The sequence below is a fragment of the Actinomadura luteofluorescens genome (genome assembly GCF_013409365.1).
GTDB lineage: Bacteria > Actinomycetota > Actinomycetes > Streptosporangiales > Streptosporangiaceae > Spirillospora > Spirillospora luteofluorescens.
Genome location: NZ_JACCBA010000001.1, coordinates 803,629 through 1,033,827 on the forward strand (window position 1 = coordinate 803,629; position 230,199 = coordinate 1,033,827).

The 230,199-nt window shown below is 71.0% G+C and carries 204 protein-coding genes, 2 pseudogenes and 1 riboswitch (2 of these 207 cut by a window edge); of the genes and pseudogenes, 105 read left to right on the top strand and 101 right to left on the bottom strand.

Annotated elements, in window-relative coordinates:
* From BJY14_RS03500 to BJY14_RS03520, 5 genes are all read right to left on the bottom strand, one after another.
* A protein-coding gene (locus BJY14_RS03500; protein ID WP_179842272.1) for a response regulator transcription factor crosses the window boundary here: on the bottom strand, positions 1-545 show its 5' portion. 61 nt of this gene lie to the left of the window's left edge; 545 of the gene's 606 nt are visible here — the first part of the coding sequence; the start codon lies at positions 543-545; its stop codon lies off the left edge, out of view.
* Positions 542-1,672, bottom strand: a complete 1,131-nt coding sequence (locus tag BJY14_RS03505; protein ID WP_246396469.1) for a sensor histidine kinase — start codon at positions 1,670-1,672, stop codon at positions 542-544. Before BJY14_RS03505 ends, BJY14_RS03500 begins: the two co-directional genes overlap by 4 nt.
* 5 nt (positions 1,673-1,677) lie before the next feature.
* Entirely contained in the window at positions 1,678-2,688 is a 1,011-nt protein-coding gene (locus BJY14_RS03510) for a sensor histidine kinase (protein WP_179842274.1), read from the bottom strand.
* Between the two features lie 98 nt (positions 2,689-2,786).
* Positions 2,787-3,371 carry a dihydrofolate reductase family protein gene (locus BJY14_RS03515; RefSeq protein ID WP_179842275.1) on the bottom strand — a complete coding sequence of 195 codons (585 nt, stop codon included), beginning with the start codon at positions 3,369-3,371 and terminating at the stop codon, positions 2,787-2,789.
* 342 nt (positions 3,372-3,713) lie between these two features.
* Positions 3,714-4,322: a helix-turn-helix domain-containing protein gene (locus BJY14_RS03520; RefSeq protein WP_179842276.1), complete on the bottom strand. Its 609-nt coding sequence runs from the start codon at positions 4,320-4,322 to the stop codon at positions 3,714-3,716.
* 112 nt (positions 4,323-4,434) lie between these two features.
* On the opposite strand from BJY14_RS03520, the gene BJY14_RS03525 reads away from it, so the two are divergent.
* Positions 4,435-5,253: an MBL fold metallo-hydrolase gene (locus BJY14_RS03525; protein ID WP_179842277.1), complete on the top strand. Its 819-nt coding sequence runs from the start codon at positions 4,435-4,437 to the stop codon at positions 5,251-5,253.
* Positions 5,254-5,381: 128 nt separating this feature from the next.
* On the top strand, positions 5,382-5,576 hold the full coding sequence (locus BJY14_RS03530) for a hypothetical protein (RefSeq protein ID WP_179842278.1): 195 nt from the start codon (positions 5,382-5,384) through the stop codon (positions 5,574-5,576).
* A gap of 376 nt (positions 5,577-5,952) precedes the next feature.
* Here BJY14_RS03530 and arsM read toward each other — a convergent pair whose 3' ends face one another.
* The 7 genes from arsM to BJY14_RS03565 all read right to left on the bottom strand — a co-directional run bounded on the left by arsM (position 5,953) and on the right by BJY14_RS03565 (position 12,217).
* Positions 5,953-6,774, bottom strand: coding sequence for an arsenite methyltransferase (arsM, locus tag BJY14_RS03535; protein ID WP_218905050.1), 822 nt, complete (start codon positions 6,772-6,774; stop codon positions 5,953-5,955).
* A complete protein-coding gene (locus BJY14_RS03540; RefSeq protein WP_179842279.1) occupies positions 6,771-7,220 on the bottom strand; it encodes a DUF2306 domain-containing protein in 450 nt (149 codons plus the stop codon). The genes arsM and BJY14_RS03540 overlap by 4 nt, the downstream gene beginning before the upstream one ends.
* Positions 7,221-7,432: 212 nt before the next feature.
* A complete protein-coding gene (locus BJY14_RS03545) occupies positions 7,433-7,849 on the bottom strand; it encodes an ArsR/SmtB family transcription factor (RefSeq protein ID WP_218905052.1) in 417 nt (138 codons plus the stop codon).
* A gap of 93 nt (positions 7,850-7,942) precedes the next feature.
* Positions 7,943-9,007, bottom strand: coding sequence for an ArsO family NAD(P)H-dependent flavin-containing monooxygenase (locus tag BJY14_RS03550; RefSeq protein WP_179842280.1), 1,065 nt, complete (start codon positions 9,005-9,007; stop codon positions 7,943-7,945).
* Positions 9,004-10,329 carry an MFS transporter gene (locus BJY14_RS03555; RefSeq protein WP_179842281.1) on the bottom strand — a complete coding sequence of 442 codons (1,326 nt, stop codon included), beginning with the start codon at positions 10,327-10,329 and terminating at the stop codon, positions 9,004-9,006. The genes BJY14_RS03550 and BJY14_RS03555 overlap by 4 nt, the downstream gene beginning before the upstream one ends.
* A gap of 18 nt (positions 10,330-10,347) precedes the next feature.
* Positions 10,348-12,021, bottom strand: a complete 1,674-nt coding sequence (locus BJY14_RS03560) for an FAD-dependent oxidoreductase (protein WP_312878951.1) — start codon at positions 12,019-12,021, stop codon at positions 10,348-10,350.
* A gap of 49 nt (positions 12,022-12,070) precedes the next feature.
* Entirely contained in the window at positions 12,071-12,217 is a 147-nt protein-coding gene (locus tag BJY14_RS03565) for a hypothetical protein (RefSeq protein WP_179842282.1), read from the bottom strand.
* A gap of 78 nt (positions 12,218-12,295) precedes the next feature.
* On the opposite strand from BJY14_RS03565, the gene BJY14_RS03570 reads away from it, so the two are divergent.
* A complete protein-coding gene (locus tag BJY14_RS03570) occupies positions 12,296-12,661 on the top strand; it encodes an ArsR/SmtB family transcription factor (protein WP_179842283.1) in 366 nt (121 codons plus the stop codon).
* A gap of 211 nt (positions 12,662-12,872) precedes the next feature.
* Here BJY14_RS03570 and BJY14_RS03575 read toward each other — a convergent pair whose 3' ends face one another.
* Complete coding sequence (locus BJY14_RS03575; RefSeq protein ID WP_179842284.1) at positions 12,873-13,970, bottom strand: flavin-containing monooxygenase; 1,098 nt, start codon at positions 13,968-13,970, stop codon at positions 12,873-12,875.
* Positions 13,971-14,040: 70 nt separating this feature from the next.
* Between BJY14_RS03575 and BJY14_RS03580 the strand changes: the two genes are divergently transcribed.
* Positions 14,041-14,454, top strand: a complete 414-nt coding sequence (locus BJY14_RS03580) for an ArsR/SmtB family transcription factor (RefSeq protein WP_246395784.1) — start codon at positions 14,041-14,043, stop codon at positions 14,452-14,454.
* 140 nt (positions 14,455-14,594) lie between these two features.
* Here the strand turns inward: BJY14_RS03580 and BJY14_RS03585 are convergent, their stop codons facing one another.
* The 4 genes from BJY14_RS03585 to BJY14_RS03600 are packed head-to-tail and all read right to left on the bottom strand — an operon-like array spanning position 14,595 to position 16,929.
* A complete protein-coding gene (locus BJY14_RS03585) occupies positions 14,595-15,017 on the bottom strand; it encodes an arsenate reductase ArsC (RefSeq protein ID WP_179842285.1) in 423 nt (140 codons plus the stop codon).
* Positions 15,010-15,483: a three-helix bundle dimerization domain-containing protein gene (locus tag BJY14_RS03590; protein ID WP_179842286.1), complete on the bottom strand. Its 474-nt coding sequence runs from the start codon at positions 15,481-15,483 to the stop codon at positions 15,010-15,012. Before BJY14_RS03590 ends, BJY14_RS03585 begins: the two co-directional genes overlap by 8 nt.
* A 37-nt stretch (positions 15,484-15,520) precedes the next feature.
* Positions 15,521-16,621, bottom strand: coding sequence for an ACR3 family arsenite efflux transporter (gene arsB, locus BJY14_RS03595; protein WP_179842287.1), 1,101 nt, complete (start codon positions 16,619-16,621; stop codon positions 15,521-15,523).
* Positions 16,618-16,929 carry an ArsR/SmtB family transcription factor gene (locus BJY14_RS03600; RefSeq protein ID WP_246396473.1) on the bottom strand — a complete coding sequence of 104 codons (312 nt, stop codon included), beginning with the start codon at positions 16,927-16,929 and terminating at the stop codon, positions 16,618-16,620. The genes arsB and BJY14_RS03600 overlap by 4 nt, the downstream gene beginning before the upstream one ends.
* A gap of 977 nt (positions 16,930-17,906) precedes the next feature.
* Between BJY14_RS03600 and BJY14_RS03605 the strand changes: the two genes are divergently transcribed.
* From BJY14_RS03605 to BJY14_RS03630, 7 genes are all read left to right on the top strand, one after another.
* Positions 17,907-18,275 (top strand): hypothetical protein, encoded by a 369-nt coding sequence (locus BJY14_RS03605; RefSeq protein WP_179842289.1) that lies wholly within the window; start codon positions 17,907-17,909, stop codon positions 18,273-18,275.
* 224 nt (positions 18,276-18,499) lie between these two features.
* On the top strand, positions 18,500-19,129 hold the full coding sequence (locus BJY14_RS03610; RefSeq protein WP_179842290.1) for a carbonic anhydrase: 630 nt from the start codon (positions 18,500-18,502) through the stop codon (positions 19,127-19,129).
* 10 nt (positions 19,130-19,139) lie between these two features.
* The gene (locus BJY14_RS03615) at positions 19,140-20,633 is read left to right on the top strand and encodes a SulP family inorganic anion transporter (RefSeq protein WP_179842291.1); all 1,494 of its coding nucleotides are present in this window, start codon (positions 19,140-19,142) and stop codon (positions 20,631-20,633) included.
* Positions 20,634-21,004: 371 nt separating this feature from the next.
* Positions 21,005-21,997 carry a vWA domain-containing protein gene (locus BJY14_RS03620; RefSeq protein ID WP_312879777.1) on the top strand — a complete coding sequence of 331 codons (993 nt, stop codon included), beginning with the start codon at positions 21,005-21,007 and terminating at the stop codon, positions 21,995-21,997.
* Positions 21,994-22,128, top strand: a complete 135-nt coding sequence (locus tag BJY14_RS46335; protein WP_281382056.1) for a hypothetical protein — start codon at positions 21,994-21,996, stop codon at positions 22,126-22,128. Before BJY14_RS03620 ends, BJY14_RS46335 begins: the two co-directional genes overlap by 4 nt.
* Before the next feature lie 234 nt (positions 22,129-22,362).
* Complete coding sequence (locus BJY14_RS03625) at positions 22,363-22,794, top strand: barstar family protein (RefSeq protein ID WP_179842292.1); 432 nt, start codon at positions 22,363-22,365, stop codon at positions 22,792-22,794.
* A 340-nt stretch (positions 22,795-23,134) separates the two neighbouring features.
* Positions 23,135-23,755 (top strand): hypothetical protein, encoded by a 621-nt coding sequence (locus BJY14_RS03630; RefSeq protein ID WP_218905058.1) that lies wholly within the window; start codon positions 23,135-23,137, stop codon positions 23,753-23,755.
* Between the two features lie 104 nt (positions 23,756-23,859).
* On the opposite strand, the gene BJY14_RS03635 is transcribed toward BJY14_RS03630, so the two are convergent.
* A complete protein-coding gene (locus BJY14_RS03635) occupies positions 23,860-24,480 on the bottom strand; it encodes a MarR family winged helix-turn-helix transcriptional regulator (RefSeq protein ID WP_312878952.1) in 621 nt (206 codons plus the stop codon).
* Positions 24,481-24,535: 55 nt separating this feature from the next.
* Between BJY14_RS03635 and BJY14_RS03640 the strand changes: the two genes are divergently transcribed.
* Positions 24,536-25,174, top strand: a complete 639-nt coding sequence (locus tag BJY14_RS03640) for a class I SAM-dependent methyltransferase (protein ID WP_179849145.1) — start codon at positions 24,536-24,538, stop codon at positions 25,172-25,174.
* 1 nt (position 25,175) lies between these two features.
* The gene (locus BJY14_RS03645) at positions 25,176-25,781 is read left to right on the top strand and encodes a YHS domain-containing protein (RefSeq protein ID WP_179842294.1); all 606 of its coding nucleotides are present in this window, start codon (positions 25,176-25,178) and stop codon (positions 25,779-25,781) included.
* Here the strand turns inward: BJY14_RS03645 and BJY14_RS03650 are convergent.
* Both BJY14_RS03650 and BJY14_RS03655 read right to left on the bottom strand, forming a co-directional pair.
* Positions 25,774-28,821: an ATP-binding protein gene (locus tag BJY14_RS03650; protein ID WP_179842295.1), complete on the bottom strand. Its 3,048-nt coding sequence runs from the start codon at positions 28,819-28,821 to the stop codon at positions 25,774-25,776. The two genes, BJY14_RS03645 and BJY14_RS03650, sit on opposite strands and share 8 nt — an antisense overlap.
* Positions 28,822-28,987: 166 nt before the next feature.
* Entirely contained in the window at positions 28,988-29,623 is a 636-nt protein-coding gene (locus BJY14_RS03655) for a TetR/AcrR family transcriptional regulator (RefSeq protein ID WP_179842296.1), read from the bottom strand.
* 208 nt (positions 29,624-29,831) lie between these two features.
* Here BJY14_RS03655 and BJY14_RS03660 point away from each other — a divergent pair, with 208 nt between their 5' ends.
* On the top strand, positions 29,832-31,661 hold the full coding sequence (locus BJY14_RS03660; protein ID WP_179842297.1) for a chloride channel protein: 1,830 nt from the start codon (positions 29,832-29,834) through the stop codon (positions 31,659-31,661).
* A 91-nt stretch (positions 31,662-31,752) separates the two neighbouring features.
* The gene (locus BJY14_RS03665) at positions 31,753-32,052 is read left to right on the top strand and encodes a TrkA C-terminal domain-containing protein (protein ID WP_246395786.1); all 300 of its coding nucleotides are present in this window, start codon (positions 31,753-31,755) and stop codon (positions 32,050-32,052) included.
* A gap of 58 nt (positions 32,053-32,110) precedes the next feature.
* Here BJY14_RS03665 and BJY14_RS03670 read toward each other — a convergent pair whose 3' ends face one another.
* Both BJY14_RS03670 and BJY14_RS03675 read right to left on the bottom strand, forming a co-directional pair.
* Positions 32,111-32,983, bottom strand: a complete 873-nt coding sequence (locus BJY14_RS03670) for an alpha/beta fold hydrolase (protein WP_312878953.1) — start codon at positions 32,981-32,983, stop codon at positions 32,111-32,113.
* 111 nt (positions 32,984-33,094) lie between these two features.
* Positions 33,095-33,547 (bottom strand): GbsR/MarR family transcriptional regulator, encoded by a 453-nt coding sequence (locus tag BJY14_RS03675; RefSeq protein WP_179842298.1) that lies wholly within the window; start codon positions 33,545-33,547, stop codon positions 33,095-33,097.
* A gap of 87 nt (positions 33,548-33,634) precedes the next feature.
* On the opposite strand from BJY14_RS03675, the gene BJY14_RS46340 reads away from it, so the two are divergent.
* Together BJY14_RS46340 and BJY14_RS03685 are read left to right on the top strand one after the other, a co-directional pair.
* Positions 33,635-34,534 carry an ABC transporter ATP-binding protein gene (locus BJY14_RS46340; RefSeq protein WP_179842299.1) on the top strand — a complete coding sequence of 300 codons (900 nt, stop codon included), beginning with the start codon at positions 33,635-33,637 and terminating at the stop codon, positions 34,532-34,534.
* A 39-nt stretch (positions 34,535-34,573) separates the two neighbouring features.
* Positions 34,574-35,392 carry an efflux permease Rv1217c-related protein gene (locus BJY14_RS03685; RefSeq protein WP_179842300.1) on the top strand — a complete coding sequence of 273 codons (819 nt, stop codon included), beginning with the start codon at positions 34,574-34,576 and terminating at the stop codon, positions 35,390-35,392.
* Positions 35,393-35,427: 35 nt separating this feature from the next.
* On the opposite strand, the gene BJY14_RS03690 is transcribed toward BJY14_RS03685, so the two are convergent.
* Complete coding sequence (locus tag BJY14_RS03690) at positions 35,428-35,898, bottom strand: CBS domain-containing protein (RefSeq protein ID WP_179842301.1); 471 nt, start codon at positions 35,896-35,898, stop codon at positions 35,428-35,430.
* 142 nt (positions 35,899-36,040) lie between these two features.
* On the opposite strand from BJY14_RS03690, the gene BJY14_RS03695 reads away from it, so the two are divergent.
* Complete coding sequence (locus tag BJY14_RS03695) at positions 36,041-37,327, top strand: cation:proton antiporter (RefSeq protein ID WP_179842302.1); 1,287 nt, start codon at positions 36,041-36,043, stop codon at positions 37,325-37,327.
* Between the two features lie 12 nt (positions 37,328-37,339).
* Positions 37,340-38,617 (top strand): ArsB/NhaD family transporter, encoded by a 1,278-nt coding sequence (locus BJY14_RS03700; protein ID WP_179842303.1) that lies wholly within the window; start codon positions 37,340-37,342, stop codon positions 38,615-38,617.
* Positions 38,618-38,714: 97 nt separating this feature from the next.
* On the opposite strand, the gene BJY14_RS03705 is transcribed toward BJY14_RS03700, so the two are convergent.
* Together BJY14_RS03705 and BJY14_RS44315 are read right to left on the bottom strand one after the other, a co-directional pair.
* The gene (locus BJY14_RS03705; RefSeq protein WP_179842304.1) at positions 38,715-38,888 is read right to left on the bottom strand and encodes a hypothetical protein; all 174 of its coding nucleotides are present in this window, start codon (positions 38,886-38,888) and stop codon (positions 38,715-38,717) included.
* Positions 38,889-39,737: 849 nt separating this feature from the next.
* Positions 39,738-40,040, bottom strand: a complete 303-nt coding sequence (locus BJY14_RS44315) for a hypothetical protein (protein ID WP_218905062.1) — start codon at positions 40,038-40,040, stop codon at positions 39,738-39,740.
* A gap of 440 nt (positions 40,041-40,480) precedes the next feature.
* Between BJY14_RS44315 and BJY14_RS03710 the strand changes: the two genes are divergently transcribed.
* The 7 genes and pseudogenes from BJY14_RS03710 to BJY14_RS46350 all read left to right on the top strand — a co-directional run bounded on the left by BJY14_RS03710 (position 40,481) and on the right by BJY14_RS46350 (position 44,786).
* Positions 40,481-41,677 (top strand): glycoside hydrolase family 25 protein, encoded by a 1,197-nt coding sequence (locus BJY14_RS03710; RefSeq protein ID WP_179842305.1) that lies wholly within the window; start codon positions 40,481-40,483, stop codon positions 41,675-41,677.
* Positions 41,678-41,878: 201 nt separating this feature from the next.
* Positions 41,879-42,040 carry a hypothetical protein gene (locus BJY14_RS03715; protein WP_179842306.1) on the top strand — a complete coding sequence of 54 codons (162 nt, stop codon included), beginning with the start codon at positions 41,879-41,881 and terminating at the stop codon, positions 42,038-42,040.
* The gene (locus BJY14_RS03720; RefSeq protein ID WP_179842307.1) at positions 42,037-42,753 is read left to right on the top strand and encodes a CHAP domain-containing protein; all 717 of its coding nucleotides are present in this window, start codon (positions 42,037-42,039) and stop codon (positions 42,751-42,753) included. Before BJY14_RS03715 ends, BJY14_RS03720 begins: the two co-directional genes overlap by 4 nt.
* Before the next feature lie 145 nt (positions 42,754-42,898).
* A complete protein-coding gene (locus tag BJY14_RS03725; RefSeq protein ID WP_179842308.1) occupies positions 42,899-43,090 on the top strand; it encodes a hypothetical protein in 192 nt (63 codons plus the stop codon).
* A 276-nt stretch (positions 43,091-43,366) separates the two neighbouring features.
* A riboswitch (cobalamin riboswitch) is annotated at positions 43,367-43,487 on the top strand.
* Between the two features lie 94 nt (positions 43,488-43,581).
* Entirely contained in the window at positions 43,582-43,704 is a 123-nt protein-coding gene (locus BJY14_RS47095) for a hypothetical protein (protein ID WP_312878955.1), read from the top strand.
* Between the two features lie 349 nt (positions 43,705-44,053).
* Positions 44,054-44,281: pseudogene (locus tag BJY14_RS46345) on the top strand (iron chelate uptake ABC transporter family permease subunit); the annotation flags it as partial.
* A 1-nt stretch (position 44,282) separates the two neighbouring features.
* Entirely contained in the window at positions 44,283-44,786 is a 504-nt protein-coding gene (locus BJY14_RS46350; RefSeq protein ID WP_312878956.1) for a FecCD family ABC transporter permease, read from the top strand.
* A gap of 411 nt (positions 44,787-45,197) precedes the next feature.
* Here BJY14_RS46350 and BJY14_RS03740 read toward each other — a convergent pair whose 3' ends face one another.
* The 5 genes from BJY14_RS03740 to BJY14_RS47640 all read right to left on the bottom strand — a co-directional run bounded on the left by BJY14_RS03740 (position 45,198) and on the right by BJY14_RS47640 (position 51,110).
* Positions 45,198-46,016: a class I SAM-dependent methyltransferase gene (locus tag BJY14_RS03740; RefSeq protein WP_179842309.1), complete on the bottom strand. Its 819-nt coding sequence runs from the start codon at positions 46,014-46,016 to the stop codon at positions 45,198-45,200.
* A gap of 295 nt (positions 46,017-46,311) precedes the next feature.
* Positions 46,312-47,754, bottom strand: coding sequence for a sulfite exporter TauE/SafE family protein (locus tag BJY14_RS03745; RefSeq protein WP_218905065.1), 1,443 nt, complete (start codon positions 47,752-47,754; stop codon positions 46,312-46,314).
* 137 nt (positions 47,755-47,891) lie between these two features.
* Positions 47,892-49,193, bottom strand: a complete 1,302-nt coding sequence (locus BJY14_RS03750; protein ID WP_179842310.1) for a tetratricopeptide repeat protein — start codon at positions 49,191-49,193, stop codon at positions 47,892-47,894.
* A 55-nt stretch (positions 49,194-49,248) separates the two neighbouring features.
* On the bottom strand, positions 49,249-50,673 hold the full coding sequence (locus BJY14_RS03755) for a DUF4331 domain-containing protein (RefSeq protein ID WP_179842311.1): 1,425 nt from the start codon (positions 50,671-50,673) through the stop codon (positions 49,249-49,251).
* Positions 50,674-50,918: 245 nt separating this feature from the next.
* Positions 50,919-51,110: a transposase gene (locus BJY14_RS47640; protein WP_218905967.1), complete on the bottom strand. Its 192-nt coding sequence runs from the start codon at positions 51,108-51,110 to the stop codon at positions 50,919-50,921.
* Between the two features lie 573 nt (positions 51,111-51,683).
* Between BJY14_RS47640 and BJY14_RS03765 the strand changes: the two genes are divergently transcribed.
* From BJY14_RS03765 to BJY14_RS03795, 7 genes are all read left to right on the top strand, one after another.
* Positions 51,684-51,971, top strand: a complete 288-nt coding sequence (locus BJY14_RS03765; RefSeq protein ID WP_179842312.1) for a hypothetical protein — start codon at positions 51,684-51,686, stop codon at positions 51,969-51,971.
* A 232-nt stretch (positions 51,972-52,203) separates the two neighbouring features.
* Positions 52,204-52,446, top strand: a complete 243-nt coding sequence (locus BJY14_RS47645; RefSeq protein ID WP_353831856.1) for a helix-turn-helix domain-containing protein — start codon at positions 52,204-52,206, stop codon at positions 52,444-52,446.
* Positions 52,443-52,826 (top strand): hypothetical protein, encoded by a 384-nt coding sequence (locus BJY14_RS03775; RefSeq protein ID WP_179842314.1) that lies wholly within the window; start codon positions 52,443-52,445, stop codon positions 52,824-52,826. The genes BJY14_RS47645 and BJY14_RS03775 overlap by 4 nt, the downstream gene beginning before the upstream one ends.
* 1,847 nt (positions 52,827-54,673) lie before the next feature.
* Entirely contained in the window at positions 54,674-56,038 is a 1,365-nt protein-coding gene (locus tag BJY14_RS03780) for an amino acid permease (RefSeq protein WP_179842315.1), read from the top strand.
* A 25-nt stretch (positions 56,039-56,063) separates the two neighbouring features.
* On the top strand, positions 56,064-57,272 hold the full coding sequence (locus BJY14_RS03785) for an arginine deiminase (protein ID WP_179842316.1): 1,209 nt from the start codon (positions 56,064-56,066) through the stop codon (positions 57,270-57,272).
* On the top strand, positions 57,269-58,207 hold the full coding sequence (gene argF, locus BJY14_RS03790; RefSeq protein ID WP_179842317.1) for an ornithine carbamoyltransferase: 939 nt from the start codon (positions 57,269-57,271) through the stop codon (positions 58,205-58,207). The genes BJY14_RS03785 and argF overlap by 4 nt, the downstream gene beginning before the upstream one ends.
* Positions 58,204-59,103, top strand: coding sequence for a carbamate kinase (locus tag BJY14_RS03795; RefSeq protein ID WP_179842318.1), 900 nt, complete (start codon positions 58,204-58,206; stop codon positions 59,101-59,103). The genes argF and BJY14_RS03795 overlap by 4 nt, the downstream gene beginning before the upstream one ends.
* 193 nt (positions 59,104-59,296) lie before the next feature.
* Here the strand turns inward: BJY14_RS03795 and BJY14_RS03800 are convergent, their stop codons facing one another.
* The 3 genes from BJY14_RS03800 to BJY14_RS03810 form a co-directional block, all read right to left on the bottom strand.
* Positions 59,297-59,719, bottom strand: coding sequence for a hypothetical protein (locus BJY14_RS03800; RefSeq protein ID WP_179842319.1), 423 nt, complete (start codon positions 59,717-59,719; stop codon positions 59,297-59,299).
* 189 nt (positions 59,720-59,908) lie between these two features.
* Positions 59,909-60,340 (bottom strand): STAS domain-containing protein, encoded by a 432-nt coding sequence (locus BJY14_RS03805; RefSeq protein WP_179842320.1) that lies wholly within the window; start codon positions 60,338-60,340, stop codon positions 59,909-59,911.
* 74 nt (positions 60,341-60,414) lie between these two features.
* Positions 60,415-60,876 (bottom strand): DUF5994 family protein, encoded by a 462-nt coding sequence (locus BJY14_RS03810; RefSeq protein ID WP_179842321.1) that lies wholly within the window; start codon positions 60,874-60,876, stop codon positions 60,415-60,417.
* A gap of 1,089 nt (positions 60,877-61,965) precedes the next feature.
* Here BJY14_RS03810 and BJY14_RS03815 point away from each other — a divergent pair.
* Together BJY14_RS03815 and BJY14_RS03820 are read left to right on the top strand one after the other, a co-directional pair.
* Positions 61,966-62,349, top strand: a complete 384-nt coding sequence (locus tag BJY14_RS03815; RefSeq protein ID WP_246396476.1) for an STAS domain-containing protein — start codon at positions 61,966-61,968, stop codon at positions 62,347-62,349.
* A gap of 411 nt (positions 62,350-62,760) precedes the next feature.
* Positions 62,761-64,494 (top strand): GAF domain-containing SpoIIE family protein phosphatase, encoded by a 1,734-nt coding sequence (locus tag BJY14_RS03820; RefSeq protein WP_179842323.1) that lies wholly within the window; start codon positions 62,761-62,763, stop codon positions 64,492-64,494.
* A 49-nt stretch (positions 64,495-64,543) separates the two neighbouring features.
* Here BJY14_RS03820 and BJY14_RS03825 read toward each other — a convergent pair whose 3' ends face one another.
* Positions 64,544-64,840 (bottom strand): hypothetical protein, encoded by a 297-nt coding sequence (locus BJY14_RS03825; protein ID WP_179842324.1) that lies wholly within the window; start codon positions 64,838-64,840, stop codon positions 64,544-64,546.
* Positions 64,841-66,392: 1,552 nt separating this feature from the next.
* On the opposite strand from BJY14_RS03825, the gene BJY14_RS47100 reads away from it, so the two are divergent.
* Positions 66,393-69,233 (top strand): ATP-binding protein, encoded by a 2,841-nt coding sequence (locus tag BJY14_RS47100; protein ID WP_312878957.1) that lies wholly within the window; start codon positions 66,393-66,395, stop codon positions 69,231-69,233.
* A 40-nt stretch (positions 69,234-69,273) separates the two neighbouring features.
* Here BJY14_RS47100 and BJY14_RS03835 read toward each other — a convergent pair whose 3' ends face one another.
* From BJY14_RS03835 to BJY14_RS03905, 16 genes are all read right to left on the bottom strand, one after another.
* Entirely contained in the window at positions 69,274-70,980 is a 1,707-nt protein-coding gene (locus tag BJY14_RS03835; protein WP_179842326.1) for a hypothetical protein, read from the bottom strand.
* A gap of 48 nt (positions 70,981-71,028) precedes the next feature.
* Positions 71,029-72,903 carry a hypothetical protein gene (locus BJY14_RS03840; RefSeq protein WP_179842327.1) on the bottom strand — a complete coding sequence of 625 codons (1,875 nt, stop codon included), beginning with the start codon at positions 72,901-72,903 and terminating at the stop codon, positions 71,029-71,031.
* Entirely contained in the window at positions 72,900-77,396 is a 4,497-nt protein-coding gene (locus BJY14_RS03845) for a hypothetical protein (RefSeq protein ID WP_179842328.1), read from the bottom strand. The genes BJY14_RS03840 and BJY14_RS03845 overlap by 4 nt, the downstream gene beginning before the upstream one ends.
* Positions 77,393-82,444 carry a VCBS repeat-containing protein gene (locus BJY14_RS03850; RefSeq protein ID WP_179842329.1) on the bottom strand — a complete coding sequence of 1,684 codons (5,052 nt, stop codon included), beginning with the start codon at positions 82,442-82,444 and terminating at the stop codon, positions 77,393-77,395. Before BJY14_RS03850 ends, BJY14_RS03845 begins: the two co-directional genes overlap by 4 nt.
* Position 82,445: 1 nt before the next feature.
* Positions 82,446-85,928 (bottom strand): DUF6603 domain-containing protein, encoded by a 3,483-nt coding sequence (locus tag BJY14_RS03855; protein ID WP_179842330.1) that lies wholly within the window; start codon positions 85,926-85,928, stop codon positions 82,446-82,448.
* On the bottom strand, positions 85,925-90,112 hold the full coding sequence (locus BJY14_RS03860) for a peptidoglycan-binding protein (protein ID WP_179842331.1): 4,188 nt from the start codon (positions 90,110-90,112) through the stop codon (positions 85,925-85,927). The genes BJY14_RS03855 and BJY14_RS03860 overlap by 4 nt, the downstream gene beginning before the upstream one ends.
* A gap of 241 nt (positions 90,113-90,353) precedes the next feature.
* Positions 90,354-90,548 carry a hypothetical protein gene (locus tag BJY14_RS44320; protein ID WP_218905067.1) on the bottom strand — a complete coding sequence of 65 codons (195 nt, stop codon included), beginning with the start codon at positions 90,546-90,548 and terminating at the stop codon, positions 90,354-90,356.
* 510 nt (positions 90,549-91,058) lie between these two features.
* A complete protein-coding gene (locus BJY14_RS44325; RefSeq protein ID WP_218905068.1) occupies positions 91,059-91,592 on the bottom strand; it encodes a Rossmann-fold NAD(P)-binding domain-containing protein in 534 nt (177 codons plus the stop codon).
* A gap of 450 nt (positions 91,593-92,042) precedes the next feature.
* A complete protein-coding gene (locus tag BJY14_RS03870; protein WP_179842332.1) occupies positions 92,043-92,570 on the bottom strand; it encodes a GNAT family N-acetyltransferase in 528 nt (175 codons plus the stop codon).
* Positions 92,571-92,729: 159 nt separating this feature from the next.
* A complete protein-coding gene (locus BJY14_RS03875; RefSeq protein WP_179842333.1) occupies positions 92,730-93,965 on the bottom strand; it encodes an FUSC family protein in 1,236 nt (411 codons plus the stop codon).
* A gap of 18 nt (positions 93,966-93,983) precedes the next feature.
* Positions 93,984-95,576 carry an FAD-dependent oxidoreductase gene (locus BJY14_RS03880; RefSeq protein ID WP_246395787.1) on the bottom strand — a complete coding sequence of 531 codons (1,593 nt, stop codon included), beginning with the start codon at positions 95,574-95,576 and terminating at the stop codon, positions 93,984-93,986.
* Positions 95,560-95,946 (bottom strand): thioredoxin, encoded by a 387-nt coding sequence (gene trxA, locus BJY14_RS03885; RefSeq protein WP_312878960.1) that lies wholly within the window; start codon positions 95,944-95,946, stop codon positions 95,560-95,562. Before trxA ends, BJY14_RS03880 begins: the two co-directional genes overlap by 17 nt.
* 78 nt (positions 95,947-96,024) lie before the next feature.
* Positions 96,025-96,474 carry an Hsp20/alpha crystallin family protein gene (locus tag BJY14_RS03890; protein WP_179842335.1) on the bottom strand — a complete coding sequence of 150 codons (450 nt, stop codon included), beginning with the start codon at positions 96,472-96,474 and terminating at the stop codon, positions 96,025-96,027.
* A 103-nt stretch (positions 96,475-96,577) separates the two neighbouring features.
* Positions 96,578-98,137, bottom strand: coding sequence for a Na+/H+ antiporter (locus BJY14_RS03895; protein ID WP_312878961.1), 1,560 nt, complete (start codon positions 98,135-98,137; stop codon positions 96,578-96,580).
* 476 nt (positions 98,138-98,613) lie between these two features.
* The gene (locus BJY14_RS03900) at positions 98,614-101,472 is read right to left on the bottom strand and encodes a LuxR C-terminal-related transcriptional regulator (protein ID WP_179842337.1); all 2,859 of its coding nucleotides are present in this window, start codon (positions 101,470-101,472) and stop codon (positions 98,614-98,616) included.
* A gap of 148 nt (positions 101,473-101,620) precedes the next feature.
* A complete protein-coding gene (locus BJY14_RS03905; protein WP_179842338.1) occupies positions 101,621-102,070 on the bottom strand; it encodes a DUF1931 family protein in 450 nt (149 codons plus the stop codon).
* Between the two features lie 348 nt (positions 102,071-102,418).
* On the opposite strand from BJY14_RS03905, the gene dnaK reads away from it, so the two are divergent.
* From dnaK to clpB, 5 genes are read left to right on the top strand one after another with little or no spacing between them, the layout of a single operon-like run.
* Positions 102,419-104,296, top strand: coding sequence for a molecular chaperone DnaK (dnaK, locus tag BJY14_RS03910; protein WP_179842339.1), 1,878 nt, complete (start codon positions 102,419-102,421; stop codon positions 104,294-104,296).
* Positions 104,259-104,855, top strand: coding sequence for a nucleotide exchange factor GrpE (locus tag BJY14_RS03915; protein WP_246395788.1), 597 nt, complete (start codon positions 104,259-104,261; stop codon positions 104,853-104,855). The genes dnaK and BJY14_RS03915 overlap by 38 nt, the downstream gene beginning before the upstream one ends.
* Positions 104,855-105,811, top strand: a complete 957-nt coding sequence (locus tag BJY14_RS03920; protein WP_179842340.1) for a DnaJ C-terminal domain-containing protein — start codon at positions 104,855-104,857, stop codon at positions 105,809-105,811. The genes BJY14_RS03915 and BJY14_RS03920 overlap by 1 nt, the downstream gene beginning before the upstream one ends.
* Positions 105,811-106,155: a chaperone modulator CbpM gene (locus BJY14_RS03925; RefSeq protein ID WP_179842341.1), complete on the top strand. Its 345-nt coding sequence runs from the start codon at positions 105,811-105,813 to the stop codon at positions 106,153-106,155. Before BJY14_RS03920 ends, BJY14_RS03925 begins: the two co-directional genes overlap by 1 nt.
* Entirely contained in the window at positions 106,137-108,752 is a 2,616-nt protein-coding gene (gene clpB, locus BJY14_RS03930; protein WP_179842342.1) for an ATP-dependent chaperone ClpB, read from the top strand. The genes BJY14_RS03925 and clpB overlap by 19 nt, the downstream gene beginning before the upstream one ends.
* 195 nt (positions 108,753-108,947) lie before the next feature.
* Here the strand turns inward: clpB and BJY14_RS03935 are convergent, their stop codons facing one another.
* Positions 108,948-109,643 (bottom strand): tyrosine-type recombinase/integrase, encoded by a 696-nt coding sequence (locus BJY14_RS03935; RefSeq protein ID WP_218905073.1) that lies wholly within the window; start codon positions 109,641-109,643, stop codon positions 108,948-108,950.
* Positions 109,586-110,032, bottom strand: a complete 447-nt coding sequence (locus BJY14_RS03940; RefSeq protein WP_179842343.1) for a tyrosine-type recombinase/integrase — start codon at positions 110,030-110,032, stop codon at positions 109,586-109,588. Before BJY14_RS03940 ends, BJY14_RS03935 begins: the two co-directional genes overlap by 58 nt.
* 135 nt (positions 110,033-110,167) lie before the next feature.
* Here BJY14_RS03940 and BJY14_RS03945 point away from each other — a divergent pair, with 135 nt between their 5' ends.
* Positions 110,168-110,320 carry a hypothetical protein gene (locus BJY14_RS03945; protein WP_179842344.1) on the top strand — a complete coding sequence of 51 codons (153 nt, stop codon included), beginning with the start codon at positions 110,168-110,170 and terminating at the stop codon, positions 110,318-110,320.
* Between the two features lie 109 nt (positions 110,321-110,429).
* A complete protein-coding gene (locus tag BJY14_RS47650) occupies positions 110,430-110,750 on the top strand; it encodes a lantibiotic dehydratase C-terminal domain-containing protein (protein WP_376769992.1) in 321 nt (106 codons plus the stop codon).
* Here the strand turns inward: BJY14_RS47650 and BJY14_RS03950 are convergent.
* On the bottom strand, positions 110,668-112,023 hold the full coding sequence (locus BJY14_RS03950) for an MFS transporter (protein ID WP_218905075.1): 1,356 nt from the start codon (positions 112,021-112,023) through the stop codon (positions 110,668-110,670). The two genes, BJY14_RS47650 and BJY14_RS03950, sit on opposite strands and share 83 nt — an antisense overlap.
* Positions 112,024-112,611: 588 nt before the next feature.
* Between BJY14_RS03950 and BJY14_RS44330 the strand changes: the two genes are divergently transcribed.
* Positions 112,612-112,821, top strand: a complete 210-nt coding sequence (locus tag BJY14_RS44330; RefSeq protein WP_218905077.1) for a helix-turn-helix domain-containing protein — start codon at positions 112,612-112,614, stop codon at positions 112,819-112,821.
* A gap of 122 nt (positions 112,822-112,943) precedes the next feature.
* Here BJY14_RS44330 and BJY14_RS03960 read toward each other — a convergent pair whose 3' ends face one another.
* Together BJY14_RS03960 and BJY14_RS03965 are read right to left on the bottom strand one after the other, a co-directional pair.
* A complete protein-coding gene (locus tag BJY14_RS03960) occupies positions 112,944-113,591 on the bottom strand; it encodes a TetR/AcrR family transcriptional regulator (RefSeq protein WP_179842345.1) in 648 nt (215 codons plus the stop codon).
* Between the two features lie 42 nt (positions 113,592-113,633).
* The gene (locus BJY14_RS03965) at positions 113,634-114,785 is read right to left on the bottom strand and encodes a Rieske 2Fe-2S domain-containing protein (RefSeq protein ID WP_179842346.1); all 1,152 of its coding nucleotides are present in this window, start codon (positions 114,783-114,785) and stop codon (positions 113,634-113,636) included.
* Between the two features lie 102 nt (positions 114,786-114,887).
* Between BJY14_RS03965 and BJY14_RS03970 the strand changes: the two genes are divergently transcribed.
* From BJY14_RS03970 to BJY14_RS04030, 14 genes are all read left to right on the top strand, one after another.
* Complete coding sequence (locus BJY14_RS03970) at positions 114,888-115,835, top strand: PDR/VanB family oxidoreductase (protein ID WP_179842347.1); 948 nt, start codon at positions 114,888-114,890, stop codon at positions 115,833-115,835.
* 162 nt (positions 115,836-115,997) lie between these two features.
* On the top strand, positions 115,998-116,888 hold the full coding sequence (locus tag BJY14_RS03975; protein ID WP_179842348.1) for an alpha/beta fold hydrolase: 891 nt from the start codon (positions 115,998-116,000) through the stop codon (positions 116,886-116,888).
* Entirely contained in the window at positions 116,876-117,004 is a 129-nt protein-coding gene (locus BJY14_RS46355) for a hypothetical protein (protein ID WP_258945006.1), read from the top strand. The genes BJY14_RS03975 and BJY14_RS46355 overlap by 13 nt, the downstream gene beginning before the upstream one ends.
* The gene (locus tag BJY14_RS03980) at positions 117,001-118,497 is read left to right on the top strand and encodes a sugar ABC transporter ATP-binding protein (protein ID WP_179842349.1); all 1,497 of its coding nucleotides are present in this window, start codon (positions 117,001-117,003) and stop codon (positions 118,495-118,497) included. The genes BJY14_RS46355 and BJY14_RS03980 overlap by 4 nt, the downstream gene beginning before the upstream one ends.
* Positions 118,494-119,501 carry an ABC transporter permease gene (locus BJY14_RS03985; protein WP_179842350.1) on the top strand — a complete coding sequence of 336 codons (1,008 nt, stop codon included), beginning with the start codon at positions 118,494-118,496 and terminating at the stop codon, positions 119,499-119,501. Before BJY14_RS03980 ends, BJY14_RS03985 begins: the two co-directional genes overlap by 4 nt.
* 49 nt (positions 119,502-119,550) lie before the next feature.
* Positions 119,551-120,510 (top strand): substrate-binding domain-containing protein, encoded by a 960-nt coding sequence (locus BJY14_RS03990; protein ID WP_179842351.1) that lies wholly within the window; start codon positions 119,551-119,553, stop codon positions 120,508-120,510.
* Positions 120,511-120,550: 40 nt separating this feature from the next.
* Positions 120,551-121,030, top strand: a complete 480-nt coding sequence (locus tag BJY14_RS03995) for a (2Fe-2S)-binding protein (RefSeq protein WP_179842352.1) — start codon at positions 120,551-120,553, stop codon at positions 121,028-121,030.
* The gene (locus BJY14_RS04000) at positions 121,027-124,389 is read left to right on the top strand and encodes a molybdopterin cofactor-binding domain-containing protein (RefSeq protein ID WP_179842353.1); all 3,363 of its coding nucleotides are present in this window, start codon (positions 121,027-121,029) and stop codon (positions 124,387-124,389) included. Before BJY14_RS03995 ends, BJY14_RS04000 begins: the two co-directional genes overlap by 4 nt.
* Entirely contained in the window at positions 124,386-125,708 is a 1,323-nt protein-coding gene (locus BJY14_RS04005) for a M20 family metallopeptidase (RefSeq protein WP_179842354.1), read from the top strand. The genes BJY14_RS04000 and BJY14_RS04005 overlap by 4 nt, the downstream gene beginning before the upstream one ends.
* A gap of 57 nt (positions 125,709-125,765) precedes the next feature.
* Positions 125,766-126,452 carry a TetR/AcrR family transcriptional regulator gene (locus BJY14_RS04010; RefSeq protein WP_218905079.1) on the top strand — a complete coding sequence of 229 codons (687 nt, stop codon included), beginning with the start codon at positions 125,766-125,768 and terminating at the stop codon, positions 126,450-126,452.
* A gap of 94 nt (positions 126,453-126,546) precedes the next feature.
* The gene (locus BJY14_RS04015) at positions 126,547-127,500 is read left to right on the top strand and encodes a DODA-type extradiol aromatic ring-opening family dioxygenase (protein WP_179842355.1); all 954 of its coding nucleotides are present in this window, start codon (positions 126,547-126,549) and stop codon (positions 127,498-127,500) included.
* Positions 127,497-128,348, top strand: a complete 852-nt coding sequence (locus tag BJY14_RS04020; RefSeq protein WP_179842356.1) for an alpha/beta fold hydrolase — start codon at positions 127,497-127,499, stop codon at positions 128,346-128,348. Before BJY14_RS04015 ends, BJY14_RS04020 begins: the two co-directional genes overlap by 4 nt.
* Positions 128,345-129,349 (top strand): LLM class flavin-dependent oxidoreductase, encoded by a 1,005-nt coding sequence (locus tag BJY14_RS04025; protein WP_179842357.1) that lies wholly within the window; start codon positions 128,345-128,347, stop codon positions 129,347-129,349. Before BJY14_RS04020 ends, BJY14_RS04025 begins: the two co-directional genes overlap by 4 nt.
* On the top strand, positions 129,346-130,605 hold the full coding sequence (locus tag BJY14_RS04030) for an MmgE/PrpD family protein (RefSeq protein WP_179842358.1): 1,260 nt from the start codon (positions 129,346-129,348) through the stop codon (positions 130,603-130,605). The genes BJY14_RS04025 and BJY14_RS04030 overlap by 4 nt, the downstream gene beginning before the upstream one ends.
* Positions 130,606-130,803: 198 nt before the next feature.
* On the opposite strand, the gene BJY14_RS04035 is transcribed toward BJY14_RS04030, so the two are convergent.
* Positions 130,804-131,721 (bottom strand): NADP-dependent oxidoreductase, encoded by a 918-nt coding sequence (locus tag BJY14_RS04035; protein WP_179842359.1) that lies wholly within the window; start codon positions 131,719-131,721, stop codon positions 130,804-130,806.
* Between the two features lie 591 nt (positions 131,722-132,312).
* Between BJY14_RS04035 and BJY14_RS04040 the strand changes: the two genes are divergently transcribed.
* The 9 genes from BJY14_RS04040 (at position 132,313) to BJY14_RS04080 (ending at position 141,558) form a co-directional block, all read left to right on the top strand.
* Positions 132,313-133,338, top strand: coding sequence for a LacI family DNA-binding transcriptional regulator (locus BJY14_RS04040; RefSeq protein WP_179842360.1), 1,026 nt, complete (start codon positions 132,313-132,315; stop codon positions 133,336-133,338).
* Positions 133,335-134,246: a deoxyribose-phosphate aldolase gene (gene deoC / locus BJY14_RS04045; RefSeq protein ID WP_179842361.1), complete on the top strand. Its 912-nt coding sequence runs from the start codon at positions 133,335-133,337 to the stop codon at positions 134,244-134,246. The genes BJY14_RS04040 and deoC overlap by 4 nt, the downstream gene beginning before the upstream one ends.
* Before the next feature lie 5 nt (positions 134,247-134,251).
* Positions 134,252-135,685 (top strand): aldehyde dehydrogenase family protein, encoded by a 1,434-nt coding sequence (locus BJY14_RS04050; RefSeq protein WP_218905081.1) that lies wholly within the window; start codon positions 134,252-134,254, stop codon positions 135,683-135,685.
* A complete protein-coding gene (locus tag BJY14_RS04055) occupies positions 135,678-136,529 on the top strand; it encodes an aldehyde dehydrogenase family protein (protein ID WP_179842362.1) in 852 nt (283 codons plus the stop codon). The genes BJY14_RS04050 and BJY14_RS04055 overlap by 8 nt, the downstream gene beginning before the upstream one ends.
* Positions 136,530-136,618: 89 nt before the next feature.
* Positions 136,619-137,563 (top strand): ribokinase, encoded by a 945-nt coding sequence (locus BJY14_RS04060; RefSeq protein WP_179842363.1) that lies wholly within the window; start codon positions 136,619-136,621, stop codon positions 137,561-137,563.
* Positions 137,560-137,958 carry a D-ribose pyranase gene (gene rbsD, locus BJY14_RS04065; protein ID WP_179842364.1) on the top strand — a complete coding sequence of 133 codons (399 nt, stop codon included), beginning with the start codon at positions 137,560-137,562 and terminating at the stop codon, positions 137,956-137,958. Before BJY14_RS04060 ends, rbsD begins: the two co-directional genes overlap by 4 nt.
* 12 nt (positions 137,959-137,970) lie before the next feature.
* The gene (locus tag BJY14_RS04070) at positions 137,971-139,464 is read left to right on the top strand and encodes a sugar ABC transporter ATP-binding protein (protein ID WP_179842365.1); all 1,494 of its coding nucleotides are present in this window, start codon (positions 137,971-137,973) and stop codon (positions 139,462-139,464) included.
* Positions 139,461-140,510: an ABC transporter permease gene (locus BJY14_RS04075; RefSeq protein WP_179842366.1), complete on the top strand. Its 1,050-nt coding sequence runs from the start codon at positions 139,461-139,463 to the stop codon at positions 140,508-140,510. The genes BJY14_RS04070 and BJY14_RS04075 overlap by 4 nt, the downstream gene beginning before the upstream one ends.
* A 37-nt stretch (positions 140,511-140,547) precedes the next feature.
* Complete coding sequence (locus BJY14_RS04080) at positions 140,548-141,558, top strand: substrate-binding domain-containing protein (protein ID WP_179842367.1); 1,011 nt, start codon at positions 140,548-140,550, stop codon at positions 141,556-141,558.
* Between the two features lie 241 nt (positions 141,559-141,799).
* Here BJY14_RS04080 and BJY14_RS04085 read toward each other — a convergent pair whose 3' ends face one another.
* Genes BJY14_RS04085 through BJY14_RS04125 form a run of 9 tightly spaced genes read right to left on the bottom strand, consistent with a single transcriptional unit; the run spans position 141,800 to position 148,923 of the window.
* Positions 141,800-142,999, bottom strand: coding sequence for an NAD(P)/FAD-dependent oxidoreductase (locus BJY14_RS04085; protein ID WP_179842368.1), 1,200 nt, complete (start codon positions 142,997-142,999; stop codon positions 141,800-141,802).
* Positions 142,996-143,967 carry an LLM class F420-dependent oxidoreductase gene (locus tag BJY14_RS04090; RefSeq protein ID WP_179842369.1) on the bottom strand — a complete coding sequence of 324 codons (972 nt, stop codon included), beginning with the start codon at positions 143,965-143,967 and terminating at the stop codon, positions 142,996-142,998. The genes BJY14_RS04085 and BJY14_RS04090 overlap by 4 nt, the downstream gene beginning before the upstream one ends.
* Positions 143,964-144,782, bottom strand: a complete 819-nt coding sequence (gene hcaB, locus BJY14_RS04095) for a 3-(cis-5,6-dihydroxycyclohexa-1,3-dien-1-yl)propanoate dehydrogenase (RefSeq protein ID WP_179842370.1) — start codon at positions 144,780-144,782, stop codon at positions 143,964-143,966. Before hcaB ends, BJY14_RS04090 begins: the two co-directional genes overlap by 4 nt.
* A 13-nt stretch (positions 144,783-144,795) precedes the next feature.
* Complete coding sequence (locus BJY14_RS04100; protein WP_179842371.1) at positions 144,796-145,302, bottom strand: 3-phenylpropionate/cinnamic acid dioxygenase subunit beta; 507 nt, start codon at positions 145,300-145,302, stop codon at positions 144,796-144,798.
* Entirely contained in the window at positions 145,299-146,597 is a 1,299-nt protein-coding gene (locus BJY14_RS04105; RefSeq protein WP_179842372.1) for an aromatic ring-hydroxylating oxygenase subunit alpha, read from the bottom strand. The genes BJY14_RS04100 and BJY14_RS04105 overlap by 4 nt, the downstream gene beginning before the upstream one ends.
* Positions 146,594-146,941 carry a non-heme iron oxygenase ferredoxin subunit gene (locus tag BJY14_RS04110; protein WP_179842373.1) on the bottom strand — a complete coding sequence of 116 codons (348 nt, stop codon included), beginning with the start codon at positions 146,939-146,941 and terminating at the stop codon, positions 146,594-146,596. The genes BJY14_RS04105 and BJY14_RS04110 overlap by 4 nt, the downstream gene beginning before the upstream one ends.
* The gene (locus BJY14_RS04115) at positions 146,931-147,773 is read right to left on the bottom strand and encodes a DODA-type extradiol aromatic ring-opening family dioxygenase (RefSeq protein ID WP_179842374.1); all 843 of its coding nucleotides are present in this window, start codon (positions 147,771-147,773) and stop codon (positions 146,931-146,933) included. The genes BJY14_RS04110 and BJY14_RS04115 overlap by 11 nt, the downstream gene beginning before the upstream one ends.
* Before the next feature lie 2 nt (positions 147,774-147,775).
* Positions 147,776-148,087, bottom strand: a complete 312-nt coding sequence (locus tag BJY14_RS04120; RefSeq protein ID WP_179842375.1) for a hypothetical protein — start codon at positions 148,085-148,087, stop codon at positions 147,776-147,778.
* On the bottom strand, positions 148,084-148,923 hold the full coding sequence (locus BJY14_RS04125) for an alpha/beta fold hydrolase (RefSeq protein WP_218905084.1): 840 nt from the start codon (positions 148,921-148,923) through the stop codon (positions 148,084-148,086). The genes BJY14_RS04120 and BJY14_RS04125 overlap by 4 nt, the downstream gene beginning before the upstream one ends.
* Before the next feature lie 119 nt (positions 148,924-149,042).
* Here BJY14_RS04125 and BJY14_RS04130 point away from each other — a divergent pair, with 119 nt between their 5' ends.
* From BJY14_RS04130 to BJY14_RS04150, 5 genes are all read left to right on the top strand, one after another.
* Positions 149,043-149,693 (top strand): TetR/AcrR family transcriptional regulator, encoded by a 651-nt coding sequence (locus BJY14_RS04130; protein WP_179842377.1) that lies wholly within the window; start codon positions 149,043-149,045, stop codon positions 149,691-149,693.
* Positions 149,694-149,799: 106 nt separating this feature from the next.
* Complete coding sequence (locus BJY14_RS04135) at positions 149,800-151,398, top strand: class I adenylate-forming enzyme family protein (RefSeq protein ID WP_179842378.1); 1,599 nt, start codon at positions 149,800-149,802, stop codon at positions 151,396-151,398.
* Positions 151,399-152,251: 853 nt separating this feature from the next.
* The gene (locus BJY14_RS04140; RefSeq protein ID WP_179842379.1) at positions 152,252-152,377 is read left to right on the top strand and encodes a zinc-ribbon domain-containing protein; all 126 of its coding nucleotides are present in this window, start codon (positions 152,252-152,254) and stop codon (positions 152,375-152,377) included.
* Between the two features lie 465 nt (positions 152,378-152,842).
* The gene (locus tag BJY14_RS04145) at positions 152,843-153,316 is read left to right on the top strand and encodes a hypothetical protein (RefSeq protein ID WP_179842380.1); all 474 of its coding nucleotides are present in this window, start codon (positions 152,843-152,845) and stop codon (positions 153,314-153,316) included.
* A 54-nt stretch (positions 153,317-153,370) separates the two neighbouring features.
* A complete protein-coding gene (locus BJY14_RS04150) occupies positions 153,371-153,886 on the top strand; it encodes a hypothetical protein (protein ID WP_179842381.1) in 516 nt (171 codons plus the stop codon).
* A 275-nt stretch (positions 153,887-154,161) separates the two neighbouring features.
* Here the strand turns inward: BJY14_RS04150 and BJY14_RS04155 are convergent, their stop codons facing one another.
* On the bottom strand, positions 154,162-154,647 hold the full coding sequence (locus tag BJY14_RS04155; protein WP_179842382.1) for a MarR family winged helix-turn-helix transcriptional regulator: 486 nt from the start codon (positions 154,645-154,647) through the stop codon (positions 154,162-154,164).
* Between the two features lie 118 nt (positions 154,648-154,765).
* On the opposite strand from BJY14_RS04155, the gene BJY14_RS04160 reads away from it, so the two are divergent.
* Positions 154,766-155,215, top strand: a complete 450-nt coding sequence (locus BJY14_RS04160) for a DUF6069 family protein (protein WP_179842383.1) — start codon at positions 154,766-154,768, stop codon at positions 155,213-155,215.
* Complete coding sequence (locus tag BJY14_RS04165; RefSeq protein ID WP_179842384.1) at positions 155,212-155,661, top strand: nitroreductase family deazaflavin-dependent oxidoreductase; 450 nt, start codon at positions 155,212-155,214, stop codon at positions 155,659-155,661. Before BJY14_RS04160 ends, BJY14_RS04165 begins: the two co-directional genes overlap by 4 nt.
* 238 nt (positions 155,662-155,899) lie before the next feature.
* Here the strand turns inward: BJY14_RS04165 and BJY14_RS04170 are convergent, their stop codons facing one another.
* Entirely contained in the window at positions 155,900-156,604 is a 705-nt protein-coding gene (locus BJY14_RS04170) for an NAD(P)-dependent oxidoreductase (RefSeq protein ID WP_218905087.1), read from the bottom strand.
* A 71-nt stretch (positions 156,605-156,675) separates the two neighbouring features.
* On the opposite strand from BJY14_RS04170, the gene BJY14_RS44335 reads away from it, so the two are divergent.
* The gene (locus BJY14_RS44335) at positions 156,676-156,861 is read left to right on the top strand and encodes a MerR family DNA-binding transcriptional regulator (protein WP_312878970.1); all 186 of its coding nucleotides are present in this window, start codon (positions 156,676-156,678) and stop codon (positions 156,859-156,861) included.
* Between the two features lie 380 nt (positions 156,862-157,241).
* Complete coding sequence (locus BJY14_RS04180; RefSeq protein WP_179842385.1) at positions 157,242-157,820, top strand: DUF6939 family protein; 579 nt, start codon at positions 157,242-157,244, stop codon at positions 157,818-157,820.
* A 525-nt stretch (positions 157,821-158,345) separates the two neighbouring features.
* Here the strand turns inward: BJY14_RS04180 and BJY14_RS04185 are convergent.
* Complete coding sequence (locus BJY14_RS04185) at positions 158,346-159,593, bottom strand: CynX/NimT family MFS transporter (protein ID WP_179842386.1); 1,248 nt, start codon at positions 159,591-159,593, stop codon at positions 158,346-158,348.
* 22 nt (positions 159,594-159,615) lie between these two features.
* On the opposite strand from BJY14_RS04185, the gene BJY14_RS04190 reads away from it, so the two are divergent.
* Positions 159,616-160,311 (top strand): FadR/GntR family transcriptional regulator, encoded by a 696-nt coding sequence (locus BJY14_RS04190; RefSeq protein ID WP_218905092.1) that lies wholly within the window; start codon positions 159,616-159,618, stop codon positions 160,309-160,311.
* 79 nt (positions 160,312-160,390) lie between these two features.
* On the opposite strand, the gene BJY14_RS04195 is transcribed toward BJY14_RS04190, so the two are convergent.
* Positions 160,391-161,233, bottom strand: coding sequence for a VOC family protein (locus tag BJY14_RS04195; protein WP_179842387.1), 843 nt, complete (start codon positions 161,231-161,233; stop codon positions 160,391-160,393).
* 469 nt (positions 161,234-161,702) lie between these two features.
* Positions 161,703-162,161, bottom strand: a complete 459-nt coding sequence (locus BJY14_RS04200) for an Lrp/AsnC family transcriptional regulator (protein WP_179842388.1) — start codon at positions 162,159-162,161, stop codon at positions 161,703-161,705.
* Positions 162,162-162,254: 93 nt separating this feature from the next.
* Here BJY14_RS04200 and BJY14_RS04205 point away from each other — a divergent pair, with 93 nt between their 5' ends.
* The gene (locus BJY14_RS04205; protein ID WP_179842389.1) at positions 162,255-163,124 is read left to right on the top strand and encodes an LLM class flavin-dependent oxidoreductase; all 870 of its coding nucleotides are present in this window, start codon (positions 162,255-162,257) and stop codon (positions 163,122-163,124) included.
* The gene (locus tag BJY14_RS04210; RefSeq protein ID WP_179842390.1) at positions 163,121-163,546 is read left to right on the top strand and encodes a nucleoside deaminase; all 426 of its coding nucleotides are present in this window, start codon (positions 163,121-163,123) and stop codon (positions 163,544-163,546) included. The genes BJY14_RS04205 and BJY14_RS04210 overlap by 4 nt, the downstream gene beginning before the upstream one ends.
* Before the next feature lie 57 nt (positions 163,547-163,603).
* On the opposite strand, the gene BJY14_RS04215 is transcribed toward BJY14_RS04210, so the two are convergent.
* The 4 genes from BJY14_RS04215 to BJY14_RS04230 are packed head-to-tail and all read right to left on the bottom strand — an operon-like array spanning position 163,604 to position 167,509.
* Positions 163,604-164,875 (bottom strand): FAD-dependent monooxygenase, encoded by a 1,272-nt coding sequence (locus tag BJY14_RS04215; protein WP_179842391.1) that lies wholly within the window; start codon positions 164,873-164,875, stop codon positions 163,604-163,606.
* A 20-nt stretch (positions 164,876-164,895) separates the two neighbouring features.
* Positions 164,896-165,525, bottom strand: a complete 630-nt coding sequence (locus BJY14_RS04220) for a maleylpyruvate isomerase family mycothiol-dependent enzyme (RefSeq protein WP_179842392.1) — start codon at positions 165,523-165,525, stop codon at positions 164,896-164,898.
* Positions 165,525-166,355, bottom strand: a complete 831-nt coding sequence (locus BJY14_RS04225; protein WP_179842393.1) for a fumarylacetoacetate hydrolase family protein — start codon at positions 166,353-166,355, stop codon at positions 165,525-165,527. Before BJY14_RS04225 ends, BJY14_RS04220 begins: the two co-directional genes overlap by 1 nt.
* Positions 166,355-167,509 carry a cupin domain-containing protein gene (locus BJY14_RS04230; protein WP_179842394.1) on the bottom strand — a complete coding sequence of 385 codons (1,155 nt, stop codon included), beginning with the start codon at positions 167,507-167,509 and terminating at the stop codon, positions 166,355-166,357. Before BJY14_RS04230 ends, BJY14_RS04225 begins: the two co-directional genes overlap by 1 nt.
* Before the next feature lie 67 nt (positions 167,510-167,576).
* Here BJY14_RS04230 and BJY14_RS04235 point away from each other — a divergent pair, with 67 nt between their 5' ends.
* Positions 167,577-168,347 (top strand): IclR family transcriptional regulator, encoded by a 771-nt coding sequence (locus BJY14_RS04235; RefSeq protein WP_179842395.1) that lies wholly within the window; start codon positions 167,577-167,579, stop codon positions 168,345-168,347.
* Positions 168,348-168,404: 57 nt separating this feature from the next.
* Here BJY14_RS04235 and BJY14_RS04240 read toward each other — a convergent pair whose 3' ends face one another.
* From BJY14_RS04240 to BJY14_RS04250, 3 genes are all read right to left on the bottom strand, one after another.
* Entirely contained in the window at positions 168,405-169,520 is a 1,116-nt protein-coding gene (locus tag BJY14_RS04240; protein WP_179842396.1) for an NAD(P)/FAD-dependent oxidoreductase, read from the bottom strand.
* Positions 169,521-169,594: 74 nt separating this feature from the next.
* Positions 169,595-171,079, bottom strand: a complete 1,485-nt coding sequence (locus BJY14_RS04245) for an acyl-CoA synthetase (RefSeq protein ID WP_179842397.1) — start codon at positions 171,077-171,079, stop codon at positions 169,595-169,597.
* Positions 171,079-171,549, bottom strand: coding sequence for a MarR family winged helix-turn-helix transcriptional regulator (locus tag BJY14_RS04250; protein ID WP_218905096.1), 471 nt, complete (start codon positions 171,547-171,549; stop codon positions 171,079-171,081). The genes BJY14_RS04245 and BJY14_RS04250 overlap by 1 nt, the downstream gene beginning before the upstream one ends.
* Positions 171,550-171,666: 117 nt before the next feature.
* Between BJY14_RS04250 and BJY14_RS04255 the strand changes: the two genes are divergently transcribed.
* From BJY14_RS04255 to BJY14_RS04270, 4 genes are all read left to right on the top strand, one after another.
* Positions 171,667-172,572, top strand: coding sequence for an SDR family oxidoreductase (locus BJY14_RS04255; protein ID WP_179842398.1), 906 nt, complete (start codon positions 171,667-171,669; stop codon positions 172,570-172,572).
* Between the two features lie 5 nt (positions 172,573-172,577).
* Positions 172,578-173,456 carry an amidohydrolase family protein gene (locus BJY14_RS04260; protein WP_179842399.1) on the top strand — a complete coding sequence of 293 codons (879 nt, stop codon included), beginning with the start codon at positions 172,578-172,580 and terminating at the stop codon, positions 173,454-173,456.
* Positions 173,457-173,470: 14 nt separating this feature from the next.
* Positions 173,471-173,923 carry a MaoC family dehydratase gene (locus BJY14_RS04265; RefSeq protein WP_281382060.1) on the top strand — a complete coding sequence of 151 codons (453 nt, stop codon included), beginning with the start codon at positions 173,471-173,473 and terminating at the stop codon, positions 173,921-173,923.
* Between the two features lie 129 nt (positions 173,924-174,052).
* Complete coding sequence (locus BJY14_RS04270; protein WP_179842401.1) at positions 174,053-175,888, top strand: acyl-CoA dehydrogenase; 1,836 nt, start codon at positions 174,053-174,055, stop codon at positions 175,886-175,888.
* A gap of 90 nt (positions 175,889-175,978) precedes the next feature.
* On the opposite strand, the gene BJY14_RS04275 is transcribed toward BJY14_RS04270, so the two are convergent.
* The 4 genes from BJY14_RS04275 to BJY14_RS04290 all read right to left on the bottom strand — a co-directional run bounded on the left by BJY14_RS04275 (position 175,979) and on the right by BJY14_RS04290 (position 181,259).
* Positions 175,979-176,926, bottom strand: coding sequence for an ABC transporter permease (locus BJY14_RS04275; RefSeq protein ID WP_179842402.1), 948 nt, complete (start codon positions 176,924-176,926; stop codon positions 175,979-175,981).
* 136 nt (positions 176,927-177,062) lie between these two features.
* The gene (locus tag BJY14_RS04280) at positions 177,063-178,625 is read right to left on the bottom strand and encodes a sugar ABC transporter ATP-binding protein (RefSeq protein WP_179842403.1); all 1,563 of its coding nucleotides are present in this window, start codon (positions 178,623-178,625) and stop codon (positions 177,063-177,065) included.
* Entirely contained in the window at positions 178,622-179,815 is a 1,194-nt protein-coding gene (locus BJY14_RS04285; protein WP_179842404.1) for a substrate-binding domain-containing protein, read from the bottom strand. Before BJY14_RS04285 ends, BJY14_RS04280 begins: the two co-directional genes overlap by 4 nt.
* A 31-nt stretch (positions 179,816-179,846) precedes the next feature.
* Positions 179,847-181,259, bottom strand: a complete 1,413-nt coding sequence (locus BJY14_RS04290) for an amidase (protein ID WP_179842405.1) — start codon at positions 181,257-181,259, stop codon at positions 179,847-179,849.
* A gap of 288 nt (positions 181,260-181,547) precedes the next feature.
* Between BJY14_RS04290 and BJY14_RS04295 the strand changes: the two genes are divergently transcribed.
* A complete protein-coding gene (locus BJY14_RS04295) occupies positions 181,548-182,357 on the top strand; it encodes an IclR family transcriptional regulator (protein ID WP_179842406.1) in 810 nt (269 codons plus the stop codon).
* A 23-nt stretch (positions 182,358-182,380) separates the two neighbouring features.
* Here BJY14_RS04295 and BJY14_RS04300 read toward each other — a convergent pair.
* A pseudogene (locus tag BJY14_RS04300) lies at positions 182,381-182,488 on the bottom strand (hypothetical protein); the annotation flags it as partial.
* 466 nt (positions 182,489-182,954) lie between these two features.
* Between BJY14_RS04300 and BJY14_RS04305 the strand changes: the two are divergent.
* Both BJY14_RS04305 and BJY14_RS04310 read left to right on the top strand, forming a co-directional pair.
* Positions 182,955-183,440: a hypothetical protein gene (locus BJY14_RS04305; RefSeq protein ID WP_179842407.1), complete on the top strand. Its 486-nt coding sequence runs from the start codon at positions 182,955-182,957 to the stop codon at positions 183,438-183,440.
* Positions 183,441-183,924: 484 nt separating this feature from the next.
* Positions 183,925-185,241, top strand: a complete 1,317-nt coding sequence (locus tag BJY14_RS04310; protein ID WP_246395793.1) for an MFS transporter — start codon at positions 183,925-183,927, stop codon at positions 185,239-185,241.
* 154 nt (positions 185,242-185,395) lie between these two features.
* Here BJY14_RS04310 and BJY14_RS04315 read toward each other — a convergent pair whose 3' ends face one another.
* The 9 genes from BJY14_RS04315 to BJY14_RS04355 all read right to left on the bottom strand — a co-directional run bounded on the left by BJY14_RS04315 (position 185,396) and on the right by BJY14_RS04355 (position 196,930).
* Positions 185,396-186,691, bottom strand: coding sequence for a cytochrome P450 family protein (locus BJY14_RS04315; protein ID WP_312878973.1), 1,296 nt, complete (start codon positions 186,689-186,691; stop codon positions 185,396-185,398).
* 108 nt (positions 186,692-186,799) lie between these two features.
* Positions 186,800-187,849 carry a ketoacyl-ACP synthase III family protein gene (locus BJY14_RS47105; protein WP_179842408.1) on the bottom strand — a complete coding sequence of 350 codons (1,050 nt, stop codon included), beginning with the start codon at positions 187,847-187,849 and terminating at the stop codon, positions 186,800-186,802.
* A 67-nt stretch (positions 187,850-187,916) separates the two neighbouring features.
* Positions 187,917-188,936 carry a methyltransferase gene (locus tag BJY14_RS04325; RefSeq protein ID WP_179842409.1) on the bottom strand — a complete coding sequence of 340 codons (1,020 nt, stop codon included), beginning with the start codon at positions 188,934-188,936 and terminating at the stop codon, positions 187,917-187,919.
* A 58-nt stretch (positions 188,937-188,994) separates the two neighbouring features.
* Complete coding sequence (locus tag BJY14_RS04330) at positions 188,995-190,077, bottom strand: methyltransferase (RefSeq protein ID WP_218905098.1); 1,083 nt, start codon at positions 190,075-190,077, stop codon at positions 188,995-188,997.
* A gap of 40 nt (positions 190,078-190,117) precedes the next feature.
* Positions 190,118-190,390 (bottom strand): acyl carrier protein, encoded by a 273-nt coding sequence (locus BJY14_RS04335; RefSeq protein ID WP_179842410.1) that lies wholly within the window; start codon positions 190,388-190,390, stop codon positions 190,118-190,120.
* Between the two features lie 36 nt (positions 190,391-190,426).
* Positions 190,427-191,587: a beta-ketoacyl synthase N-terminal-like domain-containing protein gene (locus BJY14_RS04340; protein ID WP_179842411.1), complete on the bottom strand. Its 1,161-nt coding sequence runs from the start codon at positions 191,585-191,587 to the stop codon at positions 190,427-190,429.
* Complete coding sequence (locus BJY14_RS04345; RefSeq protein ID WP_179842412.1) at positions 191,584-192,861, bottom strand: beta-ketoacyl-[acyl-carrier-protein] synthase family protein; 1,278 nt, start codon at positions 192,859-192,861, stop codon at positions 191,584-191,586. The genes BJY14_RS04340 and BJY14_RS04345 overlap by 4 nt, the downstream gene beginning before the upstream one ends.
* Before the next feature lie 464 nt (positions 192,862-193,325).
* The gene (locus BJY14_RS04350) at positions 193,326-195,038 is read right to left on the bottom strand and encodes a DUF11 domain-containing protein (protein ID WP_179842413.1); all 1,713 of its coding nucleotides are present in this window, start codon (positions 195,036-195,038) and stop codon (positions 193,326-193,328) included.
* 125 nt (positions 195,039-195,163) lie between these two features.
* On the bottom strand, positions 195,164-196,930 hold the full coding sequence (locus BJY14_RS04355) for a prenyltransferase/squalene oxidase repeat-containing protein (protein WP_179842414.1): 1,767 nt from the start codon (positions 196,928-196,930) through the stop codon (positions 195,164-195,166).
* Positions 196,931-197,196: 266 nt separating this feature from the next.
* Here BJY14_RS04355 and BJY14_RS04360 point away from each other — a divergent pair, with 266 nt between their 5' ends.
* The 8 genes from BJY14_RS04360 (at position 197,197) to nhaA (ending at position 203,913) form a co-directional block, all read left to right on the top strand.
* Positions 197,197-197,403: a hypothetical protein gene (locus tag BJY14_RS04360; protein ID WP_179842415.1), complete on the top strand. Its 207-nt coding sequence runs from the start codon at positions 197,197-197,199 to the stop codon at positions 197,401-197,403.
* A gap of 54 nt (positions 197,404-197,457) precedes the next feature.
* Complete coding sequence (locus BJY14_RS04365; RefSeq protein ID WP_179842416.1) at positions 197,458-198,990, top strand: ABC1 kinase family protein; 1,533 nt, start codon at positions 197,458-197,460, stop codon at positions 198,988-198,990.
* A gap of 47 nt (positions 198,991-199,037) precedes the next feature.
* Positions 199,038-199,511 carry a nuclear transport factor 2 family protein gene (locus BJY14_RS04370; protein ID WP_179842417.1) on the top strand — a complete coding sequence of 158 codons (474 nt, stop codon included), beginning with the start codon at positions 199,038-199,040 and terminating at the stop codon, positions 199,509-199,511.
* Between the two features lie 248 nt (positions 199,512-199,759).
* Positions 199,760-200,233: an HIT family protein gene (locus BJY14_RS04375; protein WP_179842418.1), complete on the top strand. Its 474-nt coding sequence runs from the start codon at positions 199,760-199,762 to the stop codon at positions 200,231-200,233.
* Positions 200,234-200,399: 166 nt separating this feature from the next.
* Entirely contained in the window at positions 200,400-200,999 is a 600-nt protein-coding gene (locus BJY14_RS04380) for a molybdopterin-dependent oxidoreductase (RefSeq protein WP_179842419.1), read from the top strand.
* Positions 200,969-201,679, top strand: a complete 711-nt coding sequence (locus BJY14_RS04385) for a ferredoxin reductase (protein WP_179842420.1) — start codon at positions 200,969-200,971, stop codon at positions 201,677-201,679. The genes BJY14_RS04380 and BJY14_RS04385 overlap by 31 nt, the downstream gene beginning before the upstream one ends.
* A gap of 16 nt (positions 201,680-201,695) precedes the next feature.
* Positions 201,696-202,007, top strand: coding sequence for a DUF6510 family protein (locus tag BJY14_RS04390; RefSeq protein ID WP_179842421.1), 312 nt, complete (start codon positions 201,696-201,698; stop codon positions 202,005-202,007).
* A 10-nt stretch (positions 202,008-202,017) separates the two neighbouring features.
* Positions 202,018-203,913, top strand: coding sequence for a Na+/H+ antiporter NhaA (gene nhaA / locus BJY14_RS04395; protein ID WP_179842422.1), 1,896 nt, complete (start codon positions 202,018-202,020; stop codon positions 203,911-203,913).
* Positions 203,914-203,949: 36 nt separating this feature from the next.
* Here the strand turns inward: nhaA and BJY14_RS04400 are convergent, their stop codons facing one another.
* The gene (locus BJY14_RS04400; RefSeq protein ID WP_179842423.1) at positions 203,950-204,777 is read right to left on the bottom strand and encodes a glycosyltransferase family 8 protein; all 828 of its coding nucleotides are present in this window, start codon (positions 204,775-204,777) and stop codon (positions 203,950-203,952) included.
* Between the two features lie 530 nt (positions 204,778-205,307).
* Here BJY14_RS04400 and BJY14_RS04405 point away from each other — a divergent pair.
* A complete protein-coding gene (locus BJY14_RS04405; RefSeq protein WP_179842424.1) occupies positions 205,308-206,198 on the top strand; it encodes an NAD-dependent epimerase/dehydratase family protein in 891 nt (296 codons plus the stop codon).
* Positions 206,199-206,340: 142 nt separating this feature from the next.
* Positions 206,341-207,168, top strand: coding sequence for a transporter substrate-binding domain-containing protein (locus BJY14_RS04410; RefSeq protein WP_179842425.1), 828 nt, complete (start codon positions 206,341-206,343; stop codon positions 207,166-207,168).
* Between the two features lie 102 nt (positions 207,169-207,270).
* Here BJY14_RS04410 and BJY14_RS04415 read toward each other — a convergent pair whose 3' ends face one another.
* The 5 genes from BJY14_RS04415 to BJY14_RS04435 all read right to left on the bottom strand — a co-directional run bounded on the left by BJY14_RS04415 (position 207,271) and on the right by BJY14_RS04435 (position 212,905).
* Positions 207,271-208,278, bottom strand: coding sequence for a LacI family DNA-binding transcriptional regulator (locus BJY14_RS04415; RefSeq protein ID WP_179842426.1), 1,008 nt, complete (start codon positions 208,276-208,278; stop codon positions 207,271-207,273).
* A complete protein-coding gene (locus tag BJY14_RS04420) occupies positions 208,275-209,651 on the bottom strand; it encodes a GH1 family beta-glucosidase (RefSeq protein WP_179842427.1) in 1,377 nt (458 codons plus the stop codon). The genes BJY14_RS04415 and BJY14_RS04420 overlap by 4 nt, the downstream gene beginning before the upstream one ends.
* A complete protein-coding gene (locus tag BJY14_RS04425) occupies positions 209,648-210,484 on the bottom strand; it encodes a carbohydrate ABC transporter permease (protein ID WP_179842428.1) in 837 nt (278 codons plus the stop codon). The genes BJY14_RS04420 and BJY14_RS04425 overlap by 4 nt, the downstream gene beginning before the upstream one ends.
* Positions 210,481-211,479 carry a carbohydrate ABC transporter permease gene (locus tag BJY14_RS04430; protein WP_179842429.1) on the bottom strand — a complete coding sequence of 333 codons (999 nt, stop codon included), beginning with the start codon at positions 211,477-211,479 and terminating at the stop codon, positions 210,481-210,483. The genes BJY14_RS04425 and BJY14_RS04430 overlap by 4 nt, the downstream gene beginning before the upstream one ends.
* A 115-nt stretch (positions 211,480-211,594) precedes the next feature.
* A complete protein-coding gene (locus BJY14_RS04435; RefSeq protein ID WP_179842430.1) occupies positions 211,595-212,905 on the bottom strand; it encodes an extracellular solute-binding protein in 1,311 nt (436 codons plus the stop codon).
* A 293-nt stretch (positions 212,906-213,198) separates the two neighbouring features.
* Here BJY14_RS04435 and BJY14_RS04440 point away from each other — a divergent pair, with 293 nt between their 5' ends.
* The 3 genes from BJY14_RS04440 (at position 213,199) to BJY14_RS04450 (ending at position 217,314) form a co-directional block, all read left to right on the top strand.
* Positions 213,199-216,132 (top strand): glycosyl hydrolase, encoded by a 2,934-nt coding sequence (locus BJY14_RS04440; RefSeq protein WP_218905100.1) that lies wholly within the window; start codon positions 213,199-213,201, stop codon positions 216,130-216,132.
* Positions 216,133-216,313: 181 nt separating this feature from the next.
* On the top strand, positions 216,314-216,709 hold the full coding sequence (locus BJY14_RS04445) for a rhodanese-like domain-containing protein (RefSeq protein ID WP_179842431.1): 396 nt from the start codon (positions 216,314-216,316) through the stop codon (positions 216,707-216,709).
* A 29-nt stretch (positions 216,710-216,738) separates the two neighbouring features.
* Positions 216,739-217,314 carry a carboxymuconolactone decarboxylase family protein gene (locus BJY14_RS04450; protein ID WP_246395795.1) on the top strand — a complete coding sequence of 192 codons (576 nt, stop codon included), beginning with the start codon at positions 216,739-216,741 and terminating at the stop codon, positions 217,312-217,314.
* 34 nt (positions 217,315-217,348) lie between these two features.
* Here BJY14_RS04450 and BJY14_RS04455 read toward each other — a convergent pair whose 3' ends face one another.
* Positions 217,349-219,850, bottom strand: coding sequence for an ATP-binding protein (locus tag BJY14_RS04455; protein WP_179842433.1), 2,502 nt, complete (start codon positions 219,848-219,850; stop codon positions 217,349-217,351).
* Between the two features lie 455 nt (positions 219,851-220,305).
* Here BJY14_RS04455 and BJY14_RS04460 point away from each other — a divergent pair, with 455 nt between their 5' ends.
* Positions 220,306-220,812 carry a hypothetical protein gene (locus tag BJY14_RS04460; RefSeq protein WP_179842434.1) on the top strand — a complete coding sequence of 169 codons (507 nt, stop codon included), beginning with the start codon at positions 220,306-220,308 and terminating at the stop codon, positions 220,810-220,812.
* Between the two features lie 106 nt (positions 220,813-220,918).
* Here the strand turns inward: BJY14_RS04460 and BJY14_RS04465 are convergent, their stop codons facing one another.
* On the bottom strand, positions 220,919-221,920 hold the full coding sequence (locus BJY14_RS04465; protein ID WP_179842435.1) for a helix-turn-helix domain-containing protein: 1,002 nt from the start codon (positions 221,918-221,920) through the stop codon (positions 220,919-220,921).
* Between the two features lie 343 nt (positions 221,921-222,263).
* Between BJY14_RS04465 and BJY14_RS04470 the strand changes: the two genes are divergently transcribed.
* The 3 genes from BJY14_RS04470 (at position 222,264) to BJY14_RS04480 (ending at position 224,470) form a co-directional block, all read left to right on the top strand.
* Positions 222,264-222,887: a TetR/AcrR family transcriptional regulator gene (locus BJY14_RS04470; protein ID WP_179842436.1), complete on the top strand. Its 624-nt coding sequence runs from the start codon at positions 222,264-222,266 to the stop codon at positions 222,885-222,887.
* A gap of 114 nt (positions 222,888-223,001) precedes the next feature.
* Positions 223,002-224,216, top strand: coding sequence for a cytochrome P450 (locus BJY14_RS04475; protein WP_179842437.1), 1,215 nt, complete (start codon positions 223,002-223,004; stop codon positions 224,214-224,216).
* A 5-nt stretch (positions 224,217-224,221) separates the two neighbouring features.
* Positions 224,222-224,470, top strand: coding sequence for a ferredoxin (locus tag BJY14_RS04480; protein WP_179842438.1), 249 nt, complete (start codon positions 224,222-224,224; stop codon positions 224,468-224,470).
* Between the two features lie 235 nt (positions 224,471-224,705).
* On the opposite strand, the gene ligA is transcribed toward BJY14_RS04480, so the two are convergent.
* Both ligA and BJY14_RS04490 read right to left on the bottom strand, forming a co-directional pair.
* Positions 224,706-226,697, bottom strand: coding sequence for an NAD-dependent DNA ligase LigA (gene ligA / locus BJY14_RS04485; protein WP_179842439.1), 1,992 nt, complete (start codon positions 226,695-226,697; stop codon positions 224,706-224,708).
* A 54-nt stretch (positions 226,698-226,751) separates the two neighbouring features.
* Entirely contained in the window at positions 226,752-228,416 is a 1,665-nt protein-coding gene (locus BJY14_RS04490; protein WP_179842440.1) for a serine/threonine-protein kinase, read from the bottom strand.
* A 269-nt stretch (positions 228,417-228,685) separates the two neighbouring features.
* On the opposite strand from BJY14_RS04490, the gene BJY14_RS04495 reads away from it, so the two are divergent.
* A protein-coding gene (locus tag BJY14_RS04495) for a HEAT repeat domain-containing protein (protein ID WP_179842441.1) crosses the window boundary here: on the top strand, positions 228,686-230,199 show its start. The gene runs 3,100 nt beyond the window's last position; the window shows 1,514 of its 4,614 coding nt (coding positions 1-1,514); it begins with the start codon at positions 228,686-228,688; its stop codon lies off the right edge, out of view.

Genomic DNA, 230,199 nt, shown 5'->3' on the forward strand with positions numbered 1-230,199 from the left:
TTGCCGATCGCGTTCGACAGGTAGTTACGCACGGTGGCCTGGGACAGCGACAGCTCGATGGCGATCTGGGTTACCGGCACGCCGGTCGCGGCGACGCGCAGAACTTCGGTCTCGCGGGCGGTGAGGGGGCTGCTGCCGGTTTCGAGGGCGGCGGCGACGAGGTCGGGGTCGATGACCCGTTCGCCCCGGGCGATGCGGCGGATGCCGTCGGTGAGGGTCCGCGCGGGGGCGTCTTTGACGATGAAGCCCTGGACGTGGACCTTCAGTGCCCTCAGGAGGTTGCCGGGCTGGCTGAGCCCGGTGAGCACGAGGGTGCGGCAGCCGGGCAGCTTGCCATGGAGATGCTCAGCCGCCGTCAGCCCGTCCAGTCCGGGCATGTCGATGTCCAGCACCGCGACGTCGGGCCGCACGCGCAGTGCGGTGGCGACGACCGTGTCCCCGCGCTCCAGTTCGGCGACGACCTCCATATCGTCCTCCAGCGTCAGGAGCGCGACGAGCGCACTGCGGATCATGTGCATGTCCTCGGCGATCAGGACGCGGATCACGTGGCCTCCTCGGGGACCTCGACGCGGAACCGGAACCGTCCGTCGCGGACCGTGGCCGACGCTTCTCCCGAGACCGCGCGGGCCCGTTCGGCGACACCGAACAGGCCCGAGCCGTGCTCGGCGGTCCCGCGGACACCGTCGTTGATGATCTCCAGCCTGATCGTGCCCTGATGGCGCGACAAGCTGATGGCGCAGGAATGGGCCTGGCTGTGCCTCAGCAAGTTGGTGGTTCCTTCGCGGATCGCCCAGGCCAGTGCGCTCTGGACGGGAACCGAAAGAGCCGGCAGTTCGGCCACGTCCAGGTGGGTATGGACTCCCGCGGCTCCGAGCAGGGCGGCCGCCCCGTCGAGCTCAGTGCTCAACGACACGGCGTGCTCGTCACGGGCGATGGCGCGCGTGTCGCGCAGCGCCTCCCGAGCCACCTCGGTCAGGCTTTCGATCTCGGCGCAGGCTGCGGCGGGGTCCTTGGCGAGCAGCCGCAGCGCCAGGTCGCCCTTCAGGGAGATCGCCGACAGGCTCTGGCCGAGCAGGTCGTGCAGGTCGCGCGAGAGCCGCACGCGTTCCTCCCCGACGGCGCTGGCGGCCAGCTCAGTCCTGGTGGTGTACAGCTCGTTCACCAGCTGCACCAGCCGCGTCCCGCCGATCAGCGCACCCGCGTACAGGGCGGGCATGACGACGCTGTAGACGCCGATGACGACGACCAACGTGGTCGTGGACCCGGGCAGGGACATCGCGCCCAGCACGCCGACCAGCTCGGTGATGAGCAGCTGCACGCCTGCCACTGCCCATTTGGCCCAGCCGCGCAGCAACATCGCCGAGGCGATGACGAACAAGCCCAGCGCCTCCCAGTCCTGCCCGAACCACAGCAGCGGGACGTTGGCCAGAAGGACAAGCGCGGTGAGGGTCCAGGGCCATCCCCTCGGCCGCTCTCCGCGAGCGACGTGCAGGCTGTGCCGCAACTGCAGGGCACCGATGGCGGACGCCAGCGGGACGGCGAGGAGCGGGCTGTGCCGTGTGCCCTCGCTCAGGCCGACTGTCGTGTAGAGCGGCGCCTGGGCGGTCCACAGCACGATGAGCACGACCAGGGGCCAGTGGGGGCGCCGCATCACCCAAGCCGGCGGGATCATTCCGCTCACGCGGCCACCTCGATCGTCTCGGCCGAGTCGTCGGTGCGCAGCTCCAACTGGATCCGGCCACCGCGGGAGGAGACCGTGATCACGCACGCGCGGGCCGTGCGGTCGCGCAGCAGGCGGGTGACCGTGGAGCGCAGGGCCGCTCGCGGCCGATCGCCGATCGTCGCCTGGATCGGGCCCTGCGGCAGGTCCAGGCGAGTCGTGATGCCTGCGACCGACAGCAGCGCGGCGGCGGTCTCCAGTTCGGCGCGTAGCGAGGGCCGCCGATAGCCCCGCACGCGCTGTCTGGCCTCGGCGAGGGTGGCCCTGGCGTCCTCGGAGAGCCTGGTCAGCTCTGCCTCGAGACGGCCTTCATCACTCTGCGCGAGCAGTTCGCGGCTCCGTTCTCCCCGGGCGGCGATCGCCGCCAGCGCGGCACCGAGCGTGGAGCGCAGGTCGTCGTCGATCCGCCGGCGTTCCTGCGCGACCGCTTGCTGGGCCAGCGCTTCACGGGCCGACTGCAGGCGGATGAGCGCCGCCGGCAGCCAGACCAGCAGGAGCAATGCCGTACTGCCGCAGATCAGGGTGAACCACACCCATGGCACCTCCGTCAACGCCAGCCCCATCGCGTAGCCCACAGGAGCTGACGCCAGGACCAGCGCGACACTCACCGCGTAAGACCAGCGGCTGGGCAGTACCAGGACAGCCGATACGATCAACGCGACATAGGCCCGCACCCACGTGGCCCCGGCCAGCGGTGTCGCACCGAGAATCACGACCGCCATGGCCGCCAGCGTCCAGAGCCCGGCCGGCGGTCGGGCGCCATGGGCCGCGTGCCAAAGATGACGCAGGTGAAGCGGTAGATAGGCCGCGGTCGCGGCCAGGCTCCAGAGCGCTGCGCGGGTGCCGCCCGGATAGCCGAAGGCGAGAGCCACCTGCAACGTGGGGAACAACGCGCTGCAGGCGACCGCGCCGCCCGGCGCCACTCGGACGACGCGGTCGAGATGCCAGCGCTGCTCGACCCCGTCCACCACCTGGCCTCCCGTCGCGGACGACCAGGGTAGGGGCTGCGGCGGGACGGCGACGTCCGCTGATGACCAGAGCCGGGCGGATATGAGCAGAAGGCTCATCAGGCGACGGACGCCTCGTACCGCAGCACGACACTGTCGGAGCCGTCGAGCCTGCGGACTTCCGCGAGGCCCAACCGGCCCGACGCGCCGGTGAAGAGGGGCGTGCCCGCGCCCAGCGCCGCGGGGCCGACGACCAGGTGCAGTTCGTCTACCAAGCCTGCCTGCAGGAGCGCGTTCCAGGTGATCCGGCTGCCGAAGGTCACCAGGTCGCCTTCGGTCTGCTGCTTGAGCTCCTTGACCCGGGACTCCGCCTCTCCACGCCCGATCACCGTGGTCTGCTCCGACCAGGGGGCGATGTCGTCACCCGTGAGAGAATCGGAGATCACGTTCACCTTGATTCGCCCGTAGATTCCGCCGAACTCCTGGTTCACCGTCGAGGCCTCGGGGTTGCCCGCCTGGGCGGGCCAGAACCCCATGAACATCCGGTACGAGTCGGCGCCGAGCAGTAGGGCCTCGGCCGCCCGCAGACGTTCCAGGTTGTAGGCGTCGAACGCGGCGTCCATCTCCAGTACGAGCGGGTTGCCGTCGTTGTCGGCGTAAAAGCCGTCGAGAGACATGATGTTGCAGACCACCAGCCTGGCCATGGGGTGCTCCTTGCGATGAGGTTTCGTGGTCCCCAAACCTTCGCCGCAATCACGGCCGGTCAGTAGATGCAAATGTCACCAGGAGCACCGTGAATCTCGCGGACCCAGCTCGCCGGGAGCTGCGGTCTCCCAGGCCCGCGCCGTCGCCGACGTCTCCAGCCGAGGTGAGCGGTTGGTCTCCAACTCGCCGTGGCACGTGCGCCAACTCGGGCCAAGTCGTCCCAGCCTGGCTCCTCACCCGCAGCAAGGGCGCGTTGGCTGGTGTCGGGTAGGGGCCGGGAGCATCTGGCCGGAATGGAACGCTCAGCCGCCTGCTGCAGGTCAGGGATGTGCTGCAGCCGATCAGGTTCTCCGCGAGATGACCATGATGTATTCGCAGGGCGCGTTCGTTCGGTTGGCGAAGCCGTGCTCTGTGTCCGCTTGGACGAACAGGGAGTCGCCCGTGTTCAGGGTCTCGCTGATCCCGCCGATCGCAACGGTCAGGGTGCCTTCGAGCACCACGAGCTGTTTCTCCGTACCGGGCGGATACGCGGGCAGCAGCCCGGTCGAGACCTGCGCCGGAAGATAGTGGACGATCACCTCGGCTCCTCCCGCGCCCGGGGCCGCCGACACCATGTGCCGCTCGAAGCCGGTCTCCGGGTCACGGAAAACGGGACGGTCCTGCTTGCGCAAGGCGATGGCCACACCTGACACGGCAGCGGTCGGTGCACCGATCAGGTCCGACAGCGACGCGTCGAGCGCGTGGGCGATCCTGGACGCCACGCCGATCGTCGGGCTCTTCTCACCGCGCTCGACCTTGGACAACATTGCCCGGCTGACCGACGACTGTGCGGACAACTGCTCCAGCGTCAGGCCCGCCTCCTCGCGACGGCGCCGCACGTTACCGCCGAACGCGCCGGCCAGGTCATCACCGTGCTGTGACTCGGCCGCGTCTCTGTCCCGCTCGACCACTGTGCTCCTCAATCGACGAGTATCTCGCCGCCGAAGTGTATAGTTTCTCCTAAAGAAGATATTTGTCTTCTATCAGAGACGCGCGTCGTGCGCCCTACATGACAGAGGTTCCATGCGTTTGATCTCGAGTGGCCGGCACCACGCCACCTTCGCATTCGGCGACCTGCAGGTGGTCTCGTTGCGAGACGGGTACATCGACATGCCACCGACACGGCTCCGCGACGAGGAGGGGCGCCCGCTCGACGAGCTGCCGGCCGCCGTCCCTCTGGCCGACGACAACCTGCGGCTGTCGGTCAACGCCTTCTTCGTCACCGACGGCACGCGCTCGGTTCTCATCGACACCGGTGCGTCCGACGTCTGGCACGACCCCACCATGGGATTGATCTACGACGCGCTCGACGAAGCGGGAATCGATCGTGCGCAGGTCACCGACGTGGCCATCACCCACAAGCACGAAGACCATGTGAGCGGCCTGATCGCGCCGAACGGCTCGGAGGCCTTCACCGCACTCGAGCGTGTATGGATCGGCGCGGGCGACGCCTCGGTGTTCACGGGGCGGCTCGAGCCGATCCGTGACAGGGTCGTGCCCGTGTCGGAGACGGTCGCGATCAACGAATGGGCCACCGCGGTCCCGGCACCGGGCCACACACCCGGTCACACCGTCTACGACATCAGGAGCAGCACCGGTCACCTTCTTGTCTGGGGTGACACCGTTCACGTTCCCACGCTCCAATTCGAGCAGCCGAACGTGTCCTGGGAGCTCGACGGCGACCAGTCCCAGGCCCGCGCCGCGCGAGGGGCGCTCCTCGATCAACTGGCCCGACCACACCACTACGTAGCCGGCGCCCACCTCGACTCCCCCGGCATCGCCCGCGTAACCCCCTCCGGCGACGGTTATGCGCTGGAATACCTCGCACCACCGATCGGCTGATCGAGCCTGTCGGCTCCCGGCCGCACTCGCGATGGCGCCGCTTAGGCTCCTCGGCCCCGGCAGTCGCTCCAGCTCCCAACCGGGGCAACTGAGAACAGGGGTTTCATCAGGCGGATCGGGTCCGATTCATGTCCGAGCAGACCAGGCCGGGAGCCGACGCCGTGGTCGCCGACCTCAAAGGCCGGCCGCCCCGCAAGATCAGGCTGGGCGGGCTGGAGTTGCTGCTCGGCGTGCCATTGATGGTCTTCGCGGCAGTGGTTCTGGTCGGCGGCACCTTCTACCTGCTGGTCTACGCGATCTCCGGCCGACGGTGCCCGGCCTGATCAACCAAGGGGACGCCGAGGGGCACGCCCCCGTCCGGGAGCGCCTCCAGGCGGCGGCTCACGGCGTCCCCTTCCTGGCGATCCTGGCCTACCTCACCTGGCGGGCCGCCCGGGCGCGCCTGAGCACGCCCAAGGTCGCGATCGACTCCGGGGTGTGTGCGGGGGGACGCAATGGTGCCTCCCGAGACTGGCTCCCGTGGCTTCCCGGGCTGTGGAGAGGAACCCTGCCGTTCGCAAGCGGTGGACCATGCTGGAAGGCACCCTCTGAACGCGTTCCAGATCGCCTTCGAGAGCCGCCTCACCTCGGCCATCCACTGACAACCAAGATCGGCCATTAAGTTGACACCTGGCCAGCGGCCCTCGGTCCAGACACAGGTCAAGTCTCAGGTTTGGTGGCTTGGACCATCGCCGAGTGCGTTCCGTCGGTGAGTTGCTGTGCAGGGGTGATGGTGACATCGATGAAGCCGGCGGCGCTCAGGTGGTCGCGGTACTCGGCGAAGGTGAGGGCTCCGGCGATGCAGGCGGCGTGGCCGCCGCGCGCGACACGGTCGTCGGGAGTCAGGTGGTTCTCGGCGACGACGTCGCTGATGCCGATCCGGCCGCCAGGCCTCAGGACCCGATAGGTTTCGGCGAAGACCGCGGGCTTGTCGGTGGACAGATTCACCACGCAGTTGGAGATGACCACATCGACGTGGTCGTCGGGGAGCGGTATCTCCTCCATGTGGCCTTTGAGGAATTCCACATTGGCGGCGCCGGCCTCGAGCGCGTTGCGCCTGGCCAGTTCGAGCATCTCCTCGGTCATGTCCAGGCCGTAGGCCTTGCCGCCGGGACCGACGCGGCGGGCCGACAGCAGGACGTCGATTCCGCCGCCCGACCCCAGGTCCAGGACGGTGTCGCCGTCTGCCAGTTCGGCGACCTTCAGCGGATTTCCGCAACCGAGGCTTGCGGCCAGCACTTCGGTGGGCAGATGTGAGCGGTCGTGTTCGGTGTATCGGGTGGCCCCGAACCCTTGTTCGTCCAGTCCGGTGGGGGCGGTGCAGCAGTCGTCGCCCTGGGGCGAGTTGGAGCAGCAGCCGCCGGTTTGGACGGTGACCGCTCGGGCGACGGCGGCGTAGTGGTCTCGGACCTGGTCACGCGCCTGGCCGTCGTCCTCTGCTCCGGACGGAGCGGCCATGTCGGTGTCGTCTGGCTCGATCATGGGGCGGTCTCCTCACGGAAGGTGGAATCCGGTCTGGACGATGAGGGGAAGCGGTGGAGCGCCCGTAGCAGCAGCGGCAGCCCGACCCCCGCGGGGAGGAACCAGAAGGTGATCGGAGGTAGCGGCTTCCAGAGCGGGAGCCGGGGACCGTCGTCGACGTAGAAGGCGGTCAGCAAGGTGATGTAGGAGATCGCCATGGCGGCGATGTGGTGGCGCCATCCGTGCCACCGCATCCGGCGGGCCGAGAGTCCAACGCCTGCGGCGGCGACCGCCAAGGCTCCAAGGATCAGCAGGTAGGAGGTGCGGGGCCGGGCGGCGGCGATGCCGGACGCGGTGACCGCGACGACGACCAGGGCACCGAGGTGGACCCGCCCGCTGCGCGGGTGCCGGCCCGGTCTCTTCGGGCCGTTCTCCATCAGCAGATGGCCGACGCCCGGCACGATCACCAGGCGTCCGGGGTGCCCGCTCGCGCCGGCGACGTCGCGGCGCGGTCGCTCGCCTCAGAGGGGCGGGATGTGCATGTCCTCGGCCCCGCGGATGACCACCATCGGGGCGTCGAACCTTCGGAGCCGCGGCGGTGTCGGCCTGGTTGGTGGGACGGAGTCGGGCACCCAGGAGACGCCGCGTCTTGGGACGCCGCCTGGTCAGACCGTTCTGCTCATGTCGGGTCATCACCGGCCACCGCCGTCTCCTCGGTCAGGCACAAGGCCAGGTCCAGCACGGCGGGGATGCAGGGGTCGGCGATCGAATAGAAGATCCGGTTGCCGTCCCGGCGAGCCGCCACCATGCCCCGGTCGGTCAGTCGCTGCAGTTGATTGGAGATCGCCTGCGGCCGCATCCCCACCTGCTCGGCCAGTTCCCCCACCGGCACCTCGCCGTCGCGATGGAGCGCGTGCAGCAATCTCAGGCGGGTGTCGTTGCCCAGCACCTTGAACAACACCACGAGTTGCGACGCCTGCAGTTGGTCGAGCAACGGCCGTTCGGCCAGCGGCGGCTTGCCTGCCCGCGCCGGCAGGGTCTGCGCCACTCCCGGTTCCAGAACCGGGGGGCAGCACTCGGGTGTCTCGTCCTCCACGACTCCACTATGACACTGTCTTGTGTGATTGTGTACTGCTAGCAAGGTCGAACGCGACACGGAACATGGCTGCGGTACGAGCTGCGCCGGCGCCTATTCGGGGGCGAGTTGGGAAGTGATGTCGCGGACGGCGTCTCGGGCGGTTCTGCCTGCGCCGACCAGGGTGGCCGATCCGGGGCCGGTCCAGTCGCCGTAGCCGAGCAGGTGCAGCCGGGGTTCGGCCAGTGCCCGGGTTCCGCCGCCGGTCGGTATGTGTCCCGTCCCGTCCCGCAGGCCGAGCGGCGTGAGGTGGCTCAGTGCCGGCCGGAATCCGGTGCACCAGATGATCGCGTCGCAGTCCTCGGTCCTGCCGTCGCGCCAGGCTATGCCGGTGGCGGTGAGGCGGTCGAACATCGGCTGTGCGTGCAGGAGGCCTCGGTCCCGGGCGTCCCGGACGGCGGGCACGGCGACGATATCGCCCAGCCCGCCGATGCCGCCGGAGTCGGCGTGCCCGTCGCGGAGCCGGCGGAGACGGCGGCTGGCCAGCTCGAACAGGGCGCGCCCGTCGAGGTCGTCGGGCAGGAAGCGCGGCGGACGCGGGGTCGTCCAGATCGTCGTCGCCTGCGAGGCCAGGTCTGCCGTGATCTGGGCGGCGGAGTTGCCTCCGCCCACTACGACGACCCGCTGCCCGTGGAAGTCCTCGGGCGTGTGGTACTGCACGGTGTGGAGTTGGCGGCCTTGGTAGTCGCCGCGTCCGGGATAGTAGGGCAGGTAGGGGCTCCACCAGGTGCCCGTCGCGCTGATGACATGGCGGGCCCGCCAGGACGCGGTCGCGCTGTCCAGGCGGAGCAGGTCGCCGTCGCGGTGTACGGCCTCAATGCGCACCGGCCGGTGTATCGGCAGTTCGTAGCGTTTCTCATAGGCGGTCAGGTAGTCGACGACGTGCGCGGCTGGTGGGTAGCCGCGGTTCCATGGCGGCATCGGCCGGCCCGGGAGGGAGCTGTAGCGGGCGGGTGAGAACAGCCTTAGGGACGCCCACATGTGCGGCCAGGCCCCGCCCGGCTCGTCCTGCGCGTCGAAGATGGCGAACTCCACGCCGCTGCGGCGCAGATAGAAGCCGGCCGCCGAGCCCGCCTGGCCGCCGCCGATGACGGCCACGTCCAGAACATCGGCGCTCATGTCTCACTCCTCCTCTTGTGCGGCGCCAGGCGCGCAGCCGGCCTTGTCGGCAGTGCGGCCGATCGGTGGCGTGTGGTGGTGCGGGCCGGGGCGGTGCCGGCGGCGAGTGCCGCGGCCAGGACGGCGGCGAAGGTCAGCACCAGGAACATGCGGGGGTATCCGCCGAGTCCGGCGGCCAGGGCGGCTCCGGCGAAGGGCGACACGGCGGTGGCCGTGGTGATGGGAGCGGCGAGGATTCCGGACAGGGCGCCGTAGGACGCCGTGCCCCAGCGGTCGGAGACGGCGGTCGCCTGGAGGAGGGTGGCGATCCCGCGGGTCGTCCCCGCCAGGAAGGCGATGGCGATGAGCAGCGCTACGGGGCCGGGGATGGCGGCGAGGGCCGCGGTGGTGGCGGCCGACAGCGCGAGGATCCAGACGGTCCGGGCACGGACGCTGGTACGGCGGACCAGCACGCGGTAGCCGAGGCGTCCGGTGACCTGGCCGATCCCGCCGAGCCCGAGTGCCCAGGCGGCGGTGGCGCTGGTGGCGCCGCGGGAGGTGAGCAGTGGGATGAGGTTGATCACCACCGCGTACATCGCGAACGCCGACAAGGTGAGCGCGGTGGCAAGCAGCAGGAACGGCCTGCTGCGCACGGTGCCGGACACGCTCGCCCGGGTGCGGCCGTGCGGGCGGCGGGGCCTGTCCGGCGCGGTTTCGGGTGGCGGGGGCCAGGGGCGCCGCAGGGCCAGTAGGTGCAGCGGGACGGTCACCACGGCCAGTACCGCCACCAGCACGAGGTAGACGCCGCGCCATGAGAGGTGGGACGACAGCGCGTCCGTGAGTGGTGCGAAGACGGTGCTGGCCAGGCCCGCGACTAGCGTGAGTGTGGTCAGGGCGCCGAGGTGGTGCGGCGCGTAGTAGCGGGTGAGCGCGGCGAAGGCGGGCTGGTACAGCACGGCGGACATCGCGACGCCGGCCAGCAGCCAGGCCGCGGTGAACGTCCACAGGTTCGGTGCGGCGGCCACGGCCAGGACGGCGACCACGGCGAGCACCGAGCCGCCGGTCATCAGGACGCGGGGGCCGTGCCGGTCCAGCGCGCGGCCGACCGGGATGCCGCCCAGCGCGGCCATGACCAGCGAGGCGGAGAAAGCGGCCGTGATGGCCGCGGTGGACCAGCCGGTGTCACGGGTGACGGCCTGCGACAGGACGGGGAAGGCGTAGTAGAGCACGCCCCAGCTGGTGATCTCGGTGACGCAGAGGGCGAGCAGCGGGACGCGGGACACGCCGGTGCCGTCGGCGGAGGTGTCCGCCGACGGCACCGGAGCGGGAATGCCACGGCTCATCGGGTCGTCGGTGCCCCGTCAGGCGTCGCCATGTCCGGACTCGCCGGAGTAGCCGTGCACGCGCCCGGTCGCGAACCCCAGGCCGGCGGGTGCGCCGACGCCGATGCTGACCGGTTCGGGAGCCGCGGGCCCGCAGCACGAGCCGCCGACGGATCCCGACTGGGCGGCAGGGGCGGGCGTCGCCTCGGTGGAGCACGACGTCCCGCAGCCGCCGTCCTGGTCGGCGGCGCCAGGCAGCAGGTCTTCGGTGACCAGGCTGGTGGAGCAGACACCGGTCTCGGGAAGGTCGAGCTGGACGGAGTCGGCGGCTTCGCGGTCGCCGGCGAGCGCGGCGACGATGGAGCGGACCTGCTCGTAGCCGGTGGCCATGAGGAACGTGGGTGCGCGTCCGTAGCTCTTCATCCCGGCCAGGTAGAAGCCGGGCTCGGGGTGGGCGAGGTCGCGTTCGCCGTGCGGCGGGACGGTACCGCAGCTGTGGAAGTTGGGGTCGATCATCGGAGCGAGCTTGGCCGGGGCCTCGGTGGCGGGGTCGAGGTCGACCCTCACCTCGCGCAGCATGTCGAGGTCGGGCCGGAATCCGGTGGCGGCGACCACGATGTCGGCCGGCAGGACGCGAGAGCCGTCCGAGGTCTGGCCGGTGACCTGCACCGCTCCAGCGGAAGCTCGATCATCCCGCATCGCCAGGCCGGTGATGGTGAAGTCGCGGACCAGGTCGATCTCACCATTGTCCACGGCCGCCTTCAGGCGGGTGCCGAGCGCGCCGCGGGCGGGGAGGCCGTCGGCGTCGCCGCCGCCGTAGAGCCGGGCCACCGATGCGCCGCGCACCGCCCAGGTGATGCGGGTGCCCTGTTCGTTCTTGGCGAGTCCCGCCAGGGCGAGCAGGGTGTTGGCGGCCGAGTGCCCCATCCCGACCACCAGGGTGTGGCGGCCTGCGAAGCGGGCGCGGTCGCGGCCCAGCACGTCCGGCAGCGGGCCAGTGATGTGGGCGGCGGCCTGGTCCTCGCCGGGGGCGGGAAGGCCGGAGTGGCCGAGCGGGTTGCCGCGGCCCCAGGTGCCGGACGCGTCGATGACCGCGCGGGCGGCGACGTCGTCCACCGCGCCGTCCAGGCCGACCGCGCGGACCAGCAGCGGACGCTCCTCACGCCCGACCGTGCGGGTCACGTCCACTCCCTGCCGGGTCACCGCCGCCACACGGGTGCCGGTGCGGATCCGGTCGGCCAGCGCGGGCACCCGCGCGAGCGGAGCCAGGTAGTCGCGGACGAGTTCGGCGCCGGTCGGCAGCGCCTCGGGGTCGGGCAGACGCCACCCGGTGGGCTCCAGCAGCCGTCGGGCGGCGGCGTCGGTGTCGTACCGCCAGGGCGAGAACAGCCGGACGTGCCCCCACTCCGAGATCGCCGCGCCCACTTCTCCCCCGGCCTCCAGGACGAGGAAGTCCTGGTCGCGTTCGGCCAGATGGGCGGCGGCGGCCAGCCCGACCGGTCCCGCACCGATCACCACGACCGGAAGGCCGTCCGGCGTCCCGGCCTCGACGCAGCCGCAGCCGGCGTCGGTCTTGGCCTGCTGGACGGTGACGTCCGGGTTCACGCTCTGCTCTGCGTCGGTACAGCAGGCGCTGACACCACAGCAGCTGCTCGCACCGGTGGAGGCGTTCCGGGACGCGGCGGGCTCGGGTCGTCCGGTCTCGTCGTTCACGATGACTCCTTGTCCGTTCGGTAATGGGTGTCGGCGGCGGGGGAGCTGCTCAGAGGCGGGCGCGGTAGGCGGCGGTGGTGACGCGGTCGGTGTGTGCGGACGAGCGGCATGTGGGCGTGCACACCTGGTCGCAGGTCTCGCAGAAGGCGACGGCCTTGACGCGACGGCCGGTGATCTTGGAGAGCAACCTCCTCATCTCGGACTCCCTGTTTAGATGTCCATCTAAGCAGGCGCCAGTTTGCATTACTGGATAGATGGATGTCAAATTAGAGGCATGTCTAAGTCGCTGGAGCTCGAGGACGTGACCGACCCCGTCTGCTGTGCGCCGCTGAGCAATCCGGCATTGAGCGAGGCGGAAGCGACCGAACTGGCCAGAGTGTTCAAGGCGCTGTCCGACCCGGTGCGGTTGCGCCTGCTGAACCTGATCGCGTCGGGCGAGGACGGCGAGGCGTGCGTGTGCGATCTGACCGGCCCGTTCGACCTCACCGCGCCGACCATCTCCCACCACCTGAAGGTGCTGCGCCAGGCCGGACTCATCGAAGGTGAACGTCGCGGCACGTGGGTGTACTACCGGGTGGTGCCGGAAAGACTGACCCGCCTGTCAGGCCTGTTCGCCCTGCCCACCCTGGCACCGGCCTGACCCGTCCCTGTCCCCCGCGTCCCGGCCAGCTGCACCGCAACCTGCGCCGCCACGGGACCGTCCACAACACCCTCGCCGCCCCCTGCGAGGTGCAGGGCAGGGTTGTCGCGAGCCCCCCCGACCGCGGCGCCGTCCTGATCGCCCGGGATGTGGCGCACCCGTCAGGTCCTCGGGCGAGCAGCGGCGTCTCCAGCGGGGCCCTACGCCGTCATCATCTGGACGACGTCAACGCACGGTCGGTGGTGCGTATCTGCTTGCGCAGCCGGGTGAGGACATGGCGGGCATCGGCGGCGACCCCGCGCAGGGTGACCGAGGCGAACGAGCGCTGCCATTCCAGCCCCACATACCCGAGTCCTGGATGGGTGAGCGAGACACCGCCGCGGTGGTGCGGCTGCCCGTCCTCGTCCAGCGCGCCCAACCCGGCGAGGTAGTCCACTCCCGGCCGGTACCCGGTGGCCAGCAACACCACGTCGACGTGTTCGCGCGTGCCGTCGCTCCACACGACCTGGTCTCCCTCCAGGCGGGTGAACATCGGACGGCGGTCGGGGTTGCCGGTGGCGATGGCGTCCCGATAAGTGCCGATGTCCATCACCGGCGTGCCCTTGCCGCCGGTCAGCAGCGGGCGCGCCCAGCCCGCGGTGTCCAGCCCGGTGCGCTGCAACCAGATGTGCATGTCGATGCCCAGAAGGCGCTGCGCCATGAAGCGCAGGGGATGCCGGGTCGCCAGCGTGACGTCGGCGACCCCGGCGAGCTCGATCGCGATCTGCACCGCCGAGTTCCCCCCGCCCACGACCACCACGCGCCGGCCCGCGAACGCGTCCGGGCGCCGGTAGTCGGAGGAATGCAGCACCATACCGGGAAAACCGTCCAGCCCCGGCAGGTCCGGGCGGTGGGGGCGGCTGAACCCGCCCGTCGCGGCGATCAACACCGGTGCGGCGAGGACCTCGCCGCCCGCCGTGACCACCTCGAATCCGCCTCGCGATCCGTCCTGCGCGGCCATGACCTCTGTGACCCGGTGACCGGTGCGGATGTCGGCGTCCAGACGGGCGGCGTAGTCGGTCAGGTAGGCCACGACCTCGTCCCGCGCGGGGTAGCCGTCCGGATCACCCGGGAACACCGTCCCAGGCAGAGCGCTGCGGCGGGCTGGGGAGAACAGGGTGAGGCTGTCGTAGTAGTGCGGCCAGGACCCGGCCGGCCGCTTGGCCGCCTCCAGGACGATGGGCGCCAAGCCGAGCGAGCGAGCGATGTGGGCGGTGGCCAGACCGGCCTGCCCGCCGCCGATGACGACCAGCGGTGCGGTGGTGAGCATGAGGCGAACATATCAACATTTCATAAAATGTCCAATTGTTGATATGCGGCCTAGGATGGAGGCCCGTCCCATGGAGGAGCAAGCAGCGATGGCCGAGCCGGTGACCAGCCAGTCGATGTCGTTGGAAGGGCCGGTTGGCGGGGCGGCCACCCGGTCTCCCGGCGGAGGCTGCGATGGGACGCCGGCGGCTCCTCTCGGCGCCGGAGCACACGAGTTCCTCAAGGCGCTGGCCAGCGAGCAGCGGCAGCAGATGCTCGAACTGTTCGCCGGCGGCATCGAACTCAGCGTCGGCGCCGTCGCCGAGCGCCTGGGCGTCGGCCAGTCCAACGCCTCGCAGCAACTCGCGCTGCTGCGCCGGGGCGGCCTGCTCACCTCACGCAGGGACGGCAAGCAGGTCCTCTACCGCATCGATTCGGCCGCGATCGACCGGTCGCTCACCGAACTGCGCGACTACCTGAACACCTGCTGCCCGCCCGCGGACTGAGCCCGCCGCCCTGGCTCACCGCTCCTACCGCGCCCGGCAAAGGCCGCGGATCGACCGGGGCGAGGCAGGAGCCGGAGAGCGGGGCGGCGCCGCATACCGGCGCTCAAGACAGCGCACCGTCGACTCCGGCCCCTGCGCTCTCACTCCTGCGGCCGCAACTCGCTGACAAGGTTCTCGACGCGCTTGCGGATCTCGTCGCGGATCGGCCGCACGGCGTCGACCCCCTGCCCGGCGGGGTCGTCGAGGGCCCAGTCCAGGTAGCGCTTGCCAGGGAAGACCGGGCAGGTGTCGCCGCATCCCATGGTGATGACCACGTCGGATGCCTGGACGGCGTCCGTGGTCAGCACCTTGGGGATCTCGGCGGAGATGTCGATGTCCTCCTCAGCCATCGCCTCCACCACCGCGGGATTGATCTGGTCGGCCGGCGCCGACCCCGCCGAGCGGACCTCGACCTCATCGCCGGCCAGATGGGTGAGGTAGGCGGCGGCCATCTGGGAGCGTCCGGCGTTGTGAACGCAGACGAACAGCACGCTGGGCTTGCCGGAGAGAGACCGATCAGGCATCGGAGGTCCTTTGCTGGTCGAGGGCCGGGATGGCCGAGAGCGGCGAGCAGGTCGATGACGAGCGGGTCGATCTCGTCGCGGATGCGGCGGTCTCGGCCACGGCCGGCTCCAGTTCGGCCGCCGGCGCTATGCCGGCCGAGCGGGCTTGCAGCCGCCCGTGCCCGCGCGCCATGGCCGGCGCGGCGACCATCTGGGACCGGCCGGCGTTTGCGTCGCAGGCGAACAGCACCTCGGGGACCGGTTTGTCGAGCCGCCCTTCAGCCTGGGCAAGAGCGGTGAGCCGCTCGGCGGCGAACCGTTCGGCCAGCACCACCAGATGGGCATCGACATTGGAAGTGGCCCGCAACTGCCCGTAGGGGTCGACGACCAGACTTCGGGCGGTCTCGGTGGAGACCAGCCCGTGGAACCGTCCAGCCAACCGCACGGCGATGCGATCGAACAACGCCTCACCGGGTCTCGTGATCACTGCGGACCTCCGTGGCACATCTCTGGAACCGCGCTGGTCATCTCCTGTCACCGCCGCCGACCTGATATCGGCGGCGCAGCCACAGCGACACGTACACCAGCCCCACCAGGACCGGGACCTCGATCAGCGGGCCGACCACGCCAGAAAGCGCCTGCCCGGAGGTGACGCCGAAGGTTCCGATCGCCACGGCGATGGCCAGCTCGAAGTTGTTCCCGGCAGCGGTGAACGCCAGCGTCGCAGTGCGCGGATAGGACAGCCGGACGGCACGGCCAAGGGCGAAGGACCCACCCCACATCACCGCGAAGTAGGCCAGCAGCGGTAGGGCGATGCGGGCGACGTCGGCGGGCTGGTTGGTGATGGTGTCGCCTTGCAGGGCGAACAGGATGACGATGGTGAACAGCAGCCCGTACAGCGCCACGGGACCGATCCGGGGCAGGAACCGCTCCTCGTACCACGCGCGGCCGCGGGCGCGTTCACCGAACAGGCGGGTGAGGTATCCGGCCGCCAGCGGGATGCCCAGGAACACCAGCACGTTCACCACGATCTTGCCGACCGAGAAGTCCGCCTCGTCGGTCTCCAGCCCCAGCCGACCGGGCAGGACCTGAAGGTAGAACCAGCCGAGCGCGCCGAACGCGATGACCTGGAAGACGGAGTTGAGAGCGACCAGGACGGCGGCGGCCTCGCGGTCGCCGCAGGCCAGGTCGTTCCAGATGATGACCATGGCGATGCACCGGGCGAGGCCGACGATGATCAGCCCGGTGCGGTACTCGGGAAGGTCGGGCAGGAAGGTCCAGGCCAGCGCGAACATCACCGCCGGGCCGATCACCCAGTTCAGCACCAGCGAGGCGATCATCAGGCGGCGGTCTCCGGTGACGGTGTCCAGCCGGTCGTAGCGGACCTTGGCCAGCACCGGGTACATCATCACCAGCAGGCCGAGAGCGATCGGCAGCGAGATCCCGCCCGCCTCGACCTTGGCCAGGGCGTCGTCCAGTCCGGGAACTGCGCGTCCCAGCCCGAGGCCGAGCGCCATGGCCGCGATGATCCACACGGGCAGGAAGCGGTCGAGCGTCGACAGCCCGCCGACCACCCCGTCACCCTGTGGCCCGGGGACGGTGCCGGGGTCTTGCGTGGTGGTCACGTGCAAGGCCTCTTTCGCTGGTGGGTCTGGACCTCGCGGGCGGCGGCGGCCAACTCGCCGAGTTCGGCGGCCAACTGCTCCAGCGCCTCGGGACACAGCCGGTAGTAGGTGAAACGCCCGCAAGGCTCGGTGTCCACCAGGCCCGCTTCACGCAGCACCCGCAGATGGTTGGAGATATTGGTCTGCTTGGCGCCGGTCTCCTCCACGAGGTGGCAGTTGCACAGCGCCTCCGCTGCCAGCAGCGACACGATCCGTGCGCGCAACGGGTCGGCCAACAACCTGAGCACATCAGTACCGACTGACATCATCACAGACTGATACGTTAGCAGCCTCCGGTATCGGCCGACCAGGCGATGCGACCTCGGCAAACGTTCGCAGCCCCTGCGCTCGACGGCAGCGCAATCGCCACCAGCCTTTCGATGCAGGCCCGGACCCTTCTGGATGCACCATCCTGGAGGCCTGGGCCGCGCAGCAGCACAACAGCCCTTACCTGGACCTGCGCGTACACCCATCCGGACTGGAGCACGGGCACAGCCGGTCACGGGCGTTTTGACCGGGGCGCGCACTCTCGCCGCGGAGGGCGTCGTGAAGCGTGACGAACTCTGCGAGGCTCGCAACTGTCGGCCCGGACACATCCTCTGGCGCGGGGCGCCAACAGAGGCGCTGATGTGGGTCCTGGGAGGGCGCGAGACCGGCACTTGGATTCGAGGCAGCCAGTGAGGCGCGCTGGCGCGGCCTTGGCGACCAGGTGCGCCCCTTCGAGGTCGGCAGGGACCAGCGGAGGCGCCCCCTCAAAGTTGTACCAATGCCCACATCTTCTTCTACAATGCATAGAAGTGCCACCGTTGCCTTCGGTCCGCGTTAGCTCGTGCGTTGAGAGGCAATCCGGCGGAGCTGCACGATCGTGCGAAGAACGGGGATCGTCGCCGCCCGGGACTCCAACCATCATCTTCTATCGTATGTAGAAGATGGGACCGGTGCCGACCGCACGGGACTGGCCGACACCCTGGCACCGCGCAAGCCGGCACGGCCGACCGGAAAGCTCCCGCCATCCCTGGAACCGATTCCGGCTTCGTGATCAGAGACTAACGATGCGTGATAGGGTCGTGATCTGGCTGCCTCCCGCTTTCTGCCGGGCGCTCGAATGCACTGTCATGCAGCTTGGCGAGCCATCAGCGCTTCACGCACGGGTCAGTTAGTAGCGGACGAAACGGCTGGATGAGCCCGGCCCGATCGGAGGACGTCGCGGGTGAGACGGCACAGCACGATGAGACGTGCCGCCGCCTTGCTCATCGTCGTCCTTTGCGGCTGCCTGCACCTGGTACTGGACACGGCTCTCCAAAGCGCAGGACCCGGCGAGTTCACGGCGCCGGCTTCGGCGGGCAGCATTCAACTGAGCGACTCGGGCGCGCTTCGCTCCAGTTCGGAGGAGCGGAAGTCCGCGCAGGAGTCGCCCAAGCATCTGACGGTCCGGGCGAGCAGTCGCGTGGCCAACCCCAAAGAGGTCAAAGCCCCGGACACCCCGACACGCTCGGCATTCACCGCCGGCGTGAGCACGATCGCGTTTCCGCGCCGCGTCGGCGGGCTCGTGCACGCGATCAGCAGACGTACCACCGGGAACATACCCGCCATCCTCCAGGTATTTCGTTGCTGACAGCGCCCTCCGGCGCGTGTCACCTTCCTGCCGAAGCACCATTTTGAGGGCGTAAGTCGTCGCGCTTGGTCGTTACGACCATGCCACATGCAATGAACGACGGCCTTATCGCGCCTCGGTATCGGAACGGGTCAACGCGACCGGACGACCACACCGTCAGATCGTCCTTTGTCCAACTCCTACGATGCCCTCGCCTTCGCGGGGACGCCCTGGAGGTATTTCGCATGCGCACTTTCATTGACCATGCCCGAACGTTCGGCTCCCGGGCAGCGGAGAACGGCGGAGAACTGCATCGGCTCGCCGACGGCCAGTCGCCTCTGGCGCTGTTCATCACCTGCTCCGACTCGCGCGTGATCCCTTCCCTGTTCACCGGAGCCCGTCCAGGCGAGCTGTTCGAGCTGCGCACGGCGGGCAACATCGTTCCGCCGTACCGGCTGGACCGTCCCACCAGCGAAGCGGCCACCATCGAGTTCGCGATCGAGATCCTCGGCGTCGCCGACGTCGTGGTGTGCGGGCACTCCCACTGCGGGGCCGTCGGCGCCCTGGTCCGCGGCGACGACCTCAGCGCCGCCCCGGCCGTCCGCACATGGCTGGCCGAGGCCGCCGGCACCTCGCCGCGTCTGCCCGGTAACGCCGCATCCGAGCGGGCGGCATCCCCCTCCGCCGGCTGCGGCGACCTGGCGGCGGCGGTCCAGAGACATGTGCTCGATCAACTGGAGCGGTTGCGCGCCTATCCCGGCGTGGCCGAGCGGGCCGCCGACGGCCGGATCGGCCTGCACGCCTGGTACTACGAAGTGCACACCGGATCGGTGCTGGCGCACCGGCCGGACGCCGACACCTTCTCTCCCCTGTAGGTGAGGACCGATGCTCCCAACGACCCTGCGGTCCTCCCGAGTGCTTCGCAACGAGATCACCGCGTCCCTTGTCGTCTTCCTCGTCGCCATGCCGCTGTGCGTGGGAGTCGCGGTCGCCTCCGGCGTCCCGGCCGAGCTGGGCCTGATCACCGGCATCGTCGGCGGCCTGGTGACCGGTCTGCTTCCCGGCAGCAGCCTCCAGGTCAGCGGTCCCGCCGCGGGCCTGACCGTCCTGGTGTACGAGGCCGTCCAGACATACGGCCTGAGCACGCTCGGCGCGATAGTCCTCGCGGCGGGCCTCCTGCAGTTGCTGCTCGGCGCGCTGCGGATGGGGCGGTGGTTCCGCGCGATCTCCGTGGCCGTGGTGGAGGGCATGCTCGCCGGCATCGGCCTGACCATCATCGCCGGGCAGTTGTACGCCATGGCCGATGCCACCGCGCCCGGCTCGGGCATGGCCAAACTCGCCGGGCTGCCGGGCCTGCTCCTCGACAGCACCGGATCAGCCGCGGCGCTGGCCGCGCTCGGCGTCGGCGCGGGCACCGTCGCACTGCTGGCGGGATGGGCGCACCTGCCGGAACGAGTCCGAAAAGTTCCGGCGCCGCTCGCGGCCGTGGCTCTGGCCACGGGTGCGTCCTTCCTGCTGGATCTGCCCGTGGCCCGGCTGGACGTACAGGGCCTTCTCGGAGCCGTCCAGCCACCCGGCATCGGCGACGTGGCCCGACTGGCCGAGATCGGCGTCCTCGGAACCGTGCTGGCGTTCGCGCTCATCTCTTCCGCGGAAAGCCTGTTCAGCGCCGCCGCGGTCGATCGCATGCACGACGGCCCCCGCACCGACTACGACAAGGAGCTCATGGCCCAGGGCACCGGCAACACCGTGTGCGGGCTCCTGGGAGCCCTGCCGATGACGGCGGTGATCGTACGCAGCGCCACCAACGTGCAGGCAGGAGCGCAGACCAAGGCTTCGCGCGTCCTGCACGGGCTCTGGATTCTCTTGTTCGCCGCGGCCTTCCCTGCGGCGCTGGGAATCATCCCGCTCGCCGCCCTCGCGGGCGTGCTCGTGCACGCCGGCTGGAAACTCATGCCTGTCAAGCAGTTGCGCCCCTTGTGGCGCCGTCATCGCGGCGAGGCACTGATCCTCGTCCTCACGGCCACGGCAGTGGTCGTCCTCAACCTGTTCGAGGGAGTGCTGCTCGGCCTGGTGCTGGCTGTGATCAAGACAGCCTGGGAGACCTCGCACATCCAGATCGAGGTGGACGAGACGGAAGAGGCGGCCGACGCGAACGGGCGTCCGGTACGTGTCGCCCTGGCCGGCCATGCGACGTTCTTGCGGCTGCCGCAGATGTTGGACACCCTGGAGAAGCTCCCCCGAGATCGGCCGGTCCAACTGGACCTCACCGGTCTGCGGCACCTGGACCACGCCTGCCACACGGCGCTGATGAACTGGGTGGAGCGCCACAACCAGGCGAGCCTCGACATGGTCTCGGTCGGAGACGCCCGATCCTGAGATCCGCACGGAACCCGTGACGGGGGCAGATGCGGGCGTCCTGCCCGCATCTGCCCCCCGTTGCGGACCAGATGCCCGTCGAGCAGGATGTGCAGGCTGCGCAGGCCGGCCCGGACGGTCAACGTTCGTCCGGCCAGACCCTGGGGAACCGAGAACCCCTGCCGTCCCGGCACCAGAGTCACCTGGCCGCTGGGTGGGACGCGGACCTCGAACTGCACCGCCGGCTCCTGTGGCCGGTCGGCCGGTGGCTCGATCACCTCGACCCGCAACGGTGCCGCGGCCTCATCCTGGCTCTCGGGCTCGGGCTCGTCGGGGCGGGCGGGAGCGTGCGGGCGGAACACGCTGGCCGGAGTGGCCATGTTCAGCGCTTGGTGAGGGCCGCTGGCGACCGGCCCTATCTCGCCTCGGCGCTCTACTCGCTGACGGTCGTACCGAGCGACGGGGTGCCGACGATGGGCGTCGATCGGCACTGGCGGTGCTACGTGTCACCGTCCTTCGTCGCGGCGTCCTCTGTCCCCGAACTGGCGGGCGAGTGGATCCACGAGGTGGCACACCTGCTGCGGAACTATCACGGCCGTGCGGACCTGCTGCCGACCGCCGACCGCCGCGACCAGGCGCGCCTGAACGTCGCCCAGGACTGCGAAATGAACGACGACCTGCTCGCTGACAGGCTGGAGCTTCCCGAGGGCCGGGCGGCACCCGGCGACTTCGGGCTGGAGACCGGACGGCTGTTCGAGGAGTACCTCCCCCACCTGCCGCCGTCGGCCCAGTGCTTCGACTGCGGCTCCGGCGCCCATGGCGCACCCGGCGACTGGGAGATCCTCGGGCCCGGCGGGCAGGGGGGCGTCAGCACGGTCGAGGCCGAGGCACTGCGCCGCCACACCGCCGAGGCCATGCGCGCCCAGCGCAACCGCGGCTCCCTTCGGGGAGGCTGGCAACGCTGGGCGGAGCAGCTCCTCGAACCGGCGGTCGACTGGCGCCGCGTGCTCGCCGGAGCCGTGCGAGAGGCGGTCGCCTTGGCGGCCGGAGGGGTCGACTACACCTTCCACCGTCCGTCCCGCCGCACCGCCGCGCTGCGCGGCGTCGTCCTGCCGAGCCTGCGACGCCCACTGCCGGTCGTCGCGATCGTCATCGACACCTCCGGATCCATGGGCGAGGACGACCTCGCGACGGCCCTCGCCGAGGTAACCGGCGTACTGCAGGAGGTCGGCGTTCGGGGGGAACCGGATCACCGTGCTCGCCTGCGACGCCGACGTGCACACCGCGGCGCGGGTGACGTCCGCGCAGCAGGTCGCGCTCAAAGGCGGCGGCGGCACCGACATGCGGGTCGGCATCCGGGCGGCCCGAACGCCCCGGTGTCATGATCGTGCTGACCGACGGTTTCACCCCGTGGCCCGAAGCGCCGTCGTCATCGCGCCTCATCGCCGCGCTCATCGGCGCCGATCCGCCGCCCCCACCTGCCTGGGTCGAAACGGTCCACGTTCCTCGGAACTGACCCGGTTCGGCATGCCATAACCCGATGAACGTTCGCGGCCACCGCAACTAGCGAGCAGGAGAGCGCCTCGCAGAACAGCGCCGCGTCGAAGCCCACCCGACGACGGTCAGCTCATTGCCGAGACCGCCCGCACAACCACCAACCATCAGCCGCTTCAAGGCCGCAAACCCAAGCGCAGCAAAGCAGGACGCGAGGGGCCATCGGGCACCGGGAACTTGAAGAACATCCATCAGGATGACCTCGGGTGACTACGTTGTGATCATGGAATTTCGACCTGGGGTGACTGCCGTCGATCACGCTGAAGCCGCCGGGCTGGTGAGGACCGCGCGCGACGAGGGCGCCATCGTTCATCTGTTGGCAGGCGCAGTGGATCGCACGACCTTCTTCGAGGCGGTCCGGTCGACATTTCCGCTGGACCCGCCTCTGTCGAGCAGCCACGTCTGGGACGCCCTGGAGGATTCGCTCTGGGAGGGGCTGCTTCAGACAGGCCACCGAACTCAGGTGATCGTCTGGCCGGATGCGTCAGCATTCCAGACTGCCGCACCCAACGACTATGCGACCGCGATCCAAGTCCTGACAGCGGTATCTCAGGCCCTGGCGGATCGGGAGGCAACAGTCGGCAACCCGGTGACGCTCTCGATCTTCGTCACTGCTCACGGGACGTGAGCACGAGACCACGTCACCTGAAACACCCGCGACAGCTCAGTCCTACCTCGGCCTCGACAGTTCATCTAGCCGAGGGCGTCACCCACCTCCTGAGCCGGATCTGTCACGAGCGCGACGATCCAGGTGACCTGCCAACTGCACCCTGCCAAAGCAAGATGTGGGGCCACCCTCGCACCCGACCTGTTGGACATGCCGCCAAGCACACCAGAGCCGAACCCGGCTGGTGGACCCGAGCGGACATGCGACGAGCCTCGTCCCGAGGCTTGACGCCGCAGCGCGTCCTGATGAGGTGGTGGATCACAGTTAGGCTCGGCGTTCGGTCTGACCTCGTGGAGGGTGTGTGTCTGTCATCGGTTCCGCCGTGCGTCGTGGTGGTCTGGTGGCGGGTGCGGCCGTGCTCGGATTCGCGTTCGCCGCGGCCGGCTACCTGTGGTGGGGGACGACCGCTGCGGCGCTGATCGCCGTGTCCGCGATGATCGGCGTGGTGATGGCACTGGGCTGGCTGTACCGCACCCGGCGGCCACTGCGGTTCCGCGGCGCGCCGCTGACCCTCGGCGTCCTGGCGGCGTTCGTCGTCCACATCGCCGGTGTCGTGGCTGCACGCGACATCGCGATGACGCTGGTCGGCGTCGACGCCGAGGCAGTCGTGGAGCGGACCTGGACGACGCACAGCCGCGGCTCCCAGAGCCACCACTGCACGCTGCACCGGACCGGTGGAGCGCCGATCCCGCGTAAGCTCGCGACCAGCTGTGAAGGGTACGGACGCGGCGACACCATGCCGGTCGTCCTGGATCCGCGAGGACGATTCGCGCCCGTCGGCGGCCCCAAGTCAGACCTCCCAGCAGTAGGAGAGAGCCAGGTGGTGGCCGCCGCCGGGCTCGTGCTGCTGGCCTCGATCGCCATCGGATCCGTGCCCGAACGACCAACACGTGCCAGGTCGTCGAGACGCTCCCGCACGTAGCCCCGTGCGGGCGGGTTTCTGGCGCAGAACGCGTCCAGCCCGGCGACCTGACGGGACAGCGTCACCACCATGCGGCGGGCACCCCGGGAAGTAAGGCTGGGGGCTCAGGCTAGACCGATCAGAACGGGGCGCGTCAAGCCCAGCGGCACGGGAGTGGGGACCGGCGGCTCACCGCCCGCCTCGCTGAGCGCCCGCAGGGCGACGACGAGCGCCAGCCGCTGCCCGGCCGGCATCCGCGCCACGACATCCGTGATCTCGGCGCGGCGCCGCGCCGTCACATCGTCGACCACGCCGCGACCCGTGGCGGTGAGCGTGATCTGGACCTCGCGTCCGCTGTGCGGGCTGGCCTGCCGGCTGACCAGGCCGGCCGCGGCGAGCCGGTCGACCATCCGCATGGCCGTCGACGGATTCACGTCCAACGACCGGGCGAGGGAGACGAGCTTGGCGGACCCCTGCGACGAGAGCACGACCAGCAACCGGAACTGCGGAAGGGTGACGGCCTCTTCCACAGCCGCCAGGGAACGCGCCGAGACCGCCACCAGGAACCGGGAGGCCGTCAGGATCGCCGAGGTCACCTCGTCGATGTCGCCCACTTCGACGTCCCCCGCGGCCTGGCCGCGAACGTTGTTGCGGCGCGGCGCGTCATCGGTCATAAGGATTTTTCTACCCTGCCGCACCGCGCCCCCGCCACTGAACGCGGTCGCGCCACAGACCTCGGCGATCACGTGGTGCCAGCGATGTGTGCTGGAGATGCAAGCGCGGGACGGCAACCTGCGGCGCATGAACATCGTCAACACCCATCAGTCCGAGGCGTGGAACGGGTACGAAGGCCGTCACTGGGCCGACCACCACAACCGGTACGACACGCTCGTCACCGGTCTCAACGAGCCGCTGTTCGCGGCGGCGAGGATCGAGTCCGGGCACCGCGTGCTGGACGTCGGCTGCGGCGCCGGGAAGACCACCAGGATCGCCGCGCTCCGTGCCGGGCACACCGGTCACGCGGTCGGCATCGACCTGTCCGGGCCGATGCTGGAACGGGCCCGCGGTACGGCTGAGGAAGAGGGCATCACCAACGTCACCTTCGGAAGAGGCGACGCGCAGGTCCACGCCTTTCCCCGGGCGCATTTCGACGTGGCCGTCAGCCGCGGCGGCGTCATGTACTTCGCCGACCCCGTCGCGGCGTTCTCCAACGTCCGCGAGGCGCTGAAGCCCGGCGGGCGGCTGGCCTTCGTGTGCGGTAGGACCACCGACGAAGACGAGACCGGCCGCGTCTGGGCGGCGATGGCGCGGCACGTCCCGCTTCCCGATCCTGCCGAGGACGACGCGCCAGGGCCGATGAACTTCACCGACAAGGACCGCATCGTGAGCGTGCTCACCGCGGCCGGCCTCACCGCCCACCGCCCTGGAAAGGAGGGCTGAGATGCTGTTCATCGAACTGTTCGTCCCCAAGGGCGCGCTCAGTCTGCAGGAGCGGGAGGGCCTCGCCGAGCGACTCACCCCAGCGCGGCTTTTCTCGGCTTCTGAAGAAGGCACGGAGCACATCGCCCCCGACTCGGGCGTGGGCGATCTGTTCGCATCGCTCTCCCACGTCGTGGTCCACGAGCCGGAGACCTGGATCGCCGCGGGCGGGCCAGGCGAGCGACGCCACTTCGTGGTGAACGTCCACGTTGCCGCGTGGGCCAGGGAGATGGGTGAGCACCTCATCGCCGCGATCACCCGGGAGCTCGTGGAGGCCGACGCGCGCGGAGCGGAGACGCAGGTGCTGGTGCACGTCCTCGGCGTGCCCGAAGGCGGCTACGGGATCGACGGCCGGATGCGGCGTTCCTCGGATCTGCTCGAGATGATCGAGCAGGCCAGGACCGGGTCCCCGGCGGAGGCGCCGCCGGGGACGTTCGTCGATCCGGTGTGCGGGGCGCGGGTCCCGGTGGAGACGGCCGTCGTCCTCGAGCGGGAAGGGACCACGTACGGCTTCTGCTGCTCCCACTGCCGTGGTCATTTCGCCAAGCGGTCCGCTCCGGCTAGGTGAGGCGCTCCGCGATCAGGGCGAGGGCCTCGTCGTGACCGCGGGCGCGGCCGCGGGCACGGGCGGCCTTGTAGGTGGCTTCGCCCAGCGTCTCCCGCAAGGCGGGCACGAGGCGCATGAGGTCGGCGTCGATGGCGCGGACGTCGCCGATCAGGGCCTCGGCGGCGCCGAGGAACTCGGCCGCCTGCTCGGCGCGTCCGTCCAGGGACGTCAGGCGTGCCAGGCGGGCCGCGGCGACGGCCGCCATCGCGGAGTCGTGGACCGTGACGGCGAGCTCGAAGGACGCGGCGATCCGCTCCCGCGCCGTCACGAGGTCGCCCTGGGCCATGGCAAGGTCTGCCGCCGTGCAGCAGACCGCGATCCGCAACTGGGGGTCTTCGGCGCGGCGGGCCGCGTCCCAGGCCGGTCGGAGATGGCGGGCGGCATCGTCCAGATCACCCTCGCGCAGGGCGAGTTCGGCAAGGACGACCCTGGCGAAGGCGAGGTGGCCCGTCTCTGCCTCTTGCTGGACGAGCGCGCGAAGTTCCCTGCGTGCCCGGGCCGGGGCACCGGCCCGGGCACGCAGCTCGGCGATCCATATCCGCTGGAGCACGAGGGGGTCGGCGGGGTCGAGCTCGCGGAGCAGCCGGACGGCCTCTTCGAGGTCGGCGACGGCGTGCTCGCCGGCGACGGTGCGCAGATCGGCGCGCGACGTCAAGGCCCAGGCCAGTCCCGCGCGCTCCCCCAGTTCGGTGAAGGCGGCGATCGCGTCCTCAAGATCGGTGCGCATGTGGTCCACGTCCCCGGCTCTGCCGTGCAGCACCGCGCGGATCAGCACCGCCATCGCGCGCGTCCACGGGTGGGGATGCGAGAGGTGGCGGCTGAGCGCGTCCATCGCCTGAGCATCGGCACCGGCGACGATCTCGACGACGGCCTCGGCGAGGGCGGCGCGCGGCTCCTGCGGAGTGGTCTTCAGCAGGTGGCGGATCTCGGCGGCCTCGTCGTCGCCCGGGGGTCGTCCGGACCAGATCGACGTGGCCAGCAGATGCAGGGTCCCGACGATGATCCTGCCTTCGTCCGGCGCCTCGCCGCGAACCTCCAGGGTCGCCTCCGTCCAGCGCAGCAGCGCCTGTTGCTCTCCTCTGAGCAGCCAGTACGTGCACAGCGCCGCGCACAGTCGCGTGGCCGTGCCCGCGTCTCCGGACTCGCAGGCGAACTGCAGCGCCGCCAGGAGGTTGCCGCGCTCGCCTGCCAGTCGCTCCACCCACGGCAACTGTCCCGCTTCCCGCAAGTGCGGCTCGGCCTGTTCAGCGACGCCGGTGAAGTAGGCGGCGTGCGCGGCGCGGACGCGGGTGAGTTCGCCGGTCTTCACCAGTTCCTCGACGCCGTAGGCGCGGATCGTCTCCAGCATCCGGTACCGGTGGCCGTCGAACCGCAGCAGCGATTTGTCGGCCAGCGACTCCAGTACACCGGGGTCGGTCGCGGCGACCGCCCGCGCGCTCGCCGCCGTGATCTCTCCCGGGAACACCGCCAGGCGTCGGGCGAGGCGCCGTTCCTCCGGTTCCAGCAGGTCCCAGCTCCAGGCGACAACGGCGCGGAGCGTCCGGTGACGTGGGTCGGCGGTCCGGTCGCCCCGCGCCAGAAGCGCGAACCTGTCGCCGAGGCGCTCAGCGACGTCGTTCAGGGGCAGCGTGCGGAGCCGGGCCGCGGCCAGTTCGATCGCCAGCGGAAGGCCGTCGAGGCGGCGGCAGACCTCTTCGATGAGCGGCGTCTCGTCGGGGGTGGCCGCGAAGCCGGGGCGCGCGGCTCTCGCGCGCTCGGTGAAGAGCGCGGCGGCGGCGGCCGGCGCGAGCGGCGCGACGGGGCAGACCGCCTCGCCGTGGATGCCCATCGGCTCCCGGCTGGTCGCGAGAATCCGCAGCTCGGGGCAGCGGCCCAGCAGGTCGCGGGCGAATCCGGCGGCCTCGTCGATCAGGTGCTCGCAGTTGTCGAGCACCAGCAGGACGGCGTCGCCGGCGAGCGCCTCGGCCAGCCGCTCCATCGGGGGACGCGGGGAGGCGAGATGGTCGCCCGAGCGGATGCCCAACGCGGCGATCACCGCGTGCGCGACCGCGGTATGCTCGACCGCGCCGGAACGGCTCACCGGCGCCAACTCCGTCATCCACACCACGCCGGGGAACTCGCCCGCCGCCGTCTCCGCGAGACGGGTCTTGCCCACTCCCCCGGGCCCGGTCAGCGTCACCAGCCGCCCCGTCTCCAACTGGTCACGGACGAGCTGCAGTTCCTCCACGCGCCCTAGGAAGCTGGACACCGGCGCGCGTAGATTCCCGCGCGGCCGGGCGGCGGGAGCCGGTTCTGCCCGCAGCAATTCCAAGTGCAGTTCACGCAGCTCTGAGCCCGGATCGGTGCCCAGTTCCTCGGCAAGGAACGCGCGGTATCCCGCGTAGGCGGAGAGCGCCTCGGCCCGCCGCCCGTCCTCCGCCAGCGTCCTGATCAGCAGGAGGCGGAGACGCTCCCGCAGTGGGTGTGCCGCGACAAGTGCTTCCAGGTCGGCGACGAGACCGTCGAAGGCCCCGATCGCCAGCGACGCCTCGGCCCTGTCCTCGGCCCCCGCGAGCCGCACCTCCTCCAGCCGGCGCCGCGCCGTGTCCGGCACCTCCTCCGGCAGCCCGCCCCGCCACAGCCCGAGCGCCCCGTCGAGCAGCCGCAGCGCGACCTCCACCTCGCCGTCGCGCAGGGCGCGGCGCCCCTCGCAGGCCAGCCGCTCGAACCGCAGCGCGTCCACCGAGTCGGCGGCGATGTCGAGCCGGTAGCCCGCCGCATCCGACCGGATGACGCCGTCCGGCAGGAGACGGCGCAACCGCGACACCAGGGTCTGGAGCGCGTTCGCCTCCTTCGCGGGACGCTCGCCCGGCCAGATCGAGCCGCCCAGCGCCTCGGCGGAGACCGTGCGTCCCGCGTCCAGAGCCAGCCGGACCAGCAGGGCGCGCAGCCGCGGACCCGTGACGTCCACGGCCTCGCCGCAAGCCTCGACGTCCAGCGGACCGAGGATCCTCACGCGCATATCCCGAACGTATCGGGCCCCTCCTTCGGCGGGCGCCCGCGCCCGATCTTCACGGCCTCCGTCATGGCGGCTGCAAGGATCTTCCCCGATAGGGTGTGAGCCGGTGCTCGGCAAGAAAGCCGGACCGCATGAATCGCCCTCTCTCCACCTCTCGGCGAACTGTGCGTCACAGCCGGTCCGGTTTCTCGCGAGGATGCCTTGTTTCATCGGTGAGGCTGGCCTCCGACATGCCACTGGCCGGGCCGTCGGCGGAGCCGTTCGCCGCTCCCGGATCAAGCATCCGCTCCATCATCAGTCCGTCCACGAGCGCGGCCAGTAGCGACGCGGTGCCATCGCGGCGCTGCGGAGTCCATTGCGGATGCATGTCCGCCAGCCGTATGGCGAGTTTCTCATGCCCTTCCCGGAGCCACCCGTAACGCTGTGCCGCCATGCTCGGGTCCCGCAGGGCCCGCACGAGAACCTCACGTGCGAGCCGCAGGGCACGCGCATCTGCGAACCTCGTCGCCACGACCTGTGGCGCGTTCGTGGCCGCATTCGTCGCGTCCGACACCTCCAAGACGCCCTTGAGCAGCGGCTCCGTCACCAGCACATGGGCATTCGCCGCAACGGCGGTGTGGAAGCCGGGCAGGCCCCCGAAGTAGTGATGCAGAAGCCCCGGCTTGATACCGCCGCGTTCCGCCACCGCCCGGGCCGTGACCGCCGGCCATCCTCCCTCCGCGAGAAGGTCCACCCCGATCCGCAGGAGTTGCTCGCGGCGTCGCCGCCCACGATGAGTCTCGGTTCGGCGGCCCTCGTTGGTCATGCGGCCCTAGAGTACTGAAACATTTGCACTGTGCAAGGCTTCATTTGCGCTGCTCAGGCAACCCGGCGAGCAGCTCCCGCATATTTCTGGGCTGCCTGACGGCCGGATATCCGAAGGCGCAGGCCTGGACGGCCCCGGGTCGAAGCAGGGGCCAAAGCGTTGCATACTGCAATAGTCGGCTCGACAGGTATCGCAAGGGGGTTCGCAGGTGGGCAGCACCTCGGAAGGCGGCCGCATACCGGTCGAGTCGAGCGCTCGCGGCCTGGTGGCCAGGGTTCGCGAGACCCAGGGGGGTCTGGTCGCGCTGGCGCTGCTGGTCGGCTGCGGGGCCGGAGTGGGCGCCGTGGTCTTCCGTGAGCTCATCACGCTGTTCACCCATCTGTTCACCGGGCACGGTGACTACTCCGCGGCAGGACGCGCGGCCAATCCGGATCTGCCATGGCTGGGGCCGTTCTTCGTGCTGGTGGTGCCGGTGGTCGCTGGGCTGGTGTACGGGCCGCTGGTGCACCGGTTCGCCCCCGAAGCGCGCGGCCACGGCGTCCCGGAGGTGATGCTGGCCGTCTCGCAGCGTGGCGGACGCATCGGGGCGCAGGTCGCGGTGGTGAAGTCGCTGGCCTCGGCGCTGACCATCGGTTCCGGCGGCTCGGTCGGACGCGAAGGCCCCATCGTGCAGATCGGCGCGGCGCTCGGCTCCACACTCGGACGCATCGCCCGGGTGACCGAAAGCCGGCTGCGGATCCTGGTCGCGTGCGGTGCGGCCGGCGGAATCGCCGCCACCTTCAACGCGCCGCTGGCCGGGGTGTTCTTCGCGATGGAACTCATCCTGCGCGACTACACCGTCGAGTCCTTCGGCGTGGTGGTGCTGGCGAGCGTGACGGCCAGCGTGATCGGCCGGGCCGTGTTCGGATCTGCGTCGTTCATGTCACCGCCGGACTTCCACGTCGCACACCCAGTCGAGTACCTCCTGTTCGCCGTGCTGGGACTGCTGGGCGCCCTGGTCGGGGTGGGGTTCACGCGCTTCCTTTACGGAATGGAGGACCTGTGCGACCGGGTGTGGCGCGGGCCCGAGTGGCTCCGTCCCGCCGCCGGCGGCCTGCTGCTGGGCGGGCTGCTGCTGGCCGTGCCGCAGATGTACGGCGTCGGATACCCGGTCCTGCAGAACGCCGTGAACGGCAGGTACGTGATCGGGTTCCTCCTCCTGCTGCTCGCGGCCAAGGTCGTCGCTACCAGCCTGACCATCGGAATCGGCGGCTCGGGCGGGGTTTTCGCGCCGAGCCTGTTCATGGGCGCGATGCTCGGCGGCGCCTTCGGCGCGGCAGCCCACCAACTCGGGCCCTCGATCACCACCTCCCCCGGCGCCTACGGGCTCGTCGGCATGGGGGCCGTGTTCGCCGGCGCCGCCCGCGCCCCGATCACCGCCGTGGTGATCCTCTTCGAACTGACCGGCGAGTACTCCATCATCCTGCCGATGATGACCGCGATCGTGGTGGCAGCCCTGGCCAGCCGCGGGCTGACGGACAGCACCATCTACAGCCTCAAGCTCCGTCGCCGCGGCATCGACTTGGACAAGCCGCCCCCCGACCCGCGTCTGACCCGCCGCATCGCCGACGTGATGGAGCCCGTCCCCGGCCCGCTCCAGGCTGCGCTCTCCCTGGAGGACGCCTCGCGGCTGCTCGCCCTCTCCGAGCACGGCGCACTGCCGGTGCTCGACGACCAGGGCGCCTACCAGGGGGTCGTCACCGCGCGCGCGGCCGCCGAGGCCCTGGCCGACACCGAGCAGACCGGCGCCGCCCACCACCCGCCGACCGCCGGCGCGCTGGCGCAGATGCCCACGCCCCTCACCACCGAAATGCCGCTGGCCGACGCGCTCCACATCCTGACCACCACCGACGGCACCGGGCTGCCGGTCCTGGACGATGAGCGCACCGTTCTCACCGGCTGGGTCACCCACCAAGCCGTCCTCCGCGCTCTCCACGCCGCCTCCCGCGTACGGCGGCCGTCCGCAGGGCGGAACCATCTCGTCTCCACGACTACCTGAGCGACGCCTGGTTCGTCCGCGCCTTTGGCCAGAAGCAGGCCCTTCTCACATGTCGAGGGGCGGCGATGGAGGCTCGGCGGCGCCCGCCTTCATGTCCTTCTCACCGGCCATCATCGTGACGAGCACCCGCGCCGACATCGGCGGCATGCTCGACTACATCGAAGTCGACGAGGACTTCGCGCTGGTCAAGACTCACCCGCACCGCGACCTCGTCGGTGTCCCGCCGGGTGAGACCCGCCTGCGCTCCAAACACGGCGTGACCGTGCTGTGCGTGAAGTCGGTCGGCGAGCACTTCACCTACGCGACCGCTGACACCGTCCTGCAGTACGGCGACGTCATCCTCGTCGCCGGGCCCATCGCCAAGGCCGAACGGTTCGCCGGGCGACTCTGAGAAACCCGCTGGGCCCCCCACCCGCTCCGCACGATCGACTGGGGGCCAAGCCGACGAGTCAGCTGGGCAGGAAGGCGGTGATGGCGGCAGTGACGGCGGGGTAGTCGTCCCCGAGCCAGATCATGTGGCTGGGCGCGGTACTGGGGATCAGGCGGGCGTCGGGGATGGCGCCGGCCAGGGACTGGGCGTGGGCGTAAGCGACCGCCCCGTCGTCCCGGGAGGCGATCACGAGGGTGGGCTGGCGCAGCCTGGCGGCATGCGCGGCCAGGGCGTCGAGATGGTGCGGTGCGGTCATGGTGCGGATGTCGTTGGCGAATCCGGCGCCTGAACGCATCCGACCGAACAGGTCCAGCAACACGGCACGCTGCGCGGTGGTGAGAGCGGCGACCAGTTCAGTGATCGGACGGCGGGTCAGGTCGGGCAGCAGCAGTCTCAGGCCCAGGCCGGGAGCGTGGCGCATCAATGAGTGAACCAGCGCCCAGGTGACCGGTTCGGCCCGGGGGTGAAAGATGATGCTCGCGCCCACCCGGGTGCGGCGGTCGGGCCAGGGCAGCAGCCCGACCGCGCTTTCCAGGATGAGGCGTTCGACCAGGTCGGGGCGGCAGGCCGCCAGCGTGACCGCGGTGGGGCCGCCTGCCGATTGTCCGACGACAGCGGTCAGGGAGTCGATGCCGAGCCTGCGGCACAGGTCGCCGATCACAGCGGCGAACTGATCGGGTGCGGCGCCGGTGGCCAGAGGGGTGCGCCCGTAGCCTGGGCGGGAGACGGCCAACACGGTGCAGCCGGCGTCCGCGAACGTCTCCTCGCCCAACGGCAGCCCAGCGCGCATGTGCCCGCCGTGCAGCATCAGCACCACACGCGGGCCGCGCTCCTCCAGCCGGTACTCCACCGGCCCCGACGGAAGGTCGATCACCGTCGTCGCTCGTTCCACAGGCCGCTCCCGCTCGTTGGTCTGGGGCCGGTCGTCCGTGCCCTACGGCCTCGCAGGGCGGCGCCAGGAAATCAGCCACGCTGTAGTCGCAGCCCCGTCCTGGGGGAGCCGTCAGGTGCCGCGTTCCGCGCGCCACCGTTCGATCAAAGCGGGCATCTCGCGGAACATGAAGCCGTAGAAGTCACGCATCTCCTGCAGCCGCCGAGCCGCGTGACTGCCGTCCCCGGCGGCGGCGATGCCCCGGTCGGCGGCCTCGAACATCGCCTGGACCAAGCCGTTCTGGGACGACATCAGGGTGGCCCAGGCGCCCTCGCGCACCCGGTAGTGCTCGCGTCGGCTGCCCGGCGCCGGGACGCGTTCGATGAGTCCGACGGTGGACAGCATCTTGATCGCACCGGACACGGCGCCGGAGCTGATGCCCAGCCGCTCGGCCAGCTCGGGTGCGGTGATGCTGTCCTGGTCGGCGAACATGAATGCCGCCAGGACCCGCGCGGTCGCCTTCTGCAGACCGCCCTGGGCCAGCACCAGCGCCAGGTGCTCAGCCGCTTCCGTGGTGTCCGCCAACCTCGTCCCCTCTCTGATCTCTTGAGGTCGAATCCTAACAGCTTCGAGTTTTCAAAATTCTCTGAAAGTTCTGATAGCTTCTCCTTCGTGAACACGGCGATCGAGCTCACCGAGCTCACCAAGACCTACGGCAACCGCCGCGGCCTGCGCGGCCTCACCCTCCAGGTACAGGCCGGGGAGGTGTTCGGCTATCTGGGCCCCAACGGAGCCGGGAAGTCCACCACCATCCGGCTGCTGCTGGACCTGATCCGGCCCACCTTGGGCGCCGCCCGAGTGCTGGGCCTGGATCCGCGCGCCGACGCGGTCGAGCTGCACCGCCGCATCGGTTACCTGGCCGGCGACTTCGTCGTGGACGGCCGGCAGAAGGCCGGCGAGTGCCTGGCATTCCTGGGCAACCTGCGCGGCGGCGTCTCCCCTCATCGGATCGCGGCGCTGGCCGATCGGCTGGAGCTGGACCTGTCCGCCCGGATCAAGACCCTGTCCAAGGGCAACCGGCAGAAGGTCGGCCTGGTCCAGGCGTTCATGCACCAGCCCGAGCTCCTCGTCCTGGACGAGCCGACCTCCGGCCTGGACCCCCTGGTGCAGCAGACGTTCCTGGACATGGTGGCCGAGGCGCGAGCCGACGGGCAGACGGTGTTCATGTCCAGCCACATCATGAGCGAGGTCGAGGCGGTCGCCGACCGCGTCGCCATCATCCGCGACGGCGAGCTGGTCGCCCTGGACACCGTCGCCGAACTGCGCGCCCGCTCCTTCCTTACCGTGCGGATCACCTTTGCCACCCCGGTCCGAGCGGAGGACTTCGCCGACCTGCCCGGCGTCACCCAGGTGGCCGTCGACGGCTCCGCGCTCAGCTGCCGCGTCGACGGCTCCCCCGACGCACTGGTCAAGGCCGCCGCCCGGCACACCGTCACCGCCCTGCGCGCCGACACCCAAGACCTGGAAGAGCTCTTCCACGCCTACTACACCGGCGCCCCCAGCGCCGCCTGACCCATCCCCCCGCCACCGCGTCCCCGAAAGGGCGGCACCATGACCACCCCCGTCCCCGGCATTTCCGGCCTGGCCCGCGCCTTCAGCGGGTCGATCTTCACCAAGACCCTGTACGACAACCGCCGCGTCTTCACCGCCTGGGCCGCCGCCACCGGACTGCTGGCGATGATGTACGGCAGCTTCTACCCGCAGATCTCCGCCGACTCCGTGGCGAGCGTCCCCGAATCCATGCGGGGCTTCGGCCTCGACGACGTCTCCAGCGCCGCCGGCTATCTCCAGGGCGCCGTGTTCGGCCTCCTCCTCCCCCTCTTGGCCACCTTCTACGGTGCCGCCACCGGAGCCCGGACGGTCTCAGCCGACGAGGAGTCCGGCTACCTGGACCTCCTGCTGGCCCACCCCGTCGGCCGCGTCCGCCTGCTGCTGCACCGCTTCGCCGCCCTGGCCACCGGCGCCGCCGTCATCGCCGCCGTGGTCCTGGCCGCGATGGCGGCCATCCGCTCCAGTGCCGAGCTGGACGCCATCAGCCTCGGCCACTTCACCGCCCAGGCGATCAACCTGGCCCTGCTCTCCACCGTGTTCGGGGCACTCGCCACCGGTCTCGGCGCCGCCACACGCAAGAGCCGCCCCACCGTCTTCGGCATCACCGCCGGGGTCGGCGTCGCCGCCTACGCCCTCCACGGCTTCGCCCCGCAGATCGGCGCCACCTGGCTCCGCAATCTGACCCCGTACCAGTACTACATCGGCGGCGAACCACTGAAGAACGGCCTCGAGATCGCTGACACCGCGATCCTTGCCGCGGCCGCGGCCGTCCTCATCATCGCTGGAGCCTGGCGGTTCACACGTCGTGACCTCGGCTGATCCTGGTCCGGCCAAGGGCGTCCGGCAGCGGGCTTCTAGACCGCGGTCGCTCCGGGCAGGAGCCGGTCGAGGAGCTGCGCGACGGTGATGACACCGATCATCGGGGCGTCGGTGCGGTCGGGTGCGCCGCTGACCGCGACGACGGGGCTGCGACTGGCCGCCATGACGCTGGCGATCTCCATGGCGGTGGCGTTGGCGTCGACGGCGGGCAGCGCCGTCCGCTCCTCCGCGAGGAGGTCGGCGACGGTCTTCCCAGCGAGCTTGGCGCACAGTCGGTCGGCGTGTTGCTCGTCGTAGACGCGGGCCAGGGCGGGGTCGTCGCGGACGTGCGGCGGGATGATGTACCGCAGTAGCTGTGATCCCGGGATCACAGCTATGGGGCGGCGGTCGGAGTCGACGACGATGAGGCCCGCGAGCCGGTGCTCGGCCACCAGCCGGGCCGCGTCCAACGCGGAGCTGTCCGGTGCGACGGTCGGGTACTGGACGGCGAGGTCTCGTGCGCGCATCGCCCCAACGTAACCGACGGCACAGATGCGAGGGGCCCACGCAGGGGTCGAGCGGAGAGCGCGCTAGATCCGTTAGGGTCGTGGCCGGTGAGCCGGGAAGTCTGGTCGGCACTTCGTCCGCCATTCCCGAAAGAGCTCCGGTATGACCAACCTTCTGCTCGCCTTCTCCGCCATGCTGCTGCTGGCGGTCCTGGTGTCCAGCCTCGCGCACCGCACCGTGCTGTCGACGGCGGCGCTGTTCCTGGTTGGAGGGTTCCTCCTCGGTGACGGCGTCACCGGAGTGATCACTCTGCGGCCCGGTGACACGCTGGTGTCCGAGCTGGCGGAGCTGGCGCTGTTCGCGGTCCTGTTCACCGACGGCATGCACGCGGGCTGGCAGGACCTGCGCAGTGCCTGGCGGTTGCCCGGACGCGCGCTGGGCTGGGGCCTGCCGCTGACCCTGCTGGTCACCGCCGTGCTCGCGCACTACGTCGTCGGTCTGGGATGGGTGCAGTCGCTGCTGATCGCGGCCATCCTCACCCCCACCGACCCCGTGTTCGCCGCCGCGCTCGTCGGCAACGACAAGGTTCCGCCCCGGCTGCGGCACCTGCTCAACGTCGAGTCGGGCGTCAACGACGGGCTCGTCCTGCCGTTCGTGGTGCTGTTCCTGGCGATCGCCCAGGGCGAGGAGAACCTGCACCTGGGCGAGCTCGGCGCCGAACTGGCCGGCGGCCTGGCCATCGGCGTGGCGATCCCCTGGGCGGCGATCATGCTGGTCCGCACCCGGTGGTTCGCGATCTCGCCCAAGTACGAGCCGCTGAACGCCGTCGCGATCGGGCTGCTGGTGCTCGCCACCGCGCAGGCCACGCACGGCAACCTCTTCCTGGCGGCCTTCGCCGCCGGGGTCACCGTCGCGACCGTCGGGCACCGGCACCGGGAGGCGTTCGAGGAGTTCGGCGAACTGATCGCCGAACTCCTCAAGCTCGCCGCCCTGCTGGTCTTCGGTGCGCTTCTGTCCCCCGCGTTCCTCGGCGACGTCGGCTGGACGGGCTGGGCCTTCGCCGTCCTCGCACTGGTGGTCGCCCGGCCGGTGGCGATCTGGGTGTCGTTCCTGCGCTCCGGGCTGACCGCGCGCGAGCAGGCAGCGGTGATGTGGTTCGGCCCGAAGGGCTTCGCCTCGGTCGTCTACGGGCTGCTCGTCCTGGAATCCGGCATCCCGGCCGGCGAGAAGATCTTCCACCTGGTCGGCGTCACCATCACCCTGTCGATCCTCGCGCACTCCTCCACCGACATCGTCGTCGCCCGCGGCTTCGACGACGAACACGAAGTACCGGCCTGGTTCGAGCGCACCCGCACCCGCATCCGGCGTTCCGGAGCCGCCGGCAAGGCGCAGGACGACACCTCCCCGCCATCGCGATCCGAAGATCATTCCCGCGACCGTCCGCAATGACCAGGAGCTTTCTTGGCAATCGCCGCCATCGTCATCTTCGTCGTCGCCTACGTCCTGATCGCATCAGAGAAGATCCACCGCACCGCCGTCGCCCTGGGCGGCGCGGGGCTGATGCTGCTGTTCCACATCACCGATGCGCAGAAGGCGTTCTTCTCCACCGAGTCGGGCGTCGACTGGAACGTCATCTTCCTGCTGCTGGGCATGATGGTGATCGTCTCGGTGCTGCGGCAGACCGGGGTGTTCGAGTTCGTGGCGATCTGGGCCGCCAAACGCGCCCGCGGCAAGCCCTACCGGCTGATGGTGATGCTCACCGTCATCACCGCGCTCGCCTCGGCACTGCTGGACAACGTCACCACCGTGCTCCTGATCGCCCCGGTCACGTTCCTGGTCTGCGAACGACTCGCCCTGCAGGTCGTCCCGTACCTGATCGCCGAGGTGATGGCCTCCAACATCGGCGGTGCCGCCACCCTGGTCGGCGACCCGCCCAACATCATCATCGCCAGCCGCGGTGACCTGTCGTTCAACGACTTCCTGGTCAACCTGGCCCCGCTCATCGTCGGGCTGATGGTGGTCTTCTGCCTGCTGTGCCGCTGGCTGTTCCGCAGCGCGTTCGTCTACGACGAAGACCGCGCCGCCGAAGTCATGGCCCTTCAGGAGAAAGAGGCCATCACCGACCGGCGGCTGCTCTGGCAGAGCCTCACCGTGCTCGGGCTGGTGATCGTCGCGTTCGTGCTGCACCCGGTACTGCACTACGAACCGTCCGTGGTGGCGTTGCTCGGCGCCGGACTGCTGGTGGCCGCCACCAAGGTCACCACCGAGCAGGCCCTGGAAGAAGTCGAGTGGCTGACGCTCGTCTTCTTCGCGGGCCTGTTCGTCATGGTCGGCGGCCTGGTCGAGACCGGCGTCATCGGCGACATCTCCCGCGCCGCCGCCGACGCCACCGACGGGCGCCTCGGATTCGCGACCATGCTCCTGCTGTGGGCCTCGGCCATCCTGTCGGCCATCGTGGACAACATCCCCTACGTCGCCACCATGAGCCCGATCGTCTCCGACCTCGTCCAGCAGCAACCCGCCGGAGACGGCACCGTCCTGTGGTGGGCCCTCGCCCTCGGCGCCGACCTCGGCGGCAATGCCACCGCCATCGGCGCCAGCGCCAACGTCGTCGTCCTCGGCATCGCCGCCCGCAACGGCACCCCGATCAGCTTCTGGCAGTTCACCAAGTACGGCCTGATCGTCACCATCGTCACCGTGGCGTTGTCGGTGCCGTACCTCTGGCTCCGCTACCTGTGAGGATCGGCGATCCACTGTCCGGCGGGCCGGCTTCGCAGGAGGACATATCGGCCTGCGCGGGTGACCGCGGGCCCCGGCCGAACTCGCGGCCGGGCAGTCAGGCGCCGGCGGGCTGGACGGTCGCGTCCTCGGCGGCGCCGGCGGTCCGCCCGGTGTCCACGCCGAGCACCGCGACGACCAGCACCGCGAGCAGCAGCGGAACCGCCCCGAGCAGCGCGGTCGTGTTGATCGACGGCACCGTCGCGCCCGCCACCAGCACGATCGTGACCACGACGCCGCCCGATTCTGCCGACGCCCGCCGACAGCCCCGACTCGCGCGAGCGGATCCGCGTCGGGTAGATCTCCGAGCTGCAGGCGGCCAGGACAGCCGCGATCGTCGCGGTGCCCACGTGACGGGTCGGTCGGCGTGCGAGGCCGGCAAGCCTCGTCCTTCCCGGCCGAACGCTTCTTGCGGCGTTAGTGGCGTGCCGGTGTGCGTCCGATCAAGCGTGCTCTGCCGTCGCCCGCGCCGGCCAGCACGCAACCCTCCGCCCGGAAAGCCACGAGAGTCTGGTTCACCGGCTCGGTGCCGGTGAGCACCATGGGCGCCAGTGCTCGGAGCTTCCCTGAGCGGCTCCGACGAACCGGCGTCCCTGTGAGTTCACGGAGGCGGGCATCAACGCCAGAGCCAAGCTGATCAAAGGCAGATGCACACCGAGCAGGCTTCCACCTCCTGCGTCACCGCATCCTTCTCGAATGCGCCTCATCCTCCCGGCGCCGGCCATACCTCGGAGCCTTCTCAGGCCCGGAAACAATCCCGGGAATTCCACGTCGGCTCCCCGGCCTGAGGTCGCAGGCTCCTTGCGACAGGCACATCGCATCTGCGTCCAGCTCGCCCGAGGCTAGAGACTCCCCTACGAACTCCCGGCCGCGAGGACTTCCACCACGTTCAATTATATTATATTTCGCCTATAAACACCTATATGCCTGGATTGACCTGATTCTGCCTCACCAGACTCCTCGGCTACACCTCCAGGTTCAACGCGCCGACTTCACTCCCTTCGAAACCTGCTACGACATATTCATATTTTACCGTTACATTGTTATTACTTGCGAAATCGATCTACTATCCGCCTTATTGCTATTTTGCCGCGGCGGCGACTGCAAGAATCGTTGCAAGGATTACGAGGAATACCCAGTTACGGTGCTTGCAAGCGAAGCGGGAACCCATGACGAGAGACCGGAACGCGATCTTGAGGGGGGCGCGCCCCCGGCATCTGTCCGGTTCCGACTCCGACGCGAAGGATGCGGCGTACGGGCCGCAGACCATCCGCCGTTCCCAGCAGCCCGCCGCCGCGAACATGCCCGCGTCCAGGGCGGCCTGCAACACCGGGGTGCATGCGGAAAAGCGGACCGGTTGCTGGAGCGGGAAGCCATCGATCATCGCGATCTCGCCTGCACACGATCCAAATCCTCATCACCTGGTCCGGCATCTCGCCCCAGGTTGGCGGTCACTATGCCGAGACCTGGCTGGGCGACGGGCTCGTAGACGTCCTCGGCGCGAACGGTTATTCCCACGTTGGTAGCGACCCCAGCCTATGGGGGCCGGCCGTAAGGTTCGCCCCGTTCAAAGGGCACCCCCATGGGCGGCCCCGGAAACCGGTTACGGCAGAACCGGCACGCGAGGGGTGGCCTGGCCGAAGGCCCAGGTCTCCTACCTGACATCGGCGGCGGACCGCGGACGGCATGCGAGGTGCGCTTCCGCTTGCCGGTTCGCCCCCGCCGGGCGCATCTCGATGCCGACACCTGGAGACGGCCCACACGGATCGGGTCGATCAAGAGCACGTCGCGGACCTGCTGCGGCAGTAGGACCGAGTTCGATTCATGATCGCGCGGCTGACCTGGCCCCTCGAAGCCGAACTCGTCTTATCTCAGGGTGACCTCGACCACCAGAAGGGGGACGTTTTGCTTTACGGAATCGACGTGGCCAGTTATCAGGGCAATCCCAACTGGGCCGCGGTACACCGCTCGGGGATCCGCTTCGGGTTTTCCAAGGTCACCGAGAACACCGACTACACCAACCCCACCTGGGGACACAATCGGTCAGGAATGCTGGCCCTCGGGGCGGGGTTCGTGCCGGGGGCTTATCACTTCCTGCACGGAGGGAACGGCGCCGCGCAGGCCCGCTACTTCCTGGCCAAGGCTGGAGAGCTCTCCCGGTTCGCCGTCGCGCTCGACGTCGAGGCGTCCGGCGCGAACGTTTCCACGGCCAGGGAGTGGGTGGCCGAGTTCAAGGACCGCACCGGCGGCCAGCCCGTCATCGGCTACTTCCCGCGCTGGTACTGGGAGGCCCATGGCCGTCCCGACCTCGGGTTCTTCGACACGATCTGGCAGTCGCGGTACGTCTCCGGCTCCGGCACACCGGCCGCTCTCTACAGGAAGGTTTCCTCCTCGTGGTGGGTGCAGTTCGGCGGAGAGCCCATCTCGATCCTGCAGTACTCGTCCAGCGGCGCGGTACCGGGCGTGCCGGGCCGCTGTGATGTCAACGCCTTCCGCGGCTCACTCGCAGAACTGAAGGTGCTGGCCCTCAGCGATTTCCAGGAGGTCGAAGTGCCCATCCGCAGTAGTTACGGCAAATCCAGGCCCCAGAACCTCGAATGGGGGCGGTTCACCCGCCTCAACTGGGACATCACCCACGCCGACCCGGCCAAGGCTCATTCCGTGCCCGACAAGGACCATCCCGACGGCTATCCCGGCTACGTGGCCCCCGCCTCGACCTGGGCGGACATCGACACCGTCGTCCGCATCGAGGGCCTCAGCGAGGGCGACGAGTACCAACTGCAGTTCGAGGTCCACGACTGGACGGACGGAAAGTCCGCCGGGTCGTGGACCGAAGTCCGCGCCGACGCCAAGGCGACCGGCGGCGACCAGTTCGCGACCGCCGCGATGCCCAAGGGGCTCCGCAAGGGCCAGCACGTGTACGTCTCGGTCGCGGCCTTCCCCGCCAGCGGCAATCCCGGCGACCGGCCCGCGCCCCGGGCGACGGTCGGACGGTGGACCATCGCCCAGGACCGTCGCTGAGTCCCTGCGTCCGTCACCCGCCTGGCGGAATCACCTGAAGCCGGCCGGCACCTTCTGGATGCATTCGTCGCCCGGATGATACGGGCGTGGACACGAGAGGCGACAGGCCAGCGCGATCAACGCTGGCCCCCTTTCCAGAGCTAGCAGATATCAGGCGCCTCGACAGGCGCGCAATGGTCGCTGTTCAGGTGAAGGAGTGCGATGGCTGAAGCCGACCACATGAACGAAGTGGACGTAGACCCCGGCGTGCACCGAGCAACCGAAACCGACGAGGAGCAGGTCCTGCGCGGGCTGTACGGCGAGCCCGACGCCGCCGGGATCTTCCGTGGAGAGGACGGGACAGGGAGGGAGGGTTCAGTATGAGCGCCGCGAGGATGATCGTAGCGGCGCGCGAGTCGCTGGGGATGTCGGGACGCCCGAACCCGATCACGCGAGAGTACGCGTCCCGGAACGGAGAAGAGTTCCTGCGCGCGTCCTGGTGCGACATGGCCATCACCTACTGGGCCCGGCACTCCGGCAACGCCTCGGCGGTGCTTCCGGGCGGAGACCGCGCCTACACCGTCTGGCATGTCGACGACTTCAAGAAGATCGGCCGCTGGCACGCCGGCACCGCCTCCGCGGTCGACCGGGCCAGGCCCGGCGACATCGTGTTCTTCGACTGGGGCGGAAGCAACCGCGGCGGGTCGGTCGACCATGTCGGCGTCGTGGAGAAGGTCCTGGGCGACGGACGGCTCCAGACGATCGAGGCCAACACCGGCGACGCGGTGAAGCGCCGCGTCCGCGCGGCCGGCGTCATCGCCGGCTATGGACGGCCCACGTACGGAACCGGCTGGATGGAGGACTCGGTGAAGGACCTGCCCACGATCTCCAAGGGCGCGAAGGGCTCGAACGAGGCGGTGCAGACCGCGCGCGGCCTGCTGCTCGCCCGCAGCCATCCCGAGATCGGGACCAGCATGGACCGCGACTTCGACGTCACCATGGACAAGGCCGTCCGCGCCGTCCAGAAGTGGGCGAAGGTCGAGAGCGACGGGATCATCGGCCCCGTCACCTGGAGCGTCCTGCTCCGAGTCCACTGATCCGCAAGAGCCCCGACCGGAGCGGATCACCGCGCGGGCTCTTCACACCGCGTGCGCCGTGTCGCGGCGCACGCGGCGGCGGCAGGCGTCGCCAGTTCGAGGACGAGGGCGGCAGGGCCGTCCGTGTGGCCTGAGGAGGGTCGCGATGCATATCGGAAGCTACGCGAAGGCGATCGTCGCGGGTGTGGTCGCCGGGGCCGCGGCCCTTGGGACCGCGCTCGCCGACGATGTCGTCTCGACAGGCGAGTGGGTCGGCGTCGGTCTCGCGCTGTTCGGCGTGCTGGTGGTCACGGCCGTGGTGCCCAACGCGCGGGTATCGGACGAGCGGTGGCGATAGCCCCACTGGCAGCACCGCCGCGAAGGCGGTTCCCAGACTCGCGCCGACGAGGGTGCCGGCACCTGATGCTCTGTGTAACCATCCGTGGAGCACGCGCGGTTGAAGCGCCCAGCCTGTGTGTCAGGCGACGAGATGACGCGGTGGCCAGGAGCCCCAGGCCAAGCCCGCAACGCGGTTTCAGGGAGTCGGGGCTGCAGGCGTGCGCCCAGCCACCCGCCGGCCAGTCCGCCGAGACCGCAGGCAATACGGAGAGACCAGTCGGGCACGATGTCGCCAAAGCCGGTGCCGACCCGGCGCGGTCCCGCCACTGTGATCGGCGAGCGGATCCCGAACGACACCACTGCCTGTGAAGGCGGGTGGGAAGGCCGGGACGAGCGTTGACCGGAGAGCCAGGAGACTCACGCGGTCGCCTCCTCAAGACAACTGGGTCGGAGCTCCCCGGAGAGGAGGAGCTGCATGCCCATGGTTCATCGCTCCCGGCACCGTGCCGAGTGACCGTGTGCCGGGAGTGCTGCTGCGGACGTCCCGAGGTGACCGGCGTCGACCATGACGACCAGCCGGCGCGGCTGTGCGAGGCCGGCGCGGTGCGGGTGTCGCGATGCCTGAACGTGTGAGCGCGCGCCAACGTCATCGTCGTGCAGCCCTCGGCCGCCGGGCGAGCCGCTGGAGCGCGCCCCGTCCGGCTGGGGATGGTGAACGACCCGACGACCACCGCCGCCGACTCCAAATCCCCTACGCGCGCCCTGCTCGGGGCGCTGGTGCTGGCGGCGGCGACAGCGGGCATCGCGGCCGGGTCGGTGCGGCTGCCACCCGACCAGATCTGGGGCATCCTCCTGCACCGGCTCCACCCCGCCCTGGTCGCCCCGCCCTGGACGCCGGTCCGCGAGACGATCGTGCTGGACGTCCGGCTCCCCCGGGTCCGGCTGTGCCGGGGTGGTCGGTGCGGGCCTGTCGGTGTGCGGTATGGCGTTGCAGGCGCTGGTGCGCAACCCGCTCGCCGACCCGATGCTGCTCGGGGTGTCGTCGGGCGCCACGGTCGCGGCGGTCTTGGTCGTGGTGCTGCACGTGGCCTGGTTCGGCATGTTCTCGCTGCCGCTGGCCGCCTTCGGAGGCGCCCTGCTCGCGCTGGTCCTGGTGTATTTCCTAGCCCGCTCGGGCGGACGTATGACGACCGTGCGGCTGGTGCTGGCGGGTGTCGCGACGGCCGAGGTGCTGTCGGCGGTCGCCGGCTACCTGGTCATCGCCTCCGACGACCCGCGCGGCGGGCTGGCCGGTACCACCTGCCGTCCCGTGGATCCCGGCGACCGCCTCACTGGCCGGCACCGCGGTCCTGCTCGGCCTGTCCCGCCCGCTCGACCTTCTGCTGGCCGGGGAGGAGGCCGACGCCTCCCTCGGCCTGGACGTGCACCGCTTCCGCGCGGCCGTGTTCGTGCTGGTCGCCCTGATGATCGGCACGGTCGTCGCGGTCAGCGGCTCCATCGGCCCGATCATGCCCCACTTCGTCCGCCTCCTGGTCGGCGCCGACCACCGGCGGGCCCTGCCCGCCGTGGCGCTGCTCGGCAGGGCCTTGCTCATCATCGCCGACCTGGACGCCCGGACCCTCACCAGCCCCGGGGAAATTCCAGTCGGGAGCCTCACCGCCCTGGTCGGCGGCCCGTTCTTCCTGTACCTGATGCACAGGAAGGCCGCCCCATGAGCGCCTTCGAGCCCGTCGAACCTGGACCCCTCAGCGCTGCGGATCTCCGGGCGGGCCTGCATCACCGGCCGGCGCCCAGTCACGAGGGCTTGGATGCCGACAGGCAGAGTGGCGACGATGTCGGGAAGGCAGCAACAGGCCGTTCTCTCCAGTCAACTGCAGTCCCTGTGTCCGAGCACGGTCCACCAGCATCGCGATCAGCTGCTCCTCCGAAACCGCACGCTACGGCGCCCGGACCGACTCCTCCGCGGATTCGTCCTCAACAATGCTGTCGATCACCTGACGTCTCCTTGATCATCGGATTCGCCGTTAACCCGACGCTCCCCGAACGGGGATGCCCTCTCCGCTTGGTCGCCCAACACGCCTGATGACCATGGAAAACGTGAACACGATCGGCCCAGACAGTTCACGTCAAGGCGCGCGGAGGCGATTCGCCCAAGGAGTGGGAGCTTGTAGGGCTCGCCGGTCCGAGCCGGATGAACGTCCATCAACCCAGTTTCTGGTATCAATTGGGGGAACCTCATTGTGAGCATCGTTGATAACGCTCTCGGCGTGCGGTGTCCTATTCGCCTCCATCACATTCCCTGGAAAATGTGGTGCTGGTTGCCGGCCGCGCAGGGCGACGAACCAGCGGTCCGCCTCCTCCCATCTCTCGGTGACGGCCGCATCGCACGAGGCGGCCAGCGCGTCGGCGCCATCGGTGGACACATGAGCCCAGGGAAACCAATCACCGATCGCCCGGGCTGAACGCAGCCGCAGCGACTCGGTTCGCGAGCTCGTGCCGGGCGGGTCGACTTCCGTCAACACCTGGCCGCCTGGTCCCAGCAGTCTCAGGACGCGGCGCAGCAGTGCTGCGGGGTCGGGGTCGCCGCCGATGCCGATGTTGCCGTCGGCGAGCAGGATCGTCCGCCATCGCCCGGCGCCTGGCACGCGGCCGAACACGTCTCGACACAGGGTCGGGGCGCCGGCCGCGATGGCCAGTGCGACCGCGCGCGGTGCCGCGTCGATGCCGAGTACTGGAGTGCCGCGGTGGGCCAGCGCCGCCGTCAGCCGTCCCGGGCCAGACCCGACGTCCAAGGTGGCGCCCTGGCAGTGGTCCAGCAGCCCGGTGTCGCCGGGGCGCGACGCCAGCCAATCCTGCACCGGCAGGGGTCGGCGGCGGCCGTCGAGGTGTTCGATCTCCACCCGTGCGCTGTCATACAGCTCCTCCTCGAACAGTTCGCCGATCATGCCCGGACGGTCCCCTCGGCGACTCGGGTTCCAAGAGTGCGGCCCCCCGCGGCGGACCGGTCGCCGAGAGTCGGCTTCGCATCAGGTACGGCGAAGGTCTCGGTGTCGGTCTGTGGCTCGGTGCAGGGTGCGCGGTCGAAACCAGTCAGCTCCTCCGCCGCTGCGGGGCATTCGCGACAGTGCCCACACGGCGGGGCTTCGGCCTGGCTGAGGCACGGGACGATCACATCGATCACCACTCGCCATCACCCTCCGCATCGACTTGAACTCTGATAGGGGTCATGGGGGTGTCGGACTACACCGAGCCGTTGAAGCTGCGCATCGTCAACCCGAGGCCGACCACGATGACCAGCGCGGCGGTTGCGAAGGGAACGAGGCGGCTCAAGCGCTTTGCCTTGCGGGTGAGAGCGGTCTGGCCCAGCCTGCTTTGCAGGTGAATGAGGGTGAGGCCCGCTGCGGTGAGGGTGGCGGCCATGCCGATTCCGTAGGCGAGGACGAGACCGGCTCCGAAGACCGTCCGACCGAGCGCGATCGCGCCCAGTAGGACCACCAGCGCGGACGGGCTGGGTACCAGGCCGCCGGAGAGTCCCAACCCGATCAGTCCGGCTTTGCCGAAGCGCCCGTGGCCATGCCCGTGGGCTTGGCCATGCCCGTGGCCGTGCCCGTGGCCGTGCCCGTGGCCGTGGGGGTGGCGGTTGTGGCGTGCGCGCCAGGCTGAGCGGAGGAGACCGACCCCGATGGCGGCGACCAGGAGGCCGCTGGCGATGCCGAGGTAGGCGAGCATGGTTTCTCCGGCCAGGGCTGCCGAGGTCGAGAGCAGCAGGCCCAGGATCAGGACGCCGCCGGTGTGGGTGAGGGTGACGGTGGCGCCGAGGATGATGGCGTCGCGGGCCCTGCCCCGGCGTCCGGCGATGTAGGCGGCCATGACCGTCTTGCCGTGGCCGGGGAGCGCGGCGTGTCCGGCGCCGATGACGGCGGCGAGAGCAACGGCGAGCAGGGCGACGCTCAGGGACAGGTGCCGGGCTCCCACCAGGGAGTTGAAGTAGGTGGTGAGGTGTCCGAGGGTTCGGGTGAAGGGCCCGGCTGTGGGCAGCCCGGGTAGTCGTGCGAAGGACGAGCCGGTGCCGGGTCGGACGTCGAGGGTTGCCGATCGGACATCCAGTGGCGAGGTGAGCAGGTCGCTGGGGTAGTGGCGCAGTTGGTCGCTGATGCTGCTCGCGGGGACGGGCGAGCGGTCGATCCGCACCCCCTTGCCGGTGGCGGTGATCTCGTGCCAGCCGATCCGGTCGTTGCGGAAGGTGTCGCTGAAGTGGATCCGTGTGGCCGCCGTTATGGTGGCGGGCGCCGAGAGCGTGCAGGTCAGGCGACTGGTGGGCAGTCCTGCCGAGCCGGGGACGCGGGTGTAGGAGGTGGCCGTCGGCCGCCAGGCGACCGTCCTGTTTCCTACGGTCAGCGGCTTGGCTCGGGCGGCGGCTGCGCACTGCCGCTCGGCGTAGCGGGCCGCCTCAGGTGCGCTGACCGTCCCGTCCCGGTCGGTGTCGACCGCGCCGCGCTCCTGGAGGGTGGGGATTTCCGCGGAGTCGACGATCGCGGTGTCCTCGATGCGGTCGGTCTCCAGCCGCAGCCCGTCGTAGTGGTTGACGGTGAAGTTGCCCAGCGGATGGTGGGGCAACAAGGTGCCGGCGTTGGCGGGGAGGGGAGGTCCCCAACAGATCACCGCGATCAGGGCGAAGATCAACGCCGGAGCGGCCGATAGTCCGGCGCGGCCTGGCGCGGTTCGTGCTGCGGCCCGTGCGGCCGGGCGGCACGTCCGGCCGCACGGCCGAGACGTCGGCTGGGGGTGTCCGTTCAGGGCGGTGCCTGGGTCGGCTCGGGTCATGATGCTCTGCCGATCGCGGGGAATCTCAGGTCGAGGTGCGGATTGATGCGCCGGGCCGTCGCGCGGTCCCGGCGGGCTGCGTTGTGGTCGCCGAGGGCTGCGTGGATCTCGGCCCGGTGGCTGTAGAACAGTGCGTTGCGCCAGCCAAGGCGGGTCGCCTGCTCGGCGTGTCGCAGTGCCCGCCGGTCGCGGCCGCTGAGGTGCAGCGCCCAGGCGAGGGCGTCGGCCACGACGACGCTCCGGCGGCGCGCCCACTCCGCGCGGGCGTGCCGCAGCGCCCCGGCCGCGTCGCCTGCGCTGGCGGCGTACTCGGACGCGCTCAGATCGTCCACGACGCCGTTGCCGGCCATCAGCCCGCGTTGGGCGAGCAGCAGCCGATGCTGTTCGGCGGCCTCGCCGGTGCGACCGGCCGCGCGGAGCAACTCGATGTACTCGGCGATGTACTGCGGCTGCGGGACGCGGCCCACCACGTCACGGTAGCCGTTGATCGCTCCCGCGAGGTCTCCGCGCAGGGCCTGGGTCTTGGCTATGCCCTGCGCGGCGGGGACGTAGGTGGGATCGGCGCTGCGGGCCGCCTGGTACTGGCGGACGGCCTCCTCCAGGTCGCCGGAGTGCAGGGCGAGTTCACCCAGGTAGTAGCGGCAGTACGCGACGTCCGACGGGGTGTAGGCGTCCTCGGCCGCCTGCGTCAGCACCCGGCGGGCGCCCGCGTCGTCGCCGTGCGTCTCAAGTTCGTAGGAAGCGCGGGTGAACGCCGCGACGCCGGGGCCCAGATCGTTCATGCGGGCCACGGCGGCGGTCGCGGCCGGGTAGTCGCCGAGCTGGGTGTAGGCGTCGGTGAGCACGCCGTACAGTTCGGGGCTGGCCGGGTCGATCCGCTCGGCCCGCCGGCCCCAGCGGACGGCGTCGGTGAACTCGTGGCGGGCGTTGGCCAGCGCGGCCATGGCGATCATCGCTCGGTGGTTGCCGGCCGCGTTCAGCGCCAGGGACCGGCGTAGCGCGCCTTCGGCCCTGGCGTAGTACGCCGGGTCGACGGTGATCCTGGCCTGCTGCACGTAGGCCGCGCCCAGCGCCGCCCATGTCGCGTAGTCGCCGGGTGTGCCCCGGAGCGTCCGCTGGTAGCGCGCGATGGCGCCCGCCGCCGCGTCCGCCGGCCGCGCGGATGCGGCGGGGCCGGGATCGCGGCGCGCGGGCGCTGGCCCGCGCACGACGCCCACGACCGCGATCGAGGCGACGGCCAGCGCCGTGGCCGGGAGCAGCAGGAAGGCCGCATGTCTGAGCTTTGATGTGGACAGCACGTTTCCCTCTCGGATGAGGGGTGCAGGAGGCGGCGGCCTCCTGCACCCCGTCTGCTCAGCCGGCCTGGTTGACCGCGGCGGTTTGCGGCAGCGCCACGTACGGGAACGTCCCGCCGAACGGCGTGTCGTTGCGATTGACGCGGTCGCCGTCGGCCAGGGCCGGGACGAGCCGCCCGGTCTGGGCCGCGCCCTCCAGGGCCTGGAGTTCGATGTCGACGACGTCGTCGGTCAGCCGCCGCCCGTTCGGGAAGCCCTGCAGGTCACCGGCCAGAACGCCGAGCCGGTTCGGGTCGCGGGTGACCGGGACGGCCATGTTCAGCCGCAGCATCTCGGCGGGTGTGAACCGCGCACCGCGGGCGTCCTTGTTGAGCAGTTGGGAGTTGAGGTCGGCCTGGAGCGGCCCGCCGGTCTTCTTGGCCAGGCCGGTCAGGAAGATCTCGAACAGGTCCCGGCGCGGGGTCGGCGGCGCCTTGACGCCGTAGATCTTCTCCACCAGGACGGGGACCTCAGGTTCCAGGACCCGCTTCACCAGCGGCTTGACCGTGTGGTCCTTGTCCGGGGCGAGACGGTTGAAGGCGTCCTTCAGCCCGGCTGACGAGACGACCTCGTTGACCAGCGGGTTGCCCAGTCGCGAGACCTGGTGGTAGCCGCCCGCGCGGTGGTGACCGAGCCTCGCCGGCGCGCCGCGGCGGTCGGTGGTCGACCAGATCCCGACGACCGGGTTGCGGCCCGGGTCACCCTTGAGCGCGAGGTCCTTCTTGGGGACTTGGAGCGCGATGGTGTTGACGTTGTAGCCGCGCAGGGTGTCGTTGCCCCGTTCCTTGAGGTTCCCGCCGTAGAGCAGGTCGAAGACCCGCAGGTCGAGGAAGAAGGAGTCGTCGGCCTGCCCGGCGTAGGTACGGGCACCGCCCGCGAGCTGCCGCGTCGCCTGCCGGCGCAGCGTCCCGTAGTCGGGCATTGACGCCGCGCCCGTCCGCGAGGGCGCGGCGAGAGCGTCGCGGACCAGCGTGCGAGTGCCCTTACGAGTGATCCGCTGCAGCGTGTAGTGCTGGCGGAACAGCAGATTGGGGTCGTCGAGCGACGTCACTGGTCCGTTGTTGTACAGGAACGTCTTGTTGCCGCGCCGGTCCTCGTTCCGGAACGTCCAGCGGTAGACGATGTCGGGTTTGGCGTCGCCGTCATTGTCGATCTTGATGTTGTAGCGCGCCCCGGTGGCGAACGGATAGAAGTTCGGTCCGCCGTTCGGTTCCTGGAACGGAATCCAGTTGGCCACCAGCGACACCGTGTCGGGCCTGTCAGGACTGGTGAAGGCGTACAGGTCGGTGTTGTCGGCCTGTGGGTCACCCGCGATCAGCGGCGCCTCGCGGTGGCTGGACGCGCTGGATGGCGCCGGCCGCAGCGCGACGGCGGCGACCAGCCCTCCAGCCGCGATCACTCCCGCCCCGGCAGCGGCGGCCACCGGCTTACTTACTTTTATCACGATAGTTGAATTCCTCTCGATACCACCCTAAAACGGACTTGGATGTCGTCGCCCGGGTGTCTTCATTCGACATTCGGAGAACACCGGCACGGGGATGGGCATGGAAAAGAAAAGGAAACGGCGGCCTTCGGCAAACAACGCGGCTCACCGCACAGACCGAGTGGCGGACTGTGATCCAGGACACACCATCGTCGAGTCGTCCAGCCGGCGCGCGACTCCGGACTGGAGAGCTTCAAGAGTTGGGGTTACCAGAGTGGTAGGTGTGTGCCGGCGAGGAGGCCGTTGAGTAGGGCGGGCCGGCGCTGGACGCGTTTCAGGCGGGTCTTGATGAGCGTCATGAGCTGGTCGATGGCGTGCTTGGCGGGGTTGGCCAGAGACCGTTTCAGGTGTGCCCAGACGCTTTCGACGGGGTTGAGTTCGGGGGCGTAGGGCGGCAGTTAGAAGACGGTGAGCCAGTCCCGGGCGGCCAGGTAGCGGCGCATCCGGGCCGAGCGGTGGGTGTTGAGGCCATCCCAAACGACGACGATCGGTCCGCCGAGATGCTGGTGAGCGGCGTCCAGTAAGCGGATGTAGTCGCCTTCGTCGAACCCCTCCGGTGGGTGCCGCGGGCGGTGACGCGCACGACCGGTGTGCGTCCGCGTCGTCCCCCGGTAGTGCCTTTGCCTCGGTCCAGCCGTGCGCGGCCGGACCGGCCTCCAACGCCTCCTCCAGGAGCTTCACCTGATCGCCGGTCACTTTGCATTTCGCGCCACTGGCGCCCTTGGAGGCCAGCGCTGCCGTCCCTCCCGTCTGCCAGGCCCGCCGTCACCGGTTCACCGACATCGGCGCCCCCGCCCATACCGCATCCACCAGAGGTAACCCGCTCACCCCGCAGACCAGTCACTATCAAGACACAGTCGGTAAAACCAACCATTGAAGCTCTCTAGATGATCTATCTGAAAGCTGAACCGGCCAGTGTCAAGGCCGCTCTTGATCAGTCGTGAAGATCGCTGCCAAGGGGTGGCCAGTCGATGCGTGCTCAGCTCGGCTGGTCGCAATCGAACTGGCGACCAGATGCCGTGATTCACGCAAAAACGGAGCTGGGCACGGTGAACGCCTACACTTCCGGTAGCGCGTATGTCGTGGAGGCCTGGGACGGGGACAGACCCCTTCCGGTCTTCAAGGAGACCGAGACGCTCAGTCAGGGCAGTTGGGGCCTGCGCACGGTCGCCGAGTCCGTCACACGGTGGGGTTCGCGCTTCGACTATAAGGGCGGAAAGGCCGTCTTGACCGAGTTGCGGTGTCGTGATCTCTCCTGAAGCGGTCCGACGCCGAGTTGCTGTACCAGCGGGCTGATACGCGTGTTCTCGCCGTGGCGGTCCTCGGAAGTGCTGGCGGGCCGGGAAGTTCGATGGGCGCGTGCGCGTATCAAGCATGCGCGGCTTGTTCTTGCCATGCGTGGGGTGGATCTGCATGGGTCTGCTCCCGCCGTGGTCGCCTTCAATGACAGAGGGGATCGGTGTGGGAGAACGGATGATCGCTGCCCGGGTGATGGTCGACGGGTGCGACTTCGGTCCTGGGCGGACTCTTACTTCCGGTGAGGCTGCGCACATGTTAAGTGTGCGTCGCAACACAGTGGTGCGCTGGGGCAACAGAGGAAAGCTGGCGAGTGATCGCGCACAGGGCGGTATACACCGTTACAGCCGTGAACAGGTCGAGCACCTGTGGTACGGGCGGGCCGCAGCACGTAAGGCCGGGCCCGCAGTGTCACACGTTGCAGGAGATGTCCGGTGACCGGGCCGGACGTGTCTGGGCCGGACGTGTCTGGGCCGGACACGGTGGAGGTGACGCTCGAGGCGCTTTACCAGCAAGCGAGAACGGCCTGGGAGGTGGTGCAGCGCGATTCTGACGGCCTGTCCCTGGCGGGGACGGGTGATGCGCTGGAGGTGACCGTGGATGTGCTGGACCTGGTGTGGTCGGTCGTCAGGGCGGTGGTGACGCGTACGGAGTCGATCCGGGAGCGCGAGGTGAACGATCGTCGGAGGGCGGAGACTGATGTGGTGGATCTTGCGCTAGTGCATCTGCACTATGGACAAGAGGGGCTGATGGTGGCGCGTCACCTGCTGGGGGCGGGTCGCGGTGAGGTGCTGCGAGTGACACAGGGCAAGGTGTAGGTTTCGGGGAGTCGCGGGGTGAAGGGCCGCGGCTCCCCCTTCGCGTGTCAAAGCCAGCTTCGGAAACCGGCGCACCGGATTGGCAAGCCGCCTACCCCCACCGGAGATCACTGGTCGAACACACTGTCGCCCGGCTTCGCCCACCACGCAGACCGCCGCCTCCGCCGCCGATTCGTCGCTGCGCCGTCCTGGAACCTGCCGCGGCCACGACCACCGGCGCCCCGACTGGTCACACGCTGCGGTCACTGGCTCGACGGATCCTGCGTCTGCCCCAAGAGATCGACGACCTCAAAGCTCAGATCGCCGCCGCCATCACCACCTGCCATCCGGCGTGGCGGGCTGCTATCGAGTCGGTCCCGAGACTGCCGCGGTCCTGCTCATCGCCGCGGGCGTCTCCACAGCGCGGCATCATTCGCCGCCCTGTGCAGAGCCAGCCCGTTCCAGACATCTTCCGGCAAGCCGAACGTCACCGGCTCAATCGATAGCCGCCGTTCTCCATGCGGCCGAGGATTTCACGGTCTGGGCCACAAAACGCTGGCCCTTGCCTGTCGGAGTAGGCAACGCCCAATCGTTGTGGGGGTCGCGATCCCGAGCGCTTCGCGTCCTACACCAGCGCAGTGCCAGAGACCGACAGGTGGACCGGCTGTGCGCCGGACGGCGTGCCCCGCCCGCCGTGCAGGCGCCCTTGGTGCCCCAGCGCTCTCGGATCGCGGGCCTCCACAGTGGAGTAACCGGAGCAAGTACTGGTTCCGCGTGACGGAGCCGGCAATCAGGGCGACCATACGAACCTGGTGGTGCTTGGCGCGCAGCCGCACGGTTCTGGTCCGCGCGGTCACTGCGATGTCCTCCGCACGCAGCCGCGCATACTTCCCTCACCCGAGCCCCGGAGCAGGGCTGCCGTTAGCACCCGCCCGTGTCATACGCCGCACATGTCCTTGGCACTTCCTTCCAGTACAGGCCGACCAAGGGTGCGGCGTAGGGCTACAGGTAGCGACGGCCCGGACAGCACCTTGAAATTGGCGGAAGCAGAGGAGGTACGGCACCTGGAAGAAGTCGGGGCGCCGTCGCGCCAGAAGCGCAACTGCCCTGGTGCCAACTCGGCCCGTCCCGACGGCCACGATCGGCGAGCCGCGCCGCGTGCTCTCCGTACAGGCAACCCCGCCGATGGATTCAACGAATCCCGAAGGAACTAATGATGCAGAAACGACGAGGTATGGCCGTGGGCATCGACGGCCCCGGGATTCACGGCCCTCCGCGCGGGCCTCTCGGTGTGCCGCCGACGCCGGACCAGGAGCCGGATCCACGGCCGACATGAGCCCGGCCACCGATCCGTCCCCTCAAGAAGGCATCCTGCCCTGATCACACCACGGCGCGGGCCATATCTCTGAATCCCGTTCCGCTTTTCCCAGGCAGCAAGATGATCACTGGAACAGTATGGACAGCCGCCTATAAACCATTGAGAAACGCCGCAGCCAGACACGAGGGCGGGCGAACTCACTACGAACGGGACTTTCACACCGGCCGCGTCCGGGCCCTCGCCGCTGACGTAATCGATGCCGACGGAAGTGCCCGTCGGCACAGCGTGGACCAGCATGCGCCTTTCGGCGAACCGACGGGTGCGGAACGGGCGTCATGCGGCCTCGACGACGTCCGTTTCGGCGGGCAGGTCCGGTGGCGTGCGCGAGAGCCGCGTCCAACAGCCCGTCATTGTGCGGGGCAGCGGCCGATTGTCTCCACGGGGCGGGACCTTGGTCCGGAGGCTTGGGGACGGATGACCGGCGATCGGGCGGGCCGCCGATGATCGACTGAGTGTCGCGGCACGCAGGCCGCTCATCGAGGAGACGCTCATGCGCACGCAATCCCCCCGCCGAAGACTGGGTTTCTGGATGGCCTCCGCCCTCGTCGTGGGCAACATGATCGGATCAGGTGTCTTCCTGCTGCCCAGTTCGCTGGCCGAGTACGGCCCCATCAGCCTGATCGCCTGGGTGTTCACCAGTTTGGGCGCCGTGCTGCTGGCACTGGTGTTCGCCCGCCTGGCCCGCGCCTACCCGCGGACGGGCGGGCCCTACGCCTACGCGCGGCAGGCGTTCGGCGACTTCGTCGGTTTCCAGACGGCCTGGGGCTACTGGATCGCGGTCTGGGCTGGGAACGCGGCGATCGCGGTGGCGTTCGTCGGCTACCTGGCCCACTTCTGGCACGCGCTGGCCACCGAGAGGGCCCTGGCGGCCGTGGTGGGGATCGCGGTGATCTGGCTGCTGACCGGCGTCAACGCTTACGGCGTCCGGCAGGGCGGCGCGGTCCAGGTCGTGACGACTGTGGTGAAGCTGGTTCCGCTGCTGCTGATCGCGGTCGGCGGGCTGTTCTTCATCAAGTCCGCCAACTTCGGGCCGTTCAACGGCAGCGGCGAGGGCGCGTTCTCGGCGGTCACCGCCGCCGCGGCGCTGACGCTGTGGTCGTTCATCGGCCTGGAGTCGGCCACCGTTCCGGCGGAGGACGTGGAGAACCCGGAGAAGACCATCCCGAGGGCCACCATCGCCGGCACCGCCGTCACCGCGCTGATCTACATCCTCGGCACCGTCGCCGTGCTCGGCCTGGTGCCCGCCGCCGCGCTGGCCGGCTCGACGGCGCCGTTCGCGGACGCCGCGGACGCGGCGTTCGGCGGCTGGGCCGCCGACCTCGTCGCGGCGGGCGCCGCGATCAGCGCGTTCGGGGCGCTGAACGGGTGGATCCTGCTGCAGGGCCAGGTGCCGTTCGCCGCCGCGCGCGACGGGCTGTTCCCGCGGATCTTCGCCCGCACCGGACGCGGCGGCACCCCGGTCGCCGGGCTGGTGATCTCCAGTGTGCTGGTGACGGCGCTGATGGCGATGAACTACAACGCGAGCCTGGTCGACCAGTTCACCTTCGTGATCCTGCTCGCCACCCTCACCACCGTCATCCCCTACGCCTACGCGGCGGCCGCCGAACTGGTGCTGCTCGCCACCGACCATGCCGCGTTCTCCGGGCGCCGGCTCGCCCGCGACGCGGTGATCGCGCTGCTGGCGTTCGGCTACTCGGTGTGGGCGATCTCCGGCGCCGGCCAGGAGGTCGTCTTCAAGGGCACGCTGCTGGTCTTCGCCGGATTCCCCGTCTACGCGTGGCTGAAGTACCGCGACGCTCGCACTCCGCTCAAGGCCGTCGGAAGCGAGCCCGAACCGCCCGCCAAGGCCGCCTGAACCGCCCTCCGAAAGGAAAGATCCCTTGTTCACCGTTTCCTCCGAGGTCGGGCGGCTGCGGCAGGTGCTGCTGCACCGCCCCGACCTGGAACTGCTCCGCCTCACTCCGGCCAACAAGGACGACCTGCTCTTCGACGAGGTGCTGTGGGCCAAGCGCGCCCGGCAGGAGCACGACGTGTTCGCCGACACTCTGCGCGAGCGCGGCGTCCAGGTGTTCTACGTCGCCGACCTGCTGGCCGAGACCCTCAAGAACGACCAGGCGCGGGCGCACGTGCTGGACCACACCGCCGCCGAGACCGTGCTTGGGCCGACGCTGGCCGGCCCCGTCCGGGCCGCGCTGGACGGCCTCGACCCCGACACCCTCGCCCGGCACCTCATCGGCGGGCTGACGAAGGCGGAGATGGGCCTGGCCGTCCACAGCCTGCTGCTGGCCTCGCTCGACGACGGCGACTTCGTCCTGCCGCCGCTGCCCAACCACCTGTTCACCCGCGACCCGTCGGCCTGGGTGTACGGCGGCGTCACCCTGCATCCGATGGCCAAGCCCGCCCGCCGCCGCGAGACCCTCCATCTCGACGCGATCTACCGGTACCACCCGATGTTCGCCGAGCAGCACCAGCCCGTCTGGTATCCGGGCGCGGACTTCGCCCTCCCCACGCTCGAAGGCGGCGACATCCACGTCCTCGGCAAGGGCCTGGTCCTGATCGGCATGAGCGAGCGGACGACACCGCAGGCCATCGAGCTGCTCGCCCGGTGGCTGTTCGCCGAGGGCGCCGCGCACCGCGTCATCGCCGCCCAGCTGCCCCGGCGGCGGGCGTTCATGCACCTGGACACCGTCATGACCATGGTCGACCGGGACGCCTTCACCGTCTACCGCGGGCTGCCGCCGCTGCGGTCCTACACGCTCACGCCCGGCCGGGGCACCGAGGTGCTGGTGCACGAGAACGAGGCGCTGTTCCCCGCCATCGCCCGCGCCCTCGACCTGCCGCACGTCCGCGTCCTGACCGCCGATCAGGACGTCCGCGCCGCCGAGCGCGAGCAGTGGGACGACGGCGACAACGTCCTGGCCGTCGCACCCGGCGTCGTCGTCGCCTACGAGCGCAACGTCACCACCAACACCATGCTCCGCCACCACGGAATCGAGGTCATCACCATCCCCGGCAGCGAACTCGGCCGCGGTAGAGGCGGCCCCCGATGCATGTCCTGCCCCCTGCACCGCGACGAGGTGACCCCATGAAAGACCTGCTCCGCACCGCCGACCTCAGCGCCGACGACCTGGTCATGCTGCTGAAGCTGGCCACCGGCTTCCAGGACGAGCCGGGCTCGGCGCACGAGCTGCTGGCCGGCCGCATCGTCCCGATGTACTTCGCCAAGCCGTCCACCCGAACCCGCCTGTCCACCGCGGCGGCGGTCGCGCGACTCGGCGGCGTACCCGTCACGGTCGGGCCGGACGAACTGCAGCTGCGGCGCGGCGAGACCATCGCCGACACCGCCCGGGTGGTGGGCTCCTACGCCGCCGCGATCGTCATCCGCACTTTCGCCGACACCGACGTCGAGGAACTGGCGGCCGCCGCCCCGATCCCGGTGGTCAACGCGCTGACCGACGGGCACCATCCGCTGCAGGCCGTCGCCGACCTGCTGACCGTCAGGGAGCACTTCGGTGAGTTGCACGGCCACCGCATCGCCTACGTCGGCGACGGTGGCAACAACGTCGCCCGCAGCCTGATGGAGGCCGCGGCGGTCGCCGGCATGGAGATGGCCATCGCCGCCCCGGACGGTTACCTGCCCCAAGAGGAGGCCCTCGCGTCCGCCAGGGCCGAAGCCGAACGGCGCGGCGGAAGCATCGTGGTGACGCATGACCCCGCCGCGGCGGCCAGTGGCGCAAGCGTCGTCTACACCGACGTCTGGCTGTCCATGGGAGATTCCGAAGACGAACGCGCGCGCCGCCGCTCCGTGTTCGCCGCGTACCGGGTCGACCAGGACCTCATGAACGGTGCGGGTGAGGACGCCGTGTTCATGCACTGCCTGCCCGCCCATCGCGGCGAGGAGGTCACCGCGGCCGTCATCGACGGCGGACGGTCGCTGGCCTTCAGGCAGGCCGCCAACCGGCTGCCCGCCACACAGGCCGTCCTCTACGCCCTCCTGACCGACCAGTTGGAAGGCCGACGATGAGGATCGTCGCCGCGCTCGGGGGCAACGCGCTGCTCCAGCGCGGGGAACCCCTTGACGCCGCCGTCCAGATCGCGCATGTCCGCGAGGCCGTCCGCGGCCTCGCGGCTCTGGCGGACGGCAACGATCTGATCGTCACGCACGGGAACGGTCCGCAGGTGGGGCTACTGGCGATCGAGAGCGCCGCGGACCCGGAACTCGCCGCGCCCTACCCGCTCGACGCCCTCGGCGCCGCGACCCAGGGCATGATCGGCTACTGGCTGATCCGCGAGCTCCGCCGCGTCCTTCCCCACCGGGAGGTCGTCGCCCTGCTCACCGAGACCCTGGTCGACCCGGCCGATTCCGCCTTCCGCGACCCGACCAAGTTCATCGGCCGCGGCTACCCACCGGCCGAGGCACGGCGGCTGCGGGACGCCCGGGGCTGGGCGATGCGCCCGGACGGCCGCATGTGGCGGAGGGTCGTCCCCTCCCCCGAACCGCGCGACATCGTGGAACTCGCGGCCATGCGGCGGCTCGTCGACGACGGCTGCGTGGTGATCGCGGCCGGCGGCGGAGGCGTCCCGATCGACCCGGACCACCACGGTGTCGAGGCGGTGGTCGACAAGGACCTCACGGCCGCGCTCCTCGCCGCGCGCCTGAAGGCGGACACGCTGATGTTGCTCACCGACGTTCCTGCCGTGATGGCCGGCTACGGCACCGCGGACGCCCGTCCCGTCGGCCTCATCACCCCGGCCCGGCTGCGCGCGATGGACCTCCCGAGCGGTTCCATGGGGCCGAAGGCGGAAGCCGCCTGTCGCTTCGCCGAGCAGCGTCCCGGCGCCGCGGCGGTCATCGGTTCCCTCGCCGACGCGCCCGCCCTGCTCACCGGCGAGGCGGGCACCAGAATCGAGACACCATGAGCGCCGGACCGCAGGCCCTCGATGCCGACACCTGTCCTGCCCTGCCGCAGGACCTCGCGGTCGGCCGGATCGCCTGAGCCGGGACGGCGGCCCCGCGTCCACCCTGCCGGTGAACTTCGTCATGGCCGGGGAGCCGAGGTCGACGAGGGAGCGCCGGCCCGGCCCGTCCCGGAAGGCAGGGACGCCGATGGCCTCAGTGCGGCCGTTCCGCCGTCCAGCGGCGGTGGCGTGCGGCACCGAGTCTCCCGTCGGGTGCGAAGGTCGTGGTCGATGGGGCCGGCGGCGCCTGGGCGATGGCGTGGGCGAGCGCCGCGGCGCGGATGCCGTGGATGATCTCGTCCAGTGTGCCGATCGCCTGCCGCAGTGTCCTGCGTAGCCGCTCGGCCTCAGCGGGGGTCACCTGGCGATGGGCCGGCGCCGCAGCGGCAGGCCGACCGGGCCTGCCGTCGCGCTGCCGCCGGGGCGGATGGTCGTCACCGTCGTGTGGGCTGAGCCGGGCGAGGTCTTGGTGCAAGTCCATGCTGACGGTGAACGCCTGGCGGATCAGCCCATCGGCCAGCACGCTGAAGTCCGGGGGCCCGCCGTCCGCGGGTAGGTGGGGCGGGTGTTCCGGCATCGCAGACCACTTCCTTGATGGATTGAAGGACGCCGGCCCGCGGCGGTGCGCTCGCTCCGCCCGCCGCGGGAGCCCGGCCGCAGCACCGAACGCACCGGGCGGCCACCACGCCGGTCCGGCCGGCCGCCGTTCTGATCGACCGGACGGCGGGCGGTCTGGCGGGCGCCGTGGATTTCCAGTTCGACCGCATCAGCTGCCTGGAGCATCCGGGGCGTGGCGGGAGGAGCCTGGGTGGACGTTGAGGCCGCGGTCCAGGCCGGTTATGCGCAACAGTTTGGCGACCTGCGGGCGGGGGTCGGACAGGTAAAGGCTGATGCCGAGTTCGGTGGCATCGCGCTGGATGCCGATCAGCATGGTCAGCCCGGCCGCGTCGCAGAAGGTCACCTCGCGCAGGTCGAGGATCAGCAGCCGGGCGCTTTGGGGCAGTGCGGTGAGAAGTCGCTCGCCCAGTGCGGGGGCGGAAGCCATGTCGAGATCGCCCCGCAAGGCGACGATGGTGATGCCCGGACGTCCGGGGGAAGGCGCGGTGGCCCTGGCGACGGCCCGGGATCGGCTGACGGCGGTGAACCGGGTGGGGCCGGAGTACCGGGTGCATACGGTCGTGGGCTTGCCGCCGGTCATGGCGATTTCCGATCGCGGGGTGGATGAATTCGGCCGTGCCGGTCGTGTCCGCGGGTCAGCGCGGCATTGACGGTTCACGCGGTCAGCCGATCGGCGGCCTTGTCCAGGGCCGCCTGGGCCGCCGTGTGGCCGGTGGCGGCCGGGACGGTGAGCAGGTCGATGCGGCGGCCGTCGGCGTAGATCGCGGTGAGCAGCCCGGCGGGCAGGTTGTCGAACCAGCTCAGCAGGACCTCGCGGGTGTCGTTGGGGCCGTTGACGAGCAGGCGGCGCGGATGGGTGTGCCAGTCGGCCGCCCGCAGCAGGACGTGGCTGATCGGCTGGCGGTCGCCAGGTGGGCCGTGGGCCCGCAAGGCCAGCAGCAACGCGGGCAGTTCGGCGACCGGATCGGCCGAGCGGGGCCACCAGGCGCCGTCCAGAAGCGCGCGTCCCCGCCCTGAACGGTGGCGCATGAGCGGGGCGGACGGCTGCAGGGCGAGCCGGGGGGCCGGGGGCGGCGGGAGCCCGCCGGTCGTGATCGGTTCCGCGGTGGTGCGCATGGACTATTCCCCTCCCCCCGGAACCGCGAGGCGGCTCCTCTGGGTGAGCTGTCGATCGGACGGACCGGCCGACAGGTCTGGGGCTCCCCCGCAGATGCGGGGTGATGCGGCAGAACCCGGCAAGCGGGGCGGTTCCGATCAGCGAACGAGCCGGTGTGGCGGATCACCCTCAAGGGCGGGGATGTCGTCTTTGCCGGATATCGATAACTCTAGTCGCCAATCCTCGACGCCTCAAAAACCTGGAGTAATGTCTGCCCAAGTTTTCGACATTTCTTCTTCTGTCTTTGGATTTCGCGGGTTTGACGGCGGTGGATTTCCATCGCATTTCCGCCCCGTCCGGCTTCCTGGTCATCGAGCGTGGCGGGAAGACCAGGTGTGAGAAGAGCTGTCGTGGCCCGACGTGGCTCGATCGCCTCACCGGCTCCGACGGTGGCCGCCGGGGTCAGCGTGAGCGCAGCCTGTCGAGGCGATGGGCCGGTACACCGCCGAGCGCCTGCAGAGCGTCGCGCAGTTCGTCGCGCTCTGCTCCCGGTACCGCGCGGCTGCCAGCGGTGGTCCGGATGCTGGTTCGGGCCGGGGTGGTCTGGTGAGACCGAGTAACCGCAGCATGCGATCTATCGTGCCCACAGCGTGCCCCGTCCTTCTGCATCGGCTTGCCGCCCGGGGAGGGGCGCCCGGCGTTCGTGCCCGTGATTCCGGAGGAGTGGCCAGCTCATACCCCGAACGAACAGGCCCACCCATCGCGATGAGCCGGCTCAGGGCGGTGGCACTCCTGACCTCGATCGCCGACAGCACCCTCAGGCGGGGCCCGGTGGCGTAGGCTCAGTGGCACCGGAGGCACTTCGTGCGCGGGCCGCCAAGTCGGCGCCGTCTCCGGCGATCACGACCCGGTCCTCGACGGACCGAGAACGGGGCCTTCGAGATGGCCCGCACAGTGCTCGATTCACTTATGTCGCCAGGCGGCGGTCCCGGGCGGCGATGTGATGCGGAGGAGAACCTCGCCTCCCGTGCCACGCGATTCGGTGTCATTCATCTCCTACCTCCCGGGTCCGCAGGGCGTTCCGTGATCGGAGATCATCAGTGAGCACCATGACCGCCGCGTCCACTGTCGACGGCCTGACCGCAGTACCCGCCGAGGTGCGGACGCCCGCCCACCGGCGCCCCGGCCACACCATCGTCGCGCTGCACGGCACCTTGGACTCCGGAGCTGCGCCGGCGCTGCGCGAGCACCTGCTGGGAGTGCTGCGTTCCAGCGGCCGGCTACTGATACTCGACCTGGGTGAGGTGTCGTCTTGCGGCGAGGCCGGCCTCGCCGTCCTAGTCGGCATCCAGCGCCGCGCCGCAGGACTTGGGATCACCGTCCGCCTCAGTGCCGCGAACCGGCAGCCCACCGAACTCCTCCACCTCACGGGTCTGGACCGCGTACTTGTGGTCCAGACGGCTCCGGGGGTGCGGGCCGCGGCCGCGGCATGACCGCCGGGACTCTGGACGCCACGGGTATGGCGCCAGAGCGCACCGTGTCCGACCAGGCGGGTCGTACCGGACGGCGCGGGACGTTCACTGATCGGGCGGACGCGTGATCCCCCGCCGCGTGCTCTTCGCACCGGCGACCCCGACGAGAGGTCCATCGAACTCCGAGGCGAGCCGATGACGATGAAAGACGAATACCTCTCGCTGATGAAGGGCCTCGCCGCAGGCATGGCCATCGCGCTGGTCGCGGTCTGCGCGGTCGTCGCCGTCGTCTCTCTGATCGTCTCCTGAACCGGCCGAGCGGAGGCGACCGCGCAGGTACGGGGGACGCCTCCGGTGGGCGCACCATCGGCAGATCGGCCCTGCCCCCGCGGGGTCGAGGTGTTCCGGTGGCCGCGAGGGGCAGGGATCCTGATGTCCGACCAGGAGGAGCAGATGAGCGGGCGGCCGCACGCCCGGGTCGGCGCGGACCACGCGGGCCCGGGCGATGCGATGAACTCAGCGATCGTGGCGATCAGCACAACCGGCATGATCACGGCCTGGAGTCCCTGTGCCCGGCACCTGCTGGGCCACACCGCCGAGGAGGCGCTGGGACGGCCAGTGGAGCGGTTCCTGCACCGCGTCGCCGAGGGCGGTGCCCATCCGCGGCGGGACCACCGCATCCTGCGTGTACTGCGGGCCGGTGTCCCCGTCGACGCCGGAGCTGACTCGTTCACCCATCGCGACGGACACCCGGTGATGCTGGCCTGGTCATCCGCCCCGATCTACGCCGGCGAGCCGGGCGCGGAGGGACGCGAAGCCGGGACGGTGACCGGAGCGGTCATCGTGCTGCAGGACGCGACCCAGCCACTCCGGATCGAGCGGGAACAGCACGACCGGATGGAGCAGGCGCGGCGGGCCAACTCCCGGTTGGAGCTGGTCGCCGAGATCACCACCGTGCTGTCGTCCACCCTGGACGAGAGCGAGGTGCTGCGGCGGCTGGTCCGGCTGGCGGTCCCCGCGCTCGGTGACTGGGCGGAGGTCGACCTGCTCATCCCAGACGGACGCGTCGAGCGGGTGGCCGCGACCCACCGCGAGTTCTCCCCCGCCGACATCGCTCACCTGGAAGGGCCACTGCCGCCACTCCCCCGGTCCCCGCGCGGCCCCCTCGCGCGAGTGCTGCACGGCGGCACGACCCTGGTCATCAGCGGCGACGATGCCCGGCCGTACTCCGACGAGCCGCTCACCGCCGCGCAGCACGAGCTCTTCCGGGCCATGGACGCCCACAACGTGATCATCACCCCCCTGGCGGCCCGGGGCGAGACCTACGGCGCGCTGACCCTGGGCTACTCGCGCCCCGGTCACGGCTACGGTCCTGACGACCGGCTCGTCGTGGAGGACATCGCGCGCCGTACCGGACTCGTCCTGGCCAACGCCCGGCTGTACACCGCCCAACGGAACACCGCCGAAGCCATGCAGCGCAGCCTGCTCACCCCTCTGCCCCAACCGGACGACCTGCAACTCCAGGCCCGGTACCTGCCCGCCGCCTTGGCCAGCTGGGTCGGCGGCGACTGGTACGACGCGTTCCCTCTCGCCGACGGCGCCACCGGGCTGGTCATCGGCGACATCATGGGCCACGACCTGCGCGCGGCGTCCCGCATGGCGCAGGTCCGCAACATGCTCAGGGCCCTGGCCTGGGACCTCGCCGCGCCCCCGAGCACCGTCCTGGAGCGCCTGGACGCGGTGATGGACGCCGTCAGCGACGCCGAACTCGCCACCGCCGTGTTCGCCCGCGTCGAGAAGACCGCCGCCGGATCCTGGCAACTGCGCTGGTGCAACGCGGGCCACCCCCCGCCGCTCCTGATCACACATGACGGCGCCACGACCTTCCTCGAAGAGCACGGAATGCTGCTCGGCAACCCCACCCTCACCGGTGGCCGCCCCGACGGCACTCGAGAACTGCCGCCGCTGTCCACCCTGCTGCTCTACACCGACGGCCTCATCGAGACCCGCGGCACCGACCTGACCGACAGCCTCACCAGCCTTCGCCGCCACAGCGCCCACCTGGCCCGGCTCCCCGTGTCCGACCTGTGCGACCAACTCCTGGAACGCATGGAACTCAGCGGCGAGGACGACGTCGCCCTCCTCGCCCTCCGCGTCCCCGTATGAGGGCACAAGCCCTGCGCCCCGGCGACAGGGGTCGAGCGTGCGCCTCCGCTCACAAGGGTTCGCTGACCCAGCGCCAACCCCCGTCGACATGACGCGCACTGATCAGCTGCGCGCTCCCGGAGTCCGCGACCTCGGCGATCATCCGGACCAGCCGGCGGTGGAAGTCCGCGGGCGGACGGCCATCGCCCGACGACCCCTCCAACAAGGACACGCTGACCTTCGCCTCGTCGCGCAGCTGCACGGTCAGCCGGCCGGTCCTGTCCAGACGCAGGACAACGATCGCATCAGCACGGATCAGGTCGCCTTCAGCCGCCGAGATCCATACCTCCGGTGCGTTACCGCTCATGAGCCCCACCTTCCATGAGTCCAGGAGCCCGCCTCACCCCCGAACCTAATGCGGGCCCCGCCCCGGACCCCTCGGCGCGCCGACGAAGAAGACACTGCCCACAGCCGGACGGCGCGGCAACAGCGCCCAGTCCCCTCCTCCCTCCCCGGGAGCAGACCGGCCCAAGCCTCACCTCAAGGTCCCCACCCGCCCCACCGCCGTTGCCGTCGACCAGGTCGGCTCGCTACCTGCTCGACGGTTCTGAACCAGGGCAGCACCACGCGACATGGCACGGTATAGAAATGGAGTTGGATGTGGACAGAGCAGTACACCCCGACACTAAGAGCACTGCTCTGATATGAGATTTGCGGACTTTTAATCCGCAGGGTATTGCTGTCAGGGTCTCCTCGCCCACAGCGCCCGCTTCCGGGGACTATGGCGGCTGACGCGTTGCCTCACCAACTCCATCGACACGCACACACGAATACCCACGGTGCATCAGAGGCGGAGAGGCCTCGGACCGTGATTTGTTCGTGGTAGAAGACCCTAGGCGGGGTGCCCTGGGGAGCCAATCAGGGAGCCACCGTGGTCGGACCCCTCTCGACTCCCCACGACTCCCCCGGAGATTTCCGCAGGTGAGAGGCTCCCCGATCGACTTCCATCGACCTTGATCGACTGGTCTTCTGTGCCGCTCGGTCAAAAGGTCCTCCCCGGTCACGATCAGCGGAATGGTGTCGGCCTCCCGCGTGATCCACGGCTGGGCAGACTGGGGCGCGTGTGAGCAGGGGGCCCGGTTAGTGGAGGCGGCGCCGCTGTCGCCGCGCCTCGGGCCGCGTCGCGCGGATCGCCCGGACCAGGCAGGCGTGGGCGTCAGAGTCGACCAACGCCGCCAGCAGCGCCCGATCCACCGCAGTGAACCGCATCCTCTTCCCGGCCAGTGGCGCTCCAGCACGGCGATCTGGGGCCCCAACACCAAGATTTCGGCGTCCTTGTCCCGATCGGTCATCGGGAGAAGGCGGAGGGCCGCGAAGGTGTTCGCCACGGTCAAGTAGGCCAGTCGCAACAGCAAAGCCGCTCATCATCTCGCGACGACCGCCTCGCCCCCGTCGCTGCGAACCGATTAAGCCTTGCGCCAGAACCCACGCCCTGCAGGTCTCACCTGCACGGACGTAATTTCGGCAGGTACAGGACTGCCAGCCAGCACGTTCTCTGGCTGATCGGCCAACCGACGCCACGCTCACCGAGGATCGCCGGCGTGCGGCGTGCTGCGCCGCGCTCCTGCCGGCCAGGGTCGACGCCGGCGTTCTCAGCGCCAACGAGGTCGCTGCTCTGGCCCTACTGGTGGACAGATCGCTGGGGAGCGAGAACTTGATCGCGAAGTGAGCCGCCAGGCGAGCCGGAGCGATGCCAGCGATCGCCGCATTGCCGTTGAAGGGAGGCGCGCCAGCGCCGACCGCCGAGAGCAATGCGATAAGCCCGTCCGGGATCGGCCAGCCGGGTCCTTGGGGCGGGGAAACGGGGGACGATTTCTTGGGTCGTGGGAATCTCATGCGGTGGTTGCGGAGAGGTGGCCGTGGGGGGACCGGATTTCCTCATCGGGCGGGATGCGGAGCTCGGCAGATTGACGGAGGTTCTGGAGCGGGGCGTCGGGGGTTCGCGGGAGATCGTCTTCCTGGAGGGTGAGCCGGGGATCGGTAAGACGTTCCTGCTGGAGGCGCTGCTCGCGCGGGCGCGGGGGCGGGGTGCGCGGACATTGTCGGGGACGGCGGACGCGATGGGCGGGAGTCGGCCGTTCGGGGCGCTCGCGGAGGCGCTGGCGGCGCCGGCGGGGGACGGGCTGCTGGCGCCGGACGCGGGGGGTGCCGAGGACGGGGTGCCCGTGCCGGCGGGGAGTCCGGCGGAGAAGGGGCTGCGCGGGCTTCAGGTGATCGAGGGTCTGCTGGCGGGGTTGGAGCGGCTGGCGGCGGAGGGGCCGGTGGTGCTCGCGCTGGAGGATCTGCATTGGGCGGATCAGGAGACGCTGCGGGCGTTCGACGCGGTCGTCCGGCATCTGGGGTCGTCGCCGCTGCTGCTGGTGGGAACGTTCCGTGCTCGTCCGCGGAGTGCGGAGTTGGCGGCGCTGCTCGACCGGGTGACGTCGCGCGGGGCGGAGGTGCTGCGGGTGGAGCGTCTGGGCGAGGAGGCGATCGGCGCGCTGTGCGAGCGGGTGCTGGGGGCGCCACCGTCGCGGGCGCTGCGGCGGCGGTTGGCGGCGGCGGGCGGGAATCCACTGTTCGCGGTGCAGTTGCTGCGGGCGTTGCAGGAGCAGGGGGCGGTGGTGGTGGGCGATGGTGTCGCGGACGGCGGGGACGGTCCACTGCCGCCGAGCCTGCGGCAGGTGATCGTGCGGCGGTTCGGGCAGTTGCCCGCGGCGACGGTGGAGCTGCTGCAGATCGCGTCGGTGCTGGGGACGTCGTTCGCGCCGGGTGATCTCGCGACGGTACTGGACAGGCCGCTGGCGGGGTTGCTGCCGCAGTTGAACGACGCGGTGTCGCACGGGCTGGTCGGGGATCGCGGGGACGTGCTGGCGTTCCGGCATCCGATGATGCGGGACGCGCTGTACGAGAGTTTGCCGTCGGCGATCCGGCGGCGGCTGCATCATGAGGCGGGGGAGGCGCTCGCGGCGGCGGGGGCGCCGGCCGCGCAGGTGGCGGTGCAGCTCGCGGAGGGTGCGCAGCCGGGTGATCCGGAGGCGATCGCGTGGCTGCGGAAGGCGGCGGAGGAGGTGTCGGCGTACTCGGTGGGGACGGCCGTCCGGTTGCTGGAGCGGGGGTTGGAGTTGGCGAGCGGCGACGGGGCGCGCGGTGCCGCGGTGCGCGCGGACCTGGTGCCGCTGCTGGGGTTGGAGGGGCGGTTCGCGGAGGCGCGGGAGCTGGCGGCGGCGATCCCGGCGGGGTGCCTGTCGGTGGAGGACGAGATCCGGTTGCGGAGCGGGCAGGCGCGGGCGCTGTCGCGGCAGGGGCGCTGGGCGGAGGCGGCGCGGGCGTTAGGCGCGATCGCGGAGCTGGTGCCCGGTGGCGCGGTGCGGGCGTTGTTCGAGGCGCGAACCGCCTACGCGCTGATCTTCGCGGGGGATGTCGCGGGCGGGCGGGCGCGGGCGGAGCGGATCCGAGACGCGGCGCTGGGGCCGGAGTACGAGCAGGCGCTCGGCGCGGCGGTGACGACGCTGGCGCTGGCGCTGGCCGCGGAGGGGAAGTTGAAGGAGGCGCTGGATCTCGGCGAGCGGGGCCTGGTCGCGGTCGGGGATTCGCGGCCCGCGCCTGGAGCGTTCCTGTTCCCGCACATCCCGGTCGGGTTCGTGCTGCTGGACGCGGACCGTCCGGACGACGCGGAGCGGGTGCTGAACGAGGGGCACGCGCTCATGGAGGAGGTCGGCGCGCTGAGTTTCCGGCCGTACGTGCCGGGTGTGAAGGCGCTCCGGGGGTTCCATTTCGGCGACTGGGAGACGGCGCTGGCGGAGGCGGAGTCCGGTCTCGTGATGGACGAGGAGATCGGCACCCGCTGGCTGTTCTTCGCCGAGACGGTGATCGGCCGGATCGCGCTGGCGCGGGACGATCTGCGGACGGCGGGGCGGATGGCGGCGAAGACGGAGGCGGCGCTGGCGGCGGCCGACGCGCCCGAGTTCGCGACCGGGCGGGGCTGGTCGCTGTGGATCGGGGCGCTGCTGCTGGAGGCGAGGGGCGAGGCGGACGCGGCTGCGCGGGCGGCGGCGCGGGCGTGGCGGGCGCTGAACGGCTGCCGGATGCTCGGCAACCGGCTGCCCGCACTGGACGCGGTACGGCTCGCGGCGGCGGTCGGTGACGGGCGGGTCGCGGACACCGTCACCGATGAGGTCGCCGAGTACGCGGAGCACGCGGGCACGTCGACCGCGGAGGGCCTCCGGCTGCACTGCGAGGGGCTGGCCCGCGGTGACACGGATGCGCTGGTGTCGTCGGTGGAGGCATACCGGGAGGGTGCGCGCGGGTTCGAGCACGGGCTGGCAGCGGAGAGCGCCGCGGTGGCGCTGGCCCGGGACGGCCGGGCGGCGGACGCGCGGCGGATGCTCGCCGAGGCGTTGGAGCGCTACGAGGCGCTGGGGGCGCGGCGGGAGGCGGCCCGCGCCACCGCCGCGCTGCGGGCGCTCGGGGTGCGGCCCGGGGCACGGCGGCGGCGCGTGGACCGTCCGGCGCACGGGTGGCAGGCGCTGACGCCGACGGAGCGGAACATCGCCGTGCTGATCGCCGAGGGGCTCACGAACCCGCAGATCGCCGAGCGCGTGTTCATCTCGCGGTACACCGTGGAGACGCATCTGAAGCGGGTGTTCGCGAAGATGCGGGTGCGCAGCCGCGCCGAACTCGCCGCGCTCGTCGTCGCCCGCGCCCCGCGTCCCGACTAGCGCGTGTCCCCGGGCCGGCCGCCCGGCTGCGGGACACGCCTCAGTGCGTGCCCTTGGGGACTTCGGCGGCGAGTTCGTCCAGGTCGGCGCGGACGGCCTTGACCTCCCAGTAGAACCCGTGGTCCGCGGGGGCGCCGTCCACGGTGCGGACGGCGAACCGGCCGTCCGCCACCGCGGACGCGGCGAGTGGCGACAGTGGTTCGTCGGCCTCGAACTTCGGGGTGAGCTGGACGGTGCGGCCGTCCGGGCGGGTGAGCGCCTCGAAGTAGCCGGGCAGTTCGACGGTGGCCTTGCCATCCGCGAGCCGGCCTTCACCGCGGTAGTAGACGGCGTACTCGGGTCCTTCGACGGCGGCGTGGACGAGGTCGCGTTCGGCGGGCTCGACCGGGTGGTCGATGAGGAAGTGCTTGGCGCCCGCCCAGAGGTTGCCGTCGGCCATCAGCTTGATCGGCCAGTTGTCGCGCTCGTAGCTGCCGACATAGACGGCGCCGTCGGCGAACAGGTCGAACGTGCTGATGCCGCCGCCGCTCCAGGACGGCTTGGTGTGGGCGCCGACGGTGAGCGTCCCGGCGGCCGGGGAGCCGCCGCCCCAGTCGGCGTTGATGTGGACGCCGCCCTTGTTCAGCAGGTAGAGGCGCTCCTCCCCCGCGATGTGCAGCCGCCCCTGGCCGAGGATGGCCTTGCCGGGCGCGTGGTACACGTCCTGCGCGAGCAGGTTCGCCTGGACGGTGAGGTCGCCGCGCGCCACGACGGCGTTCTCGAACGTGGTGCCGCCGCGGACGGTCAGCGCGTTGCCCCGTCCGACGATCGCGGCGGCGGTGACGTCGCGCGCGTGCAGGTCGGCGTAGGGGCGGGAGCCGAAGGCGTAGTCGAGGGAGGGCCAGTTGGTGCTGGGGTCGATGAGCTCGAAGCCGCGCCCGGCGCGGAAGGAGAGTTGGCCGTGCTGGACGCCGTGGCCCCAGAAGCCGAGCGCGGAGACGACCTGGCCGCTGTTGACGGTCGTGCCGTTGATCGAGCCGAGGTGGAGCATGCCGCCGGAGATGCGGAGCCGTTCGGCGCCGCCCTGGAGGAAGTCGATCGTGTCGCCGGCGTCGTTGTTGACGCCGATGAGCAGGGTCGTCTCCTCACCGCCGCGGACGTAGTAGCGGAGGAACGCCTCGTCGCCGGAGCCGCCGCCGGGGTCGGAGGGCCACTGGATGCCGGAGCGGCGGGTGTTCCCGGCCGTCGGTGTGATCGCGCCGCTGAGCACGCGGAGCCCGGCGGCGGCGCGGGACGAGGTGTCGACCGTCACGGTGCCGCCCTGCCGGGTGACGGACGCGAGGACGAGCGAGCGGCCCGGGTCGGACGGCGGGGACGCCGCGAACCTCAGCAGCCCCTCCTCGGTGAGGCGGGTCGCGCGGGCGACGCCGCCGTCGCCGTTGACGTCGGTCTCCCGTTCCAGCAGCGTGAGCGTCAGGACGTGCGTGCCGTCGCCGGGGAGCGTGAGGCGGGTGTCGTCGGGCAGCACGATCGGCATGCCGTCGGCGTCCACGGCGACGCCGGCGGTGACGACGACGTCGCCGCCCGCGGGGTTGACCGCCAGCCCGGACAGCACGCCGGAGGGCGACTGGGCGCGGGTCAGCAGGTTCTGCCGGGACAGCAGGTAGTCGAGGCCCTGCGCGAGGTCGGCCGCGCGCAGGAACTGGTAGTCGAAGTAGCGCGGCCGGGCCATCGGCAGGGCCGTGCCGTTCCGCCAGGTGATGGTCATCGGTGTCTCCAGGAAGGTCGGTGGTGGGAGGGCTTCGCCCGGGGACGGTCAGCGGGGCGCGACGGCGTCGTAGCGCAGGCCGCTGGAGGCGGTGCCGCCGCCGGTGCGCTTGGCGCGGGCGAGCCACAGGTGCACCGAGCCGTCGGTCCAGCGGGCGAGCCGCCACTCGCGGACGACGCGGAGCCCGGCCCGTCCGACCTCCTCCTCGGGGACGGCGAGCCTCACCACCCGTCCGGTGTCGGGGGCGAGGGTCCAGTCGAGGACGCGGCTGTGGCCGATGATCGGCACGGGGGCCCCGCCCCGGGTGGGCTGCTGGAGCGGGACGCGCCGGAGGCGGACGCCGTCCGGCCGGCCGTCCTCCGGCGTCGGGACCAGCGGAACCCAGTTCTCCGGCACGGTCGTGGCGAAGGTGTAGGTCAGCTCGGGGAGTCCGGGGACGTCGGCGCGGGCCGGCACCCGGGCGCGCGGCACCTGGCCGTCCCGGTCGATGGGCTCGCCGGTGGCGCCGGTGACCGTCCGCTCGACGGCCCAGGCGAGGTTGGCGGTCTCGTCGCGCAGGAACCGCACCTCCTCGACGGGCGCCGAGGACAGCGTCGAGGACGTCGTCGGCGGCAGGACGAGCAGCGGCGACGGCGATTCGCCGCGGGCCGACGCGGGCCGGAACAGCCCCCAGCCCTGGCTGGTGCCGCCGCCGGGGCCCGTCGCGGGCACCAGCGTGCGGACGCCGAAGCTGTCGGTGACGACCAGCGAGCGGATCCGGGTGACCGAGCCGCTCGGCACGTCCACGGGGATGACGAAGTGGTCGTTGCCGTAGACGGTGGCGTACTCCACCAGGACCATCCGGGCCAGGTCGGTCGGGCCGGCGCCGATCCGGCCGAGGTTGACGTCGGCGTCCTCCATCTCCCAGAACCGCGTCGCGGGCATGCCGGGGTAGGCGGCGCGAGTGGGGACGACGACCCGCGTGCGCCGCTCGGTGTCGGACGGCGCGTGCAGCGACGCGTCGGGGTCGTGGTCGAGGTGGTACCAGTCGAGCCGGTCGCCGCCGTACTCGGGCGCGGTCAGGACGGTCTCGCCGCCGGAGCCGGTGGCGGCGACCGCGAAGGCGTACTCCATCCGCTCCCGCTGCCAGGTGCGGACGTCCGGGCCGGGGGTGTCGACCAGCGGCAGGAATCCGTCCGGCGGCCACGGCGGGTCCTGCGCGGCGCCGCCGGGTGCGGGCGCCAGCACGCCGGGCAGCCGCATCAGGTGGCCCGGGTCGGAGGTGCCGGAGGGCCGCTCCCCCACCTGGAGCCAGTCCAGCCAGCCGGTGACGGCCGCGGTGACGGAGGCCGTCAGCTCGGCCGGGACGTTGACCGAGCCGGGGAACGCGCCCTTGGCGTAGTCGCGGAGCACGTCCGTGCCGTGCGGTGCCCGGCCCGCCATGATCCGCAGGTAGCCGGCCGTCGTCTCGTCGGCGGCGGACGGGCCGTCCGCGGGCGGCCCCGGGATCGGGTAGCGGGCGACGACGGCCGCGCGCACCGCCCCGGCGCCGTGCTCGGACAGGAGGCGGAGCAGCTCCTGCCCGATCTCGGCGGCCCAGCGCAGGTCGTGGGCGCCGCCGGTGTCCTCGGCCTCGACGACCGCCTCCAGCGGCCGCGCCGCTGGCATCGGCGCCGCCGGGCCGCCGGCGGGCCCGTACCGCACCTCGGTGAAGCGCGCGGACTCGACGTCGAGCCTGGCGAGGACGGGGCTGCCCGCGTCCTCGCCCTGGAACTCGCCGAGCTGCCACTGCCGGGCGAGGAACCAGAGCGGGTCGGCGGTGCGGGCCTCCAGCGCGGGGCTGAGGTCCTCGGCGCGGGTGCGCGGCTCCAGTCGGCTCCAGGTGGTGATCGACGGGACGTGTGGTGGCTTCTCGGCGTCCGGGAGGAGGTCGGGAACGGTCATCGGATCCCCCCGGGGGTGGACGGAGCGGCGGACGGAGCGGTGAGCGTTGCGGCGGGAGCGGTCCCGTCGGGTGGCGGCGCGTCCGGAACGAAGTCGGTGGAGGTCTGCGGCTCGGTCAGGTTCACCGGGACGTAGGTGCCGGGCAGGAACTGCCCGGCCGCGCCGAGCGAGTCGATGTCGGCGGCGCGGGCGCGGGCCAGGTCGAAGGCCTCCTCGAGCGTCTGCACGAGGGCGTCGGGCTGCCAGGCGGGCGCGCCGTCGGCGGGCACGGCAAGCAGGACGGCCTGGGGCGCGGTGGCGCCGGGCGCGTCGTACTCGAAGGTCAGGCCGGTCTCCTGCCGGGCGGCGGGCACGACCTCGGTCCACTCGTCCACGAGGAGCCCGTGGACGGGCTTGGCGGGGTCGAAGTCGCCGAGGGTGACCACGACCATCGAGACGACGTCGCCGTCCGGTGCGCTCTCCCCCGCCCAGCGGTCGCCCGGCTTGGAGGGGAACTGGACGGCGCGGACGGTGGGGGGCAGCGTCGCGGCCCCGGCCCCGGTGAGCGCCTCGGTGTAGGCGAGCGCCTTCTGGAGCGTCCCGACCTTCGGCCGCACCCGTCCGTACTTGGCCAGCCACCGGCGGACGGCGTGCGCCGTTCCGCCCTCCAGCTCGTTGCCGGGGGCGAGCGTGGCGGCGAGCGCGGCCGGGTCGGGTGCCGCGGTGCTCTGGAGGACGGGGAGGTCCTGGGCGAACAGCGCCCGGAGCCGTGCGGTCTGGAACTCGCGGCGCCGGGCGGGCGATCCCGACGGCAGGTCGTAGTCGGCGGGGACGCAGGTGCAGGCGTCGAGCGTGCAGTTCAGCGCGCGGCCCCGGTACTCGGCGACGATCCGGCAGTGCGCCAGCCTGCGGTGCAGGAGCTCCGTCCGCGCGGACGCGGCCTGCTCCATGACCTGCTGCGCGGCTCCGGTCCGCGGCGGCGGGGCGACGGTGCCGAGCACCCCGAACCCGGCGGCGCTCGCCAGGGCCTTGCGCACCTCGGTCTCGGTCGTGGCGGCGAGGCCGGTGATGCTGGTGCCGACGATCTGGAGGGCGAAGTCGGCGCGGTTCCTGGTCGCCTGGTCGAAGGTGCTCTCGGCGGTGGCGCCGGGCCCGGCGAGGTCGGCGGCCTCAACGGGGCGGGACTGGGTGAGCAGCCGCCGCACCGCCGAGGCGGCCTCCAGGAACTCGGCGAGCGACACCTGGTCGGCCGGCCAGGTGGGGTCCCGCTCGAAGCCCGGTTCCAGCGCCCAGTCCTCGCCGATCTTCGCGGCGTCGCGGCGCGGCCAGGCGGCCGCCTCGATCCGCCGCTCCAGTTCGGCGCCGGCGTCCGGGCGCGCGCCCCGCACCGGGGCGGCGACGTGGTCGATGGCCGGGATCTGGAGGAAGTCCAGGCTCAGCGGTGGCTGGACGACGGTGCGCGCGCCGTCGGGCGAGCGCCATGTGTTGCGCCACTTGACCCGCCAGTTCGGCGGCAGCAGCGCGGTGGCGACGCCGTCGGCCGGGGCGGCGGCGAACACGCGCACCTGCTCGGCGATCGGGGCGCCCCAGCGCAGCTTCTCGAACCGGGCGTCGTAGTTGAACAGCAGCAGGACCCGGTGGGTGACGGCCGCGCCGCTGTCGGCGGTGCGGCAGAACTGGAGTTCCGGCGGGGTGGAGCCGCCGTGCGCGGACGCGTCGAGGGCGGCGGCGGCGCGGGTGGCGTTGCCCTGGGCGATCTGGTGGACGCCCTCGGCGAGCAGCGCGTCGCCCACCGCGTCGATCGCGTCCGCCAGGTCGGTGAGGACGTCCTCGACGGCCGTCCGGTCGCGGACGGGGAGTCCCGCGAGAACCGCGTCCAGGTCTCCGGCGCCGTAGAGGCGGTGCAGTTCCAGGCCGTCTGTCACCGCGGTCGACTCGATCGCCGGGACGGCGGTGGCGTCGGGGGTGACGCTGTGCGCGCGGATCGGCGCGGCGTCCCGGAACACCGGCAGGTGCTGGTCGAAGGGGCCGCGCGGGTGCTCGTGCAGGCCGCGCTCGAACCGGTAGCCGAGCAGCAGGCCGAGCGGCTGCCCGTCGCGGACGCCCGCGATGAGCTGCTCCGCCAGCCGCACCCGCCGCGACGTGAGCTCGACCGCCAGCGGGTTGCCGCCCGCGTTCGCGGCGCCGCCGTCGCCCGAGGCGCCCGCGCCGCCGTGGGAGCGCCAGCCGCTGCGCAGCACGGCCGCGGTGACGGCTTGGGTGAGCGACGGCGCGTGCACGTGCCCGGCCTCGTCCGGTGCCGGGTAGAGCGGCCCCGCGGGGACGCCGTCCGGCAGCGGGACCTGGTCCCCGGTTCCGGCCGGCGGGACCAGGTTCGCGACCCAGCCGTAGCCGCCGATGTGCACCCCGGCCTTCTCCCCGGCGGCACGCCCGCGGACGAGCCCCTCCAGCCGCCGGGTGGCGAACGAGGTGATCCAGGCGTCCAGCCGGTGCGCGGTCAGCGCGAGCGTCCCGGCGACCTCGCGTTCCAGCCGCCCCGGCGTGAGACCGGGTCCCGCGAGCCTGGTGAGGGTCGCGCGGAAGTCGCGGATGCCCTCGGTCACGGTCGCGTGCCGTGTGTCGCCCGGACGGTCGGCGGCCGCGAGGTAACCGCCGACCGTCAGGGCGGGATCGGTGCCGCCGCCGGGCAGCGGGAGGGGCTGCCTGAGGCGCCGCGCGAGCGTGGAGGTCACCTCGCGCGGGAAGATGTCGATCAGCTCGGGGTCGGGGACCTGCCCGACGCCGTCGATCAGGGCGGCGGCGTTGGAGTGCTCGGCCAGCAGCGCCGCGCGCAGCAGCCGCCGGAAGAGCGGCGCCGGACCGGACGGCGCGGGCGCCTCGTCCGCGCGGAGGCCGGGCGCGGCCAGCTCCTGAAGGTAGGCGCGGATCGCCGCCGCGTCGGTGCCCGCGATCGGCGTGGCGAGCCGCATCGACGTGTCGGCGAACACCGCCAGGGCCAGCGGCGGGTCGTCGGCGGTCCCGAGGCCGAGGTCGGCGAGCAGCCGCCGGGACGGCCCGGCCACCTGCTCCCGCCAGCCGCCGCCGAGCTCCAGGCGGGCGAACCGCCACAGCCAGGCGACGTACTCGTTGCCGAGCATCGCGCGGACCCGCATCTCGCGGGGCAGCGCGTCGGTCGCGAGGATGTCGAGCATGGTGCCGTCCGGGTCGTCCAGGCCGGGACGGATCCGCGGCACCGGCGACGTCAGCCACACCCGGTCGAGCAGCCGGGTCAGCAGGTCCACGGCCTTCGCCTCGCCGGGCCCGGCGGCGGCCCAGCGGCGCATCGCCGCGACCGGCAGCACGCCGTAGACCTGGCGGCCGACGCGCAGCGTCGGCAGCGGCCCGTCCGGGTGGACGTGCGCGACGAAGTGCGACCGGATGGCGGGCAGGTCCGAGTCCCGGCTCGTCTCGTGGCCGTCCATGAGGTGGCGGACGAGGTAGTCCAGGGAGGCGGGGAACAGCAGCCGCCGCACCGCGGCGCCGGTCCGGCGCAGGTCGTCGCCGCCGTCCGGGGCCCGGCCGAGGGCGGTGGCCGCGCCGGACGGGGCGGGCGCCCGCCGCGTCCGCTCCAGCAGGTCGCCGGTCCGGGAGACGAGCGGGAGCGCCAGCGCCTCCGCGAGCAGCGCCGCCGCGCTGTCCGGGCCGACGGCCGTCGCGGGCGCGCCGGTGACGCGCGCGTCCGCCGCCGTCTCGCGGGACCTGGGCGCGTACCCGCTGGACACGGTCTCGGTGTTGTTGGTCGGCGTGCCGGGCGGGACGAAGCCGAGCCCGACCGTCGCGGCCTGCGCCTCCAGCAGCTCCGCCAGCCTCGCGGCGGCCGTCTCCGGCGCGGCCCCCTCGTCCACGCCGTAGACGACGAGCAGCTCGATCTCCTCGGTGACGCCGTCCACGGCGACCGCCATCCCGGCGTCCACCGCGGCGGGGAAGTCGACGAGCCACCGCATGCCTTCGTCGACCGCGGCGTCCTCGTCGGTGAGCCCGGCGAGACCCTGCGGCGCGCGGGGGGACGGGCCGACCGCGAGGTCCGGACGGACCTCCTTGGCGAAGTCCGCCGCGATGACGCGTCCGCTGGCCGTGCGGGCGGCGAGCCGCCACCGGGTGGGCATCGCGCGCGCGTGGGGCGCCTCCTCCCAGGTGTCGGTGCGTTCGAGCGGTCCGGGGAACTTGCCGGTGTCGTCCGGCTGCATGACCCGCGCGATCCAGGTCGCGCGGGGTGCGCCGTGATAGAGGACGAGTTCCTCCCAAGCGGCTTCGGGCTCGTTCTTCCGCGTCCAGTAGCGGCGGCCGGCGTCCCGCTCGGTAGGGGTCAGCTTCGCCTCGTGCGAGTCGACGTGGATCTGGTCCGGGTAGATCCGGATGAGCAGCCGGGAGCCGTCGAACCTCGTCTCCAGGCGGACGGGCAGCAGCGCCACCGGGTACCGGGCCGACAGCGACCAGCCCGTGGCGGGCACCTGGCCGGACAGTGCGAGATTCATGAGCGGGCTCCGATCGCTCCAGTGGCCGCGGGGACGATGAGGGCGCCGGACGCCGGCCCGGCGAGGACGCCCGGCTCGGCGAGGGCGGCCGGGGACGGGTCGGGAGGCAGCAGGTCGCTCGCGTGCCGGGCGACGAGCGCGGGGCGTTGCAGCGCGACGCGGGCCATGTCGGCGGCGTTGCGGCCGAAGACGGCGCCGTCGAGTGGCTCGCCGCCGAAACCCGGCGCGTGGGGCGACAGGAACAGGGCGTCCGCCGGGAGGTGGCCCCAGTGCAGGTCGTCCCAGTGGGCACCCGCCCAGGGAGTGCCCGGCACCCAGTCTTCGGGCGGGTCGTCCACGCCGAACCGGGTCGCCGTGGGCTGCTCGCGCAGGACGAAGAAGTGTCCCGGCCGTTTCTTCGCCGGGTCGGCGTCGCCCCGGGCCTCCTCCGCCGTCAGCGGGAAGCCGAACAGCAGCAGGTCGGGGTTCAGCCAGGCGTGGAAGGTGGGCAGGACGTCGGGCCCGGTGCAGTCGCGGCGGCCCTCCTTCCACGTCGCGGCCCGCATCGTGACGACCGTGGACGGGTAGCGGCGCATCGCCTCACCGCGGATCACGAGGATCAGCGACCGCTCGCCGGGCGCGCCGACGGCGGTGAGGTGGGTGCCGAGCGGCCCGGTCCGCCAGGCGGGCTCGGTGAACGGCGGGATGTCGGTCAGCGGCGCTCCGGCCGAGACGGCGTTCCGCACGTCCCAGAACTGCGGGAACCAGGTGTTGCGGGGGTCGGCGGGGAAGCCGCGCCACAGCATCTCCCGGCTCATCTCGTGGTTCAGCCCGACGAGGAACGCCTCGATGAACCGCGGGTTCGCGGCGAGCGCGGTCAGCGTCTCGGGCGCCACCTCCGGCAGACCCGGGACGACGTTCTCCTGCGAGAGCCCGCGCAGCAGTTCGTACGCGGGCACGGTGAACCGGACGCCCGCGAGCAGCCGCCGCAGCGGGTCGCCGGTGTCGGGGATCGCCTCGGCGAGCGGCCCGTCGCCGAGCCGCAGCCCGTCGAGGACCTTGCGGGGCACCGTCGCCTCCGGCCGGAGCTGCTCCCGGACGGCCGCCGCCGTCGCGTCCACCTCGATCTCGGCGCCGCGATCGTCGCGGGCGAGCGCCTGCGCCGGGGCGAGGTACTGCTGGTGCTTCAGCGCCGCCTTCATGAAGTCGTCGCCCATCGCGGCGCGGTCGGCGACCAGGCTGGGCCGCAGGTCGGCCAGCGCGACGCCGCCGCCGCGGACGGACGCGCCGGGCAGCCGCTCCACGTTCCGCGCCTCCGTCCAGCCGGTGGCGGCGCCGTCCGCGCCGAGGTCGAACCCGATGCGGTAGGCGGCGTCGTTGCCGCCGGACGCGCTGCCGACCCGGTAGACGAGCAGGTCGGGGCGGCGCGTGCCGCTGAAGTCGGCGACGACGATCCCGGCGCCGTGCCCCCAGCCCGCCTCCCGGTCCTGCGGGACGGGCACGAGGCCGCTCCAGCCGCCGAGGACGACGCCGCGCCGGTTGAGCGTCCGGCCGATCCCGTACCCGGCGAACGGCCTGCCCGCGGCGTCGGTGCCGCTGAGGAACACGACCAGGTCGGGCCGCAGGTCCTGGGAGACGTCGGCGACGTCCACGGCCACGTCGCCGAAGGACGTGAAGGAGTAGGGCAGCGTCACCGTGTCGCTCCAGCCGCCGGTCACGACGCCGTCGTCGGACAGCCGCCAGCCGATCCTGTAGCGGACCCGGCCGTTCGCCGTGTAGACGAAGACCAGCTCCGCGCGGCCGTCGCCGTCGATGTCGGCGAGCGCGATGTCGGCGCCCTCCGCGGGCGCGCCGAGCGGGTCGTGCGCCCGGCGCGGCGCGCTCCACCGGGCGGGCACGCCCTCGGTGTCGAGGTCGAGCCCGAGCTGGTAGGTGATCTCGCCGAGCTCGTCGCCGAGGACCACCATGACCTGCGGGCCGGACGGCGTGATCCGGCCGGCCGTCACGGCCATCACCTCCACGTCGATACCGCCGAGGTCCGGGCCGGTGCGGGCGCCGGAGAACCCGCCGATCCGCCCGTCGGCGTCGAAGCCGTGCGCGACCCGGTGCCGGACGCGCCCGGCGCCGCCCTCCTTGGCGAAGTCGGCGACGATCAGGGACGAGAACAGCCCGACCCGGGACGCCCACCGCTTGTCGGGCACCGGGACGTCGCCCGGCCCCCCGGCGCCGCGGACATCCCGCGGGAAGCCGTGGTCGGTCCACTGGCCGTTGTGGTCGACGGACGCGAGCCGCCCGTCCGCGGTGACGGCGAACAGCTCGCTGTCCCGGCCCTCCCGCAGGACGACGGGGCCCGGCTGCCGGAGCGAGAGGCCGCCCGGCGGACGCAGGCGCGCGTTGCTCCAGTTCCACGTGTCGCCGCCGGCATGCTCCAGGCGGCACATCACGACGTCGTTCGGGTTCGCGTCGGGGACGACCAGCATGCTGATGGTGGGACGGCCGTAGAAGTCCACTCCGGCCTCCCGCGCCACCGACACCACCGACGTCCCGTTGTACGGCTCCCAGTAGTTGGAGGCCGGCCGGAGGTCGCCGCGGGTGAGGATGAGGTTCCCGTCCCGGGACGCGTACGCCATCCCCGTGAGGTGCTCGTAGTCCGGCCAGGGGGCCGCGAGGTTGCCGTTCACCAGCGGTGTGGGGTTCTCACCGACGTTCAGGTTGATCCACTCCCGGGTGGTGAGCCCCTGCCGGGAGCACGCGTGCAGCCCGCCGAGGTTGGTCGTGACGTAGACGAAGTCACGGCTGCGGGACGAGATCGGGCCGATCAGCACCTCCTTCGAGCTGGCGAAGGTGGGGCGGCCGAGGGCCCGCCACGTCCAGGTGCGGGCCTGGTAGTCCCAGTCCAGGGCGTACAGGCCGTTGTCGCCTCCCAGGACGTAGACGGAGGTGCCGCCCGCGTGGGGGTCGGTCCTCGCCCCGCCCGGAGGGGCGCCGCGGTCGGCCCAGACGAAGCCGGCGCTCGGCGCGTCCCGGTACCGCTCCCACAGGTTCCCGTCGGCGGTGCGGACCAGCACCTGCGGCGCCCCGCCGGTCCGGATCGCGGCCCCGGCCGACCGGACGGGCTGTCCGCTCGGCGGCGTCCCGTGGTCGAGCCATAGCCAGCGGTCCTCGACGAAGCGCCGCTGGAACAGGTGGCCGTCGTTCGCCGCGACGAAGAACCCCCCTTGCACCATGTCCCCGCCTTCGGACGCGAGCGTCCGCGGCGTGTCGTCCGACACGGCGGCGGGGCTCGCGGCCGGTAGTTCCCCGGGGATGCTCCCGGCGGCCACGCCGGCCCGGGTGGTGTTCCACCAGGGGTCGGCCATCGCGGCGCGGATGGACGCCTCGTCCACCGAGCCCAGCAACCGGCCCGCGACCTTCGTGAACGGCGTTCCCCCGGCCGGGACGTCCGCCGGAGGGACGGCGGTGTCGCCCGTCGCGAGCCGCTCCACCGGGGCCGGCACGGTGCCCGCGCGCGACGCCAGCGGGCCCCGGGGGCGCAGCAGCCGCCGCATCGGCACGGACGTGGCCGCCCGCAGCCCGGCGTTCCCGGCCAGCTCGTCGCCGACGCTCGGCCCGCCCTCCACGTCGCCGCCCACGGGACCGTCGCCCTTCGGGCCGTCCGGCCCCTTCCGGCCGATGCCCGCGCCCCTCCGGGCGGCGGTCGCGTCCGGCGCCTCGATCTCCCCGAGGACGGGGCCGGTGACGGCGAGCAGCTGCGCGTCGGTGAGGGCCCCGCCGGGCTGCTCCGGGTCGAGCCGCTTGCCGTGGAGGGCGGCGGACACGTCACGCGCCGCCTGCCCTCGCAGGAGCACCTCGTTCATGTCCCGGACGGCGGCCGCCGCCGCCCACGCGGCCGCCGCCAGGTCCTCCTGGTGCCGCTGGATGATCTCGGTCCCGAGCGCGGCCGCGGCCCGGTAGCGCGGGTCGAGGTTCAGTTCCCGCAACCACTTCGGCTCGCCCGCGGGGAGGTCCACCTCCGCCGTGTGGACGGCCCCGTACAGGGGCGGGGTGAGCCACTCGTCGGTGTCCTGGAGCAGCTCCTCGATCACCTCCCGCCAGGACGCGCGGACGCCCTCTTCCCATACGGTCGGCTCCATCACCGGCGACGACAGCGCGCCCTCGAAGCCGAGCACGGACGTGCCCACCCGGCCCGCGGGCTCGGTGGCGGGCAGCCCGCCGCCCGGCGCGGAGATGTCCACCGGCCGCTTGCCGACCTCCGGGGGCAGCGGGCGCGCGCGCAGCCGCCGGACCAGGGACTCGAAGTCGCCCTCCGGTCCCGTGGTGAACGACCAGTGGTGGTAGGCGGGCAGCACGACGACGTCCTGCGGGGACGGTTTCGGGGAGCCCGGCCCCCACGCGGGGACCAGCGTCCCGGTCTGGGCGGGCCGCCCGCCGCTGCCCGCGAGCCGTCCGGCCTCGAAGGCGGGGACGACGGCCGCGTGGTAGCGGGTCCCGGCCTGGAGCCTGCGCGGGCAGACCAGCCGCGACAGCGTGCGGTCGGGATGGTCGCGCAGGACGTCCGCGACGTCGCCGTCCTCCCCGGTGAGCAGGACCTGCGCGTGCGCCCACGCCCACGACTCGGCCAGCGGCGGCAGCTCGCGGACCGCGCAGGTCAGTGTCGGCAGCGCCCCGGCGGGCTCGGCGATCTCGCCGTCCTCCGCCGGGACGGCGACGAGCACCAACCAGGGGCGGAGCCGGCCCTGCGCGTCGGCCTCGGCCGGGGTGAACGCCCACGGCAGGTCCGGGCGGTCGAACTCGACCGCGGCGAACAGGGTGTCCTCGGCGCCGTCGGTGCCGGGCGCCGGAAAGCTCCGGATGACCTGCCGGTCGTCCAGGCCGGTGACGTCGCCGGGCCCGTGGATCGCCGCGGTCGTGTCCGCCGGGATCACCCTCCCGTCGTCGGCGGTGAAGCCGACGTGCAACGGGATCTCGCCGCGCAGCTTCGGCAGGGCGCCGCTCAGCGGGTCGGCGCCGGTGACGGCGCGGGCCAGGCCGTCCCGGACCCAGGGCAGGAAACGCAGTCCGGCGGCCATGTCAGGACACCTCCGAGTGGTCGGTCGAGTGGTCTGGGCGCTCTGGATGGTCGATGCGCGCGGCGAGGGGCGGCGCGGCGAAACGGGCCGGGCCGCTGGTGCGGGTCCTCGCGTTCGCGGCGGGCCCGTTCCCGGCGAACACCGCGAGCAGGCCGTCGCCGAAGGCCCTGCCGTCGCCGTCGCGGCCCGCGCCATCGCGGGCGGCGTGGTGGGCGGGCACGGCGTCCCCCATGGGACGGGCCGCGGTGTCGGGGTCGTCGATGATGATCCGGTCGTAGGACCCGTCGTCGCCCGCGGTCGTGAAGACGGTCAGCGCGGCGTCGGGCACGTCCGTCCCGGCGGGCGCGACGAGCCGCCGTCCCGCCGCGCGGCGCTCGGACTGCGGACGCTCGACCATCTCCGCTTGCGTCAGGTCGAAGAACTGGCCCGGCGCGTAGTAGTCGTCGATCGTGTCGCCGAGCCCCCCGGCCTCCCCGCCGACCGTGAACGAGGTGATGTCGAAGCGGCGGGGCCCCTGGACGCGGCTGGTGCCGAGGCGGTCCAGGTCCACGCCGAGCGGCAGCAGGTTCTGCCGGACGCCGAGGGTCGCGCCCGGGTGCATGAGGACCTGCCCCGCGGGCAGCTCCGGAGTGCTCAGGGCGGCCATCTCCCCGCCGCCGCCGGGGGTGGCGACGTCCCAGGTCCCCGGCTGCTTGAGGGCGTCGAGCAGCAGGTCGGCGGCGTTGACGAACGTCGGCCGGTTCTCCTCGGTCGGGTCGCCGAGCACCTTGTCGAACCGCTTGCTGATGTCCCAGAACAGGAGGTGGACGGTCACCTCGCCGTGCGCCCGCCATGGGCCGGGGCCGCTGATGCCGATGAGCAGCGTGAGGGCGAGCAGGGTCTTGTCGCCCCACTTCACCGACACGGTCGCGCCGAGCTCCGCGGTCAGCCAGAACGGCTTGAACTGGATCAGCGCGTCCAGCCAGGCGCGGCCGTCCACGACCAGTTCCCAGAACGCGAAGTGCAGGTAGAGCGCGCCGCCGAACTGGACGCTGTTGCTCGTCACGGCGAGGTACGCCTCGACGCGGAACAGGTCGCCGCTCTTGTTGAGGTTGATGGAGAAGCGCTTCAGGTCGGGGAAGCCGGTCGGCTTCGGGAACGCCGGGTGGAAGCCGCCGATGGAGACCGCGAAGTTCTTCTCGCCCTTCCAGCGCAGCCGCAGCGCCATGTCGCCGCTGACCGGACGCCCGAACAGCTTGGAGTCGACGAGGCTGCCGTCGAGCGACACCTCGCCCGCGCCCGGGTCGAGCGTCCCGACCACGTCGAGCTGGAACCTCCCGGCCTCCTGGAAGTTGATCACCAGCCGGCCGAGCACGACCAGCCGGATCGGCTCCGGAAACTCGATCATGATGCCGAGGTCGGCGCGGACGGTCCCGGCCAGCCACTCCAGCCGCGCCATGATCCCGACGAGCGTGCCGGTCGGGTCGGGCGGGAACATCCGCCCGAGCGTCGCGATCACGTTGGGCGCGTTGCCGACCGGGTCCGCCGGGAACAGCACCGCGTCCAGGCTCCGGGACCGGGTCGCGTTGCGCAGCTCCTCCAGGTTCGCGCGCCGGTTCAGGCCGACGATCGCCCCGAGCCCGGTCAACGTGATCCCGGCCGGCAGCACCAGCCCCGGACGCCACTGGAACGACCCGGACACCAGCAGCGAGTAGCTCTCGCTGCCGTCCCGCTCGGTGAACGGCCTCCCGTCCGCCGTCTTCGTGTTGAGGACGGCGACGGCTTGGAGCCGGAACCCGCTCGACCCGGGCGCGATACTGCTCGCCATCCCGAACTGGAACGCCCCGGAGTACATGCCGCGCGGCTCGTCGATCGACAGGTAGCCGCCACCGTCCACCACACCGAGCACGAGGTGCAGCCCCAGCCCGGACGGCGGCTTGAACCGCGGCGCGAGGTTCGCCTTGCCGAGGTTGCCGCCCTCGTCCGGGAACGTGAGGTCGGCGGCGAGACCGACGTCCTCGATCACCGCGGTCAGGCCGCCCACCCGCACCGACAGCGTCGTGGTCGCCCAGGCGGTGACCGCCTCGTCCGCCAGCGACGCCTCAACCCCGATCCGCACCGTCTCCGGGCTGATGCCGAGCACCGTCGCGTGCACCGGGAACTCCGCGATCAGCCCGGCGGCGCCCGTCAGGTGCAGCCCGGCCCGATGCGACCACGCCACGCCCAGCTCGAACGGCACCGACACCTTCTCGTGCGGCAGGACCCGCTTGACGAACCCGTCGCCGTCACCGCCCGCGATGACGACCTCCGCCCGCCCGGCCCGGACACCGATCTCGATGTCGTCGCGTCCGGTGCCGAGCGCGGCGCGGAGCGCGAGCACCAGTTCGCCGACCGCCAGGTGCACCCCGTCGGGCGCGCCCACGACCCACGCGGGCTCGTCCGGCGCGGAGATCCGCGCCACCTCGGCCGCCACCCGCACCGCCGGGTCTGCGCCCGCCACCGTCACCCCGCCCGGCCCGAACGCGAACGCCTCCGCGGACACGTCCATGTCGCCGCTGACGTTCCAGCCCCCGGCCCTTCCGACGACGTGCGCCGCGATCCGCGGGACGACGATCAGCGCCGGGCGTCCCTCGATGAGCCCCAGCCCGAAGGTCGCGCCGAGCTCCACCTCGTCGCCCGCCCCGTCCGGGACGCGTGCGCGCACCGACAGCAGGTGCCCGGCGAGCCGCTCCCCGTCCGCCCCGAGGTCGGGCCCCACCCCGGGCTTGACGCCGTAGGCGGCGTCAAGCCCGAGCCCGCGCAGCAGCGCCGCCGCCTTCGGGAAGATGCGCGCCGCCGCGGCGTCGATCGCCTCCGGCGTGTCCATCCCCTCCGGCACGTACAGGGCGCGGAAGTACGCCCCGGGATCCGACAGCAGGTCGATGAGCCGGCCGAGGTCGAAGCCGGCGCGGCGCCGCGGCAGCCGGATCGGGTTGTCGCCGGGCGGCATCGGCGGGCTGGGGTTCTCCTGGTCCGCCGCGAGCGTCGCCACGCCGAGCATGACGGCGGCCGGCAGCGTCCACCGGGCGCGCCGCGCGAGGTAGGCGGTCGGCAGGTAGTCGAGCAGGTCGCCGAGCATGGTCTCGTACAGCTCGTCCGGGACCTCGCCGCCGACCCGCGGCGGCAGCGCCTTCACCGGCCCCGCGGCCGCGCCCAGCTTCTCGAACGCCGCCTTGTAGCCCTTGAGCGAGTCGCGCGGCAGGTCGGCGGCGGCCTCGGCCGCGTCCGTGACGGCCTTGCCGATGCCGTCCGCCCACTCCTGGAACGCCTGCGAGTCGTACCCGATCAGCGGCCCGAGGTCCCACCCCAGCGCCCGCAGCAACTGGTTCCGCCGCCACGGATCGGCCGCCGCCCGCGCCGGCTCCACGAACAGCGCGAACTCGGCGAAGATCTGCGCCAGGACGCTCCTCTCCACATCCGCCGCCTCAGCGTCTGCCGGGCCTGGGGTGTGCGTCGGGTCGGTCACGGTTGCCTCCTTGGGAGGTCGTCGGTGTCCGGGCGCAGGGAGTTCCGGCCGCCGGAGAGGTTGCGGTCGGCGGGGGGCAGGGCCTCGATCGGGAGCGTGTAGGGCGTACCGGTCGGCCACGTGGGCCAGTTCCGGACGGCCTCGACCGGCGCGCCGACCCCGGCGCGGGTCGCGGTGGCGCGGGCCAGCGCGGTGATGAGTGCGGTCTCGTGATCGCCGGTCCAGGTGTTCGGGGCGCCGGAGAAGTCCGGGCCGAGCGCCTTCGCGGCGGTGAGGACCTCGTGCAGGGGCGTCGCGGCGCGTCCGGCGAAGCGGCTCTCGGGCGGCTCGGCCGCGCCGGGCTGGGCGGCGGACAGCACGAACCCGGGTTCGAGCAGGTGCAGGCAGGCGAGCATCCCCGCCGCGCGCTCGGAGGTGAACAGGTCCCCGACCCGGGCGGGACGCGGGTTACCGTCCGCGCCGGGCACGGACCCCACGGTCGCGGGCGCCGCAGGGCCGTCCCAGGGCGCGCCGAGCAGGTCGTGCAGCCGCTGCCGGGCCGGTTTCCAGAAGCTCCGGCGAACGGCGGCGTCCGTCCGGGTGGCGGCGACGAAGCGGTACATCCAGTGCCAGGCGCGGAAGATCCCGAGCGAGAACTCGTGGGCGAGCGGCGCGCCCGGCTTGCCGTTCTCGGCGGTGAGCGTGGGACGCGACCGCGGTGTCCGCAGCCCGGTGTCGAGCAGGCCGGCGCCGTCGGCGCCCCAGCCCGGCAGCGGGACGAGCCCGGCGCCGCCGGTCAGCGCGTCGAACGCGTCCCGGTCGGTGGCGCGCAGGAACGCGATGTAGGCCCACAGCTCGCCGGACCACTCGCGGTTCTGCCGGACGGCCGTGACCGGCGGGAACGGCCCGTCGGCGGCCCAGCCGAACGGCCCGAGGCGCAGCAGCGCGGCGTCGGCGGCGGTGACGGCGTCGAACCAGGCCCCGGCCGTCGCCTCGGCGACCGCGCGGAGCACCTTGAACGTCGAGAGCTGCTTCGCGACGTGCTCGTCCGCGCGGCGGGCCACGAGCTGCGCGAGCGTCGGCCCGGACGAGGTGTCCGGGAGCCGCGGCAGCAGATGCTCGGGCAGCAGCTCCGAGCGGCCCGGCAGCACCGGGCCGGGCCCGTCCGGATACGAGGGGTCGGTGGCGATCGAACCGAGCGGCGTCAGCTCGGGGTGGCCCGGCGGCGCCGGGCCGACGACCGGACCGGCGATGTCGCGGGCGAACAGCCGCGTGGACGCGGACACCTGCCCGGCGCCCCACACGTTCGGGTCGACCAGCTCGGCGAGCGCCGTCCCGGACATCCGCCAGCCCTCGACCACCACCGGGCACCGCCAGCGGTTCCGCTTCCACTTCGCGATCGTGAGCTGGGTCGGCAGGTCGGCGACGCCGCTGACCGGGCCGACGTACCGGTCGGCGTCCGGGACGTCCACCGGGTGCAGGCGGTCGGAGTAGCGGGCGGCGTCACCGTCCTCGCGGGCCGCGCGGGAGCGCCGCGCGTACGTCTGGAACTCCCGCACCGCCCGGACGGTCTCGGTGTCGTACGTCCCGTAGACCGCCGGCGGGGCGAGGAAACCGAGTTCGAGCAGGTCCTTCTGGAGCTGCTCCACGACCTTGCCCGCGATCAGGACGGCGGGGCGCCGCAGCCCGTCGTAGACGGCGGGCCCGGACGCGATCGCGTCGTGGTCGAACTCCCGCAGGACGAACCCGTACGGGATGTCCTCGGTGAGGGACGGGCCGAGGTCGAGGCTCACCTCGTACGTCGTCAGCGGGCCCGGTTCCGGCCGGTCGCCGAGATGCCACCACAGCGTCTGCGTGGCCTTCTTGTCCTCGCCCTGCCCCCAGGAGAACGACAGCTCCCCGAGGTTGCAGTGACCGACGATCTCCTTGCCGGCGCCCCAGTCGCCGGTGTAGCCGTCGAAGTCGCGGGACGCCGCCAGGTACTCGGCGAGCGCCTCGGGCCCGGACTTCCCGGTCGGGTCGCCCACCGGCACCGCTCCGGTGGCGCTCCGCTTCGGGTCGGCCTCGTCATGCCGGACGAACCGCGTCGCCAGCCGCCACTCGGGCTGGACGGTGAGCATCCGCCCCTCGCTCAGCTCACCGACGGACGGCTTGCCCTGCACGGACCAGCCGACCGGGTCGCCGCCGGTCAGCGGCACCTCGACGCCCACCTGGCGCCGCGCCCCGCCGCGGTCCTCCCCGGACCAGCCGACATAGTGCAGGTGCGGGACGGTGTCGCCGACCCCGTAGCCCGTCTTGTGCAGCAGCCTCGTCAGGCGGGCCTCATTGCGCAGCGCGCTGGCGACGAACGTGGCGAGCACCGCCTCCGTCCGGTTCTCGCCCTCGTACGGCTTGGACCGGTCGGGTCCGCACGCGTACGGCAGCACCGCCGAGTACCGCGACCGCTCCGCGAAGCCGTAGTGGATGTCCCCGCCGAGCAGGACGAGCCGGCGCCGCCGCACCCCGTCGGCGTCCTTCTGCGCCGCCGCGCACAGCCGCCCGATCATCTTGTGCAGCGACGCGTCGTCGTGGAACCAGGCGTCCTCCGCGTCCGCCTCGTACCGGCCGCCCCACGCCTTGGCGAGGGGCTGGACGATCTGCTCCACGACCGGAACGCCGAGGAACGCGGTCGGCTGCGCGACGATCGTCACCGCGTCGTCCCCGAGCGGCGGCTCGGCGGCCACCATCGCGTCGATCGGTCCGTCGTCCAGCAGCAGCACGCCCCGGTTGCCGACGTAGCGGCGCCACGTCCGGGTGTCGAGGACGACGAGCTGGTAGCGCGGCCAGGTGATCGTGTAGTGGTAGGTCAGCATGTCCGGCGCAGGCGGCTTCACCTGGACGCCGTACTTCAGCTCCAGCGGCAGCCCGAGCCCGGTGCGCAGCGCCGCGTCGTCTGCCGCGCCCGGCGCGGCGAGCCAGCGCTCCAAGGCCCCGAGCACCGCGCGGCCCGGCGTGCCGTCCGCGAACCGCTCTGGCGTGTTGCCCCAGTGCTGGAACACCGCGTACGCGGCGAGTGCGTTGCGCACGACCCGCCGCCCGAGCCCGTCCGCGATGACGGCCTTGGTGATCCACTCGGTGCTCATGTTCCAGTCGTCGGAGACGTCGTGGTCATCGAAGACCATGTACGTCGGGACGTTCGCCAGCGCCCGCCGCACCAGCGACAGCCCCTCCCGGAACTCCTCCAGCACCGGCGCCTCCTCGCGCCAGCGCTCGAACCGCTCCGCGATCGCCTTCTGGTGCTTGAACGGCCGGTACGGCAGTCCCTGGACGATCAACCGGTACACGTCCTCGCCGGGCTTGCGCCGCGCCGGGTCCTTCAGGATCGCGGTGTCCTCGGGGAAGACGTCCTCGAACCTGGGGACCGGCCCGGTCCACAGCACGTCCGACCACACCATCAGGTACATCCCGACGTACTCGCGGAACGACATCAGGTGGCTGTCGCAGTGCCCGGACGTGAAGTGCGCCTGCTTGAGCAGCACGTCCTGCCGCAGGCCGGGACGCAGCGCCGTGTCGGCCGGATCGCCCTCCGCGGGGAGCGTCTCGGCCGCCATCCCGAGCCCGGCGCTCGCCTGCTGGATCATGACCAGCAGCGGGTCCGACACGTTGTCGGCGTAGATCTGGTCCCCGGTCATGATCATCTGGTGCGGGCGCAGCAGCGGATCTCCGGCGCTCACCCGGACGATGTGGTCGAGCGCGGGCAGCAGGTCCTTGCCCTCCGCGTGCGGCCGGCGGCACGACCCGTGGAAGATCCGCAGCTTGCTCGGATCGTCCGGCGGCGTCGGGAAGCTCGGCCACCCGGGACCGTCCGGATAGGCCAGCGCCGCCTTGGCCTCCGCCGGATCGGCGTGGACGACGCCCGCCGCGAACAGCGACGTCCGCTGACCGCCGAAGTCGAGGTCGTAGCCGAACAGCGCCCCGGCGCCGAACGTCCCGCGCACGGTCACCGCCACGACGTGCAGCGACTCCCCCAGCCGGACGGTCGGCGCCGCCGCCGACACCTCCGGCGCGCCCCGCGCGTACCCGGGCGCCGGCCCCAGCGGGAACACCCGCAGCGTGGCCTGGCAGTGCTCCCGCACCCCGACGACGACGGTCACGCTCGTCCGATCGACTCTCCGGACCATCGGCCCGAACACGACGAACGGTGTGGTGGAAGCGATCTCGCTCAACCTGTGGCCCCCTAGCCCGCGGGAGGGAGCCGCGCCACGCCGGGCGCCCGGGTTCCCCGACCCGGCCGCCTCCGACCGCCGCCGATCCCGGCGGCGGACTCCCCCGAAAGTCCGCCCGCCCGGCCGGCGCGCCGTGCACGCCGTCCGGAACGAACACCCCCAACCATGCCGGGAACGCCCGAACCCGAACATCCCTGACCTCAGGTATTCCGAACCACCTTCGGTTCCCGCGCCCGGAAGCTCAGGTGCGGCGGTTGACCTGATCCAGCGAGGAACCCGAGACCTGGGCGCAGCCGGTGACGATCGCCTCGACGGTCGCGGGATCGATCACGTCCTCAAGGCGGTCGAAGCCGTCCGGGGCGCGGCGCTCGACCTCGTCGATGACGCTCTCCGGCTCGCCCGTCCGGTTGCGCGGCACAACCTGGCTCGTCGGCAACAGCCGGTCCTGCTGGTAGGCCAGAACGCGACCCCGACCCGCGTCTGCTCGACGAGCTGCCCGCCGAGGCCCGCGGCGTCCAGGACGGCCTGGCCCGCGCGGTTCGACCCCATCGGATACATCGGATGGGCCGGTCGCCCAGCAGCGTCACCCGCCCCCGCCCCCGCGTCCAGTACGGCAGCGGGTCGCGGTCGCACATCGGGAACTCGAAGCACTCCTCGGTCGCCTCGACGAGCGCCGCGTGGTCCAGGAGCGGCGTGCGGAACCGCGCGATGTGCTCCTTGAGGCCGCCCGGATCGGCGCCGCGCGACCAGTCCTGCCGCTGCGGCACCGGATCCCCGGGCTGCCCAGTTGGTAAGCCGCGTCCCCAGATCCCGGCCCCGCGAGATCGGATAGACGACCAGCTTCGCGTCGGTGCCCCCGACGAGGAGCATCGAGCGTCCGGTCGCGAACACCGGCCACTCGGCCGCCCCGCGCCACACCATCACGCCGTTCCACCAGGGCGGTCCCTCATCGGGGAACATCAAGGACCGCACCGTCGAATGGATCCCGTCGGCGCCCACGGGACATTACCGCGCGCCGGAGCGAGCGCATCCCCACGCCGGTCCACGCACTCGGCGCGCACTTCCTTGGCGTCCTGCTCGAAATCGACGAGACGGTGCCCCATCCGGACCGCGTCCGGTCCCAGCCTTCCCGCACCGCCCGCAGCAGGACGCTTTGCAGCCGTCCCCGATGGACGCCGATCTGCGGATAGCTGAGCCCTGCGTCCGTCCCGCACGGCCGGTGCAGGATCTGGTGACCCAGCCGGTGGGCGTAGAACAGCTCGCGGGTGCGGATGCCCACGTCATCGAGTCGTACGAGCAGCCCAAGCCGGTCCAGCTCCCTGACCGCGTACGGCAGCGCGTTCAGCCCGACGCCCAACTCCCGAAGCTTCTCGCTCTGCTCGTACCCCTCGCAGCCGATGCCTTCCTGCCGCAACCGCAGCGCCAGGACGAGCCCTGCGCTTACCGAAAAACTCAATCCATGCTGGTCAGGCAGGGACACCTACGAGCGAACCACAAGATTGTCAACAGTCCATGTCGGCTCGTTGTCGGCTCGGCGGTTTCGGACCGGATCGGCATGCGGGCGGCATCATGCGGCACGAATACCGGCCTCGATGGTGACGGATCGGCACAGGCCGACACTGAGCAGGCCGCTCCGATACGGCAGTTTCGGACCTTAGATCCGCAGGGTGTCGAATTAGACGCAGCGACAGCCAGGCCGGCGGCCGCCCGACCGGAGGGCCGGATCCACGAACCCGGCTCCCTTCGGCCCACAGCTCACGCCATACCGGCGGGCCGGACGGGCATCGCCCGGCCATCTCCTCAGAGATGATCAGCTCTGCACCCTCAGCGTTCGACTGACTTTCTTGCCTCCTCAAGCGAGCTGCCAGGAGCGGCGCGCTCCGGTTAGCCGGAGCTGAGCAGCTCAGGGCTGTCCCGTAACTGTTGGTGGTCACCGGGTGGCGGCGTGCAGGTCCCGGATGTACCAGTCGAAGCGTGTGCCGTCGCTGCTGTGTGTCGGCTTGCCGGGGGTGAACCCTGCCCGCTTTGCGACTGCGGCAGATGCGGGATTCTGCGGCTCCACTTGGATTACCGCCTCTGCCCCGCCCTCACTCGCCGCGTACTGGGATGCCAACAGGACCGCGCGGGTAGCCAGGCCACGTCCTCGCCAGGACGGATAGAGGCCGTAGGCGACGTTCACCTGGCCAGGCGCCAGACCTTCTCCTGCGAATCGCAGGTCGATCGTGCCCACGAGCACCTCGTCGGGGCCCATCCGGATGCCGAACGCGCGGAGTGGTCCGGCGGTGTCCCACTGCTCCCGGCAGTGCCGGAAGTACGCCTCGATGCCCTGTCGCGTGCCTGGACCGCCGTTGAGCCAGCGAACGAGTAGCTCGTCCTCCCCCGCGAGGTGCGCCTCCGCATCGTCCAGGCGCAGGGGGGACAGAGTGATGATCCCGTCGGACAGCTTCACCTCATGCATCCGGTGATTCTTGACGCCAGAGCCGTGCCGCACCATCAGTTTCTGTGCGACATCACGCGGAGCTCACGGGCTGACTCGGAGGGCTACTCGGCGGGCGCCTCAGTGGCCTGTACGACGTTCCAGGTTGAAGGCGCTCGGAACCTGTCGACGGCGAGTCGGTCAGGAGCGTGCTCGGCGTAGGTCTGTTCGCCGCCGGATTGGGCTGAGCGTGGCGGGCGGCGAAGGCCTGGGAATGCGGAGCCGGCGATTCGCTCGCCCTTTAGTCAGCATCCGCCGCTCGGACTTCAGTTCGTTTCTCAAGCGGTCGAGATGAACGAGGATCTCACCATGGAGCGGCCAATCGGGACTGTCGGCCCACAACAAATCACCTAGTTTTACGCGCTCTTCGTGCGCGGCGGCCAGGTGATAGGCGAGTGGGTCCTCGAGGTCGGTCGATCCTGTGGCGAACTGCTGGCGGCGCAACCGCCCGTAGGTGCCCAGCGCCGAGGCCAGATGTCCTAGCGCCGTGGCCAGCCGGCTGCGTGCGTCACTCTGGGACAAAGGGTCCTCTCGCTCTGCCTCAACCTCGTTGGCGTGGTCGGCTAGACAGCGCGCCAGGCCGCGGATGGTGATCCCGCAGTGCTCCAAAGCGGCCAGGGTCTCCCGTAGCGCCACCATTGCCCGCAACATTCCGACCCCCTGAGGATTGAGTCGGATGCTCTCCTCGGCTTGTGCGAGTTCGCCGTCGACGCGTTGGACATCCCGGCTGAGGAAGCGGGCCTGGGCGAGCAACTCGCCGTACGTGCGTGGCTCGGGGCGCTTTTCCACCCCTTCGGCGATGGCATGGAGGTGGCTGGCCATGATCTCGCTCAGACCCTCCAAGGCCTCCTCTGCCGCTTGGATCCTGACCGGTGAGGTCAGGATTCCGGCGATCAGGCCGGTGAGAGCGCCAACGAGGGTCTCCACGATCCGCCCCGTGGCCGCAGCACCGGCTCCGAGAGACAGGATGAGCATGGCGCTGATCGGCACCTCGAGGACATAGTTGCCGAGCCGCATCAAGACTCCGCAGACCAGCGCGGCGGTGATGGTGAGGCCCAGGCTCCACCAACTGAATCCCACCAGGTTCGACAGTAGTGCCGCGACTATCACACCGACCACGACGCTGACGACGCGCTGCCAGACATGGCGAATGGTCTGGAACAGCGTGATCTGGAGGACGAGGATCGCGGTCAGAGGGGCGAGTACGGGCCTTGGACTGGTGTCGGGCAACCACGACGCGAACTCGAACGAGAGAACTGCTGTCACGGCGAGGCGAGCAATCTCGAAGGCCGTAGGCTGCGTTTTCAGCTGCCTCAGGCCCACTCGCGCCGGCGTGACGGCGCCGTGCGCCACAGCACGTATTCGCTGGTCGCTCATCTCACGCCCCACAGCCGTTTATCGGTCCAGGCGCACGAATGCCAGGCGGACGGCCATCGCCCCCTCCCCCACCGCCGAAGCGACACGCTTGATCGAGCCACTTCGCACGTCACCGACGGCCAACACGCCGGGGAGGCTGGTCTCCAACGGCAGGGCTTGAGGGCCGCCGGTGCGCACGTATCCCTTGTCATCGAGTTCGACCGTGTCCGCCAACCAGTCGACACAGGGGACGGCTCCAATGAAGACGAACAACGCGCCGACCTCGAATCGGCGGGCTTCAGCGGTCCGGTTGTTCACCGCGACAACCTCCTCCAGGAAATCGTGTCCGTGCACTTCACGGATCTCTGTATGGAGGAACACCTCTATATCGGGACAGTGCTCGATCCGATCGACGAGGTAGCGCGACATGTTCTCGCCGAGCTCAGCACCCCGGACGAAGAGCAGGACGCGTGTGGCGTGCCGAGCCAGGAATACGGCCGCCTGGCCCGCCGAGTTGCCGCCGCCGACGATGGCCACCGGCATGTTCCGACATTGCAGCGCCTCCACCTGGGTCGCCGCGTAGTACACCCCGGCACCCTCGAAGTCTTCCAGGCGCGGGACGTCCAACCGGCGATAGCGGGCACCGGTTGCGATGACGACCGTCCGGCCGGAGAGTTCGCCGCCTCCGCCGAGGTCGACGGTGTAACGGTCGCTGCGTGCCCGTAGTCCCGTGGCATCGCCGGGCACCTGGAGCCTCGCCCCGAATTTCCCGGCCTGGATGACCGCCCGATCGGTCAGATCCGCGCCCGAGATGCCGGCGGGGAAACCGAGGTAATTCTCGATCTTCGATGACGTCCCGGCCTGTCCTCCGGTGGCGATGGCATCGACGACCATCGTGTCCAGGCCCTCTGAGGAGCCGTACACGGCCGCGGCCAGCCCGGCCGGACCCGCCCCGATGATGAGAAGATCGTATGCCGAGGAGGCCGGTGCCGGTGGCGGCAGCCCGAGGAGCCGGGGAAGTTCGTCGTCCCCCGGATTGCGCAACACCCGTTCGCCGTCAAGGATCACGACGGGTGTCTCCGATACCGGGATGCTGAGCCCTCTGAGCAGCGTTTCGGCGTCCTCATCGTCCTCGACGTCGATCCATCGATGCGGCAGTCGGTTGCGCACGGCGAAGTCGCGCAGTCGCCGGCAGCGGGCAGAGAACCGCGAGCCGATGATCCGCAGCCCGACGCCCTGCGCGATGAGCAGCGAACGGCGGATGAGGAACGCGCGCAGGACGAGATCGCCGAACCAGGGTTCCTGGCCGGCCAGCTCCCGCAGCCGCCGGGGCGGAACCACGATCACCTTGCCCGGCTCGGCGACGCGGGCTGTGAGGAACGTGGGCTGACCTGTCAGCAGGCCCAGTTCGCCGAGGAACCGTCCCGGACCGTGCAGGCTGATGACTTCGCCCTTGTCCAACATCTCCACCGTCCCGGCCAGGACCAGGAAGAAGGCGTAGTCCCGGTCCCCTTCCGAGTAGAGGACGTCGCCGCGGCGGGTCGGGCGTTGTTCGCCGTATGCCGCGACCAGCCCCATCTGCTCGCGGTCGAGCCGGGGGTAGGCACCGTTCAGATCAGGTGTCTCTTCCAAGGGTTCCCTCCACCCACGTTCGGAGCGGCCCAGCGGGCACGGCGCCCGCTCTCTGGTCGATCACCTTCCCGTCACGCATCAGCAGCAGCGTGGGAACGGCACGAACGGCGAAGCGCTCCTGTATCTTCGGCGCCCGGTCGATGTCGATCTTCACGAGCTTCAGCCGCCCGGCCAGTTCGCGGGCGAGGTGCTCCAGTACCGGGCTGACCGTCCGGCACGGCGCGCACCAGGTCGCCCACAGGTCGACGATGACCGGCACCGAGGAGTGTTCGGCGACCTCGGCGAAGTCTTCGTCTCCGGCCTCCGCGATCCATGGGAGCGGCCGGTGACAGTTCCCGCAGACCGGACCGCCGTCAGCGGCTGCCGGCACACGGTTCTTCTTTCCGCAGTGCTCACAACGGACGATCACCGGCTCCTCCAGCGGATGTGGTCGAAGCGCCTTGTCGGTTCAGTCCTTGACCTCGACGTGGCGGTCCTTTTCGGTCGTGGACTTGGGGACCGTCACGGTCAGCACGCCGTCGGCGAGGTTCGCGTCGACCCGTTCGGCGTCGATGTCGCCGGGCAGGAATACCCGGTACTCGAACCGGCCGGTGCGCCGCTGCTTGCGATGCCGCAGTCCGCGGCTCTCCCGCTCCTTGACCTCCCCCGTGATGGTCAGTTCCCGGTCGTGCAGCGACACGTCGACCTCGTTCTTCTTCAGGCCGGGTAGTTCGGCCTCGATCACGTAGGCGTCGTCGGTCTCGCCGACGTCCGCCGCGGGCACCCAGGGCATCTCCGTGGGGGCGCCGGCGAAGGCCGCGTTGACCAACTGCTCCATCTGCTCGTAGAGCGCGTCGAACGCCCGCGGCCTCGGTGTGAGCATCGTGTCACCGGAGCGGCGGGTGCTGGGCAGTGCCATGTTCTGACCCTCTCGTCTCGTCGGGACGTTCTCTAGACAGAGCGTTGCCCGTCCGTCCGGTCCGGCACATCCTCAGAGTTGACAGGTACCGGCCAGGCCCCGCTCAGCCGACTTCCCGGATGTCGGGGTCCTCAAGATCGAGCCATCGGTCCACGGCCCGCAGGCCCTCGGCGCTGATCTTGCCCTTGGAGTAGAGCCGGCGCAGTTTCTCTCGCTGCGTCCGCACCAGTTCGCGGCGGAGGCCGAGGGAGTCGGTCAGCTCCTCCTCGAGGTGCTCACCGAACTCAGTGCGGATCTGGTCCAGGAGGTCCTCGTACAGCTGGCGGAAGGTCCTGCCAGTGCGACCATCGACCTCGCCGTTCTCGATGAGTTCGTCGAGCCGGGCCAGAGCCGCTTCCACCACGGCCTTCTTCGCCTCCCGGTACTCGATCCGGACGCGGTCGGACTCAGCCAGGCCCAGTCGTCTCAGCAGGCCGGGCATCGTGGTCGCACACCCGATCAGGGTGATGAACACGACCGCGCCGGTCACAAAGAGCCGCTCGCCGCGCCGTTCCGGTGGCAGTCCCTGCGCGGAAACCGGCAGGGACAGCACGATCGCCAGGGAGATCGCGCCTCGCATGCCGCTCCAGCCGATGGCGAGCCGGCCACGCCAGTGCAGGTGATCGAAGGCGATGTGGCGGCCGGGCAGATACCGGGAGAGCGGAAAGACGAACTGCGTCCAGGCCAGCCGCAGGGCCACGATGACAGCCGTGACCGCGGCCGCGCCGAGAAGTGCCGACGGCCAAGCCGCGCCGGTCAACTCGCGCACGATGACGCGTATCTCGAGGCCGAGCAAAACGAACAGTGCTGACTCCAGGAGGAAGACCAGCACCTGCCAGAACAGATGACCCGGCAGCCGGGACGCCGGTTGGAGCACGCCCTCTCCGCGGGTGCCGAGGTAGAAGCCCGCGCAGACGGTGGAGAGTACCCCGGAGAAGCCGAGCTCGTCGGCCGGGACGAACGCGAGGTACGGCGTCAGCAGGGACACGATGATCTGGCTGCCGGGATCGCGGATCCGGCGACGCAGGCGGGACGCGATGAACCCCACTGCCAGGCCGTACGCCACACCGCCGGCGACCACTCCGGCCAGCCGCGCTATGCCGTGGCCGACGCTGAAGGGCGTTGTCAGCGCCTCGACGGCCAGCACGAAAGCGGTGAGCGCGACAGCGTCGTTGATGAGGTTCTCTCCTTCGATGATGGTCACGATCCGAACCGGCGCATTCAGCCGCTTCATGATCGAGATTGCGGCGACGGGGTCGGTGGGGGCGACGGCGGCACCGAGGGCCACGGCCGCCGCCCAGCCCAGGTCGGGCAGAACCCCCCGCAGTACCGCGGCGACGGCGAAGGTGGTCACCGTTGTCAGGCCGATCGCGAGCGCCGTGATCGGCACGGCGTCCGCCTTCGCCTCGCGGGGGGCGCTGAAGAACGCCGCGTAGTAGACCAGCGGAGGCAGGAAGCCGAGGAGCACCACTTCCGGAGGCAGTTCGATCTCGGGCATGCCAGGCAGGAACGCGATCGCCGCGCCGAGCACGACGAGCAGGATCGCTTCGGGCAGCCCTGTACGCGCCGACAACGCCCGGGAGAGCAGGACCGCGACCGCGGTGGCCAGGACGACGATGAACACGGATTCCGGGCCCATGATCGCGGCCTTCCCCCGCAGGGCACGGCCAGCCGGACATGCAGGTAGGGAAATGTCTAAGCGGAACCGACCTGTGGACGATCACTGCCGTCAATGCTCAGCGACAGCTGCTACCCGGCCGGAGGATGTAGGGCACCCGGCGGCACGCGAACGAAGTGTTGCGGACGTGACGAGGAACCGCTACCCGAAGCCGAAGCCCAAGCCGCCCGGCCCCCGCCAGGGTTGGTGGAGCGGCTGCGTCTCAGCCATGTCGACGCTTGGCGGCACAGTGCCCGATAACGCTGGTCAACGCCCCATCCGCCTTGGGGGAAGTCCGTCCGCTGAGCTGGAACACCACCCCGTGGGGCGAGGGCGGCGTGGAACGGCTGGTGCCCACCGTCCTGCACGACCTGTGTGGCACTACGTCGCGGAAGTGGCGTGGAAGGACCTCAAGTCCAGCATTTCCCAGGACCTGCGTCCGCTCATTCCGGTCTAGGGCGTCTGTGGGCGGGAGGTAACTCGGCCTCCGGGCCGTCGGAGCTCTTCTTGGTATGCGCGTCTGGGGGGTCGTCGGAGTGTTCGAGGACCTGCCGCGCCAGTTCGACGCGCGAGCGGATGTTGAGTTTGCGGAAGACCTGCCGCAGGTGGAACGCGACCGTGTGGACGCTGACGAACAGCTGATCGGCGATGCGCTGGTTGGTGAGCCCATGGGAGACCAGCCCGGAGATCCGCCGCTCGGTCCCGGTGAGGCTGGCCCAGCCGGTCGCGGGGCGATCGCGGCGTTCCCAGTGCCTGCGGGATTCCCCCATCCGCCGCAGGCGCCCACGGATGCGGGCCGCGTCCCGCTCGGCGCCGGCCGCCACGTAGCGGGAGAGAGCCTCGTCGAACCACTGGATCGTACGGCCGCGCGCGCCGCCCAGCCCGCTCAGCAGGATGCCGAGGTCCTCGTATGCGGAGGCGGATGACCAGTGGTCGGCGTGCCCCGCCCCGGCGTGTCGCAGGAGGTCCGAATCGCCGTGGAGCAACCCGCGGGCGTGCTCGGCGGCGGCAGCCAGACTGGGCAGCCCCGGGTTCATGTCGGCGAGCCGGTCCGCCGCAGCAACGGCCTTCTCGGCGTGTCCGGTCTCACCCACCGCGACCGCCGTCCGGACCAGCCAGGCCGCCGCGGTCGGATCGCAGATCAGCACCCGATTGTGCTTCGCCAGGCCCTCGAGGAGTCGGCTCACTCCGGGCACGGCGGCTCGCGGCCCGTCACACGCCTCGGTCACCTGTGCCCGGATCAACTCGCTTCGGGTCAGATCGAAGGGAGGGGATGCCGGGCCGCCCGCGTCCTTGCCTCCGAGGCTGTGCTCAGCGGCCGTCTCGAGATCGCCGGAGCGCAGCGCCGCGATGGACAGCGTGGACCTGGCGCAGGAACCCAGCAGGCGCGCCCCGACCTCGTCGGCGGCTTCCAGAGCCGCCCTCGCGCCGCGGATCGCGTCCTCCGGACGCCCCTCGGCGAGGTCGATGCGAGATCGCACGATCGCCGATCCGGCCGCCCAGCCGTCCCGTCCGATCCCCTCGGCTCCGCCGGTCCCCAGCACCATCGTCCGCCGCGCCTCGTCCATGAGTCTGACGTCCACCAGGAACGAGGCCAGGATCAGAGCTGGGTGAAGCCGGCACTCATGCACGCCGTCATTGGACACCTGCCGCACACCGGTTCGCGTGAGGTCGAGCGCGCCGATCAGATCGCCCTTGTCCCAGTCGTCCAAGGCGAGGACGATGAGCGCCCCGGTCACCAGGCCACGGCCACGCGCGTCGGCCGCCTTGATGATCTCTCTGGCCCGCTCCAGCGCGCTTCCGCCCTCCTGCAGCCCGACCTCGGCCTGCAGGAGGGCGAGTTCGGCGCGGTCGCGCACCTCGTCGCTCAGATCAGGCATGTCCAGCACGGCCTTGGCCGTGTCCGACGCCCGGGCGGCCTGGCCCATCGGCACCAGGACGAAGGACAGCGCGGTCAGCAGTTCGGCGGTCGAGGGGCCGGAGGCGCATCGGTCGAGCGCGCCCTCCGCGAACTCCGCGGCCCCCGTCAGGTCACCGGCGGTGACCAGCGCCCCCATCGCCGTCATCGTGCGTGCGAACCACAGCGGATCTGCGGGCTCGGTGAGGTCGAGCGCCCGCCGGGTCAGCTCGGCGGCGACCGCCGGGTCGGTGTCGAGCATCTGCGCGCTCGCCCGGTCCAGGCTCTGGAGGACCTCCGGGACGCCTGAGACCGCCCCCGCCATGAGGTGGGCCGCCGCGGCCTTCACCCTGCCACCGTGCTCCAGCAGGGTCCTGCCGATCTGCACATGCAGAGCCTGCCGGACGGGACCGGCAATATCCGTGATCACCGATTCGCGCACCAGATCGTGCCGGAACACCAGAGCCTCTTCATGCGCTGTCAGCAACTCGGTCGCCAGAATCGCCTCCAGTGACGGCAGTAGTTCGGAGGGGGTGATGCCAAGCAGATCTGCGGCGACCAGGGGGTGGAACGCCGGCCCCAGCATCGCAGCCACCTCGAGAAGCCGCCGGGCCGCCGGATCCAGATCTTCCAGGCGGCCCTGGACGACGAGACGGGCCCGCTCCGGCAACCGCGAGGCGATGAGGTGGGCGTGACCCCGGGCGTTCATCACACTGCCCTCGTCGAGCAGTCCGTTCATCAGCTCGAGAAGCAGCAGCGGATTGCCGCCCGCCTTGTCCGCGAGCACGCGCAGGTCGACATCAGGGCATGCACCCAGGGTGGCGGTGACCAGATCGAAGACGGCCTCATCCGGCAGAGGACTGAGCCGGCACAGGACGGCGCCGCGCGCCTTCAACCGGGAGAACAGCCGATCGGGCTCGGCGCCACCGGAACCGGTGCGGCGTGCGAGAATCCACCACACGGGAGACGATGCGAGTCGGATCGGCAGCGTCCGCAGGGCGAGGAGCGTCTCGGGATCGGCCCATTCGAGATCGTCCAACACGACCAGCAGCGAGGCGGAGCGGGCCCGCCTTTCCAGCGCGTCCCGCAGCAGCTCAGCCGAACGGTCCTGTCCGCCGGCCGACGGCGAAGGCGACGGCGGGCAGGGTTCGTCGAGTGCCGACAGCAGCAGGTCCAGGTCCGCGGGCCGACGCAGTTCGGGGGCCATATCCGGGTCCACCACTGAGAAACCCTCGTCGGCGGCGATCCGCGCGGCCTCCTCGAGCAGGCGGGTCCGCCCGATGCCCGGCTCCCCCTCGACGAGCATGACCCTCGGACCGTCGACGCGCGTCAGCAACTCGTCGATGCTCGCTTGTTCCCGTTGGCGACCGAACGTCGCTCCCCGCGTCGGCGGCCTGCCCTCCATGCAACCGAACGTGCCCGTGATCGCGGGGAATACGCGACCGCCGACACACGGATGTCTCATTTATCGGCAAATTACGTAAACCTTACATAAAGCCATAATCGCACACGGGAGCGCATCTATCGCGAACCAGTCAAAGCAGCAGTCCTGCTCACAAGAGCAGGTCAAACATGCGCTGGACCCGCTCCCACTGCGTGGTCTGCGGGTTGCGCCGGTCCGGGAACACGATCCGGAAGGCCTGCGCCAGCGCGTAGGAAAGGCCGCCAGCGATTTCGGGAAGCTTCTCATCGGTGACATCGCGGACCGCGATGTCCAGCGGGGGCCTCCTCGCCAGCAGTTCCAGGATCGGCTCGACCTCGATCTCCTCGTCCAACCGGCGGAACCGGTGGATGCACTCCTGCAGGCCCTTCGTGATCGGGAGGTCGAACGGCTCGATGATGTCGCGCCCGTTCGCCTTCGCCCTGGCCTGCCCGATGAGGAGCAGGTCGTACAGCTTGGCGTCCAGGAACTCGTGATAGCGCCGTAGATCGTTCTTGTCGACGTCCACCCCAGAGGCAGCCCTGAAGAAGCGCTCGAACCTGCTGATTCCCAACACGGCCATGGATCCACCTCCCTGTCTCCTCCTGACAGAGGAGAAGTACTGCTTGCAGCATCCCCGCCCCGGGGGGCCGTCACATCGTCAGATCTTGTAGGCCTGGCTCGCCCGCGACGAGGCTGCAGGACCACGCCGGGCCGGCGGTTCGACCTGCGCGCGCCGCCTGCCCGACCGCCATTCCCAACGACAACCTCACCAACGCCCCCGTGGTAGGCGCCGAGTCGGACCTACACGGTCAGTGGATGTGCTGGGCCGGCTGACGGCGCAACGTGGGGACGAAGGCATCGCCGTCTCCGGCAACGGATGTACGCGATCTCGCTGGAGTGCGCGGTGAGGACCATCGGAGGGAACCTGATGGGTAGAGCAGTCGGTATAGACCTCGGCACCACCAACTCGGTCATCGCGGCGACGGAAGGCGGTGAACCCCGGGTCCTCCCCAACGCGGAAGGAGCACGGACGACCCCGTCCGTGGTGGCCTTCACCGAGCAGGGGGAGAGGCTGGTCGGGCAGTTGGCCCGGCGGCAAGCGATCATGAACCCGAAGGGCACCATCACCTCGGCGAAGCGCTTCATCGGACGGCGCTACGACGAGATCGAGACCGAGAAGGACGCGGTCTCCTTCGACGTGGTCGAAGGGTCCGACGGGACGGCACGCTTCGACGTGCGCGGCAAGCAGTACGCGCCTGAGGAGATCTCGGCGCTGGTGCTGCGCAAGCTGGCCGACGACGCCGGCAAGTCGCTCGGCGAGAGGGTCACCGAGGCGGTCATCACCGTGCCCGCCTACTTCAACGACGCCCAGCGCCAGGCGACGAGCGACGCGGGGAAGATCGCCGGGCTGGAAGTCCTGCGCATCATCAACGAGCCCACGGCGGCGGCACTGGCCTACGGCCTCGACAAGAAGGCAAACGAGACCGTGCTCGTGTTCGACCTGGGCGGCGGTACGTTCGACGTCAGCCTGCTGAACATCGGCGACGACGTGGTGGAGGTCCGCGCCACCTCCGGTGACGGTCATCTCGGCGGCGACGACTTCGACCGTCGGATCGTCGACCACCTCGCCGATGAGTTCCAGCGGGAGAACGGGATCGACCTGCGAGCGGACCCCCAGGCCCTGCAGCGGCTGTTCGAGGCCGCCGAGAAGGCCAAGGTCGAACTGTCCACGGTGACCCAGACACAGATCAGCCTTCCGTTCATCACGGCCGACGCCAGCGGCCCGAAACACCTCAACACCTCACTGATGCGCTCCGGGTTCGAGCAGATCACAGCGGACCTGATCGAGCGCTGTGTCGGCCCGGTGGAACGGGCGATGAGCGATGCCAAGGTGACCGCCGACGACATCGACGAGGTCATCATGGTCGGCGGGTCCACCCGGATCCCCGCCGTACAGAACCTCGTCCGCGGGCTGACCGGCGGCCAGGACCCCAACATGTCGGTCAACCCCGACGAGGTCGTGGCACTGGGCGCCGCGATCCAGGCCGGCGTCCTCAAGGGCGAGGTCAAGGACGTCCTGCTGCTCGACGTCACGCCCCTGTCGCTCGGCGTGGAGACCATGGGCGGCGTCATGACCAAGATCATCGAGCGCAACACGACCATCCCCGCCCGCCGCACCGAGACGTTCAGCACCGCCGAGGACAACCAGAACGCGGTCGACATCGTGGTCCTGCAGGGTGAACGGGAACGGGCCGCCGACAACCGGGTGCTCGGTCGCTTCCGGCTCGAGAACATCCGCCCCGCGCCACGCGGCGAACCGCAGATCGAAGTGACGTTCGACATCGACGCGAACGGCATCCTCAATGTCTCCGCGCGCGACCAGGACACCGGGGCCGAGCAGCACATCACCATCAGCCAGAGCTCGAACCTCGACGAGAGCGAGGTCGAGCGCATGATCGCCGATGCGGAGCAGAACCGGCAGGAGGACGCCCGCCTGCGCGCGCAGGTCGACGCGCGCAACGAACTGGACTCGGCCATCTACCAGGTCGAACACCGGCTTGGTGAACTCGGTGACACGGTGCCCGTGCACGAGAAGTCGCGGGCCGAGGGGCTGATCGAGGACGCCCGGCAGGCCATGAAGGAGGAAGTGCCGCTGGACCGGCTGCGCACGCTCACCTCCGAACTCCAGCAGATCCTGCACGGCTTGGGAACGACCACCGGATCCGGCGCGGGCGAGCGTCCCGCCGGGGCCACGACGGAAGGCTCGGATGACGATGTCATCGACGCCGAATTCACGACGGACTGAGCAGACGGGACAGCCGGCCGACCGCGACCGGTCCTTCGAGCGGCCAGAGCGCGCAGGGCAGGGGCCCGGGCAGGAGGAGCCCGCCGAGGCGGCCAGCCGGGATCCCGGCGAGGTCGAACGGCTCAGGGCGCGGGTCGAGGAACTCGAGGACCTGTGGCGGCGCGCACTCGCCGACCTCGACAACCTGCGCAAACGCATGACACGCGAACTGGAGACGCAGCGCCGTGCCCAGCGGGCTGAGGTCACAGCGGCGTGGCTGCCGGTACTCGACGACCTCGAACGCGCACTCCAGCACGCCGAGTCCGACCCGAGGGGCCTCGTCGAGGGCATTCGCAGCGTCCGGGACCGGGCCGTGGCGACTTTGCGCGACCTCGGTTATCCGCGTCGCGATGACCTGGGGGTCCCGTTCGATCCGGCCCGGCACTCGGCGGTCGCCGTGCGCGCCGACACCGACGTTCCGCCCGGCACGGTGGTCGAGGTGCACCAGCCGGGCTACGGCGACGACGAGAACCAGTTGCGTCCGGCGCTGGTGTCGGTGTCGGCCAGGGCCGGTGAGTGATGGCCGTCCAAGATCCGTACGAGGTGCTCGGGGTCTCCCGCGACGCCGGCCAGGACGAGATCCAGCGGGTCTACCGCAAGCTCGCCCGGGCCCATCACCCCGACATCAACAAGGACCCCGGAGCCGAGGAGAAGTTCAAGGACGTCTCCGAGGCCTACGCCATCCTCTCCGACCCGGAGCAGCGCCGCCGCTATGACGCATTCGGGCCCGACTTCCGGCGGGTTCCGGAAGACGTCGACCCGGACATGTGGGCACGCTCTCGCGCCGGTGCCGCCGCCGGTGCCGGTGCCGGACGCGCCGGCCCCTACGCCACCACGGGCGGCGGCGGCCGCACCGAGGGGTTCGGTGAGGACATCGACCTGGAGGACCTGTTCGGTGGGATCTTCGGTGGCCGCGGGCGTGGCGGCGGCTGGTCGGCCTGGGCGCCGTCGCAGGGCGCAGACCAGGAGGCCGAGATCGAGGTCAGCGTCGAGGAGGCGTACCGAGGGACCAGACGCACCATCACCCTCGAGCGTCCAGGGGGCCGGCAGACCCTCGACGTCACCGTTCCCGCCGGGGTGACCGACGGCCAGCGCATCCGGTTGGCCGGACAGGGCGGGAGCGGCGACACCGCCGGTGACCTCTTCCTGGTGGTGCGGATCGCCCCGCATCACCGCTACCGCGTCGAAGGTCGCGACATTTACACCGACCTGCCGCTCGCTCCGTGGGAGGCCGCCCTCGGCACGACAGTGGCACTGCAGACGCCCGGCGGCGAGGCCAAGCTGAAGGTGCCCCCTGGCACGTCCAGTGGGCGGCGGCTCCGGCTGCGCGGCCGCGGGCTGCCCAACCCCCGCGGCACCCCGGGCGACTTGTTCGCCGAGGTCCGGATCATGGTGCCGCCCGAGCCGTCCGAAACGGAACGCCGGCTGCTCGAAGAGCTCGCCTCGGTGTCACCGTTCGACCCGAGGAGAACCTGATGGTCCATCTGCTGCCCGGCACGGTCTACGCCATCATCCCGGCCCGTTCCCGGCGGATGGACCTCGACGCCTTCGCCGAGGCCGCCGGAATCCATCCCGAGCTGGCACGCCGGCTGGTGCGTCTCGGGCTGCTCGATCCCGAACGCGACCGCTCCGGCCGGCTCTGGTTCCCGCCGGCGCAAATCGCCGCATACGCACGCCTCGAACGCCTGCGGACGGGCCTCTGCCTCAACTACGCCGCGCTGGGACTCGTGGTCGAACTGCTCGACCGCATCGCCGAGCTCGAGCGGGAACTGCGCATCCAACACCACACCGGAGGCCGAACGTGGACCCCAACCGCCTGACCCAGAAATCCCAGGAGGCCTTGCACGACGCCCAGACCAAGGCCTTGCGCTTCGGCCACATCGAAGTGGACGGCGAGCACCTCCTGCTCGCCCTGCTCGACCAGGCCGATGGCCTGGTCCCGCGACTGCTGACCGAGGCGAAGGCCGATCCGGCACGGTTGCGCGAGGCGCTGGAGGCCGAACTGGGTCACCGCCCCAGTGTGAGCGGTCCCGGCACCGAACCCGGCCAGGTCCTGGTGACCCAGAGGCTCTCCCGCCTGCTCGACACCGCCCAGCAGGAGGCCGAACGGCTGAAGGACGAATATGTCTCCGTGGAGCACCTGGTCATCGCGCTGCTGGAGGAGGGCTCGGCGACGGCGGCGGGACGGCTGCTGGAACGTCAGGGCATCACCAGGGACTCCTTCCTGGAGGCCCTCACCCAGATCCGCGGGAACCAGAGGGTGACGTCCGCGATGCCCGAGGTCGCCTACGAGGCGTTGGAGAAGTACGGCCGTGACCTGGTGGCCGATGCCGCGGCAGGCAAACTCGACCCGGTCATCGGCCGGGACACCGAGATCCGTCGTGTCGTCCAGATCCTGTCCCGCAAGTCCAAGAACAACCCCGTGCTGGTCGGCGACCCCGGCGTCGGCAAGACCGCCATCGTTGAAGGTCTCGCCCTGCGCATCACCAACGGCGACGTACCCGAGGGCCTCCGCGACAAGACGATCTTCAGTCTGGACATGGGCTCGCTCGTCGCCGGCGCCAAGTACCGGGGCGAGTTCGAGGAACGCCTCACCGCCGTGCTCAACGAGGTCAAGGCGGCCGAGGGCCGGATCCTGCTGTTCGTCGACGAGCTGCACAACGTCGTCGGCGCGGGCGCCACCGAAGGGGCCATGGACGCCGGCAACATGCTCAAGCCGATGCTCGCCCGCGGCGAACTTCACATGATCGGCGCCACGACGGTGGAGGAGTACCGCAAGCACATCGAGAAGGACGCGGCCCTGGAGCGGCGCTTCCAGCCCGTCCTGGTCGACGAGCCCACCGTGGAGGACACCGTCTCCATCCTGCGCGGCCTGCGCGAACGCCTTGAGGTCTTCCACGGCGTGAAGATCCAGGACGCCGCCCTCGTCGCCGCCGTGACGCTCAGTCACCGCTACATCTCCGACCGGTTCCTGCCGGACAAGGCCATCGACCTGGTCGACGAGGCGTGCGCCATGCTGCGTACCGAGATCGATTCCCTGCCGGCGCCGCTGGACGAACTCACCCGCCGCGTCATGCGGCTGGAGATCGAGGAGGCCGCACTGTCCAAGGAGGAGGACGCGGCGAGCAAGGACCGCCTGGAGAGACTCCGGAAGGAACTGACCGGGCTGCGCGCCGAGACCGACTCCATGCGCGCCCAGTGGGAGGCCGAGCGCCAGGCGCTCCGCAAGGTGCAGGCGCTGCGTCAGGAGATCGAACAGCTTGGGCAGGAGGCCGCTCGCGCGGAGCGCGACTACGACCTCAACCGTGCTGCCGAGTTGCGGCACGGCCGGCTGCCCGACCTGGAGCGGCGGCTGCGCGCCGAGGAGGAGCGGTTGGCCGGCAAGCAGGACGGCGGACGCCTGCTGCGCGAGGTCGTGACCGAGGAGGAGATCGCGGCGATCGTGTCCCGCTGGACGGGCATCCCGGTGAGCCGCCTGCAGGAGGGCGAGCGGGACAAGCTGCTCAAGCTCGACAAGGTTCTGCACGAGCGCGTGGTCGGACAGGACGAGGCCGTCCAGCTGGTGTCCGACGCCATCATCCGCGCCCGCTCGGGCATCAAGGACCCGCGCCGCCCCATCGGCTCGTTCGTCTTCCTCGGCCCCACCGGTGTCGGCAAGACCGAACTGGCCCGCGCCCTCGCCGCGGCCCTGTTCGACACCGAGGAGAACATGGTCCGCATCGACATGAGCGAGTACCAGGAGCGCCACACCGTCAGCCGGCTGGTCGGTGCACCTCCCGGCTACGTGGGATTCGAGGAGGGCGGCCAGCTCACCGAGGCCGTCCGCCGCAAGCCCTATTCGGTCGTGCTGTTCGACGAGATCGAGAAGGCGCACGGCGACGTGTTCAACACGCTGCTCCAGGTGCTCGACGACGGCCGCCTCACCGATGCGCAAGGCCGCACCGTCGACTTCCGCAACACCGTCATCATCATGACGTCCAACATCGGGTCGGAACATCTGCTCCAGGGCGTCACCTCAGAGGGCGACATCGAGGAGGACGCCCGCGACCGGGTGATGGGCGAACTGCGCCGCCATTTCCGTCCGGAGTTCCTCAACCGGGTCGACGACATCGTTTTGTTCAAGCCGCTCACGCTGCCGCAGATCGAGCAGGTCGTCGACCTGATGTTCAACGACCTCCGCGCCCGGCTGGCCGACCGGCAGATGCGCCTGGCGATCGACGAGGACGCCCGGCGGCTGATCGCCGAGCAGGGCTTCGATCCGGTGTACGGCGCTCGTCCGCTCCGTCGCTTCATCGCCCGCGAGGTCGAGACCCGACTCGGGCGCGCGCTCATCGCCGGGGATGTCCGGGACGGCGCGACCATCCACATCACCGTCGCGAACGACGAGCTGAACGTCCGCTACGAGAACCCCGAGTGACCGGCGGGCGCGCCGCCCTGTTCGCGGCGGACTTCGCCCCGTTCCTTGTCCGTACGGACACCACGCCGGCCCGGGTGCCGTAGTCGGCTGGCCGGTCCATCCGGTGGAAGCCGCCTACCGAGGTGTGTCAAGGGGGCGTGGGTTCAAATCCCGCCGTCCCGACAGAGAAAGACCAGGTCAGAAGGGCTTCGGAGGTCATTCCGGAGCCCTTTTCCGATCTTGAAGGTCGATGGGGAGCCAAAGGGGAGCCACCACCATCCGGCCTACGCCGACTTGCCCGGACCGAACACCACGTCGGCCACCTCGGCGCCCCGGGTGATCACCGGCCTGAGCTGGTGCCGGTAGACCTCCCCGGTGACCGCCGGAGAGGAGTGCGCGCAGAGGTCTGCGATCGCTCTGCACCCCGCCGTCACTCATGATCGATACGAACGAGTGACGCAGTTCGCGCGGCGACCAGGTCTCCCCGATCCCCGCCTTCTTGGTGATGAGCCGGAAGCCCCGCCGCACGTTCGCGGCGTCCAGCGGCTTTCCGGTCGTCGAGCAGAACACCAGCCCGGTCTCCTGCCACGCCGGCCCCGCTTTGAGCCTGTCGGAGGCCTGGCGCGTCTGATGGCGTCGTAGGGCGTCCACCGCCTGCAGCGGCAGTTCCAGCGTCCGCCGCGATTTCTCGGTCTTGGTGTCACCGTGGGCTCGCACGGACCGCCACACGTAGACGGCGAACCTCTCGCGATCGAAGCCCGCCTTGACCACCGGCCGCCATTCGGCCGTCTCATCGCTCCACGCCACGACGTGTGCCCACTGCAACGCGCGGGCTTCTTCCGTACGGACACCGGTCAGCAGGCTGACCACGACGTAGGCGTGCAGTCGAGATGACTGGGCCGCTTCCAGCACGGCCCGGGCCTGCTCAAGGGTGAGAGCCCGGCTCGGCCTTCCGGCCGTGCCCTGGGGGTCTTGACCAGCTCGGCCACGTTCCGCATGATCATGTCGCGTGCTTGAGCCTGCCGGATCGCGCGCTTGAGGATCGCGTGCACGAGCCGCAGGCTCCGAGTCGACAACGTGCCGGAGAGCCCGTCGAGCCACTCGTCGACGTCGTCGGCTCGCAGATCAGCGAGCTTCGCCTTGCCGAGCAGCGGGATGACATGCTTCCGGGCCAGGCTCCCGTAGTTGCCGACCGTGTCGTCATCCAGCCCTTTGAGGCCTTTGGCGAGCCAGTCTTCGACGCAGTCCCCGACCGTGTAGGTCGCCGGGTCCTTGACGCTGGCCTCCAGGTCCTCGACCACTTGCTTGAGCCTGTCCAGGACCTGGGCTTTGGTCCTGCCCTTCCTTTTGCTCGCCCAGGTCAACGGAAGCGCCCTTTCCGCTAGGACTCCTGCTTCCCGATCACTTGACCTCGTACGCCTGAAGGGAGCGGCTGGATGACAGCCCAGCAGGGGCCGCAGCACGTCATCAGATTCGCCGACTGGTGCAGCGCTGAGCGCATCGTGCTGGAGCATCTGCCGCCCGTGCTCGAACCATCGCGGAGCGGGGAGCCGCACGGGTGGTGGTTCGTGCGCAAGTACCCGACCTGACGGCTACGGCATCGCCCGACCACCGCCCATGGCCTGCGGAGACTGGACCGGGCGCTGGACATGATGCTCTCGGACGGCTTGATCGACGGCTGGACGCCCGGCATCTACGATGCCGGAGACCATCGCTTTCGGAGGCGCTGCGGGCATGGGTGCCGCCCACGCGCTCTTCCACCACGACAGCCGTCTCGTCCTTCAGCATCTGGGCGGGCGTGATGCCGACGAGTTTCAGCAACGCTCTGAGGTGGCGGAGGCCGACGAGGGTGAGTCCGCGGTGCGTCGGTTCCGCCGCATCCTGACCACGGGGAGAGCGGCGGCCTCGCCGATGTCGTCGTCACCTGGGTGTCCGGCTATCGACTTGCTTCGGCCGCCGCCTCCATGTCGGCGGGCTGCCGCGGGCTGTTGGCCTGCGGCGGCAATAGCGCGACGATGAGCACGGCGCCGAACGCCATGCAGATCGCGCCCGCCGTGAGCCCGCTCGAGTAGCCCATGATGGCCAGCGCGGCCACTCCGATGGCTCCGCCGATCTGCTGGACGGAGGTGAACAGGGCCGAGCCGAGACCGGCGTCGTCCTCGGTGGTGCCGTCGACCGCGGCCGTGGCCATGACGGGCAGGCCCAGTCCGTTGCCCACGCTCAGCACGAGCATGCCGGGCAGGACGTGGACGAGGTAGGAGTCGCCCGCCACCAAGCCGGATAGCAGTAGCAGGCCGGCGATGTTGACCAGGAACGCCAGCAGGAGCGTCCAGCGCGTCCCGATTCTGGGGGAGATTCGGGAGGACAGCCACATGCCCGACAGGATGCCGGCGCCGTAGGGCAGGTAGGCGATGCCGGCAAGGAGCGGGCTGTACCCCAGGGCGGCCTGCACCTGGATCATCAGCAGGAACGACATCGCGTACATCGCCATCGAGAACAGCAGGGTCGCGCCGTTGGCCGCCGCCCGCGTCCGCGAGGCAAGGAACGCCCCGGGCACCAGCGGCGCGACCGCCCGCGACTCGGCCGAAAGGAACGCCATTGCCAAGGCGGCGGACAACGCGACGACGCCGACGACGACCGGATCGGTCCAGCCGGTCTCACCCGCGCGCAGCAGCCCGTACACCAAAGTCACCGCGGCACCGGTGATCAGGACCGCGCCGGGAACGTCGAGGCGGCGCCGCCCGGGGGCGCGGGACTCGGGGACCAGGCGGGGAAGCAACGCCAGCGCCACAGCGACGACGGGCAGGTTGATCAGGAAGATCCAGCGCCAGGACACCAGGTCGGTCAGCGCCCCGGAGATCACCAGGCCCGAGGTTGCGCCCAGGGCCGCGATCCCGCCCCAGATGCCCAGTGCCTTGACCCGCTCCTCCGGCCCCGGATACAGCAACGTGATCATCGACATCGCCGCCGGACCGGCCATCGCCGAGCCCGTGCCCTGCACGAACCGCCCGGCCACGAGCTGCCACGGCTGTTGCGCCAGCCCGCACGCCAGGCTGGCCGCCCCGAACAGCGCGACACCGATGAGGAAGACGCGTCGGCGGCCCAGCAGGTCCGCCAGCCGGCCGCACAACAGCAGCAACCCGCCGAAGGCCAGGAAGTAGGCGTTGACGACCCACGGCAACCCGGACGCGCCGAAGCCCAGGTCATCGCGGATGCTGGGCAGGGCGACGTTCACGACGGTGTCGTCGAGCACGAGCATGAACTGGACAAGGCACAACACGATCATCGGCATCTGAACGACGCTATGATCCGCCGCATTTGGCCACAATCCGCGATGGGGCCAGACTGTGTCGCATGGAGGACATGGGCGCGATCACCGTCGGCCACTTCCCGCTGGCCTCCGGAGAGTGGATCCCCCCGCACAAGCACACCTACCACCAGCTCGCCTGGACCCGCCGCGGCGTCCTGAGCGTCGGTGTGGACGAGGTGTACTGGGTCCTGCCGCCCACCAGGGCGCTATGGCTGCCCGCCGGCATCACCCACACCACCGGCGCGACCCGCGACGCGGTCCTGTGCAGCCTCTATCTGGCGCCCGACCGCTGCCCGGTGAACTGGTCCGAACCGACGGCGGTCGGCGTCGACGGACTGCTGGCCGAGCTCATCGGGTATCTGGACCGCACCGACCTCACCGACGAAGCACGGTCGCGTGCCGAGGCGGTAGTGCCCGACCTGCTGCGTCCTCTGCCCACCCGACCCATCAACGTGCCGCAACCGACCGACGAGCGCGTCCAGGTGGTCGCGGCCCGCCCTGCTGGCAGACCCGGCAGACCCGCGCAGCCTGGAGGCTCACGCCCGCGCGGCGGGCGTGAGCCGGCGGACGTTGACGCGGCTGTTCGTGCGCGACACGGGCATGAGCTTCGACCATTGGCGCACCCAGGTACGGCTGCGTGCCGCCCTGCCGCTGCTGGCCGAGGGGCAGCCGGTATCGCGGGTGGCCCACAGCGTGGGCTACGCCACGGCGAGCGCGTTCCTAGCCGCCTTCCGCCGCACGGTCGGCACCACACCCAAGCGCTACCTGCTCAAAGGTTGACTTCGATCTCCGCCACGCTGACCGGTCCGACCCGGGCAACGCGATCACCTGACGACGCGGAGGTCCGCCAGCCACCCCCAGAATGGTGCGGAGTGTTGCCGCGCCGGGGGCATGGCGGGCCGTCAGTGCTTGGCGGCGGCCAGCCCCTCCGCTATCAGGCGGAGGCCGAACTCGAACTGCTCCGAGGACGCGAGCGTGGGGAGCTCCGGGGCCAGCCTCAACGTGCTGGGGAAGCGGTCGGCGGGGAGGCCGGCATAGAAGTGGTGGCGCTGGCGGCGGCCCTCCGGGTCGTCGCCCCAGGTGCGGGGCGTCTGGTAGCCGGAGAAACCGAGCGCGTAGGTGATGAGGACACCGTAGGCGCGGGTGGCGTCCGCCCCCTTGAGCCCCGCCGACTCCAGGCGGTCGAGGACGGCTTCCATGGCGCCGTCCAGGGCGTCGATGCTGTCGGTGACTCGGGTGGAGAGCAGCCGGACGACGCAGGGGTGGGCGAGCATCATCGCGCGGAAGGCGCGCCCGCATCCCACAAGCAGGTCGATGGGGTCGTCCGTCTCGGCGGGAGGGACCTCCATCCCGCCGAGGACGTGATCGGCCATCGCGTCGAGAATCTCTTCCTTGTTGCGGAAGTAGCTGTACAGGGTCATCGCGCCGACACCGAGCTCGCCGGCCAGGCGTCGGACGGTCAGTGTGTCCAGGCTCTCGGAGTCGCCTATGCGCACAGCGGTCTCGACGATGCGTTCGCGGGTGAGCGTCCGCGCGTCCCTCTTGGCCATTCCGCTCCGTGTCTCGTCGGTCTTCCCGAGCGAGGGTAGCGCCTACCGCTTGTCCGGCTGGACGTTCGGAGCGCTCTGCTCGACCTTGCGCCGCCACGCGGTGAGGGACAGGTCGGGCCGGTAGAGCTTCTCCGGCGGGGCGTCCATCACGTCGACCATCCAGGCGTCCTGCGCGGTGAACTGGCCGTGGAACAGCCAGCGGATGGCGGCGAGGTACTTGAGCTTGAAGAGGCCGGCGCGGGCACCGGTCTCGAAGCGCACCATGAGCTGGACGTAGCGCACGTTGTCGGCGTCCACCGGGACGTACCACTCGTAGTGAATGAACTGCGGGTAGGCGACTCGGAGGATGCCCGGCATCCGGATCGAGACGAAGCCGGGCAGGTCGAGGCCCTTGATCACGGGGTTGGTCTTCTGGGCCTTGCCGGGGGCGTCGGGCAGTGGCATGCGCTTCCACCAGCGCTTGTTGGTCCACAGGCCGAGACCGGGCATGCGGGCCTCCCAGTGCACCTCGTCCTGGACGCGGACGAGCCATTCGCCGCGTTCGACGACGCGGGTCTTGTTCCATGCGGGCATGACCTTGAACAACCGCCACAGCGCCGTGTTGTGCAGGTACTTGGCGTGGCCCTCGTCGAAGCCGTTCTCCGCGGCGAACCGCCAGTTGCCCTTGCGGACGTCGGTGCGGCCGCCGATGACGAGCGCATTGTGTCGCAGCTCCTCGGGCAGGTCGTCGTCCAGCGGGTGGGGGTCACCGTCGCCGATGTAGACCCAGACCAGGCCGAAGCGCTGCCGGACGGGGTAGGTGCGGACCTTGACGCGGCCCTTGATGGGCGAGTCCGGGCCGTCGGTGAGGACGCCGCAGAGCTTGCCGTCCTTCAGGTCGTAGGTCCACCCGTGGTACGGGCAGGAGACCGTGCCGGGGAACTGGCGCCGTCCCAGGGAGAGGGGCACGCCGCGATGGGGGCACCGGTCGTGCAGGGCGTGGATCTCCTCGCCCTCGCGGACGAGGGCGATGTTCTCGCCGAGCAGGGTGACGGCGACGGGCTTCTTGCCGACCTGCTCGGTCCACAGGACGGGGTACCAGTGGTCGCGGAACCCGAGAGCGGCGCTCTCATAGGTCGGCCAGGACGACCAGTCCTGGCCGGGCTGGCGCCGCTCGGGCCGGGAGCGGCCGGGGGACGTGGCGTTGGTGGACAACGGTACCTCCTTTAACAATGTTACGTACTTTGTACGGCGAGTTCTGCCATGTCAACCCCCGACTCTTGACGGGTATGCAAAGTACCGTACATAGTACGAGCCATGGTGGAGAACGAACGCGAGCTGGTCGTCCGCTCGATGACCTGGGAGGCGGACGGGGTCCTGTCGGTCACGCTGACCGCTCCCGGCGGCGCGCCGCTGCCTCCGTGGGAGCCGGGGGCCCATCTTGAGATCGACCTCGGAAAATGGGTTCGCCAGTACTCGCTGTGCGGAGCGCCCGGCGGGACCGGCTCCTACCGGATCGCCGTCCTGTACGAACCCGACGGCAGGGGCGGCTCGGCCTACGTGCACGAGGAGTTGCGGCCCGGCCGCACGGTGCGGGTGCGCGGTCCGCGCAACCGGTTTCCGCTGGAGGACGCGCCGCGCTACCTGTTCCTGGCGGGCGGCATCGGGATCACTCCGCTGCTGCCGATGATCGCGCAGGCGGCGGACGGCGGCGTCCCCTGGCGCCTGGTCTACGGGGGGCGGAGCCGGGACTCGATGGCGTTCCTGCCCGAACTCGCCCGGTACGGAGACGCTGTGACGATCGTCCCCGAGGACAGCGACGGCCGTCCCGACCTCGACGCGCTGCTCGGCGCGCCCGAGCCGGGCACGGCGGTCTACTGCTGCGGGCCCGAGGGCCTGATCGCGGCGGTGGAGCGGCGGTGCGAGGCGTGGCCGCACGGGAGCCTGCACGTCGAGCGGTTCGCCGCCGCGCGCGATCAGGTGCTGGACGGCGAGGACACCGCCTTCGAGGTGGAGTGCGCGCGGTCCGGGGTGACCGTCGAGGTCGGCGCCTTCGAGACCGTGATGGACGCGCTGGAGCAGGCCGGCGTCCAGATTCCGAACGCGTGCCGCGAGGGCATCTGCGGAAGCTGCGAGACGCCCGTCCTGGCGGGGGTCGCGGACCATCGCGACGGCCTGCTGACCGATGCGGAGCGGGAGGCCGGGGCGACGATGATGCCGTGCGTCTCGCGCTGCCTCTCGGACCGGCTCGTGCTGGATCTCTGAGACGCGGTCCGCGTCCGGGCATTGACTCCGGACCTAAGTAGTGTACATAGTACGCATCACCGTGATTCACGGCACAAGCTCGGCTTTCTTGGAGCGCGCCCCCCGCTCGTCAAGGCCGCCGGGAGCCTCCGCCAGGAGGCCGGGAGAACCGGAGAGCACTCCATGACCGCATCGATCGCCGGCACCCGGCACACCGTGCTCGGGACCGCGCTGCGGGTCCGCACGACCGGCGAGGGCGTGCCCACCGTCCTGCTGCACGGCGGCGGCCCCGGCTGCTCCGCCTGGACCGACTTCGCCGCCCTCGTGCCGGAACTGCCCGGCCGCCGGCTCGTCCTGGTGGACCTGCCGCAGTACGGCGACTCGGACGCGCCCCGGGCCGACCTGCCGCTGTTCTCCTTCCACGCGCGGTACGTCACGGCCCTCCTCGACGACCTCGGGATCGAGCGCGCGGACTTCGTCTGCCAGTCGCTCGGCGGGGCGGTCGCGCTGCTGATCGCGGCACGCCACCCGCACCGCGTCCGCCGCATCGTCCTCACCGGCAGCCGCCCCGCCGAACTCGGCGGTACGCCCGGGGTGAGCGGGGCGGAGATCCGCGCGGCGTACTACGGCGGTGAGGGCCCGACCCCGGAAAAGATGCGCGACCTCATCGGTCTTCATGAGTGGAACGATCCCACGATGGTTCCGGAGGCAACTGTCGCTGAACGCTTCCGAAACAGTGTCTCTGCAACCGCTCTTGCTCTTGGAACGGACATCGAAGCGCGCGGCCGGCCCGAGGATCTCGGTCCTCTGCTGCCGGAGGTGGCGGCCCCCGTCCTGCTGCTGTGGGGCTCCGCCGACCCGTTCGCCGACATCGGCTACGCGGCCCGCCTGGCCGCGGCGCTGCCCGCCGCCGACCTGGAGGTGCTGCCGGACACGGCGCACCACCCCCAGGAGGAGCGGCCCCGCGACTACGCCCGGCTCGCCGAGGCGTTCCTGCGCGACCCCCGCCCCACCGACACCCGCCCCACCGACCCCCGGCTCGCACCTGTGGAGGCCACCCGATGCGCATCCTGATCATCCTCGCCGTCCTGCTGGCCGCCGCCTTCGGCGTCCCGCCGGTGCGGCGCCGCGTCCTGGCCGCGTTCGTCCGCGGCACCGGGACGGCGGTGCGGACGGAGCCCGCGTCGTGACGGCGCCCGCCGTCGCCGCGCACGGCGTCACCAAGCGGTTCGGCCCCTTCACCGCGCTGGACGGGGTGGACCTCGACCTCATGGCGGGCGAGGTCCATGGACTGATCGGCTCCAACGGCGCCGGCAAGTCGACCCTCATCAAAGTGCTGTGCGGCGCGTACGCGCCGGACGGCGGACGCCTCGAGGTCGAAGGCCGCAGGGTCGGCAACGCGACGCCCGCGCAGGCCGAACGCGCCGGCATCACCGTCGTCCACCAGGAGACGCAGCTGTTCCCCGAGCTGACGGTCGCCGACAACATCGTCGTCGCCGCCCCGAACCGGCGCGGCCGGCTGATGCGGGACCGCCGCGCCGACCATGCCGAGGCGGCGGAGCTGCTCGGCACGCTCGGCACCGGCCTCGAACCGGGACGCCGCGCGGGCACCCTCGACCTCGCCGAGAAGAAGCTGCTGCAGGTGGCGCGGGCGCTGCGCGCCCGGCCGAAGCTGCTGATCCTGGACGAGCCCACGGCGGCGCTCGAACCGCGGCAGTCCAAACTGATCACCGACCTGGTCCGGCGGCTCGCCGGCGACGGCCTCGCCGTCCTGTTCGTCAGCCACGACCTCGACGAGGTCCGCCTGCTCTGCGACCGGATCACGGCGCTGCGCGACGGCCGGATCGTCGCCCGCCTCGGCCGCGGCGAGGCCACCCCGCACGGGCTGGTCGAGCTGGTCGCGGGCCGGACCCTCGCCAACGCCCCGGACCGCGAGCCGCACGAGCCCGGCGACGTGCTCGTGCATGCGGATCTGCCCGGCGCACCCGAGCTGGACCTGCGGCATCGCGAGGTCGTCACGATGACCGGCCTCCTCGGCTCGGGCGCCGGCCGCTACGCGCGCGCTCTCGCCGGGGCGGCCCGGCCGCCCGGGCGCGAGCGCGCCGAGGTCACGGTCGGCGGACGGCGGGTCAGGCCGCTCAACCGCGTCGCGGCCGTCGCCGCCGCGATCGGGTTCGTGCCCGAGGAGCGCAAGCGCGACGGCGTGCAGCCGCTCCTCAGCATCGAGCGCAACATCGCGCTCGGCGACGTGCGGGCGTTCAGCCGGTTCGGCGCCCTGGACCGGCGCAAGATGCGCTCCACGGCGCTCCGGCTGATCGCGGACCTCGACATCCGCCCGGCCGACCCGGCGTTCCCCGCCGGGCTGCTGTCCGGCGGCAACCAGCAGAAGGTCCTCATCGCGCGGTGGCTCGCGGCGGGCGCCCGGGCCCTGGTCGTGGAGGAGCCCACGCACGGCATCGACATCGGGGCCAAGGAGCACGTGCTGCGCCAGCTCCGCGCGTTCGCGGACGAGCGCGGCTGCGTGGTGGTCGTGGCGCTGGAGAGCGAGGAGTTCCGCTCCATCACCGACCGCTACCTGGCGTTCCGGCGGGGACGCCTGGTCGCCGAACTCACGGCCGACGTCACGCACGCCGAACTGATGACGGCGTGCCTCGGCGAACACCCGGAAGGTCTTGCCTCATGAAGAGAAAAGCCCCCGCGCTGGAGGACGCGTTCGTCCCGCTGCTGCTGGTCGTCCTCGCCGTCGTCCTGACGTTCTCGACGGACTCGTTCCTCAGCAGCGGCAACGTCCTCAACGTCCTCAGCTCGATGGCGATCCTCGCGATCGTCGCGTTCGGGCAGACCTTCGTCATCGCCGGCGGCGGGTTCGACCTGTCGGTGGGCGCGCAGGTCGCGCTGCACGGCGCGGTCGGCGCGATCGTCATGCGGGAGACGCAGAGCATCGCGCTCGGCCTCGCCGCGGCGGTGCTGTCGGGGGTCGTGTTCGGGCTGCTCAACGGGCTGCTCGTGATCGCGCTCAAGGTCCACCCGTTCATGATCACGCTGGGCACTTCGGTGATCGGGGTGGGCGTCACGCTCATCCTCACCCACGCCGAGTCGGTCGGCGGGCTGCCCGCGAGCATCGCCGGGTTCGGCGTCGGGCGCCCGCTCGGCGTCCCGTGGATCGTCTGGTTGATGATCGTCTGCTTCGCCGTCTCGGCGTTCCTGCTGAGCGTGAGCCCGTTCGGGCTGCGCGTGCTGTCCAGCGGCGGCAACCGGGAGGCGGCACGGCTCGCGGGCCTGCGCGTCGAGCGGACGATCGTCGCCACCTTCGTGCTCGCCGGGGCGTTCGCGGCCGTGGCGGGCATGGCGACGACGGCGCGGCTGCAGTCGGCGCAGCCGACCGTCGGCGAGGGACTGGAGCTGTTCTCGGTCGCCGCCGTCGTGCTCGGCGGCAGCGCCCTGCACGGCGGGCGGGCCGCGGTGTGGCGGACCCTGCTCGGCGTCCTGGTCATCTCCGTGATCCAGAACGGCCTCAACCTCAACGGCGTCGGCGACGCCTGGCAGGAGGTCGCGGTCGGGATCGTGTTCATCCTCGCGATGTCGGCCGAGCTGCTGCGCCGGTTCTCCCGCCTGCGCACCGGGAGAAAGGAGGCACCGCCGCGCACGACCGTCGCGGACGCCCCTGCCAAGGCCACCGTCACCTGAACACGCCCAGCCCCCCGCCTTCACCGAAACCCGCAAGAGGAGACCCATCATGCGCATGACCCGACTTCGCGGGATCGCCGCGGCGGCGCTGTGCATCGGCCTGGCCGCCACCGGCTGCACGGGCTCGGACGCGTCCGAAAAGGGCGCGAAGACCATCGGCGTGAGCTTCGCCGCCCCCAGGATCGCCCTGTACGCCGGGATCCAGAAGGGCATCCAGGCGGAGGCGAAGAAGCTCGGCGTCAAGGTGGTCTTCACCGACGCCGGCGGCGACCCGCTGAAGCAGGCCAACGACATCAACGACCTCATCGCGAAGGGCGTGGACGGCATCCTCGTCTCCGCGATCGACGCCAAGGCCGTCGTCGCGCCGCTCAACGCGGCGAAGGCCGCGCACATCCCGGTCATGACCGTGGCCCGCGACGTCGAGGACAAGTCCAGCCGCGCGTCCTACATCGGCAACGACTGGGGCAGGTCCGGTACGCAGATCGCCCAGTGGACCTGCAAGAACGTCGGCAAGGGCAAGATCATCATGATCAAGGGGCCGTCCGCGGCGCCCTACGTCCAGGAGATGACGAAGGCCTACAAGGCGGTCGTCGGCTCGGCGGAGTGCCCGGGCATGTCGGTCGCCCACGAGGTCAACGTCTCCGCCCTCACCTCCGAGGAGGGGCTGAAGGCCGCCAAGGCGTCGCTGTCGGCGGTCCCGGACGCCAAGGTCGTCTACGCCAATCTCGACGACTTCCTCACCGGAGTCGTGCAGGCGATCAACGAGGCCGGCAAGACCGGCCAGATCACCGTGACGGGCTTCGACGGCATCCCCTCCACGCTCGCGATGGTGCGGGACGGGCGGGTCGGCTACGAGATCGCGCTCCAGCCGAAGAAGTGGGGCGCCACGGCGCTCCAGACGATGGTCGGCAAGCTCGGCGGGAAGGACACCCCCAGCGTGGTCAACATCGAGACCCGGCCGTTCGACAAGAACGACTCCGGTGACCTCACCGAGGCCGACCTGGAGTAGCACGCCGTCCCGTCCGCACCTCCTCCGTCTGGGGTCCTTCATGAACATCACCGTCAACGGGCAGACCGGCGACGCCGCCGCGCCTCCCGGGACCGTCCTCGCCACGCTCCTTCGGGAGCGGTTCGGGGCGACGTCCGTCAAGCTCGCGTGCGAGCGCGGCGAGTGCGGCGCCTGCACCGTGCTCGTCGCCGGGCGCCCCAGGCTGTCCTGCGTGACACCCGTCGAACTGGTCGACGGCGAGGTCACGACGGCGGAGGGCCTCGCGGAGGAGTCCGAGGACCTGCGTGCGGCGTTCGCCGACCTGGGCGCGTTCCAGTGCGGATTCTGCACGCCCGGCCAGGTCGTCCACGCCACCGCCCTGCTCCGCGCCGGCCTCCCCGCCGACGCGGAGCGGGCGCGGGCCCGGGCGCGGGCGGAACTGTCCGGCAACATCTGCCGGTGCACCGGCTACGCGGCGATCGTCGAGGCGGTGTGCGCGACGGCCCGCGCGCGGGCAGGGGCGCGGGGGGATTCGCTATGACCGAACGAATCGGGCGAAGCATCCGGCCGCTGGACTGGCAGGACCGGTCCCTCGGACGTGTCGACTACGTCAACGACCTCACCGAGCCGCCGCACCTGCACGCCGCGGTGCTGCGCTCCCCCGTCCCCTACGGCCGGATCACCCGTCTGGACGCCGCCCCCGCGCTGCGGATGCCGGGGGTGCGCGGCGTCATCACCGCCGACGACTTCCCTTCCGGCATCACCTACCTCCATCGGGGCGGGCACATGTCCGACCGGCCGCCCCTGGCGGCGGGCGTGGTGCGCTACGTCGGTCAGGAGATCGCGGCCGTCGCCGCCGACACCGTGGAGCAGGCCAGGGCGGCGGTCGCGGCGATCCGGCTGCGCATCCGGCCGCTCCGGGCACCGCTCACCATCGCCGAGGCCCTCGCGCCGCGTTCCCGCTCGCTCCACGAACGCCCGTCCGAACGCAACGTCGCGATCCGGTGGAACAGCGTGTGGGGCGACCCGGACGCCGGGATCGCGGCGTCGGACGTGATGGTCGAGGGCGACTTCGTCTACCCGAGCGTCGCGCACGCGTGCATGGAGCCCAACGTCACGCTCGCCCGGTGGGACGCCGACCGCGAGGTGATGGAGCTGTGGACCTCCACGCACGCGCCCTACTTCATCGCCAAGGAGGTCTCGCACCTGCTGGGGCTGGAGCACCACCAGGTGGTGTGCCGCGAGGTCGCCACCGGCGGGAGCTTCGGCTCCAAGTCGAAGGCCTCCGAACACGAGATCCTCGCCGCGGCGCTGGCCCGCAAGACCGCGACACCCGTGCTCATCTCGCTCACGCGGGAGGAGGAGTTCGCCTCCAACAAGCCCCGGCACCGCTTCGAGACGCGGCTGCGCACCTACGCCGACGCGGACGGGAACCTGCGCGCGTTCGAGACCGAACTGAACGTCGACAACGGCGCCTACTCCCACATGGGCTCGTCGGTGATGCGCGTCGGCGTCATCGCCCTCGGGTCGGTGTACCGGGCGGACGGCGTCCGCTACGACGCGCGCCTCGTCGACACCGCCACGCAGCCCGGCGGGCAGTACCGCGGGTACGGAACACCGCAGGTCGCGCTCGCCATGGAGTCCCAGCTCGACGAGATCGCCGAGCGGCTCGGGATGGACCCCATCGACCTGCGCGTCCGCAACGCCGTCGAGCCGGACACCGAGACGCTGTGCGGGTACCGCCTCACGACGGCGCGGCTCGTCGACTGCCTGGAGACCGTCAGGCGGGAGCTGGACTGGGACGCCAAGCGGGCCGCGAGGACCTACGGCCGCGGCGTCGGCGTGTCCAGCGCCGCGCACGGGTCGGGCGCCTACGCCTACCCGCTGTCGAACGTCAGCGAGGCGGGCGTGGACGTCGACGCCGACGGCCGCGTGCGCGTCCGGTTCGGCGGGTCGGACGCGGGCACCGGCCAGAAGACGATCCTCGCGCAGATCGCCGCGGAGGAGCTCGGCGTCGCCCCCGAGGACGTCGACGTGCTGTCGATGGACGGCGAGCTGACGCCGCTGGACCTCGGCGCCTGGTCGTCGCGCGCCACGCACATGTCGGGGACGGCCACCGGCCGGGCCGCCCGGGAAATGGCCCACCGGCTGCGCGGGCTGGCCGCCGACAAGCTCGGCTGCGCACCCGGGGACGTCGAGCTGCGCGACGGCGCGGCCGTCCACGGCGACCATGCGATGAGCTTCGGCGACCTGGCGGGCGCGCACGGCGGCCTCAGCCTGGAGTCCCGCTACGAACTGGAGGGGACGGAGACGATCACGCCCGGCGAGGACAGGGCCAATCTGTCGCCCACCTACTCCTTCGCCGCGCACGGGGCGGAGGTCGAGGTCGACGTCCGGACCGGCAAGGTCACCGTGCTCGACTACGTCGCCGCGCACGACGTCGGGCGGGCCATCAACCCCGTCATGGTCGAAGGCCAGATCATCGGCGGGGCCGTGCACGGGATCGGCGCCGCGCTCGGCGAGGAGCTGATCCGCACCGAGGGGCGCGTCGTCAACCCCGCCTACATCAACTACGCACTGCCGCGCGCCGCCGACGTCCCGCGCGTCCGGCCGTTCATCGTCGAGGGCCACGACGACGCGGGGCCGTACGGCGCCAAGAGCGTCGGCGAGATCCCGATCGTCCCGCCGGGCGCGGCGATCGCCAACGCCGTCCACGACGCGGTCGGCGTCCGCATCCGCGACCTGCCGATCACTCCGGACAAGGTGCTGCGGGCGCTGGCGGAGAAGGAGGGAAGGGTCCGCGACCACCGGCTGCGGCGGCGCCCTTCGCGCTGGTGGATCGCGCTGATGCGGGCCGCCTACCCGCGCGGAGTCCACGCACTGCTGCACCGGTGGGGGACGCACCTCGGCCGGCAGGGCCGGTACCCGGGCCTGGCGCCGGCGGTCCCGGACATCGCCGAGATCGTCCGTCCGGAGAGCCTGGCGGAGGCGGGCGCCGCGCTGCGGGGCGGGACCGCCATCGGCGGCGGCACCGACGTGCTGCTCCAGCGCCGGCAGCGGCTGGCCGCGCCGGAACGCCTCGTCTCCACCGCGCTGCTTCCGGGCCTGCGCGACATCACCGAGGAACCGGACGGGACCGCGGTCATCGGCGCGGCCGTCACGCTGGCCGAGCTGTCCGCCCGGTTCGCCGAGTCCATCCCGGCGCTGGCGGAGGTCGCCGACTCCATCGCGTCGCCGCAGGTCAGGAACGCGGCGACGGTCGCGGGGAATCTACTGCAGGCCAAGCGCTGCTGGTTCTTCCGCAACGATTTCCCCTGCTACAAGCGCAACGGCGCCTCCAGCCCCTGCTACGCGATCCTCGGCGACCACCGCTTCTACCACGCGGCCGTCGACGGGCACCGCTGCCAGGCGGTCACGCCGTCCGACCTGGCCACGGTGCTGGCGGCGCTGGACGCCGTCGTCGAACTGTCGGACGGGCGCCGCATCCCCATCGGCGACCTCTACACCGGCCCTGGGGAGACGGCCCTGAAGCAGACGGACCTGGTCGTCGCCGTCCGGATCCCCGAGCCGGGCAGGCCCTGCGTGTTCGAGAAGCTCGCGCTCTGGCAGGGCGACTTCGCCGTCGTGTCCGTCGCCGCGTCCAGCCGGTCGGCGGAGCGGTGGGACGACTGCCGGATCGTGTTCGGCGCGCTGGCTCCGACGCCGTGGCGTCCCGCCGACGCCGAACGCGCCCTCGACGGAAGGCCGTTCGACCCCGCCGCGCTCCGCGACGTCGTGGACGCCGAACTCACCAGGCACGGGCACCCCCTGCCCGGCAACGCCTGGAAGCTCGACGCCGCCGCCGGACTCGCCGAACGCGCCGCCGAACGACTCACCCATGACAGGGAGGAAACCGTATGACGGCGCTGGACCACGCGCGTCTGGCACTGCTGCGGGACGCCGAGAGGCTCATCGACCCCGAGCGCCTCGCCGAACTCATCACCGGCATGACCGGCATCCCCAGCCCCACCGGCGAGGAGGGCGAACTGGCCCGCTGGGCGGTCTCCACCCTCGCCGCCTCCGGGATCGACGCCGCCTACCAGCCGATCGACGATGCCCAGGGCAACGCCGTCGCCCGGCTCCACGGCGACGGAACGGGCCCCGACCTTCTCCTCTACGCCCCGATCGACACGCTGACGACGGGGAATCCCGAAGAGGACCTGCCCCGGGTCGGCGCGACGCTGCGCTACGACATGGTCCCGGAACCGGTCCGGGACGGCGACTACGTCATCGGCCTCGGCGCGAGCAACCCGAAGGGCCACGCGGCGTGCCTCGTCGCCGCGCTGGAGATCCTGCACCGGGCCGGCACGCCGCTGCGCGGCGACGTCGTCCTCGGACTGGGCGCGGGCGGGATGCCGACGAACAAGCGCACCGCCCCCCACGTCCGCCGGTACAACGCGGGCCAGGGCAACGGCGCCTCGTTCATGCTGGAACAGGGCGTCTGGGCCGACTTCGCGCTGATCGCCAAGCCCGGATGGGCCGTCTCGTGGGACGAGGTCGGCCTGTGCTGGTTCGAGGTCACCGTCGGCGGCAGCTACTCCTACGCGGGCAGCCGCCACCGCATCGACTACCGCAACGCGATCCTCGGCGCCGGCACCGTCGCCGCGGCCCTGGAGGAGTGGTTCGCCGAGTACACCGCCCGGCACACGTCCGGAACGGTCGCCCCGCAGGGCAACATCGGCGCGATCGAGGGCGGCTTCATGCGGATGCCGGCCGTCTCGCCCGCCTCGTGCCGTTTCGTCCTTGACCTCCGCACGTCACCGGCGTCCACGCCGATGAGCGTCAAGCGCGAGTTCGCCGCCGCCGTCGCGCGGATCGCCGCCGCGCACCCGCGGTTGGAGATCGGCTGGGACATGACCCTCGCGATCCCGGGGACGGCGACCGATCCCGACGCGTGGATCGTCCGCGCGGCGATCGAGGCGTGGGAGGCCGAGGAGGGCCGGGCGCACGAGCCGATCCTCGGCAACAGCGGCGCCACCGACGCCAACATCCTGCGGGGCCGCGGTCTGCCCACGGCTCGGATCGGCATGGCCAGGGCGGGGGCGGAGGCGCCGCTGCCCGTCGACTTCCCCATGGGGATGAACGTGGTCGACCTCAGGGAGATGGCCCGTCTCACCCGGCACGTGATGCGCACCACGATCAACACCTGTACCCGGGCAACGGCGGACGTGGGCCTGTGATCCGGGAGAAGATCGAGTGGAGAAGAGTTCAGGACCTTGGGCGAGACGGAGCGAAGAGTGACGACACGGCGGCCCCCGCCCCGAGGACGCCGTCCGGACAAGGCGGCGCTCACGGCGCGGGACATCGTGGACGCCGCCATCGCGATCGGCGACCGGGAGAGCCTCGACGGGCTGACCATGCGGCGGCTCGCGGGCGAGCTCGGCTTCAGCACGATGGCCCTGTACCGGCACTTCAAGAACAAGGACGACATCCTCGACGGGATGGCGGACCAGGTGCTCGGCAACCTGCGGCTTCCCGAGGAGATCGGACCCGATCCCGTCACCGAGGCGCGCCGCATCGCCGAGGCGCTCCTGTCCATGATGCGGGAGCACCCGAGCGTGGTCCGGCTGCTGTCCACCCGGACCACGGCGAGCCGCGGCTCGCTGGGCGGCGCGTTCGAACGCGTCCTGGCACGGCTCCGGCAGAGCGGGCTGCCCCCGGCGGACGCCGTCTGCGTCTACGGCCTCCTGCTGACGTACACGCTCGGCTTCGCTGCCTACCAGATGCCGCGTCCGTGGGGCGGGGACGACGAGGACGCCGCCGAACTGCGCAGGCAGCGGGCCCATTTCTACTCGGCGCTGCCCGCCGACGAGTTCCCGAACATGATCGAGCTGTCTCCGGAGCTGGCCTGGCTCCCCACGGACCGGCAGTTCCACGCGGGACTCGACGTCCTGCTGAGAGGGCTCGCGGCCGAGCGGCCCTGACCCGCGTTCCGGCCGCCCTCCGCGGGCGGACGGCGACGACCACCCCGAGGACGGGGCGGGCCGTCGCCTCGTCCGCCCTGCGTTGGAGGAACTGATGAGCGACATCGTGCTCGGCGTGGGCGCCTCCCACAGCACGCTGATGAACACCGACTGGGCCAAGGTCGACCACCTGGAGGACGCCCACCGCTTCCGCGACGGGCTGGAACGCGCCGCCGAGCGGCTGCGCGCCGCCGCCCCCGACACCGTCGTGATCATCGGGTCGAACCACTTCCGCGGGTTCTTCCTCGACATGATGCCCGCGTTCACCATCGGCGTCGGCGAGGTGCTCGGAGCCGGCGAGGCCCTCACGCCCGGGGGGCCGCTGCCCGCCGACACCGACCTGGCGCGCCACCTGACCACGTCCCTCGTCGACGACGGGTTCGACCCGGCCTTCTCCCTGCGGCTCACCGTCGACCACGGCATCACCCACGGGCTCCAGCACCTGGTGCCGGACCTCGACATCCCGATCGTCCCGATCGTGATCAACATGTTCGCGCCGCCGCTGCCGGCCCTGCGTCGCTGCCACGATCTCGGCGCGGCACTCGGCCGCGCCATCGCCGCCGACGGCGCCGGGAAGCGCGTCGCCGTCATCGCGTCCGGCGGGCTGTCGCACCGGCTGCCGTGGCCGAAGTGGTTCGAGACCCTCTCCGACGACGACCGCTTCCTCGTCGAGGCGTGGCTGAACGGGCGCGGATCTTGGGGCGACTACGAGGTCCGGCGGCGGCAGATCATCCGCGCCGCCGAGGCCGATCTGAACCCCGCGTTCGACGCGGCCTTCCTGGATCTCGTCGAGAACGGGGACCTCGGCCCCGTCCTCGACCGGACCACCACCGAGATCGACGAGGAGGCCGGCAACGGCGCACAGGAGATCCGCTCCTGGATCGCCATGCTCGCCGCCCTCGGACCCGGCGCACGCGGCGAGACCCTCGCCTACGCCGCCGTCCCCCAATGGCTCACCGGAATGGGCGTCGCCGTCGTCGAGCCCGCAACAACGAAGGAGAAAGCATGAGCATCTGGACCGACCTCACGGGCGTCGACCACGCCGTCCGCTTCGTCGACGCGGGCGGCGTCCGCACCCGGGCCCTCCAGGCCGGGACGGGAGAGGCCGTGGTGTTCCTGCACGGCACCAGCGGCCACCTGGAGGCGTTCGTCCGCAACATCCCTGCGCACGCCGAACGGTACGCCTGCCACGCCGTCGACATGCTAGGGCACGGCTACACCGACGGCGTGGACGAGCCGTACCGCATCCCCCGCTACGTCGACCACGTCCTCGCCTACCTGGACGCCTGCGGCATCGACCGCGCCCACTTCGTCGGCGAGTCGCTGGGCGGCTGGGTCGCGGGCCGCCTCGCCGCCGACCACCCCGACCGCGTCGGCCGGCTCACGCTCGTGGCCCCCGGCGGAACCGTCGCCAACCCCCAGGTCATGGAACGCATCAAGACCAGCACCCGCAGGGCCGTCGCCGAGGACGACATCGGCCTCACCCGCAAGCGCCTCCAGCTCCTCATGCACGACCCGGCGAAGGACGTGTCCGAGGAACTGGTCGAAGTCCGGCATGCGATCTACCACCGGCCCGAGTTCGTCAAGCGGGTCGACAACCTGCTCTGCCTCCAGGAGATGGAGAACCGCGAGCCCGACCTTCTCAGCGCCGCGCAGATGGGAAGGATCGTCGCGCCCACGCTGATCGTGTGGGGCGCGCAGAACCCGTTCGGCGACATCCCGGAGGCGCACCGGATGAACGACAGCATCCCCGGCTCCCGGCTGGAGATCTTCGGCGAGTGCGGGCACTGGCCCCAGCACGAGCACGCCGCCCGCTTCAACCGCCTCAACCTGGACTTCCTCGGGGAGGCGCGGTGAGGGTCGGCATCCGCGTCCCGGCCTGCGACCGTCCGGACCGGCTCGCCTCCGTCGCTGCCAGGGCCGAGACACTGGGGTTCGACGAGGTCTGGTTCCCCGACTCGCAGCTGCTGTGGCGGGACGTCTTCTCCGTCCTGTCGGTGACCGCGCTGCGCACCGAGCGGATCGGGCTCGGAACGGCCGTCACCAACGTCGCGACCCGGCACCCGTCCGTGGTGGCCTCCGCGGCACGGACCGTCGCCGAGCTGGCGCCCGGACGGTTCACCCTCGGCCTCGGCGTCGGGAACAGCTCCGTCGTGCCGATAGGGCTGCGCGCCAGCACCCGCGCGGAACTCCGGGAGGGGCTCGACCAGCTGCGGGCGCTGCTCGCCGGAGAGGAATGGGACTACGGCCCGGTGCGGTCGCGGCTGCGCGACCCGTCGCCGTCCGTGCCCGTCCACCTCGCCGCGAGCGGGCCGCGCAACCTGCGGCTGGCGGGGGCCGTCGCGGACGGCGTCATCCTGCTCAGCGGCGTCTCGCCCGAGACCCTCGCCGCTGCGGCGGCGCAGGTCCGCGAGGGGGCGCGGGAGGCGGGGCGGTCCGGCGACGTGCCGCTGACGGTGTCGGCGTTCTGCGAGGTGACCGACGACGTCCTCGCCTCTGCCCGGAAGCTGAAGCCCATCTGCGCGTCGATCGCGCAGAACGGCGGCGCCCCCTTCCTCGCTCTCGCGGGGATCCATCTCCGGGTCCCCGACCGGATCGACGAGGTGTACCCGGACATCGGGCACGCCGAGGACTGGGACCGCGCCGTCAAGGTCGCGGACCGCTGGGTGACCGACGACGACGCGCTCGCCTTCGCCCGCGCCTTCTGCCTGGTCGGCACCGCCGAGGAGGTCGCGGCCCGGCTCCGGGAGACGTTCGAGGCGGGAGCGTCCGGCGTGTTCCTCCAGCACGTCGGCTCCTACGACCCGCCGCACGACCTCATCGAGGCTGTCGGCGGCGACGTCCTCCCCCGCCTGTGAGCACGCTCGACGACCTCGCCGCCCGGGCCGCGCGGGCCCCCCGGGCGGCGACGCCCGGCGCCCGCGGGCTCGCGGCCCTGCACGTCCTGGACACGCTGGGCTGCGTGGTCTCCGGCGCCACGCACCCGATCGCCGGGCCGCCGGCCCGGTACTTCGGCGACTCGTTGCGAGACCGCGTGCTGCGTTGGTCGGCCCAGGCACATCTGGACGAGTTCGACGCATTGCACGCCGGAGCCGCCGTCGTCCCCGCGGCGGTCGTCGTCCCCGCGGCCCTGCTGGTCGCTCAGCACGAGGGGCGGCCGGGCGCTGCGGTCGTCGACGCGGTGCTCGCGGGCTACGAGGCGGTGGTGGAGGCCGGCCTGCGATTCGGCGGTGCCGCGCTGTACGCGTCCGGCTGGTGGCCGACGGCCCTGTTCGGTCCGATCGGCGCCGCCGCCGCGACCGCCGTCCTGCTGGAGCTGGACGAGGAGCGGACGGCCTCGGCGCTCGCGGTGGCGGCGGCCGGCCTCGGCGGGCTGCTCTCGTCCGGCCGCTTCGGCGAGGCGCACTACCTGCTCCCCGGCCGGGCCTCCGCCGACGGCGTCGAGGCGGCGTACCTGACCCGCGCCGGAGCGACGGGCAGCGCCGCCCTGCTGGACCGCCCGGCCGCGCTCGCGCTCGCCCGGCCGCCCGCACCGGCCTCTCCCACCGCGGGCGTCCACCTGGAGCGATGCGGCTTCAAACCGTACCCGTGCGCCCGTCCGCTGCACGCCGTGATCGACGCGCTGCGCGCACTGGACGCCCGGAACGCCACCCACGTCGAGGTGGCGCTCCCGTCCGGTCTGATGTCGTTCGTCAACGCGGACCGGAAGGTGCCGGGCCCGGCCGAGGCTTCCGCCGGAGCGGCCTTCGCGGTCACCGCCGCCCTCTCCGGCACCCCTGAGGACGTGTCGACGTTCCGCCGGGCCCGCATCGCCGACGATGTCCCGGCCGTGACGTTGGTTCCGGACCCGGCTCTGGACGCTCTCCTCCCCGACCACTGGGCCGCCCGCGTGACGGTCGAAACGCCCTCCGGACGGGCCTCCCGGCGCGTGGTGGACGCCTTGGGCTCCCCGGCACGCCCCCTCTCGCGGGAGGCGGTGCTCAGCAAGTTCGACACTCTGACCGCATGCGCGCTCACCGATTGGCGCGACCGGTGCCTCGCCCTGGACGACCTCGCCGACGTGACAGCGCTGACCCAGGACATCACACAAGCCGCAGAACCCCAGGGCCGCTAGGTCCTGTGTCCCCGGATCTCCTGAGTTGATCAGGTGGTTGGGTCAGGCTGTTCGGCATGGGTGGGCCCGCGGCAAGAAGCAGGATGATCAGTATCCGCAGGCCACCGCCGCCCTGGCTGCTGGAGACCTGGCCGGGAGCAGCCAAGAGCGGCGTCCGGTCAGAAGAGGCGAACGCTCCTACCGTCCGTTCCAGGAAGCTCAGGGGCGCACGCGGATGACGGTCTTGCCCTTGCGCCGCATGGTCGGGTTGAGCACAGGGACGGCGTCGTCGAGGGTCGCGACGGTTCCGATGTGCGTGCGAAGGCGCCCGTCCCGCACCCGGTCGACGATCTCCACCAGCTGGCTCGGAACGGACTCGACGACGAAGTCGACCGCGAGACCGTCGACAGGGCGGGTCTCAACGGGCCCGACCACCGACACCAGCGTTCCGCCGGGCCGGATGATGCCGGCTGAGCGCCTCTGGATTTCACCACCGATGACATCGAAGACCAGGTCGACCCCTCCGATGTCTTCGAGATCCCCCTCGTCGAGGGCGAAGAACTCGTTCGCGCCGAAGTCGAGCGCCGCCTGGCGGTCGGCCGCCCGCCCGGTACCGATGACGTAAGCGCCGAACTCCCTGGCGAGCTGCGTCACCATCGATCCGACCGCGCCGGCGGCGCCGTGCGCGAGGACGCTCTGCCCCGCCTGAAGACGACCATGCTGGAACAGGCCTTGCCATGCGGTCAGGCCGGAGATCGGCAGGCTCGCACCCACCGTGAAGTCGACGGCCCCGGGCAGCGGCGCGAGGTTGCGTGCTTCCACGGCCACGTACTCGGCGAGGGTTCCATCGCGGTGCCAGTCCGTGATCCCGAACACCCGCTGGCCCGGGGAGAGTCCCGTCGTGCCGTAGCCGAGGGAGGTGACGACTCCGGCGAACTCGTGGCCGATGATCGCCGGGGCTCGGTCGTGACCGGAGCGATCGACCCATGTCGAGGGCCACTCCCACTCTGCCGGGACGAAGCCCGACGCATGGACTTCAACGACGACGTCGTTGATCGCCGGCGTCGGTTCAGGCCGCACCGCCAGCGTGATCCCGGCCGCTTCCGCGGCCTGATCGGTAGCCACGATCGCCTTCATCTCTACCTCCGTATGCTTCGTGCTCGCCGACTCTATGCACAGGCCTGTGACTGACTGTTCCCCTCTCTGGTGGAACTCGACGCGTTTCAGTGGTCCGTCCGTCCGTCCGTGGTGACGTCCGGCTTCGGGTGCGCATCCCGCGGCGCCGACACTCGCGCAGCAGGTCGGCCCAGGCCTCCGTCGACCCCGGCATCCGTCGGCCAGGGCGGTGAACTCCTTGCGGCCGTCCGCCCACAGGTAGCAGTCGGCGAAGGCCCGCTGGTCGGCCTTCCACCGCTCGGTCAGCCTGGTGATGACCGGAACCGCTTGATCTTCCGGCGATCAGGTCGGTGCTGGCCTGGTCGCGTTCACCGCGCGGCTGCTCGGCGGCGTCGAGGGCGCTCTGCCGCAGCGCGCCGGACTTCCCGTTCGGCGGCGTCGTGGGCTGCTCGCACGTGCTCGTTCCTCGTCCGCGTGGCCGCAGACCGCCTCGGTCCGATGCGGACCCGCAGGTCAGACTCTCTGGCACCAGCTCTTGACATCTTTGGGGCCTCTGCTGCAATCATTCTCTGACAACGGTTTCAGTGATGCGGGTAACAGACAGGAGTCGATGTGGCGACCATCCACGACGTGGCGGCGCGGGCCGGCGTCTCCCCCGCCACCGTCTCGCGGTTCCTGCGGGGACAGCGGGTCAGGTCGGCGGAGGCCATCCGGGCCGCCGTGGATGAGCTGGGCTTCGCACCGAACATCGCGGCGCAGTCGCTGAAGTCGGGACGCACCCGCACCATCGGCGTCGTCGTCCCCGACATCACCAACCCGTACTTCGCCGCCGTCGTGAAGGGCATGGAGTCGGTCAGCCGGGACCGCGGCTACCGGCTGCTGCTCGCCAACAGCGACGAGAGCGGCGCCCGCGAGGCCGACCTGCTCGCCGACATGGCACGCCAGGTGGACGGCATCATCCTCGCCCCGGCCACCGAGCACGAGCAGACCCCGCTGCAGCTGCGCGACAGCGGCCTGCCGGTCGTGTTCATCGACCGGGACCTCGCCGACGGTGAGAGCTTCGACGCCGTCCTCGTCGACAACCGCGCGGGCGGCAGGCAGGCCGCCGAGCACCTCCTCGCGCTCGGCCACACCCGCATCGCGATGATCAGCGGCGGCCAGGAGTCCACGCCGGGCCGGTACCGGCGGGACGGTTTCGTGGAGGCCGTGTCCGCCGCCGGCGTCGAGATCCCGCCGGAGTACGACATCATCGGCGACTTCCGCGAGGAGCGCGCCTACCAGCTCACCCTGTCGCTGCTGTCGCTCGCCGAGCCACCGACCGCGATCTTCACCGCGAACAACCTCACGACGCTCGGCGCGCTCAAGGCGTTGCACGACATGCGGGTGGACGTCCCCGGGCAGATCAGCCTCATCGGATTCGACGACCTCGACACCGGGCCTTTGCTGCGGCCCCCGCTGACCGTCGTCGACCGTCCGATGATCGAGCAGGGCGTCCTGGCCATGCGGCTGCTCCTGCACCGCTTCGACGACAGCCAGACCCGCGACCTCCCCCGGCGCATCGTCATGGACACAAAGATCATCGAGCGGGCCTCGACGGCCCCGCCCCAGACCCACAGGAAGGCGGGCAGGACCCGATGACCGCGACCGAGTTGCACGGATTCCTGCATGGTCTGCCGGGTGTGGACCAGGTCGGTGCGGAGGAGCGGGCGGCGCGGCTCGCGTCCCGGTCGATCAAGGCGTCGGCGAAGGCCGAGGCGATCGATCTGGCGATCTCGATGGTGGATCTGACCACGTTGGAGGGTGCGGACACGGCGGGGAAGGTGCGGGCGTTGTGTGCCAAGGCCGCGCACCCCGACCCGTCGGATGCCTCGGTGCCGAAGGTGGCGGCGGTGTGCGTGTATCCGGACATGGTCGAGGTCGCGGTGCGGGCCCTGGCCGGGTCGGGGATCGGCGTGGCGAGTGTGGCGACGGCGTTTCCGTCGGGGCGGGCGCCGATGGAGGCCAAGCTGGCCGATACGCGGGCGGCGGTGGCGGCGGGCGCGGCGGAGATCGACATGGTGATCGATCGGGGCGCGTTCCTGTCCGGTGACTACGGCAAGGTGTTCGAGGAGATCGTCGCGGTCAAGGAGGCGTGCGGGCCCGCGCACTTGAAGGTGATCTTGGAGACGGGTGAGCTGGCCACCTTTGACAATGTGCGGCGGGCGTCGTGGCTGGCGATGCGGGCGGGGGCCGATTTCATCAAGACCTCGACCGGCAAGGTGTCGCCGGCGGCGACGTTGCCGGTGACGCTGGTGATGCTGGAGGCCGTCCGTGACTACCGGGCCGCCACGGGGCGGCAGGTCGGGGTCAAGCCCGCGGGCGGGATCCGCACCACCAAGGACGCGATCAAGTATCTGGTGCTGGTGAACGAGACCGCCGGCCCGGACTGGCTGACGCCCGAGTGGTTCCGCCTGGGGGCGTCGTCGGTGCTGAACGACCTGCTGATGCAGCGCCGCAAGCTGGCCACCGGGGTGTACTCCGGTCCCGACTACTTCACCCTGGACTGAGGGGCATGACTGTGTTCGATTATGCGCCGGCGCCTGAGTCCCGTTCCGTGGTGGACATCCGCGGCTCCTACGGGCTGTTCGTCGACGGTGAGTTCACCGGCGGGCACGGCGAGCCGTTCAAGACGATCAACCCGGCCGATGAGAGCGTCCTGGCCGAGGTCGCCTGCGCGGACGAGGCCGACGTGGACCGCGCGGTGCGGGCCGCGCGCACCGCCTACGACAAGGTGTGGGGCCCGATGCCGGGGGCCGAGCGGGCCAAGTACCTGTATCGGATCGCGCGGATCGTGCAGGAGCGGTCGCGGGAGCTGGCGGTGCTGGAGTCGATCGACAACGGCAAGCCGATCCGCGAGTCGCGGGACGTGGACGTGCCGCTGGTCGCGGCGTGGTTCTTCTACTACGCCGGGTGGGCCGACAAGCTGCGCCATGCCGGGTTCGGGCCCGACCCCAGGCCGGTGGGGGTGGCGGGGCAGGTCATCCCGTGGAACTTCCCGCTGCTGATGCTGGCCTGGAAGATCGCCCCGGCGCTGGCCTGCGGGAACACCGTGGTGCTCAAGCCGGCGGAGACCACGCCGCTGACGGCGCTGCTGTTCGCCGACATCTGCCGCCAGGCCGAGCTGCCGCCCGGCGTGGTCAACATCGTCACCGGCGCCGGCGACACCGGCGCCGCCCTGGTCGCCCACCCCGGGATCGACAAGGTCGCCTTCACCGGTTCCACCGACGTCGGGCGGCAGATCGCCCGCACCCTCGCCGGCACACGCAAGAGGCTGACGCTGGAGCTGGGCGGGAAGGCCGCCAACATCGTCTACCAAGATGCCGCGCTGGATCAGGCCGTCGAGGGCATCGTGAACGGGATCTTCTTCAACCAGGGCCACGTGTGCTGCGCCGGGTCGCGGCTGCTGGTCCAGGAGTCGGTCGCCGGCGAGGTTCTGGAGCGGTTGAAGGCGCGGATGGCGACGCTGCGGGTCGGTGACCCCCTCGACAAGAACACCGACGTCGGCGCGATCAACTCCGCCGCCCAGCTCGCCAGAATCCGCGAACTGTCCGATGCCGGGGAGGCCGAGGGCGCCGAGCGGTGGTCGCCGCCGTGCGAGCTGCCGTCCCAGGGGTTCTGGTTCGCGCCGACGGTGTTCACCGGGGTGGCGCAGTCGCATCGGATCGCGCGGGAGGAGATCTTCGGGCCGGTCCTGTCGGTGCTGACGTTCCGCACGCCGGAGGAGGCCGTCACCAAGGCCAACAACACCCCGTACGGGTTGTCGGCGGGCATCTGGACCGAGAAGGGGTCGCAGATCCTGTGGACCGCGCAGCGGCTGCGGGCCGGGGTGGTGTGGGCCAACACCTTCAACAAGTTCGACCCGGCCTCCCCCTTCGGCGGCTACAAGGAATCGGGGTTCGGCCGCGAGGGCGGACGCCACGGACTGGAGGCCTACCTCAATGCCTGACCGTCTGGCCGTGCGCAAAACCTACAAGCTCTACATCGCCGGGGCGTTCCCCCGATCCGAATCCGGCAGGTCCTACCCCGTGACCGACCCCAAGGGCCGCTTCCTCGCCAACGCCTCCCACGCGTCCCGCAAAGACGCCCGCGACGCCGTGGTCGCCGCCCGCAAAGCCTTCCCCGGCTGGTCGGGGCGCACCCCCTACAACCGCGGCCAGATCCTCTACCGGATCGCCGAAATGCTCGAAGGCCGCCGCGACCAGTTCACCGACGAACTCCGCCACACCGGCGCGTCCAAGAACACCGCCGCGGCCGAGGTGGACGCCGCCGTCGACCGCTGGGTCTGGTACGCCGGCTGGGCCGACAAACTCGACGCCGTCGCCGGAGCCGCCAACCCCGTCTCCGGGCCCTTCTTCAACTTCTCCACACCCGAACCCACCGGCGTCGTCGCCGCCATCGCACCCGACTCACCCCTCCTCGGCCTGGTCTCCGTCCTGGCCCCCGTCATCGTGTCCGGCAACACCACCGTCGTAGTCGCCTCCGAACCAGCGCCGCTACCCGCCATCACCCTCGCCGAAGTACTGGCGACCTCCGACCTGCCCGGCGGCGTCGTGAACCTCCTCACCGGCCACCGCACCGAACTCGCGCCCTGGCTCGCCGCCCACATGGACGTCAACGCCATCGACCTCACCGGCGCGCTCCCCGAGCACGTCCAGGACCTGGAGGACAAGGCGGCCGGGAATCTCAAGCGCGTTCTTCGCCCCGCGGGCGACTGGTCCGAAGAGCCCGGAACCGCACGCCTGACCGCGTTCCTGGAGACCAAGACCGTCTGGCACCCCGTCGGCATCTGATCCACAACCGCAAAACGCCCAAGGAAACGGCGCGATCGCCGTGACCTCTCCCCACTCATGCCTCGAACAGCCGGAACAGGAGGACCGCGATGGAACCCCACGGTGTTCTCGTCGTCGGCAGCATCACCGCGGACGTGACCGCGTTCAGCGCACGGTTCCCGCGGCGCGGTGAGACCGTGCTCGGCGACGACTTCACCCTCGTGCTCGGCGGGAAGGGCGCGAACCAGGCGGTCGCGTCCGCCCGCGCCGGTGCACGGACCTGGCTCGCCGGGTGCGTCGGCCGCGACCCGTTCCGCGAGATCGTCCTGGACGGCCTGCGGTCGTACGGCGTCGGACTGGACGAGGTCCGGACCGGGGACGGCCGCACCGGCGTCGCACACATCCGCGTGGACGCGTCCGGGGAGAACGACATCGTCATCACCCCTCTGGCGAACGCCGACCTCAGCCCGGCCATGGTCGACGCGAGCATCGGCGCGACCGCCGGGAAGGTCGGCGTCCTGCTCCTGCAACTCGAAGTCCCCGCGGCGACGACCTGCCACGCGGCCAAGGCGGGCAGGGCGGCCGGGCTGACGGTCGTCCTCGACCCGGCCCCCGCCCAGGCGCTCCCGGACGACGTGTGGCCGCACATCGACCTGGTCACGCCGAACGAGAGCGAGGCGACGGAGCTGACCGGTGTGGAGGTCACCGACCCGGCGTCCGCCGAGCGGGCCGGACGATGGTTCCTCGACCGCGGCGTCGGCCACGCGCTGATCACGCTGGGCGCGGGAGGAGCCGTCTCCGTCACCCGCGAAGGCGCCCGGCACTTCACCGCCTACCAGGTCACCGCCGTGGACACCACCGCGGCCGGGGACGCCTTCACCGGCTCGCTGGGTGCGGCACTCGCGGCCGGCGACGCCATGGAACGTGCCATCCGGCGGGGCATGGCCGCCGGGGCGCTGGCGACGACCCGACCCGGCGCGAGCCCGTCCCTGCCAGATCGGGACGAGGTGGACGCACTGATGTCCGGCAACACCCTGGAAGGAGCCGCCCGATGAGGCGCAACCACGGCACGCTCAACGGCCAGCTGGCCCGGGTCATCTCCGAACTCGGGCACACCGACAGGCTCGTCGTCACCGACGCCGGGCTGCCCGTCCCGCCCGGGGTGGAGCGGGTGGACCTGGCGGTGCGGGAGAACCTTCCCCGCTTCCTCGACCTGCTGGACGCCGTCCTCGCCGAGGTCGCCGTGGAGGGCGTGCTGATGTCGCAGGAGATCAAGCAGCACAGCCCGGAGATGCTCGCCGAGATCGAGGCAAGGTTCACCGGCGTCGAGATCCGGTTCGTGCCGCACACCGAGTTCAAGCGGTCCACGGGCGAGGCGCGGGCGGCGGTGCGGTCCGGGGAGTTCACCCCGTACGCGAACGTGCTGCTGACCGCGGGCGTCGTCTACTGACGGGAGATCGACATGCGGATGCAACTGGTCGACGTCCACAAGTCGTTCGGGGAGAACCACGTGCTGCGGGGCGTCGGCCTCGCGGTCGAGCCGGGCGAGGTCGTCGCGCTGTGCGGCGAGAACGGCGCCGGCAAGTCCACCCTGACGCGGGTGATCTCCGGCGCGCACCAGCCGGACGGTGGCACGGTCCTCGTCGACGGCCGCGCCACGGTCCTGAAGGACCCGCAGGCCGCGATGACGCTCGGGATCGAGGTCATCTACCAGGAGTTCCAGCAGAACCTGTTCCCGAACCTGTCCGTCGCCGAGAACATGCACATCCTCGACCGGGAGGGCCGGTTCGGGCGGCTGCTGGTGTCGCGCCGCCGGATGGCGGAGGCCGCCGTGTCCGCCCTGAAGGATCTCGGCCTGGACATCGACGTGCGGCGGCCGGTCGGCGAGCTCGGCGCCGCCGAGCGGCAGATGGTCGAGATCGCCAAGGCGATGACGCACAAGCCTCGGCTGCTGATCCTGGACGAGCCGACCGCGGCGCTGGACGAGCGGGAGTCGGAGCGGCTGTTCGAGCAGATCCGGCGGCTGCGCAAGGCCGGCGTCACGATCCTCTACATCAGCCACCGGCTGGACGAGGTGTTCGAGCTGTCCGACCGGATCGTCGTTCTCCGCGACGGCCGCGTCACCCTGGACGAGCCCACCGGGACGCTCTCCCCCGCCCAGGTCGTCACCGCGATGGTCGGCGACACCGTGGACGATTTCTACCCGAAGGAGCACAACACCACGGACCGGGTCGTCCTGCGGGTCCGGGGCGCGTCGGGCGGCGACGCGTTCCACGACATCGACCTGGACGTCCGGGCGGGCGAGGTGCTCGGCATCGGCGGTGTCGTCGGCTGCGGCCGCGGCGAGTTGCTCCGCGCGCTGTTCGGCCTGCACCCGCTCACGTCCGGGACGGTGACCGTGGACGGCGAGCCGGTCAGGGCGCGCGGCCCGAGGCAGGCGATCTCCGGGCGCATCGCCTATGTCACCCCGGACCGGTCCGGTGAGGGTCTCGCCATGCAGCAGTCCGTCGAGGCGAACGTGTCGCTGCCGTCCCTCGGCCGCTTCACGAAGGCCGACGTCGTCCTGCGCGGCCGGGAGCGCGCGGAGACCGGGAAGGTGATGGCGGACCTGCGGGTCCGCGCGGCGTCGCCGTCCATCGCGGCCGGGTCGCTGTCGGGCGGCAACCAGCAGAAGGCGCTGTTCGCCAAGTGGGTGATGGCCGGGCCCCGGGTGCTGCTGATGGACGAGCCGACGCGCGGCGTCGACGTCGGCGCCAAGACCGAGATCTACCGGATCATCAACGGCCTCACCGCGGACGGCGTCGCCGTCGTGCTGGTCAGTTCCGACCTGCCCGAGCTCGTCGCCATGTCCGACCGCGTCCTCGTGATGCGCGAGGGACGCACCGTCTCCGAGCTCACCGGCGACGACGTCAACGAACAGAACATCCTCGAGCACGCACTGGTAGGTGCCCCATGACCTCCACCGTCACGAGCCTCGCGTCCCCGTCGCGGCTCTCCTCGGCGGCCGCCGCCGCGCGCCGGCTGCGCGCGGTCTGGATGCTGCTGCTGGTCGGGATCATCCTGACCATCGCCTCACCGGTCTTCCTGACGCACAACAACCTGATGAACGTCGGGCTGGCCACGTCCGTCGCGGCGCTGCTCGCGGTCGGCCAGTCCTATGTGATCATCCTGGCGGAGATCGACCTGTCGGTCGGCGCGGCGCTCGGCTTCACCGCCGTCGTCACCGCCCAGACGCTCCGCGACCACGGTCTCGTCGCCGGGGTCGGCGCGGGCGTGGCGACGGGCGCCGCGATCGGGCTGGTGAACGGGCTGCTCGTCACCAAGACACGGATGCCGTCGTTCATCGCGACACTGGCCACCATGTCGGTGCTGTCGGGTCTCAGCCTGCAGCTCACCAAGGGCAACCCGGTCGCCGTCACCGACTACGACTTCCAGGGCATCGGGCAGAGCCGGATCGCCGGCGTGCCCGTCCCCGTCGTGATCATGCTGGTGGTGTTCGCGGTGTTCGGGTACCTGCTCGCGCGGACCCGGTTCGGCCGGTACGTCTACGCCACCGGCGACAACACCGAGGCGGCCCGGCTGTCGGGCGTCCGCACCGACCGGGTGAAGATCCTCGCGTTCGTGATCAGCGGCGTGCTGGCGGCGCTCGCCGGCTTCATCCTCACCGCCCGGCTGTCCACCGCCGAGCCCACCGCCGGCACCGGCCTGGAACTGGAGGCCATCGCCGCCGTCATCATCGGCGGAACGAGCCTCGCCGGCGGCCGCGGCACGCTTCTCGGCACCCTCGTCGGCGCGCTCGTCCTCGGCGTCATCGACAACGGGATGAACCTGCTGGACGTCTCGCCGTTCCTGCAGAACGTCGTGAAGGGCCTGGTCATCCTGCTGGCCGTGTTCCTGGACCGCAACATCGACGTGCTGCGCTCCCTCATCCCGAAACGTACGGACAAGACCACACAAGGCGGACCGTCTCATCGCAGCGGCGCCGCCGCCAAGACCCCCTGATCGACTCCCACCCCGACCCCGCAAAAAGGAGATTCCCATGCGCGTGGCCAGAACCACCCGCGCCGTGATCGCCGTGACGGCCGCGGCCGCGCTCGCCCTGACCGGGTGCAGCCGCGCCGGCGAGGACGCCGGCGCCTCCACCGGCAAGGCGTCCGGAAAGAAGGACGCGACGATCATCATGAGCACGCTCAACAACCCGTTCTTCGTCAGCGTCAAGAACGGCGCGCAGGCGCAGGCGGCCGAGCTCGGCATCAAGCTGAACGTGCAGAACGCCAACAACAGCGACGCCGCCGCGCTCAACCAGGCGACGACGGCCATCTCCAAGCAGACCGGCATCCTCATCATCGACCCGGTCAGCACCCAGTCGGCGACGTCGTCGGTGACGCAGGCGAACGGCGCGAACATCCCGGTGATGGCGTTCGACCGCAAGCCGTCCGGCGGCAAGCTCGCCACATTCGTCGGCTACGACGCCGTCCAGGCCGGGCGCAACGCCGCCAAGTCGCTCGCCGAGGCCGTCGGCGAGAAGGGCAAGGTCGTGGAGATCCAGGGCCTGCTCGGCACGAACGTCGCGCAGGACCGGAGCAAGGGCTTCAACGAGGAGATCGCCAAGCACAAGGGCATCACGGTCGTCGCCAAGCAGGCCGCCGACTTCGACCGCGCCAAGGCGCTGAACGTGATGACGAACGTGCTGCAGGCCAACCCGGGCATCAACGGCGTGTACGCCGCGAACGACGAGATGGCCATGGGTGTCTTGTCGGCACTGAAGGCCGGCAACCTGTCCAAGAAGGTGAAGCTCGTCGGCAACGATGGCATTTCCGACGCGCTGGCCGCGGTCGCGGCGGGCGACATGTACTCGACGAACGCCGAGTCGCCGTTCGCGCTGGGCCAGAAGGTCATGACGCTCGCCGCCGACGTCCTCGCCGGCAAGAAGGTCGCGGCCGACGAGACCCTGCAGGGCAGGCTCGTCACGAAGGGCGGCGCCAAGGAGTACGCCGACTACCTGGTCGGGCTCGGCGACGCCGCAGACGTCCCCCCGTCCCTGAAGTAGGACACGCGAAGGTCCCACCGGCCCCGTCCGGGGGCCGGTGGGATCGCCCTCCCCTGGGGCGACCGGAAGCCCACTGCAGGAAGCGAGTGCGACGTCGTGGCTCCCGCCGAGGCCGACACCCCGCCGAAGCCGGAGCCGCTCCGGGCTGCCACGCGGACGGGCGCCCGTCGGAGAAGGCGGAGCGGTCGGTGGCTCGCAGGCAGCCCAGCGCCTCGATCGGGCCCGGAGACCTCCTGGATCGTCAGCGGAACGGCGTCCTCGCCGTTTCGTTCAGCCGGACGTCCGGGTCGGCGGCCCGGTCGGCGGACAGGGGAACCCGGCCGGCGATGAGGCGCCGCGCGTCCCTCGTGGTGCGCGGGTCGTCGATGGAGAGCGCGGCACGCAACCGCGGCCCCTGGAACCACAGGGCCGCCCATGGGCCCCGACCGGTGGGGTCCCCACGCAGGACGAACGTGTCCGCCGGACGGTGATGGCCCACGTACTGGATCCGGTGCCCAAGCTGCTCCGACCAGAAGTAGGGCACCGGGTCGTAGGGCTCGCCGAGACCGAGGAGATTGCGGGCGGCGGTCCGGCCGGATGCCGCGGCGTGGTCCCAGTGCTCGACGCGGAGCCGGTCACCGAACAAGCTGGAGGGCCAGCGGACGGCGTCCCCCGCGGCGTAGACGGAGCCCGGGCCGGCGCGCAGTGTCGCGTCGGCCTCGACGGCGCCGTCAGGAGCCACCGGAACGCCGCTGCCGTGCAGCCAGCCGGTGGCCGGGCGTGCGCCGACGCCCATGACGACGAGATCGGCGTCGACGCGCCCGCCGTCCGCCAGGCGCACGCCGCGTTCGTCCACCCCGTCAACCGGGGCGCCCAAGCGCAGGTCGATCCCCCGGTCGGCGTACCAGGGCACGAAGTGTTCCGCGAGCGGGGCGGGCATCGCTCGCGCGAGCGGGGCGGACGCGGCGTCGATCACGGTGACCTCGAGGTTCAGCGCGGCGGCGCGGGTGGCGACCTCGTTGCCGATCCAGCCCGCGCCGACGACCGCCACCGAGGAGGCGGTGCGCAGAGCTTCGCGAAGACGCAGCGCGTCGAAGCCGGTGCGCAGTTCGTGGACGCGGGGTGACGGATCGGCGAGCCTGATGGGGGAACTGCCCGTCGCGATGACGAGCCCGTCGAAGGAGTAGGTGCCGGTCGTGCTTTCAACGGCGTCGGGGAAGAGCCGAAGGGCGCGGGAACCGGTGCGCACCTCGATGTCGTGAGCTGTGAGCAGCGTGGTGTCGTCGACCGTCCCAGCGAGCAGTTCCTTCGACAGCGGTGGCCGGTCGTAGGGCGGGCACGGCTCGTCGGAGACCAGGATCAGCTCACCGTCGTAGCCCTCGGCTCGAAGAGTGGTCGCGGCGGTGTGCCCGGCGAGGCCGCCGCCCACGATGACGATCCGGCGGGGGACGTGCCGGTTCACGGCCCGGTCCAGGCGGCCAGAGTGCGCAGGGTGTGCTCGCCTGCCGGGTCCTCGTCGGTGCAGCACGGCAGGACGGCGATCTCGTCGACGGCGTAGGACGCGAGCCGTGCCGCGACCTCCTCCGGCCCGCCGAGCGCCGCCACCGCGTGGACCAGTTCGTCCGGGACGGCGGCGAGCAGCTCGGACGGATGGGGGCGGCTGCGCGCCAAGGCGACCACCTCGCCGAAGCCGGCCTCCTCGAACATCTGCGCGTATCCGGGCGCGGCAAGGTAGCCGACGACGGCCCGGCGGACCTGCTCACGTGCCTGCACGCCACCGTCCACGGCCACCGGCACCCATGCCGCCACCGGTGGTGCGCTGGTGCCGGCCGCATCGGACTCGGATCGGAGCCGTGCCGCGAGCCGTCCCGCCGAGTCCGCCGTGACCAGGCTGACCACCATGCGGTCGGCGTGCCTCGCGGCGGCGCGGACCGCCGCCGCGCCGAACGCCGCGATCGTGATGGGAGTGCGGGGTGCCGGCAGCCGCAGCCGGTAGTCCTGGACGCGAACGGTCCTGCCTTCGAAGCCGGCCCGCTCTCCGGCGAGCAGGTGCCGCAGGACCTCGGCGGACTCGGCGAGCGCGGTGGGAGGATCCCGCCGTTCGCGGCCGTGCCAGCGCTCCACGACGTGCGGGCTGGAGGTGCCGATCGCGACGCCGGCGACGCGACCGGTCAGATCGGCGAGTGACGCCACCGCCATCGCGATCATCATCGGGTCGCGTACCGCGACCGGCAGCGGCCCGGGCGTCAGCATGATCGAGGACGTCCGGGCGGCCACCGCCACCGCGAGGGCGAACGCGTCGTACGTGGCCATCTCGCCGATCCACAGTTCCGGAAAGCGGAGTTCGTCGGCGAGGGCGGCCGTTTCCAGGGCTTCGCGTGCGGGCCTGTCCTGCCACAGCCCGAGCGATACCGTCAGCTTCGCGTTCATCGGGCGCCTTTCGGTCGACGTGCCGCGCCGCGGACTTCGAGCCCGCCGTCGCTCGGCAGGATGGCTCCCGTCATGAAGCGGGAGTCGCGTGGGTCGGCGAGCAGGACGTACAGGCCGGCGTGGTCGGCGGGGTCGCTGACGAAGCCGAGCGGGATGTGCCGGTCGATCCCGTCCAGTTCCGCGTCCAGGCGCCGGTCGGCGGCGCCGAGGGCGGCCAGCCCGCCGAGTGCCGTCAGCGTCGCGCCTGGGGCGACACCGTTCACCCGGACGTCCGGGGCCAGTTCGTGGGCGAGCTGCCGGACCAGCCCGACCACCGCGTGCTTGGACGCGACGTACAGTGCCCCACCGCCGCCCGCGTACAGGCCGCTGGAGGAGATCGTGAAGATGAGGCAACCCCCGCTGTCGCGCAGAGCCGGAAGTGCCGCACTTGCGCCGAGCATGTAGCCGAGAACGTTCGTCTCGAACAGCTCGGCGAAACCCTCCACGACGCGGTTCTCGCCGAGCTCCTCGAAGCGGGTCGAGTAGTCGTACACGCCCGCGTTGGCGACGTAGGCGTCCAATCGGCCGTGGACGTCGAGTGTGCGGGTCACCGACGCGGCGTGGGCTTCGGGCGCCCTGACGTCCCCGATCTCGACCGTGACCCGGTCACCATGATCGCGGGCGAGCGCCGCGGCCCGGCCGGAGTCGCGCTCGAGAACGCCCACCCGCGCTCCCTCCGCGACGTAGCGGTCGACGATGGCCCGGCCGATGCCGCTTCCGCCGCCGGTGACCAGCGCGACCTGGCCGTCAAGCCGTCCTGTACCTGGTGCCGTCATGTCGTGCCGGTTCCTAGAAGAAGGTGTTGATGTTCTTGGCAGGGAGAACCGCGTGCCGCAGGAGGACGAGCCGGCGGGCGATCCGCAGCTCGCCCGAGACCCGGCGCAGGATGTCCTCGCGCCGCCCGTACAGGGTCGCGGCGTCGATGTCGCCCTGGCCCCGGTAGTTGACGATCACCGAGCGGACGAGCAGCTCGCCCGGCGTCTCCGCCCGCTCCACCTCGATGTTGGACACGACGTGCAGGTGCCGGGTCGCCGGGTCCTCCGCCCACGCGGTGGGCGCGGTGAAGCGGACGACACGACGGCGCAGGTCCTCGAGAGTGTCGTCGAAGTAGGCCATACGGGACGGCGCGTAGGGGCCGTTCGGATCGGACCGGCCGCGGTTCTCCACGCCGGGGACCCAGTAGTGCGCGTCCTCGGTGAAGAGCCCGAGCCATTCGGTGTACCGCTCCTCGTCGAGCAACCGCGCCTCGTATGCGAGGAAGGTCTGGACCTCCCAGTACGTCTCCATCGTGGTCATGACGCCGCCTCGTCCCATGTACGGGCGCGAAGGAGTTGCGACCAACGCCGGTAGAACGCCCGCTGGTTGGCGTCGTTGATCTGGCCGCGGTGCACGTTGCCGGGCAGTTCGGGGTGCTCGATCGCCGTACCGGACCCAAGCCCGTAGTAGAGCCGCTGCTTCCGCGTCACCACACCCGCGTTGGACCGGGTGGCCAGCTCCCAGTTCTCGCCGTCGTCCATCTCGAAGACGCCGGAGGGAGAGAAGGTCATCATCGCTCCCTTGCGCCAAGCGTCCTTCACATCCTGGGGGGCGTTCCGGTTCACCAGGACCCAGGTGTGCAGCTCGGTGCGATGTGGCCCCTTCGGCTGCCATGTCCGGAAGGTGTTCTGGCCGGGCAGGAACGAGAAGTTCGGGAAGACGTTCACCGAGCTGATCGAGCCGACCATCCGCGCCCGCAGGGCGCCGAGTCGCTCGGCGAAGCGCTTCTCATGGTCGCGCAGGTAGGCCATGACCCGTGGGTCACCGAGGGTGGCGGCGTTCCCGACGCCGTCCAGGTTGAACTCCCAGCAGTGGCCGTTCGCGTTGACGTGGTAACTCTCGGCATCCTCCGCGCCCAGGTCGGGGACGCCGCGGCCGAGCATGGCCTCCGCGCCGGACGCGTGCGTCCAGCCGGCGTGCAGCGCGTCACCGGCGAAGTTCTCCGCCGCGATCTTCCAGTTGCAGCCGAGGACGGACTTGATCGAGCCGCCCGCGAACTCCGTGCCGCCCTCGTCGTTGTCAAGGATCACGTCGAGATAGAAGGCGAAGTCGCCGAGGTAGTCCCGCAGCGGCGGCGCGCCGGGGTCGAACGTGGCGAACACCAGTCCCTTGTAGGTGTCGAGTTGAGCCACGGGGGTGAGCCCGAGCCGGGAGCGGTCGAAGCCCGGTTCCCGGCCGAAGGCCGCGGACTCGTGCACGCCGGTGAGCCCGCCGTCGAGGCCGAACGACCAGCCGTGGTAGTTGCACACGAACCCGCGGGCCGTCCCCACTTCGGCGGTGCACACGCGATTGCCCCTGTGGGGACAGCTGTTGAGGTAGGCGCCGATGGAGCCGTCCCGCCGCCGGACGACGAGCACGTTGTCCTCGCCCATCCAGGTGGTGATGAACGCCCCGGGCTTCGGCAGCTGGGACTCGTGGGCGACGAACAGCCAGCACCGGGCGAAGATCCGCTCCAGCTCCAGTTCGTAGACGTCCCGGTCCCAGAAGACGCGGCGATCGAGCCAGCCGTCGTCCAGCCCGGACAGTGCGAGCAGTTCGTCGTTCATGCCGCTCATGCCGACCTCCGCGCGAGGAATGCGACGACCATGCCGTCCTCGACGACCGCCCTGTACACGGCAAGGGGTCTGGACGCGGGGAAGCACAGGGCCTTGCCCGTCGCCAGGTCGAACTCCGCCCAGTGCACTGGGCAGACGACCCGGTCTGCCTCCAGATCGCCTTCGCTCAGCGACGCCTCGGCATGGGTGCAGGTGTCGTCGGTGACGTGGATCGTCCCGTTCACATTCGAGACCAGCAGCGGCCCCGCGTCGCCGGTGACGACGCGCAGCATCCGCCCAGGAGGCACGTCATCCGCCGCGCACAGGACCGTACGGCCCCCGGTGCTCCTGAGGTCAGCGGACATCGGCGGCCTCCAGCGGGAGCAGCTCGGCGAAGCCGAGGCCGGTGATCCACTCCGGGACGGCCTCGTAGGCGATGACGTCCCCCCGGCAGGGCCCCACGGCCGACATCGCCGCGACGAACGTGCGCACTTCGAGTGCGCCGTTGCCGGCCTCCGCGAGCGTCTCGGCGTCATCCAGGCCGGCCAGTGCGGCGGTGTCGCCGGCGGCGACGCGGTCGAGCACCATCCGGTCGAAACCGGAGTCGATCCGGCCCATCTCGGCGGTTCCGACCCAGTGGCTGATACCGCCGCTGCCGATGACGGCGACGCGCTCGTCCTCTCCGGCGGCCTCGACCGCCTCCCGGATCGCCTCTCCGGCGCGGACGGCGCGGGCGAGCGGCAGCAGTGGCTCGACACCGCAGGCGAGGTAGACGGGGATCACCGGCAGCCCGAGTGGCTCGGCGACCAGATGGTAGGGGATGACCACGGAGTGGTCCGCGGTGAACGTCGGAGCGACCGCCCAGTCGACGCCGTGCCGGTGCCCGTGTCCGGCGATGTGCCGGGCCAGCGGCGCGTTGTCCGGCAGCGGGCCGCGCGCCAGGCCGGGCAGCCGCTCGACCGGACCGTCCAGGTCCCCGGTCGCGATGAGCAACTGGGGCAGGCAGCCGGGACCGAACAGGATGTAGTGGTCGGTGCCGATGATCACCACTGTGGTCGGGTCGAGCGCGGCGAGCCGCCGGGAGATCTCCCGGTACGCCTCGTGCACACGGTCGCGCACCGGCGCGTCCGGTGCGTCCGGATGCGTGAACATCATCGGGTCGTGGGGCAGCAGGAAGCCGCCGACGATGCTGCCCATGGTCAGTCTCCCTCTGAGTCGCCGGACGCGGGGACGGGTCGCCGAGCGGGTGTTTCGCCGCGCAGCCTGGCCAGATAGCCGGGTGCACCGCGCTCCCCGTCGGGCGCGAGCATCAGCCAGAACCCCCACACGAGCATCGGGTTGGCGGCCAGCGAGGCGAGGCCGCGAACGTCCCGGCCGGTCAGCATCGCCGCCTCCTCCCCGGTCAGCCGGTAACGATCGGCGAAACGGGCGGGAGATTCCTTGAAGGCCTCCCGGGCGCGCCGGTCGACGTTGAGGTCGTAGAGCGCCTTCTCGACGCCGTGCAGGCTCATGTCTGCCTCCCGGCGAAGTCGCGGACGAGGCCGGTGAACGCGGCGGGCCGTTCGAGTTGCACCCAGTGGCCGCATTGCCCGAACACGTGAAGCTCGGAGTCCGGGATCGAGCGGGCCAGGCGCCAGCCGAGCTCCACGGGGATGACCTCGTCCTCGCGCCCGTGGACGATGAGCGAGGGCTTGCCGATCGTGCGGAGCCTGTCCTCGGGGACGCCTCTGACCGGGGTGTCTCCGGGGCCGGGCTCCGGGATCAGCTTCCGGAAGGCCGCCTGGGCGCCCGGGGCGGCGCTGGCCTCGTACCTCGCCCGCACCATCTCCTCGGTGACGAGGCCCTTGTCATACGGGAAGAGCCGCAGGATGCGCCGCATCTCGTCCGGATCGGGTTCGTAGTGCCAGCCCGCCCGGAGCCCCTCGGTCATCGTGAACGTCCCGGCGGGCGTGCCGAGCAGTACGAGGCCGTCCACGCGGGACGGGTCCCGCAGCGTGGCGGCCAGCGCCAGACCGCCGCCGAAGCTGTTCCCCACCAGAAGGGCGGACGGGATGTCCAGGGCGTCGAGGAACTCGAAGAGCTGCCGCGTCCAGAGCTTGATCCCGTACTCGGTCCCCTCCTGGAAAGAGGTCCTGCCGAATCCGGCGATGTCGGGCGCGAGCACCCGGTGCTCGGCAGCGAGTGCGGGCAGCACACCGGACCAGTTCGACCAGGCCGAAACGCCCGGGCCGGATCCGTGCAGCAGCACGATGGGCCGCCCGTGCCCGGCCTCGTGGTACGCGGTCTCGTGGCCGGCCGCGAGGACCCGGCGCACCTGGGCGCCCTGGTCGAAGAGTCGGTCTCCCACCACGACACCTCCCATTCATTCGATCGGTCAATCGATTTATTTTGGGGACTGTAGCAGCCGGCCCACCGGCCCGCAAAGGCGATCGATCGGCCGATCGATCATTCGGCTAGCATCGGAGCGTGATTCCAGAGGACACCGCACGACGCGACGAGACCCCGGCGCGCAGGCGTCCGGGGCGCAAGCCCGGCAGCCGGAACGACGACTGGGAGGACAAGCGGCGCCGGATCCTGGACGTCGCCGCCGACGTCTTCTTCGTCCGCGGCTACGACCGGGGCACCACGAAGGAGATCGCCGAACGCGCGGGGATGAGCCAGCCGACGATCTACCACTACGTCGGCTCCAAGGAAGTCCTCATGTCGGAGATCGCCCGCCAGGTCGACCGCGACTTCACAAGAGCGCTGGACGGGGCCCTCGCCGCCCCCGCCGACCCGGCGACGCAACTGCGTCGCGTCATCGACGCCTTCGTCCGCTCCCTCGCTCTCAACCAGCGAACGTTCGCCGTGTACTGGAAGGAGTTCCGCTCGCTGCCGGCGGACGTCGGCCGCGAGGTCAGCGGACACGAGCGGGACTTCGTCGTCCGGGTCGAGGAGGTCGTCTCCCGCGCACAGGAGCAGGGCGTCCTGCCGGCCGAGCACCCGACCCGCGTCGTCAGCGAGGGGATCCTCGGAATGATGAGCTGGATGCACTGGTGGTACAAGCCGGACGAGTTCAACGCCGAACAGGTCTCCGCCGCGTTCTGCGACCTGATCGGCCTGCCGGCCGAGGGCTGAGCGGCGACTCCTCCTCCCATCCACGCCCGGCCGGTCCGAGCTGGACTATTGACGTTCTATCGATAGACCGATAGAAAAAACGCACTCTGGTGAGAGGAGTGCAGCCATGCCTGCCCTGGATGGAACCGTCCCGCGGCCACGCGGGCGCCGGCCGGCCACGATGGTCGCGGCGCTGCGCGAAGCGGTCGCCCAGGCCCCCGCCCGCGCGGCCGTGACGTGCGGCGCCGGGACGCTGACCTACGCCGAGTACGGCAGGGCGGTCGATGGCCTGGCCGCACGCCTCGCCGAGGCGGGTGCGCGGGGTGCGACGATCGCGATCGCCATGCCCAACAGCCCCCGGATGGCGGTGGCGATCTTCGCGGTGTGGACGGCGGGCGGGAGCATCGCCTGCCTCAACCCCGGCTACACCCCGGGGGAACTGGTCCCGCTGCTGAAGGGGGCCTCACCCGTGTTCGTCCTCACCGACGCGGAGGCGGCCGCGACCGGTCCGCTCGCGGCCGCCGCCGAACTGGGCCTGGACGTCCTGCCGGTCGCCGACGCCGATCTCCGGCCGACCGGAACCGCGGACGCGGCGGCCCCGGCGGAGGACCCGGCCCCCGACGACATGGCCGCTCTTCTGTTCACCGGCGGCACGACCGGTCTGCCGAAGGGCGTTGAGTACACCCACGAAACGCTGCTGACGACGGTCGAGGGCGCCGAACTGTGCTGGCCGACGCGTCCGGACGAGGAGATCTGGCTCAACGTGGCGCCGATGTTCCACATCTGGGGCCTGGCGATCGGTTTCCTGCACGCCGTCTACCGCCGCGGCGGGCTCGTGATGGTGCCGCGCTTCGTCCCCGCGACGGTCGCCGCGGAACTGGAGCGGCATCGCGTGACGATCTTCAGCGGCGGACCGGCGGCCATCTACGGCGGCGTCCTCGCGGCCCCCGAACTCGCCGGCGCCGATCTGTCGGCGCTGCGCCTCTGTCAGGGCGGCGGCTCGGCCATCCCCGCCGACCTGCAGGAACGCTGGCAGGCGGTCACCGGGCTACCGATCTACGAGGCGTACGGGATGACGGAACTGGCACCGATCACCTACAACCCGGTCGGGCGACCACCGCGCCCGGGCTCGGTCGGGATCCCCTCCCCCCTCGTCGGGGTGGAGGTCGCCGACCTCCGAACCGGCACGCCCGTCGCCCCCGGGGAGGTGGGCGAGATCAGGGTCAAGGCGGCTCACATGCTGCGCCACTACCGCAGCCTGGACGGAGGGATCATCCCCGCGCACCGGGACGGCTGGTTCCACACCGGTGACGTCGGACGCTTCGACGATGACGGCTACCTGCGCATCGTCGACCGCGCGAAAGACATGATCATTGTGGGCGGCTTCAACGTCTACCCCCGCGAGATCGACGACACGCTGCTCGCACATCCCGCGGTGGTCGAGTCCGCGACCATCGGCGTACCGGACGAGCGCAGGGGCGAGCGGCCCGTCACGTTCGTGTCCGCGGCACCGGACACGCCGCTCGACCTCCAGGAACTCGAACGCCACTGCGCCGAGCGCCTCACCGCGTACAAGCGGCCCTCCCGGATCCTCATCCTTCCCGAACTGCCGCGGACGCCCGCCAACAAGATCGACCGGATCACGCTGCGCAAACACCCCGTGCTCGCGTCCTCCGAGCCGGGGAACGCACCGGAAGGCGCCGGCAAGGTCACCGAACCCGGTTGAGAGAACTCCACGGGCGGGCCTCCTCGGCACGCGCCCTGGCCTGTACAGAAGCGCTGCCTCCCCTGGCTCCCTGGACGCGGTCGCCTACCCTTCGCCACCTTGGACGGGACACCTTCTCCCCGGCGTACGCCCGGGAGAAGGCCGGCACCACGGACGAACAAGCCGGCGCACGCCACGGATGGTCCTCCAACGAGATGGCGAGCGGCGGCCGTCGCGGTCATTTGAAGGCGCCCGCGGTGCTGGTGGAACGGGCCGACGAGGTCACGGTACGGCAGATGCCCTGGCATACCTCCGGCATTCCCGACTGATACTCCAAGCCGAATCCGGGCGGGAACAAGGGGGCAGACCCCGCGGAGCTGGCGGCGGCTCCCACGGCGAGGGCATCCGGTTCCAGCGGATGCCCTCGCCGTCGCTTTGCGCAAGAAGGCCGCGACCAGCGATCACACCGAACACCCTCTACTCCTTGCGCCCTGCCAGATGACCGCCGCCGTGGGCCGGGGCGAGGTCCCCCGACACGTCCGGGACCTCCTCCTCCACGTCGCTCGCCAGAAGCTCTGATCGCTGCGCATGGAGGCGCGCCGCCCTGGCACACCGGCCCGGCGGTGAACTGGTTCCAGCCCCTCGCCCCGCTCATCGCCCTCTCGGGCCATCAACGAACCGGGCTTGCGCCCCCGCCGCAGAGCGATTCCATTGCCACTCTTATGTATGCGTGCACAACTCTTACAGATGAGTGCACATTCTGCACTGAAATGGCCTCCGAAAGCGCTTTCTCGTCACTGGCGCAGTCGCAGATGCGTACAGTTCAGATTGCTGACGGCAAAAGCCGTCTGCGAATCAACAAAGGAGAGAAGCGATGCACGAGATTGCGATGATCGTCCGCCGGGCGATGAGCGCCGACCAGTACCCGTGCCCCTCCTGCGGCACGTACAACAGCGAGAACGCCAAGGTCTGCCAGACCTGCGGCACCCAGATCGGGTGACGTAGCGGCAGGCCGGGGCATCCCGTTTTACTTTTACCCTTAAGTCGGCTCCGGCGTTCGTTGCTCGCAACGAGCGTCGGAGCTCATTTCTCGATGTGCGGCTCAGTCAGGGACAGGCATCTGCACACCGAGATCTGCCGGGAGTTCTGACCAGCGGAACCTGGCACCCTCTTCGCGACGAGGGGCTCCTCCGCAGGGGCAAGTCGCGAGTCCGTACGCAAAGGACCGCTCCTGGACGCGAATCGTCCAAGATTCAAGTCCCGCGCGCGGCGGGCGGCTCGTCGAGGAGGTCCACGGGCTCGCCGCGGCCGGACTGATCTCGGCGGCGGCGACGGCGCGATCGATCCAGGCAACCCCCGTCCGGCGAACTCGTTGGCTGTTCGCCAGCGCCCGGTGCGCTCATCGCCGCGCTCAGGTCCTCGCCTGCTGACGCCGCGACACCGATGGCTGCCAGCGGACGGCCCGGTGCCCGACGACGACCTGTCCACCGACGCGGTCGCCGAGCGCCGCCCCTGCAAGCACTGCGGCCGACCGATCCCCCGCGGCGTCTGCCGCGACGCCGAGTACTGCAGCCCCGCGCACCGCACCGCGCGCCACAAGGCCAGGAGCAAGGCCGAGACCGCCGGGCTCGCGCGCACCCGAACGCTGCGCGGCGAGACGGCACAACTCGGCCGGATACTCGCCGCGTTCGAGAAGCGCACCGGCGTGCTCACCGATCTGCTGAACGGCGCGGTCACCGAAGAGCGGCCGAGGACGCTGAGCAGGCGCGCCGCGAGGCGCAGACCGCGCGGCGCGCTACCGACGCGGCCGAGACCCGCGCCGACGCGGCCGACGCCGCGGCGAAGGAGGCGCACCGAGCAGGACGTGAAGGTCGCCGCCGCGCGCCGGGACGCGCGCGAGCAGGTCGCCGCCGCGCGCGCCGACGCCGAGCGGGCGTAGCGGCAGGCGGGGCAGGCCCAGCGCACCCAGCAGGCCATCGAGAAGGAGGCCGCCGTGGAACGGCACCTGCGCGAGGTCGCCCAGCGGCAGGCCGCCGACGCCGAGCGGGAGCGCGCCGACATCGCCGCGCAGCTGGACGCCGCCCACCAGGAGAACGCGCGCCTGCTGGAGGAACTGCAGGCCGCACGCGCGCAGCTCGCCGAGGAACAGACGCGGCACGCCGCCACCACCGACGCCGCCGAGGCGGCCCTGACGGAGTCCCGCGCCCAGCTCGCCGACGCCCAGCGGCAAGGGCGAACCGCGCAGGAGAGCGCCGCGCGCGGCGACCGCGCGTCCGAGGAACAGGCCCACGATGGCCGACGCCGCTCGCGAGGACGTCGTGCAGGCCCGCGCCGAGGTGCAGGCCGCCCGCGGGGCCGCCGACGCGGCGATGAACGAGGGCGGCGCCAGCTCGAGGAGGCGCGCACAGCGGCCCACCAGCAGCGCGAACGCGCCGCCGCCGAGCAGCGCGCCCAAACCGCCGAACGCGCCGCCGGACGGGCCGAGCGCACGGCACCCGACGACCGATGATGGCTGCCTATCCCCGCACTACCACCCACAGAGAAGCGCCCGCGCCGTGCTGACTCTCGCCGCGCACGCCCCGACTCCGAACTTCGGGAGGGCCCCGGTGGCCATGACCCGCGCACCGCCACTCCCCCGCCATCAGCGGGCAGATCCGTCCTCACCGAGTCCGTGGCGTGTGCCGACCTGCCCTGTCCCGATTGCGACCGGCCGCGCCATCTGTCCCCTGCAGAGAGCTTCCGGGGCCAGCGACGGCGACCGGCAGGGAGCGGCGTTTCGGCGTTTCAGCCGGATTCGGCATCTGTGCTTGCCGATGGGCCGGCCAGGACGCGTGCCAGCAGGTCACGGAGGTGCTGCTGGTCGGGCCCTGGGAGTTCGAAGAAGGTCCGAGCCAGCGCGTGGGCGCTGGAGCGCAACTGCCGGCGTTTGCGCTCGCCGGCTTCGGTGAGTACCACGTGCTTGACGCGGCGGTCGCCCGGAGCGGGACGGCGGGTCACCATGCCGCGGCGTTCCAGGCCGTCGACGATGCCGGTGACGTTCGACGGCTCGCATGACAGCCAGTCGGCCAACTCACGCATCGGGGCGGGGCCGGACAGGTTCGTCAGGACGAGCGCTTGGGCCGGGGGCAGGCCGAGCTCCGCCGCGGTGGCGTTGAACTGCGCGCGCAGCCGCCCGGTGACCTCGAAGACCAGGCCGCTCAGCTCGGCCACCACCGCATCCGTGTCGGTACCGGCACCGATGTCGGGGGCGGGGACGGGGTCGGAGTCCATGCAACCAGCATAGCCACCGCTTAAGCAACTGGACTGTTTAGCTCATGAAGTAAGTGCTAGGCTCCGGGCCCAGAAACTTAGGATCCTGAACTATGAAGCAGCTGAAGGAGATGTCGCGATGACACAAGCGAGCACGGGTCGGCGCCCCAGCCCCAGGAGTCCAGGACGTGCACGGGCACTCGGCGTGGCGGGTGCGGTCGCGGCCGCGCTGGCGATCTGGGCGGTGGGGGAACCGCTGCTGGGCCATGACCTGGTCGTCCAGCAGAAAGGGCAACAGCCGCAGGACCTGGGGGCGGCCGCGATCGGCGTGTTCGCGCTGGTCCCCTCGCTGCTCGGCTGGGCACTACTGGCCGTGCTGGAGCGGGTGACGCGACTGGCGGCCCGGATCTGGACGGCCGCCGCCCTGGCCCTGCTCGCGGTGTCGTTCCTGCCCATCATCGGCGTGCAAGCCTCCGGCGCGAGCAAAGCGGTGCTCGCCCTCACCCATCTCGCCGTCGCAGCCGTTCTCATCCCCGTCTTCTGGCTGACGGCCACGACCCGGGCCGCCGACAGCGGGAGCGGAAGATGACAGCGCCCGAGAACGAGATCTTCGACAGCCCCACCCGCTGGGTGGCCGATCACATTCGCGCCTACCTGGACACCGGCGGCGTCCAGGGCCACCTCTACCAGGGCTGGCCAACGCTGCTGCTCACCACCCGCGGCCGCAGGACCGGCAAACTCCGCCGCACCGCGCTCATCTACGGCCGCGACCAGGACCGTTACTTGCTGGTCGCCTCCAACGGCGGCGCGGACCGCCACCCGGCCTGGTACCTCAACCTCACCGACACCCCGACGGTGTCGCTGCAGGTCGGACCGGACCACTTCACCGCGACCGCCCGCACTGCCACCGCTGAGGAGAAGCCCCGGCTGTGGCAGATCATGACCGAGTTGTTCTCCCAATACGCCAAGTACCAAGAGGAATCAGCACGCGATTTGCCCCTGGTGATCCTCACCCCACAAGCCCCGCCTGGGTAACCCGACCGGGCCGAGCCGCCCGCAGCATCCCAGAGAAACCTCGATACGGTTGCCGCCGCCCCCGGTGAGCACGCGCCGTCCCCACCGACGGCGCCCTCCCGCGGCGAACGCCGCACCAGCGTCACGGTTCGAGGTGATCACCGCGATCACCCCCGCATCCGGCGTAGTGGTGACGTGAGGCCGAGGGTTCGGCCGCTGACCGCTTCTCGCCACGGGGCTATGCCACAGTGCCGGGTGGTCAGCCCGCCGCCTGCGGATCTCGGTTCGTGTGGCCGCGGCCGAGGAACTCGGCGAGGCGGGCGGCGGAGTCTCCTTCGTGGCCTGCCGACACCGCGGCGTCGACAGTGTTCTTGGCAGCCTGGGTGACGGCCGGGGAGACCCCGGCCTCCTCCAACGCGTGAACGATGTGGAAGCTCGCTGCCCGCCCGGGGTCGTCCCCGAGATGGACCGCCGCGCCGCCCAGCGCCGCCGGCGTGTGGCGGTGGCGGTCGAAGAGGACGACGGGTCCGCTGTAGAGAATGCGGGTCGCCTCCGTACCGATGGCCGCCGCCGGAGTCATGATCGAGCCATCGAGGTAGAGCACGCCCAACTCGTCCGCCCTGGCGGCCAGCTCACGCGTGCGCCCCGGACCTTCGGAGGTGAGATTCACCAGCCTGGTACCAGGCAGCCGCGACCGACCCGACTCCGCCAGCGCCCGGTCGAAGATGGCATCTACCGCGTTGGCGTCGATGACGCATACGATGACCAGCTCGCCGGCGTCGAGCGCGGCCAGCGGGCTGCCGGCCCAGACGGCGCCGCGGGCGAGCAACTCGTTGGCTTTGTCGGCGGTCCGGTTCCACACCGTGGTCGGGTGACCGGCAGCGAGAAACGCCGAGGCGATGGCGCGTCCCATAGGCCCCATTCCCAGCACGGTCACCGGCGCAGGCGAGAGCTGCTGGATCAATGTCGTGTTCTCCCTTCGTTCGAGAACGCCGGGGTTTCGGCGTGGCCGTTACGCTAAAGGTTCACGTTGGCGTGAAGGTCAAGCTGAGAGGCAGCAACGGAGTGCAGATCGGTGCACTGGCACGGCACGCAGGGGTGAGCCCTCGCGCGTTGCGCTACTACGAGGAGAAGGGGCTACTTGTTTTCACCGAACTGAACGATGTGCGCTCGGCGCCGACGGGAATCATCAGCGCAGGCAAGGCCTTCGCGGGCAGGTAGCCGGACCCGGCATCGGCTACCTCACCAGCAGCAGCCTCGCTGACGACCTCCTGCTGACAAGCTGAACCGCCCGGCCCCTCGGTCCGCACAACAGGGCCTGCGGGCGGCGAGAATCGCAGTGCACCCCGGTAATGCCCTCCGCTTCCAGACCAGGCGATGCGTTCGCCGCCTTCATGTTCAACACGACGTAGCGCGTCATTGATCTTCAATGTCGGCGGGGCAACGCCTGGGCAGGACGTCGGCCGGTCGCGAGTGCTGCCCGCCGACATGGATGCCCGGTCTCTGGTGGCTGCTTCGGCTTGTTCGCGGGAGGAGGCCGGCTTCCGAAATGTCAGAGCCTTCGTCGAAGCTGGGAGGGCCGTCAAATGAGGGGATCTTCCGTGCCCATCCATCTCGCGAGCCGCCGTCGTACCGTGGCGTCGCTGACCGCCGAGTTCCCCGGCGCGCAGATCATCGACACGACGTCCAAGGCGATGGAGCCGTGGGTACGGCTCAGCCCGTTCTACCCCCACGGCGGTATCCCGGTTCCCTTCTGCGATGGCGTGACCGCCCAGTCGGTCGAAGGGATCTGGCAAGCGCTGAAGGTCTTCGAACACGCCGACATCGACCCCGCCAAGCTCCAGGTCACCACCATGCGGGGCTTGAAGCGCACCGTGCGCCGGCATGGCCCCGTGAGGGGCCATCGCGCTGGACTCGACAGTGATCGCCTGCTCGATTACGTGACGGCCCGCCGCCTGATCTATCTGCCGTCCTACCGATGGGTCTTGGACCACCGCGTCACGGACCTGCTCGAGCGGCTTCGGCAACTCAGCGATCGGGCAGAGGTCGTGCTGCTCGACTACACCACCAACGGCGACCTCACCGACGTCACCAAACCGTTGTCCCACGCCGCTCTCATCCGGCAATACATCGAACGGCCCGCCGAGCGACCGGCGCAGCGAGTGTTCACGGCCGGGTGAATGGTCCAGGTCTTGGAGACCGGTCATCATCCCTATTGCGGCTACACCCTTATCGGCTGGGTTGCCGACCGCCCGGACGCACCAGGGTCGAGTGCCGGCTCGTGAGGAGCCTGCCGCTGATCGGGGACCGGTGAGCACCAGGTAGTAGTCAAGCGTTGCGGACGAGTTGGTGTCCAGCACGCCTTCCGCTTTGAGGCACCACTTGACGTTGACCGTCCGGCCCTGAAGCGGGCCGACGCGAAAGCGTCCATCGAAGGCGGTGTTGAAGGCCGACCCCTCCAGCTCGCATTGCGAGACCAAGATTTGACGGCCGAGGGCGAACACATTCTTCTGCCGCGTGTGGTCGGTCTGGCCTTGCGCCTGATGCGAGCGCAGCGTCGTAGGTATGACCTGCTTCGGTGAGCTTCTGGAAGCGGCTCCCGGTACCGGGACCGCGGTAGGGAGGGCCTGCAATTCGCGACGCTCGCCTACCTGGCCGCTACGCGGTGCACGAACGTGATTGCGGTGAGGGGGCTGTCGTTTGAGTCAGCCGACTTGCCGGTCGCGGCCAGCGAAGAGGCCGGCGGCTAGTTGCGGGAGCATCAGCAGCGCCATGAAGACCAGCGGCGCCCGCCAGTTGCCGCTGTGCTCGTACAGAGCGCCTACCAAGACGGGGCCGGGGATGGACAGGAGGTAGCCGGTGCTCTGGGCGAAGGCGGACAGCCGGATCACGGTCCCACTGTCGCGGCCGCGCAAGCCGATCATCGTGAGGACGAGGGGGAACGAGCAGTTGGCGACACCCAGCAGGCCGGCCCACACCCACGGTGCGGCGGCTGGGGCGGCCCACAGCCCGCCATATCCCGCGAGGCCGAACAGACCGATCGCGATGGCCACCCCGCTCTGGTTGCGCAGACGGCCGGCGACGGCGGCCAGCACGAACGACAGCGGGATGCCGAGCACCGAGGTGACGGCGAAGAGCAGGCCGGCGGTCTCGGGGGGAAGTCCGGCGTCGCGGTAGATCTGCGGTAGCCAGCCGATGATGATGTAGGCGGCGGTGGCCTGCAGGCCGAAGTAGAGGGCGAGAGCCCAGGCCGTCGGACTCCGAGTGAGACGGGTGCGGGGCACAGAGCCTTCGACGGTGGGGCCCGTGTCTGGGGAACCGAGGGTGGAACTGGCACGCTTGCGGGCCAGGACGAGCCACGGCGGCACGGCGATGGCGGCGAGCAGGGCCCAGGCGCCCAGGCCGATCCGCCAGTCGCCACCGAACCGCCCGGCCAGGGGGACGGTGGTGGCGGCGGCGGTCGAAGCGCCGACGTTGAGAGCCATCGAGTACAAGCCTGTCATCGCGCCGACGCGTTCGGGGAAGCGCTGCTTGACGACGACCGGGAGCAGCACGTTGGCCACAGCGATGCCGGCGAGCGGCAGGGCGCTGAGCACGGCGAACAGGGCGCCACCGGCCGCGAGCGGGCGGACCGTCAGCCCGACTGCGACCGCCGCCATGCTGGCCGCGATGACGATGTCGCGCCCACGGCCGGCCAGCCAGGGGGCGGCGAAGCCGATCAGGGCGAAGCACACCGCCGGCATGGAGGTGAGCAGCCCCGCGTAGCTCGCACTCATCCCCAAGCCGGCCTGCGCCTCTTCGAGCACCGGCCCAACGCTGGTGACGGCCGGCCGGAGGTTGACCGCGGCCAGGACCAGCCCGATCGCCGCGAGACGGTGCCCCCAGATGGCGGCGCGGTGCGTGTCGTGCAGTGGGGCTGCACCTGGGCGTGTTCCTGCATCCTCCTGAGTCACGCCAGGATCGTATAATCATGGGATGAATATGCCACCGGTTCCCCGCCCGGCAGGGCTGTTCGACCACGTGGTCGCCCGGCTGCGGCAGCAGATCACCTCGGGCGCCTGGCCAGTGGGTTCCCGGATCCCGACCGAGCCGGAGCTGGTTCGGCAACTCGGCGTGGCCCGGAACACGATCCGGGAGGCCGTGCGGGCGCTCGCCCACAACGGCCTGCTGGACGTACGCCACGGTTCGGGCACCTACGTCATCGCCACCAGCGAGCTGGCCGGCGTCATGCAGCGCCGCTTCGCCGCCGCAGACCAGGGTGACGTGATCGCGGTACGGGCCGCCCTGGAAGTGAGCGCGGCGAGGATGGCCGCACAGCGCCGTACCGAGGAAGATCTACTGCGGTTGGACGAAATGCTGGACCGGCGCGAGCGTGCCTGGGCGTCCGGGAACCGGGACGCTTTCGTGGACGCAGACGCGGCTTTTCACCGCGCGGTGGTGTCCGCATCCCACAACGAGGTGCTCGTCGAGCTGTACGCGGACCTCGGACAGGTGATCCGTCAGTCGCTGCACGAGCATTTCAGCGCCGGGCTGCAGCCTGACGGCTACATGGACCACGCTCGCCTGCTCGAGGCGATCCGCAGCTCGGCAGCGGATACGGCGGCCGCCGAGGCGGCTTCCCACACTTCCGGTTGCCGCCCGTACGCTGAACGGCCCTCGAAGAACGGCTGACCAGTCTGATACGAGAGCTTCTGACTTTTTACACGCGGTGGGGAACGTTGCGTGCGAGAAGGCGGAAGGGTTTCTGGGGCTATCGCCGCAGACGGGAGCGGAGGCTCGGCGGCTTCTGCCACCACTTCCGATTATTCTCAGGAGGCGGGTGGTGCGGCGTGGAATTCAGCCTGTTGCCCATCCAGTCGCCGTGCGGGGTGATGACGGCGAAGCGGGCGCCCGCAGGATCGGTCATGAACGCCATGCGCCCCATCGCCACTTGCTCCTCGTCGGTCGGGCCAAAACGGATGCTGGCGCCCAACTCCGCGGCCCGGCTGACCGTGGCGTCGCAGTCCTCGACCCAGATCCAGGGGAACCAGTGGGGCGGGTAACCCGTCGGAAACGAGTCATCCATCTCGATCACGCTTGCGACCACGTGCCCGCCGGCCTTCCAGGCGGTGACGGGGCGGTCGCGGAAACGGCGCTCCACGGCCTGCCAGCCGAACACCTGCTCGTAGAACATGCGCGCCTGCCCGGGCCGACGACAGGCGAGCTCCACCCAGCAGACGGCGGAGGGCTCATCGATGACTGCGGCACCGTGAAGCCGCCGGGGCTGCACGACGGCGAAATCGGCCCCCTCGCGGTCGCCGAACATCGCGAGCTGTTCGAGATCCGCGACATCGATGAGGTCGGACAGCACTTGACCTCCAGCGTCCGCCACCGCCTGCCCGGTGGTCTGCAGATCGCCGGCACGGAAGTAGCAGAGCCAGGACGGGTACTGCGCACTGTCGGCGAGCGGCTGCATCCCGAGCACCTCCGGGCCCAGGTCGCCAAGAGTGAACATGGACAGGTCGGTCAGGCCTGGGATCGTCACGTCATAGACGCCCCACCCGAACAGCTCACAGTAAAATTCTTTGGACCCCTCCACGTCGGGGCTGGCCAACTCAATCCATGCCGGCCACCCTGGCGGGTACTCCGTAATATCCGGCATATCAGCATCACCTTTCCAGCCACTTTATGCCAATGACTGTCAGATGATTAAACAAAGCCGGGGTATCGATAAGCTAAATTTCGCGCAAATGTGTTGCCAAATAGCCCTGTAGGCCTTTGCGTTCCAGGACGGTAGGCAGTCCGAGGCTCCCAAAGAGGTGGCCGCGCACTGGCGGCAGAGGTTCTCTCCACGAACCCGAGCGGGCCCTGTCAACCCCGCAGCTCGGCCCGGGAGCCGGACGAGGGCCGCGAGTCCTTGGTCCGTGACAGCAGCATCGGATGGTCGCGCGGGTGGCACCGGTTCGGAGTCGGCTCAGCGGGTCGGGAGACACGCCCGCTCGCGGCGACCTCGTCCCGCGCAACCGCCCAACGGACGAACTGCGCTCTGACGGCCATCTGGGTACCCGGCCGATGATGCTCGCTCACGGATGATCGGGGGCGGTTCGCGGGCCCCGGTAGGGCAGGGTCTGGCTGTAGACGACGTTGGTCGTGGTGCTGCCGAACTGGGCGAGTTCGTCGACGATCCGTTCGAGGTGGGCCATGGAGCCCGCCGCCACCTTCAGGGTGTAGCAGTCCTCGCCGGTGGTGCGCAGGCATTCGAGGATCTCCAGGCGCTCGCCGAGCAGGCGGCGCAGCGGCTCGTGCCGGCTGCCGGGGTACTTCAGGCGGACGACGGCCAGCACGGCGAATCCGACCTTCGCCAGATCGATGTCGGCTCGGTATCCGGTGATGACCCCCAGCGCCTCCAACCGCCTGACCCGTTCGGTGGTCGCCGAGGCGCTGAGATTCACCCGGCGGCCCAGCTCGGTGAGGGGAACGCGGCCGTCCTGCTGGATCTCCGCCAGGATCGACCAGTCGGTTACGTCCAGATCCTCGGTCATTCGCCGAATGTACCGGTAGGTTCACGGTGATGACGGTCGAGCACCGTGAGCACCGCCTTCAGAAACAAGTGATCAACTGGATAGCGTCGTTCTGTGCACATTGGGGTGAATGTTCCGAACTTCGGGCCGGGGACGGCTCCGGCCGTGTTGCGGCGCTGGGCGCAGACCGTGGAGGCGCTCGGTTACGACCTGTTGATGATCTCCGACCACGTGGTGGTGACGCCCGACGTCGCCGAGCAGTATCCGGCTCCGTTCTACGAGCCGTTCACCACCCTCGCGTGGCTGGCCGGTGTCACCGAACGGGTCGCGCTCGGCACCTCGGTGCTCATCGTGCCGTACCGGCATCCCCTCCTCATGGCCCGGATGGCGGCGAACCTCAATCGGTTCAGCGACGGCCGGCTGGTGCTCGGCGTGGGCGTCGGCTGGGCCCGCCAGGAGTTCGACGCGCTCGGGGTGCCGTTCGAACAGCGCGGGCGGCTCACCGACGACCACCTCCGTGCGATGCGCACCGCATGGGCGGACGAGGCCGACTACCAGAGCGGGCCGATACCGATCTGGGTCGGCGGGAACACCGACGTGGGCCTGCGCCGGGCGGTACGCCTCGGTGACGCCTGGCATCCCCTGCGCATGACCATGCCGTGGTTGCGCAGCGCGGTGGACCGGATGAAGACCGTCGCGCAGGCGTTGGAACGGCCGGTACCCGCCCTGGTCCCCCGCATCGTTCTGCGGCTGACCGACCTACCGGTCACGGGCCCCGAACGCCGCGTCGGCGAGGGCACCATCGACCAGGTCCTCGAGGACTTGGAAGAGCTGCGGCTCCTCGGCTCCGAGACCGTTGTGCTCGACCCGTTCGACAGGGACCCCGCGGAGACGCTGGCCCCAAGCAAAGCCTGGCAGGCGCTGGCGACCGTGGCCGACCGCTGGACCTGGACACACTCGACTCAGCGAGGGGAACCACAGTGACACCTCAAGACGAGAACTTCCTGCGCAGGGCCATCGAGCTGGCCTCCAAGGCGCGCGAGAGCGGGGACGCACCCTTCGGATCGCTGCTGGTGGGGCCGGACGGCGAGGTGCTGGCCGAGGAGCACAACACGGTCACCAGCGACGGCGACATCTCCGCCCATCCGGAGCTGAAGCTGGCCCGGTGGGCGGCCCGCGAGCTGGACCCGCCCACGGCGGCGGCCACCACCATGTACACCAGTTGCCAGCCCTGCGACATGTGCAGAGGCGGCATCGAACGGTCCGGGCTCGGACGCGTGGTGTACGCGCTGTCCAATGATCAGCTCGCCACGCTCAAGCCGGGCGGCGGCTGGCCGCAGGTGCCCCAGGAGGGGCCGGCCCTGTTCGAGGAGGCCCGCATCCCGATCGAGGGCTTCTACCACTGACGATCAACCGAGCCGTGCCACGGCCGGCAAGCCGGCGCGGCCGGCCCCCGGGTTCTCTCACGACCGCCTGACGCCACAGGTCGCCGTGAGAGGGTCCGCCTTCGACGCCAGGGGCACCGGTGTGAACATCGGCGGCTCTTCGGAGGGCTCCAAGGCGGTCGGCCCGTAGAGCCAGTCCACGAACGAGTAGTCGTCGATCGCACGTTCCCGTAGCAGGGCGTTGCGGTTTCGGCGGGACGTCCCGTCGAGGTGCCACAGGTCGCCCCAGGCGCGCGAAGCGGTGAGCACACGGCGGCAGTGCTCGGGCCGGACGGCCTGGTAGGCCGCGAGGACGGCCGGCCAGTCCACCGTCCCGTCGTGGGCGAGACGCCGGGCGAGGTGTTCGCCGAGCACCCAGCCGTCCTCGATCGCCATGATCGCGCCCTGGGCGATGTACTGAAGCGGGGGGTGGGCGGCATCGCCGAGGAGGGCGATGTTGCCGTCCACCCAGGTCATGAGCGGCTCGCGGTCGTACATGCGCCACCAGCGGTCGCGCCACATGTGGGGCAGCCCCTCGCGGACGAAGTCACAGGTCCGCTCGAAGGCCGCGTCCAACTCGTCCGGCGTGCCCCAGTCCTCTTCGCCGGCACGTGCCTTGGGCGACTCGAAGACGGCGACCTGGTTGAGCAGTCCGCCGCCGCGCAGCCCGTAGTGGACGAAGTGGCAGCGCGGGCCGACGTACACGACGACCTCGGACAGGTCGACCTCCGCCCCCCGGCCGCTCGCGGTCGGTGTGGTGCCGCGGTAGGCGACGTAGGCCGACGAGACCGGCCGGTCGTCCGAGAGGAGCCCGCGCGCCACCGAATGCAGCCCGTCGGCCGCGATGACCACCCGCGCTTCCTCCCTGCGGCCGTCGGCAAGCGTCACGCATGCGCCCTCGGCGGTGTTGGCGTAGGCGACCACCGACTGCGAGGTCCGCAGATGGACGCCGGCCCGCTCGCAGGCGCGCAGCAGCATGGTGTGCAGGTCGCTGCGGTGGATGACCAGGTAGGGGTGGCCGTAGCGCCGCTCGAGGTCGCGCAGGTCGAGCCGGGTCAGCTCCGAGCCGTCGACGGCGTCGCGCATGATCATCGCGTGCGGCAGGACGCCGAGGGCCGCCGCCTCGTCCAGCAGGCCGTAGTCGTCGAGGATGCGCGTGCAGTTGGGGGCGAGCTGGATTCCCGCGCCGACCTCGCCGAAGGCGGCGGCCTGTTCGAGCACGCGGACCGCGAGGCCGCGGCGGGCCAGCGCGTAGGCGGCCCCCAGTCCGCCGATCCCGCCGCCGACGACGAGCACATCAGGGTTGGTCATGGTCTCTTCCTTGTCGGGCGTCAGAGCCAGGGGCCGAGCCGCGGGGGGCCGGTGAGGGAGTGGGGCCGCCCGGCCAGCCAGGCGGCCACCTCGGGCAGCGGTCCGGCCGGCAGGCTCGACGTGCCGAGTTCCCGCTTGGCGGCGATGTCGTGGACGAGGGCCCGCAGGAAGTCGCCCGGCAGGTCGGCGAAGGAGACGCCGCGGTCCATGTCGACGGCATGGACGAAGACTTCGCGCGACCGCAGCCAGGGCACCTCGGTGGCGGGGACGGTGCGGCCCTGCGCCGTCACCACCTCGTTCCGCCACTGCCGCTCGGTCAGCGCCTCCGTCGCGGTCCGCAGCGCCGCGCACGAACGGGTCAGCCAGCCGGTCAGCTCCGGACCGCTCATCCGGGGGCCGCGCTCGATCCCGGCCGCCCGGTCTTCGGGCGAGGCGTACATCGGGGTCACGTCCCCGGTGGCCGCCCAGTGCACCAGGTTGCCGAGCGCGTCGGCGTTCGATGCGACGTGGGCGACGAGATGCCTGCGGGTCCAGCCGGGCAGCGGGCTCGCCGCGTCGTAGGCGGGCTCGGTCAGACCGCCGGCGGCGGCCAGGAACAACTCGGTGCCCTCCCGCATCCAGCGGTGGGCGTCGGCGACGGAACGGGCCATCAGACGTCCTCGACGATGCGGTTGGCGCAGGCGCCGAGGCCGTCGATCTCGGTCACGACCGTCTCGCCGCCGGTCAGGTAGACCTTCGGGTCGCGGGCGTGGCCGACGCCGGCGGGGGTGCCGGTGGCGATCAGGTCGCCGGGCCGCAGCCGGACGATCGTGGAGATGTACGCGATCAGGGAGACGGGGTCGAACAGCAGCGTGCCGGTGTCGTCGGACTGCATGACCGTCCCGTCCACGACGGTCCGCACCCCGAGGGCGGGGCGGACGCCGCCGACCTCGTCGGGGGTGACCAGATAGGGGCCGACAGGGGTCGAGGAGTCCCAGATCTTGCCCTGGGTCCACTCGATCGTGCGGAACTGCCAGTCGCGCGCGGAGATGTCGTTCATGACGGTGAACCCGGCGATCGCCGCCTCGGCCTGGGTTTCGCCGGCGCGGCGTACCTCCTCGCCGATGACGACGGCCAGTTCGACCTCCCAGTCCAGGGCGTCGGTCTCGGCCGGTTTGACGATGTCGTCATGGGCGCCGATCAGGGAGTCGGCGAACTTGGGGAACAGTGTCGGGTACGCCGGAAGTTCGCGGCCCATCTCCTCGATGTGGCGGGTGTAGTTGTGGCCGACGCAGATCACCTTCGACGGGCGTGGCACGAGGGGCGCGAAGTCGGCGTCCCGCACGTCGTAGGTCGCCCCCGTGCCTGACGCCGCTCTGGCCCGCCAGCCCGGCTCGGCGAGCAGGGCGCCCAGGTCGCTGAACCCGAGGTCGATGAGCTCACCGCCGTCGAGCCGGGCGGCGCGGGTGCCCTCGGGGGTGCGGATGGTGCAGAGCTTCATCAGGCGTCCTTGGCGGATCGGTTGAGCTTGAGCGCCTCGAAGACGGGCGCGTCACTGAAGCGGAACAGGTCCAGGGCTCCGGAGTAGGAGTCGGACGGCCCGGCATCGGACCGCACCGAGAACGGCTCCCACGAGGGGACGACGAACAGGTCTCCGCGGGTCACCGACCAGGTCCGGTCTCCGACCGTCACCGTGCCGGAGCCGTCGAAGACCTGGTAGACGCTGGAGCCGGTCTCACGGACGGGAGCCGTCGCGGCGCCCCGCGCCACGCGGTGGAACTCGGCGCGCACGGTGGGCAGCACGTCCGCGCCGTCGATGGGGTTGCTGTACCGGACGGCAGCGTGGCCCGGCTCCACCGTGGCCGCGAACCCCTGCTCTTCCAGCGCGAGCTGGTCGGCCAGCGCGCGGTCGGTGTACTCCCACTTGTAGGAGAGCAGCGGCGAGCCCGGGGTGGTGTGAGCGACGGCGACCGGACGCAGTCCGGGGTGGCCCCACAGCCGCTCCGAGCGGGACCGCTCGGGCGTGCTGCGCTCGTCCTGGGAGAGCTCCTCGCGTCCGAACTCGAAGAACTGCGCCTCGGTCAGGTACTGGAACGGGATGTCGAGGCCGTCGATCCAGGCCATCGGACGATCGGTGGCGTTGTGGTGGGCGTGCCAGTTCCAGCCGGCCTGCGGCAGGAAGTCGCCCCGGTTCATCGGCACCGGGTCGCCGCCGACGACCGTCCAGACTCCGGAGCCCTCGACGACGAAGCGGAAGGCATGCTGGGTGTGGCGGTGCTCGGGTGCGTCCTCGCCGGGCATCAGGTACTGGATCGCCGCCCACAGCGTCGGCGTGGCGAACGGGCGGCCGCCCAGCCCGGGGTTCGCCAGCGCGATCGCCCGGCGCTCGCCCCCGCGCCCGACCGGGACGATCCGGCCGGCCAGCTCGGCCAGCCGGACGAGCCGGTCCCATTTCCACACATGCGCGACGGCGCTGGACCGCGGCTGGGGCGGCATCAGTCCGCCGATCTCGGTCCACAGCGGGACGAGGAGTTCGGTCTCGAAACCGCGGTAGAGGTCTTCGAGCTCGGGGGTGGCGTCCGGCTGGCCCGGCGCGTCGACCGCTCGCAGTTTCACGGGAGAGTCCGCGAGAGCGTCGGCAGAGGTGCTGGTCATGGCGGTCATCGTGCTGCCTGTACTCTCTGAGGAAAAGAAAATTCTGTGTTACAGAATCGAGGACGGAGTGGACAAGCCGCTCAAGGAACCGCCTCCCTACGCCATCGCGAGCGTCGACAACGCCCTGCGCATCGCGACGATGCTGCAGCTCGAAGGCCCTCTGACCGTCTCCGAGGTCGCGCGGCGGCTCGGCGTCGCGAACTCGACGGCGCACCGGCTGCTCGCCATGCTCGTCTACCGGGACTTCGCCGTCCGCCGGCCCGACCGCGCCTACCGCGTCGGCCCCGTCCTGGAACTCGCCGCCCATTCGCAGTCGACGGCCGCCAGGCTGCGCGCCGCTGCGCTGCCGCATCTGCACGCGCTGGCCGAACTGCTCGAGGAGTCCGCCAACCTCACCATCCGCACCGGCGACACGGCGCGCTTCATCGCCAGCGTCGAGTCACAGCAGGTCCTGCGGGTCGGTTCGCGCGAGGGCATGGTCTTCCCCGCGCACCGCACGACCGGCGGGCTGCTGCTCCTGGCCGAACTGCCGCCGGACGGGCTGGCGGCCCTGTACTCCCCCGACCGCCACGATCAGCGACCGGACGTCGCTCCAGACCTCGACGCCCTGCGAGCGGACCTGGCACGGGTACGCCGCAACGGATTCGCCCTCAACGAGGGCCGCTCCGAGCGCGGCGTCGTCGCGGTCGGCGTCCCCGTGCGCGCACCGGACGGCGCCGCCGTGGCCGGCCTCTCCCTGTCGATGCCGAGCGCACGCTACGAGAAGGAGCGGCTCCCCCATCTGGTCGGCACGCTGCGCAAAGCGGCCAACGCACTGGAGCGCGACCTGGCCCGATGAAACCGCCCCGGCCCGATGAAACCGCTCCGCAAGGCCGAGGCGGGCTACCTCCTCAGTTCAGCCGCTGACACCGTTGCTCTGCTGCCCCGCCTGCCGGAGGATCTCCTCCGCGTCGTCGAGGGGAGGGTGAATGACGTCCAGGATGGTGTCCTTCAGTTGCTTGGCCTGCGCTCCGTCGAGTTGCACCTGGCGTTCCCAGCCGGTGGTGTAGAGAGCGCCGGCGGAGCCGAGGTCCAGGCACGTCACGTAGGGGTCCGGGTCGAAGTCCACGAGTGGGACGTCGAGCAGGTCGGCGGCGGCGTTGTGCCCGGCGGCCTTGCCCATGGGAGTGGCGAACTGGCAGCTTTGAATCACGTGATGGTCGGCGTCCGCGCGGGCGGCGGCGACGTCGCCGGCGGCGAAGATCTCGCCGTCGACGCGCAGCCGGCGGTCGACCAGGAGGCGGCCCAGCCGGTCCCGCTCGCCGGGGAACTGCGCCGTCAGCAGGCTTGCGCGCATGCCGCCCGTCCAGACGACGACGTCCGCTTCCAGGCGGGTGCCGTCGACGAGGTGCGCGCCGGTTTCGTCCACGGCCGTGAGGGTGGTGCCGAGCCGGACCTCGACGCCCAGCGCGGCGAGGGCCGCCTCGATCTGGGGACGGGGTCCCGGCCCGAGGTCCGGCGCGACCGTGTCAGCGCGCTCGATCATCACCACGGTGCCCCGTTCGGCGAGTTCGGTGGCGATCTCAAGGCCGGTGAACCCTGAGCCGACGACGACGGACCGGGCCCCGTCCGTGCCGTTCAACCGGCCGGCCAGCCTGGCCGCCCCCTCAGCGGTGTCGATGTCGTAGAGGAGGTCGGAGCCGGGGATCGCCGGGCGCGCGAGGCGGCTGCCCGCCGCGAGCACGAGCCGGTCGTAGGAGAGCAGCTGGTCGTCCGCGGTGATGTTGCGGGCCTCGGTGTCGACATCGGTCACCTCGGCTCGCAGATGTGAAACGCCGATGGGCTCCAGGAAACGCTTCAGCGGAACGCGGGACCATTCGGGGACGAGTCTGTGCAGGCGGGGACGCAGCACCATGTCCTCGTTGGGGGCCACCAGTGTGATGTCCAGGTCGGACTCACCGCGGACCAGGGCCGCCGCGGCGGCGCTCCAGACACCCGCGAAACCGCCGCCGATGATGACGATGCCGGACATGAGTCTCCTTCTACGCATGACAGGGGGTTTGTGTGATCACGGCGAGCGGGCCGGCCGCGCATCGTGCGGTGGCGTTACCGCAGCGCCTGCTTGTGGATCTTCCCCGACGCGGTGCGCGGCAGGTCCTCGACGAACTGGACGGTCTTAGGGATCTTGTAGCGCGCCAGCCGGCCGGTCAGGAAGCCGATCAGGCCGTCCCGGTCGGGGACGGCACCGGGCCGTGTCCGGACGAAGGCGCGGCCGACCTCGCCCCAGCGGCCGTCGGGCACCCCGATGACGGCGCATTCCGCGACGTCCGGGTGTTCCAGGAGCTGCGCCTCCACCTCGGCCGGGTAGACGTTCTCCCCGCCGGAGATGTACATGTCCTTGATGCGGTCGACGATGGAGAAGTACCCGTCTTCGTCCACCCGCCCGACATCGCCGGTCCGCAGCCAACCGTCCTCGGACAGCACCGCGGCGGTGGCCTCGGGGCGTTCCCAGTACCCCGGCATCACGGTCGGTCCCTCGATGAGGATCTCGCCCACCGCGTCGCCCGTGGCGGAGTGCTCCAGACGCACGTCGCTGAAGAAGTGCGGAACACCGGCGGACCCGGCCTTGGCCGTGCTCATCTCGGCGCTGAGGATGAGGGCGCCCGGCGCGGCCTCGGTCAGCCCGAACCCTTGCAGGAACTCCAGCCCGCGTTCCTGGTACGTGCGGATCAGCGGCAGCGGCACGGGCGCCCCGCCGGCCAGAAGGGAGCGCACGGACGACAGATCCGCCGCCGCCCAGCGGGACGACCGCGCCAGGTCGGCGAACATCGTCGGCACGCCGAACATCCAGGTCACCCGGTGCCGTTCGATGAGGTCGAAGCAGGCGTCGACGTCCCATCCGGGCATGAGCACGGCGGCGCCGCCCTTGAGCAGGGTCGGCAGCAGCGTCATGTTGAGCGCCGCGACGTGGAACAGCGGCGCGCTGACCAGGGTCACCTCGTCGCGGGTCAGGTCCAGTTCCACCAGGGTGTTGAGACAGTTCCAGATGACGTTGCCATGGGTCAGCGTCACCCCTTTGGCGCTGCCCGTGGTGCCCGAGGTGTAGAGGATGAGCGCGGCATCATCGTGGCCCACGGGCTCGTCGATGGGATCGTCGGGAGCGGCGCGAACGACGGACTCGTAGTCGTGCGCGCCGTCCACGCCGCCGTCCACGGCCACCAGGAGCGGCGGCGCCGTCAGGTCCGCCACCACACCGGCGCTTTCGGCGCTGTAGATCAGCACCGACGCCCTGCAGTCACGGAGCTGGTGATCCACCTCCGCGACCGCCAGCCGGGTGTTGAGCGGGACGAAGACGGCGCCGAGCGTGTGAGCGGCGAACAGGCTCTCCACGAAGGAAGGGCGGTTGGGGCCGAGGTAGGCGATGCGGTCGCCGCGGCCTAGCCCGAGCCCTCGCAGTGCGTGGGCGAGCCTCGTCACCCGCAGGTAGAGGTCGGCGTAGCTGACGGCGCCGTGTTCACCGAGAAGGGCCGCCCGGTGAGGGCCGCTGCGCACCCGGCGGGCCGGCCATGATCCGAGGCCTTGGTTCCGCATCAGGATTCCTTTCCGGGTGCCGGAGCGCCGTCCCCGTCGCCGGTGAAGGCCAGCCGCTGGAGCAGGCCCAGCAGCAGATCGCGTTCCTCGGGGGCCAGACGCTCCAGGAATCGTTCCCTGGCCGCCTCGACATCCTTCTTCGCCTGCTCGCGCAGCTCCCGGCCCCGCGGAGTGGGCGCGACCAGCCGCGCACGCCGGTCGCCGGGATGGGGCAGGCGCTCGACCAGCCCCTCGGCTTCCAGGGCGTCGACCAGGGCGACCACCGGGCTCGGGTCGAGCCCCAGGTAGGCCGCGATCTCGCGCTGCGAGGCCCCGTCGCGGTCGCACACGTACGACAGGACGGAGAAGTGCCGGACCCGCAGGCCTCGGCCGGCCAGATGGCCGTTGGTGATCCGCACCATGAGCCCGCTGGTGCGGGCCATCAGGAAGCCGACGTCGCCGGCCAGCTGCATCTCTTCACGTCCCGTCACCGCGGCATCCACTCCCTAAACGATGGCGACATCAATAATTGAAGCTATCATCTATATTGCCGTAGTGTCCAGGCTGCGACCCGCATGGAGCGGACGCCCGAACGCGAAGGAGAACTCATGGATCTTGCTGGGAGGGTGGCCGTCGTCACCGGCGCCGGCGCCGGGCTCGGGCTGGCGTATGCCCGGGACCTGGCCGCGGCCGGCGCCCGGGTGGTGGTCAACGACGTGGATGACGCCGCGGCCGAAGCCGTGGCGTCATCGATCCGCGCGGCCGGCGGCGCCGCGGTGGCCGAGGCGGGCGCCGTCGGCGACTCGGCGGTCGCGCAGGCGCTCGTCGACCGCGCCGTCGGCGAGTACGGCCGGCTCGACGTGATGGTCACCAATGCCGGAGTGCTGCGGGACACGGTGCTGTGGAAGATGACCGACGAGGACTTCGACGCGGTGGTCGACGTCCACCTGCGGGGCACGTTCACCTGCGTGCGGGCGGCCGCCGTCACCATGCGGGCGCAGGGCGAGGGCGGCCGGATCATCTGCGTCGGCTCCCCCACCGGCCAGCGCGGCAACTTCGGCCAGACCAACTACGCCGCCGCCAAGGCCGGGATCGTGGGCATGGTGCGCACCTGGGCGATGGAACTCGCCAGGTCGCGGATCACGGTGAACGCCGTCGTCCCCGTCGCCGGTACGGCGATGACCCGGACGGTGCCCTTCCTCAAGTCCCATGTCGAGGCGCTGGAACGCGGAGCGGCACTGCCGTCCTTCGTGCGCCGCACCCTGGGGTTCGGCACTCCGCAGGACGCGGCCGGGCTGGTGACGTTCCTCGCGTCGGACGCGGCCGCGGACGTCACCGGGCAGGCGATCGGCATCGGCGGCGACCGGGTGAGCGTCTGGACGCACCCGGAGCAGGCCGCCGCCGCCTACTCCACCGGCGGCTGGAGCGCCGACGACCTGGCCGGCGTCTGGGCCACCGCGCTCCGGCCCCACCTGCAGACCTTCGGCGAGCAGCTTCCCCAGCCCCAGGAGTGATCCCCATGCCCGCACAGATCCGCACCGACGACCTCACCGCCCTCGACGTCCACGTCCACATCGAGGTGGACGACGACGGCCACACCTCGATGGGCGGCGAACTGCTCGAGGCCTCGGCCGCGTACTTCAAGTCGCACCACCGCACCCCGACCGCGGACGAGATCGCCAGAACCTACCGGGACCGCGGGATGGCGGCGGTCGTCTTCACCGTGGACCACCAGGCGGCGACCGGCCACCCGCCGATCGCGAACGAGTTCGTCGCCGAGGCCGCCGCGCGGCATCCCGACGTCCTGATCCCCTTCGCCAGCCTCGACCCCGCGCGGGGCCGCGCCGCCGTCGCCGAGGTGTCCCGGCTCGTCGGCGAGTACGGTGTCCGCGGTTTCAAGTTCCACCCCAGCCTGCAGCACTTCGACCCGACCGACCGGGCCGTCTTCCCCCTCTACGAGGCCATCGCCGCGCAGGGCGTCCCGGCCGTCTTCCACACCGGCCAGACCGGGATCGGCGCGGGGCTGCGCGGCGGCGGGGGGATACGGCTCGGCCTGTCGAACCCGATGCTCCTCGACGAGGTCGCGGCGACCTTCCCCGATCTCACGATCGTCATGGCCCACCCCTCCTTCCCCTGGCAGGACGAGGCGCTGGCGGTCGCCACCCACAAGGAGAACGTCTGGATCGACCTTTCCGGCTGGTCGCCGAAGTACTTCCCTCCCAACCTGGTGCGCTACGCCAACTCGCTTCTGCAGGACAAGGTCCTGTTCGGATCGGACTTCCCGGTCATCACACCCGACCGCTGGCTCGCCGACTTCGAGCGCCTCGACATCAAGCCGGAGGTCCAGCCCAAGATCCTCAAGCGGAACGCGTGCCGGCTGCTCGGCCTGGCCGGATGAGCGGGGAGACCACCATGCCCAGGACCGTCACCATCGCCGGGCTCGCCGAACTGGTCGGCGAGGACCTCGGCCACAGCCGGTGGCTCACCGTTGACCAGCCGCGGATCGACACGTTCGCCGACGCGACGGACGACCACCAGTGGATCCACATCGACACCGCCGCCGCGGAGAACGGCCCGTTCGGGGGCACCATCGCGCATGGCTACCTCACGCTCTCGCTGCTCATCCCGCTCTGGAGCGAGCTGCTGGAGATCGAGGACGCCACCACGAAGATCAACTACGGCCTGGACCGGGTGCGCTTCCCGGCCCCGGTGCCGAGCGGCACCCGGATCCGCCTCCAGGCGGCCGTTGCCGAGGTCACCGGGGTCACCGGCGGCGTCCAGGTGATCGTCGACGCGACCGTCCACGCCGAGGGCGGGAGCAGGCCGGTCTGCGTCGCCCGCCCCGTCCTCCGGTACCTGGCCTGATCCGCGAACCGCCACGGCCCGTCCCGTCCCGTCCCTGGCGGCGAGGCCGCCTCGCCCGCGGCACCGTGCCGCCCAGGGCCGGCGGGCCGTGCCCGTCGCCCACCAGTGAGATCCAAGGAGCTCCGCACGATGGGGCATTTCAGAAGCAACGTCCGTGACATCGAGTTCAACCTGTTCGAGGTGCTGGGCGCCGACGAGGCCACCGGCCCGGACGGTCCCTTCGCGGACATGGACCGCGACACCGTCCGCGAGGTGCTGCGCGAGGTCGGCAAGCTCGCCGTGGGTCCGATCGCGGACTCGTTCGGCGACGCGGACCGCCATCCCCCGGTCTTCGACCCGGCGACCGGCTCGGTGACGCTGCCGGCCTCCTTCAAGAAGAGTTACGCCGCGCTCCGGGACGCCGAGTGGTGGCGGCTGGAGGCGCCGGTGGAGCTCGGCGGCACCGCGGCCCCGCGAACGCTGGTGTGGGCGGTCGCCGAGCTGGTCCTCGGCGCCAACCCGGCCGTGCACCTGTACGGCACCGGCGTACCGTTCGCCGGCGTCGTGCACCGGCTCGGCACCGAATCCCAGCGCGCGATCGCCCGACACATCATCGACCGGGGCTGGGGAGCCACCATGGTGCTCACCGAGCCGGAGGCGGGCTCGGACGTCGGCGCCGGCCGTGCGAGGGCGCTGCGGCAGCCGGACGGCACCTGGCACATCGAGGGCGTCAAGCGGTTCATCACCTCCGCCGAACACGACCTGAGCGAGAACATCGTCCATCTCGTGCTCGCGCGGCCGGAGGGGGCGGCGCCCGGCACCAAGGGCCTGTCGCTGTTCATCGTGCCGAAGTTCCTGTTCGACCTGGAGACCGGCGAGCTCGGCCGCCGCAACGGCGTGCGCGCCGCCAACCTCGAACGCAAGATGGGACTCAAGGCCTCCACCACCTGCGAGCTGAGCTTCGGCGCGGGCGAGCCCGCGATCGGCTACCTGCTCGGCGACGTCCACGACGGCATCGCCCAGATGTTCGACGTCATCGAGCACACCCGGATGCTGGTCGGCGTCAAGGCCATGGCGACGCTGTCGACGGCGCATCTGAACGCCGTGGACTTCGCCAGGACGAGGATCCAGTCGCCCGACCTCGCGCGCAGGGGCGACAGAACCGCCCCGCCCGTCACGATCATCCACCATCCCGACCTGCGCGCCGGCCTGATGCTCACCAAGGCGTACGCGGAAGGGCTTCGCGCCCTGGTCCTCTACACGGCCAGGTGGCAGGACGAGATCATCGTGGGCGGGCAGCGGGGCCTCGACACCGCACCGGCCCGGGCGGTCAACGACCTGCTGCTGCCCGTCGTCAAGGGCGTGGCCTCCGAGCGCGCCTGCGAACGGCTCGCGCACGCCCTGCAGACCTTCGGCGGCTCCGGCTACCTGCAGGACTACCCCCTGGAGCAGTACCTGCGGGACGCCAAGATCGACACCCTGTACGAGGGGACCACCGCGATCCAGGGGCAGGACCTGTTCTTCCGGAAGATCGTCCGGAACGACCGCGCCGCCCTCGCCGCGCTGACGGCGGAGATCACCGGGTTCCTGGACTCCCTCGCCGCCGACGGCCGGCTGGAGGGCGAGTGCGCCGCCGTGCGCGGCGCCCTGGCCGACGTCAACGGCATGGTGGACGCGATGCTCGAACAGCATCGGGCCGCTCGGCGCGACCCGCGCGAGATCTACAAGGTCGGCCAGAACACGACCCGCCTGCTGATGTCCGCCGGGGACCTCCTGGTCGGGTACCTGCTCCTGCGGCAGGCCTCGTCCGCCCTGGCCAGGCTGGACGGAGGGGGGCTCTCCGACACCGACCGGGCGTTCTACGCGGGCAAGCCGGCCGTCGCCCGGTTCTTCGCCAGGACCGTCCTGCCCGAGCTCTCCGCACGCCGCTCGATCGTCGAATCCACTGACAACTCCCTGATGGACGTCCCCGAGACGTCCTTCTGAGCGGGACTCCCCTGGGCGCCCCCGTCGTGCATGGGGCGCCCAGGGTTCGCGCGCGCCCGGACGATGGCAGGGAACGCTAACCGCGTCCCGTCACCCGCGGGCGGCTCTTCCGCGCGGCCGGCCGATGCTCGCCATGCCCACCGCCACCAGCAGAGCGGCCCCGTTGAAGACCTGGCTGACCCAGGAAGGGGCACCGACCAGGGTGAGGCCGCTCACGCTGACCGCCACGAAGAGCACTCCGATGACGGTCCCGAGGACGGAGGGACGCCCCATCTCGATCACGATGGTGCTGAGGAAGACCGCCGTGAGCGCCGGGAAGAGCAGGCTCATGCCGCTGTCGGAGGTCGCCGCGCCCTGGCGCGCCAGAAGGAGCACCCCCGCCGCCGCGGCGACGAGGCCGGACAGCACGAACGACAGGAACTGGACACGCGTGACGTTGACGCCGACAAGCCGGGCCGCGTTGGCGTTGGAGCCGACCGCGAAGAGATGGCGGCCGAGCGGCGTCTGGCCGATGACGAACCACACGACGGCCCCCATGCCCGCCGCCGCCAGCACGATCCGGGGAACGCCGAGCCACGTCAGCGACCCGAGGTCGGTCAGCCCCGCGGAGATGCCCTCCGTGATCTGCATGCCGTCGGTATAAGCGAAGATCGCGCCGCCCAGCAGCGTCGCCATGCCCAGGGTCGCGATGAAGGGGTTCATCGCGAAACGCGCCACCAGGACCCCCAGCACCACACCGATCAGGACGCCGGCCGCCAGCGCGAGCGCGATGGCCACCGGCATCGGCAGGCCGAACCTGGACATCCCGGCGGCCGCGACGACGCACGCGGTCGCGCTGACGGCCCCGACCGAGAAGTCAAGGTAGCCCGCGGCCATGGGGAACAGCAGCGCCAGCGCGACGGCCAGGCCCACCGCCTGGTTGGCCAGCAGCGCCTGGACGTTCGCCGAGCTGCGGAACGCCGCTCCGGACTCCGGCAGCACCGCGAACACGACGACCATGAGGACGAGCATCAGCAGCAGGCCGTAGCGTTCGACCACGGCGACAGCGGAGCGGGACCTCCGGACGCCGGACGCCGCCCTCCTCCCCGCGCCGCTTCCGGGGGGCGTCACAGCCGGTTCCGGGGCCGCCCCCGTGTCGACCGAGCCATTGACATCGACCATCTTCAAGTCCCTTTCACGTGGTCTGGGTCGCGGCGGCGATGGCGGCCTCGGTCAACCGGTCACCGCTCAGCTCGCCGGCGTCAACGCCCTCGCGCAGGATGACGACCCGATCGCAGAGCCCTTCGAGCTCCTCGAAGTCCGACGACACCACCAGTGCCGCTCCGCCGCCCGCGACCTGCTCGCGGACGAGCGCGTGGATCTCCGCGCGCGCCACCGCGTCGACTCCCTGTGTGGGCTCGTCGAGCAGCAGCAGCCGCGGATTGAGCCGGAACCACCGCGCGAGCACGGCCTTCTGCTGGTTGCCGCCCGACAGGGCACCGAAGGCGACGTCGGGACCGGCGGCCCGGACCGCGAAGGGCCCCAACAGGGCCGCGGCGTCCCGCCGCTCGGCACGACGTGCCATCCGCCAGCCCGTCCAGTAGTCGCCGACGACGGTGGCGGACATGTTCTCCCACACCGGGCGGTCCGCGAACGCCGCGTCCCGCGCCCGGTCCTCGGGCACCAGGGCGACGCCCGCACCGATCGCGGCGGCGGTGGTCCGGTGCCGGCCCGGCGCACCGCAGATCTCGATCCGGCCGGCGTTCACCGGCAGGGCCCCGAAGAGCGCCCGGAGGAGACTGGACCGGCCCGATCCGAGCAGGCCGGCCACTCCCACGATCTCTCCCTGCCCGACATCGAGGTCCACTCCTCGCAGCGGCCCTCCGGCGAGGCCGCGCACGCGCAGGACCGGCGTCCCGGCCGACCGGCCCCGCGGCGGATCCTTCCGCTCGCGGGCGCCCTGCGCGGCGCGCTCGCGGGCCGCCTCGCCCGCCATCAGCGCGACCACCCGGGCCTCGTCCAGTTCCCCGGGCGGGGCGGTCGCCACCACCGCGCCGTCGCGCAGCACGCTGATCCGGTCGGCGATGCTGAGCACCTCGCGCAGCCGGTGACTGACATAGATGATCGTCTGGCCCCGGGCCCGGCAGCGCCGCAGCGCTTCCAGCAGAAGCGAGACCTCGTGGTGGGGCAGGCTCGCCGTGGGCTCGTCCAGCACCAGCGTCACGCGCTCGCCCTCGTCGACGTCGCGCAGTGCCCTGGCGATGGCGACGAGGGTCCGGTCGCTGGGACGCAGGTCGCGGACGAGGGTCCGCGGATCGAGGTCGACCTGGGCTCTGCGCAGCCGTTCCTCCGTCCGGCCGTGCAACCGCCGCCACGAGATCGCAGGTCCCGCCCACCGCGGATACCCCTCGTCCAACGCGAAGTTCTCATTGATCGTCAGGTCGGGGATGAGCCCGAGATCCTGGTGGACGAACCGCAGACCGGCCGAGCGCGCCACCGCCGCCGTGTACGACCCGGTGGCGTACCTCTCGCCGTGGATCGCGATCGTCCCGCCGTCGTCGGCGCCGTACACGCCGGCCAGGATCTTCAACGTGGTCGACTTCCCCGACCCGTTGCCGCCGAGGAGGGCGTGGACCGACCCTTCTTCCACCCGCAGGTTCAGGGCGTCGAGCACCCGGACGTCGTCGAAGGACTTGGAGACGCCGGTCAGCTCGACCGCGGCGGGACCGGCTCGTTCACGAGACGCGGCAGACATCATGGCGCCTCTGCTCCGCCCTGGCGGTTCCACGCCTTCTTGTAGAGGGCGCTGTAGTCGATGGGACCGGTGTACTCGGTCCCGGACGCGGGCATGTTGCGGGTCCTGTCGATGATCTGCAGGCCGACGCCCGCGGTCGCCGGCGGGCTTCCCTGGAAGGCCCGGTCGAGCGCGTCGACGGTCGCGTAGGCCCGGTAGCCGGCGGAGGCGCCGTAGCAGATCTCCTGCCCCTTGCCGCTGCGGATGTAGTTCATGTTGTCGATCTGGCACTCGCCGCCGACCACGAGGAGGCCGGGCCGGTTCGCCGCGACGAGGGCCTGCTGGACGCCCGCCACGAAGAAGTGATCGATGTCCACGGTGACCACGTCCACCTGAGGATGCTTCAACAGCGCGGTCTCGAACTTCTGGCGGATGCCGGGAACGTCGGCCGGCGATATCTTCACCGAATCGACGATCCGGCAGCCTCCGCAGGCGGCGATCCGGTCGGTGAAGCCCTTGGCCTGGTACTCGCCCATGGCCACGTCCTCGAACGACACGTGCAGGATCTTCGCCTCGCCCTTCGTCTTGGCGATGACGGTGTCGGCGCGCAGGCGCCCCATGCGGGTGTAGAAGTCGGCGAGCGTGGGCGTGGCCGCCGAGAACCGCGCCGGAGCGTCGAACAGTGCCTTGCTGCGGCCCTGCGACGGGTCGTCGCAGTCGAAGCCGCTGAATGACGCGATCTTGACGCCGGCGCGTCCCGCCTCGACGAGCGCCTGCCGCACCGGGGCGCAGTCGACGGCCAGCAGGACGATGCCGTCGGCCCGGGCCGCGGTCGCCTGGCGGACGCAGCCGCCCCACCCGCCGTTCTCGTTGTTGCGTCCGTCGCAGACCTGGGTCTTCCAGCCGAGCGAGGCGGCGGCGGCCGACACCTCCTGGCCCTGGTAGACCAGCGCGTGCACCTGCTGCCAGGCGGAGATCACCCAGATGTTCTTGCCCGAGGCCGGTCTGGGCCCGTCCGCCGCGGGCTCGGTGTAGTCGGCGGTACCGTACGCGCGCGTGACGGCGTCGGTCGACTCCTTGACGACCTGGGCGGAGGTGACCGTGCCCGCCGACCCCTCCGAGCGGGCGGACCCGCAGGCCGCGAGCGCGAGGGACAGCGGAAGAGCGAGCAGCGCGGCCAGGAATGGCGCGCGTCTGCGGGTGGGGTGATACATGCCATGCGTTCCTAACGTGGTCGGGGTGGGTTCAGCAGAAGTCGGCAGGGACGGTGAGGGGCCAGTTCGTCCGGGCCTCCAGCGCCGCGGCCAGCCGCAGCAGGGTCGCCTCGTCGAAGGGCGCGCCGATCAGCTGCACTCCGACGGGCAGCCCGGTCGGCGCGACGTGGACCGGCAGGCTGATCGCGGGCTGGCCCGTGATGTTGGCCAGGAGGGTGAAGGAGACCATGAGCAGCGCGCTGGGCTGCGCGACCGCCACGTCACGGTTCGCGTCGGCCCGCACGACGCCGAGTTCGGGCGGCTGGCAGGCCATGGTGGGGGTGAGGAGCACATCGAAGTCGCGCCGCCATTGGGCGACGATCCGGCGCGTCTCGGTTTGCAGCAGGGCAGCGGTCCGGACGTACTCCCCGGCGCTGACCTGGTTCATCCGTTCCCAGCGGTACCGGTTGTACGGCTCGGCCCGGTCGGGGTCGTCGAAGGGGTTCACATAGAGAGAGCCTGGGATGACCCGGTCGACGTAGCCTTGCGCCGCCTCGGGGCTGAGCAGCTCCGGTGAGACCGGACGGACGTCGTGGCCCATCTCGTCGAGAAGCGACGCCGCGGCCGTCGCCGCCTCGACGCATTCCGCATCGACGGGAAGGCCGGTGGGGGCGTCGACCATCAGGCCGATGCGCAGCCGGCCGGGATCCCTCCCCGGCTCGCCGGCGAAGGGCCGCGCCGGCCGCGGCGCCTGGAACCAGCCGTGCGGGTCCGGGAGGGACATGACGTCGAGCATCGCGGCGGAGTCCTGCACGTAGCGGGTGATCACGCCTTCCGTACTGCAGTACTCCCACCAGGACTGGACGAGTTGCGGGACGCGGGCACGGCTGGGTTTGAGCCCCACGAGGCCGCACGCCGACGCGGGCATCCGGAGCGAGCCGCCGCCGTCGTTGCCGTGCGCCAGCGGGGCCAGTCCCGCCGCCACCGCCGCGGCGGCGCCCCCGCTCGAACCTCCCGGCGAGCGACGAAGGTTCCACGGGTTAGCCGTCGGGCCGTAGCGGGCGTTCTCGGTGTCGGGCAGGGTGCCCATCTCCGCGGAGTTGGTTCTGCCCATGAGGATGCAGCCCGCTTCCAGGAACCGGTCGACGACCAGCTCGTTCCCATGGCGCGGCGTGTCAGGGAACCCCAGCGACCCCATGGTGTTGGGCTGCCCGGACACGGAGGTAAGGTCCTTGATCGGCAGGGGCACACCGTGGAAGGGCCCGAGGTCCTCGCCCGCCATGACGGCCCGGGTGGCCATCTCGGCCGCGTCCATGACCCGCTCCGCGTCATGCCAGATGAACGCGTTGAGCTCGTGGTCGTAGTGGTCGATGCGCCCGAGATAGAACTCGGCGACCTCCACGGGGCTCACCTTGCGCGACCGGACCGCTTCAGCGATCGAGACCGCGGAGCTGAAGGGTTCCATGGTCCTTCCTTTCACTCGTGTCCGCTCGTGCAGAGGGAGGCGCCTCCGTAGAGCCGGGCGACGTGCCGGTAGTCGTCAGGGGCGGGTGGCGAACAGCCCGATACGGAGCGACCCCGACGGGCCACCGGGGGCTGCGTGCAGGCGGCCATGCGGTGACGAATCGGCGGCGTCCGAGGGGACGAGACTCCACTCGGAGGGCGCCCCACCCATGCCGGAGCTCGGATGTGAACCAACTGACATAGCCGCACCATACGAGCGGAGTTCCAGATACCGGTACGGTATTCTGCTATGGAGAACAAGCCGCCCTACCCGCTCCGGTCGGTGGACAACGCCCTGCACCTGCTGCAAGTCCTGCGCGACCAGGGTGGGCTGCGCGTCAGCGAAGCCGCGGCAGAGCTGGGAACCGCCCGCTCCACGGCTCACCGGCTGTTGGCCATGCTCGTGTACCGCGGTTTCGCCGTGCAGGACGACAACCACACCTATTTGCCGGGGCCCGCCCTGTCCGCCCCCAGCCTGCTCGGCGGGCCGCGCATGCAGCGGCTGCGCCGTGCTCTGCTTCCGCATATGGAGGCCCTGTGCGACCGTGTGAACGAGTCGGTCAACCTCATGGTCCGAGTCGGCACGCAGACGCGCTTTCTCGCCACCGTCGAATCCCACCAGGCTCTGCACGTGGGTGATCGGCAGGGCACGATCCTGCCCGCGCACCTGTCGTCCGGCGGCCGCGCCCTGCTGGCCGAACTCGACGATGCGCAACTCGCCTCGCTCTACCTGATCGAGGACGCGTCGAGTACCGCCGAACCTCGGGACACGTCCGCCGAGGCCGGCGACGGAAAGATCTCGACAGCCGATTTCCAGCGGCTTCTGGAGGGGCTGCGCGGCGTGCGCAAGAGCGGCTACGCGTTGAATCTCGAAGCCACCGAGGCCGGGATATGCGCCATCGGGAAATGCGCGGTCGACCGCTCCGGCCAGGTCATCGGAGCGCTCACCATAGCGGCGCCCACGCCACGTTTTCCCCGTAGCCGGATATCCCCGCTGGCGGCAGAACTCCGCCTCACAGTCGAGCGCGCCCGCCAGGACATAGACCCACATATCATGTAAGGCCACCACTATCCGGCCTACAGCGGCCGCACATACCGGGACCCGTAGGACTGCACCCATCCGTGCTCGGTGGCGGCGCAGCCGTCCAGTTGCTCGGCGAAGGACTGGACCATGTCACGCGCGGGAATTCCTGACCCGTATCAAGCGCGGTGAGCTCGACATCGCCTGATCCGCACACGGCGGCCCCGTTCCCGGAACCGTCCGGGGCGGGGTCGTTCCGCGTGTGGACCCGTGACGCCGTGAGGGCCGCGGCTTCCCTTGCGTGCTGACAGAGGCGGGGCCGGTCGATGGCCGTAGGCCACCCCGCAGGGGCGACCGGAGGGAGGCAGCCGGCGCCGTTGCGGCAATTCCGCCTCAAGAGTCGCCCGGCCTGGAAGCCGCTGCCCGGCACCTGTGCGGCGAGCCTTTGCGCGCGGCGGTAGGGGCGGGCCGTCCATGGTGGGCCGGGCCGGCGGTCAGGGCCGCGCCGCGAACCACGCTCCGGTACCCAGGGGGTGAACTGGCCGGGGCTTGGTGAGTGGGGACTGTCCTTGGTGAGCCCTCTCCGAGATGCTCCCGCGTCGACTGCGCGGCCAAAGCAAAAAGCAAGGACAGATCATGACAAACAAGACTCCCCGCCTGTCCGTTGTGTCCGCCGACACGATCGCTTACTTCGCGATCGTCACCTTCATGACCGAGACCGGGCCGAAAACCTTCGCGGAGACGGTGCACCTCGACCCGAAGATGACGGACATGGATCGGTGCCGCGCGGTGTTCTCATTGATCCCGGGGTTCCCCGGGAGGCAGGCGGTCACGTTCTGCTCTGTGGAACCCAACCGGCTCAGCGAGGTGGACGAAGAATACGAAGCCTTCGTGTTCTCCATCTACGTGGCCAAGGGTGGCGGAGTCAAGTACTCCAGCAACCGGGTCACCAACTCGGATTCGGCTCCTGACGAGAACATCCAGAGCCACATGACCACCTGGACCGATCACCATTCCGACGGGATGACCCGAGAGCTGCTCTACTCGGAGTCTGTCTCAAGTGCTCCCTGTGGGATCGCGGCCGTTCTCGGATTCTCGATCGTCTTCAGCAAGATCGACTAGGTCGGCAACGCTGGACGGTCGACGAACCGCCGGACGCTGGGTCCTGAACAAGACACTCCTTGGTCGTGAGGCCATGGGGCTGCGCGCCGTACTGGGCGCGTTCGACTCGGGGCCCGGCAGATGCCGGGCCCCGACTTGTGTCCAGGCGACGCATAGCAGTGCCCTTGACCTTGTTTGGGTGGCGTAGCGGATGGGGCGGTCTACGGTGCCGGGTTCTTCGGCCCCTTGTTCCCAGGCCCCGGGCCCAGTGCTCGTTGACGGCAGTCGTTCCCGCTCACCGCTACGGGACAGTCCCGGCCCGAGGTCGCCGCGTGTTCGGCGCGCGGGCGGTCGGGTGCTTGGGCGAGGGCGGGGTCGCCCAGCACATCCGGTGTCGCGATTCTCACCCTGCCCCGCCGGCCCTTGCTTTGCCGTGCGCCGGCCGGACGGTCCTCCCGTGGCGCCAAAGCGCCACGGCAAGACCACACAAACGAAAGGAACGAGAATGTCCGACATCTCGGGTGCAGGTGGAGCAGGCTCCGCCGGGGAAGGCCCACCGGGCAGCGATCCTGACGCGGCTCGGCAGGACCTCAAGCTGTTCCGCTCATTACGGAACCACCGCAACTACCGGCTGCTCATGCCAGGTCAGGGCATCTCCAGCATCGGCGCTTGGATGCAGATGACCGCCCAGGACTGGCTGGTACTGGAACTGACGCACGGCAGCGGCGCCGCGGTCGGCATCACGGCCGGCCTGCAGGTACTGCCGGCGCTGCTGTTCAGCCTGTACGGCAGCGTCCTGGCCGACCGGTACCCCAGGCGCCGCATCCTCATGGTCAGCCAGGCGGTGATGGGCACGCTCGCGCTGGTGCTCGGCCTGCTCACCGTCACCGGCTCCGTGACCGTGTGGAATGTGTACGCTCTGGCGTTCGGCCTCGGCCTGACCGTGACGCTGGACACCCCGGCCCGGATGGCGTTCACCTTCGAGGTCGTGGGGCCCCGTGACGTGTCCAACGCCATCGGCCTGAACAACGCGCTGTTCAACACGACGATGATCCTCGGCCCGACCGTCGCCGGCGTACTGATCGCCGCCGTCGGAACCGGACCGGTCTTCCTCATCAACGCCGCGTCGTTCGGCGCCATGGAACTCGGGCTCTACCTCATGCGTGAGGACGAGCTGCATGTCAAAGAACCGGTGCCGCGGGCCAAGGGCCAGCTGCGCGCAGGCCTGCGCTACGTCCGGAAGCGCCGCGACCTGGTCATGCTGATGACGGTCATGCTGCTGGTCTCCGCGTTCGGCATGAACTTCGCGGTGACCGACGCCCTGATGAGCCGAGAGGTCTTCCACACCGGAGCCTCGTCCTTCGGCGTCGTCACGGCGATGATGGCCGTCGGCGGGCTGGCCGGCTCGCTGCTCTCCGCCCGCCGGAGGCAGCCGAGCATGCGGGACATGATGGCCGCGGCGGCAGCCTTCGGGGTGCTCGTCACCGCGAGCGGACTCATGCCGGTCTACTGGGCGTTCGCGGCCATGCAACTGCCGACCGGCATGGCGATGATGGCCTTCACCACGGCGGCCTACTCGATCACGCAGCTGAGCGCTCCGGAGGAGATGCGCGGCCGGGTGATGGGCCTCTACCTGCTGGTGATCACGGGGAGCTCCCTGATCGGGTACCCCCTGATCGGCTGGCTGGCCGAGACCTTCGGGCCACGCTCGACCCTGATCATCGGCGGCCTCGCGTCCCTGGCCTCAGTGGTGGGCACCGTCGCCCTCATGGCACCGGTGGCCACAGGACTGCTCGCCCGCGGAACAGCACCGCGAGCCTGACCGACACCGTCGGCACTGTGCCGACTCAGCAGACACTCGACAAGTGATCCACAACCAAAGGCCCGGCGTCAGCCGGGCCTTTCTCTTATATGAGCAGGCCCTCCCCCGTTTGGCTCGTGGACGTTGAGACGCTTCATGGGTGACGGGCGCTCGCTCAGCGGTGATGGTTCGGGTGGGCTTCGAGGTGGACGGGCAGTGTGCTGGGGCTGTTGGTGAACAGGGAGCGGGCGTTCCGGAGTTCGCTGTCCGGGACGGCGAGCCGCAACTCGGGGTGGCGGCCGAACAGTTCGCACAGTGCGATGCGGGCTTCGAGACGGGCGAGGGGCGCGCCCAGGCAGTAATGGCTTCCGGAGCCGAAGGCGACTTGCCGGATGTTGGCGCGGGAGATGTCGAACCTGCCGGCGGTGGGGCCGTGGACGCCGGGGTCGCGGCCGATGCCGGCGTACAGGCTGACCAGGAGCTGCCCGGGCGGGATGCTGGTGCCGCCGATGGCGATCGTGTCGGTGGTGTAGCCGGCCACCAGGTAGTTGATCACGCCGTCCCACCGCAGGGTCTCCTCCACGACGGCGCTCCAGCCGGCGGGCGGGAGCGCCCTGGCGCGGGCGAGCTGGTCAGGGTGGGTGAGCAGCGCGCGGACCGCGTTGGTGATCAGGTTGAGGGTGGTCTCGTGCCCGGCGACCACCAGGGACCACAGCGTGTCGAGCAGTTCCCGGTGGGACAGGGTGCCGCCGTCGCCGTCGCGCACGGTGATCAGGCTGCTGGTGAGGTCGGTGCCGGGTCGGGTGCGGCGGAGGTCGACCAGTTCGTCCAGCAACTCCAGGCGGCCCCGTTCGAGGGCGGCGGCGTCCTCGGCCGTCTTGCCGTCGGTGTCGAGCAGCATGTCGACCAGGGCCCGGAACCGGGGCCGCATCGGTTCGGGGATGCCGAGGAGGTGGCAGATCACGCCCATGGGGATCGCGTAGGCGTAGTGGGCGCGCAGGTCGACGGCGCCGCCCGGGCCGCGGTGGCCGGGCAGGGCGTCCAGGGCGTTCCGCACGACGCGTGTGATGTCGCCGCCCATCCGCTCCACGCGCCTGGCGGTGAACACCGAGCTGATCATCCGCCGCTGACGCTGGTGCTCGGGGTCATCGAGGAAGAACATGCTGGTCAAGCCGATGAACATGCCGGCCAGCGGCCAGTCGGAGGGGACGAGGCCGTCGCGGTGGGCGGCCCAGTGCCGGTGCGCGACCCGGGACACGGCGGGATGCCGTCCGAGCTGGGCGAGCAGGTCCGGCCGGGTGACCATCCAGGCGTGCACGGTGTCGGGCAGGCCGGGCAGCACGGTCCGCACGACCGGCCCGGCGGCGCGCAGCCGGGCCATCTCGGCGTGCGGGTCGGCGCCGAGGGGGTCGATGGTGACGATCGGAACCGACGGGTGCCGGTCGCTGTGGGGAACGTCGAGCTGAGTCACGGGCTTCCTCCGGTGCTGTGGACCGGACGGCGCCGGCCGCGGGGCCGGGGCCGGACCGGTGATCGGTTGGACGGGGGCGGACCGGTGAAGCGGGGCCGCGGGCGGGCTTCACGGTGGTCTCGCCGGGGTGCCGGCCCAGGCCGGGCGTTCCAGGATGTCGATCACGGCGGCCGACCACGTGAAGCCGGCGCCGACGCTGACGAGCAGGCAGCGGTCCCCGGCGCCGAGCGCGCCGGTCAGCATCAGGTGCTCCAGCCCGGCGATGGGGTCTCCGGCGCCGAGGTGCCCGATGTGCCGGCTCCACGGCCAGGTGGTGATCTCCGGCCGGAGACCGAACCGTCGCAGGTAGCTGCCGTTGAGCCGGTGGAGGCCGAGATGGGGAAGGACGACGCGGTCGATGTCGGTGAGCCGCGCCCCCGCCCGCGCCAGCGCCTCGGTCAGCACCGCCTCCTGTCCCGCGCTCACGCGCGCCGCCACGTGCCGCATCCCGGCGCTGGCGAGGAAGTCGCGCTGGCACGCGTCGAGGTCGACGATGGAGCGCGCGCTCAGCGGAGCGGGCCCGAAGGAGTCGTCGCCGCGGTGCATGCCCTCCAGTTCCGGGTCGCTGACCGTCACGAGGCTCCGCAGCAGGGCGAACCCTCGCCGGCGGGACAGCGCGAGCGCGGTCCCGCCGTCGGCGTAGACGGTTCCCGGGTCGCTCCGCCACCGGTCGAAGGCCGGCGGGCCGAACTTGTCGCCCGTCGTCACGAGCGCGGCCTCGCGGCCGGGTGCGGCGACCAGGAAGGCGCGAGCCAGTTCGACCGCGGCCATGCCTCCGTTGGACGCCTGGCGTATCTCCACCGCCGGGCAGTCGTTACCCACGGCGACGCGCTGGACGTAGGAGGCCGGGGCCCACACGTCATGGCCCTGGTAGAAGAAGTTCGCGTGCAGGATCAGGGCGATGTCCGCACCGTCGTAGCGCGCCCGGCGCAGCGCGATGCGGGCGGCCCTGCCGGCCATCTCCGGCGCCGCCTCGGCGCCGGCGACGGCGACCGACACCATTCCCGTGCGCCGGGCGAGCCTCTCGTCGCAGTGGCCGTCGGCGACGGCCTGCGCGACCGGCAGCAGCGGCGGCAGCCAGGTCGCGCAGGCCGTGATGTAGATGTCCGGCTCGCTCACCGAGCAGCCTCTCAACGTCCGTAGGGGCGTACCGGAAGTGCGGCCCGGGCGGGCCCGGAGGCCCCGCCTAGGCCGCGACGGCCTCGATGATCGAGTACTCCCCGAGCGTCCGTACCGGGAACACGGTGCCGATCCGCAGGCCCGCGGCGTTGAGGATCTTCTCGAACTCCTGCCGGGTGCGTTCCTTACCGGTGAGGGTGCTCAGCATGACCAGGTCGAGCGCCCAGCCGAAGTGGGGGGTGCCGGGGTCCGGCAGGACGGGGTCGATGATCAGTACGCGGGCGTCGGTCTTCATCGCCGACCGGCAGTTCCGCAGGATGGCGGTGGCCTGCTCGTCGCCCCAGTTGTGGATGATGTGCTTGAGGATGTAGACGTCCCCGCCGACGGGGACGGTGTCGAAGAAGCTTCCCTCCTCCAGGCGCCAGCGCTCGGCCGTCTGCGGCGTGTCGAGGACGTGCTCGCGCAGCGCGCTCCGGTCGTCCTGGAGAACGCCCTTCAGCCGCCGGTTCCGTTCGAGGATCGCGCGCAGCAGCGAGCCCCGTCCCCCGCCGACGTCGACCACGGTGCCGGTGGCGGGGAAGTCGTAGGCGTCGATCACCTTCTCGATCCCCGTCTCGGAGAGCCCGACCATCGACGCGTGGAAGGTCGAGGCGGCTTCGGGGTCGGTGCCCAGCCATTCGAAGAACGGCTTCCCGTACAGCTGCTCGAACGCGCTGGACCCCTCCCGGACCGCGTCGCCGAGATGCCCGGCCGATCTCCACATGTAGTCCTCGGAGAACATGATCACGGCGCTGCGCAGGGACGGGCTCGCGTCGGAGCGCAGGAGGACGGCCGCCGGAGTCAGGTGGTACAGGCCCTGAGCGTCCTCCCGGAAGATGCCCTGGGAGGCGAGCATGCGCAGGACCCGGCGCAGCGACGCGGCGTCCATGCCGGTCATGTCGGCCAGTTCGGCGGCCGTGCGCGGCCGGTCCAGGTGGTCGGCGACGCCGGCCCTGGCCGCGACGGCGAGCGCCGCGGTCCGGTAGATCCCGACGGTCTGGTCGAGGATGATCGTCGCGGCGGCGATGTCGTCCTGGGCTGGTTCCATTCCGATCCTCCGTACTCGTCTTCTCGGATCTGCCCTGACTCGTGAGCCGGCCCGCGCCCTACGGGACGGATGTGTCGATGGCGTGCCGCCCCTCCTGCGGACCGCCGGCCTGGGCCTGCCTGCGCGCCAGGACCAGGCCGTTGCAGGAAGGGGCGTCGAGCGGCCGTACCTCCGGCGCCTCGAATCCCGCCTCCCGCAGCCAGGCGCCGTACTCGGCGGCGGTGTAGTTGCGGCCCCGGGTGGTCACGAGCATGTTGAGGCTCATCAGCGCCGCGTCGGCGGGCCCGGACTTGTCGTCGTCGACGAGGAGCTCGCTGATGATCGCCTGCCCGCCGGGCACCAGCGCCCGGTGGCATGCGCGCAGGAGCCGGCGGCATTCGTCGGGCGTCCAGTCGTGCAGGATCATCGAGAGCAGGACGGTGTCGTAGCCCGACGGCAGCTCCTGGACGCGGAAGTCCCCGCCGATGGCGGTGATCCTGTCGCTCAGCCCTTCGGCCTCGATCCTGGCCCGGGCGAGCTCGCACACGGGCGGCAGGTCGTAGATGGTGATCGTCAGCTGCGGGTTCGCGGCGGCGAGCTCGATGGCCCAGGCCCCGGTCCCGCCGCCGACGTCGAGCAGCGTCCGGGCGCCCGACAGGTCGATCCGCCGGGCGGCCGAGGCCGCCGACTGCCGCGACAGGGAGTGCATCGCGTCCTGGAACCGCGACGTCAGCTCCGGGTCGACGATGTCGAAGGGGGTCTCCTCGTGCCTGCCGGACTGCCAGCCCATGGGGCGGTCGGCGCGTATCGCCTCGGTCAGGTTGGCCCACCCGGGGTAGTTGCGCTGGTCGAGATGGGCGATCCAGCCGCCGAAGTAGTACCTCCCGCCCTTGACCAGGTAGGTCTCGGCGAGCGGGCTGTTGCCGTACCTGCCGCCCTCGACGTCGAGCAGCCCGACCGAGGCCAGGGCGGTCGCCAGCGTTTCCGCGGGCCGTTCCCGCACGTCGAGCCGCCGTGCCAGGTCACTGATCGATTGTGCGCCCGTCTCGTGCAGGAGATCGAAGAGCCCGAGCTCCTGCGCGCTGACGATGGCCTTGAACGCCCAGAACCCGGTGCAGATCTCCATCAGGTTCTTGATGGAGCCGGGCGATGTGGTCTCCACGGTCACTGGTCCCCTCTGGTTCGCGACGTCCCGGCCGGCGTCACCGGGCGGGCGCCGCGATGTGCTGGTTGATCATGTCGGTGGCCCGGGTGATGCTGACGTGGAGCAGTTCACCGAGCAGGGGGTCGGGGAGCTTGACCTTGTAGCGGAGCTCGATCTGCGACATCAGGTCGGCCATCGCGATCGAGTCGTATCCGAAGTCGGCGAGGCTGCGGTCGCCGGTCGTCGCGCTGTCGGCGGACGGCGCGGGCGCGCCGTCCAACGGCAGCATGGCGATGAGGTCCTTCTCGTTCAGCCGGGCATCTGGGTCCATGTCGGTGCCCTTTCTAGGCGGACGTTGGAGTGCGGGTCAGTTCAGGGCGCCGACCACGAGGGCCGAGTTGTGGCCGCCGTGCCCTCGGGCCAGGACCAGTGCGTTGCCCAGCCGGGTCTCGCGCGGACGGTCGTAGACCATGTCGACGCCCGGCGGCCGCCGTACGCCCTCCGGCCGGGCGGTCGGGGGGATGACCTGGTGGTGCAGAGACAGGAGCGCGGCCGCGACGTCGAGGGCGGCTCCGCCCGCCCCCATCTCTCCGGTAAGGGTCTTGGGGGAGGTCACGGGCACCGCGCGGCCGTCGAAGACCTCGGTGACGGCCGCAGTCTCGACGTCGTCCAGGCCGGGGCCGGAGCCGCCGGCGAAGACCACGTCGATGTCGGCGGGATCGACCCGGGCGTCGGCGAGGGCGGTGCGGACCGCGCGTTCCAGCCCCGAGTCGCCGGGCCGCGGCGCCACCGGGTCGAAGGAGGTCCCGTAGCCCTTGATCTGACCGTAGGGGGCGGACGGCCGCGGGTGCGCCGTGTCCGTTTCGAGGACGAGGGCGGCGCCCCCCTCCCCGACCACGCTGCTCGCGTCCGGGCATCGCGCGTCCGCGTCGGCGAGGTACCCGGACGCGACCTCCCGCCCGATCGGGTCGAGGAAGGAGTCGAAGCCGCCGGTCATGGCGACGCGGCCGCCCCTGCGGAGGTGGCGGCACGCCTGCGCGACGGCGTCCAGCCCGCCCGCCTGCCCGCTCACCAGCGTCCAGGCCGGGCCGTGGGCGTCGTGCCGGATCGACGCCTGGCTCGAGTTGGCGGCGTAGAACCAGGCATAGGACAGGTAGGGCTTGACGTGCCCGGGCCCCAGCGTCCAGAGTTTCCGCAGCTCCTGCCCGACGTAGTCGGTGCCGCCGAAGGCGTTGGCGAACACGGTGCTCCGGCCTTCGGCCGGGACATCGGACAGTTCGAGCTCGGCGTCGGCCAGGGCCCAGTCCGTCCCGGCCAGTGTCATCTGGGTGACCCGGGCGGTCTGGGGCAGCAGATGGGCGGGGATGTGGGCCGCCGGTTCGAAGGAGCTGGCCAGGGTGACCTGCCGTGCGCCGGCGAGCCGGCCGGTGTCGCAGGCCAGAGCCGCTTTCCAGAAGTCGGCGTGGCCGAGACCCGTCGGGCTCAGCACACCGAGCCCCGTGACGATGATCCTCTCCCGGCGCGTCATCGGCGGCCTCCGGGGGCGCCCATCAGGATGGCCGTCTGGAGGCCTCCGAACCCGCTCCCGGTGCACAGTGCGACGTCGGTGCGGTGCTCGCGCCCGATCAGGGGCACGTAGTCCAGGTCGCATTTCGGGTCGGGGTCGTACAGGTTGGCGGTGGGCGGGATGAGGTGGTCGCGGATCGCCATGGTGCAGGCGATCAGCTCGATCGCGCCCGCCGCGCCGAGCGAGTGGCCGACCATCGACTTGATCGAGCTGATCGGGACGGTGAAGGCCCGCGGTCCCAGCGCCTGCTTGAGCGCCGCCGTCTCGTGCTCGTCGTTGTGCCCGGTCGCGGTGCCGTGGGCGTTGACGTAGTCGACCTCGCTCGCGGCCACCCTGGCGGTGCGCAGCGCTTCCTGGATCGCCTCGGCCAGGTCGGACCCTCGCGCCTCAAGGCCCGTCATGTGGTGGGCGTTGGCGCGGTGGCCGCAGCCGAGCATCCTGGCCAGGACCTCCGCACCCCGGTCGCGGGCGCTGCCGGCCTCCTCCAGGACCAGGACGCCCGCGGCCTCGGCCACCACCATGCCGTCGCGGTTGCGGTCGAACGGGCGGCACGCCTCCGCCGGGTCGCCGTCGTGGGCGGAGGTGGCCCGGATGGCGTCCATCGAGGAGACCGCGACCGGCGTCAGGGGCGCCTCGGTGCCTCCGGCGATCACGACGTCGGCCAGCCCGTCCTCGATCAGCTGGACGCCGTGGGAGACCGCGTCCAGCCCGGAGGTGCAGCCGTTGCTCACCACGCGCACCGGTCCGCGCGCCCCCACCAGCTGGGCGACCACCTGTGCGATCACGCTCGGCTCCGCCTCGGACAGCGGCCGCCCCCTGCCGCCGGGGCCCCCGAGGGCCATGGCGAACCGGTTGGTGGTGTCGCACGCGGTCCAGTGGTCGAAGGAACTGACCCGGCCGAGCGCGCTGCCCATCGAGACCCCGATCCGGTCCCTGGGGATCCGGTCCGGGTCGAGCCCGCTTTGGGCGATCGCCTGCCGCGCCGCGACGTGGGCGAACTGGCCCGAGCGGTCCAGCCGCCGGGCTTCGTCCGGGCCGATCCCGTGCTCCTGCGGATCGAAGTCGCATTCTCCGGCGACTTTGGAACGAAACTCGGTCGCATCGAAGGAGGTGATCTTCCGAATGGCCGAGTCGCCATGGAGAATTAAATCCCAGAACGGTTTGATCCCGATTCCCGCCGGCGTCACGGCTCCCAGTCCCGTGACGACCACGCGGCGGGGATGATCCCCGGTCATCGAAGCCTTCCGAAATGTAGATGACGACGCACGATCTCCTCCACTAGCCGGATGAGTCGGCAATGCCGTTGCCGTTGTCGCGTTTGCGACGATGAGAACACTAGCACTGCAATAAGTTGCTTTGCCGCTACAAAAGCTTGTTGGATTTCGCAGGACATCGTGTCGTGTGGCAATTTGCGGCGAATATGGCGCACAAGTCATGGCGCACCGCCAGCAAAGGGTGCCTGAACTGGGAAGCTGTGAAGAAAAAGAAGAACGCCCGACTTTAGGCGCGCCGCCGTCCCGGATCATTGGTGAATTGACGGAAAGGCCAAGTCCGCTCAGTCGACAACTTTCTCTCTGGCCAACCGGAAATCAGGGCAGGGGCATTACCGATCCGGCGGTCTTGCCGGCGATGGTCGCCAGGGCATCCCGGATGCGATTACCGTCCTGGAGGCGGACCTGTGAACGGCCGCGTCACCGTGTCATCGTTCGTCACGCATCTCGGTGAGCTGCCGGCTGAGCGTCTGCACCTGCAAGGCCAGTTCACGCAGGAACCGCCGGTGGTGCCTGTCCCGCTTCTTGCTGCCCTTCTTGCCGTGCCACCTGTGGGGTGTGGTGGCAGACAAAAGCGCCGAAGGGGCCTGCACGGGCTGTTCGTGTCGGCCGCATGCGCAGCCGAGACGGCAGATGCAGGGGGCAGGGCCGACGCTCTGCCTGTCAGCCGCTGCGCAGGCAGTTCGTGCATGGGGGCACACCGCGACGCTCGCGGTCGCGGTGCCGTGGCCGGTGCGGTCGGGCCCGCCGGGAAGGTCGGCGGTGACGGTGGCGGTACAGGACAGCGCGCCCGGAGCCGTGGCCGTGGTGCGCAACTGGAGCTCGGCAGTGTTGCCCGCAGCCAGAGCCTCGATCGCCCACCGGCCGGTGGCCCGGTCATAGCACCGCGCTCCTTCGGCCGACACGAGCTCAAGGTCCGCCGGGAGATGGACGGACACGACGACGCTGGTGGCCTCGACGGGCCCGGGGTTGCTCACCGCGAGGTGGAAGGTGATGTCCTCGCCTACGGCGGCGTACGGCGGGTCGGCGACGATCGTCGCGGTGAGTTCGGCCGCCTCCGCTTCGGTTGCGGGATCGACGGACACGTGGGTCGTGTTGGAGGTGGAGGTCAGTTGCTCGCCGGCGTCGCCGCCCGCGCCCGCGTAGGTGGCGGTGGACTGATGAGCGAGCGTCCGACCAGCGCCCTCGCGCTCCACCTGGACCGCGAACTGGGCGGTGACGCCGCCGGGCAGCTCGACGGTGGAGGCCAGGGTGCCGCCCTGGGCCGCGGTGGCGCCCTGCCCCAGCGGCAGGGTGAGCCGGCCGGTGGTCGAGTCGTACCAGCCGTTGCCGCTGTTCTGACCGGGCCCCTCATCGAGTCTCAGGGATCCGGGCACGTAGCTGGTCCCTGGGGGGACGGTGGCGCACAGGATGACGTTCTCGGCGGGGATGCCGCCATGGTTCTTCAGGTTGACGGTGTAGGTGATGGTGTCGCCGACGGCGGCTCCGGACTCCGGTTCGGCGGCGGTGGTCACCACCACGCTGGGCGCGGTGCCGAACACGACGTCGTCCAGGAAGTTGCCGACGGTGGGGTCGCCGGTGGCGGTCCCGGCGGCCTCGAAGGCGAACCGGGTCACCGTCTGCCCCGCCGGGACCTTGTAGGAGTCGGCGTGCGGCACCCATTCGGCGGTGCCGTCGGTGAAGGTCCAGGTCTTGTTCGGCTTCCTGCCAGGCCGGCCGATCTTCACCGACATCGTGTCGTCGCCCTCGCGGCCGCGGTGCCGCAGGCTCCAGTACAGCGTGGTTCCGGGCGTGGTCTCCAGATCCTGGTACAGCGCGGCGGACTCGTTGGCGTTGAGCTCGGCGAACTGCTCTCCGTGCGCCGCGGGCACGCCCCTGCGGCTGTGCCAGATCTCGATCACGTGGTCGGAGGCCGTCGTCAGCCAGCCGGGCACCGAGCCCGCGCCGGGCCCGGAGGCGTCGTGCAGCATCTGGTTTCCACCGGCGATCTTCGGCTCCTCGAAACTGCCGTTGACCAGGGCGACCCGTGAGGGCACGTCCAGCGGTGTGGGGAACTGGGGGGCCGGCGGCTGATCGGCGGGATCGGCGCCGGTCGCGATCTGGGGGGCGACCGCGGGGGTGTCGGCGATGCGAGGGGACATGTGATCCTTCCACCGAGCGGGAGCGATGAGAAAGGTTCTCACTCAGAGTAATTGATCCTTGGCTTTGAGCAACCGGGGGGTTCGGGCGGGCAACGGTCGGGCGGTCCGCGAACGGACGCTGGTCCTCACCGTCCGACCAGCCCTTTTGCGCCTTGCGAGGCGCATTCCTCCACGCGAGCCTGCGTGAGCGAGAGGGAAAGCGAATAGGCACGGCCGGTAAGGGCGACATGGCCGCGCAGTCGGCAGGTCACCGCCAGGATCGCCGCGTCGATGACGGCGGCGGGGGCGTAGAGGTCCGTTCCGTGCCACAACGGCGGGTGGCCCGTCCCGGTCGCGACCAGGCGCTCCAGAGCGGCGGCACCCCTCGCCAGAAGGTCCTGGGGGACGCGGTGCGGCGCTGCCAGCAGCGTCTGGAGGGCGTACGCCGTCTCCTCGGCGGTGCCCCTCCAGACTCCCCAGGACCCGTCGGGCCGCTGGGTGCCGCGAACCCACCAGACCGCACGGGCGACCGCGGAGGAGGCGCCGCGGCGACCGAAGCGGCTCAAGGCCGCCGCGGCGTGGGACGTGGCGTAGTAGGGGGAGGCGTGGCGCGGATCCTCCCAGCGGCCGCTCAGCTGCTGGCGTCCGCACAGCCATCGTGTGATCGCGGAGATGGCGGGCGCGTGGCGTCTGAGGTGGGCGGGCCGGGCCGCGGCGTGCACCCCGAACGCCTCGAGCATGTGGGCGTTGGCGACGGGCGACCAGACCGGGTGCCCGGGCGGGCGCTGGAAGCGCTTCGCGGTCTCGAAGGGCCGCAGCACCTCCGCGGGGCACCGTCCGCCCAGCTCGCCGAGCTCGGCGAGGGTGTACAGCGCGGTGCTCACGGTCCCGTAGTCTCCGGTCGTCCCGCTGACCTGCCGTCGCAACTGCTCCCGCAGGCGTGGCGGCACGCTGGCGCCCAGCCCCGCACGGACCAGCGTGCCCGCCAGTTCCACCTGCTCGCCGGCGATCGCCGGACCCAGGCCGGGCACGGGACCGCCGTGCCGGCGTGCCAAGCGGTCGAGCGCGTCCACGCACACCTCGTCGCGATCTCCGGCCGGCCGGTGTGCGAGCCACGCCGCGGTCGCGGCGGGCGAGGCGCCGATCGTCCAACCGTCGGGGCTCCCGGCGGCCGCCTCGCGGGCCGGGCCGGCGGAGCCTTCCCAGAGGTGGCCCGCCGGGAGCGGTGACCCCCCTGGCGGGGCGGACGGGGGCGCGGTCCCCCGGGCCGCGCGGCCTGTCAGAGGGGCCCGCAGCACGGCATGGCGCTCCAGCGGCCGCGGCACGCTTCCCCGCGAGGCGGGGGCCTCGCATCGGAGCAGCGTCCGGTTGATCTCGTCGACCAGGTACGGCACGAGCAGGTCGGCTCCGAGCGTGCGCGGCCACGGCCGGCAGGCCCGGTCGAGCAGGCGCCGCGACGCCGCGAGCCCGCGGTCGGCAGCGGCCGTCAGAAGGTCGGCGGCCTCGGTCCGGTGCTCGGCCCTGATCGGCGAACGGTCCCGAGCGCAGGCCAGATGCAGCAGTGCCTCCGTCGCGCTGAGGGTGGGCACCAGCGCGTAGAGGTCGGGTCCGCCCCAGGTGCCGTCCCGGCGCTGCAGAGCCACGAGGTAGTCGATGCGCGCGTGATGGCCCCACACCCACGGCGCCAGCCGCACCAGCCGGGCGGTCTCGTAGACCGAGAGGGACATCCGCGCCCCCGGCCCGGGGGCGGCTCGTCCCAGCAGCCGCTCGGCCGCCGCTCGGTCCGCCGCGGTCACCGCATGGGCGCCGGGTACGGCGGCGGCCACCCTGCGGCCGCCCCTGCCCTGCGTCCACCAGTCGTGCAAGGACCCCGCGACGGCGCCGGCCCGGAACGCCCTATCCAAACCGCCCATGAGCGCCTTTCTGGTCGGCCAACAGTGTGTGGCCATCAATAATTTCAGCAAACAAGTATTAATCGTGCTATTTGGGGCGAAGTGAGCTCGTCCGAGCGCGGCCCCGTTCGAAGTACGCGGTGAAGGCTCCGCCGGAGTGTTGACAGTCGGCGGGCTACCCGATGCATACTCGCATTCGACAAGGCTCCCCCGGAAAAAGATCCACGTCAATCGGCGATCTCCGCGGATTCGGAGCCGAGGCCCTACCATGCGAGAAAGGTGGCGTCGTGGCAAGAAGATCCGTCTTCGACGACATGATAAGGCGCTCAGAAAAGGCCGGAAACCGGCACGCCAAGGCCGTGCGGAAGAGTCTCGGTGTGAAGAAAAAGAAGAAGAGCGCGAAGAAGCGCGCCAAGCGGAACGAGCAGGATATCCGCGAGCTCGCCGGTCAGATCAGCGTGCTCAGCCAGCAGATCGCCGACATGAAGAAGTAGCCGGAGCCGAACACTGTGCCGTCGACCGATCACACCGGCGGGTAGGGAGAACGCGTGCCCGCAGGCAGGGCCAGCCGCACCATCAAGATCGCTTCTCGGGCGGCGGCCCAGGAGGCGACCCGCGGCCTCCAGGCGCGGCTGGCCCGGTCGCAGGACTCCGCCGACGGTCTGCGCAGGCAGGAGCGGGCGAGGGCGCTGCGGGCGATGCTGGAGGACCTCGGCCCGATCTACATCAAGCTCGGGCAGATACTGGCGACCCGGCCGGACATCATGCCCCAGTACCTGATGGACGAGTTCGCCAACCTCAACGATCAGGCGCGCATCGAACCCTTCCCGGTCTTCGAACCCGTCATCGAAGCCGAACTGGGCGGGCACTGGCGCTCCTGCTTCCAGGAGATCAACACCGAGCGGCCGCTGGGCGCCGCCTCCGTCGCCCAGGTCTACCGCGCCGTCTGGACCGACGGCCGTCCCTGCGTGCTGAAAGTGCAGCGCCCCGGAACCTCCGCGGCCATGCTGGGCGACATGGCCGTATTGCGCAGGATCGCCGGCCTCCTGCACCGGGCGGCCCCGCACATGTGCGAGGTCATCGACGTCAAGTCGATGATGGAAGTGGTGTTCACCGCCATGGAGGCCGAGGTGGACTTCACACGCGAGGCCCGCAACATGAAGGACGCGCGCAAGGCCGCGCGGCACTTCAAGCAGGTCAAGGTCCCCAAGGTCATCGAGGCGACGCCGCGCGTGCTGGTCCAGACCTTCGTCGACGGCACGCCGATCAACCGGGTGAAGGACGACCAGCTGTCGGACAGGCAGCGCAAGAAGATCGCTTACCAGCTGATGGGATTCATGTTCCGCGGCTACTTCGTCGACCGCGCCTTCCACGCCGACCCTCACCCGGGGAACATCCTCATCGACCAGGACGGGAAGGCGCACGTGATCGACTGGGGGATGTACGGAAAGATCGACAGAAACGCGAGCCTGACCCTGCTCAAGGGCCTGGTCGGGATGGCGCGCGGCGACGGGGCGGCCCTGGCGAGAGACTGGATCAAACTGGGCTCGCTCACGCCCTGGAGCAACAGCACCCGTTTCGCCAACGACGTGTCGAACACCATTCCCTACTGGGCGAACGCCACCCTGGAGGAGTTGAACCTCGGGGTCGCCCTGATGTCGCTCGCCCGCTACTCCACCGAACGCGGAATCCAGGTCAGCCCGCTCGTCTCTCTGATCGGCAAGTCGATGGGGAACATCGAAGGATCAGTGCGGTCCATCTACCCCAAACTGAAGTTCGACAAAGCGTTGGGCAAGGTGATGGAGGACATCGCCCGCGAGCTGCTGGCGGACAGCCTCGGCCCGGAGAACGGGATGCAGATGCTCCTGGATTCGATCTACTCGTTCAACAACTCGTCCTCCCAGATGCAGTCCGTCCTCGGCGACATGACGACCGGCCAGCTCGGCATCAACGTCCGGACCAACCAGGCCGACCCTCTCGGCCCGAGACGGGGGCACCGCCTGAAGCACCATGTCTCCCTCGGTTCCACCGCCGCCGCGACCGCGGCCGAGACGGTGGTCCGGCGGACACTCGGTGGTTGACCGCTCCGCGCCCCCGCGCCGCCCGACCGGAAGGAAGATCCCGCGACATGCCACCGACGAACCCGCCGACCGGTTCGGCGAGCAGGCTCCAATGGCTGGTCGACCGGGCGGCGATCAGCGATCTGCTCATCGACGTCGCCCGCGCGCTCGACGACCGGGACTGGCAGGGCTACGCGGCCGACTTCACCGAGGACGGCGTGCTCACCGTCTCACCGCTCATCGCCCAGACCATCACCCACCGCGGACGCGAGGGCATGGCCGAGTTCGTCGCCGGCAACCTCGGCCGATACGCAGGCACCCACCACCTCAGTACCAACCACGAGATCACACTGGACGGTGACACGGCCGAAGCGCGGTCCTGCTTCTTCGCCGCGCACCTGATCGACGCGAACGACCCGCGACGACACGCCGACGGAGCCGGATGGCACCATTGGAAGCTCCGCCGCACCCCCGAAGGCTGGCGCTGCTCTCACCTCACCCTGGAGATCCGCTACTTCTCCGGCGAAGTCCTCCTGTCCTAGCCGGAGTCCTGCCTCCGGGCCTCTTCTGGGTGGGCAATCGTCGATCGCTGGGCGCAGGATGTTCGATCCGCGAGGACGGGTGCCGTCCACCCTCCGCGTCAGAGGACGGCCCGGCGTCCGTCAAGTCCGACGCCGCCCCGGATACCCCAACAAGATCCTTCTCAACACGCGCTTCAATGACGTCGACGAACGACCGCCTTGCGAGTCTTCGGCAGCGCTCGGGGCCTGACGCCTGGAGGATTGCTGTCATGGAACCTGTCGCTGGGTGTCTCGCGTGCGATCTTCTTGTCGGGGTTCGGCCTCTTCCCGGAGGTCGTCTGGCGGAGTCGTCGGGTTGGGTCGTCGAGCACTCGGTGGGGCCGCTCGGCCTGGGGACGCTGGTGGTCAAGCCGGTGCGGCACGTCGTCCATGTCGCCGAGTTGAGCGTGGTCGAGAGTGCGGCTCTGGGTCCGTTGCTGCAGCGAGTGGCCGCAGCGGTGACGAAGGTCGTCCAGCCGGAGCAGGTCTACGTATGCCTCTGGTCCCATGCGAATGCCGCGCCGGGCCACCTGCATTTCGTGGTCCAGCCCGCGACGAAGGCCGACATGGCCCGGTTCGACGCGTTCGGCCCAGCACTGCAGATGGCGATGTTCCGTGAAGGGGCAGTGCCAGACGAGACCGAGGTGGAAGCGTTGTGTGAGCGACTCGGAGCGGCCTTGTCCCTCTCGCCCCATGGAGCGTGAGACGTCGGCAAGGGCACGGTGCCCTGAACACCGTCTCACCCTCATGAGGAGGCTGAGGTGACGGTGGCGGGGGGCGTCGCGTGGTGGGGGTCGCATCGGGCTCGTCGTGTTGGGGAAGGTAGGCCCAGAGGACGGGGTTCGTTCGGCCTGACGAGAGGGGGCTGTGATGGGGATCGTTTCGCCTGGGTTCCACGGGCGGCGGCGCGAGTCCGCGGTCCAGTTGCCGCCTGGGCAGTACCTGACCGAGGACTTTCCCGTGCTGTCGGCCGGTCCGACCCCGCGGATCCCAGAGGAGGAGTGGGAGCTCACGGTGGCCACGGAGACCGGGGGCCAGTACCGGTGGACGTGGCGGGAGCTGCTGGACCTGCCGTTCGAGACGCCGCGCGTGGACATCCACTGCGTCACCAAGTGGTCCAAGCTGGGCACGGACTGGCAGGGGGTGTCGCTGGACGTCCTGCTGGAAGACGTGGAGACCGCGGCCGATTTCGCGCTCGTCTCCTCGTACGGCGGGTACACCACCAACCTGCCGCTTGAGGATCTGCTCGACGGCCAGGCATGGATCGTCTACCGCTATGACGGGGAGGAGCTGGCACCGGAGCACGGGGGCCCGGTGCGGCTTCTGGTACCGCATCTTTACTTCTGGAAGTCGGCGAAATGGTTGCGTGGCATCGACCTGCTGACCGAGAACGAGCCGGGCTTCTGGGAGACCGCCGGATATCACGACTACGGGGACCCATGGCGAGAGCAGCGGTACCAGGGCGACTGACGTGGCGCGTCGCGCGGCTGGCTGAGACGCGTCGGGAGACGGATACGGCCCGCACGCTCGTCTTCGATGTGCCGGGGTGGCCGGGCCATCTGGCCGGTCAGCATGTCGACGTGCGGCTGACCGCGGCAGATGGCTATACCGCGCAGCGCAGCTACTCGCTCTCCGCGCCTGACCGGGTCGAGCTCACCGTGCAGCGGATAGCGGACGGTGAAGTCTCCCCGTATCTCACCGATGTGCTCGGCATCGGCGACCCCGTCGAGCTCCGGGGTCCGGTGGGCGGCTGGTTCGTGTGGCGGCCCGATGCGGGACGGGACGTCCTGCTGATCGCGGGCGGTTCCGGCGTCGCGCCGCTGATGGCCATGGTCCGTGCTCGCCGCCTGGCCGGCAGTGGCGCGCGGTTCCGGCTGGTGTACTCCACGCGCACGCCCGGGGACGTGTTCTACGCCGACGAGCTTCGGCGTCCCGAGCCCGGCCTGGATGTCGCGCATGTCTACACCCGGGTGGCGCCCGAGGGCTGGCCCCGCCCGCCCGGCCGGCTGACGGCGGCCGATCTCGGGGACGGGCCGCCCGACCGTGACTGCTTCGTCTGCGGGCCGACGGGGTTCGTGGAGTCGGCGGCCGACCTGCTGCTCGCCCGCGGTCACGACCCGCGCCGGATCAGGACCGAACGGTTCGGCTGAACGGAGGCTGAGCGAGATGAACGTGCCCCGCCGGGAGGACACCTCGATGGACCATGTGGACGGCAACGCCTTGGCCGGTCCCCTGAGCGAGCTGTTCGCCGTGGACATCACGGCGGCAACCGGCCGCTGCGTCAACTGCGGCCTCACCGGCCCGATCGCCGAGCTGCGGGTGTACGACCGGGCGCCCGGCCTGGTCGCCCGCTGTCCCGGATGCGGCCACGTCCTCCTGCGGTACGTCCGGACGCCGGACTCCGCCTGGATCGACCTGACCGGGACCGTCTCGCTGCGTGTCCGGCTACCGGACGCGGACGAGGAGGAGCGCGGATGAGCGTCCAGCGGTGACGGACCGCGGAGCAGGCCCGCCCTCCGGATCGTTCGCCGACCGGACCGCGTGGGCACGCAACCTGCGCACCCCGCTGCGGGAGTTCCTGTACACCGAGACGGGCGGCGCCGTAGTCCTGCTGGCCTCGACGATCGCCGCACTGGTGTGGGCGAACGCGGACGCGTCCTCCTATGACCGGGTATGGGGGACGCAACTGTCGATCCGGTTCGGTGGCGCCGGCCTCTCGCAGGATCTGCGGGGGTGGGTCAACAACGGCCTGATGACGGTGTTCTTCTTCGTGGTCGGTCTCGAAGCGCGCCGCGAGTTCGACATGGGAGAGCTCCGCGACCGGCGGCGGTTCGCGCTGCCGCTGGCAGCCGGTGTCGGCGGGATGGCCGTGCCGGTGGCGATCTACCTCGCCTTCAACGCCGGCGGCCCGGCCGCCCACGGCTGGGGCATCGCGATGTCGACCGACACCGCGTTCGCGCTGGGCGTGCTCGCGCTGGTCGGACGGGGCCTGCCCGCACGGCTGCGCACGTACCTGCTCACGGCCACCGTCGTCGACGACGTCATAGCGCTCGCGGTGATCGCGATCGTCTACAGCGGCGACATCGCGCTGCCACCGCTGCTGCTGGCGATCGGCATCCTCGCGGTGACCGTGCTGGTGCGCGCCCTCGGGGTGCGGCAGATCCCGGTGTACGTCGTGCTGGGCGTCGCCGCGTGGGCGGCGGTCCAGTCCTCCGGGGTGGAGCCGGTGGTCGTCGGCCTCGTGATGGGACTGCTGACGTACGCCCACCCGGCGGCGCGCGACGACCTGGAACGCGCCACCGAGGTGTTCAGGCTGTTCCGGGAACAGCCCACCCCGGAGTTCGCCCGGTCGGCGCGGACCGGGGTGGCGGCGGCGATCTCCCCGAACGAGCGGCTCCAACTGCTGATCCACCCGTGGACGAGCTACGCGGTCGTGCCGCTGTTCGCGCTGGCGAACGCGGGCGTCACGATCACCGCCGGGTTCCTGGGCCGCGCCTTCACCTCGACGGTGACGCTCGGCATCGTGATCGGCTACGTGGTGGGAAAGCCGCTCGGGATCCTCGGGTCCTCCTGGCTGGTGACCCGGGTGAGCCGGGGCCGGTTGCGTCCGCCGGTCGGCTGGGCCGCGGTCGGTGCCGGCGGCACGATCGCCGGCATCGGCTTCACGGTGGCCCTGCTGATCGCGACGCTCTCCTTCACCGGTGGGAGGCTGGAGGAGGCCAAGATCGGCATCCTGTCGGCGGCGCTGTGCGCCACGGTCGTGACCTGGGTCGTCGTCCGCGCGACCGCGCTGCTGCCACCGCGCAGGCGGCTGCGCGCGCTGCTCGGGACGGCGGAGAGCATCATCGACCTGGCCGCGCCGGTCGAGCCCGGTCGCGACCATGTCCGCGGTCCCGCGAAGGCGCCGGTCACCGTGGTGGAGTACGGCGACTTCGAGTGCCCGTACTGCGGGCGGGCGGAGCCGGTCGTCCGGGAACTGCTCGCCGACCACGGGGACGTCCGGTACGTGTGGCGCCACCTGCCGCTCAACGACATCCATCCCCGGGCCCAGCTCGCGGCCGAGGCCGCGGAGGCGGCCGCCGCGCAGGGCCGGTTCTGGGAGATGCACGACCTGCTGCTCGACCGTCAGGAGGCGCTGAGCCCCCGGGACCTGGTCCGCTACGCCGGCGACATCGGCCTCGACGTCGACCGTTTCCGTGCCGACCTGCGCCGGCACGCCGGTGCCGGACGGATCGCCGAGGATGTCGACTCGGCCGACCTGAGCGGCGTCTCCGGTACCCCGACCTTCTTCGTCAACGGACGGCGCCACGTCGGCGCCTACGACATCGCCACCCTCTCCGCGGCGGTCCGGGGCGCCCGCAAACGTGCGGCGATCGGCTCCTGACACGAGGGGCCGCCTACCACGAGCAGACTTACCCCGTCAGTCGAGGCTGCTTGCCGAAATTGCGGCCGGCAGGTTCGGGCGCCATCCTGCCCATGGAGTCGCGTCCACGTACTCGAAGAACAACTGGGTGAACTCGGGTCGTGCCAGCGTGGCGCCGGGTTTCATGTCGCCGAGGAAGTGGATGATCGCCGGTCGGTCGCTTTTGCGCTCCGAATAGTGATTCCATCTGCTGGGCAGCGCTTTCCACTGGTTCTGCAACACGACGTTGAAGCCGTACTGGTCGTGCTGGTTCCAGCGATTTCGGATGAGGAGGCGGTGGCGATCGATCTGGCAACGTCGGAGCACGCGTTCGCCGATCTCTTCGGCTCGCCACCGCGCCAGATCGATCACCATCACGCCGGAGTTGAAGTAGGGCGCGTCGCCGTCGAGGCCGATCTCCTGCCAGTGGCTGATGGCGTCCTTGATGACCGACACCAGATCACCGGCCGCGGCGACGGGGTTGCCGTCGAGCGGCATGCTCCACAAGGGGAAAAGGTCTTCGAGGACGAGCGTGTCCGAGTCGATGTAGACGGCGCGGCTCACGGTGTCAGGATAGATCTTCGGCAGGAGGCACCGGAAGTAGTGGGGATCCAGTATCAGCGGGTCGGCCTCTATCCCCCATCCCTGATAGCTGGCCGGATCCATCGAAACCCAGCTTACGGCGATCTGATCGGCCAGGCTCTCCAGCTTCTCCTGATCCCGCCTGGAAACACCCTTGTGCATAATTGTCAGCTCAACTTGGGTGCTCGTGCTCCGGTGGGTCGCCAGCGAATGGACCATGGCGGCGGTGTACGGCAGATAGTTCTCATCGGTCGCCGTGGCCACCCATATGACTGGATCCTTCGACCGCGTAGAGCTGTTTTCGGCAGAGGCATCACCAGTCACGGACTCTCCCCGGATCGGCGGACATTACGCCCATCAATGCGTCCGCATATTACATCACCATGAGTATATTTGTCCAGCAAAGGTTCGGCGACCGCCGTGCCCGCCGTGCCGCCCCGAGACCATGACGCTGAAGCCATATAAGGCATATGCGGCACCCACAGTTGCGGATGTCCGTAATTCAGTCGCCATTACGTGACCTGGGAACACATGGTATATCATCGCGGCGACCAATGGAGACTCCCAAGGGACCGGCTGCGAGGCCGTGTCGCCGCACCGTTGATAGTATCGACCTTTTTCACGCCCCCTCCCCCAATGGTTTCTGCTCGGTTGCGGCGGAGCCGACGGCCTTTCTCATGCCGGCACGGACCTCCATTCAATGATGCGTGACCTCAAGCGACTGGCTCCTGGTTGGAGCATCGCTTCGGTAGCCAGAGTTTCTGTGCAGCCTCGATGTTGCGAGAGGAAGCAGAATGACTCGAGTACTCGTGACAGGTTCGTCCGGGTTCATCGGACACCACGTCGTGACGCGGTTGCAGTCCGACGGTCTGGACGTGACGGGGCTGGATCGTCGGACGGGCCACAACTCAGGCGACTTCATCCACAAGGACCTGCTCGACCTCCGAGAGGACTTCCACCTTCACCATCGCCTGAAGTCCTTCACTCATGTGATTCATCTCGCCGCAGAGGCCTACGTCCCCACGTCCGTCACCCATCCCGATCGATACGTGCAGAACAATGTGATCGGGACGACCAACCTCATTGAAGTACTAGCCGCGGCGCCCCACATCACCCGTTTCCTTCTGGTCTCCTCATGTGAGGTATACGGCACGACGTCCGTGCCGGTGGACGAGTCGGCGTCCCCGCGACCCGCGAGCCCCTACGCTGCGAGCAAGCTGAGTCAGGAGGCGTTCTGCCAGGCGGCCGCACAGTGTTGGGGGCTGCCTCTGGTCACCGCCCGGCTCTTCAACAACTATGGCCCCGGTCAGCAGCCCGACCGTCTGATTCCAGCACTGATGCGAGCCTGCACCGAGGGAACCGAGTTCAGCATGACCTCGGACGGAAGCCAGACTCGGGACTGGGTTCATGTCCGAGATACGGCCGACGCCTTGGCGCGCCTCCTTTTTGCAGATGACGTGGAGGGCGGCATTTACAATGTGTGCGCCGAGAACGAGGTTTCCGTGCATGAGATATGCCGGCTGGTGTTCTCGCACGTGGAGAAGCCGCCAAAGGTCGTACGCGCCTCAGCGATCGAGGGCCATCTGCGCCGTTCAGCGGGGATCGGCAGGAAACTGAGAGAAGCAACCGGATGGTCCCCTGCGGGTTCGCTGGACGGCCACCTGAAGGAGGCGTTCACGTATTGAGCCTCGGGCTCATCGGAACAGCATCGAGGCAACGCTCGCCCCCGCTCCGGTCACTGCTGCGTGGAGTTCGGCCCGCACGGCGAATGAGTCCGGCGTCCGCCTCCGGCGCCTTCAGCCGGTCTATGGTCATTTCGTCGGAAACGTGCGGGAGGTCCGGGTGGCGGTGGGGCGGGTTCTGGCGGCGATCGTGCTGGCGGGTGGGATGCTGATGGCGTGCGGCCCGGGCGGCTCCGAGTCGTTGCTGGACGAGCCGACCCTGGTGGTGGGGGTGCGGCCGGACCTGCCGGGGCTGGGGCTGCGGCGACCGGACGGCCGGTTCGAGGGGTTCGACATCGATGTCGCGCGGTACGTGGCGGACCGGCTCGGGAAGAAGGTGCGGTTCGTCCAGGTGCTGGCGTCCGAGCGGATCACGGCGCTGACGTCGGGGCGCGCCGACCTCGTCCTCGCGACCCTGTCGGTCACGCCCGAACGCAAGACGCAGGTCGCGTTCGCCGGGCCGTACTACATGTCCTACCAGGACGTGCTAGTCCGGTCGGACGAGCGCGGCGTCAAGGGCGTCCGGGACCTGACGGGGCGCCGGTTCTGCGCCGTCGAGGGGGCCGACCCCATCCAGCGGCTGCTGGCGGTGCACGGGATGACCGCCAGGACCGTCCCCGCCAAGAGCTATGACCAGTGCATGAGCATGATCAAGGGTCGGACGGTGGACGCGATCACGACGAACGACGTGATCCTGGCCGGCCTCGTCCGGCGGGAGGGCCGCGGGTATCGGCTCGTCAACGCTCGGATCAGCGAGCAGAACACCGGCATCGGGCTCCGCCGCGGCGACGTCGAGGGGTGCGAGGCGCTGAACCGGGCGATCACCCGCATGTACCAGGACGGGACGGCGGCGAGGTTGATGAACCGGTGGTTCGGCGGCACCGGGCTGGACCTGTCGATCATCGAGGTGCCGCAGTTCGAGGGGTGCGTCTAGGGCCTGTCTCGTCGGCGGTGTCAGCCGGGGCCGGCGAACGCCCGGCCGAAGGGCCGGATCCGCGGACCCGGTCCCTCCGGCCCAGCGCTCACGCCGGCCCGGTCAGGCGGACTCGCGGACGACCAGTTCGGTGGGAAGGATCTTGTAGCGTTCCCGGTCCGGCGGGCGCCGGCCCTCGGCCAGGGTCAGCAGGAGGTGGACCATCGCGGCGGCCTGCTCGCTCACGGGCTGGCGGACGGTGGTGAGCGGTGGTTCGCAGTAGCGCGCCGCCTCGATGTCGTCGAACCCGACGACGGCGACGTCGTCCGGCACCCGCCGCCCGGCGGAGCGCAGCGTGCGCAGCGCCCCGATCGCCATCATGTCGTTGGCGGCGAACACCGCGTCGAGCGCCGGATCGTCCTCCAGCAACTGCCGCATCGCCTCCGCCCCGGACTCGCGCGTGAAGTCGCCCAGCGCGATGATCGGACGGCGGCCGGCGTCGCGCAGGGCCTCGCGGTATCCGGCGAGGCGGTCCTGGCCGGCGACCATGTCGAGCGGGCCGGTGATGGCGGCGATCCGCCGGCGGCCGGTGCCCAGAAGATGGCGCACGGCGGCGGCCGCGCCGCCGGCGTTGTCGTTGTCGACGTACGGCAGGTCCACCGGAACCGTGGGCCGGCCGTAGGAGACGACCGGGACGCGCAGGCGCCCGAGGGCGGCGGGCAGCGGATCGGCTCCGTGCATCGACATCAGCATGACGCCGTCCACGTGGCCGCCCGCCACGTACCGCTCGACCCGCGCGTGCCCGCCCGGCGATCCGGCCAGCATGAGCACCACCTGCTTGTCGGCGGCCTCCAGCTCGACGCTGGCCGAGCGGATCACGGTGGAGAACATCGGATCGTCGGAGAACACCCGGGTGGGCGGCTCGGACACCACCAGGGCGTAGGAGTTGGTCTGCCGGGTGACCAGGCTTCGCGCCGCCGGATTGGGCACGTAGCCCAGCTCCCTGATCGCCAGCTCGACGACCTCCCGGATGCGCGGGTTGACGGTCGCCGACCCGTTCACCACCCGGGAGACGGTGGCCCGGGACACGCCCGCGCGTGCGGCCACCGCCTCCAGTGTGGGCCGGCTCAATCTCGCACCCCGTTCCTGCGGATCACGTCGCGGAACCACAACGCGCTGTCCTTCACGATGCGGCGCTGAGAAGCGTAGTCGACGTAGACGATCCCGAATCGGCGCCGGTATCCCTCGGCCCATTCGAAATTGTCCAGCAGCGACCAGACGAAGTACCCGCGCAGGTCGGCCCCGGCCTCGATGGCGGCGTGGGCGGCGGACAGGTGGTCGCTGAGGTAGGCCATCCGGTCGGCGTCGGCGACACGGTCGCCGTCCGGTTCGTCGGGGAAGGCCGCCCCGTTCTCGGTGACGACCAGCGGCACCCGCGGGTGGTCGCGGGACAGGCGCGTGAGCAGGGCGGTCAGCCCGGTCGGCTCGATCGGCCAGCCCATCTCGGTGGTCACGCCCCGGGCGGGCAGGAACGCGATGCCCTCGCTGCCGGGGTGGGCCGGGTCGGCCGGTGCGCCCGGCACGGCGGCCACGTACGTGGGGTTGTAGTAGTTGACGCCGAGCAGGTCGATCGGCTGGGCGATGGCGGCGGCGTCGCCTTCCGCGATGTGGCCGAGTCCGCCGTGCCTCTCCACGATCGCCCGCACGTCGGACGGCAGGGCGCCCGTCAGCACGGGGTCGAGGAACTGCCGGTTGACCAGGCCGTCCACCAGCCGTACCGCGTCCGCGTCCGTCCCCATGACGGGCGAGAGGTTGAGGGTGAGGCAGATCTGCGGCGCACCGCCGGCCCGCAGGGCGGACGTGCCGAGCCCGTGGGCGAGCAGCAGGTGGTGGGCCGCTCGGAACGCGGCGGCGGGGTCACGGCGTCCGGGCGCGTGCTGGCCGGACGCGTACCCGAGGAACGCCGCGACCCATGGCTCGTTGAGCGTGGTCCAGGCCGTGACGCGGTCGCCGAGCCGCTCGTGCACGGCCGACGCGTAGTCGGCGAACCTGAGGGCGGTGCTCCGGTCGGCCCATCCGCCACGCTCCTCCAGCGCCTGGGGAAGGTCCCAGTGGTAGAGGGTGGCGTACGGGTCGATGCCGTGCGCGAGGAGTTCGTCGACCAGGCGGTCGTAGAAGTCCAGGCCGCGCGGGTTGACCGGGCCGGACCCGTCGGGCTGAACCCGCGGCCAGGCGATCGAGAAGCGGTACGCGGGCAGTCCCAGTCCGGCCATCAGCGCGACGTCGGCGGCGTACCGGCGGTAGTGGTCGCAGGCGACCTCGCCGGTGTGGCCTCCGGCGACGGCGCCGGGCCGGGTCGAGAAGACGTCCCAGATCGACGGGCCGCGCCCGTCGTCGCCGGTCGCGCCCTCGATCTGGTACGCCGCGGTGGCGGCGCCCCACACGAATCCGGGTGGGAAGGCGAGCGTCCGGCCGGACGCGCCGGTGTCGGTGCGCGTGGTCATCCCTTGACCGCCCCCTGCATGATGCCTCCGATGATGCGTTTGCCGAGCAGGGCGAAGACCAGCACCAGTGGCAGCGTGGCCACCGCGGTGCCGGCCAGGCCGAGCGAGAAGTCCTGGACGTAGCCGCTGGCGAGTGCGGACAGCGCGACCTGGACGGTCGGGTCGTCCGGGGTGAGGACGACCAGCGGCCAGAAGTAGTCGTTCCAGGCCGTCATGAACGTGAGCATGCCGAGAACGGCGGCGGCGGGACGCGCCACCGGCGCCACGACGTGCCAGAAGAGCCGCCAGTTGCCGCAGCCGTCGACGCGGGCGGCCTCCAGCAGCTCGGTCGGCAGCGCCCGGGACAGGTACTGGGTCATGAAGAAGACCCCGAACGCGTTGACGAGAGCGGGGGCGATGACCGCGTACAGGGTGCCGGTCCAGTGCAGCTTGATCATCAGCATGTACAGCGGGATGATCCCGAGCTGGGTCGGGATCATCATGGTCCCGACGGTCAGCCCGAGCAGCAGGGTGCGTCCGCGAAAGCGCAGCTTGGCGAACGCGAAGCCGGCCAGCGTCGAGAAGAACACCACCGAGAGTGTGATGGAGCCCGCCACGATCAGGGAGTTCAGCAGCGCCAGCGCGAACGGCGCGGTGTCGAAGACCTTGGCGATGTTGGCGAGCAGGTTTCCGCCCGGGACCATCGGCGGCGGCACCTCGGCCATGGCGCCGTTGTCCTGCGAGGCGACGATGACGCTCCAGTAGATGGGGAAGGCGGAGAAGAACGCCACCCCGATCAGCGTCAGGTGGGTCAGCCTGTGGGGCAGCGAACCGCGGGCGCGGAGTCCGGTCATGACAGGCCCCCCTTCATGCGGCGGGCGAGCAGGAAGTTGACGCCCACCGCGACCATGACGAGCAGCAGCATCAGCCAGGCGGCGGCCGACGCGTAGCCGAAGTCGAAGTTGCGGAAGCCCAGCTCGTAGAGGTAGAGCGACAGCGTCTGGAACTTGCGGCCCGCGCCGCCGGTGGCGATCGCGGCCGGCCCGACCTGGGCCCCGAAGAGCATCGGCTCCGCCATGATCTGCATCGAGCCGATGGTGGACACGATCATCGTGAACAGGAGGGTCGGCTTGATCATCGGGACGGTGATCGAGCGCAGCTGCTTGAGCCGCGACGCTCCGTCGATGGTGGCCGCCTCGTACAGCTCCCGCGGGACGGCCTGCATCGCGGCCAGGTAGATGAGGGCGTTGTAGCCGGTCCAGCGCCAGATGATCATCAGGGCGATGGCCACGTGGCTGGACGCGGTGCCGGCCTGCCAGTCGACGCGGCCGGCGCCGAGGTGGGTCAGCACCATGTTGATCAGGCCGTAGTCGCGGCCGAACAGCTGGCTGAAGATGACGACGACCGCCACGACGCTGGTGACGTTGGGCAGCAGCAGGGTGATGCGGTAGAAGGTCTGCGCCTTCAGCGGCCGGTTGAGCAGGTGGGCCAGCCACAGCGCGAGCAGCAGCTGCGGCACCGCCGACAGCACGCCGATCGACGCCGTGTTGAACGCCGCGTTCCAGAAGTTGCCGTCGGACAGCAGGGTGCGGAAGTTGTCGAGGCCGACGAAGCCCTGGTCGCCCTTGAGCAGGCTCCAGTCGTGCAGCGCGACCCAGGCCGTGTACAGCAGCGGGAACAGCCCGAACACGGCGAAGATCACAAGGAAGGGCGAGACGTAGGCGTACGGGCTGACGGCGCGGTCGAACCGGTTCCACCGCGAGCCGCCCGGCCGGTGCCGGGCGCGGGTGGGGCCGGTTCGCCGCCGGGCGGTGGCGGTGGGGAGCGGGTCGGTCTGGCGCAGGGCCATGGAAGATCCTTTCGTGAGCCGGCCCGGACGCCGCGCGGGCCTCCGGGTTCGGCGCGTGCGGCCGGCGAGTCCCCGGGGAACCGGAGACCCGCCGATCAGCCGTCACGCCGGCGGGCTACTTGACCTTCGACACGTCGTCCAGAGCCTGCTTCCAGGCCTGGTCAGGGGACTGCCTGCCCTGGTCCACGCGGGTCAGGCCGTTGCCGATGGCGGCCCTGACCTGGCCTTCGGCCGGACCGAGGTGCTGGGGGTCGAGGCTCTTGGCCGAGTCGGCGTAGATCTTCCCGACCGGCGCCCCGTTGAAGAACGGGTTGGTGTGGTCGCGGACTTCGGGCTTGTCGTACAGCGCCGGAAGTGAGGGGAAGTTGCCGATGGCCTTGAACACCGCCTCCTGCTGGGGTGCGGCGGAAAGGAACTGCACCAGTTCGGCGGCCTCCTTCTGATGCTTGCTCTGGGTCGGCACCGTGAGGTGAGTGCCGCCCGCGCTGCCGCCGCCGCCCGGGATCGCGGCGATGTCCCACCGCCCGGAGGAGCCCGGGGAGTGCTCCTGGATGTAGGCCATCATCCAGGCCGGGCAGGCGACGGTCGCGAAGGAGCTCTTGGCGAAGCCGGTGTCCCACGCGGGCGTGAAGGAGGTCAGTTTGGCCGACAGGCCGTCCGCGACCATCCGCGTCGACAGGTCCCACGCCTGCTTGACGGCGGGGTTGGTGGCCGCCACGACCTTGTCCTGCCGGTCGTACACGCCCTCCGGGGCCTGCGCCACCATCGCGCGGAAGAACTCGCCGGGGCCGTCCACGAACTTCGCGCCGGACGGAGCCTTCGCGGCGAAGCGCCGGCCCGTGTCCAGGAACGCCTGCCAGGTCGGCCACAGCGCGGAGACCTTGGCCCGGTCGGCCGGCAGCCCGGCCTTCGCGAACAGGTCGCGCCGGTAGCACAGTGCCAGGCCGCCCACGTCCGTGCCCAGTCCGATCACCGCGCCGTTCGCGGCGACGCCCTGCTGCCACTTCCAGGCCAGGTACTCGCTCTGCCGGGTGGACGCGCCGTACTTGCGCAGGTCCACGAAGCGCTGCGGCTGCGCGGTGTAGGTCCCGATGTAGCCGACCTCGATCGCCTCGACGTCGGCCGCGCCGCTGCCGGTCGCGATGTGCGCGGCCAGGTTGGTGTGGTGGTCGTCGTAGGTCGCCTGGCGTTCCTTGATCCGGACGTTCGGGTGCGCCTGCTCGAACCGGCGGTAGAGGGGTTCGAACCCGAAGTCGCCGAACAGGCCGACCGACAGCGTGATGTTCTCCTTGCCGGCGGCGGCCGATCCGCCGCAGGCTCCGGCCAGGAGCAGCGCGCCGGCGGTGATGGTCGCGCTGAGGGCACGCGCGGGCGTCCCTCCTCGCGTGCGGGGACGGGCGCGGCGGCCGCCCAGTGTCGGTCTCATGAATCCTCCGGGGCCGAGTGATCGTCTGCTGCCGAGAGAGCGCTCTCCCAAGAGATTGGGCCGTCGACTCGTCGACTGTCAACGGGTTCGCCTACAAGAATGCTGGTTTGCCGCCTCATCACACGCGTCCAGGATTCGGTATTGACGGCGCCGAAGGATTGCGCTCTTCTGTGTGAGAGCGCTCTCTCGTCTGCGCCTTCCGCGCAGCCCCCGCCCGCCCTCCACCCACCCCCTCCGCACGGCATGTTCACGTCCCCCGACGCCGTGCGGATCAGATCTGGGAGGCGTTAACGATGACCGCGTCCGACATGTCCCGGCCACCAGGCCGCCGGCGGCCGATCCGCGTCCGCCCGCGCCGTCCGTACCAGGCCCTGGTCGCCGCCGGCGTCGCCGTGCTGATCGCCGGAGTCCTGTCCCTGGCGGCCCTCCGTCCCGGCGACGCCGCCGCCGACACCGTGGGTGCCGGCGGCTACACCACCACCCAGGTCGGCCCGCTGCCTTCGGGATGCGGCTCGATCTCGACCGACCCGCGCCAGTGGGTGACGGCCAACGCCCCGTCCGGCGCCGTGCCGACCAACGACTGGTGGTCGTCCATCCTGTGGAAGCGCACCAACTGCGCGTACGGCGAACCGCTGGCCGCCAACCCGCTGAGCTTCCGCGCCCAGGCCGGCGGCCTCGGGTTCTCCTACACCACGACGCCGTCGATCAGCGGCTCCGCGACCGGTCCCGGGGAGTACCACTTCCCCTACAGGGAGGACTTCGTCGCCGGAGTGGCCCAGCTGAACTCCTCCGAAGTCAAGGTCGACGGCTGGAGCGACTGGACGGTGAGCCCATATCTCAGCGACGGAGCGCGCTCCCTGCGCGCCACGATCGGCAAGGGCCTGCCGTTCGCGTTCTTCCGCACGTCCGGAGGTAACGCGCGGATCGCCGCCTCCGGCGGGGCCACCCCGGCCGTCTGGTCCAACAGCGGTTCCTGGATCGGTTACACCATCAACGGCCACGACTACGCGGCCTACGCCCCGTCCGGAGCGACCTGGACGGTCAGCGGCTCGACGATCGGCTCGACGCTCGCCGGGAAGGACTACTTCTCCGTCGCCGTCCTGCCGACCACCGCGTCGAGCAGCGATGCCGACCGGAAGAGCCTGGCGACGGCCTACGGAAAGTCCGCCTACGACCACGTCACCGGCACAGTGGTCTCCTACCGGTATGACGAGGCGGGGAGCACCGTGACGACGACCTACAAGTTCACCACCGCCGCCATGGAAGGCGGCGGCACGGGAACGGTCGCGGCGCTGCTCCCCCACCAGTGGCGATACTTGGCGGCGGGCACCCCGCTGCCGCAGACGTACATCTCACCGCGCGGCTCCCTCAAGGTCCTCACCGGGATCGGCTCCTTCACCACCTCGATGCGGTTCCACGGTGTGCTCCCGGAGGTGCCCGCCGTCGCGGACTCCGGCGGATCCGACGCGGCCACCCTGCAGAACTACCTCGACGCCGAGAAGTCCGACCCGACCAGGCAGGTCAGCGACGACACGTACTGGACCGGCAAGGGCCTGGGGCGCGCCGCCCGCCTCGCGGAGATCGCCGACCAGACCGGGAACACGGCGGTGCGGGACGCGGCGCTGTCGGCGATCAGGTCCAAGCTCACCGACTGGTTCACCGCCCCGTCCGGGAAGACGGCGCACGTCTTCTACTACGACCGGAACTGGGGGACGCTCATCGGCTACCCGGCCTCCTACGGGTCGGACCAGGAGCTCAACGACCACCACTTCCACTACGGCTACTACATCGCCGCGGCTGCGACCCTGGCCAAGTTCGATCCCCAGTGGGCGTCCACGGAACGGTACGGCGGAATGGTCGACCTGCTGATCCGCGACGCGAACAACTACGACCGCGCCGACACCCGGTTCCCCTACCTGCGCGACTTCGACATCTACGGCGGCCACGACTGGGCGTCGGGGCACGGGTCGTTCGCGGCGGGCAACAACCAGGAGTCGTCGTCGGAGGGCATGAACTTCGACAACGCACTGATCCAGTGGGGGCAGGCCACCGGGAACACGGCCGTCCGCGACGCGGGCATCTACATGTACACGACGCAGGCGGCGGCGATCCAGGACTACTGGTTCGACACCAAGGACCAGATCTTCCCCAGCGGCTTCCCGCACCGCGAGGTCGGCATGGTCTGGAGCGACGGCGCGGCGTACTCCACCTGGTTCTCCGCCGATCCGGCCAAGATCCAGGGCATCAACCTGCTTCCCGTCACCGGCGGCCACCTCTACCTCGGCCACGACCCGGACTACGTGCTCACCGACTACAGGGACATGCTGACCAACAGCGGAACGACCCAGCCCTCCTCCTGGACGGACATCTGGTACGAATTCCTCGCGCTCGGCGACGGGGACAAGGCACTGGCCGACTTCCGCGCGAACAGCGGCTTCACGTCCGAGGAGGGTGAGAGCAAGGCCCATACCTTCCACTGGGTCCGCAACCTGGCCGCACTGGGGCACGTCGACACGAGCGTCACCGCCGACAGCCCCCTGAGCAGCGTCTTCGTCAACAACGGCGCACGCACGTACGTCGCTTCCAACATCACCTCGACGGACCGCACCGTCCACTTCTCCGACGGCACGACTCTCACTGTGCCCTCCGGCAAGACGGTCGCCTCCGGGGCGAACGAGTGGAGCGGCGGCAGCGCGACCGGAGGCGGCGACGGTGGCGGAACCCCCACGCCGACGCCGACGCCCACTGGGACGCCCTGGAAATCGACGCTGTATCCGCAGAGCGACGGGAGCGTGCTGTCGTCCCCCGGCACGACCGGCACCGCCACCCTCGCATCGGCCGGCGGGCAGAACCACGACGGGACGCCGACCAACCCGGTGACCTTCACCGCCAAGGGAGTGACCCTCAAATACAACAACGGCGCCACCGCCTTTGACCTCGCTGTCGACGCCGGGACCGCGGTAGCGAACGGCCCCCAGGTGCGGATCTCCTACGACCGCACCGGGGACGGGACGTGGGACAGGGTGGAGACCTATCACTACTACGCCACCGACCCGCAGCCCGGCTACGAGCACTACACCCAGACCGCCGGTCTGGAGTCGGCGACCGGATCTCTGGGCGACCTGGACGGCGGCACCGTCAGGATCGAGGTCTGGAACGCCATCGGCGCCAACCCGACCACCCTCGGCACCGGCGACAAGTCCGTCGTGACCCTGCCCTACAACTGACCGCACGCCCTTTGCGGGCCTTGGACGCGGCGAGGCTCCTGGCAGTGCGAAGTCGACCAAGAACTACCGCACTGCCAGGAACTCCTCCCCGGACGGTGTCTCCGTACTGAGCACGGATGTGCCTTCTGCCGGGCCCTTGTCAGATAGAGGGCAAGGACACCCGACAGTTCGAGGTGAGGAAATGAGCGGTTCCGTACGGCAGCTGGTGACTCGCGCACGAGACGAGGTGCGCAACCTGTCGGTGCCAGAGGTCGCCGACGCGCTGGAAGGCGGCGATGTGGCGCTGGTCGATCTGCGCGAGCCCGACGAGGTCCGGCGCGAGGGCGCCATCCCGGGCGCGATTCAGGCGCCCCGTGGAATGCTGGAGTTCTGGGCGGATCCCGCCAGCCCGTACCACCGTGAGGAATTCGTCCCGTCCGCGCGGACGATCCTCTACTGCGCCTCCGGCGGCAGGTCGGCGCTGGCCGCGCAGACGCTGCAGGTGCTCGGCTACACCGACGTCGCACATCTCGACGGCGGGCTGGCCGCGTGGAAGGAGCAGGGCCGTCCGGTCACCTTCGCGGCGGGACGGCGATGAACGAGATCGGCTTTCTTTCGGCCCCTCCCATGACCGACGAGGCGCAGCGCATGTTCGACGAGGACGTCGCCGACACCGGTCACGTCATGAACAACTCCAGGCTTTGGGCCTACCGGCCCGGCCTCGTCGCCGGGCTCTTCGAACTGCTTCGTGAGGCCGGCAAGGCGGCCGGGCTGGACGGCCGCGAACGCGGCATCCTCATCGCCGCGTGCGCTTCGGCCGCCGGCGACTCGTACTGCGCACTGGCCTGGGGATCCCGGCTGGCGGAGGCCGGCGACGCGGACACCGCCGCCGCCGTGCTCCGCGGCGCCGACGTCGGGCTGACCGCCCGGGAGCGGGCCCTCGCCGGTTGGGTGCGCAAGGTCGCCGTCATGCCCCACGGCACTTCTGGAGAAGACGTGCAGGAGTTGCGCGACACCGGTTGGGACGATCTCCAGGTCTTCGCGATCACGGTGTTCGCGGCGCTGCGCATCGCGTTCTCGACCGTCAACGGCGCGCTCGGCGCACGTCCGGACGCCGCCTTCCGCGCGACCGCTCCCCCGGCCGTCCTCGACGCCGTGACCTTCGGCCGTCCGATCGAGGACGAGACCTCGAAGCTCAGCTGACGCCTCCGGCGGGAACGCGGCCGGTCACAGGGCTTCAGAGCGAGGGCAACGCGGTGAGCGGAGTGCTCCGGCCGGTGGCGAGGGCCGTGGCGAAACCGGCGGGTCCGAGGCGTTCGCGGAGGACGGCCCGAAGTGGCGGCTCCGGGCTCGCGGGTGACCTCGGGGCGAGGTTCTCGGCGGCGCCCAGCAGGATCGCTGCGCGGTCGGATCGCCCGGCCGCGTGATCGGCGTCGGCGAGCAGGAGCAGGCTCGTCACGAGCACGTTCCGGTCGCCCAGGCCGACGGCGATCTCCAGGGCCTCGGCGAGGTGCCGCCGGGCGGGCCCGTGGTCACCGGCGGAGGCGACGGCGCCGCCGAGCCCGTGGAGGCACCGTGCCGCGCAGCGCAGGTCGCCGATCTGGCGGAACTCGGATAGCAGCCGGGCGAACCGGGGTCCGGCGGCGGTGTGGTCCTCACGTGCCTGGTCGAGGCGGGCGAGGGCGAGCTCGGTGTGCAGGCGCTCGTGCTCGTTGCCGCTGGTCCCGGCCAGCCGGCCCGCCTCGGCCAGCCAGGTCGCGGCCTCGTCGAGACGGACGCGGTCCTCGATCGCGAGATTGGCCATGTGGAAGAGGCAGTTGGAGCGCTTGACCGGGTTGTGGAGTCGCTCGAAGAGGTCGGCGGCATCCGCCAGCCGGGTCAGGGCGGCCGAGGTGTCCGGCGCGGACAGCCCGAGGCAGAACAGCGCCAGAGCGCGATGCCAGTCGTCGCCCAGCCGCTCGAAAAGGGAGACGGCCCGTTCGAGGACCTCGAACTCGCTGCCCTGCTCCACCGCCGCCGCCCTCGCCGTCCAGCCGACTGCGAGCAAGGCCAGGGCCCGGTCCCGCGCAGAGGAGTTCCCGGCGCGCTCGTACGCCTGTTCGGCGAACCTCCGCGCCCGTTCGGTGTCCTGGTAATCGAGCAGGAAGGCGCAGGTGATCGCCGCTCGGACGCCCAGGGAGCCCTGCGGGAAGGGATGCTCGTCGAGCAACGTGCCGAGCCAGTCGAAGAGCTCGCCACGGGCGCCGAGCACCTCCCATCCGGTGCCGATGCCCGCGAGGAACTCCCACGCGACCTTCGTCTCCGGCTGCTGGAGAGCCCATTGCATCCCGGCCCGAAGGTCCGCCCAGTGGTGCCCGAACCAGCGGAGCGCGGCGGCCTGGTCTCGCCCGCACAGGTCGGTCAGCGCGGCCACGCCCTGCCCCAGGTGGTGGCGGGCATGCTGTTCCCGTGCCACATCGGCGGTCCCGCTCGCCTGGAGCCGCCGGTGCGCGAACTGGCGGACGCTGTCGAGCAGCCAGTACTCGGTCGTCTCGTCCCGCCGCCGACGCGAGATCAAAGAGCGGTCGAGGAGCCGCGGGAAGACCTGGACGAGGGTGGCCGCGCTCAGCGGCGGATAGCCGAGGATCCGTGTCGCGGTGTCGTAGTCGAACGCGGACGGGAACACCGAGCAGCGTTCGAACAGCAGCCGCTCCTCGCCGCTCAGGAGCTCGTAGCTCCAGTCCAGCGCCTCCTCAAGGGTGCGGTGCCTGGCCGGTGACCCGTGCGGCCCGTCGGTCAGCACCGCGAACCGGTCGTCCAGCCGGGTCCGCAGCTCCGCCGCGGAGAACGCGCGGGTCCGGGCCGCCGCGAGCTCGATCGCCAAGGGCAGGCCGTCCAGCCTGCGGCAGATCACCGCCACGTGCCGGGCGTTGTCCGAGGTGACCTCGAAACCGGGCGAGACCGCGGCGGCGCGGTCGGCGAACAGCCGCGCGGACGCCGCGCTCAGCACGGCCGCCGGATCGTCGCCCTCCTCGGGGACCGGAAGCGGCGGGACCTCGTACACGACCTCCCCCGCCACCCGCAGCGGCCCGTGGCTGGTGGCCAGCACATGGAGGCCGCGCGTGGTGGCCAGCAGATCCGCGAGCAGCGCCGCCGCGCCGTCGGCCACATGCTCGCAGTTGTCGGCAAGGAGCCAGTGCCGGCCCTTCGCGAGCGCGGCGCGGATCCGGGCGCGGGAGCCGCCCCCTTCCCCGTCCCCGGCGACGAGGCCGAGAGCGTCGGCGAACTCCCGCTCCACGCTCTGGCCGGGCGGGACGCGGGCGAAGTCGACCAGGACGGCGGGCGGCAGGGCGGTCACCGCGTTCGCCAGTCGCAGCGCCAGCCGGGTCTTGCCGGCCCCGGCGGGTCCCGTCAGCGTGAGCAGCCGGTTCTCGCGGACGAGCCGGTGCAGGTCGTCGATCTCCCGGCCTCGTCCGACGAACGAGGAGATCGGCTTGGGCAGGGCGGCGGCGTCGCGGAGCGCCCTCAGCCGCTCCGCCGCCTCGACCAGGATCCGGCGGTTCGGCGCGGCCTGCCGGTCCGGGCCGCCGAGCTTGCGGAGGAGGGCCGAGACGTGGCTTTCCACGGTCCGCTCGGACACGTTCAGGGCATCGGCGATCTCCTGGTTGTGCAGGCGGTCCCCGACGAGCCAGAAGATCTCCAGCTCACGGGGCGTCACCCCCGCCGCCCGCAGCTCGTCCGGAAAGACGTCCGATCCCACCCTTGGAGTATCCCGTCATCAACGCGCAGACCCGCACAGGCCCTGACCCGCGCGCGCGGCGAGAGAACGAGGCCGCGCACGTCAGTGCGAGGACCCCATTCCAGGTCACCGCATCAGGCGTCAAGCCTGTAGCGCGGTTGGGACCTCTTCCAGGCGAAGACGAGGCCGGAGAGGCCCGCTCGCTCTCACCTTCTGACCGTCCACGAAAGGCTGGAGCGGGCATGGAGTCCACCACCGCTGATGCCGGGGTCGGTCACGAGCGCGCGGTCTCCTGGGCGCCTCCCGGACGGCCGTCGCCGAACACTGCACCGATCCTAAAGCGGTGTGCACTCACCCGATAGATGTCTTATGGCGCCTCATTCAGACTTCTGAGGAAGAACTCGCTGATCCAAGAGTGGTGCGCACGAGCGCTCACCGCGAACCAGGAGGGCCATATGATTATGCGAACGGCGCGAATGCGGAAAAGAAGGCTCGCCGCGGTCACCGTCGCGGCATCGGCCATGCTGCTGTCGACGGTCGCCGTCGCACCGAACGCGTCCGCCGACCCCTACATCGGCCCCGGGGGCGAGCCGACGATCGACGGCATCTCGGGCCCCTGGAGGTGGATGGACCGGCCACGCGGCGAGGAGTCGCGGAACTACCTGCCCTCATGCGCCAAGTACTACGCCTGCCTGTACGTGCTCTCGAACCAGACGAGCACGAGGAACTACTGGTACGTCTTCCGGCTGTACGACGAGAAGTCCTACCGCGTCCACAACTTCAACTACGACAGCAAATACCAGTGGATCATCAACAACCAGACGGGCGACGCGGACGTGCTGACGTTCGACGGAGGTGTGATCGGGAGCATTATCTCGTGTTATCCGGCCCCCGCCTCCGCGCCCGACCTCTCGCGGAATTTCAAGTCCGCCAACTGGTACCCCGTCTGGTCCCTGGACACGACCTATCACGACTATTGCTAGCTCCCTGCCCAGGGCAGGGCACGGGCTTCGCTTTCTCCGCCGCCATCGGACTCGCCGCCGTCCTCTCACCCTCGACGGGTCATGATCGTGCGGCCGGGCGGGACCGTCAGACCGAGGGGTCCGACGGTCCTCGGCCGTTCCCTGCGGAACTCTGGCGGAACTGGCGAGGGGAGAGCCCGTAGGCGGCGCGGAAGGCCTGGCTGAAGTGCGCCGGACTGGTGAAGCCCCAGCGGGCCGCGATTGCTCCGATCGGTGTGGCGGCCAGCATCGGGTCGCTCAGGTCGCGGCGGCACCGTTCCAGGCGGCGTTCGCGGATCCAGCCGGCGACGGTGATTTCTTCAGCTCGGAACAGTTGGTGCAGGTAGCTCACCGAGATGTGGTGGGCCGCGGCGATCGCGCCCGGTGTCAGATGCGCATCACCCAGGTTCGCTCGGATGAACGCGTGGATCTGCGCGAGCAACGCGCGCCGCCGCCCGTCCGGCGGGACGGCGTTGCGGGCGTCCAGTTCGGCGGCCAGCGCCGCGGTCAGGACGTCGAGGGTCAGGGTGGACACCCGCACCGCCTCGGCCGCGCTGAAATCCTCGAGCCGCCGGGCCAGCTCCAGCAGGTACTGGGAGGCCAGCGCACCGATGCCTCGGTCACCCCGGATGCGGACCGCGCTGAGGTCCCGCAGACCCCGCTCGGGCATCGGCAGCATCGAGCGCGGAAACTGCAGCGAGAGCAGTTGGCCGCCCGCGGGGTCCCCCGATCCGAACCTGGTCAGGTAGGGACGCGAGCTGTCCCGGAGCATCAGATCACCGGTGCGCAGATCGGCCCGCCGATCAGCTTGCTCCCCCATGGCGTGACCGCGAACGGCGCAGGTCACGAAGAAGGTCTCGGGGTCGGACCGGCGGATCAGCCCGGGCGTGCGCTGGATCGTCAGCGACGTCGCCGTCAGCAGGGTCGCCTGGAGGGAGGCGGGCCCGCCGAGAGCGGTATGGGCCTGGAACGGGCCTTCCAGGTGCGGTTCGCAGCGCGCGTCCAGCGGCATCCACATCTTCGAGCTCATCTCGCGCCAGAAGGCGAACCGCTCTTTCACCGGGATATCGGCGAAGCTGACCACGTCCATGACCCACCAAAGCTCTGCCGCCGTCTGGCTGGATCAGCAGCATCACCCGATCGAACTCACGAACGCAACCCGGCACCTGGGCGCGCAGGGCCGGATGACGGCGTGCAGGGCGCACGGCGCCCGGCCCGCGGTAGAAGTCGTCGTCCGCCCCTCCGACGCCGACCGGCTCCCGACGACGGTCACCGGCCATCTCGTCAGGCCGAGACGCGGACGGCGCCTTCGCCCATTCGGCGGCGCTCACCGGCGGCCCGGCGTTTGTTCTTTTCCGTCCCGGGGACTGCCGTGACACTTCTGCTGGCCTACGGTGTTGAGCACCCTTGATCCGGCGCGGAGGGCGGGCGGCATGCGGGACGACGTGACGGCGCGGAGCGGGCTGAGGAAGGTGCCGCTGAGCAGGCCCGAGCGGCGCGCGGAACTGTTCGACGCCGTCCTCGCCCTGCTCTCGGAGGTCGGGTACGAGCGGTTGACCATGGACCTGGTGGCGCGGCGCGCGCGGGTGGGCAAGGCGACGCTGTACCAGCGCTGGCCCACCAAGGCGCACCTGGTGATGGCCGCGATGGAGCGCTACCGGCCCGTGGTGTCGGGGCGGGACGCCGGGTCGTTCACCGAGGACATCCGCCAGCTGCTGATGGCCTACGTCGCCAGCTGGTCGAGCCTGGACCGCGGGCTGGTCATCGCGCTGCTGGAGGGCAGCCGCCGGGACGCCGAGCTGGCCCGGATGCGCCGCGAGCGGCTCGCCGATCCCGTGCGGCGCGCCATCGAGGCGGCGCTCGACCGGGCGCGCGAGCGCGGCGAGATCCCCGGCCGGGTCGACGCCGGGCTGCTGGCGGACCTGCCGTTCGCGGTCATCCTCGGGCATGTGCTGATGCAGGACGAGCCCCCCGGCCACGACCTGGTCGATCGCTTTGTGGACGGCATCCTGTCCCCCCTACTGGACGTCCCCAACCAGCCGGAACCTCGCATATAGAACGAGTCCGTTCTATTTTCGGAGCGGATGCCGTTCGTTGGTTCCGGCGGGCCGCCCTGTGCCGTCCCGCCGCGAGCGGCACAGCGCGAGTCTCCGAGGAAGGGATCTCGTCCCATGCGCGTTCCGCAGCCCCCCGCCTCCGTTCCCGCCCCCGCCCCGCTGCCCACGCGGCGCGACGACCCGCTCGACCCGCCGCCGGCGCTCGGCCTGCTCCGCACGGAGTCGCCGGTGTCCCCGCTGTCGTTCCCCGACGGCGCGACCGGCCTGCTGCTGACCCGGCACCGGGACGTGCGCGAGATCCTGGCCGACGAGCGGTTCAGCGCCGACCGGTCGTCGGCCTCCTCGCCGATCAGGCGGCCCGCCTTCCGGCCCGAGGACCGTACCGGTTCGCTGCTGTTCCTGGACCGGCCGGAGCACACCCGCTACCGGCGGCTGCTCACGCCGTTCTTCACCACCCGCCGGATGCAGGCCCTCGCGCCGCGCGTCGAGCGGATCGTCGCCGACCACCTCGACGCCCTGCGCGCGGCCGGCCCGCCCGCCGACCTGGTTCCGGCGTTCACCCTGCCGATCCCGTCCCTGGTGATCTGCGAGCTGCTCGGCGTGCCCTACGCCGACCGCGCCCGCTTCCACGCCTGGTCGGCCGACCTGCTCAGCATCACCGCGGACACGGGTCGGGTGGCGGAGGCCAGGGACGCGCTGATGGGGTACATGCGGGAGCTGGTGGCCGCCAAACGGCGCAGCCCGGACGACGCGCTGCTCGGCTCGCTGATCACCTCCGGGGCCGGGCTGAGCGACGCCGAACTCGGCGGCATCGGCCGGCTGCTGCTGGTCGCCGGGCACGAGACCACCGCCAACATGCTGGCGCTGGGCACCCTCACCCTGCTCACCCGTCCGGACCAGCTGGACGCCTTCCGCCGCGGCGCCGAGGCCGCCGGCCCCGCGGTCGAGGAGCTGCTGCGCTACCTCAGCATCATCCAGTTCGGCGTCGTCCGGGTGGCCAAGGAGGACGTCGAGATCCACGGCCACCCGGTCCGCGCCGGGCAGACCGTGGTCCTGTCGCTGCCCGCCGCCAACCGCGACCCCGAGCACTTCGAGAGGCCCGACGAGCTGGACGTCACGCGGCCGCCGTCCCAGCACGTGGCGTTCGGCCACGGCATCCACCAGTGCCTCGGCCAGCAGCTGGCCCGCGTGGAGATGCGCATCGCGCTCACCGCCCTGTTCGACGGGCTGCCCGGCCTGCGCCTCGCCGTGCCGCCCGACGAGGTGCCCATGCGCCACGACATGTTCATCTACGGCGTCCACCGGCTGCCGGTGAGCTGGGAGCGGTGACCGCCATGCGGATCGTCGCCGATCACGACCTCTGCCTCGGCGCGGGACAGTGCGCCCTGTTCGCGCCGGAGGTCTTCGACCAGTCCGACGAGGACGGCACCGTCGTCCTCCTCACCGAGTCTCCTCCCGAGGACCTCCACGAGACGGTCCGCCAGGCTGTCCGGATGTGCCCCAACCAGGTCATCAGCCTGCACGAGGCCGCGGAAGAGGCCGACGCCGATACGACAACGCCCGTGGACGCGCCCTCTCCATGACCGGGCCACCCGCCCGGCGCGCCCTCGCGAGTCGCGGGCGCGCCGGGAGCCTCCGGCTTCAGGTTCCAGGGCGCGGCCGGCTTCGACCTCGAACTGATCGGGAGCCGGACGCTCGACGGACACACCCAGGAGCTCGTCTACCGGCCCACCCTTCACGCCTGAGCCCCTCCCCACCGGCGGGCGCCTTGGGACGGAAGGGCGTCCGACGCCCGGCGGGAGGCTCGGGTGAGCCGGGTCAGACGACTCCGGCTTCGGTCAGCCAGCGCCACAGTTCGTCTTGCTGGACGACCGTGACGCCGAGCTTCTCGGCCTTGCCGGTCTTGGCGGCTCCGACGTTGTCTCCGGTGAGCAGGTAGTCGGTGTTGGTCGAGACCGATGAGGCTGTGGTCGCGGCCGCCTGTTCGACCAGGCGTGTGACGTCGGGTCGGCTGGTCTTCGCGCCGGAGCGGGGATCGGTGAACGCGCCGGTGATGACGACCGACTTCCCCTTGAGCGGCGAGTCGCCCGCGGCGGCCGCGTCGAGGGGCCGGTCCTCGGGCAGCACGTCGAGGTCGACGCCGCGCTCGCGCAGCGCGGCGATCTCTTCCCGGACCTCGGGGCGGGCGAAGAAGGCCACGATGCTCTCGGCGGCCTTCGGCCCGATGTCGCGGATGGCCACCAGGTCTTCGGCCGTCGCCGTGGCGACGTCCTCGATGCGCTCGTAGCCGGCCAGGCACAGGCGCTTGGCGGTGCCCTCGGAGGCCATCGGGATCGCCAGCCCGATCAGCGCGCGCCGCAGGCCCACGCCTTTGGAGGACGCGATCGAGTCGACCATGTTCTGGGCGCTGACCTCGCCCATCCGCTCGTAGCCGAGCAGCTGCTCGGTCGTCAGGTCGTAGAAGTCGCTGCGGCGCTTGAGCACGCCGTCCTCGGCGAGCTTCTCGATCCAGACGTCGCCGACGCCCTCCATGTCGGCCGCCTGGCGCGAGGCCCAGTGCATCAGCCGGCGCGTCGCCTGCGCCGGGCACTGCAGGTTCACGCACCAGCGCTCCTCGCCGGTGCCGCGGACCTCCAGCTCGGAGTCGCACGACGGGCAGTGCGCCGGCGGGACGATCTCGACCTCGCTCCCGTCGCGCCGCTCCGGCAGCGAGCGGCCCGCGAACGGGATCACGTCGCCGCGCCGCACGACCGCCACCGTGTCACCGATCCGCAGATCGCGCTCGCGGATCAGCCGGGGGTTGTGCAGGGTGATGTTCTCCACCGTCACGCCGCCGACGAACACCGGCGCGACCTTCGCGCGCGGCGGAACGCGGCCGATCTTGCCGACCGGCCACTGGACCGCCAGCAGCGTCGTCAGCTTCTCCTCCGGCGGGTACTTGAACGCGATCGCCCCGCGCGGCTCGGCGCTGTTGAAGCCCGCCGCGTCGAACGCCGCCGGCTCGTGCAGCCGCACGACCGCGCCGTCGATGTCGTAGTCCAGACCGTCGCGGCGGCCGCCGATCTCCTCGATCGCGGCGATGACCTCCTCGGCACCGGCGCCCACATACTGGGCGACCGACTCGAAGCCCTCCGGGACCTCGATCGCGACGCCGTCGCGGTCGGCTCCGAACGCGAAGAACCGCAGCACCCGCTTGGCCGCGACGGCCGCCTCGGGGTCTTTCAGGACCAGGGTTCCGGCGGCTCCCGAACGGGGGTTGGTCAGGATCCGCTCCGGGTGCGCCTCGTTGTAGGCCGTCCACACCGACCGCAGCATCACCGCCTCGCCGCGGACCTCCACGCGCCCGGGCGCCTCGATCTCGGCCGGCAGGCCGGGGATCACGTGGCGCACCTTCTCGGTCACCAGCTCGCCGACCGCGCCGGTGCCGCGCGTGGCCACGTAGTCGAGCCTCCCGTCGGTGTAGACGACGCTGAGCGAGAGCCCGTCGAGCTTCTCCGACACGCGGAAGACCTGGCCGCCGAACCGCTCGCAGAACGTGCGGATCTGCTCCTCGCTCGTCGCCTTCGCCAGCGACAGCATCGGGCGCGCGTGGCGCACGGTCGGGCCGGTCAGCTCCGCCGGGGCGTTGACCTTGCCGAGCGGGCTGTCGGCCGGCTCCAGTTCCGGGTGCTCGGCGACCAGTGCCGCCAGCTCGTCCTTCAACGCGTCGTAGTCGGCGTCCGGCAGCGGGCTGTCACCGGCGCCGTAGTACAGATCGTTCAGTCGCTTGACCTGGGCGGTCAGCTCGGCGATGCGCTCTCCAACGTCCACCCCTCGATTAAACGCGACGCCACCGACATCCCGGCCCCGAGCCGCGCTTCGCGTCTAGACGATCCTGGCGCAGAGGACTCCTCGGCGAAAGTCCCAGGTCAGGGAGCCCTTGGGGCATCTGCTCCTGTAGTAGCCGGTGAACCGGAGGACGTGTGCGTACTCCTTCGGGAGGTCGCCCTTCCCGCATCTCCAGGCGGTCATCAGGCCGTACCCGCTGATGGCCGCCAGGCCCGGCCTGCTGCCCTGCTTGCCCAGGAAGCACTCGCCTTTCCTGAACTGCCGTTCCACGCAGAGATAGATTCTGTCTCCCCCGTGAGCGGGGGACTCCCAATACGATTCTCCGTCGAGCGGCTTGGAGCCGCACGCGCTGCTGGTCTTCCCCACCCTGGTGACCCTCAGGTAGGCGTCGCTCTCCCCGCAGGGAACCGCGCGGGGGACGTCTCCGAGCCATCCGCCGGGATTCCAGGGGTTCCCGGACGCGCTCAAGCAGTCGTTCACCGAGATCTCGTTGAACGCCTTCCAGGTGTGGTCAGGAGTCGGACTCGGCCGGGCACTGCCTCCTTCGCTGGCGGGACCGGTCGAGCGGCTCGTTTTCGAGGTCGACGCCGCGGCATCGTTGTCCGATCCTTTGGAGTCTCCGTTGCCCACGACGGCCATGAGCAGGGCGACGAGCGCGACACCCGCGACCCCGGCCACTACCGCGACCCCTGCTTTGGCAGGTGAACGCTCCCCCGGAACCGGCTTCGGTGGCGACTGGCTCCGGTCCGCAGGTGGCCGTTTCCCATCGCGGGACGGAGGAGGCGCCCGGTGTTCGCCTGTGCCCGCCTTCCGCGTGAAGACCTCGGTCTCGGCCACCCGCGAGGCGATCATGGTGGTGAACGGCTTCGGCAGAGACATGCCCTCGTCCGCGACCAGTGCGGAACAGCGGTCCAGGAAGTCCCCGGTCGCCGGACGGTCGTCCGGGTCCTTCTCCAGACCCGCCGCGATCAGGGGCAGCAGCGACGCAGGGACGCCCGTCAGGTCCGGGTCCTCGTAACGGACCCGGTAGCCGAGGGCCTCGGACGGTCCCTCCCCGAAGGGATGGCGGCCGGTCGCGGCGTAGGCCAGCACCGCGGCCAGGCAGAACACGTCGCTGGACGGTTCGAGGTCGCCGCCCAGGAACTGCTCGGGCGACATGTACCCGGGCGTGCCCATCAACGTCAGGCTCTGGGTGGGCGCGTCCATCGCGCGCGCGATGCCGAAGTCGATGATCCGCGGCCCGTCCCGGGCCAGCAGCACGTTCCCCGGCTTGAGGTCCCGGTGGATCACGTTCTGCTCGTGGACCGCCCGCAGCCCCTCGGCGAGCCCCGCGCCGAGGGCCGCCAGCGAGACCTCGGGCAGCGCGCCGTTCTCCTCGACGGCGTCCTGCAACGATGGTCCGGCGATGTACTCCGTGGCCAGCCACGGCGGCTCGGCCTCGGCGTCGGCGTCTATCACCTGCGCCGTGTAGAAGCCCATGATGCGGCGCGCCGCCGCGATCTCCTTCGTGAACCGGCGCCGGAACAGCGCGTTGTCGGCGAAGTGCGGGTGGACGACCTTGACGGCGACCAGCCGCCGGCCCTGTGACCGGCCCAGGTAGACCTGCCCCATGCCGCCCGCTCCCAGCCGTGCCAGCAGCCGGTACGGCCCGACCCGTTCCGGGTCGGCGGCCCTGAGCGCCCTGAGTCCCGTACCGGCCATCTCACCTGCCCCAGGTTGGGAGAACAACGTCGGTCGAGGACGAGCCTGGTGATCGTCCGGTTGGAGCGTCCGCCGCGCGATGCATCCCGTCACGCGCCCGAGCCGGGGCCAGTCTGCGCTGCGGCATCCGGTGATCACGCCGATATGGCGAGGACTTTGCCGGACGCATGGCGGGCCGATGGGTTCGGCCGAGTTCCGCACGCGCCGGGCCACGGCGGAGGGGTCGCTACGCTTGGCGGCGTTCCAAGATCGGGTGGAGTTGAGAGCGCATGACGTCGGTCGACGATACGGTCCTCGCCGCCCTGCGTTGCGCTGACCCGGACCGGCTGTCGGCCGCCCTCGATCCGTTGCGGTGTCCGCCGGGCGTCCTGCGGCTTCTCGTCGCGCACGAGGATCCGCGCCTGCGGGAGTTGGGCCTCGTCTGCCTCGCCGAACGCCTGGAGGCTGGGCGGGATGAGGACCGCTCCGAGCTGGCCGAGTTCGCGGCGTCGCTACCTGGCTCACTCGATGGGTCGCCGGAGGCGGCGCTTGCCTTGGCGCGCCTACATCTCCTTTTGCGCTCCCACATCCGGCCCCGGCACTGGCCGCGGTGGCGCGAGGCGGATCTGCCGGCCCGGGTCCAGGTCGCCTGGCTGAGCGCCGAGATCGCTGAGCGGCCCGAGACCCTGCGGGACGAGCGCCCGGGCGAACTGCTCTACCAGGCCGTCCGCGGGATCGGTGTGGCCGATGTGGACGAACCCGAGAGGTTCGCACGCGAGCTGACGGGCCGGCCCGATCCCGTGTTGCGGAAGGAGGCACTGCGGGTCACCCGCGAGGCGTTGCACGCCGGCCTGCTGGCACCGGAGCGAGCCCGGACGCTCGTCGTGAGCCTCGCCCGATCCATCGCCGGGGAACCCGAGCCGAGGGCTGCCGCGGCCGACGTCGCCACGGCGGCGCTGCGTGAGCTGTCCGAGCCCTGGGCCGCGTTGGATCCACTGCCCCATGAGCGTCTGTTCCGGTTCCTCGAAGCCGGGCCTGACTGTGCCGCCGCGGCGATCGAAGCCGCGGCCCGCCATGGGCACCGGAACCTGCTGCGCGACGTCGCCGCCGACCGGAACCGGCCTCCGGTGCTCCGGCGGCAGGCGCTGGAGCTGCTCGGAGACCTCGCGAGCCGCGACGACATCGGCGGCCTCGTGAACATCGCCGCTACCGACCCGCTCCTGCTCGCCGGGCCGGCCATCCGGTGCCTGCGCGGGTTGCACCGGCGCGGGCACTTCCCGGCGGGCGACGCCGTGCCGGCGGTCGTGCGCCTGGCCATCGACGACCACTCGGTGCCCGCGAACGACGTCGCCACCATCCTGTTCACGTGCCGGCACGAGACGCTCCAGGAGCTGGTGACGGCGGACGCCGACGATCCGCACTGGCCGCGGCGGCTGGAGCTCCTGGTCGCTCTGGCCGCCCAGGGCACCGGGGACCTGCCGGTGGGTGAGCAGGTCACCGGCCTGCTGGGCACCGCGCCGGATCCCCGGCCGTTCCTGCGGGCGCTCCGCGCGCTGCGCCATACGGCCGCCGAGGAGGCCGTCATCGCCGCGCTGCCACGGTCACCGGAGGCGGCGGTGGAGGCCCTCGAAGCCGTGGGTGGAGCCCGGACGGTCGCGGCGCTGCGAGACGGTCTGGGCTTGGACGGACCGGACGGCAAGGGCGCTGTGGCGTCCTACCTGCGCCCCGCACGCCACCGGGCCCTGGAAGTGCTGTGGCATCTCACCGAGGACCCCGACCAGCGAAGGTCGATTCTGGTCCGGCT

Excerpts from the sequence above, each read along its gene's own strand:
- BJY14_RS04355 (WP_179842414.1), bottom strand. The coding sequence starts at position 196,930 with ATGGGCGGTTTGGATAGGGCGTTCCGGGCCGGCGCCGTCGCGGGGTCC.
- BJY14_RS04280 (WP_179842403.1), bottom strand. The coding sequence starts at position 178,625 with ATGATGTCTGCCGCGTCTCGTGAACGAGCCGGTCCCGCCGCGGTCGAG.
- BJY14_RS04220 (WP_179842392.1), bottom strand. The coding sequence starts at position 165,525 with ATGGCCCGTTCCGTCGCCGACGCCCACCGCTGGATGCGGGAGGGCACC.
- argF (WP_179842317.1), top strand. The coding sequence starts at position 57,269 with ATGAAAGACCTGCTCCGCACCGCCGACCTCAGCGCCGACGACCTGGTC.
- BJY14_RS03505 (WP_246396469.1), bottom strand. The coding sequence starts at position 1,672 with ATGATCCCGCCGGCTTGGGTGATGCGGCGCCCCCACTGGCCCCTGGTC.
- BJY14_RS03975 (WP_179842348.1), top strand. The coding sequence starts at position 115,998 with ATGACCGCATCGATCGCCGGCACCCGGCACACCGTGCTCGGGACCGCG.
- BJY14_RS04340 (WP_179842411.1), bottom strand. The coding sequence starts at position 191,587 with ATGACGCGCCGGGAGAGGATCATCGTCACGGGGCTCGGTGTGCTGAGC.
- BJY14_RS04475 (WP_179842437.1), top strand. The coding sequence starts at position 223,002 with ATGCGCGTTCCGCAGCCCCCCGCCTCCGTTCCCGCCCCCGCCCCGCTG.
- BJY14_RS03725 (WP_179842308.1), top strand. The coding sequence starts at position 42,899 with ATGCATATCGGAAGCTACGCGAAGGCGATCGTCGCGGGTGTGGTCGCC.
- BJY14_RS04110 (WP_179842373.1), bottom strand. The coding sequence starts at position 146,941 with ATGTCCGCTGACCTCAGGAGCACCGGGGGCCGTACGGTCCTGTGCGCG.
- BJY14_RS03565 (WP_179842282.1), bottom strand. The coding sequence starts at position 12,217 with ATGAGGAGGTTGCTCTCCAAGATCACCGGCCGTCGCGTCAAGGCCGTC.
- BJY14_RS04105 (WP_179842372.1), bottom strand. The coding sequence starts at position 146,597 with ATGAGCGGCATGAACGACGAACTGCTCGCACTGTCCGGGCTGGACGAC.
- BJY14_RS03650 (WP_179842295.1), bottom strand. The coding sequence starts at position 28,821 with ATGCGCGTGAGGATCCTCGGTCCGCTGGACGTCGAGGCTTGCGGCGAG.
- BJY14_RS03665 (WP_246395786.1), top strand. The coding sequence starts at position 31,753 with ATGTCCTTCTCACCGGCCATCATCGTGACGAGCACCCGCGCCGACATC.
- BJY14_RS04380 (WP_179842419.1), top strand. The coding sequence starts at position 200,400 with ATGGGGATCGTTTCGCCTGGGTTCCACGGGCGGCGGCGCGAGTCCGCG.
- BJY14_RS04240 (WP_179842396.1), bottom strand. The coding sequence starts at position 169,520 with ATGTCCGGCATCGTCATCATCGGCGGCGGTTTCGCGGGTGTCTGGAGC.
- BJY14_RS04370 (WP_179842417.1), top strand. The coding sequence starts at position 199,038 with ATGCCACCGACGAACCCGCCGACCGGTTCGGCGAGCAGGCTCCAATGG.
- BJY14_RS04310 (WP_246395793.1), top strand. The coding sequence starts at position 183,925 with ATGTCCGACATCTCGGGTGCAGGTGGAGCAGGCTCCGCCGGGGAAGGC.
- BJY14_RS03575 (WP_179842284.1), bottom strand. The coding sequence starts at position 13,970 with ATGCTCACCACCGCACCGCTGGTCGTCATCGGCGGCGGGCAGGCCGGT.
- BJY14_RS03555 (WP_179842281.1), bottom strand. The coding sequence starts at position 10,329 with ATGAGCCGTGGCATTCCCGCTCCGGTGCCGTCGGCGGACACCTCCGCC.
- BJY14_RS04480 (WP_179842438.1), top strand. The coding sequence starts at position 224,222 with ATGCGGATCGTCGCCGATCACGACCTCTGCCTCGGCGCGGGACAGTGC.
- BJY14_RS03690 (WP_179842301.1), bottom strand. The coding sequence starts at position 35,898 with ATGCGCGCACGAGACCTCGCCGTCCAGTACCCGACCGTCGCACCGGAC.
- BJY14_RS04135 (WP_179842378.1), top strand. The coding sequence starts at position 149,800 with ATGCCTGCCCTGGATGGAACCGTCCCGCGGCCACGCGGGCGCCGGCCG.
- BJY14_RS03815 (WP_246396476.1), top strand. The coding sequence starts at position 61,966 with ATGACCGCCGCGTCCACTGTCGACGGCCTGACCGCAGTACCCGCCGAG.
- BJY14_RS03695 (WP_179842302.1), top strand. The coding sequence starts at position 36,041 with ATGACCAACCTTCTGCTCGCCTTCTCCGCCATGCTGCTGCTGGCGGTC.
- BJY14_RS47645 (WP_353831856.1), top strand. The coding sequence starts at position 52,204 with ATGGTCGACGGGTGCGACTTCGGTCCTGGGCGGACTCTTACTTCCGGT.
- BJY14_RS04055 (WP_179842362.1), top strand. The coding sequence starts at position 135,678 with ATGCCTGACCGTCTGGCCGTGCGCAAAACCTACAAGCTCTACATCGCC.
- BJY14_RS03655 (WP_179842296.1), bottom strand. The coding sequence starts at position 29,623 with ATGACCAACGAGGGCCGCCGAACCGAGACTCATCGTGGGCGGCGACGC.
- BJY14_RS03900 (WP_179842337.1), bottom strand. The coding sequence starts at position 101,472 with ATGGAGGGCAGGCCGCCGACGCGGGGAGCGACGTTCGGTCGCCAACGG.
- BJY14_RS04155 (WP_179842382.1), bottom strand. The coding sequence starts at position 154,647 with ATGGACTCCGACCCCGTCCCCGCCCCCGACATCGGTGCCGGTACCGAC.
- BJY14_RS04120 (WP_179842375.1), bottom strand. The coding sequence starts at position 148,087 with ATGAGCCTGCACGGCGTCGAGAAGGCGCTCTACGACCTCAACGTCGAC.
- BJY14_RS04335 (WP_179842410.1), bottom strand. The coding sequence starts at position 190,390 with ATGGACCCAGATGCCCGGCTGAACGAGAAGGACCTCATCGCCATGCTG.
- BJY14_RS04345 (WP_179842412.1), bottom strand. The coding sequence starts at position 192,861 with ATGACCGGGGATCATCCCCGCCGCGTGGTCGTCACGGGACTGGGAGCC.
- BJY14_RS04470 (WP_179842436.1), top strand. The coding sequence starts at position 222,264 with ATGCGGGACGACGTGACGGCGCGGAGCGGGCTGAGGAAGGTGCCGCTG.
- BJY14_RS03995 (WP_179842352.1), top strand. The coding sequence starts at position 120,551 with ATGAACATCACCGTCAACGGGCAGACCGGCGACGCCGCCGCGCCTCCC.
- BJY14_RS03515 (WP_179842275.1), bottom strand. The coding sequence starts at position 3,371 with ATGGCCAGGCTGGTGGTCTGCAACATCATGTCTCTCGACGGCTTTTAC.
- BJY14_RS03945 (WP_179842344.1), top strand. The coding sequence starts at position 110,168 with ATGACAGCCCAGCAGGGGCCGCAGCACGTCATCAGATTCGCCGACTGG.
- BJY14_RS04435 (WP_179842430.1), bottom strand. The coding sequence starts at position 212,905 with ATGAGACCGACACTGGGCGGCCGCCGCGCCCGTCCCCGCACGCGAGGA.
- BJY14_RS04350 (WP_179842413.1), bottom strand. The coding sequence starts at position 195,038 with ATGTCCCCTCGCATCGCCGACACCCCCGCGGTCGCCCCCCAGATCGCG.
- deoC (WP_179842361.1), top strand. The coding sequence starts at position 133,335 with ATGACCGCGACCGAGTTGCACGGATTCCTGCATGGTCTGCCGGGTGTG.
- BJY14_RS03710 (WP_179842305.1), top strand. The coding sequence starts at position 40,481 with ATGATCGCGCGGCTGACCTGGCCCCTCGAAGCCGAACTCGTCTTATCT.
- BJY14_RS03820 (WP_179842323.1), top strand. The coding sequence starts at position 62,761 with ATGTCCGACCAGGAGGAGCAGATGAGCGGGCGGCCGCACGCCCGGGTC.
- BJY14_RS04430 (WP_179842429.1), bottom strand. The coding sequence starts at position 211,479 with ATGGCCCTGCGCCAGACCGACCCGCTCCCCACCGCCACCGCCCGGCGG.
- BJY14_RS04440 (WP_218905100.1), top strand. The coding sequence starts at position 213,199 with ATGACCGCGTCCGACATGTCCCGGCCACCAGGCCGCCGGCGGCCGATC.
- arsM (WP_218905050.1), bottom strand. The coding sequence starts at position 6,774 with ATGATCGAGCCAGACGACACCGACATGGCCGCTCCGTCCGGAGCAGAG.
- BJY14_RS04070 (WP_179842365.1), top strand. The coding sequence starts at position 137,971 with ATGCGGATGCAACTGGTCGACGTCCACAAGTCGTTCGGGGAGAACCAC.
- BJY14_RS03985 (WP_179842350.1), top strand. The coding sequence starts at position 118,494 with ATGAAGAGAAAAGCCCCCGCGCTGGAGGACGCGTTCGTCCCGCTGCTG.
- BJY14_RS03870 (WP_179842332.1), bottom strand. The coding sequence starts at position 92,570 with ATGCATGAGGTGAAGCTGTCCGACGGGATCATCACTCTGTCCCCCCTG.
- BJY14_RS04140 (WP_179842379.1), top strand. The coding sequence starts at position 152,252 with ATGCACGAGATTGCGATGATCGTCCGCCGGGCGATGAGCGCCGACCAG.
- BJY14_RS03950 (WP_218905075.1), bottom strand. The coding sequence starts at position 112,023 with ATGCCGATGATCGTGTTGTGCCTTGTCCAGTTCATGCTCGTGCTCGAC.
- BJY14_RS04405 (WP_179842424.1), top strand. The coding sequence starts at position 205,308 with ATGACTCGAGTACTCGTGACAGGTTCGTCCGGGTTCATCGGACACCAC.
- BJY14_RS03765 (WP_179842312.1), top strand. The coding sequence starts at position 51,684 with ATGCGTGCTCAGCTCGGCTGGTCGCAATCGAACTGGCGACCAGATGCC.
- BJY14_RS04090 (WP_179842369.1), bottom strand. The coding sequence starts at position 143,967 with ATGAACGCGAAGCTGACGGTATCGCTCGGGCTGTGGCAGGACAGGCCC.
- rbsD (WP_179842364.1), top strand. The coding sequence starts at position 137,560 with ATGAGGCGCAACCACGGCACGCTCAACGGCCAGCTGGCCCGGGTCATC.
- BJY14_RS04450 (WP_246395795.1), top strand. The coding sequence starts at position 216,739 with ATGACCGACGAGGCGCAGCGCATGTTCGACGAGGACGTCGCCGACACC.
- BJY14_RS03740 (WP_179842309.1), bottom strand. The coding sequence starts at position 46,016 with ATGATCGGCGAACTGTTCGAGGAGGAGCTGTATGACAGCGCACGGGTG.
- BJY14_RS04375 (WP_179842418.1), top strand. The coding sequence starts at position 199,760 with ATGGAACCTGTCGCTGGGTGTCTCGCGTGCGATCTTCTTGTCGGGGTT.
- BJY14_RS04460 (WP_179842434.1), top strand. The coding sequence starts at position 220,306 with ATGCGGAAAAGAAGGCTCGCCGCGGTCACCGTCGCGGCATCGGCCATG.
- BJY14_RS04200 (WP_179842388.1), bottom strand. The coding sequence starts at position 162,161 with ATGACCGAGGATCTGGACGTAACCGACTGGTCGATCCTGGCGGAGATC.
- hcaB (WP_179842370.1), bottom strand. The coding sequence starts at position 144,782 with ATGACGGCACCAGGTACAGGACGGCTTGACGGCCAGGTCGCGCTGGTC.
- BJY14_RS03525 (WP_179842277.1), top strand. The coding sequence starts at position 4,435 with ATGCGTTTGATCTCGAGTGGCCGGCACCACGCCACCTTCGCATTCGGC.
- BJY14_RS04080 (WP_179842367.1), top strand. The coding sequence starts at position 140,548 with ATGCGCGTGGCCAGAACCACCCGCGCCGTGATCGCCGTGACGGCCGCG.
- BJY14_RS03795 (WP_179842318.1), top strand. The coding sequence starts at position 58,204 with ATGAGGATCGTCGCCGCGCTCGGGGGCAACGCGCTGCTCCAGCGCGGG.
- BJY14_RS04445 (WP_179842431.1), top strand. The coding sequence starts at position 216,314 with ATGAGCGGTTCCGTACGGCAGCTGGTGACTCGCGCACGAGACGAGGTG.
- BJY14_RS03925 (WP_179842341.1), top strand. The coding sequence starts at position 105,811 with ATGGTCCATCTGCTGCCCGGCACGGTCTACGCCATCATCCCGGCCCGT.
- BJY14_RS03990 (WP_179842351.1), top strand. The coding sequence starts at position 119,551 with ATGCGCATGACCCGACTTCGCGGGATCGCCGCGGCGGCGCTGTGCATC.
- BJY14_RS03850 (WP_179842329.1), bottom strand. The coding sequence starts at position 82,444 with ATGGCCGCCGGACTGCGTTTCCTGCCCTGGGTCCGGGACGGCCTGGCC.
- BJY14_RS03905 (WP_179842338.1), bottom strand. The coding sequence starts at position 102,070 with ATGGCCGTGTTGGGAATCAGCAGGTTCGAGCGCTTCTTCAGGGCTGCC.
- BJY14_RS47650 (WP_376769992.1), top strand. The coding sequence starts at position 110,430 with ATGCCGGAGACCATCGCTTTCGGAGGCGCTGCGGGCATGGGTGCCGCC.
- BJY14_RS03970 (WP_179842347.1), top strand. The coding sequence starts at position 114,888 with ATGGTGGAGAACGAACGCGAGCTGGTCGTCCGCTCGATGACCTGGGAG.
- BJY14_RS03625 (WP_179842292.1), top strand. The coding sequence starts at position 22,363 with ATGACCTCGGGTGACTACGTTGTGATCATGGAATTTCGACCTGGGGTG.
- BJY14_RS04385 (WP_179842420.1), top strand. The coding sequence starts at position 200,969 with ATGGCGAGAGCAGCGGTACCAGGGCGACTGACGTGGCGCGTCGCGCGG.
- BJY14_RS03800 (WP_179842319.1), bottom strand. The coding sequence starts at position 59,719 with ATGCCGGAACACCCGCCCCACCTACCCGCGGACGGCGGGCCCCCGGAC.
- BJY14_RS04325 (WP_179842409.1), bottom strand. The coding sequence starts at position 188,936 with ATGGAACCAGCCCAGGACGACATCGCCGCCGCGACGATCATCCTCGAC.
- BJY14_RS03615 (WP_179842291.1), top strand. The coding sequence starts at position 19,140 with ATGCTCCCAACGACCCTGCGGTCCTCCCGAGTGCTTCGCAACGAGATC.
- BJY14_RS03645 (WP_179842294.1), top strand. The coding sequence starts at position 25,176 with ATGCTGTTCATCGAACTGTTCGTCCCCAAGGGCGCGCTCAGTCTGCAG.
- BJY14_RS04215 (WP_179842391.1), bottom strand. The coding sequence starts at position 164,875 with ATGACCAACCCTGATGTGCTCGTCGTCGGCGGCGGGATCGGCGGACTG.
- BJY14_RS03530 (WP_179842278.1), top strand. The coding sequence starts at position 5,382 with ATGTCCGAGCAGACCAGGCCGGGAGCCGACGCCGTGGTCGCCGACCTC.
- BJY14_RS03805 (WP_179842320.1), bottom strand. The coding sequence starts at position 60,340 with ATGACCGGCGGCAAGCCCACGACCGTATGCACCCGGTACTCCGGCCCC.
- BJY14_RS04230 (WP_179842394.1), bottom strand. The coding sequence starts at position 167,509 with ATGACCAGCACCTCTGCCGACGCTCTCGCGGACTCTCCCGTGAAACTG.
- BJY14_RS03875 (WP_179842333.1), bottom strand. The coding sequence starts at position 93,965 with ATGAGCGACCAGCGAATACGTGCTGTGGCGCACGGCGCCGTCACGCCG.
- BJY14_RS03715 (WP_179842306.1), top strand. The coding sequence starts at position 41,879 with ATGGCTGAAGCCGACCACATGAACGAAGTGGACGTAGACCCCGGCGTG.
- BJY14_RS04075 (WP_179842366.1), top strand. The coding sequence starts at position 139,461 with ATGACCTCCACCGTCACGAGCCTCGCGTCCCCGTCGCGGCTCTCCTCG.
- BJY14_RS04255 (WP_179842398.1), top strand. The coding sequence starts at position 171,667 with ATGGATCTTGCTGGGAGGGTGGCCGTCGTCACCGGCGCCGGCGCCGGG.
- BJY14_RS03840 (WP_179842327.1), bottom strand. The coding sequence starts at position 72,903 with ATGACCGTTCCCGACCTCCTCCCGGACGCCGAGAAGCCACCACACGTC.
- BJY14_RS03810 (WP_179842321.1), bottom strand. The coding sequence starts at position 60,876 with ATGCGCACCACCGCGGAACCGATCACGACCGGCGGGCTCCCGCCGCCC.
- BJY14_RS03825 (WP_179842324.1), bottom strand. The coding sequence starts at position 64,840 with ATGAGCGGTAACGCACCGGAGGTATGGATCTCGGCGGCTGAAGGCGAC.
- BJY14_RS03580 (WP_246395784.1), top strand. The coding sequence starts at position 14,041 with ATGGAGGAGCAAGCAGCGATGGCCGAGCCGGTGACCAGCCAGTCGATG.
- BJY14_RS46335 (WP_281382056.1), top strand. The coding sequence starts at position 21,994 with ATGATCGTGCTGACCGACGGTTTCACCCCGTGGCCCGAAGCGCCGTCG.
- BJY14_RS04225 (WP_179842393.1), bottom strand. The coding sequence starts at position 166,355 with ATGAAGCTCTGCACCATCCGCACCCCCGAGGGCACCCGCGCCGCCCGG.
- BJY14_RS04190 (WP_218905092.1), top strand. The coding sequence starts at position 159,616 with ATGAATATGCCACCGGTTCCCCGCCCGGCAGGGCTGTTCGACCACGTG.
- BJY14_RS03845 (WP_179842328.1), bottom strand. The coding sequence starts at position 77,396 with ATGAATCTCGCACTGTCCGGCCAGGTGCCCGCCACGGGCTGGTCGCTG.
- BJY14_RS04115 (WP_179842374.1), bottom strand. The coding sequence starts at position 147,773 with ATGGGCAGCATCGTCGGCGGCTTCCTGCTGCCCCACGACCCGATGATG.
- BJY14_RS03685 (WP_179842300.1), top strand. The coding sequence starts at position 34,574 with ATGACCACCCCCGTCCCCGGCATTTCCGGCCTGGCCCGCGCCTTCAGC.
- BJY14_RS04245 (WP_179842397.1), bottom strand. The coding sequence starts at position 171,079 with ATGCGGAACCAAGGCCTCGGATCATGGCCGGCCCGCCGGGTGCGCAGC.
- BJY14_RS03585 (WP_179842285.1), bottom strand. The coding sequence starts at position 15,017 with ATGCCTGATCGGTCTCTCTCCGGCAAGCCCAGCGTGCTGTTCGTCTGC.
- BJY14_RS04020 (WP_179842356.1), top strand. The coding sequence starts at position 127,497 with ATGAGCATCTGGACCGACCTCACGGGCGTCGACCACGCCGTCCGCTTC.
- BJY14_RS46355 (WP_258945006.1), top strand. The coding sequence starts at position 116,876 with ATGCGCATCCTGATCATCCTCGCCGTCCTGCTGGCCGCCGCCTTCGGC.
- BJY14_RS04050 (WP_218905081.1), top strand. The coding sequence starts at position 134,252 with ATGACTGTGTTCGATTATGCGCCGGCGCCTGAGTCCCGTTCCGTGGTG.
- BJY14_RS04100 (WP_179842371.1), bottom strand. The coding sequence starts at position 145,302 with ATGACCACGATGGAGACGTACTGGGAGGTCCAGACCTTCCTCGCATAC.
- BJY14_RS04420 (WP_179842427.1), bottom strand. The coding sequence starts at position 209,651 with ATGACCACGCGCACCGACACCGGCGCGTCCGGCCGGACGCTCGCCTTC.
- BJY14_RS03550 (WP_179842280.1), bottom strand. The coding sequence starts at position 9,007 with ATGAGCGCCGATGTTCTGGACGTGGCCGTCATCGGCGGCGGCCAGGCG.
- BJY14_RS03720 (WP_179842307.1), top strand. The coding sequence starts at position 42,037 with ATGAGCGCCGCGAGGATGATCGTAGCGGCGCGCGAGTCGCTGGGGATG.
- BJY14_RS03920 (WP_179842340.1), top strand. The coding sequence starts at position 104,855 with ATGGCCGTCCAAGATCCGTACGAGGTGCTCGGGGTCTCCCGCGACGCC.
- BJY14_RS04270 (WP_179842401.1), top strand. The coding sequence starts at position 174,053 with ATGGGGCATTTCAGAAGCAACGTCCGTGACATCGAGTTCAACCTGTTC.
- BJY14_RS04035 (WP_179842359.1), bottom strand. The coding sequence starts at position 131,721 with ATGAAGGCGATCGTGGCTACCGATCAGGCCGCGGAAGCGGCCGGGATC.
- BJY14_RS03570 (WP_179842283.1), top strand. The coding sequence starts at position 12,296 with ATGTCTAAGTCGCTGGAGCTCGAGGACGTGACCGACCCCGTCTGCTGT.
- BJY14_RS03610 (WP_179842290.1), top strand. The coding sequence starts at position 18,500 with ATGCGCACTTTCATTGACCATGCCCGAACGTTCGGCTCCCGGGCAGCG.
- BJY14_RS04005 (WP_179842354.1), top strand. The coding sequence starts at position 124,386 with ATGACGGCGCTGGACCACGCGCGTCTGGCACTGCTGCGGGACGCCGAG.
- BJY14_RS04425 (WP_179842428.1), bottom strand. The coding sequence starts at position 210,484 with ATGACCGGACTCCGCGCCCGCGGTTCGCTGCCCCACAGGCTGACCCAC.
- BJY14_RS04295 (WP_179842406.1), top strand. The coding sequence starts at position 181,548 with ATGGAGAACAAGCCGCCCTACCCGCTCCGGTCGGTGGACAACGCCCTG.
- BJY14_RS04015 (WP_179842355.1), top strand. The coding sequence starts at position 126,547 with ATGAGCGACATCGTGCTCGGCGTGGGCGCCTCCCACAGCACGCTGATG.
- BJY14_RS04465 (WP_179842435.1), bottom strand. The coding sequence starts at position 221,920 with ATGGACGTGGTCAGCTTCGCCGATATCCCGGTGAAAGAGCGGTTCGCC.
- BJY14_RS03835 (WP_179842326.1), bottom strand. The coding sequence starts at position 70,980 with ATGACCATCACCTGGCGGAACGGCACGGCCCTGCCGATGGCCCGGCCG.
- BJY14_RS03915 (WP_246395788.1), top strand. The coding sequence starts at position 104,259 with ATGACGATGTCATCGACGCCGAATTCACGACGGACTGAGCAGACGGGA.
- BJY14_RS04390 (WP_179842421.1), top strand. The coding sequence starts at position 201,696 with ATGAACGTGCCCCGCCGGGAGGACACCTCGATGGACCATGTGGACGGC.
- BJY14_RS04160 (WP_179842383.1), top strand. The coding sequence starts at position 154,766 with ATGACACAAGCGAGCACGGGTCGGCGCCCCAGCCCCAGGAGTCCAGGA.
- BJY14_RS03960 (WP_179842345.1), bottom strand. The coding sequence starts at position 113,591 with ATGGCCAAGAGGGACGCGCGGACGCTCACCCGCGAACGCATCGTCGAG.
- BJY14_RS03600 (WP_246396473.1), bottom strand. The coding sequence starts at position 16,929 with ATGATGTCAGTCGGTACTGATGTGCTCAGGTTGTTGGCCGACCCGTTG.
- BJY14_RS04290 (WP_179842405.1), bottom strand. The coding sequence starts at position 181,259 with ATGGAACCCTTCAGCTCCGCGGTCTCGATCGCTGAAGCGGTCCGGTCG.
- BJY14_RS04060 (WP_179842363.1), top strand. The coding sequence starts at position 136,619 with ATGGAACCCCACGGTGTTCTCGTCGTCGGCAGCATCACCGCGGACGTG.
- BJY14_RS04165 (WP_179842384.1), top strand. The coding sequence starts at position 155,212 with ATGACAGCGCCCGAGAACGAGATCTTCGACAGCCCCACCCGCTGGGTG.
- BJY14_RS03780 (WP_179842315.1), top strand. The coding sequence starts at position 54,674 with ATGCGCACGCAATCCCCCCGCCGAAGACTGGGTTTCTGGATGGCCTCC.
- BJY14_RS04305 (WP_179842407.1), top strand. The coding sequence starts at position 182,955 with ATGACAAACAAGACTCCCCGCCTGTCCGTTGTGTCCGCCGACACGATC.
- BJY14_RS03640 (WP_179849145.1), top strand. The coding sequence starts at position 24,536 with ATGAACATCGTCAACACCCATCAGTCCGAGGCGTGGAACGGGTACGAA.
- BJY14_RS44315 (WP_218905062.1), bottom strand. The coding sequence starts at position 40,040 with ATGATCGATGGCTTCCCGCTCCAGCAACCGGTCCGCTTTTCCGCATGC.
- BJY14_RS04000 (WP_179842353.1), top strand. The coding sequence starts at position 121,027 with ATGACCGAACGAATCGGGCGAAGCATCCGGCCGCTGGACTGGCAGGAC.
- BJY14_RS04285 (WP_179842404.1), bottom strand. The coding sequence starts at position 179,815 with ATGTATCACCCCACCCGCAGACGCGCGCCATTCCTGGCCGCGCTGCTC.
- BJY14_RS03890 (WP_179842335.1), bottom strand. The coding sequence starts at position 96,474 with ATGGCACTGCCCAGCACCCGCCGCTCCGGTGACACGATGCTCACACCG.
- BJY14_RS04265 (WP_281382060.1), top strand. The coding sequence starts at position 173,471 with ATGCCCAGGACCGTCACCATCGCCGGGCTCGCCGAACTGGTCGGCGAG.
- dnaK (WP_179842339.1), top strand. The coding sequence starts at position 102,419 with ATGGGTAGAGCAGTCGGTATAGACCTCGGCACCACCAACTCGGTCATC.
- BJY14_RS04260 (WP_179842399.1), top strand. The coding sequence starts at position 172,578 with ATGCCCGCACAGATCCGCACCGACGACCTCACCGCCCTCGACGTCCAC.
- BJY14_RS04490 (WP_179842440.1), bottom strand. The coding sequence starts at position 228,416 with ATGGCCGGTACGGGACTCAGGGCGCTCAGGGCCGCCGACCCGGAACGG.